The sequence below is a fragment of the Bounagaea algeriensis genome, assembly GCF_054491375.1.
This window is the reverse complement of sequence record NZ_CM137102.1, coordinates 4,170,354-4,392,614: the sequence shown is the minus strand read 5'-3', so window position 1 is coordinate 4,392,614 and position 222,261 is coordinate 4,170,354. Positions and strand designations below refer to the sequence as shown.

The 222,261-nt window shown below is 71.0% G+C and carries 221 protein-coding genes, 5 tRNA genes and 4 pseudogenes (2 of these 230 running past the window's edge); 142 read left to right on the top strand and 88 right to left on the bottom strand.

The window, feature by feature from the left end:
• Positions 1-584: the start of an acyl-CoA dehydrogenase gene (locus ACVGV2_RS20105; protein WP_459163900.1), read on the bottom strand. Its footprint begins 1,261 nt before the window's first position; 584 of the gene's 1,845 nt are visible here — the first part of the coding sequence; it begins with the start codon at positions 582-584; its stop codon lies off the left edge, out of view.
• A gap of 283 nt (positions 585-867) precedes the next feature.
• On the opposite strand from ACVGV2_RS20105, the gene ACVGV2_RS20100 reads away from it, so the two are divergent.
• Together ACVGV2_RS20100 and ACVGV2_RS20095 are read left to right on the top strand one after the other, a co-directional pair.
• Entirely contained in the window at positions 868-1,944 is a 1,077-nt protein-coding gene (locus ACVGV2_RS20100) for an esterase/lipase family protein (protein ID WP_459163899.1), read from the top strand.
• 176 nt (positions 1,945-2,120) lie between these two features.
• Positions 2,121-2,951, top strand: coding sequence for an SAM-dependent methyltransferase (locus ACVGV2_RS20095; RefSeq protein ID WP_459163898.1), 831 nt, complete (start codon positions 2,121-2,123; stop codon positions 2,949-2,951).
• Here the strand turns inward: ACVGV2_RS20095 and ACVGV2_RS20090 are convergent.
• Positions 2,918-3,175 (bottom strand): hypothetical protein, encoded by a 258-nt coding sequence (locus ACVGV2_RS20090; RefSeq protein ID WP_459163897.1) that lies wholly within the window; start codon positions 3,173-3,175, stop codon positions 2,918-2,920. The two genes, ACVGV2_RS20095 and ACVGV2_RS20090, sit on opposite strands and share 34 nt — an antisense overlap.
• 78 nt (positions 3,176-3,253) lie before the next feature.
• On the opposite strand from ACVGV2_RS20090, the gene ACVGV2_RS20085 reads away from it, so the two are divergent.
• Together ACVGV2_RS20085 and ACVGV2_RS20080 are read left to right on the top strand one after the other, a co-directional pair.
• The gene (locus tag ACVGV2_RS20085; protein ID WP_459163896.1) at positions 3,254-3,505 is read left to right on the top strand and encodes a type II toxin-antitoxin system Phd/YefM family antitoxin; all 252 of its coding nucleotides are present in this window, start codon (positions 3,254-3,256) and stop codon (positions 3,503-3,505) included.
• Positions 3,502-3,766 (top strand): annotated as a pseudogene (locus ACVGV2_RS20080) (Txe/YoeB family addiction module toxin). Before ACVGV2_RS20085 ends, ACVGV2_RS20080 begins: the two are co-directional and overlap by 4 nt.
• An 88-nt stretch (positions 3,767-3,854) precedes the next feature.
• Here ACVGV2_RS20080 and ACVGV2_RS20075 read toward each other — a convergent pair.
• A tRNA-Gly gene (locus ACVGV2_RS20075) sits at positions 3,855-3,929 on the bottom strand.
• Between the two features lie 166 nt (positions 3,930-4,095).
• On the opposite strand from ACVGV2_RS20075, the gene dcd reads away from it, so the two are divergent.
• Positions 4,096-4,677, top strand: a complete 582-nt coding sequence (gene dcd / locus ACVGV2_RS20070; protein ID WP_459163895.1) for a dCTP deaminase — start codon at positions 4,096-4,098, stop codon at positions 4,675-4,677.
• Between the two features lie 341 nt (positions 4,678-5,018).
• Positions 5,019-6,428, top strand: coding sequence for a sugar porter family MFS transporter (locus tag ACVGV2_RS20065; RefSeq protein ID WP_459163894.1), 1,410 nt, complete (start codon positions 5,019-5,021; stop codon positions 6,426-6,428).
• Positions 6,429-6,774: 346 nt separating this feature from the next.
• Here the strand turns inward: ACVGV2_RS20065 and ACVGV2_RS20060 are convergent, their stop codons facing one another.
• The gene (locus tag ACVGV2_RS20060; RefSeq protein ID WP_459163893.1) at positions 6,775-7,494 is read right to left on the bottom strand and encodes a GAF and ANTAR domain-containing protein; all 720 of its coding nucleotides are present in this window, start codon (positions 7,492-7,494) and stop codon (positions 6,775-6,777) included.
• A 181-nt stretch (positions 7,495-7,675) separates the two neighbouring features.
• Entirely contained in the window at positions 7,676-9,964 is a 2,289-nt protein-coding gene (locus tag ACVGV2_RS20055; protein ID WP_459166068.1) for a (Fe-S)-binding protein, read from the bottom strand.
• A 517-nt stretch (positions 9,965-10,481) separates the two neighbouring features.
• Between ACVGV2_RS20055 and ACVGV2_RS20050 the strand changes: the two genes are divergently transcribed.
• From ACVGV2_RS20050 to ACVGV2_RS20015, 8 genes are all read left to right on the top strand, one after another.
• On the top strand, positions 10,482-10,805 hold the full coding sequence (locus tag ACVGV2_RS20050; protein ID WP_459163892.1) for a DMT family transporter: 324 nt from the start codon (positions 10,482-10,484) through the stop codon (positions 10,803-10,805).
• Positions 10,802-11,464: a TetR/AcrR family transcriptional regulator gene (locus ACVGV2_RS20045; protein WP_459163891.1), complete on the top strand. Its 663-nt coding sequence runs from the start codon at positions 10,802-10,804 to the stop codon at positions 11,462-11,464. Before ACVGV2_RS20050 ends, ACVGV2_RS20045 begins: the two co-directional genes overlap by 4 nt.
• Positions 11,465-11,642: 178 nt before the next feature.
• Positions 11,643-12,158, top strand: a complete 516-nt coding sequence (locus tag ACVGV2_RS20040; RefSeq protein WP_459163890.1) for an O-acetyl-ADP-ribose deacetylase — start codon at positions 11,643-11,645, stop codon at positions 12,156-12,158.
• Positions 12,159-12,296: 138 nt separating this feature from the next.
• Positions 12,297-13,202, top strand: a complete 906-nt coding sequence (locus tag ACVGV2_RS20035) for a DUF4097 family beta strand repeat-containing protein (protein WP_459163889.1) — start codon at positions 12,297-12,299, stop codon at positions 13,200-13,202.
• A 343-nt stretch (positions 13,203-13,545) separates the two neighbouring features.
• Positions 13,546-15,420 carry a molecular chaperone DnaK gene (gene dnaK, locus ACVGV2_RS20030; RefSeq protein ID WP_459163888.1) on the top strand — a complete coding sequence of 625 codons (1,875 nt, stop codon included), beginning with the start codon at positions 13,546-13,548 and terminating at the stop codon, positions 15,418-15,420.
• A 14-nt stretch (positions 15,421-15,434) separates the two neighbouring features.
• On the top strand, positions 15,435-16,127 hold the full coding sequence (gene grpE, locus ACVGV2_RS20025) for a nucleotide exchange factor GrpE (protein WP_459166067.1): 693 nt from the start codon (positions 15,435-15,437) through the stop codon (positions 16,125-16,127).
• A gap of 27 nt (positions 16,128-16,154) precedes the next feature.
• Positions 16,155-17,348: a molecular chaperone DnaJ gene (gene dnaJ, locus ACVGV2_RS20020; RefSeq protein WP_459163887.1), complete on the top strand. Its 1,194-nt coding sequence runs from the start codon at positions 16,155-16,157 to the stop codon at positions 17,346-17,348.
• Between the two features lie 2 nt (positions 17,349-17,350).
• On the top strand, positions 17,351-17,869 hold the full coding sequence (locus ACVGV2_RS20015; RefSeq protein WP_459163886.1) for a heat shock protein transcriptional repressor HspR: 519 nt from the start codon (positions 17,351-17,353) through the stop codon (positions 17,867-17,869).
• Between the two features lie 138 nt (positions 17,870-18,007).
• On the opposite strand, the gene ACVGV2_RS20010 is transcribed toward ACVGV2_RS20015, so the two are convergent.
• Positions 18,008-19,111, bottom strand: coding sequence for a globin domain-containing protein (locus ACVGV2_RS20010; protein ID WP_459166066.1), 1,104 nt, complete (start codon positions 19,109-19,111; stop codon positions 18,008-18,010).
• 496 nt (positions 19,112-19,607) lie between these two features.
• Here ACVGV2_RS20010 and ACVGV2_RS20005 point away from each other — a divergent pair, with 496 nt between their 5' ends.
• The 4 genes from ACVGV2_RS20005 (at position 19,608) to ACVGV2_RS19990 (ending at position 24,715) form a co-directional block, all read left to right on the top strand.
• Positions 19,608-20,162, top strand: coding sequence for a MarR family winged helix-turn-helix transcriptional regulator (locus tag ACVGV2_RS20005; RefSeq protein ID WP_459163885.1), 555 nt, complete (start codon positions 19,608-19,610; stop codon positions 20,160-20,162).
• A 276-nt stretch (positions 20,163-20,438) separates the two neighbouring features.
• Positions 20,439-21,062, top strand: a complete 624-nt coding sequence (locus ACVGV2_RS20000) for a MarR family winged helix-turn-helix transcriptional regulator (protein ID WP_459163884.1) — start codon at positions 20,439-20,441, stop codon at positions 21,060-21,062.
• Between the two features lie 69 nt (positions 21,063-21,131).
• Complete coding sequence (locus tag ACVGV2_RS19995) at positions 21,132-23,810, top strand: MFS transporter (protein WP_459163883.1); 2,679 nt, start codon at positions 21,132-21,134, stop codon at positions 23,808-23,810.
• 47 nt (positions 23,811-23,857) lie between these two features.
• Positions 23,858-24,715: a YceI family protein gene (locus ACVGV2_RS19990; RefSeq protein WP_459163882.1), complete on the top strand. Its 858-nt coding sequence runs from the start codon at positions 23,858-23,860 to the stop codon at positions 24,713-24,715.
• A gap of 310 nt (positions 24,716-25,025) precedes the next feature.
• Here the strand turns inward: ACVGV2_RS19990 and ACVGV2_RS19985 are convergent, their stop codons facing one another.
• A complete protein-coding gene (locus tag ACVGV2_RS19985) occupies positions 25,026-26,624 on the bottom strand; it encodes an alanine/glycine:cation symporter family protein (RefSeq protein WP_459163881.1) in 1,599 nt (532 codons plus the stop codon).
• A 362-nt stretch (positions 26,625-26,986) separates the two neighbouring features.
• On the opposite strand from ACVGV2_RS19985, the gene clpB reads away from it, so the two are divergent.
• The 6 genes from clpB to ACVGV2_RS19955 all read left to right on the top strand — a co-directional run bounded on the left by clpB (position 26,987) and on the right by ACVGV2_RS19955 (position 33,399).
• Positions 26,987-29,587, top strand: a complete 2,601-nt coding sequence (gene clpB, locus ACVGV2_RS19980) for an ATP-dependent chaperone ClpB (RefSeq protein ID WP_459163880.1) — start codon at positions 26,987-26,989, stop codon at positions 29,585-29,587.
• 242 nt (positions 29,588-29,829) lie between these two features.
• Complete coding sequence (locus tag ACVGV2_RS19975) at positions 29,830-30,519, top strand: type III secretion system chaperone family protein (protein ID WP_459163879.1); 690 nt, start codon at positions 29,830-29,832, stop codon at positions 30,517-30,519.
• Between the two features lie 76 nt (positions 30,520-30,595).
• On the top strand, positions 30,596-31,369 hold the full coding sequence (locus ACVGV2_RS19970) for an SDR family NAD(P)-dependent oxidoreductase (RefSeq protein WP_459163878.1): 774 nt from the start codon (positions 30,596-30,598) through the stop codon (positions 31,367-31,369).
• A 60-nt stretch (positions 31,370-31,429) separates the two neighbouring features.
• Positions 31,430-31,978, top strand: a complete 549-nt coding sequence (gene pyrE, locus ACVGV2_RS19965; protein ID WP_459163877.1) for an orotate phosphoribosyltransferase — start codon at positions 31,430-31,432, stop codon at positions 31,976-31,978.
• Between the two features lie 10 nt (positions 31,979-31,988).
• Entirely contained in the window at positions 31,989-32,651 is a 663-nt protein-coding gene (locus ACVGV2_RS19960; RefSeq protein ID WP_459163876.1) for a TrmH family RNA methyltransferase, read from the top strand.
• A gap of 91 nt (positions 32,652-32,742) precedes the next feature.
• A complete protein-coding gene (locus ACVGV2_RS19955) occupies positions 32,743-33,399 on the top strand; it encodes a TetR/AcrR family transcriptional regulator (protein WP_459163875.1) in 657 nt (218 codons plus the stop codon).
• 166 nt (positions 33,400-33,565) lie between these two features.
• On the opposite strand, the gene ACVGV2_RS19950 is transcribed toward ACVGV2_RS19955, so the two are convergent.
• The 3 genes from ACVGV2_RS19950 to ACVGV2_RS19940 form a co-directional block, all read right to left on the bottom strand.
• On the bottom strand, positions 33,566-33,811 hold the full coding sequence (locus ACVGV2_RS19950) for a hypothetical protein (protein WP_459163874.1): 246 nt from the start codon (positions 33,809-33,811) through the stop codon (positions 33,566-33,568).
• A 103-nt stretch (positions 33,812-33,914) separates the two neighbouring features.
• Positions 33,915-35,057: an N-acetylglucosamine-6-phosphate deacetylase gene (nagA, locus tag ACVGV2_RS19945; RefSeq protein WP_459163873.1), complete on the bottom strand. Its 1,143-nt coding sequence runs from the start codon at positions 35,055-35,057 to the stop codon at positions 33,915-33,917.
• Between the two features lie 117 nt (positions 35,058-35,174).
• Positions 35,175-35,747 carry a SigE family RNA polymerase sigma factor gene (locus tag ACVGV2_RS19940; RefSeq protein WP_459163872.1) on the bottom strand — a complete coding sequence of 191 codons (573 nt, stop codon included), beginning with the start codon at positions 35,745-35,747 and terminating at the stop codon, positions 35,175-35,177.
• Positions 35,748-35,842: 95 nt separating this feature from the next.
• Here ACVGV2_RS19940 and ACVGV2_RS19935 point away from each other — a divergent pair, with 95 nt between their 5' ends.
• The 4 genes from ACVGV2_RS19935 (at position 35,843) to ACVGV2_RS19920 (ending at position 39,165) form a co-directional block, all read left to right on the top strand.
• Positions 35,843-36,124 carry a YciI family protein gene (locus ACVGV2_RS19935; protein ID WP_459163871.1) on the top strand — a complete coding sequence of 94 codons (282 nt, stop codon included), beginning with the start codon at positions 35,843-35,845 and terminating at the stop codon, positions 36,122-36,124.
• A 167-nt stretch (positions 36,125-36,291) separates the two neighbouring features.
• Positions 36,292-37,326: a class II fructose-bisphosphate aldolase gene (gene fbaA, locus ACVGV2_RS19930; protein ID WP_459163870.1), complete on the top strand. Its 1,035-nt coding sequence runs from the start codon at positions 36,292-36,294 to the stop codon at positions 37,324-37,326.
• Between the two features lie 98 nt (positions 37,327-37,424).
• Positions 37,425-37,838 (top strand): DUF3151 domain-containing protein, encoded by a 414-nt coding sequence (locus tag ACVGV2_RS19925; RefSeq protein ID WP_459163869.1) that lies wholly within the window; start codon positions 37,425-37,427, stop codon positions 37,836-37,838.
• A gap of 154 nt (positions 37,839-37,992) precedes the next feature.
• On the top strand, positions 37,993-39,165 hold the full coding sequence (locus ACVGV2_RS19920; RefSeq protein WP_459163868.1) for an FUSC family protein: 1,173 nt from the start codon (positions 37,993-37,995) through the stop codon (positions 39,163-39,165).
• A gap of 148 nt (positions 39,166-39,313) precedes the next feature.
• Here the strand turns inward: ACVGV2_RS19920 and ACVGV2_RS19915 are convergent, their stop codons facing one another.
• On the bottom strand, positions 39,314-39,946 hold the full coding sequence (locus tag ACVGV2_RS19915) for an HNH endonuclease family protein (protein ID WP_459163867.1): 633 nt from the start codon (positions 39,944-39,946) through the stop codon (positions 39,314-39,316).
• 179 nt (positions 39,947-40,125) lie between these two features.
• Positions 40,126-40,827, bottom strand: a complete 702-nt coding sequence (locus ACVGV2_RS19910; RefSeq protein WP_459163866.1) for a hypothetical protein — start codon at positions 40,825-40,827, stop codon at positions 40,126-40,128.
• 99 nt (positions 40,828-40,926) lie between these two features.
• On the opposite strand from ACVGV2_RS19910, the gene ACVGV2_RS19905 reads away from it, so the two are divergent.
• The 7 genes from ACVGV2_RS19905 (at position 40,927) to ACVGV2_RS19875 (ending at position 46,912) form a co-directional block, all read left to right on the top strand.
• Entirely contained in the window at positions 40,927-42,213 is a 1,287-nt protein-coding gene (locus tag ACVGV2_RS19905; protein WP_459163865.1) for an adenylosuccinate synthase, read from the top strand.
• 186 nt (positions 42,214-42,399) lie between these two features.
• A complete protein-coding gene (purD, locus tag ACVGV2_RS19900; protein ID WP_459163864.1) occupies positions 42,400-43,665 on the top strand; it encodes a phosphoribosylamine--glycine ligase in 1,266 nt (421 codons plus the stop codon).
• A 237-nt stretch (positions 43,666-43,902) separates the two neighbouring features.
• Positions 43,903-44,070, top strand: a complete 168-nt coding sequence (locus ACVGV2_RS19895) for a hypothetical protein (protein ID WP_459163863.1) — start codon at positions 43,903-43,905, stop codon at positions 44,068-44,070.
• A gap of 442 nt (positions 44,071-44,512) precedes the next feature.
• Positions 44,513-45,028, top strand: a complete 516-nt coding sequence (locus ACVGV2_RS19890) for a SigE family RNA polymerase sigma factor (protein ID WP_459163862.1) — start codon at positions 44,513-44,515, stop codon at positions 45,026-45,028.
• Positions 45,029-45,041: 13 nt separating this feature from the next.
• A complete protein-coding gene (locus ACVGV2_RS19885) occupies positions 45,042-45,725 on the top strand; it encodes a hypothetical protein (protein ID WP_459163861.1) in 684 nt (227 codons plus the stop codon).
• A gap of 275 nt (positions 45,726-46,000) precedes the next feature.
• Positions 46,001-46,324 carry a DMT family transporter gene (locus ACVGV2_RS19880; RefSeq protein ID WP_459163860.1) on the top strand — a complete coding sequence of 108 codons (324 nt, stop codon included), beginning with the start codon at positions 46,001-46,003 and terminating at the stop codon, positions 46,322-46,324.
• Positions 46,325-46,333: 9 nt separating this feature from the next.
• Positions 46,334-46,912 (top strand): TetR/AcrR family transcriptional regulator, encoded by a 579-nt coding sequence (locus tag ACVGV2_RS19875; RefSeq protein WP_459163859.1) that lies wholly within the window; start codon positions 46,334-46,336, stop codon positions 46,910-46,912.
• Positions 46,913-47,001: 89 nt separating this feature from the next.
• Here the strand turns inward: ACVGV2_RS19875 and ACVGV2_RS19870 are convergent, their stop codons facing one another.
• Positions 47,002-47,310 (bottom strand): hypothetical protein, encoded by a 309-nt coding sequence (locus tag ACVGV2_RS19870; protein ID WP_459163858.1) that lies wholly within the window; start codon positions 47,308-47,310, stop codon positions 47,002-47,004.
• Positions 47,311-47,596: 286 nt separating this feature from the next.
• Between ACVGV2_RS19870 and purB the strand changes: the two genes are divergently transcribed.
• Positions 47,597-49,030 (top strand): adenylosuccinate lyase, encoded by a 1,434-nt coding sequence (purB, locus tag ACVGV2_RS19865; RefSeq protein WP_459163857.1) that lies wholly within the window; start codon positions 47,597-47,599, stop codon positions 49,028-49,030.
• Between the two features lie 145 nt (positions 49,031-49,175).
• Here the strand turns inward: purB and ACVGV2_RS19860 are convergent, their stop codons facing one another.
• The gene (locus tag ACVGV2_RS19860) at positions 49,176-49,856 is read right to left on the bottom strand and encodes a TenA family protein (protein ID WP_459163856.1); all 681 of its coding nucleotides are present in this window, start codon (positions 49,854-49,856) and stop codon (positions 49,176-49,178) included.
• A gap of 104 nt (positions 49,857-49,960) precedes the next feature.
• On the opposite strand from ACVGV2_RS19860, the gene ACVGV2_RS19855 reads away from it, so the two are divergent.
• On the top strand, positions 49,961-50,851 hold the full coding sequence (locus tag ACVGV2_RS19855; RefSeq protein ID WP_459163855.1) for a phosphoribosylaminoimidazolesuccinocarboxamide synthase: 891 nt from the start codon (positions 49,961-49,963) through the stop codon (positions 50,849-50,851).
• A gap of 3 nt (positions 50,852-50,854) precedes the next feature.
• Here the strand turns inward: ACVGV2_RS19855 and ACVGV2_RS19850 are convergent, their stop codons facing one another.
• Positions 50,855-51,508: an MBL fold metallo-hydrolase gene (locus ACVGV2_RS19850; RefSeq protein ID WP_459163854.1), complete on the bottom strand. Its 654-nt coding sequence runs from the start codon at positions 51,506-51,508 to the stop codon at positions 50,855-50,857.
• Between the two features lie 752 nt (positions 51,509-52,260).
• Here ACVGV2_RS19850 and purS point away from each other — a divergent pair.
• From purS to purL, 3 genes are read left to right on the top strand one after another with little or no spacing between them, the layout of a single operon-like run.
• Entirely contained in the window at positions 52,261-52,500 is a 240-nt protein-coding gene (gene purS / locus ACVGV2_RS19845; RefSeq protein WP_459163853.1) for a phosphoribosylformylglycinamidine synthase subunit PurS, read from the top strand.
• A complete protein-coding gene (purQ, locus tag ACVGV2_RS19840; protein WP_459163852.1) occupies positions 52,497-53,171 on the top strand; it encodes a phosphoribosylformylglycinamidine synthase subunit PurQ in 675 nt (224 codons plus the stop codon). Before purS ends, purQ begins: the two co-directional genes overlap by 4 nt.
• Positions 53,168-55,459, top strand: a complete 2,292-nt coding sequence (purL, locus tag ACVGV2_RS19835; RefSeq protein WP_459163851.1) for a phosphoribosylformylglycinamidine synthase subunit PurL — start codon at positions 53,168-53,170, stop codon at positions 55,457-55,459. The genes purQ and purL overlap by 4 nt, the downstream gene beginning before the upstream one ends.
• 86 nt (positions 55,460-55,545) lie before the next feature.
• Here the strand turns inward: purL and ACVGV2_RS19830 are convergent, their stop codons facing one another.
• Positions 55,546-56,367: a lysozyme gene (locus tag ACVGV2_RS19830; RefSeq protein ID WP_459163850.1), complete on the bottom strand. Its 822-nt coding sequence runs from the start codon at positions 56,365-56,367 to the stop codon at positions 55,546-55,548.
• Positions 56,368-56,867: 500 nt separating this feature from the next.
• Here ACVGV2_RS19830 and ACVGV2_RS19825 point away from each other — a divergent pair, with 500 nt between their 5' ends.
• The gene (locus ACVGV2_RS19825) at positions 56,868-59,132 is read left to right on the top strand and encodes a putative bifunctional diguanylate cyclase/phosphodiesterase (protein ID WP_459163849.1); all 2,265 of its coding nucleotides are present in this window, start codon (positions 56,868-56,870) and stop codon (positions 59,130-59,132) included.
• Between the two features lie 101 nt (positions 59,133-59,233).
• Here ACVGV2_RS19825 and ACVGV2_RS19820 read toward each other — a convergent pair whose 3' ends face one another.
• Entirely contained in the window at positions 59,234-61,105 is a 1,872-nt protein-coding gene (locus tag ACVGV2_RS19820; protein WP_459163848.1) for a glycoside hydrolase family 15 protein, read from the bottom strand.
• A gap of 58 nt (positions 61,106-61,163) precedes the next feature.
• Positions 61,164-61,736, bottom strand: a complete 573-nt coding sequence (locus ACVGV2_RS19815; protein WP_459163847.1) for a type VII secretion system-associated protein — start codon at positions 61,734-61,736, stop codon at positions 61,164-61,166.
• A 208-nt stretch (positions 61,737-61,944) separates the two neighbouring features.
• Between ACVGV2_RS19815 and ACVGV2_RS19810 the strand changes: the two genes are divergently transcribed.
• From ACVGV2_RS19810 to purM, 6 genes are all read left to right on the top strand, one after another.
• The gene (locus ACVGV2_RS19810) at positions 61,945-62,382 is read left to right on the top strand and encodes a PRC-barrel domain-containing protein (protein WP_459163846.1); all 438 of its coding nucleotides are present in this window, start codon (positions 61,945-61,947) and stop codon (positions 62,380-62,382) included.
• A 546-nt stretch (positions 62,383-62,928) separates the two neighbouring features.
• Positions 62,929-64,101 carry a S8 family peptidase gene (locus ACVGV2_RS19805; protein ID WP_459163845.1) on the top strand — a complete coding sequence of 391 codons (1,173 nt, stop codon included), beginning with the start codon at positions 62,929-62,931 and terminating at the stop codon, positions 64,099-64,101.
• A 270-nt stretch (positions 64,102-64,371) separates the two neighbouring features.
• Positions 64,372-65,208, top strand: coding sequence for a helix-turn-helix transcriptional regulator (locus ACVGV2_RS19800; RefSeq protein ID WP_459163844.1), 837 nt, complete (start codon positions 64,372-64,374; stop codon positions 65,206-65,208).
• Between the two features lie 233 nt (positions 65,209-65,441).
• Positions 65,442-65,849, top strand: coding sequence for a sterol carrier family protein (locus tag ACVGV2_RS19795; protein WP_459163843.1), 408 nt, complete (start codon positions 65,442-65,444; stop codon positions 65,847-65,849).
• A 175-nt stretch (positions 65,850-66,024) separates the two neighbouring features.
• Entirely contained in the window at positions 66,025-67,611 is a 1,587-nt protein-coding gene (purF, locus tag ACVGV2_RS19790; protein ID WP_459163842.1) for an amidophosphoribosyltransferase, read from the top strand.
• A gap of 121 nt (positions 67,612-67,732) precedes the next feature.
• A complete protein-coding gene (gene purM / locus ACVGV2_RS19785) occupies positions 67,733-68,845 on the top strand; it encodes a phosphoribosylformylglycinamidine cyclo-ligase (protein WP_459163841.1) in 1,113 nt (370 codons plus the stop codon).
• Positions 68,846-69,166: 321 nt separating this feature from the next.
• Here purM and ACVGV2_RS19780 read toward each other — a convergent pair whose 3' ends face one another.
• From ACVGV2_RS19780 to ACVGV2_RS19770, 3 genes are all read right to left on the bottom strand, one after another.
• Positions 69,167-69,856 carry a DUF305 domain-containing protein gene (locus ACVGV2_RS19780; RefSeq protein WP_459163840.1) on the bottom strand — a complete coding sequence of 230 codons (690 nt, stop codon included), beginning with the start codon at positions 69,854-69,856 and terminating at the stop codon, positions 69,167-69,169.
• A gap of 53 nt (positions 69,857-69,909) precedes the next feature.
• Positions 69,910-70,500: a hypothetical protein gene (locus tag ACVGV2_RS19775; protein WP_459163839.1), complete on the bottom strand. Its 591-nt coding sequence runs from the start codon at positions 70,498-70,500 to the stop codon at positions 69,910-69,912.
• 377 nt (positions 70,501-70,877) lie between these two features.
• Positions 70,878-71,060, bottom strand: coding sequence for a DUF3073 domain-containing protein (locus ACVGV2_RS19770; RefSeq protein WP_459163838.1), 183 nt, complete (start codon positions 71,058-71,060; stop codon positions 70,878-70,880).
• Positions 71,061-71,446: 386 nt separating this feature from the next.
• On the opposite strand from ACVGV2_RS19770, the gene ACVGV2_RS19765 reads away from it, so the two are divergent.
• Complete coding sequence (locus ACVGV2_RS19765) at positions 71,447-72,307, top strand: hypothetical protein (protein ID WP_459166065.1); 861 nt, start codon at positions 71,447-71,449, stop codon at positions 72,305-72,307.
• Positions 72,308-72,342: 35 nt separating this feature from the next.
• Here the strand turns inward: ACVGV2_RS19765 and ACVGV2_RS19760 are convergent, their stop codons facing one another.
• From ACVGV2_RS19760 to ACVGV2_RS19710, 11 genes and pseudogenes are all read right to left on the bottom strand, one after another.
• Positions 72,343-72,897 (bottom strand): RsiG family protein, encoded by a 555-nt coding sequence (locus ACVGV2_RS19760; protein WP_459163837.1) that lies wholly within the window; start codon positions 72,895-72,897, stop codon positions 72,343-72,345.
• 123 nt (positions 72,898-73,020) lie between these two features.
• On the bottom strand, positions 73,021-74,163 hold the full coding sequence (ygfZ, locus tag ACVGV2_RS19755; RefSeq protein ID WP_459163836.1) for a CAF17-like 4Fe-4S cluster assembly/insertion protein YgfZ: 1,143 nt from the start codon (positions 74,161-74,163) through the stop codon (positions 73,021-73,023).
• On the bottom strand, positions 74,160-74,576 hold the full coding sequence (locus tag ACVGV2_RS19750; RefSeq protein WP_459166064.1) for a Fur family transcriptional regulator: 417 nt from the start codon (positions 74,574-74,576) through the stop codon (positions 74,160-74,162). Before ACVGV2_RS19750 ends, ygfZ begins: the two co-directional genes overlap by 4 nt.
• A 196-nt stretch (positions 74,577-74,772) precedes the next feature.
• Positions 74,773-75,198: a DUF2000 family protein gene (locus ACVGV2_RS19745; RefSeq protein ID WP_459163835.1), complete on the bottom strand. Its 426-nt coding sequence runs from the start codon at positions 75,196-75,198 to the stop codon at positions 74,773-74,775.
• Positions 75,191-75,787: a hypothetical protein gene (locus ACVGV2_RS19740; protein ID WP_459163834.1), complete on the bottom strand. Its 597-nt coding sequence runs from the start codon at positions 75,785-75,787 to the stop codon at positions 75,191-75,193. The genes ACVGV2_RS19745 and ACVGV2_RS19740 overlap by 8 nt, the downstream gene beginning before the upstream one ends.
• 93 nt (positions 75,788-75,880) lie before the next feature.
• Positions 75,881-76,519, bottom strand: coding sequence for a LysE family translocator (locus ACVGV2_RS19735; RefSeq protein WP_459163833.1), 639 nt, complete (start codon positions 76,517-76,519; stop codon positions 75,881-75,883).
• 60 nt (positions 76,520-76,579) lie between these two features.
• Positions 76,580-76,759, bottom strand: a complete 180-nt coding sequence (locus ACVGV2_RS19730) for a hypothetical protein (RefSeq protein WP_459166094.1) — start codon at positions 76,757-76,759, stop codon at positions 76,580-76,582.
• 97 nt (positions 76,760-76,856) lie between these two features.
• Positions 76,857-77,093, bottom strand: a pseudogene (locus tag ACVGV2_RS19725) (aminotransferase class I/II-fold pyridoxal phosphate-dependent enzyme); the annotation flags it as partial.
• A gap of 2 nt (positions 77,094-77,095) precedes the next feature.
• Positions 77,096-77,269 (bottom strand): hypothetical protein, encoded by a 174-nt coding sequence (locus ACVGV2_RS19720; protein WP_459163832.1) that lies wholly within the window; start codon positions 77,267-77,269, stop codon positions 77,096-77,098.
• A gap of 282 nt (positions 77,270-77,551) precedes the next feature.
• A complete protein-coding gene (locus ACVGV2_RS19715) occupies positions 77,552-77,938 on the bottom strand; it encodes a hypothetical protein (protein ID WP_459163831.1) in 387 nt (128 codons plus the stop codon).
• Complete coding sequence (locus ACVGV2_RS19710; protein ID WP_459163830.1) at positions 77,935-78,267, bottom strand: zinc finger protein; 333 nt, start codon at positions 78,265-78,267, stop codon at positions 77,935-77,937. Before ACVGV2_RS19710 ends, ACVGV2_RS19715 begins: the two co-directional genes overlap by 4 nt.
• A gap of 216 nt (positions 78,268-78,483) precedes the next feature.
• On the opposite strand from ACVGV2_RS19710, the gene ACVGV2_RS19705 reads away from it, so the two are divergent.
• Both ACVGV2_RS19705 and ACVGV2_RS19700 read left to right on the top strand, forming a co-directional pair.
• Positions 78,484-79,347, top strand: a complete 864-nt coding sequence (locus ACVGV2_RS19705) for a helix-turn-helix domain-containing protein (RefSeq protein WP_459163829.1) — start codon at positions 78,484-78,486, stop codon at positions 79,345-79,347.
• A 4-nt stretch (positions 79,348-79,351) separates the two neighbouring features.
• Positions 79,352-79,546, top strand: a complete 195-nt coding sequence (locus tag ACVGV2_RS19700; RefSeq protein ID WP_459163828.1) for a DUF397 domain-containing protein — start codon at positions 79,352-79,354, stop codon at positions 79,544-79,546.
• Between the two features lie 98 nt (positions 79,547-79,644).
• Here the strand turns inward: ACVGV2_RS19700 and ACVGV2_RS19695 are convergent, their stop codons facing one another.
• Both ACVGV2_RS19695 and ACVGV2_RS19690 read right to left on the bottom strand, forming a co-directional pair.
• Positions 79,645-80,127 carry a DUF3558 family protein gene (locus ACVGV2_RS19695; protein WP_459163827.1) on the bottom strand — a complete coding sequence of 161 codons (483 nt, stop codon included), beginning with the start codon at positions 80,125-80,127 and terminating at the stop codon, positions 79,645-79,647.
• Entirely contained in the window at positions 80,084-80,581 is a 498-nt protein-coding gene (locus tag ACVGV2_RS19690; RefSeq protein WP_459163826.1) for a hypothetical protein, read from the bottom strand. Before ACVGV2_RS19690 ends, ACVGV2_RS19695 begins: the two co-directional genes overlap by 44 nt.
• 161 nt (positions 80,582-80,742) lie before the next feature.
• Between ACVGV2_RS19690 and ACVGV2_RS19685 the strand changes: the two genes are divergently transcribed.
• Positions 80,743-81,594 (top strand): aminodeoxychorismate lyase, encoded by an 852-nt coding sequence (locus tag ACVGV2_RS19685; RefSeq protein WP_459163825.1) that lies wholly within the window; start codon positions 80,743-80,745, stop codon positions 81,592-81,594.
• Positions 81,595-81,650: 56 nt separating this feature from the next.
• Positions 81,651-82,340 carry a hypothetical protein gene (locus ACVGV2_RS19680; RefSeq protein WP_459163824.1) on the top strand — a complete coding sequence of 230 codons (690 nt, stop codon included), beginning with the start codon at positions 81,651-81,653 and terminating at the stop codon, positions 82,338-82,340.
• 302 nt (positions 82,341-82,642) lie between these two features.
• Here ACVGV2_RS19680 and ACVGV2_RS19675 read toward each other — a convergent pair whose 3' ends face one another.
• Positions 82,643-83,176, bottom strand: a complete 534-nt coding sequence (locus ACVGV2_RS19675; protein ID WP_459163823.1) for a MarR family winged helix-turn-helix transcriptional regulator — start codon at positions 83,174-83,176, stop codon at positions 82,643-82,645.
• A gap of 189 nt (positions 83,177-83,365) precedes the next feature.
• Between ACVGV2_RS19675 and ACVGV2_RS19670 the strand changes: the two genes are divergently transcribed.
• Both ACVGV2_RS19670 and ACVGV2_RS19665 read left to right on the top strand, forming a co-directional pair.
• Positions 83,366-84,016 carry a DUF4386 domain-containing protein gene (locus ACVGV2_RS19670; protein ID WP_459163822.1) on the top strand — a complete coding sequence of 217 codons (651 nt, stop codon included), beginning with the start codon at positions 83,366-83,368 and terminating at the stop codon, positions 84,014-84,016.
• Between the two features lie 334 nt (positions 84,017-84,350).
• Positions 84,351-85,175, top strand: a complete 825-nt coding sequence (locus tag ACVGV2_RS19665) for an SGNH/GDSL hydrolase family protein (RefSeq protein ID WP_459163821.1) — start codon at positions 84,351-84,353, stop codon at positions 85,173-85,175.
• 255 nt (positions 85,176-85,430) lie between these two features.
• Here the strand turns inward: ACVGV2_RS19665 and ACVGV2_RS19660 are convergent, their stop codons facing one another.
• From ACVGV2_RS19660 to ACVGV2_RS19635, 6 genes are all read right to left on the bottom strand, one after another.
• Positions 85,431-86,072, bottom strand: coding sequence for a heme-binding beta-barrel domain-containing protein (locus tag ACVGV2_RS19660; protein WP_459163820.1), 642 nt, complete (start codon positions 86,070-86,072; stop codon positions 85,431-85,433).
• 518 nt (positions 86,073-86,590) lie between these two features.
• Positions 86,591-86,890 (bottom strand): DUF1416 domain-containing protein, encoded by a 300-nt coding sequence (locus ACVGV2_RS19655; RefSeq protein ID WP_459166063.1) that lies wholly within the window; start codon positions 86,888-86,890, stop codon positions 86,591-86,593.
• 2 nt (positions 86,891-86,892) lie between these two features.
• On the bottom strand, positions 86,893-87,738 hold the full coding sequence (locus ACVGV2_RS19650; protein WP_459163819.1) for a sulfurtransferase: 846 nt from the start codon (positions 87,736-87,738) through the stop codon (positions 86,893-86,895).
• Positions 87,735-88,223 (bottom strand): DUF4395 domain-containing protein, encoded by a 489-nt coding sequence (locus ACVGV2_RS19645; protein ID WP_459163818.1) that lies wholly within the window; start codon positions 88,221-88,223, stop codon positions 87,735-87,737. Before ACVGV2_RS19645 ends, ACVGV2_RS19650 begins: the two co-directional genes overlap by 4 nt.
• Before the next feature lie 447 nt (positions 88,224-88,670).
• A complete protein-coding gene (locus tag ACVGV2_RS19640) occupies positions 88,671-89,132 on the bottom strand; it encodes a TlpA family protein disulfide reductase (protein ID WP_459163817.1) in 462 nt (153 codons plus the stop codon).
• Between the two features lie 4 nt (positions 89,133-89,136).
• Complete coding sequence (locus ACVGV2_RS19635) at positions 89,137-89,928, bottom strand: LmeA family phospholipid-binding protein (RefSeq protein ID WP_459163816.1); 792 nt, start codon at positions 89,926-89,928, stop codon at positions 89,137-89,139.
• Positions 89,929-90,329: 401 nt separating this feature from the next.
• On the opposite strand from ACVGV2_RS19635, the gene ACVGV2_RS19630 reads away from it, so the two are divergent.
• The 6 genes from ACVGV2_RS19630 to pstB all read left to right on the top strand — a co-directional run bounded on the left by ACVGV2_RS19630 (position 90,330) and on the right by pstB (position 96,639).
• Positions 90,330-91,229, top strand: a complete 900-nt coding sequence (locus tag ACVGV2_RS19630; protein WP_459163815.1) for a winged helix-turn-helix transcriptional regulator — start codon at positions 90,330-90,332, stop codon at positions 91,227-91,229.
• A 90-nt stretch (positions 91,230-91,319) separates the two neighbouring features.
• The gene (gene mshD, locus ACVGV2_RS19625; protein WP_459163814.1) at positions 91,320-92,279 is read left to right on the top strand and encodes a mycothiol synthase; all 960 of its coding nucleotides are present in this window, start codon (positions 91,320-91,322) and stop codon (positions 92,277-92,279) included.
• Positions 92,280-92,692: 413 nt separating this feature from the next.
• The gene (pstS, locus tag ACVGV2_RS19620; RefSeq protein WP_459163813.1) at positions 92,693-93,814 is read left to right on the top strand and encodes a phosphate ABC transporter substrate-binding protein PstS; all 1,122 of its coding nucleotides are present in this window, start codon (positions 92,693-92,695) and stop codon (positions 93,812-93,814) included.
• 70 nt (positions 93,815-93,884) lie between these two features.
• Positions 93,885-94,937 (top strand): phosphate ABC transporter permease subunit PstC, encoded by a 1,053-nt coding sequence (pstC, locus tag ACVGV2_RS19615; protein WP_459163812.1) that lies wholly within the window; start codon positions 93,885-93,887, stop codon positions 94,935-94,937.
• The gene (pstA, locus tag ACVGV2_RS19610; RefSeq protein WP_459163811.1) at positions 94,934-95,848 is read left to right on the top strand and encodes a phosphate ABC transporter permease PstA; all 915 of its coding nucleotides are present in this window, start codon (positions 94,934-94,936) and stop codon (positions 95,846-95,848) included. Before pstC ends, pstA begins: the two co-directional genes overlap by 4 nt.
• Before the next feature lie 14 nt (positions 95,849-95,862).
• Positions 95,863-96,639, top strand: coding sequence for a phosphate ABC transporter ATP-binding protein PstB (gene pstB, locus ACVGV2_RS19605; protein ID WP_459163810.1), 777 nt, complete (start codon positions 95,863-95,865; stop codon positions 96,637-96,639).
• A gap of 117 nt (positions 96,640-96,756) precedes the next feature.
• Here the strand turns inward: pstB and ACVGV2_RS19600 are convergent, their stop codons facing one another.
• The 7 genes from ACVGV2_RS19600 to ACVGV2_RS19570 form a co-directional block, all read right to left on the bottom strand.
• Entirely contained in the window at positions 96,757-97,608 is an 852-nt protein-coding gene (locus ACVGV2_RS19600) for a helix-turn-helix domain-containing protein (RefSeq protein WP_459163809.1), read from the bottom strand.
• 203 nt (positions 97,609-97,811) lie between these two features.
• Positions 97,812-98,459 (bottom strand): phosphate signaling complex protein PhoU, encoded by a 648-nt coding sequence (phoU, locus tag ACVGV2_RS19595; RefSeq protein ID WP_459163808.1) that lies wholly within the window; start codon positions 98,457-98,459, stop codon positions 97,812-97,814.
• 357 nt (positions 98,460-98,816) lie between these two features.
• Positions 98,817-99,362, bottom strand: coding sequence for a hypothetical protein (locus ACVGV2_RS19590; RefSeq protein WP_459163807.1), 546 nt, complete (start codon positions 99,360-99,362; stop codon positions 98,817-98,819).
• Positions 99,363-100,857: 1,495 nt separating this feature from the next.
• Complete coding sequence (locus tag ACVGV2_RS19585; protein ID WP_459163806.1) at positions 100,858-101,730, bottom strand: GGDEF domain-containing protein; 873 nt, start codon at positions 101,728-101,730, stop codon at positions 100,858-100,860.
• 355 nt (positions 101,731-102,085) lie between these two features.
• Positions 102,086-102,535: a hypothetical protein gene (locus ACVGV2_RS19580; protein WP_459163805.1), complete on the bottom strand. Its 450-nt coding sequence runs from the start codon at positions 102,533-102,535 to the stop codon at positions 102,086-102,088.
• Between the two features lie 5 nt (positions 102,536-102,540).
• On the bottom strand, positions 102,541-103,743 hold the full coding sequence (dusB, locus tag ACVGV2_RS19575; protein WP_459163804.1) for a tRNA dihydrouridine synthase DusB: 1,203 nt from the start codon (positions 103,741-103,743) through the stop codon (positions 102,541-102,543).
• A gap of 69 nt (positions 103,744-103,812) precedes the next feature.
• Positions 103,813-104,436: a phosphatase PAP2 family protein gene (locus ACVGV2_RS19570; protein WP_459163803.1), complete on the bottom strand. Its 624-nt coding sequence runs from the start codon at positions 104,434-104,436 to the stop codon at positions 103,813-103,815.
• A 232-nt stretch (positions 104,437-104,668) separates the two neighbouring features.
• Here ACVGV2_RS19570 and ACVGV2_RS19565 point away from each other — a divergent pair, with 232 nt between their 5' ends.
• Positions 104,669-105,820, top strand: a complete 1,152-nt coding sequence (locus ACVGV2_RS19565) for a M20/M25/M40 family metallo-hydrolase (RefSeq protein ID WP_459166062.1) — start codon at positions 104,669-104,671, stop codon at positions 105,818-105,820.
• Between the two features lie 79 nt (positions 105,821-105,899).
• On the opposite strand, the gene ACVGV2_RS19560 is transcribed toward ACVGV2_RS19565, so the two are convergent.
• From ACVGV2_RS19560 to ACVGV2_RS19550, 3 genes are all read right to left on the bottom strand, one after another.
• On the bottom strand, positions 105,900-107,219 hold the full coding sequence (locus ACVGV2_RS19560; RefSeq protein ID WP_459163802.1) for a DUF418 domain-containing protein: 1,320 nt from the start codon (positions 107,217-107,219) through the stop codon (positions 105,900-105,902).
• A 656-nt stretch (positions 107,220-107,875) separates the two neighbouring features.
• Positions 107,876-108,076 carry a cold-shock protein gene (locus ACVGV2_RS19555; protein WP_459163801.1) on the bottom strand — a complete coding sequence of 67 codons (201 nt, stop codon included), beginning with the start codon at positions 108,074-108,076 and terminating at the stop codon, positions 107,876-107,878.
• 405 nt (positions 108,077-108,481) lie between these two features.
• Positions 108,482-108,895: a cupin domain-containing protein gene (locus ACVGV2_RS19550; protein ID WP_459163800.1), complete on the bottom strand. Its 414-nt coding sequence runs from the start codon at positions 108,893-108,895 to the stop codon at positions 108,482-108,484.
• A 308-nt stretch (positions 108,896-109,203) separates the two neighbouring features.
• On the opposite strand from ACVGV2_RS19550, the gene ACVGV2_RS19545 reads away from it, so the two are divergent.
• The gene (locus tag ACVGV2_RS19545; protein WP_459163799.1) at positions 109,204-109,623 is read left to right on the top strand and encodes an organic hydroperoxide resistance protein; all 420 of its coding nucleotides are present in this window, start codon (positions 109,204-109,206) and stop codon (positions 109,621-109,623) included.
• A gap of 136 nt (positions 109,624-109,759) precedes the next feature.
• Positions 109,760-109,909, top strand: a complete 150-nt coding sequence (locus ACVGV2_RS19540) for a hypothetical protein (RefSeq protein ID WP_459163798.1) — start codon at positions 109,760-109,762, stop codon at positions 109,907-109,909.
• 27 nt (positions 109,910-109,936) lie between these two features.
• Here ACVGV2_RS19540 and ACVGV2_RS19535 read toward each other — a convergent pair whose 3' ends face one another.
• Genes ACVGV2_RS19535 through ACVGV2_RS19525 form a run of 3 tightly spaced genes read right to left on the bottom strand, consistent with a single transcriptional unit; the run spans position 109,937 to position 112,939 of the window.
• Positions 109,937-110,776 (bottom strand): MBL fold metallo-hydrolase, encoded by an 840-nt coding sequence (locus tag ACVGV2_RS19535; RefSeq protein WP_459163797.1) that lies wholly within the window; start codon positions 110,774-110,776, stop codon positions 109,937-109,939.
• A gap of 19 nt (positions 110,777-110,795) precedes the next feature.
• The gene (locus ACVGV2_RS19530) at positions 110,796-112,187 is read right to left on the bottom strand and encodes a hypothetical protein (RefSeq protein ID WP_459163796.1); all 1,392 of its coding nucleotides are present in this window, start codon (positions 112,185-112,187) and stop codon (positions 110,796-110,798) included.
• A gap of 11 nt (positions 112,188-112,198) precedes the next feature.
• The gene (locus ACVGV2_RS19525; protein WP_459163795.1) at positions 112,199-112,939 is read right to left on the bottom strand and encodes an alpha/beta fold hydrolase; all 741 of its coding nucleotides are present in this window, start codon (positions 112,937-112,939) and stop codon (positions 112,199-112,201) included.
• Between the two features lie 408 nt (positions 112,940-113,347).
• Here ACVGV2_RS19525 and ACVGV2_RS19520 point away from each other — a divergent pair, with 408 nt between their 5' ends.
• Positions 113,348-113,770: an STAS domain-containing protein gene (locus ACVGV2_RS19520; RefSeq protein ID WP_459163794.1), complete on the top strand. Its 423-nt coding sequence runs from the start codon at positions 113,348-113,350 to the stop codon at positions 113,768-113,770.
• A 58-nt stretch (positions 113,771-113,828) separates the two neighbouring features.
• Here the strand turns inward: ACVGV2_RS19520 and ACVGV2_RS19515 are convergent, their stop codons facing one another.
• Genes ACVGV2_RS19515 through ACVGV2_RS19505 form a run of 3 tightly spaced genes read right to left on the bottom strand, consistent with a single transcriptional unit; the run spans position 113,829 to position 119,700 of the window.
• Positions 113,829-116,762: an FAD-binding and (Fe-S)-binding domain-containing protein gene (locus ACVGV2_RS19515; RefSeq protein ID WP_459163793.1), complete on the bottom strand. Its 2,934-nt coding sequence runs from the start codon at positions 116,760-116,762 to the stop codon at positions 113,829-113,831.
• A gap of 35 nt (positions 116,763-116,797) precedes the next feature.
• Positions 116,798-117,907, bottom strand: coding sequence for an enolase C-terminal domain-like protein (locus ACVGV2_RS19510; RefSeq protein WP_459163792.1), 1,110 nt, complete (start codon positions 117,905-117,907; stop codon positions 116,798-116,800).
• Positions 117,904-119,700, bottom strand: a complete 1,797-nt coding sequence (locus ACVGV2_RS19505) for a thiamine pyrophosphate-requiring protein (protein WP_459163791.1) — start codon at positions 119,698-119,700, stop codon at positions 117,904-117,906. Before ACVGV2_RS19505 ends, ACVGV2_RS19510 begins: the two co-directional genes overlap by 4 nt.
• 434 nt (positions 119,701-120,134) lie before the next feature.
• Between ACVGV2_RS19505 and ACVGV2_RS19500 the strand changes: the two genes are divergently transcribed.
• From ACVGV2_RS19500 to ACVGV2_RS19460, 9 genes are all read left to right on the top strand, one after another.
• Positions 120,135-120,854, top strand: a complete 720-nt coding sequence (locus ACVGV2_RS19500; RefSeq protein WP_459163790.1) for a GAF and ANTAR domain-containing protein — start codon at positions 120,135-120,137, stop codon at positions 120,852-120,854.
• A gap of 197 nt (positions 120,855-121,051) precedes the next feature.
• Positions 121,052-121,516 (top strand): STAS domain-containing protein, encoded by a 465-nt coding sequence (locus tag ACVGV2_RS19495; protein WP_459163789.1) that lies wholly within the window; start codon positions 121,052-121,054, stop codon positions 121,514-121,516.
• A 127-nt stretch (positions 121,517-121,643) separates the two neighbouring features.
• Positions 121,644-121,970, top strand: coding sequence for a WhiB family transcriptional regulator (locus tag ACVGV2_RS19490; protein ID WP_459163788.1), 327 nt, complete (start codon positions 121,644-121,646; stop codon positions 121,968-121,970).
• A gap of 173 nt (positions 121,971-122,143) precedes the next feature.
• A complete protein-coding gene (locus tag ACVGV2_RS19485; protein ID WP_459163787.1) occupies positions 122,144-123,103 on the top strand; it encodes a TIGR03557 family F420-dependent LLM class oxidoreductase in 960 nt (319 codons plus the stop codon).
• Positions 123,100-124,101 (top strand): MBL fold metallo-hydrolase, encoded by a 1,002-nt coding sequence (locus ACVGV2_RS19480; protein ID WP_459163786.1) that lies wholly within the window; start codon positions 123,100-123,102, stop codon positions 124,099-124,101. Before ACVGV2_RS19485 ends, ACVGV2_RS19480 begins: the two co-directional genes overlap by 4 nt.
• A gap of 125 nt (positions 124,102-124,226) precedes the next feature.
• A complete protein-coding gene (locus ACVGV2_RS19475; protein WP_459163785.1) occupies positions 124,227-124,709 on the top strand; it encodes a DUF4383 domain-containing protein in 483 nt (160 codons plus the stop codon).
• 96 nt (positions 124,710-124,805) lie between these two features.
• A complete protein-coding gene (locus ACVGV2_RS19470) occupies positions 124,806-125,459 on the top strand; it encodes a hemerythrin domain-containing protein (protein WP_459163784.1) in 654 nt (217 codons plus the stop codon).
• A gap of 170 nt (positions 125,460-125,629) precedes the next feature.
• Positions 125,630-126,493: an SDR family oxidoreductase gene (locus tag ACVGV2_RS19465; protein WP_459163783.1), complete on the top strand. Its 864-nt coding sequence runs from the start codon at positions 125,630-125,632 to the stop codon at positions 126,491-126,493.
• 101 nt (positions 126,494-126,594) lie between these two features.
• Positions 126,595-126,852, top strand: a complete 258-nt coding sequence (locus ACVGV2_RS19460; RefSeq protein WP_459163782.1) for a Txe/YoeB family addiction module toxin — start codon at positions 126,595-126,597, stop codon at positions 126,850-126,852.
• 120 nt (positions 126,853-126,972) lie between these two features.
• On the opposite strand, the gene ACVGV2_RS19455 is transcribed toward ACVGV2_RS19460, so the two are convergent.
• Together ACVGV2_RS19455 and ACVGV2_RS19450 are read right to left on the bottom strand one after the other, a co-directional pair.
• The gene (locus ACVGV2_RS19455; RefSeq protein ID WP_459163781.1) at positions 126,973-127,452 is read right to left on the bottom strand and encodes a hypothetical protein; all 480 of its coding nucleotides are present in this window, start codon (positions 127,450-127,452) and stop codon (positions 126,973-126,975) included.
• A 69-nt stretch (positions 127,453-127,521) separates the two neighbouring features.
• Entirely contained in the window at positions 127,522-127,749 is a 228-nt protein-coding gene (locus tag ACVGV2_RS19450) for a hypothetical protein (protein WP_459163780.1), read from the bottom strand.
• Positions 127,750-128,146: 397 nt separating this feature from the next.
• Here ACVGV2_RS19450 and ACVGV2_RS19445 point away from each other — a divergent pair, with 397 nt between their 5' ends.
• The 6 genes and pseudogenes from ACVGV2_RS19445 to ACVGV2_RS19420 all read left to right on the top strand — a co-directional run.
• Positions 128,147-128,737, top strand: coding sequence for a DNA polymerase ligase N-terminal domain-containing protein (locus ACVGV2_RS19445; protein WP_459163779.1), 591 nt, complete (start codon positions 128,147-128,149; stop codon positions 128,735-128,737).
• Positions 128,730-129,725, top strand: a complete 996-nt coding sequence (gene ligD / locus ACVGV2_RS19440; protein WP_459163778.1) for a non-homologous end-joining DNA ligase — start codon at positions 128,730-128,732, stop codon at positions 129,723-129,725. The genes ACVGV2_RS19445 and ligD (ACVGV2_RS19440) overlap by 8 nt, the downstream gene beginning before the upstream one ends.
• Positions 129,726-129,733: 8 nt before the next feature.
• The gene (ligD, locus tag ACVGV2_RS19435; protein ID WP_459163777.1) at positions 129,734-130,636 is read left to right on the top strand and encodes a non-homologous end-joining DNA ligase; all 903 of its coding nucleotides are present in this window, start codon (positions 129,734-129,736) and stop codon (positions 130,634-130,636) included.
• A gap of 44 nt (positions 130,637-130,680) precedes the next feature.
• On the top strand, positions 130,681-131,682 hold the full coding sequence (locus ACVGV2_RS19430; RefSeq protein WP_459163776.1) for a DUF3500 domain-containing protein: 1,002 nt from the start codon (positions 130,681-130,683) through the stop codon (positions 131,680-131,682).
• A 252-nt stretch (positions 131,683-131,934) separates the two neighbouring features.
• Entirely contained in the window at positions 131,935-132,348 is a 414-nt protein-coding gene (locus ACVGV2_RS19425) for a hypothetical protein (RefSeq protein ID WP_459163775.1), read from the top strand.
• Between the two features lie 761 nt (positions 132,349-133,109).
• Positions 133,110-133,295 (top strand): annotated as a pseudogene (locus ACVGV2_RS19420) (site-specific integrase); the annotation flags it as partial.
• Between the two features lie 66 nt (positions 133,296-133,361).
• Here ACVGV2_RS19420 and ACVGV2_RS19415 read toward each other — a convergent pair.
• Both ACVGV2_RS19415 and ACVGV2_RS19410 read right to left on the bottom strand, forming a co-directional pair.
• Positions 133,362-133,437: transfer RNA gene (locus ACVGV2_RS19415), tRNA-Lys, on the bottom strand.
• Positions 133,438-133,494: 57 nt separating this feature from the next.
• Positions 133,495-134,430 carry a DMT family transporter gene (locus ACVGV2_RS19410; RefSeq protein WP_459163774.1) on the bottom strand — a complete coding sequence of 312 codons (936 nt, stop codon included), beginning with the start codon at positions 134,428-134,430 and terminating at the stop codon, positions 133,495-133,497.
• Positions 134,431-134,590: 160 nt separating this feature from the next.
• Between ACVGV2_RS19410 and ACVGV2_RS19405 the strand changes: the two genes are divergently transcribed.
• Positions 134,591-135,175: a superoxide dismutase family protein gene (locus ACVGV2_RS19405; RefSeq protein ID WP_459163773.1), complete on the top strand. Its 585-nt coding sequence runs from the start codon at positions 134,591-134,593 to the stop codon at positions 135,173-135,175.
• Positions 135,176-135,302: 127 nt separating this feature from the next.
• On the opposite strand, the gene ACVGV2_RS19400 is transcribed toward ACVGV2_RS19405, so the two are convergent.
• Entirely contained in the window at positions 135,303-135,917 is a 615-nt protein-coding gene (locus ACVGV2_RS19400) for a YigZ family protein (protein ID WP_459163772.1), read from the bottom strand.
• Positions 135,918-136,066: 149 nt separating this feature from the next.
• Between ACVGV2_RS19400 and ACVGV2_RS19395 the strand changes: the two genes are divergently transcribed.
• Entirely contained in the window at positions 136,067-136,267 is a 201-nt protein-coding gene (locus ACVGV2_RS19395; protein ID WP_459163771.1) for a KOW motif-containing protein, read from the top strand.
• Between the two features lie 76 nt (positions 136,268-136,343).
• On the opposite strand, the gene ACVGV2_RS19390 is transcribed toward ACVGV2_RS19395, so the two are convergent.
• Positions 136,344-137,465 (bottom strand): 5-methyltetrahydropteroyltriglutamate--homocysteine S-methyltransferase, encoded by a 1,122-nt coding sequence (locus ACVGV2_RS19390; RefSeq protein ID WP_459163770.1) that lies wholly within the window; start codon positions 137,463-137,465, stop codon positions 136,344-136,346.
• Between the two features lie 160 nt (positions 137,466-137,625).
• Between ACVGV2_RS19390 and ACVGV2_RS19385 the strand changes: the two genes are divergently transcribed.
• Positions 137,626-138,780 carry an FAD-dependent monooxygenase gene (locus ACVGV2_RS19385; protein WP_459163769.1) on the top strand — a complete coding sequence of 385 codons (1,155 nt, stop codon included), beginning with the start codon at positions 137,626-137,628 and terminating at the stop codon, positions 138,778-138,780.
• Positions 138,781-138,915: 135 nt separating this feature from the next.
• Here ACVGV2_RS19385 and ACVGV2_RS19380 read toward each other — a convergent pair whose 3' ends face one another.
• The 4 genes from ACVGV2_RS19380 to ACVGV2_RS19365 form a co-directional block, all read right to left on the bottom strand.
• Positions 138,916-139,746 (bottom strand): aldo/keto reductase, encoded by an 831-nt coding sequence (locus ACVGV2_RS19380; RefSeq protein ID WP_459163768.1) that lies wholly within the window; start codon positions 139,744-139,746, stop codon positions 138,916-138,918.
• A gap of 179 nt (positions 139,747-139,925) precedes the next feature.
• Entirely contained in the window at positions 139,926-141,173 is a 1,248-nt protein-coding gene (locus ACVGV2_RS19375; RefSeq protein WP_459163767.1) for an MFS transporter, read from the bottom strand.
• Between the two features lie 492 nt (positions 141,174-141,665).
• Positions 141,666-143,369, bottom strand: a complete 1,704-nt coding sequence (gene ctaD, locus ACVGV2_RS19370) for an aa3-type cytochrome oxidase subunit I (RefSeq protein WP_459166061.1) — start codon at positions 143,367-143,369, stop codon at positions 141,666-141,668.
• Positions 143,370-144,146: 777 nt separating this feature from the next.
• Positions 144,147-144,743, bottom strand: a complete 597-nt coding sequence (locus ACVGV2_RS19365; RefSeq protein ID WP_459163766.1) for an SACE_7040 family transcriptional regulator — start codon at positions 144,741-144,743, stop codon at positions 144,147-144,149.
• Between the two features lie 82 nt (positions 144,744-144,825).
• Here ACVGV2_RS19365 and ACVGV2_RS19360 point away from each other — a divergent pair, with 82 nt between their 5' ends.
• The 3 genes from ACVGV2_RS19360 to ACVGV2_RS19350 are packed head-to-tail and all read left to right on the top strand — an operon-like array spanning position 144,826 to position 149,713.
• Complete coding sequence (locus ACVGV2_RS19360; RefSeq protein WP_459163765.1) at positions 144,826-146,439, top strand: carboxyl transferase domain-containing protein; 1,614 nt, start codon at positions 144,826-144,828, stop codon at positions 146,437-146,439.
• A gap of 49 nt (positions 146,440-146,488) precedes the next feature.
• Positions 146,489-148,555: an acetyl/propionyl/methylcrotonyl-CoA carboxylase subunit alpha gene (locus ACVGV2_RS19355; protein WP_459163764.1), complete on the top strand. Its 2,067-nt coding sequence runs from the start codon at positions 146,489-146,491 to the stop codon at positions 148,553-148,555.
• Positions 148,556-149,713, top strand: coding sequence for an acyl-CoA dehydrogenase family protein (locus tag ACVGV2_RS19350; protein WP_459163763.1), 1,158 nt, complete (start codon positions 148,556-148,558; stop codon positions 149,711-149,713). It begins immediately after the preceding gene.
• A gap of 207 nt (positions 149,714-149,920) precedes the next feature.
• Here the strand turns inward: ACVGV2_RS19350 and ACVGV2_RS19345 are convergent, their stop codons facing one another.
• Positions 149,921-150,502: a hypothetical protein gene (locus ACVGV2_RS19345; RefSeq protein ID WP_459163762.1), complete on the bottom strand. Its 582-nt coding sequence runs from the start codon at positions 150,500-150,502 to the stop codon at positions 149,921-149,923.
• A gap of 478 nt (positions 150,503-150,980) precedes the next feature.
• On the opposite strand from ACVGV2_RS19345, the gene ACVGV2_RS19340 reads away from it, so the two are divergent.
• From ACVGV2_RS19340 to ACVGV2_RS19320, 5 genes are all read left to right on the top strand, one after another.
• A complete protein-coding gene (locus ACVGV2_RS19340; RefSeq protein ID WP_459163761.1) occupies positions 150,981-151,217 on the top strand; it encodes a hypothetical protein in 237 nt (78 codons plus the stop codon).
• A gap of 211 nt (positions 151,218-151,428) precedes the next feature.
• Positions 151,429-152,058 (top strand): TetR family transcriptional regulator, encoded by a 630-nt coding sequence (locus ACVGV2_RS19335; protein ID WP_459163760.1) that lies wholly within the window; start codon positions 151,429-151,431, stop codon positions 152,056-152,058.
• A gap of 308 nt (positions 152,059-152,366) precedes the next feature.
• Positions 152,367-152,439 (top strand) — tRNA-Glu (locus ACVGV2_RS19330).
• A gap of 26 nt (positions 152,440-152,465) precedes the next feature.
• Positions 152,466-152,542 (top strand) — tRNA-Asp (locus tag ACVGV2_RS19325).
• A gap of 26 nt (positions 152,543-152,568) precedes the next feature.
• Positions 152,569-152,642, top strand: a tRNA-Phe gene (locus ACVGV2_RS19320).
• Positions 152,643-152,821: 179 nt separating this feature from the next.
• On the opposite strand, the gene ACVGV2_RS19315 is transcribed toward ACVGV2_RS19320, so the two are convergent.
• Together ACVGV2_RS19315 and ACVGV2_RS19310 are read right to left on the bottom strand one after the other, a co-directional pair.
• Positions 152,822-154,633, bottom strand: a complete 1,812-nt coding sequence (locus tag ACVGV2_RS19315; RefSeq protein WP_459163759.1) for a putative bifunctional diguanylate cyclase/phosphodiesterase — start codon at positions 154,631-154,633, stop codon at positions 152,822-152,824.
• Positions 154,633-155,091, bottom strand: a complete 459-nt coding sequence (locus ACVGV2_RS19310) for an STAS domain-containing protein (protein ID WP_459163758.1) — start codon at positions 155,089-155,091, stop codon at positions 154,633-154,635. Before ACVGV2_RS19310 ends, ACVGV2_RS19315 begins: the two co-directional genes overlap by 1 nt.
• Before the next feature lie 1,390 nt (positions 155,092-156,481).
• Here ACVGV2_RS19310 and ACVGV2_RS19305 point away from each other — a divergent pair.
• From ACVGV2_RS19305 to ACVGV2_RS19295, 3 genes are all read left to right on the top strand, one after another.
• Positions 156,482-157,012 (top strand): RNA polymerase sigma factor, encoded by a 531-nt coding sequence (locus tag ACVGV2_RS19305; RefSeq protein WP_459163757.1) that lies wholly within the window; start codon positions 156,482-156,484, stop codon positions 157,010-157,012.
• Positions 157,009-157,530: a hypothetical protein gene (locus ACVGV2_RS19300; RefSeq protein WP_459163756.1), complete on the top strand. Its 522-nt coding sequence runs from the start codon at positions 157,009-157,011 to the stop codon at positions 157,528-157,530. Before ACVGV2_RS19305 ends, ACVGV2_RS19300 begins: the two co-directional genes overlap by 4 nt.
• Positions 157,531-157,643: 113 nt before the next feature.
• Positions 157,644-160,196, top strand: coding sequence for a CHAT domain-containing protein (locus tag ACVGV2_RS19295; RefSeq protein WP_459163755.1), 2,553 nt, complete (start codon positions 157,644-157,646; stop codon positions 160,194-160,196).
• A 48-nt stretch (positions 160,197-160,244) separates the two neighbouring features.
• Here the strand turns inward: ACVGV2_RS19295 and ACVGV2_RS19290 are convergent, their stop codons facing one another.
• Positions 160,245-161,414, bottom strand: a complete 1,170-nt coding sequence (locus ACVGV2_RS19290) for a pyridoxal phosphate-dependent aminotransferase (protein ID WP_459163754.1) — start codon at positions 161,412-161,414, stop codon at positions 160,245-160,247.
• A 280-nt stretch (positions 161,415-161,694) separates the two neighbouring features.
• Between ACVGV2_RS19290 and ACVGV2_RS19285 the strand changes: the two genes are divergently transcribed.
• Positions 161,695-162,906 (top strand): DUF445 domain-containing protein, encoded by a 1,212-nt coding sequence (locus ACVGV2_RS19285; RefSeq protein ID WP_459166060.1) that lies wholly within the window; start codon positions 161,695-161,697, stop codon positions 162,904-162,906.
• A 180-nt stretch (positions 162,907-163,086) separates the two neighbouring features.
• Here ACVGV2_RS19285 and ACVGV2_RS19280 read toward each other — a convergent pair whose 3' ends face one another.
• Positions 163,087-163,647, bottom strand: a complete 561-nt coding sequence (locus ACVGV2_RS19280) for a CGNR zinc finger domain-containing protein (protein ID WP_459163753.1) — start codon at positions 163,645-163,647, stop codon at positions 163,087-163,089.
• A gap of 248 nt (positions 163,648-163,895) precedes the next feature.
• Here ACVGV2_RS19280 and ACVGV2_RS19275 point away from each other — a divergent pair, with 248 nt between their 5' ends.
• The 6 genes from ACVGV2_RS19275 (at position 163,896) to ACVGV2_RS19250 (ending at position 167,231) form a co-directional block, all read left to right on the top strand.
• Positions 163,896-164,327: a VOC family protein gene (locus tag ACVGV2_RS19275; RefSeq protein WP_459163752.1), complete on the top strand. Its 432-nt coding sequence runs from the start codon at positions 163,896-163,898 to the stop codon at positions 164,325-164,327.
• A 98-nt stretch (positions 164,328-164,425) separates the two neighbouring features.
• Entirely contained in the window at positions 164,426-164,827 is a 402-nt protein-coding gene (locus ACVGV2_RS19270; protein ID WP_459163751.1) for a helix-turn-helix domain-containing protein, read from the top strand.
• 5 nt (positions 164,828-164,832) lie between these two features.
• Positions 164,833-165,462 carry a hypothetical protein gene (locus ACVGV2_RS19265; protein WP_459163750.1) on the top strand — a complete coding sequence of 210 codons (630 nt, stop codon included), beginning with the start codon at positions 164,833-164,835 and terminating at the stop codon, positions 165,460-165,462.
• 112 nt (positions 165,463-165,574) lie between these two features.
• Complete coding sequence (locus ACVGV2_RS19260) at positions 165,575-165,868, top strand: DUF2516 family protein (RefSeq protein WP_459163749.1); 294 nt, start codon at positions 165,575-165,577, stop codon at positions 165,866-165,868.
• On the top strand, positions 165,865-166,608 hold the full coding sequence (locus ACVGV2_RS19255; protein WP_459163748.1) for an alpha/beta fold hydrolase: 744 nt from the start codon (positions 165,865-165,867) through the stop codon (positions 166,606-166,608). Before ACVGV2_RS19260 ends, ACVGV2_RS19255 begins: the two co-directional genes overlap by 4 nt.
• Before the next feature lie 68 nt (positions 166,609-166,676).
• Positions 166,677-167,231, top strand: coding sequence for a YbaK/EbsC family protein (locus ACVGV2_RS19250; protein ID WP_459166059.1), 555 nt, complete (start codon positions 166,677-166,679; stop codon positions 167,229-167,231).
• A gap of 139 nt (positions 167,232-167,370) precedes the next feature.
• Here the strand turns inward: ACVGV2_RS19250 and ACVGV2_RS19245 are convergent, their stop codons facing one another.
• Positions 167,371-167,892 (bottom strand): DUF2505 domain-containing protein, encoded by a 522-nt coding sequence (locus ACVGV2_RS19245; RefSeq protein ID WP_459163747.1) that lies wholly within the window; start codon positions 167,890-167,892, stop codon positions 167,371-167,373.
• Between ACVGV2_RS19245 and ACVGV2_RS19240 the strand changes: the two genes are divergently transcribed.
• Both ACVGV2_RS19240 and ACVGV2_RS19235 read left to right on the top strand, forming a co-directional pair.
• Entirely contained in the window at positions 167,891-169,048 is a 1,158-nt protein-coding gene (locus ACVGV2_RS19240; RefSeq protein WP_459163746.1) for a UDP-N-acetylmuramate dehydrogenase, read from the top strand. The two genes, ACVGV2_RS19245 and ACVGV2_RS19240, sit on opposite strands and share 2 nt — an antisense overlap.
• Before the next feature lie 164 nt (positions 169,049-169,212).
• The gene (locus ACVGV2_RS19235; protein ID WP_459163745.1) at positions 169,213-170,244 is read left to right on the top strand and encodes a chymotrypsin family serine protease; all 1,032 of its coding nucleotides are present in this window, start codon (positions 169,213-169,215) and stop codon (positions 170,242-170,244) included.
• Between the two features lie 12 nt (positions 170,245-170,256).
• On the opposite strand, the gene ACVGV2_RS19230 is transcribed toward ACVGV2_RS19235, so the two are convergent.
• The gene (locus tag ACVGV2_RS19230) at positions 170,257-170,997 is read right to left on the bottom strand and encodes an SDR family oxidoreductase (protein WP_459163744.1); all 741 of its coding nucleotides are present in this window, start codon (positions 170,995-170,997) and stop codon (positions 170,257-170,259) included.
• Positions 170,998-171,278: 281 nt separating this feature from the next.
• On the opposite strand from ACVGV2_RS19230, the gene ACVGV2_RS19225 reads away from it, so the two are divergent.
• Positions 171,279-172,376 carry a L,D-transpeptidase gene (locus ACVGV2_RS19225; RefSeq protein WP_459163743.1) on the top strand — a complete coding sequence of 366 codons (1,098 nt, stop codon included), beginning with the start codon at positions 171,279-171,281 and terminating at the stop codon, positions 172,374-172,376.
• Between the two features lie 111 nt (positions 172,377-172,487).
• Here ACVGV2_RS19225 and ACVGV2_RS19220 read toward each other — a convergent pair whose 3' ends face one another.
• Positions 172,488-172,802 carry an ArsR/SmtB family transcription factor gene (locus tag ACVGV2_RS19220; protein ID WP_459163742.1) on the bottom strand — a complete coding sequence of 105 codons (315 nt, stop codon included), beginning with the start codon at positions 172,800-172,802 and terminating at the stop codon, positions 172,488-172,490.
• A 447-nt stretch (positions 172,803-173,249) separates the two neighbouring features.
• On the opposite strand from ACVGV2_RS19220, the gene mshA reads away from it, so the two are divergent.
• From mshA to ACVGV2_RS19180, 8 genes are all read left to right on the top strand, one after another.
• Complete coding sequence (gene mshA, locus ACVGV2_RS19215; RefSeq protein WP_459163741.1) at positions 173,250-174,542, top strand: D-inositol-3-phosphate glycosyltransferase; 1,293 nt, start codon at positions 173,250-173,252, stop codon at positions 174,540-174,542.
• A 77-nt stretch (positions 174,543-174,619) separates the two neighbouring features.
• Positions 174,620-175,114, top strand: coding sequence for a type III secretion system chaperone family protein (locus ACVGV2_RS19210; protein WP_459166058.1), 495 nt, complete (start codon positions 174,620-174,622; stop codon positions 175,112-175,114).
• A gap of 544 nt (positions 175,115-175,658) precedes the next feature.
• Positions 175,659-176,402, top strand: coding sequence for a phosphoglyceromutase (locus tag ACVGV2_RS19205; RefSeq protein WP_459163740.1), 744 nt, complete (start codon positions 175,659-175,661; stop codon positions 176,400-176,402).
• 251 nt (positions 176,403-176,653) lie between these two features.
• Complete coding sequence (locus ACVGV2_RS19200) at positions 176,654-177,922, top strand: sensor histidine kinase (protein ID WP_459163739.1); 1,269 nt, start codon at positions 176,654-176,656, stop codon at positions 177,920-177,922.
• Positions 177,919-178,599 (top strand): winged helix-turn-helix domain-containing protein, encoded by a 681-nt coding sequence (locus ACVGV2_RS19195; protein ID WP_459163738.1) that lies wholly within the window; start codon positions 177,919-177,921, stop codon positions 178,597-178,599. The genes ACVGV2_RS19200 and ACVGV2_RS19195 overlap by 4 nt, the downstream gene beginning before the upstream one ends.
• 375 nt (positions 178,600-178,974) lie before the next feature.
• Positions 178,975-180,720, top strand: coding sequence for a DNA polymerase III subunit gamma/tau domain-containing protein (locus tag ACVGV2_RS19190; RefSeq protein WP_459163737.1), 1,746 nt, complete (start codon positions 178,975-178,977; stop codon positions 180,718-180,720).
• A gap of 125 nt (positions 180,721-180,845) precedes the next feature.
• On the top strand, positions 180,846-181,703 hold the full coding sequence (locus ACVGV2_RS19185; RefSeq protein WP_459163736.1) for a sugar phosphate isomerase/epimerase family protein: 858 nt from the start codon (positions 180,846-180,848) through the stop codon (positions 181,701-181,703).
• A gap of 208 nt (positions 181,704-181,911) precedes the next feature.
• The gene (locus ACVGV2_RS19180) at positions 181,912-182,724 is read left to right on the top strand and encodes a thioesterase family protein (RefSeq protein ID WP_459163735.1); all 813 of its coding nucleotides are present in this window, start codon (positions 181,912-181,914) and stop codon (positions 182,722-182,724) included.
• Positions 182,725-182,740: 16 nt separating this feature from the next.
• Here the strand turns inward: ACVGV2_RS19180 and ACVGV2_RS19175 are convergent, their stop codons facing one another.
• The gene (locus ACVGV2_RS19175) at positions 182,741-184,402 is read right to left on the bottom strand and encodes a long-chain fatty acid--CoA ligase (protein WP_459163734.1); all 1,662 of its coding nucleotides are present in this window, start codon (positions 184,400-184,402) and stop codon (positions 182,741-182,743) included.
• Between the two features lie 361 nt (positions 184,403-184,763).
• Between ACVGV2_RS19175 and proC the strand changes: the two genes are divergently transcribed.
• The 4 genes from proC (at position 184,764) to ACVGV2_RS19155 (ending at position 188,229) form a co-directional block, all read left to right on the top strand.
• Complete coding sequence (gene proC, locus ACVGV2_RS19170) at positions 184,764-185,585, top strand: pyrroline-5-carboxylate reductase (protein WP_459163733.1); 822 nt, start codon at positions 184,764-184,766, stop codon at positions 185,583-185,585.
• 121 nt (positions 185,586-185,706) lie between these two features.
• Complete coding sequence (locus tag ACVGV2_RS19165; RefSeq protein WP_459157532.1) at positions 185,707-185,922, top strand: helix-turn-helix domain-containing protein; 216 nt, start codon at positions 185,707-185,709, stop codon at positions 185,920-185,922.
• Between the two features lie 208 nt (positions 185,923-186,130).
• The gene (locus ACVGV2_RS19160; RefSeq protein WP_459163732.1) at positions 186,131-187,207 is read left to right on the top strand and encodes an NAD-dependent epimerase/dehydratase family protein; all 1,077 of its coding nucleotides are present in this window, start codon (positions 186,131-186,133) and stop codon (positions 187,205-187,207) included.
• Between the two features lie 5 nt (positions 187,208-187,212).
• The gene (locus tag ACVGV2_RS19155) at positions 187,213-188,229 is read left to right on the top strand and encodes a lysophospholipid acyltransferase family protein (protein WP_459163731.1); all 1,017 of its coding nucleotides are present in this window, start codon (positions 187,213-187,215) and stop codon (positions 188,227-188,229) included.
• On the opposite strand, the gene ACVGV2_RS19150 is transcribed toward ACVGV2_RS19155, so the two are convergent.
• Entirely contained in the window at positions 188,226-189,095 is an 870-nt protein-coding gene (locus tag ACVGV2_RS19150; protein WP_459166057.1) for an HAD family hydrolase, read from the bottom strand. The genes ACVGV2_RS19155 and ACVGV2_RS19150 overlap by 4 nt on opposite strands.
• A gap of 478 nt (positions 189,096-189,573) precedes the next feature.
• A complete protein-coding gene (locus ACVGV2_RS19145) occupies positions 189,574-190,323 on the bottom strand; it encodes a sigma-70 family RNA polymerase sigma factor (RefSeq protein ID WP_459163730.1) in 750 nt (249 codons plus the stop codon).
• A 284-nt stretch (positions 190,324-190,607) separates the two neighbouring features.
• Between ACVGV2_RS19145 and ACVGV2_RS19140 the strand changes: the two genes are divergently transcribed.
• From ACVGV2_RS19140 to ACVGV2_RS19055, 18 genes and pseudogenes are all read left to right on the top strand, one after another.
• Positions 190,608-190,853 carry a glutaredoxin family protein gene (locus tag ACVGV2_RS19140; RefSeq protein ID WP_459163729.1) on the top strand — a complete coding sequence of 82 codons (246 nt, stop codon included), beginning with the start codon at positions 190,608-190,610 and terminating at the stop codon, positions 190,851-190,853.
• 500 nt (positions 190,854-191,353) lie between these two features.
• A pseudogene (locus ACVGV2_RS19135) lies at positions 191,354-191,969 on the top strand (redox-sensing transcriptional repressor Rex); the annotation flags it as partial.
• 337 nt (positions 191,970-192,306) lie between these two features.
• The gene (locus ACVGV2_RS19130) at positions 192,307-193,707 is read left to right on the top strand and encodes a glutamyl-tRNA reductase (RefSeq protein WP_459163728.1); all 1,401 of its coding nucleotides are present in this window, start codon (positions 192,307-192,309) and stop codon (positions 193,705-193,707) included.
• Positions 193,704-194,642 carry a hydroxymethylbilane synthase gene (gene hemC, locus ACVGV2_RS19125; protein ID WP_459163727.1) on the top strand — a complete coding sequence of 313 codons (939 nt, stop codon included), beginning with the start codon at positions 193,704-193,706 and terminating at the stop codon, positions 194,640-194,642. The genes ACVGV2_RS19130 and hemC overlap by 4 nt, the downstream gene beginning before the upstream one ends.
• A 14-nt stretch (positions 194,643-194,656) precedes the next feature.
• Positions 194,657-196,189, top strand: a complete 1,533-nt coding sequence (locus ACVGV2_RS19120; RefSeq protein WP_459163726.1) for a bifunctional uroporphyrinogen-III C-methyltransferase/uroporphyrinogen-III synthase — start codon at positions 194,657-194,659, stop codon at positions 196,187-196,189.
• Between the two features lie 170 nt (positions 196,190-196,359).
• Entirely contained in the window at positions 196,360-197,349 is a 990-nt protein-coding gene (hemB, locus tag ACVGV2_RS19115) for a porphobilinogen synthase (RefSeq protein WP_459163725.1), read from the top strand.
• Positions 197,346-197,879, top strand: coding sequence for a hypothetical protein (locus tag ACVGV2_RS19110; RefSeq protein WP_459163724.1), 534 nt, complete (start codon positions 197,346-197,348; stop codon positions 197,877-197,879). The genes hemB and ACVGV2_RS19110 overlap by 4 nt, the downstream gene beginning before the upstream one ends.
• 83 nt (positions 197,880-197,962) lie before the next feature.
• Positions 197,963-198,679 carry a hypothetical protein gene (locus tag ACVGV2_RS19105; RefSeq protein WP_459163723.1) on the top strand — a complete coding sequence of 239 codons (717 nt, stop codon included), beginning with the start codon at positions 197,963-197,965 and terminating at the stop codon, positions 198,677-198,679.
• Between the two features lie 2 nt (positions 198,680-198,681).
• Complete coding sequence (locus ACVGV2_RS19100) at positions 198,682-199,131, top strand: hypothetical protein (protein ID WP_459163722.1); 450 nt, start codon at positions 198,682-198,684, stop codon at positions 199,129-199,131.
• Positions 199,118-199,555: a hypothetical protein gene (locus ACVGV2_RS19095; protein WP_459163721.1), complete on the top strand. Its 438-nt coding sequence runs from the start codon at positions 199,118-199,120 to the stop codon at positions 199,553-199,555. The genes ACVGV2_RS19100 and ACVGV2_RS19095 overlap by 14 nt, the downstream gene beginning before the upstream one ends.
• A 50-nt stretch (positions 199,556-199,605) precedes the next feature.
• Positions 199,606-199,893, top strand: coding sequence for a hypothetical protein (locus ACVGV2_RS19090; protein WP_459163720.1), 288 nt, complete (start codon positions 199,606-199,608; stop codon positions 199,891-199,893).
• Between the two features lie 198 nt (positions 199,894-200,091).
• Positions 200,092-201,426 carry a glutamate-1-semialdehyde 2,1-aminomutase gene (hemL, locus tag ACVGV2_RS19085; protein WP_459163719.1) on the top strand — a complete coding sequence of 445 codons (1,335 nt, stop codon included), beginning with the start codon at positions 200,092-200,094 and terminating at the stop codon, positions 201,424-201,426.
• Entirely contained in the window at positions 201,423-202,058 is a 636-nt protein-coding gene (locus ACVGV2_RS19080; RefSeq protein ID WP_459163718.1) for a histidine phosphatase family protein, read from the top strand. The genes hemL and ACVGV2_RS19080 overlap by 4 nt, the downstream gene beginning before the upstream one ends.
• A 20-nt stretch (positions 202,059-202,078) precedes the next feature.
• A complete protein-coding gene (locus ACVGV2_RS19075; protein ID WP_459163717.1) occupies positions 202,079-202,675 on the top strand; it encodes a TlpA family protein disulfide reductase in 597 nt (198 codons plus the stop codon).
• Positions 202,676-202,826: 151 nt separating this feature from the next.
• Positions 202,827-203,609, top strand: coding sequence for a cytochrome c biogenesis CcdA family protein (locus tag ACVGV2_RS19070; protein WP_459163716.1), 783 nt, complete (start codon positions 202,827-202,829; stop codon positions 203,607-203,609).
• Entirely contained in the window at positions 203,609-205,213 is a 1,605-nt protein-coding gene (gene resB, locus ACVGV2_RS19065; RefSeq protein ID WP_459163715.1) for a cytochrome c biogenesis protein ResB, read from the top strand. Before ACVGV2_RS19070 ends, resB begins: the two co-directional genes overlap by 1 nt.
• The gene (gene ccsB, locus ACVGV2_RS19060) at positions 205,213-206,220 is read left to right on the top strand and encodes a c-type cytochrome biogenesis protein CcsB (protein WP_459163714.1); all 1,008 of its coding nucleotides are present in this window, start codon (positions 205,213-205,215) and stop codon (positions 206,218-206,220) included. Before resB ends, ccsB begins: the two co-directional genes overlap by 1 nt.
• A gap of 251 nt (positions 206,221-206,471) precedes the next feature.
• Entirely contained in the window at positions 206,472-208,100 is a 1,629-nt protein-coding gene (locus ACVGV2_RS19055) for a MinD/ParA family ATP-binding protein (protein WP_459163713.1), read from the top strand.
• An 87-nt stretch (positions 208,101-208,187) separates the two neighbouring features.
• Here ACVGV2_RS19055 and ACVGV2_RS19050 read toward each other — a convergent pair whose 3' ends face one another.
• Together ACVGV2_RS19050 and ACVGV2_RS19045 are read right to left on the bottom strand one after the other, a co-directional pair.
• Positions 208,188-208,385 (bottom strand): hypothetical protein, encoded by a 198-nt coding sequence (locus ACVGV2_RS19050; RefSeq protein WP_459163712.1) that lies wholly within the window; start codon positions 208,383-208,385, stop codon positions 208,188-208,190.
• Between the two features lie 222 nt (positions 208,386-208,607).
• On the bottom strand, positions 208,608-208,847 hold the full coding sequence (locus ACVGV2_RS19045; protein ID WP_459163711.1) for a BldC family transcriptional regulator: 240 nt from the start codon (positions 208,845-208,847) through the stop codon (positions 208,608-208,610).
• Between the two features lie 182 nt (positions 208,848-209,029).
• Between ACVGV2_RS19045 and ACVGV2_RS19040 the strand changes: the two genes are divergently transcribed.
• Together ACVGV2_RS19040 and ACVGV2_RS19035 are read left to right on the top strand one after the other, a co-directional pair.
• On the top strand, positions 209,030-209,419 hold the full coding sequence (locus ACVGV2_RS19040) for a DUF4229 domain-containing protein (protein ID WP_459163710.1): 390 nt from the start codon (positions 209,030-209,032) through the stop codon (positions 209,417-209,419).
• A 305-nt stretch (positions 209,420-209,724) separates the two neighbouring features.
• Complete coding sequence (locus tag ACVGV2_RS19035; RefSeq protein ID WP_459163709.1) at positions 209,725-210,414, top strand: DUF3558 family protein; 690 nt, start codon at positions 209,725-209,727, stop codon at positions 210,412-210,414.
• A gap of 38 nt (positions 210,415-210,452) precedes the next feature.
• On the opposite strand, the gene ACVGV2_RS19030 is transcribed toward ACVGV2_RS19035, so the two are convergent.
• The 5 genes from ACVGV2_RS19030 to ACVGV2_RS19010 form a co-directional block, all read right to left on the bottom strand.
• Positions 210,453-211,325: a 1,4-dihydroxy-2-naphthoate polyprenyltransferase gene (locus ACVGV2_RS19030; protein WP_459163708.1), complete on the bottom strand. Its 873-nt coding sequence runs from the start codon at positions 211,323-211,325 to the stop codon at positions 210,453-210,455.
• 27 nt (positions 211,326-211,352) lie between these two features.
• Positions 211,353-212,618 (bottom strand): o-succinylbenzoate--CoA ligase, encoded by a 1,266-nt coding sequence (gene menE / locus ACVGV2_RS19025; protein WP_459163707.1) that lies wholly within the window; start codon positions 212,616-212,618, stop codon positions 211,353-211,355.
• Positions 212,619-212,724: 106 nt separating this feature from the next.
• Positions 212,725-213,105: a type II toxin-antitoxin system VapC family toxin gene (locus ACVGV2_RS19020; protein ID WP_459163706.1), complete on the bottom strand. Its 381-nt coding sequence runs from the start codon at positions 213,103-213,105 to the stop codon at positions 212,725-212,727.
• 21 nt (positions 213,106-213,126) lie between these two features.
• On the bottom strand, positions 213,127-213,354 hold the full coding sequence (locus ACVGV2_RS19015) for a type II toxin-antitoxin system Phd/YefM family antitoxin (RefSeq protein ID WP_459163705.1): 228 nt from the start codon (positions 213,352-213,354) through the stop codon (positions 213,127-213,129).
• Between the two features lie 128 nt (positions 213,355-213,482).
• Entirely contained in the window at positions 213,483-215,018 is a 1,536-nt protein-coding gene (locus ACVGV2_RS19010; protein ID WP_459163704.1) for an AMP-binding protein, read from the bottom strand.
• A 279-nt stretch (positions 215,019-215,297) separates the two neighbouring features.
• On the opposite strand from ACVGV2_RS19010, the gene ACVGV2_RS19005 reads away from it, so the two are divergent.
• The 5 genes from ACVGV2_RS19005 to ACVGV2_RS18985 all read left to right on the top strand — a co-directional run bounded on the left by ACVGV2_RS19005 (position 215,298) and on the right by ACVGV2_RS18985 (position 218,133).
• Positions 215,298-216,167 (top strand): LuxR C-terminal-related transcriptional regulator, encoded by an 870-nt coding sequence (locus ACVGV2_RS19005; RefSeq protein ID WP_459163703.1) that lies wholly within the window; start codon positions 215,298-215,300, stop codon positions 216,165-216,167.
• Between the two features lie 170 nt (positions 216,168-216,337).
• Positions 216,338-217,213, top strand: a complete 876-nt coding sequence (locus ACVGV2_RS19000; RefSeq protein ID WP_459163702.1) for a hypothetical protein — start codon at positions 216,338-216,340, stop codon at positions 217,211-217,213.
• 2 nt (positions 217,214-217,215) lie between these two features.
• Positions 217,216-217,419 (top strand): DUF6290 family protein, encoded by a 204-nt coding sequence (locus ACVGV2_RS18995; RefSeq protein WP_459163701.1) that lies wholly within the window; start codon positions 217,216-217,218, stop codon positions 217,417-217,419.
• The gene (locus tag ACVGV2_RS18990; protein ID WP_459163700.1) at positions 217,416-217,793 is read left to right on the top strand and encodes a type II toxin-antitoxin system death-on-curing family toxin; all 378 of its coding nucleotides are present in this window, start codon (positions 217,416-217,418) and stop codon (positions 217,791-217,793) included. The genes ACVGV2_RS18995 and ACVGV2_RS18990 overlap by 4 nt, the downstream gene beginning before the upstream one ends.
• 169 nt (positions 217,794-217,962) lie before the next feature.
• Positions 217,963-218,133, top strand: coding sequence for a hypothetical protein (locus ACVGV2_RS18985; protein ID WP_459163699.1), 171 nt, complete (start codon positions 217,963-217,965; stop codon positions 218,131-218,133).
• 13 nt (positions 218,134-218,146) lie between these two features.
• Here the strand turns inward: ACVGV2_RS18985 and ACVGV2_RS18980 are convergent, their stop codons facing one another.
• Positions 218,147-218,563 (bottom strand): hypothetical protein, encoded by a 417-nt coding sequence (locus ACVGV2_RS18980; RefSeq protein ID WP_459163698.1) that lies wholly within the window; start codon positions 218,561-218,563, stop codon positions 218,147-218,149.
• Positions 218,564-218,644: 81 nt separating this feature from the next.
• Here ACVGV2_RS18980 and ACVGV2_RS18975 point away from each other — a divergent pair, with 81 nt between their 5' ends.
• Positions 218,645-218,932 (top strand): hypothetical protein, encoded by a 288-nt coding sequence (locus tag ACVGV2_RS18975; RefSeq protein WP_459163697.1) that lies wholly within the window; start codon positions 218,645-218,647, stop codon positions 218,930-218,932.
• 116 nt (positions 218,933-219,048) lie between these two features.
• On the opposite strand, the gene ACVGV2_RS18970 is transcribed toward ACVGV2_RS18975, so the two are convergent.
• Positions 219,049-219,972, bottom strand: a complete 924-nt coding sequence (locus tag ACVGV2_RS18970; protein WP_459163696.1) for a 1,4-dihydroxy-2-naphthoyl-CoA synthase — start codon at positions 219,970-219,972, stop codon at positions 219,049-219,051.
• 178 nt (positions 219,973-220,150) lie between these two features.
• Here ACVGV2_RS18970 and menD point away from each other — a divergent pair, with 178 nt between their 5' ends.
• Positions 220,151-221,827, top strand: a complete 1,677-nt coding sequence (gene menD / locus ACVGV2_RS18965; protein WP_459163695.1) for a 2-succinyl-5-enolpyruvyl-6-hydroxy-3-cyclohexene-1-carboxylic-acid synthase — start codon at positions 220,151-220,153, stop codon at positions 221,825-221,827.
• Positions 221,828-222,118: 291 nt separating this feature from the next.
• Here menD and ACVGV2_RS18960 read toward each other — a convergent pair whose 3' ends face one another.
• Positions 222,119-222,261, bottom strand: the end of a protein-coding gene (locus ACVGV2_RS18960) for a 5-formyltetrahydrofolate cyclo-ligase (RefSeq protein WP_459163694.1). It continues 589 nt past the right edge of the window; only the last 143 of its 732 coding nucleotides appear in the window; the start codon falls outside the window, past its right edge; its stop codon occupies positions 222,119-222,121.

Here is a 222,261-nt window from a genome sequence, read left to right as displayed (position 1 = left end):
CGCTTGACGCCCTCGAGGTGCCAGCTGCCGTCCTCCTGCTCGACCGCCTTGGTGCGCCCGGCGCCGACGTCCGAGCCGGCGTCCGGCTCGGTGAGCACCATGGTCGCGCCCCAGCCGCGGTCGATCATGAGCTGGGCCCAGCGCTGCTGCTCCTCGGTGCCGTTGCGGTGCAGGATCGTGGCGAAGTTCGGGCCGGCCATGTACATGAAGATGGCCGGGTTGGATCCGAGGAGGAGTTCGGCGGCGGCCCACTGCACCGAGGGCGGGATGCCGTAGCCGCCGAGTTCGTCCGGCAGGCTCAACCGCCACCACTCGCCGTCGTTGACCTGCTGGTAGCTCTTCTTGAACGACTCCGGCAGCGTCACCGAGCCGGTGGCTGGGTCGAACGCGGCGCCGGTCCGGTCGCCCTCCTCGAAGGACTCCGCGAGCGGTCCGGTGGCGAGCGTGTTCAGTTCCGCCAGCACGCCCCGCACCGTGTCCTCGTCGGACTGTTCGAAGGCGCCCTTGCCGAGTCGTTCGTGCACCTGGAACACCTCGAACAGGTTGAATTCGAGGTCGCGGATGTTGCTCTTGTAGTGCCCCATGGAAGGCTCCCTCTCGCACGTGCGTGGGCGGACCGGGCTCGCCGCAGACTCTTACTCGTGGGTAACAAAAGGGTATTACTTGGCAGTAACCGTTGCCAAGGCGGTGTCGGTGAACATCGCTGTGCGCGTGTGCCCAGTGCGGATGCCCGCCCCGGTGAACTCGTCACCCGGTCGAAGGGACCGCAGGCCTTCGCGCCGCGCGAGCCGCTGCGAGCTGTGCTGTCGTTTTGCTCGTGCCCCACCGCGCGACTGGTGCGGCAGAAGCGAGCGAAAGGCGAGGCGGATGGCCAGATCCGGCCGACCTGGACGGGGCGTGCTGCTGGCGATCACGGCGATCCTGATCGCGGGAACCGGTCTCGCAGCGCCGCACGCCTCCGAGGACCGCCGCTCCGAGCGCACCGCGAGCGCCGAAGCGGGCCAGCAGGGCCCGGGGGCGGGCTCGCGCGGCACCGAACCGGACCGGCGCAGCACCGGCAACCCCCTCTACTTCGTCCACGGCTACGAGCCGAACGGCGCCGTGGACTGCGGCGAGTACTGGGGTGACGCGCGGCGGGAGTTCCACGAGCAGGGATGGCGCGGCCCGCTGCGCACCATCGGCTTCTACGCGGGCGACACGAACTGCGACGTCACCGTCGGTGCGGACCTGCAGGTCTCCACCGACACCAGCATCACGCGCATCGCGGCCACGTTCGCGCGGCACGTCCACCGCACGCACACCCGCGCGGGCGAGCCGGTCGACATCGTCGCCCACTCGATGGGCGGGATCATCGCGCGTGTGGCGCTGCTCGGAGCTGCCCAGGGCTGGCCGGGGTATCCGAACGGAAAGCTGCGGGTGGGGACGGTGACCACCCTCGGCACGCCGCACGGCGGACTGGCCTGCGACCTGCGCCCGGAGTTCTGCGTGGACGACCAGCTCCGCCAGCAGGCGCCCGGCTCCGATCTCGTCGAGGTGCTGCACGCCCGCCCCAACCACCTCGACCGCCCGTGGGCGCGGGACACGCAGTGGCACTTCATCGGCACCGAGGAGGACGGGCTCATCGAGACCGACTCGGCGGTGCACGAGGGATTCCCCGCCGACGGCAGGTACCGGTACCTGCGCGGCGGTGACGTGCCGCTGACGCACACCGCGGTGCACACGGCCCGCGAGGGGAGCTACCGCGCGCTCGTGGAGCAACCCGGCCACGCCGCGCGGCTGCGCGAATCCGCACCGCCGCCGCTGACCAGTGCCTTCCGCGTGGCCGCCGGCACGACGGCGCCGCCGGACGCGTGGTCCGCGTTCACCGCGATGCGCGATCCGCTGGGCACGCCGCGCCGCGATCCGGCGCACCCCGAGCCCATCTCGGCCGCCCCGCCCGGGTAGGCAAGGCCCGGTAGGCAGGGCCCGGGTAGGCAGGGATCCGCGGGGGACAGGGCTGCACGGGTTCGCGCACCGGATGCCGGTGCAGGGTGCGCATTTCGCCCGCAGCGCGCACCCTGGACAAAAGAGGCCTGGTGAGGCCTGTACTCGGGGACGCGGCAGGGGGCATGATCACCCGTATGACGGAACTTGCCGACGATCCGACCAGGCGCTCGGAGGACGCGGCGCTGCACCTGCCGAGCGTGGCCCGCATGAGCGACTACATGCTCGGCGGCTCGGCGAACTTCGCGGTCGACCGGGAGGCCGTCGACGAGCTGAGCGAACTCGTGCCGGATCGCGCCTGCTTCATCCAGGCGGCCCGGTCGTTCCTGGCCAGGGCGGTGCGGCACCTGGTCCGCGAGGAGGGCATCGACCAGTTCCTCGACCTCGGGTCCGGCGTGCCCACCGTGGGCAACGTGCACGAGACCGCGCAGCGGCACGCCCCGCACGCGCGCGTCGCCTACGTCGACGTCGAACCGCTCGCCGTGCACCACGCCCGGCGCCTGCTCGGCGACGGCGTGGAACGGGTGACCGTCACCTGCGCGGATCTGTGCGATCCCGGCGCCGTGTTCGACGCGCCCGGGGTGCGCGACCTGATCGACTTCACCCGGCCGGTGGCGGTGCTCGCGGTCGAGGCGCTCTCGTTCGTGGCCGAGGATGATCGGGTGCACCGCGTGCTCGACGCCTACCGCGGGGCCACGGTGCCCGGCAGCTTCCTGGCGATCAGCCACATGTGCCCCATCGGCTGGACCGAGGAGCAGCTCGCCGCGATGGTGGCCGTCTCCGAGCGGGCCGCCGCACCGGGGCGGGGGCGCACGCCTGCCGAGATCCGTGCGCTGCTGCCCGGCTATTCCCTGGTGGAACCGGGGCTCGTTCCGGCACCGTCCTGGCGTCCCGAGCGGGCGCCGAGCGAGGCGGAGCTCCGCAGCAGCAACTGCTACGTCGCACTCGGCCGCCGCGAGGCCCGGTGAGCTGCTGCGGCCTGCTTTTCCCGCTCCCAGCGGCGCTCGGTGGCGACGAGAACGGCGATGTGCACGGCGCTGCTGAAGGCGAGCACGCCGAGCTCCGCGGCCAGCGGCCCGTCCCAGAGCAGGTTCGTGACGGTCAGCGCAGCGAAGAAGGCCAGGAATCCGGCGATGCGCCACCGCCACCACCAGCGGGGGCGGCGCTCGAACGGCCAGACCGTGCGCTTCATCGCCGCCAGGTTACGGATGCTGGCCGGGAGCTCACATCGAACGTACGGTTTTCTGTACCGGACAGGGAGGTGAGGTACGTGCGGACCATGTCGTACTCCGAGTCGCGTGCGCACTACGCGGAGACCCTCGACTCGGTGGTCAACGACCGCGAAGAGGTGGTGATCACGCGTGCTGGTCACGAGCCGGTGGTCATGGTTTCCTTGGACGACTACGAAGCCTTGAAGGAAACGGCGTACCTGTTGCGCAGCCCGGAGAACGCTCGCCGTCTGCTGGGCTCGATCGACCGCTTGGAGAACGAGGGCGGCATCGAGCGGGACCTCGACGAATGAAGTTGGTCTGGGACGAGAACGCGTGGGACGACTACGTGTGGTGGCAAACCCAGGACCGACCGCAAGGTGCTCAAGCGGATCAACGCGCTCATCAAGGACGTCGAACGCAACGGCAACGAGGGGATCGGCAAACCCGAGCCGCTGAAACACGGCTTCCAGGGATATTGGTCTCGCCGGATCACCGACGAACACCGGCTCGTCTACAAGCTCACCGAGACCGAGATCCGCATCGCCGCCTGCCGCTACCACTACGGCAAGTAGGAAACCCGGCCGCACATGCACGAGGGCCTCCCCGGCGGAGCGGGCAGGCCCTCGCTGCACTGCGCCAGCGCATCAGTACCAGCGCTGCTGGAGCGGATGACGGGAATCGAACCCGCATTCTCAGCTTGGGAAGCTGATGTTCTGACCATTGAACTACATCCGCACGTCCTGCAGCTGCACGAGCTGCGGATGGTCGAACTAGCTGCTCGAGCTAGCGCTGTTGTGGACCACAGCCACGATCACAGCCACGACTGCACCTGCTGCGGCCACATCCAAGCTAACACGGCGGCGGCCGAAGATCCGCTGGGGGCCCCGGATACGCTACTCGTGTGTTGTTGAGCGACCAAGACCTGCGCAAGGAGATCGATGCGGGCCGTCTGGAGCTGGATCCGTTCGAGGCCGCGCTGATCCAACCGTCCAGCATCGACGTCCGCCTGGACCGGTTCTTCCGCGTCTTCGCCAACACGAAGTACACGCACATCGATCCGTCGCGCCAGCAGGACGAGCTCACTTCGCTGGTGGAACACACCGACGATGCCCCGTTCGTGCTGCACCCGGGTGAGTTCGTGCTCGGCTCCACGTTCGAGGCGGTGCGGCTGCCCACGGATCTCGCCGGGCGCCTGGAGGGCAAGTCCTCGCTCGGCCGGCTGGGGCTGCTGACGCATTCCACCGCGGGCTTCATCGACCCCGGCTTCAGCGGGCACATCACGCTGGAGCTGTCGAACGTGGCGAACCTGCCGATCTCGTTGTGGTCGGGGATGAAGATCGGCCAGCTGTGCCTGTTCCGCCTGTCCAGCCCGGCGGCGGCGCCGTACGGATCGCGGGAGGCCGGTTCGCGCTACCAGGGGCAGCGCGGGCCGACCCCGTCGCGGGCGTACCTGAACTTCCAGCAGGTCGACACGCGTCGCTGAGCATCCGCGCAGCGGCCGCAGCCGTGCCGTTCACAGGCCGCTCGCAGCTGGGCCGCTCGCAGGCCGCTCGCAGCTGGGCCGCTCGCAGGCCGCTCGCAGCTGGGCCGCACACGTACGGCGACCACGGCATGCCCACTGCCCCGGCTGTCACGATGAAATATCGACGCAACGTGACGGAGGGGGCTATCTATCGCTGTTTCCTGCCTCGAAAGGGTGAGTGATAAGTCTCACCAGTGGCGGGGGAAGTTCAGAGGTGGTTCAGACATTAAATTGTGCGGGCCCGCCGCACTGAAACGATCCCGCAACGGGGCGGATCGGCGAACGGGTTGAAGGAGGGCTCGTTGTCCATCACCAAATCGGGTGCCTCAGGCGCCGGGACCGAGCACCTGGGGCACGTGTTCACGATCGCCGGGGTGGCGGCCCTCGGCGGTTTTCTGTTCGGTTACGACACTTCGGTCATCAACGGCGGCGTTGAAGCGATCCAGAGCCACTTCGAGGTCAGCGCCGCCGTCACCGGGTTCACCGTCGCCGCGGCCCTCATCGGCTCGGCCGTCGGCGCGGGCATCGGCGGGGGGTTGGCCGACCGCATCGGCCGCATCCGAGTGATGCAACTGGCCGCCGCGCTGTTCATGATCAGCGGCATCGGCTCCGCCCTGCCGTTCACCGTGTGGGATCTCGCGACATGGCGGGTGGTCGGCGGCATCGCCGTCGGCATCGCCTCCGTGATCGGGCCGGCCTACATCTCCGAGGTGGCCCCGCCGAAGTACCGGGGACGTCTCACCTCGTTGCAGCAGCTCGCGATCGTGCTCGGCATCGCCGTGTCGCAGCTGGTCAACTACGGAATCGCCGCGCTGGCCGGCGGCAGCGCCTCCGGCGTGCTCGGCCCGATCGAAGCTTGGCAGTGGATGCTCGGCGTCGAGGTCGTGCCCGCGCTGGTCTACCTGGTGCTGGCGTCGCTGATCCCCGAATCGCCGCGCTACCTCGTGCGGGCCGGCAAGCGGCAGCGGGCCCGCGACGTGCTGTCCTCGATCGAGGCCGGCGATCCGGACGCCAAGGTCGACGAGATCGCCGAGGCCCTCGGCAACGAGCGCAAGACGCGGCTGAGCGACCTGCGCGGGCGCGCCGGGCTGCTGCCGATCGTGTGGATCGGTATGGCGATCGCCGCGCTGCAGCAGTTCGTCGGCATCAACGTGATCTTCTACTACTCCGCGTCGCTGTGGCAGTCCGTCGGCATCGACGAGAGCAGCTCGCTGCTGCTGGCGCTGATGCAGTCGATCGTGAACATCGTCGGCACGTTGGTGGCGATCGCGTTCATCGACAAGATCGGACGCAAACCGCTGCTGGTGATCGGCTCGCTCGGCATGACCGTGACGCTCGCGCTCACCGGGTATGCGTTCACCCACGCCCAGGTCCTCGGCGACGACGCGAACATGCCGGCGGCGTGGGGCGCGACCGCGCTCGTGGCCAGCAGCCTGTTCGTGTTCTTCTTCGCCAGCTCGTGGGGCGTGGTGATGTGGGTGCTGCTCGGCGAGATGTTCCCCGTGCGCATCCGCGCGGCCGCGCTGGCGCTGGCCACGGCGACGAACTGGATCGCGAACTGGCTGATCACCGTGTCCTTCCCGAGCATGCGGGACTGGAGCCTGCCGGTGACGTACTACCTGTACGCGGTCTTCGCGCTCGTGTCGACCTTCTTCGTCGTGCGCTACCTGAAGGAAACCAAGGGGCGCACGTTGGAGGAGATGAGCGGCTGATTCGCGCATCGAGCCGACCCGCGCGTGCGGGGTTCCCGGAGCCGGGCGCCCCGCACGTGGCGGACGGCCCACCCAGCACGCCCCGCGGTGCCGTCGCGCTCCGGCCGAGCACCGCAGCCCGGACGCTGACGGCACCGGTGCTCCGCTGGATCAGCCGGTGCTCCGGTCGGTCGACTTGCTGCCGGCGCAGCAGCAGCTTTGCACCCACCCATCGAGCCCGGGGGTCATGCCTCACCACCGGCGACCCGGCGACCGTGCCGGCTGCTGGCTGAACCGGCACGGCCTGAACCGTCCGCACTCCCGGGCGTACCGACGGTCTACGACCACGGCTACCCGCACCTGCCGGTTAAGATTCCGTGAGCCCGCGGCCGTTGGTGGTCAGCCACTGGGCCACCGCGGTGAGCTTCAGGTTGGTCTCCTGCGAGCTGCGCACCAGCATCCGGAAGGCCTGCTCGGCGTCGAGGTCGAAGCGTTCCATGAGCACGCCCTTGGCCTGACCGATGAGATCCCGCGTGTTCAGGGCCTGGTGCAGCTGGCCCACGTGCCGGGCCTCGCCCAAGGCGGCAGCGGCCTGCAGCGCGAACAGCTCGCCCACCGTGCGCGACTCGGCCGTGAAACTGCCCGCCGCGGTCGCGTAGAGGTTCAGCGCCCCCAGCGTGCTCGCGCGCGTGAACAGCTGAAACGACAACATGCTGCCCACACCGGCCTCGACCGCCTGCGGTGCGAACCGCGGCCACCGCGCGGCCGCGGCGGCCACGTCGGCGACCGAGACCGTGTGCTCATCCCACAACGCGGTCACGCACGGGCCCTCCCGATACCGCACCTGCAGCTGATCGACCTCGGCGATCGCGGTGTCGCTGACCGCCTGCGAGGTGACGCTGCCATCCCCGTGCAACAGCGAGATCCCGGCCTGCTCGGCACCGGGAACCGTCTCGGCCGCCGCGGCCACGATCGACGAGATCGTCTCGGCCTCCGATCCCTGCTGTGCACTGCCGACCTGCTGCGCCGCCGCCCGCAGGATCTCCACCAGCTCCGGGAGGCTGGCCTCCTTCTCACCCCACGTCATCACCGACCTCGCTCACCGTCTCCGCTCCCGACCCGCACGGTCTGCCCCGGCCCGCACGCTGCTGCACAAGCCGCACGCTACTGCCCCGATGGTGTCACCGGTGCTGGCCGGTGGCGAGGTCCGATGCGGGGCCGGCCCGGTGCCCGTGCCCGCCCCGAAGACGGCGAACCGCCGCGGGCGCTCACTGCTCCGCGCTGTTGCCGGTGACCGCCCCGTCGGCAGCACCGTCGGCAGCGGCCGCCCCGCCGGCCGGGGCGGTGCCCCCGACCTGCCCCGCGTCCTGCTCGTCGCCGCGGCGGACGGCTTGCAGCAGCAGCTGGGCGACGTCGGTGACCTGCACGTCCTCGGAGGCGACCTGTTCGTTCTGGCGCGCCGTGAGGCCGTCGCCGAGCATCACCTTGCAGAACGGGCAGCCGGTTGCGATCTTCGTCGACGCGGTGCCCAGGGCCTCGTCCACGCGTTCGTGGCTGATTTGCTTGCCGGTGCGCTCCTCCATCCACATGCGGGCCCCGCCGGCGCCGCAGCACATGGCGCGGTCGGCGTGCCGGGGCATCTCCTGGAAGTTGGCGCCGGTGGCGGCGACCAGCTCCCGCGGCGGGGTGTAGACCTTGTTGTGCCGGCCGATGTAGCAGGGGTCGTGGTAGGTGACGTCCTCGGCGACCGGGGCCACCGGCACCAGCCGCTTCTCCCGCACGAGCCGGTTGAGCAGCTGCGTGTGGTGCACGACCTCGTAGTCACCGCCGAGCTGGCCGTACTCGTTGGCGAGGCTGTTGAAGCAGTGCGCGCAGGTGACCACGATCTTGCGCTTGCTCGGCTCGCGGCCTTCGAACACCGAGTTGAGCGTTTCCACGTTCTGCTCGGCCAGCATCTGGAAGACGAACTCGTTGCCCGCCCGGCGCGCCGGGTCCCCGGTGCAGGTCTCGTCCGGGCCGAGCACCACGTAGCCCACCCCGGCGCGGTGCAGCAGTTCGGCCACCGCCTGGGTGGTCTTCTTCGCCCGGTCCTCGAACGCGCCGGCGCAACCCACCCAGAACAGGTACTCCGCGTCCTCGGGCAGTTCGCCGTCGAAGACGGGCACCTCGAAGTCCAGGTCCTGGGTCCAGTCCAGCCGGTCCTTGGCGTTCTGGCCCCACGGGTTGCCCTTGTTCTCCAGGTTCTTGAACATCCCGCCGAGCTCGGAGGGGAAGTTCGACTCGATCATCACCTGGTAGCGGCGCATGTCGACGATGTGGTCGACGTGCTCGATGTCCACCGGGCACTGCTCCACGCAGGCGCCGCAGGCGGTGCAGGCCCACAGCACCTCGGGGTCGATGACGCCGGCTTCCTCCGGCCCGCCGACCAGCGGGCGCTCGGACTCGGCCAGCGCCAGCGCGTCCACGCCCGCCATGCGCTGCTCGGCGTTCTCACCGGTGATGCCGACCTCGTCACCGGCCATGTCCTTCTTGCCGCCGGCCTGCAGGTAGGGAGCCTTGGCGTAGGCGTGGTCGCGCAGCGCCGTGATCATCAACTTCGGCGACAGCGGCTTGCCGGTGTTCCACGCCGGGCACTGGTCCTGGCACCGGCCGCACTCGGTGCAGGTGGTGAAGTCCAGCCAGCCCTTCCAGGAGAAGTCCTCGACCTGGCCGGCGCCGAACACGTCCTCATCCGGGTCGGCCTGTTCGAAGTCCAGCTCCTTGCCGCCGGACATCATCGGCTTGAGCGCGCCCAGGGCGACGTCGCCGTCGTCCTCGCGCTTGAAGTAGATGTTGAAGAACGCCGTGAACCGGTGCCACGCGACGCCCATGGTGATGTTGGCCGCGATGACGATCAGCCAGATCATCGCCGAGAGGATCTTGAACGCGGCGAAGACCGTGATCGCAGCCGTGCTCGCCGGCAGCGCCGCGCCGAGCAGCGTGGTCACCGGTGCCGACCACACCGGGGCGTGCAGCAGCTCCGAGGACTCCTTGAACGCGCGCAGCCCCATGATTCCCACGCCCTCGAGGACCACGACGGCCTCGACGAAGTAGGCCTGCCAGAAGTTCGAGCCGGCGAACCGGGAGACCCGCCCGGCACGGCGCGGGTGGTTGATCTGGCGCACCCCGATGAGCCACAGCCCACCGAGCACGGTGGTCAAGCCCAGGATCTCCACGACGAGGTTCCACGGCCCGAACGAGCCCAACCACGGGAACTCGAAGGCGGGGTCGAACACCTCGAAGTAGGCCTCGAGCACGGTCACGCTCAGGCCGATGAACCCGAGCATGACGAACCAGTGCGCCACCCCGACGTGCCCCCGTTTGAGCATGCGGGTGTGAGCCAGGAACTCCTTGACCATGGTTGCCAGCCGCGCCCCGACCGGGCCCTTGCGCGTCGGATCCGGCTGGCCGAGCCGGATGGACTTGACCATCCGGATCACCGTCCTGGCGATCATGACGGCCGCGACCGCGGTCACGGCGAGACAGATCAGGCCCAGGACGAGCTGTAGCGCACCCATGCTCGCGGCCTCCTGTTCAGCAGTTGTTGTCGCGTTCGTGGTCAGTCGCGGAGTCGGGAACTCGCGCATTCGGGGAGCGTACGTGTTGTTACTGGATGGTAACCAGTGTGGGCGAGCGCGTGTTGGACGGGAATTGTGCGCGACGACGCTCGCCGCGACCAAGTGCCGCGGCGGGCCGTCCGACCACCCGGTCGGTCCCGCAGCCGCTGCGGTGTTCGGCGGCGACGCGGGCGCCGGCCCGATCCTGCCTGGGTAGTGCGGTCCTCGCGCGCATTTCCGTCCGAGCGTGCACGCCCGGAATCGCACCTCGTGCGATTTTCGCCACTCTCAGTGTGGAGCCCGGCGTGATGACGCGAGCACACGGGGTCGACTGCGTCCCCAGCAGCTGCGGCTCTGCGTCGTTCCGGCAGCTGCGCTCTCCGCGGCGCGGAACGGCTCGGCCGGCCTCCCGGCTCTTCTAGAATGAAGAAGTAGTGCAGTCGTTCAACTTTTTGCGCGTGCAAGCCCGGGAGGCGACGTGGTGTACCTGCTGCTCATCGGGGCGATCCTGTCCGAAGTGCTCGGCACGGTCTCGCTGAAGCTCTCCGAGGGCTTCAGCAGGCTCGGCCCCTCGATCCTGGTGATCATCGGCTACCTGGCCGCGTTCACGATCCTCGGCCAGGTCCTCAAGCTCGGGCTGCCCGTGGGCGTGGCCTATGCGATCTGGGCCGGTGCCGGTGTGGCGCTCGTCGCCATCATCGGCGCGGTCTTCTTCGGGGAGGGGTTCACGACCGTGCAGCTGCTCGGCGTGCTGCTGGTCATCGGCGGTGTCGTCGCGCTCGAACTCGGGGGATCGCATTGAGCACGGATCCCGCTGCCGCAGCGCAGTCCGCGCAGGCGGGGCAGTCCGCGCAGGCGGGACAGTCCGCGCAGGCGGGGCAGGCAGCGCAGGCGGAGCAGGCGGCGCAGACGACCGACGGGCGCCTGGCCAAGGGGCAGCGGCGCCGCCGCGGCATCATCGACGCCGCCCGCCGGCTCCTCGCGCGCGAGGGCGTGGCCGCCGTGAGCCACCGCAACGTGGCGCGCGAAGCCGGCGTGCCACCCGCGTCGGTGGCCTACTACTTCAGCGGCATCGACGAGTTGCTCGTGGCCGCGCTGCTGGACTGCGTCGACGACCTGCTCGCCGAACTCGAACGGCTCTCCCGCGCCCGCTCCGGTGACGACTGGCCCCGGGTGGTCGCCGAACTGATCGTCGCGATGGTGCGCGACAACCGGGAGCAGACCATCGCCGAATACGAGCTCTACCTGCTCGCCGCGCGCCGGCCCGCGCTGCGCCCGGCCGCGCGGCGCTGGATCGAGACGACCGCCGGCTACCTCGCCGCGGACATCGACGACACCGACAAGACGGCGCTGCTGTGGGCGATCGACGGTCTGCTCATCCAGGCCCTGCTCACCGACGAACCGCCGACGGTGGCCGGGATCGAACCCGCGCTGCGCCGGTTGATGCGCTCGGGCTCGTGACGCGAGGGGCCGGCCCGAGCCCGAATCCCGAGCGCCGGAGCCCCGAGTGCCAGAGCTCCGAGCGCCAGGCCCCCGAGCGCCGGAGCCCCGAGCGCCGGGCCCGAGTGCCGGGCAGGACCGCGCCGCGTGCGGCCGGCTGCCGCGCGCGGGGGCAGCCACGCGGGGCAGACTGTGCGGCATGCGCATCACACTGCTCCAAGGCGACATCACCGAGCAGCAGGTGGACGCGGTCGTCAACGCCGCCAACAGCTCGCTGCTCGGCGGCGGTGGCGTCGACGGCGCGATCCACCGCCGCGGCGGCTCGGAGATCCTCCGCGAGTGCGAACAGCTGCGGGCGGAGAGCTTGCCGGACGGCCTGCCGGTCGGGCAGGCCGTGGCGACCACTGCGGGCGAGCTGCCCGCCCGCTGGGTGATCCACACCGTCGGTCCCACCTACGCGGCCTCGGAGGACCGCTCCGACCAGTTGGCCGCGTGCTTTCGCGACTCGCTGCGCGTCGCCGATGAGCTCGGCGCGCGCAGCATCGCCTTTCCGGCCATCTCCACCGGCATCTACCGCTACCCGCTCGGCGCGGCGGCCGAGATCGGGCTGCGCACCGTGCAGGAGACGCCGAGCGGGGTGGAACAGGCCCGCTTCGTGCTCTTCGACGAGCAGTCGCTCGCCGCTTTCCGGAGCGCCTGGGAGTCGCTCGACTGACGCACCGGGGTCTGCGGGGCGCCGGCCCTGAGCGCGCTTCCGCGTTCTCCGGGAACGACCGGGGACCTCCCCGAGGGCGTCGGAGCGTCCGCGGCCCTAGGCTCGCCGGTAGACGGCGCAGGATGGCAGGAGTGCGGGATGCGAACGGGGCTGGCGATCGCCGGTGCGGTGCTCGTGCTGGTGGGGTTGGGAGTGCTGGGCTACGACCTCGTCGCGCAGGAGGAGCGCACGCAGCGCTACCCGGTGCAGGGCATCGAGCACGTGCGCCTCGCGGGCGGCAGCGGATCGGTCGCGATCACGCGCGCGGAGCGGGCCGAGGCCTCCGTCGAGCAGTCCGAGCACGGCTGGCGCTGGCCGTTCACGAGCCCCTCCGGCCAGCCGCGGTTCCGCGTCGACGGCAGCACGCTCGTGCTCGACGCGGACTGCGGCACGTGGTGCCAGGTCGACTACCGCGTCGTGCTGCCGGAGCGCGTTGCCGTGCACGGCGAGCTCGGTTCCGGCGATCTCGACCTGCGCGGCGTGCGCAGCGTCGACGCCCACATCGGCTCCGGTTCGATCGACGCCTCCGACGTCGCCGGCGCCGTCACCGCCGGCAGCGGCTCCGGGAGCATCCGGTTGTCCGAGGTGGGCGGGCCGGTGCGGGCCGCGACCGACAGCGGCAGCATCGACGCGAGCCACCTGCGCGGCGAACGGGTCACCGCACGCAGCGGTTCCGGCGGCATCCGGTTGGCCGACGTGCGCGGACGGGCGCGGATGGAAACGGGCAGCGGCGACGTCGAGGGGCGGCGGCTGGCCGGGCAGGAGGTCACCGCGCACAGCGGTTCCGGCTCCGCCCGCCTGGAGCTGCTCGACCCGCGTCGGGTGGGGGTCGACGTGTCCAGCGGCGACGTCCACCTCGAGGTGCCGCGCCACAGCTACGAGGTGCGGACCGAAACCGGCTCGGGCCGCACGTCCGTGGCCGTGCCGCGGGATCCGGGGTCCGATCGGCGGTTGGAGCTGAGCACCGGTTCCGGGTCGATCACCGTCCGCGACTCCGCCTCGTAGGGTCCCGCAACTCCCCCCGCGTCCTCCGCAGCTCCGGCAGCGCCATCTCCGCAGCGCCGTCGCCGCAGCGCCGCCTCCCTCCGGGCCTCCCCGCCCCCCGGCCCGGCCTGCTCGCTCAGTCCTGCTCGCTCAGTCCTGCTCGCTCAGTCCTGCTCGCTCAGGCCTGCTCGCTCAGCGGGAACAATCCTCCCCGGTCACGCGTTGTCCGATCAGGAAGGTTGAGCCTGCCTTGCTCAAAGCCGATTTGACGGCGGGTGCGGTGCGCCGGTACGACTTGAGTAGGCAAAGCTCAAGGGTCTGTGTGCCCCTGGGCGCACAGGTATGAAGCAGGAGGAGCGCAAACATGGGTCGAGCGGTCGGTATCGACCTCGGAACGACCAACTCCGTCGTTTCCGTGCTGGAAGGCGGCGAGTCGACGGTCATCGCCAACTCCGAGGGCTCGCGGACCACGCCTTCGGTCGTGGCGTTCGCGAAGAACGGTGAGCTGCTCACCGGTCAGCCGGCGAAGAACCAGGCGGTCACGAACGTCGACCGCACCATCCGGTCGGTGAAGCGCCACATGGGCACCGACTGGTCCGTGAACATCGATGACAAGGAGTACACCCCGCAGGAGATCAGCGCGCGCGTGCTGCAGAAGCTCAAGCGCGACGCCGAGTCCTACCTGGGTGAGGACGTCACCGAAGCGGTCATCACGGTCCCGGCCTACTTCTCCGACGCCCAGCGGCAGGCGACCAAGGAAGCCGGTCAGATCGCGGGCCTCGAGGTGCTGCGCATCGTCAACGAGCCGACCTCGGCCGCGCTGGCGTACGGCCTGGACAAGAACGAGAAGGAAGAGACCATCCTGGTCTTCGACCTCGGTGGCGGCACGTTCGACGTGTCCCTGCTCGAGGTCGGCGAGGGCGTCGTCGAGGTCCGCGCCACCAGCGGTGACAACCGCCTGGGCGGTGACGACTGGGACGAGCGCATCGTCGAGTGGCTGGTCGACAAGTTCAAGCAGTCCAACGGCATCGACCTGACCAACGACCGGATGGCGATGCAGCGCATCCGGGAGGCCGCGGAGAAGGCCAAGATCGAGCTCACCAGCTCCGCGCAGGCCAGCATCAACCTGCCCTACATCACCGTGGACGCGGACAAGAACCCGCTGTTCATGGACGAGACCCTCTCCAAGGCCGAGTTCCAGCGGATCACCGAGGACCTGCTCGACCGGTGCCGCAAGCCGTTCGAGACCGTCATCCGCGACGCGGGCATCAACGTCAACCAGATCGACCACGTCGTGCTGGTCGGCGGCTCCACCCGCATGCCGGCCGTCGCCGACCTGGTCAAGGACGTGACCGGCGGCAAGGATCCGCACAAGGGCGTCAACCCGGACGAGGTCGTCTCCGTCGGCGCGGCCCTGCAGGCCGGTGTGCTGCGCGGTGACGTCAAGGACGTGCTGCTGCTGGACGTGACCCCGCTGTCCCTGGGCATCGAGACCAAGGGCGGCATCATGACCAAGCTGATCGAGCGGAACACCACGATTCCGACGAAGCGCTCGGAGACCTTCACCACGGCCGATGACAACCAGCCGTCGGTGCAGATCCAGGTCTTCCAGGGCGAGCGCGAGATGACCGCGCACAACAAGAAGCTCGGCACCTTCGAGCTGACCGGTCTGCCGCCGGCGCCGCGCGGCGTGCCGCAGATCGAGGTCACCTTCGACATCGACGCCAACGGCATCGTCCACGTCTCGGCGAAGGACCAGGGCACCGGCAAGGAGCAGTCGATGACGATCAGCGGCGGCTCGGCGCTGCCGAAGGACGACATCGACCAGATGGTCAAGGACGCCGAGGCCCACGCCGAGGAGGACCGCAAGCGCCGCGAGGAGGCCGAGACCCGCAACCAGGCGGAGTCGCTGGTCCACCAGACCGAGAAGGTCATCTCCGACAACGACGAGCAGCTGCCGGAGGAGTCCAAGGAGAAGGTCCGCACCGCGATCAACGAGGTGAACGAGGCCCTCAAGGGCGAGGACGTCTCCGAGATCAAGTCCGCCGTCGAGAAGCTGGCCACCGAGTCCCAGTCGCTGGGCCAGGCGCTGTACGCCGACTCCGGCAGCGGCCAGACCGGTGACGGCTCTGGTGCGGCGGGTGCCTCGACTGATAGCACCGGTTCCGAGCAGTCCGGTTCCGCGGACGAGGAAGTGGTGGACGCCGAGGTCGTCGACGACGAGGACCAGAAGAAGTGACGGACAGGCCGGAGATGGCGCGCAACGAGGAAGAGCAGGAACCGGTGGTCGTCCGGGACAAGCGGCGTTTCGACCCGAGCACGGGCGAACGCCGCCCCCAGGACGGCACCGGAGAGGAGCCGAAGGTGGCGGAGAGCATTTCCGGAACCTTGGAGGACGACCTCCCGGCGGAACCGGAGGCCGCGTCGACCGACTCCCGGAGCCCGGAGGGCGGGCAGGGCGACCTGCGCAAGCAGGTCGACGATCTGACCGCCGACATCCAGCGGGTCACGGCCGAGTACGCGAACTACCGCAAGCGGGTGGAACGCGACCGCGAGGCGGTGGTCCAGTCGGCCAAGGCCTCCGTGGCCGAGGACCTGCTCACGGTTCTGGACGACGTCGAACGCGCCGATGCGCACGGCGATCTCACCGGGGCGTTCAAGTCCGTCGCGGACAAGCTGGTCGACTCGCTGCAGTCGGCGGGCCTGGAACCCTTCGGCGCGGAGGGCGACGAGTTCGACCCGAACATGCACGAAGCGGTGCAGCACGACACCTCCTCCGAGGTTTCGGGTCCGACGGTCACCACCGTCATGCGGCGCGGCTACCGGTTCGGCGAGCGCGTGCTGCGGCCCGCGATGGTCGGGGTGACCGACCACGAGCCGGACTCGGCCGAGCAGGCGGAACCGGCCGGGGAGGTCGCCGAAGGTGAGTCGGCCCAGCAGAACTGATGACGTCGCGGAAGGGAGGGGCGCCCGGTGAGCGCTAGGGAGTGGCTCGACAAGGACTTCTACGGCGAACTGGGCGTCTCCTCGGACGCCTCCACCGACGAGATCAAGAAGGCCTACCGCAAGCTCGCCCGGGAGAACCACCCGGACGCCAACCAGAACGACCCGCAGGCGGAGGCGAAGTTCAAGGCCGTCTCCGAAGCCTACGGGGTGTTGTCGGACCCGGAGAAGCGCAAGCAGTACGACGAGGCACGTCGGCTGTTCGCCGGGGGCGGCGGTTCCGGTGGGTTCGGTGCTCCCGGCGGGTTCGGCGGCCCCGGTGGTTTCGGCGGCCAGTCCGGTGCGGGCGGTAGCGGTTTCGACATCGGGGACCTGTTCGGCGGTGGCGGTTCCGGCGGGATCGGCGACCTGTTCGGCGGTTTGTTCGGCAACCGCGGTGCGGGCGGCGCGTCCACGGCGAACCAGCCGCAGCGCGGGTCCGATGTGGAGACCGAGGTGCGCATCGACTTCGCCGAGTCGGTGCGGGGCGCCGAGGTGCCGCTGCGGCTGTCCAGCCCCGCGACCTGCCGCACCTGCCGCGGCCGGGGTGCGAAGCCGGGGACCCGGGTCCGCACCTGCGCCACGTGCCAGGGAGCCGGTCTGGTCACGCGCAGTCAGGGCGCGTTCGCGTTCAGCGAGCCGTGCTCCGAGTGCCGCGGGCGCGGGCAGCACATCGACGACCCGTGCTCCGAGTGCCGGGGCCAGGGCGTGAGCACCCGCAGCCGCACGCTGACGGTGCGGATCCCGGCGGGGGTGACCGACGGGCAGCGCATCCGGTTGTCCGGCCAGGGCGAACCGGGCAAGAACGGTGCCGTGGCCGGGGACCTGCTCGTCGTGGTGCACGTGAACCCGGACAAGGTCTTCGGCCGTTCCGGGGACGACGTGACGATGACCGTTCCGGTCACCTTCCCGGAGCTGGTGATGGGCACGAAGCTGACGGTGCCGACGCTGGAGGGCAAGGTCTCGTTGAAGGTTCCGGCGGGCACGAGCAGCGGACGCGTCCTGCGGGTGCGCGGCAAGGGCGTGCAGCGCAAGAACGGCAGCACCGGTGATCTGCTGGTGACCGTGCAAGTGGCCGTTCCGTCCAAGTTGGACAAGAAGGCGACCGAGGCGTTGGAGGCGTACGCAGAAGCGACCTCCGGCCACGATCCGCGTCGGGAGCTGAACGAGCTACTCGGGAGGTAGCCATGGTCGGGGGAAACGAACCGGGCATGCCGATGGGCTTTCCCGCCGGAGCCACCGAGGACACGCCGATGTTCGTGATCTCGGTGGCCGCGGAGCTGTGCGGGATGCACGCGCAAACGCTGCGCAGCTACGATCGGCTCGGCCTGGTTTCCCCCGGCCGCACCCCCGCCGGCGGGCGCCGGTACTCGCCGCGCGACATCGCGCTGCTGCGCGAGGTGCAGCGCCTGTCCCAGGAGGAAGGCGTCAACCTCGCGGGCATCAAGCGCATCATCGAGCTGGAGAACGAGGCCGACGCGCTGCGCGAGCAGGTCCGCGAACTGACCGAGGAGGTCGCTGCCGCCTACTCCGCCGCCGAGCAGGCGGCCGCGGCGGTGCACGCCTCCTACCGCCGGGACCTCGTGCCGGTGCGGCAGGAGACCGCGCTGGTGGTGTGGAAACCCGAGCGCGACCGCAAGGGCGGCGACGGCGCAGAAGGCGACGGCGGGCACCGGTCGAAGCGCGGCCGCCGCACCAGCGGCTGAGCTCTGGGACGTTGTTGAGCCAACGTCGCTTCGACAGTGGCTGCTCGAGGTCGAGCACCCGGAGCGAGAGCCGTGCAGGAGGTTCCGCTACGGAAGTCCGTACGCAAAATGACTCAACAATGCTCCGCGGACGCGACGTCAGTCCATGGTGAAGGGGTCGTAGCGGATGTTCTCCAGCGGCGTGCCCGCGACGAGCATGCGCGAGATGGTCGCGCGGAGCATCGCGGGCGAACCACTGGTGAGGATCTTCCAGTCGGCCCAATCGCCGTGCTGGCCGACCACGTCGGCGAGCGTGCCGTGCTCGGCGCCGGGCACCTCCGAGCCGTCCTCCACGACCGGGGTGAGCGTCAGCCACGGGTTGCTCGCCGCGATCGTCCAGAGGTTGTCCAGGTCGTAGAGGTCCTCGCGGGTGCGTCCGCCGTAGAACAGGTGCACCCGCGGGTTCGTGCCGTACTGGGCCAGCTCGTCGATGATCGCGCGCATCGGTGACAAGCCGGTGCCGCCGGCGATCATCAGGACCTTCTCGTCCGCCTCGCGGTCGACGGACAGCTGCCCCATCGGTGACCCGATGCGCCACCGGTCGCCCGGGTTCGCGTGCCACACCAGGGCCCGCGAGGCCCAGCCGCCGTCGACGGCGCGCACGTGGAACTCCATCGAACCGTCGTCGCCCGGCGCGTTCGCGGGCGTGAGGTAGCGCCACAGCCGCGGGCGTTGCGGGGCTTCGATGCTGACGTACTGCCCGGGCAGGTACGGCACGGGGTAGTCGGGGCGCACGCGCAGGATCGCGAGGTCGTGCGTGCGGCGCTCGTGGTGGATGACCTCGGCGTCGTACCAGGCGGGTCCGGTGTCGGCCGCCGCGGCTTCGGACATCGCCGTGGCCATGACGGTGTACGCCTCGGCCCAGGCCCGTTCGACCTCCTCGTCCCACGCGTCGCCGGCGTAGCGCTTCACCGAGGCGAGCAGGGCGGTGCCGAGCGCTTCGTAGTGGCTGGTGACCACGCCGAACTTGCGGTGGTCGCGGCCGAGCTGGTGCAGGAACGGCAGCAGCTCGTCCGGCTTGTCGACCATCTGGATGACGTGCACCAGGGCGCGCAGCAGTTTGCTGCGCTGGACCTCCATGTTGACGGGGAACAGTTCCCGGGTCCCGGGGGAGAGGCTGAACAGCATGCCGTAGAAGAACCGGGCGACTTCGTCGGAGCGTGGTTCGGCGGCGGCCCAGCTGTCCCGGACGAGGCGGACCATGCGCTCCGCGCCCGAGGACGGTTCGGGTTCCGGCGAGGGGTCGGGGTTCAGTACGGCGTTCGCTGACATGGTTGAAGCGCGATCGTCTCCAGGTTGGCGGTCTGCACGCGTGAACCGGGTACACCGCTGCAGGCGACATGATCCCCGACAGCGGTGGACTTTAGCCGGTGAAGCCGGGCCCGTGTGCCATGGTGCCACTTTTGAGTGACTTGAGGACGGGGAACGCCCCGGTTTTCCTGCTGCGGTGACCGTTCCCACGCGCGCTGTGCACGCAGTGCACTGGTCCCAGGGCACGCCGTGCCCTCGGGGCGCGTCCGTGCTCGCGGGTGCGGCCGCGGAAAGGGGTGCCGCCGTTCGGGGGGCCCGCGGCGGCGATTACGTTGGTGTCCGCGGAGGGTGCCGTGGTGTCCGCGGGTGGGCCCTGCCGTCGTGCGAGCGCGGTGCGCATCCCGCGAGGAGCTGCTGGTCGACTGCCGGCGCGGCAGGTGAGGTGAACGTGATCGAGCAGGACGAGGGCGAACCGGTCGCCGCGGCGTCCGAAGGCGGTGCTTCCCGCGACGCGGTCGCAGCTGCCCCGGGACAGGAGGCGGCCCCGGGACAGGAGGCGGCTCCAGCGCAGGAGGAGCGCACCGAGGCCGCCGAGGCCGTGGAGCGCGAGCTCGCGCTGCTGTTCCGCCGGGCGCGCTCGGTGACGGCCGGTGTGGCCGCGCAGGTGCATCCGCGGCTGGACGCCGAGTCCTACGTGCTGCTGCTGATGGTCGCCGACGCGGGCCGCCTGCGCGGTATGGACGTGGCCGAGCGCGCCGGGCTGGACAAGTCGACGGTGAGCCGGCAGATCGCCGCGCTGGTGGACCTCGACCTGCTCGAGCGCGTTCCCGATCCCGATGACGGCCGCGCCCGGTTGATCCAGCTGTCCGCGCAGGGCCGGCGGTGCTTGACCCGGGTGCAGGACCAGGGCAGTGAACGGCTGCGCGCGGTGTTCGCCAGCTGGCCCACGCACGATCTGCAGGAGTTTGCGCGGCTGCTCGGGCGGCTCAACGGCGCAGCCTGAGGTCTCGTCCGAGGTGGCGCCGCGCTCGACTCCGCCGCGGCGCGTTCGCCGACGCGTTCTTCGGGCGCGCAGCTCCGGTGCACGCCGTGCCGACTCGTGCTGCGCCGAGCCATGCCGCGCAGCTCCGGTGCACCCCGCACTGATCCGTGCCGCGCCGGTCCACCGCGGCACGTTCCCGCAGCGCGCCCCTCGCGTGTTCCGCATCACGCACGCACAAGTTGCTTGCTGCAACCAGTTTTCTTATAGTTGGCTACAGCAACTAAAGGAATGATGGCCATGGGACCGAAGATCGAAAACTGCGGAGAACTGCTGCACTCGCTGCGGATGCTGCTGGCGACGAAGCAGTTCGCCATGCAGAACCACTTCACCGACCGCGTTCCCTACGCCGCGAGCGGCCTGCTCACCGAGCTCGTCGCCCGGGGCGAGAGCCGTTCCTCGGACCTCGCGCACCACCGCATCGTCGATGCCTCCGTCATCAGCAGGCAGGTCGCGCAACTCGAGCAGGCCGGGCTGCTGACCCGGCGGCCGGACCCGGACGACCGGCGCGTCTCGCTGCTGCGCGCGACCTCCGAAGGGGAGGGCGTGGTGCGCGAACTGGAGCACAACAAGGCGCAGTGGATCAGGGACGCCCTCGTGCACTGGGACGACGACTCCGTGCAGGAACTCGCGGGGTTGATGGACGCGGCCATGCGCGACCTGCGCCGCCACTCCTTCCCCGAGGCCGAGGAGCTGCCCGAACGCCGCTCCACCCTCTGCGCGGACGAGGGCGCCGCCGCGACGGATGCGAACACCGCTGCGGATGCGAACACCGCTGCGGATGCGAAGACCGGGGCGGAACCCGGCGCGGGCGACGCGGACGCCGGCGGCAGCGGCGCGGCGCGCACCGCGGCCGCGCGGTAGACGGCCGCCACCCATCGGAGGCGCGGTGCTGCGGGCAGCGCCGCGCACGTGAGCGAGGAAAGGGACGCGATGACGAGCACGACGGTCCGGGGAGAAAGCCCCCCGGCCGCTACCGCGGAGACGGCTGCCGGTGCGACCGGGGCCGGGGCCGGTGCGACCGGGGTCGGGGGCGGTGCGACCGACCGGCCGATGACGCACCGGCAGGTCATGCAGGGGCTCGTCGGACTGCTGCTGGCCCTGCTGGTGGCGATGCTGAGCAGCACGATCGTGTCGAACGCGCTGCCGCGGATCACCGCCGACCTGAACGGCAGCCAGGGCCAGTACGCCTGGGTGGTCAGCGCGATGCTGCTGACCTCCACCGCCACCACGCCGCTGTGGGGCAAGCTGTCCGACCTGGTGAGCAAGAAGCTGCTCTACCAGGTGGCCATCGTGATCTTCACGCTCGGCTCGGTGCTCGGCGGTTTCTCGCAGAGCATGGGCATGCTCATCGGCTTCCGCGCGGTGCAGGGCATCGGCATGGGCGGCTTGCAGGCGCTCGCCCAGGTCGTGCTCGCGGCGATGGTCCCGCCGGCCGAGCGCGGTCGCTACACGGGCTACATCGGCGCCACCTTCGCGCTGGCGACCGTGGCGGGGCCGCTGCTCGGCGGCTTCATCGTGGACTCGCCGCTCGGTTGGCGCTGGTGCTTCTGGATCACCGTCCCGATCGCGGTCATCGCGTTCCTCGTGCTGGGCAGGGTGCTCAAGCTGCCGGTGGTCAAGCGCGACGTCAAGGTCGACTGGTTCGGTGCCCTGTTCCTGGTCGGCGGCGTGAGCGCGCTGCTGATCTGGGTGTCGATGGCCGGCAACCAGTTCGCGTGGTGGTCGCAGGAGACGGCCTGGCTCGTCGCGGGCGGGGTCGTCGCGGTCCTGATCGCCCTGGTGATCGAGACCAGGGTGCGCGAGCCGATCGTGCCGCTGGGGATGTTCCGCAACCGCACCACCTCCGCGGCGACCATCGGCATGGTCGCCGTCGGCACGGCCATGTTCGGCGGCACCGTCTTCCTGAGCCAGTACTTCCAGCTCTCCCGCGGGTTCAGCCCGACCGGCGCCGGGTTGATGACCCTGCCGATGGTCTTCGGGATGTTCGTCTCCACCACGGTGTCCGGGCAGATCATCGCCCGCGTCACGGGCAGGATCAAACCGTTCCTCGTCAGCGGGGCGGCGGTGATGATCGTCGCCATGTACCTGCTCAGCACCATGGACTCCGAGACGGACCTCGTGCTGGTGGGCTGCTACCTCGCGCTGATGGGCATCGGCGTCGGCATGCTCATGCAGAACCTGGTGCTGGCGGTGCAGAACGCCACGTCCAGCCGGGACATGGGGTCGGTGACCTCCGTGGTCACGTTCTTCCGGACGCTGGGCGGTTCGGCCGGCGTGTCCGTGCTGGGCGCGGTGCTGGCCACCCGGCTCACCGGGTACATCCAGGACCGGCTGGCCGCGCTGGGCGTTCCGGCGGGAGCGGCCTCCGGCGCGGGCGGGGGCAGCAGCACGCTGGACGTGGGTTCGCTGCCCGAGCCCGTCAAGACGATCGTGCAGGCCTCCTACGGCGACGCGATCGGTGACCTGTTCTTCATCTCCGCGTGCATCGCGGTGGTCACGTTCATCGCGGTGCTGTTCATCAAGGAAGTGCCGCTGCGCACGACGATCCACACCGAGGACGAATGGGAGGCGACGCCCGTGGCGGCGCAGGAAGCAGCAGGAGCTCACGCGGACACGACCGCCCGCGAGCCGGGAGTCGCCCGCGAGGAAGGAGTCGCCCGCGAGGCGGGAGTCGTGGCGTCCGCGCGGGCTGCCGAGCAGCCCACCGCGGTGCTGGCCGCGGTGGGGGAGAGCACCGGCTCCGACGGCATCGGCCCCCGTCTCCACGCCGACCCGGTGCACACCGCGGCGGCCACCAACGGCGCCGGGGTGGGCCCCGCCGCCGCGGTCGGTGCGCACGACGACGCCGGCGGGCTGTTCGTGCACGGCACCGTGCGCGACGCGGCCGGCGGCGCGGTGACCGGCGTGGTGCTCACGCTCACCGACGCCAACGGCCGGCAGGCCGAGCGGGGCCGCAGCGACGAGCACGGGCAGTTCCAGCTGCCGGTCGCGGGTGGCGGGACCTACGTGCTCATCGCCTCCGGCGGCAACTACCAGCCCAGCGCCTCGATGGTCGTGGTCGGCGACCGGCCGGTGCGGCACGACGTGCAGCTCAGCGGCGCCGCCGAGCTCAGCGGCACGGTGCACGACGGACACCGCGGCGTCGCCGGCGCGGTGGTGGTGCTCACCGACGTGCGCGGCGAGGTCGTGGCCAGCGGTGCCACCGGCCCGGACGGGCGCTACGCGATCGGTGAACTCGTCGGCGGCACCTACGCGCTGACCGCGACCGCGCCCGGATGCCGGCCGGTGGCGGCCCAGGTGGCGCTCGGCGACGGGGAACGCGCCGAGCACGACGTGGCGCTGCAGTCGGGCTCGCAGATGTCCGGCGTGGTGCGCTCGGCCGTGCTCGGGGTGGCGATCCCCGACGCCCGGGTGACGCTGCTCGACGGGTCCGGCGCCGTCGTCGCCGCGGCGAGAACCGACGTGGACGGCCGCTACGGCTTCACCGACCTGCCGGAGGGCGAGTACACGATGATCACCACCGGGTTCCCGCCGGTGGCCGGCTCGCTGCAACTGCACGGGGAGCAGGTGGAGCACGACGTGGACCTCGGTCACCCCGAGGGCCAGTGAGGCCCACCCGTCCGAGTCCCACCCGGTTTCGAGAAAGGAAGTTCGTCATGGACAACGGCCAACACCGGGCCGCGGCACCCGGTGCGCACCGCACCGACGAGGGCGGTGCGGTGAGCGCGACGGTGTGCGCGGCGGATGGTTGGCCGGTACCCGAAGCGGTACTGACCGTGATCGACGGCGGCGGTGCGCAGGCGGCGCGGGTCCAGGGCGACGCGGAGGGTTCCGTTCTCGCCCCCGAGCTGCGCCCCGGGGCCTACACGGCGATCGTGACCGCCGTGGGCTACGAGCCCGTCGCCCGCACCACGCTCGTGCAGCAGGGCTGTTCCGCGACGCTGGGGCAGATCGAGCTGCGCCGGGCGGACGGACTGGAACTGCCCACCACCGGGCTGTGGCGGATCGACCCGGTGCACTCCTCGGTGCAGGCCACCGCGCGGCACCTGGGGATCAGCAGCGTGCACGGGCGGTTCACCGACTTCAGCGGCGAGATCCGGGTCGCCGATCCGGTCGAGCAGTCCACCGTGGAAGCCGACATCGACGCGTCCAGCGTGGACACCGCCAATCGCGTGCGGGACGAGCACCTGCGCGCCCCGGACTTCCTGGACGTCGAGCGCTACCCGCGGATCACGTTCCGCTCGGTCGGCTTGCGCCCGCGCGGCGGCGACCGCTGGGAACTGGAGGGCGATCTGACGCTGTGCGGCCAGACCCGGCGGGTCTGGCTGGACACCCGGTTCGGCGGCGTGGGGCCGGACCCGTGGGGCGGCACGCGCGCCTCGGCCACGGCCACGACGACGTTGCGTCGCGACGAGTTCGACCTGAACTACAACCAGGTGCTGCGCACCGGCATCGCCGCGATCGGCACGACGCTGAAGGTGGAGATCGACGTCCAGGCGGTCTTCGTCGAATGAGCCCCGGCGCTCACCGGGAGTCGCGCACGACCGGAGACCGATCCGGGTCGGGCGGAGGCTGATCCGGGGCCCGGCGGCCGGCGATCGGCTGCACGACGTGGTCGAACGCACCTGTCGGGGGTGTGCGTTCGGCCATCGGGGGATGGAGGAAGCGAGCGGGGCGGTGGTTCGCGCGAACCACCGCCCCGCTCGTGTTGCCGGCCCGCTCGTGTTGCCGGCCCCGCGTCGTGCCGGCCGACACGGATCCCGGCTCGGCGGCCGCGTTCAGGCGTGCCGCGTTCGCCCGGGGCTGCGTTCGCCCGGGCCGCGTTCAGTCCTTGGTGTCGACGCGGCTGACCTCCCCGCTGCGCACCTTGCCGCGGTACTTGTTCAGCTCTTCCCGCACCACCGGGATCATGATGTACAGGCCGAGGATGTTGAACAGCGCCAGCGCGAACAGCACGGCGTCGGCGAAGTTGAGCACGCTGGTCAGCGTCAGCGCACTGCCGATCACCACGAACAGGCAGTAGACGACGTTGAACACCTGCTTGCTGGCCGCGCCGCGGCCGAACAGGTACATCCACGCGCGCTGGCCGTAGTAGCCCCACGTGATGATCGTGGAGATGGCGAACAGCGCGACGGCGATGGCCAGCACGACCGGGAACCAGGGCAGCACCGTGGCGAACGAGTGCGAGGTCACGATGACGCCGTCGGGGTCCTCGCCGGTGACCATGGCGGTGACCTGCGCGTCCCGCCAGAACTGGGTCTGCGCGATGACGATGGTCAGCGCGGTCATGGTGCACACCACGACCGTGTCGATGAACGGTTCGAGCAGCGCCACGAGACCCTCGGTGGCGGGGTACTTCGTGCGCACCGCCGAGTGCGCGATCGGAGCCGAGCCGAGGCCGGCTTCGTTGGAGAACGCGGCGCGCTGGAAGCCGACGATGAGCACGCCGATCGCTCCGCCGTAACCGGCCTCCGGGGTGAACGCGCTGGTGACGATCTCCGCGACGGCCCCGGGCACCAGGTTGAAGTTGATGACGATGACGGTCAGGCAGCCGAGGATGTAGACCAGCGCCATCGCGGGCACGAGCCGGCTGGTCACGGCTCCGACGGACTTGATGCCGCCGATGATGACGATCCCGACGACGATGGCCAGCACGATGCCGAAGCCGACGGCGGCGCCGTCCGAGCCGAGGAAGCCGTTCTCGCCGCCGGTGACGTTCTGCAGCTGCGCGAAGGTCTGGTTGGCCTGGAACATGTTGCCGCCGGCCAGCGCGAAGAACAGGATCATGATCGCGGCGAGCACCGACAGCACGCGCCCCAGGCCGATGCCGAAGCGGTTCGGGATGCGTTCGGCCAGCCCGAGCCGCAGGTAGTGCATCGGGCCGCCGGAGATGGTGCCGTCGGGCGCGGTTTCGCGGTAGCGCACGCCGACAGTGCATTCCATGAACTTGGTGGCCATGGCGAGCAGGCCGGCCAGGATCATCCAGAAGGTGGCGCCGGCGCCGCCGACGGTGACCGCGACGCCGACACCGGCGATGTTGCCCATGCCCACGGTTCCGGACAGGGCGGAGGTCAGCGCCTGGAAGTGGTGGATCTCGCCGGGTTCGTCCTTGCTGGTGTACTTGCCGCGCACCAGGTCGATGGCGAACTTGAACGCGCGGAACTGGATGAACCCGAAGGCGATCGTGAACACGGTCGCGCCGAGGATCAACCACGCCACGATCCACGGGAAGGTGATCCCGAAGACCGTGACCTCACCCATCACGAAGTTGTAGAAGGTTTCGGAGATGGGGTTGAACGCGTTGTTGATGAGGTTCTCGATGTAGCCGAGTACCCCGGTCGGTTCGGTCGCGAGCGCGAGGTCGCGCGCGGCGGTGCTCGGTGGAGGTGCCGCGGGGCTGTGCAGGGCGGAGACTTCCGTCATGGTGCGGAAGTGCACCACTCGGGTGTGATCGCGGCAACCTGTGAAACCGCATCGAGAGCGAACGGGCGCCGTTCGTTTCCCGCCGTTGTCCGTTCATCGACGATCCGTGCTCGCGCAGCTCCGGACAGTGATATTTTGGTTTGAGCGGAACAGGCTCAAGTTTTTTGACGTTGTACGTGGGGGCCGCGCGGTAGCGGCTCCGGCCGGCGGCGCTGCGCGGGTGGCGGTTTCGCGGTCGGCCGCCGGGCCGGCGGCGCTGCGCTCGGCCGCCGGGCCGGCGGCGCTGCGTGCGGCCGCGGTGCGCACGTGCGCGACCGGCCGTGACGGCGGAACCTGCTACGAGAGCGTGATGAGGTGGAGGCATGGACGCGTTCAACCCGACGACGAAGACCCAGCAGGCGATCTCCTCGGCCGGGCAGGCGGCCACGATGGCCGGCAACCCGGAAGTGGACCCCGCGCACGTGCTCGGTGCGCTGCTGGCGCAGACCGACGGGCTGACCGCGCCGCTGCTGTCCGCCGTCGACGCCGACCCGGCCACCGTCCGGCAGGAGCTCGACCAGATCACCGGCTCGCTGCCCGCGGCGAGCGGTTCCACCGTGTCCGCACCGCAGCTGTCCCGCGACGCGGTCAAGTCGCTCACGCACGCGCAGCGGCTGGCCACCGAGCTCGGTGACGAGTACGTCTCCACCGAGCACCTGCTCGTCGGCCTCGCCGCCGACGGCGGGAGCGTCGCCGACCTGCTGAAGCGGCACGGAGCCACGCCGGAGGCGCTGCGCGACGCCTTCGGCGAGGTCCGCGGCTCCGCCCGCGTCACCAGCCCCGACCCGGAAGGCACGTACCAGGCCCTCGGCAAGTACGGCCAGGACGTGACCGAACGCGCGCGCAACGGGGACCTCGACCCGGTCATCGGCCGCGACGCCGAAATCCGCCGCGTGGTCCAGGTGCTCTCGCGGCGCACCAAGAACAACCCGGTGCTCATCGGCGAGCCCGGAGTGGGCAAGACCGCCATCGTCGACGGGCTGGCGCAGCGCATCGTCGCCGGCGACGTGCCCGAATCGCTGCGCGGCAAGCGGGTCGTCGCGCTGGACGTGGCCGCGATGGTCGCCGGGGCCAAGTACCGCGGCGAGTTCGAGGAACGCCTCAAGGCGGTGCTCAGGGAGATCACCGACGCGGCCGGCGAAGTCATCACCTTCATCGACGAGCTGCACACCATCGTCGGCGCGGGCGCCGGTGGCGAAGGTGCGATGGACGCCGGCAACATGATCAAGCCGATGCTCGCGCGCGGCGAGCTGCGCATGGTCGGCGCGACCACGCTCGACGAGTACCGCGAGCACGTCGAGACCGACCCGGCGCTGGAGCGGCGCTTCCAGCAGGTCCTCGTCGGCGAACCCGGCTCCGAGGACGCCGTGGCCATCCTGCGCGGCCTCAAGGAGCGCTACGAGGTGCACCACGGCGTGCGCATCACCGACAGCGCGCTGGTCTCCGCCGCCGAGCTGTCCGACCGCTACATCACCGCGCGGTTCCTGCCGGACAAGGCCATCGACCTCGTCGACGAAGCCGCGTCCCGGCTGCGCATGGAGATCGACTCCCGGCCGGTGGAGATCGACGAGGTGGAACGCTCCGTGCGCCGCCTCGAGATCGAGGAGATGGCGCTGGCCCAGGAGGAGGACGCGGCTTCGCGGCAGCGCCTCGCCGCGCTGCGTGCCGAACTGGCCGACCAGCGGGAGGGGCTCTCGGCGCTGACCGCGCGGTGGCAGGGCGAGAAGGAGTCCATCGACGCCGTGCGCGATCTGAAGACGCGGCTGGAGCAGCTGCGCGGCGAGTCCGAACGAGCCGAACGCGATGGTGACCTGGCCAAGGCCGCGGAGCTGCGCTACGGACGCATCCCCGGCCTGGAGAAGGAGCTCGAAACCGCCACGGCCCAGCAGAACGAGCACCGGGCGATGCTGCAGGAGGAAGTCACCCCGGACGACGTCGCCGACGTGGTCGCCTCGTGGACCGGCATCCCCGCGGGCCGCCTGCTCGAGGGGGAAACGGCCAAGCTGCTGCGCATGGAGGACGCGCTCGGCGAACGCGTCGTCGGGCAGGCCGAGGCGGTACGCGCCGTCTCCGACGCGGTGCGGCGCTCCCGCGCCGGCGTGTCCGATCCGGACCGGCCCACGGGGTCGTTCCTGTTCCTCGGCCCCACCGGTGTCGGCAAGACCGAGCTGGCCAAGGCGCTGGCGCAGTTCCTGTTCGACGACGAGCGCGCCATGGTGCGCATCGACATGAGCGAGTACGCCGAGAAGCACTCGGTGGCGCGGCTCGTCGGCGCGCCCCCGGGCTACGTCGGCCACGAGCAGGGCGGTCAGCTCACCGAGGCGGTGCGGCGGCGTCCCTACTCGGTGGTGCTGCTCGACGAGGTGGAGAAGGCGCACACCGACGTGTTCGACACGCTGCTGCAGGTGCTCGACGACGGTCGGCTCACTGACGGCCAAGGCCGCACGGTGGACTTCCGCAACGCGATCCTCGTGCTCACGTCGAACCTCGGCTCGCAGGCCATCGCCGATGCGGACCTGAGCGAGCAGGACCGGGACGCGGCGGTGCGGTCGATCGTGTCCGAGCAGTTCAAGCCCGAGTTCCTCAACCGGCTCGACGAGGTCGTCGTGTTCCACTCGCTGTCCACCGCGGAGCTCGGCTCGATCGTGGACATCCAGGTGCGCATGCTCGCCGATCGGTTGGCGAAGCGGCGGTTGATCCTCGACGTGCAGCCGGCGGCGCGCGACTGGCTGGCGTTGACCGGCTTCGACCCGATCTACGGTGCGCGGCCGCTGCGGCGCCTGGTGCAGTCGGCGATCGGCGATTCCCTGGCGAAGAAGCTGCTCTCCGGCGAGATCCGCGAAGGTGACACCGTCCGGGTGGACACCGATGACGAGGGCGGAGCGCTGACCGTCGAGCGCACGACCGAGCAGCAACCGGCCTGACCCGCGCCCGCGGCTCCCGACACGCCCGTTTCGCTGCTCGTGCATGACCGGGCGTGTCGGCCGGTGAGGACGTTTCTCGAGAAAAGTCCCCGACATTTCTCGAGAAAAGTGCGCGACGTTTCTCGAGAAATGTCCGCACGCGTTCGTCACACCCAGGGGCACAGCCAGGGGCACAGGGGGGCGATCGGGCGCAACGCCCAGGTGATCGACAGCCGCGGTGCGGACCCGGCTACCCTGCGCGTGTGGGCATACCAGCTTGGCTGTGGTTCGTCATCGCCGCCGCCGCCGTCGCGGCGGGCGGCACGTTGCTGCTCGTCGACCGCAAGCGGCGCGGCGCGAACAACAGGGAACGTCGCCGGTGGGCGACGCTGCGCGGCTGGCAGTTCGCGGAAGCGGACCAGGTGCTGCCGACCCGCTGGGAGCGCGGCATGCTCGCGCAGCACGCCGCGCCGTACGCCACCGACATCGTCGCCGGCACCACGTTCACCTCGGACGGCCGGCGCCAGGTCTACGTGCTCGACCTGGAGGCCGGCGGCCGCGGTGTCGCCACGCTCGTCGCGCTGCGGTGCCGCCGTCCCGTCCCGGTCGCGGTGGAACTGTGGCTGCCGGACGTCCCGGTGCCGCAGGAGTCCGGGCTGGACCTGCTGGGGCCGGTGGGGCAGCGCTACGCGTTCGTCACCGACGTGGCCACCGCGCGCCCGCTGCTCACCACCGAGCTGACCGGCGTCGTCGACGGTGTCGGCGAGGACGTCACCGTGGTGTGGCTGGAGAACGACTGGGTCGTGGCGGCCCTGGAGATCGACGAGGCCGTGCCGGAACGGCTGGAGCAGCTGTTGCAGTCCCTCGGCGACATCGCGGACCTGGTGGACCCGTTCGACACCGACGGCGAGGAGCCGATCGAGTCCGTACCCGGCGAGAGCTCCGGCGGCTGACCCGCGGCGGCCTTCCCGCGAGGCGTCCGCGCCGCACGTGACCGTTCGGTGGGTCGTGGACGGTAGGTTGTGGGGCATGCCGACCGCACTCGTCACCGGAGCCACCGCGGGCATCGGACGGGCCTACGCCCGCCGGCTGGCCGCTGAAGGCCACGACATGGTCCTCGTCGCCCGCGATGCCGAACGGCTGGAGCAGTTCGCCGCCACGCTGCGCCAGCGCCACCGCGTCGCCGTCGAAGTGCTGCCGGCCGACCTCGCCGACGCCGAGCAGCTCGCCGCGGTGGAAAAGCGGCTGGACGACCGGGGAAGTCCCGTGGACCTGCTGGTGAACAACGCCGGTTTCGGCACCTCCGGGACGTTCTGGGAGCTCGAGCCGGACGAGCTGACCAAGCAGGTCGACCTCAACGTCACCGCCGTGCTGCGCCTGACCCGCGCCGCCGTGCCCGGCATGCGGGAACGTGGCCGCGGCGAGGTCCTCAACGTCTCCAGCGTCGCCGCCTTCTTCGCCTCCTCCGGGTCGACCTACGCGGCGACGAAGGCGTACGTGCTCACGTTCTCCAAGGGACTGGCCATGTCGCTGGGCCCGGCGGGCGTGCGGATCGCGGCCGTGTGCCCCGGGTTCACGCGCACCGAGTTCCACGAGCGCGCCGGGCTGGACATGCGGGGCCTGCCGAAGTCGATGTGGCTGACGACCGACCGGGTGGTGCACGAATCCCTGGCGGACCTGCGCAGCGGCAAGGCCGTGTCCGTGCCCGGGTTGCGCTACAAGGCCCTCGTGGGCGCGGGCAGGCTCGTGCCGTTCTCGCTGCAACGCCGGATCGTGGAGCGTGCGGCGCCGGACCGGACCTGACCGGCCGCGGAGACGGGCGCCCGGCGAAGACCCGGACGCCCGGCGTTACCCTGGAAACTCGTGGTCGCAGTCGATGAGCAGCAGCGAGCCGAGCTCGCGCGCCTGGTAGCGGAGTTGGCCGTCGTGCACGGCCGGGTCACCCTGTCCTCCGGCAAGGAGGCGGACTACTACGTGGACCTGCGGCGGGCGACGCTGCACCACCGCGCCTCCCGGCTGATCGGCGGTCTGCTGCGGCAGCTCACCGCGGACTGGTCGTTCACCCGCGTCGGCGGGCTCACGCTCGGGGCGGACCCGGTGGCCTCGGCGATGATGCACGCGGACGGGGAGCCGCTGGACGCGTTCGTGGTCCGCAAGAACGCCAAGACCCACGGGTTGCAGCGGCGCATCGAAGGTCCGGACGTCACCGGGGCGAACGTGCTCGCCGTCGAGGACACGTCCACCACCGGGGAGAGCGTGCTCACCGCGGTGGAGGCGCTGCGCGGGGCCGACACGCACGTCGTCGGTGTGGCGACCGTGGTGGACCGCGACACGGGGGCGCGCGAGGCCATCGAGGAGGCCGGGCTGACCTACCGCTCCCTGCTCGGGCTCGCCGACCTCGGACTGGCGTGAGCGGGCTGGCATGAGCGAGGACACGTTGGGCGCCGGTGAGGTCGGCCCCACCGAGTGGGGCACGACGGTCGGCGTGGGCCCGTGGCAGGGGCCGTGGCCGGTGGACGAGCGCTACGACCCGGAGCTGCTGGAGCACGGCGACCGCCGCAACGTGGTCGACGCGTACCGGTACTGGGACAGGGAAGCGATCGTCGCCGACCTCGACCGGCGGCGGCACCCGTTCCACGTGGCCATCGAGAACTTCCAGCACGACCACAACATCGGCACGGTGGTGCGCACGGCGAACGCGTTCCTGGCCGAGGCGGTGCACATCGTCGGACGCCGCCGGTGGAACCGGCGCGGGGCGATGGTCACCGACCGGTACCAGCACGTGCACCACCACCCGGAGGTTGCCGAACTGCGGCGCTTCGCCGACGAGCGGGGTCTGTCCGTCGTGGCCGTGGACAACTCGGCCGGGGCGCAGCCGATCGAGCGCACGACGCTGCCGCGGGAGTGCGTGCTGCTGTTCGGACAGGAAGGCCCGGGACTGCGTTCGGACGCGCGGGAGCAGGCCGACCTGGTGGTGTCGATCGCGCAGTTCGGTTCGACGCGGTCGATCAACGCGGGCGTGGCCGCGGGTGTCGTCATGCACACCTGGGTGGCCCAGCACGCCGATCCCGACATGGCGTGGTGATGATCCGCGTGCCGGGCTCGATGCGGGTGGGCCCCGTCGCGAACAACGATGTTCTGATGGGGCGAGCGATCGCCGCGCAGGGGGCAGGGTGATGATGGAGTCGAAAGCCGGCAGGGTGCGCCGCAGTCTGGTCGAGGCGGCCGTCGACCTGCTCGCCGCGGAAGGCCCGTCCGCGATCCAGGCGCGGCGCCTGGCGCGTGCGATCGGCGCGTCCACGATGGCCGTGTACCACTACTTCGGCGGCATGCCGCAGCTGCTGCGCGCGGTCGCCGACGAGGGTTTCCGCGAGTTGGCCGTCCGGCTCGAGGACGTCGCGACCACTGCGGACCCGGTCGCGGACATCACTCGCCTCGCGTTCGCCTACCGGGATTTCGCGCACACCAACCCGCACCTGTACGACCTGATGTTCGGCTTGGCCGCCCCCGGCGGTTACCGGCCCGCGCCGAGCCCCGCCGAGGAGGATTCCACCGAGCAGCAGGTGCCGCGGGCCTACCTCCACCTGGTCGGCGTGGCCGAGCGCGCCGTGCGGGCGGGGCGGATCCGCAGTGAAGATCCGGATCGCGTGGCCGCCCAGTTGTGGAGCCTCCTGCACGGCTACGTGACGCTCGAACTGTCCGGCCACTTCCGCCGGTTCGACGACCCGGCGGGCGAGGTGCTGCTGGGGTTGGGGGCGAACCTGCTCGCGGGGCTGGGGGACGACCCGGCGCGCATCGCCGAGACCGCCGCCGCGTACCGCTCGCGCGAGTGAGGGCGGGCCCGGGGAGTTTCGCGGTGGAGTTCTGCTGCAGTCGAGCACGAGCGGACGCCTTCGCAGCGCTTCGGCCGATCTCAGTCCTGAGCAGCATCGATCCCCGGCCAACGTTGAACGCGCGACGCCGGTGCGCGTCCTCGGCGAGCCGCGGCGAGGCGCTCGACTACAGCAGCGTCACCGCGGCGCAGCAGGTCCCGGCGGCCAGCCCCAGCAGCAGCGCGTACAGCAGCACTCCCGCCGCCGAGGGCCGTGGCCGTTCGGGCCGCACGCGCGCACCTTCGGCCGTCCCCGCGGCAGGAGAGCCCCCGGAGCCGCCGGCAGCGGACCCGTCGGCAGCGGACCCACCGGCGGCGTAGCCGCGCAGCGCGGCGGCGATGTGCTCGTCCGACAACCCGTTGCGCTCGGACATGGGCTCAGCGCTCCGAATCCCTCGGCGACTCCCTCGACGGCGGTGGCCGGCTGCTCCCCCGGCGCCAGTGCGGCGTCAGTCCCTGGCGTCAGTTCCCCCGGTGTCAGTCTAGCCACGTCCCGGCCCGCATCACGTGCTGCAACCGCAGCTGTTCGGTGAGCACGACGAGATCGGCCCGCTTGCCCGCGGCGATCGACCCGAGCCGCCCGTCGAGACCGAGCACCTCCGCCGGCTTCGACGCGGTGGCTGCCACGGCATCGGCCATGCTCAGCCCGCAGTGCTGCACGAGGTTGCGGAACGCGCGGTCCATGGTGAGCGTGCTGCCCGCCAGGGAACCGTCGTCCAGCCGCGGTTCCCCTCCGTCGACCGTGACCGGCAGTCCGCCCAGGTCGAACGTCCCGTCGCCCGCCTCGGTGGCGCTGATCGCGTCGGTGACGGCCAGGGCGCGCGCCGGGCCGGCCGCGGACGCCGCCAGCCGTGCGACCGTCGGGTGCAGGTGCACGAGATCGCAGATCAGCTCGACGGCGACCCGGTCGTCGGCCAGCAGCTCGCCGACGGGGCCCGGTTCGCGGTGGTGCAGCGGCGGCATCGCGTTGAACAGGTGCGTCGCGATGCGGGCGCCGGCCTCCACCGCGGGCAGCACGTGCTCGCCGCGCGCGTCGGTGTGGCCGATCGCGGCGCGGACCCCGCGGTCGGTGATGCGGCGGATCGCCTCGAGCGCCCCGGGCAGTTCGGGGGCGATGGTGATCGTGCGCAGGGCCTCGCCCCCGGCCGCGAGGAGTTCTTCGACGGTTTCCGGTGCGGGTTCGGTGAGCACCTCCGGCGCGTGGGCGCCGCACCGGGCCGCGGCGAGGAACGGCCCTTCCAGGTGCACCCCGGCGAGCTCGCCGGCGGTGACGAACTCGCGCAGCGCGGCGAGCTGCGCGCGCAGCCGCCCCACCGGGGCGGAGACGAGGCTGGCCAGCATCGTGGTCGTCCCGTGACGCCGGTGCGCGTCGATGGCGGTGCTGATCTGGCCCGGGTCGGAAGCGGTGAACGATCCCCCGCCGCCGCCGTGGCAGTGGGCGTCGACGAACCCGGGCACGAGCCATCCGCCGGAGAGCTCCACCCGCGTGGCCGGGGCGGGCGGCGCTCCGGTGCCGATGCCGTGGATGTTCTCGCCCGTCACGTGCACCCACGCGTCGGGGCGCACGCCGTCCGGGGTGACGACGCGGGCGCCGGTGAGGACCAGTTCGCGGGGGTGCACCGTGCCGTCCTCCTCCTGGGTCGGTGCGTGGGAGTGCCGCGAGGAACCCTCGCAGCTACTGGTCTACACCACGTGATCGACGTGGCGCACCGCGGTGCGCTCGCCGAGGCCGGTCCGTCAGCTCTCCATCGCCTTCTGCAGCGCGGTCAGCGCGCGGCTCGCGGTCGACTTCACCGCGCCGCGGGACAGGCCGGTGGCCTCCGCGATCTCGGCCTCGGAGAGGTTGTCGTAGTAGCGCAGGACGAGCACTTCGCGCTGCCGCCGCGCCAGCTTGCCCAGTGCGGTCACCACGGACTGGTGCTCGGTGGTGAGCATGGCCAGCGATTCGGCCGAACGCGCGTGCGTCTGGTGCGGCGGCTGGTACTCGCGCGCCGTCTTGCGCTTGCGCAGCACCGAGCGGCTCGCGTTGATCACGGCGGTGCGCAGGTACCCCACGGCCGCCTTGGAGTCGCGCAGGCCCGACCAGTTGCGGTACAGCCCGGTGAACGCCTCCTGCACCACGTCCTCGGCCGTCGTGGGTTCGTCGACCAGCAGGATCGCCAGCCGCACCATGCGCATGCGCTGCTGCTGGTACAGGTCCTCGAGGGTCAGCGGCCGGTCCGTCTCCGGTTCGGCGGGCACGTCCAGCGCGCGCAGCTTGCTCAGTGTCCGTTCCACGCTCCGCTCGGCGGCGTGCTCGTCGTCCCGCACACGGACACGCTACCGGCTGATCGCCCCGGGGGTCATTCCGCCGGGTAGCGTGCATCCGCCACTGATCGACGCCGGCGTGGAACCGGGAGGCGGAAATGGCCAAGTACGTCGTGGAGCTGGAGTACGGTTCGGACCGCGCGGAGCGGCTGCGCGTGCGCGGCGAGCACCGGGAGTACTGCCGGGAGCTGGCCGAGCGCGGCGTGGTGCTCGCCGGTGGGCCGTTCGCCGACGAAACCGGCGCGATGCTCGTCTACGAAGTCGCGGACGAAGCGGAGCTGCGCGCCGTGCTCGAAGCCGATCCCTACACCAGGGCCGGAGTCCTCGCGGGCACGACGGTCCGGGAGTGGAACCTCGTCACGGGATCCTGGGTGCTGTAACGAGGCCGGGGACGCGGCCGGGGACGCGACCGGAGTGCGCGGATGCTGGCCGGGATCGCGGAGGCGGCTGGGGTGCGAGCGCTGACCTCGCTGCCGGGGAAATGTGAAGATGTCAGCAGCAGCCGTGGCGGTTCCGAACCAAATCACCTGATCGAGGAGGACCAACGATGCCCATCGCGACCCCCGAGGTGTACGCGGAGATGCTGGACCGGGCGAAGTCGGAGGAGTTCGCCTACCCGGCCATCAACGTGAGCTCCTCGGAGACGCTCAACGCGGCGTTGCGCGGGTTCGCCGAAGCGGAAAGCGACGGCATCATCCAGTTTTCCACCGGCGGTGCCGAGTTCGCCTCCGGCGGCAAGGTCAAGGACATGGTCACCGGTGCCACCGCGTTGGCGGAGTACGCGCACGTCGTGGCCGACGAGTACCCGGTGAACGTCGCGCTGCACACCGACCACTGCCCGAAGGACAAGCTGGACAGCTACGTCCGCCCGCTGCTGCGGATCAGCCAGCAGCGGGTGCAGCGCGGGCGGAACCCGCTGTTCCAGTCCCACATGTGGGACGGTTCCGCGGTCGAGCTGCACGAGAACCTGAGCATCGCCGAGGAACTGCTCGCCGAGTCCGCCGAGGCCAGGATCATCCTGGAGGTCGAGGTCGGCGTCGTCGGGGGTGAGGAGGACGGGGTCAGCAACGACATCGACGAGAAGCTCTACACCGCGCCCGGCGACTTCGAGCACACCGTCGACGCGCTCGGCGCGGGTGAGAAGGGGCGGTACCTGCTGGCGGCGACGTTCGGCAACGTGCACGGCGTGTACAAGCCGGGCAACGTCGAACTCCGGCCGGAGGTCCTCCAGCAGGGGCAGGAAGCGGCCGCCCGCAAGCTCGGCCGCTCCGCCGGCGACAAGCCGTTCGACCTGGTCTTCCACGGTGGGTCCGGTTCCGGGCTGGCGGAGATCCACTCGGCGCTGTCCTGCGGCGTGGTGAAGATGAACGTCGACACCGACACCCAGTACGCCTTCACCCGGCCGATCGCGGACCACATGTTCACCAACTACGAGGGCGTGCTCAAAGTGGACGGCGAGGTCGGCGACAAGAAGAAGTACGACCCGCGCAGCTACCTCGAGGCCGCCGAGCAGTCCATGGCCGCCCGCGTGACCGACGCGTGCGAGACGCTCAAGTCCACCGGCCGCAAGATCGCCGGTTGAGGCTGTTGCGAGTGGCCGCCCCGCGCGGGTGCGGCCCGCACGGGGCGCATTCCCGGAGTGCTGCGCGCCGATCATGATGTCGTTGGGAGGATGGGCGCATGACACAGGGCAGGAACTTGCTGGAACCGCCGGAAACCCTGCTGGAGGAGAACACGGACGCGCGCGCCGAGCTGGACGCCGGTACGGACCCGGCGATCGTCGCGGCGCACCATCCGACCTTCAGCGCGGCCTGGGCCGCGTTGGCCGAGGCCGCGCTGACCAGCGGTGAGCACATCCAGGCGTACGCGTACGCCCGGACCGGCTACCACCGCGGTCTCGACTCGCTGCGCAAGGCCGGGTGGAAGGGTTTCGGCCCGGTGCCGTGGCGGCACGAGCCGAACCAGGGCGTGTTGCGCGCGATCGCGGCGCTGGCCCGCGCGGCCCGGGCGATCGGCGAGGACGACGAGTTCCAGCGGTGCCACCAGCTGCTCGTCGACAGCGATCCCGAAGCGGTGAACGCGACGGGCGTTTGAGGACGTCACCGCTCTCGGCCGCGCGCTCCGCGGGAGCGCGCGGCCCGCAGCGGGCCGCGCCGGTTCGCCCGTCCCGCCGCTGCGCGCGCGGTGCAGATCACGCTCAGCCGGTGGTGCCGGCAGGGGACTGACCGCGTCGTCGAGAATGGGACGCGTGACCGGGAACTCCCAGGCCGGCCCCGACCGGCTCCGCGACGACTTCGGCCGTCGCGTGCGGCGTCTGCTGCGCACCGGCCTGCCCATCGTGCAGGCCGGTATCGCTGCCGGTCTGGCGTGGTTCATCGCGACACAGCTCGTCGGCCATCCGCAACCGTTCTTCGCGCCCATCGCGGCGGTGATCTCCCTCGGCGTTTCCCTCGGCCAGCGCATGCGGCGCTCCGTGGAGCTGGTCGTCGGGGTGAGCATCGGCATCGGTGTCGGGGACGTGCTCATCTCCCTCATCGGGACCGGGCCGTGGCAGATCGCGCTCGTGGTGATGCTGGCGATGAGCGCGGCCGTGCTGCTGGACAGCGGCAGCGTGATCGTGCTGCAGGCGGCTTCGTCCTCGGTGCTCGTGGCCACGCTGATCCCGCCGGCGACGGCCGGGGGGTGGACCCGGATGGTCGACGCTGCGGTGGGCGGTGTCGTCGGCATCGTCGTGGCGCTGCTGCTGCCGGCGAATCCGCTGACCGTGGCGCACCGCAATGGGCGTGTCGTGCTCGGTGCGCTGGCCGACGCGCTGCGCGGGGTCGGCGGGGCGGTCGCGCGGCAGGACACGGCGATGGCCTCCGATGTGCTGGCGCAGGCTCGCAAGAGCCAGCAGGACATCGATGCGATGCGGTCGGCGCTGCAGGCTGGTGGCGAGATCGCCCGGTACGCGCCGATCCGCTGGCACCGCCGCGGTGAGCTGGAGCGTTACGACGTGGCCGCGACGCCGGTCGACCGGGCGTTGCGGAACACGCGTGTGCTGGCGCGGCGGGCGTTGGCGGCGCTGCGCGACGAGGAACCGGTGCCGCGTCCGCTGCCCGCCCTGCTGGAGGAGCTGGCCGGGGCGGTCGCGCTGCTGCGGGACGAGTTGGCCAGCGGAAACGATCCGCTGCAGGCGCGGGAGGCGACCCGCTCGGTGGCCCGGAAGTCCACGGTGGAGCTCTTGGGGGAGGGTGATTACTCCATGCAGGTAGTCGTCCTCCAAGTTCGATCGATCGTGGTGGATTTGCTCCAGGCCACCGGCCTCGGCCGAGCCGAGGCCCTGGCTGCGCTGCCCGCGTTGCACCCGGCGGAGGACACCGCGGATGCCGAGGACACGGCTCCGGAAGACGCGGATCCCGAGGACACCGAACCCCGCTGACTGTCTGGACTCGTTCCAGGGAGCACAATTTTCATAAAAATTGTGAGTTGTCCCCACGCGTCCGGGCGACAAATGATCACCACGCCTTCGGGGTGTCCCTGTGGGTTCGGCCAAGCCGGTTGTGGGATGAGCGGTCTCGCAACAGGGGTCAGCACGTGGACAGGGCGTTTTCCAGCGCGGTCTGCTCGCTGTCGGTGATGGTGAGCTGCCACTTGTGCTTCGAGGCGATCCACATCGAGGCGTAGGTGCAGTGGTACCCGTTCTCCGGCGGCATCCACTCGTCCGGAGTGCTGTCGCCCTTTTCCTGGTTGACCGAGTCGGTCACCGCCACCAACTGGGGGCTTTCCAGGTCGTTGGCGAACTCGGAACGCCGCTCGTTGGTCCACTCGGCCGCGCCTGACCGCCAGGCCGCGGCCAGCGGCACCACGTGGTCGATGTCCACGTCGGAGGCCTCGCTCCAGGTCTGGCCGTCGTACGGGCTCGTCCACGTGCCGGAGGTGGGGTAGCAGTCGTCCCCGGTCTCCACGTTGTCGCCGTCCCGGCGGAGCACCTGCTCACGGGTGTTGCAGTTGTCCGGGCCCTCGTTCCAGTGCGGGAACTTGTCCCGGTCGTAGCCGTCCATGGGGCCTTCGGGCGCGGTCCGCAGCTCGGCGAGCATCCCCCGGCTCTCCTCCGGCGTCGGGATGCCGGGCGGTTCGGACGCGGCCGGCTGCGCCAGGCTCAGCCCCAGCGCCGCTGCGAGGGGCAGGGCGGTCGCTGCGGTCGCGGCACGCTTCCTCATGGCTGTCTCCCTCGGTTCGGTCGGTGGCGAATTGACCATGACCGATCCGGATGACCGGAGCAATGCCGAGGTGTGATCAAGCGGTGACTTGGCGTGAAAACGCCAGTGAAACTCGCCACCCTGCCGAGTGGTCGTTCATCGGGCGCATCGTCGTGATCGCGCGCCGTCATCGCGTGCCGTCACCGCGCCAGCAGCAGGTCCTCGGTGTGCCGGTGCCAGACCCACTTGTCGATCGGCCGCGGGTGATCCACACCGTCGCGGCGGACGGTGGCCTCCTCGAACGCCAGCTGCACGGCCCGGCCCCGCGCGGCTGCGGTGCGGCGGCGCAGCAGGCCGCGCCGCGTCACCGACACCCGCACCCCGTCCATGACGGGCTCGATGTTGTCACCGATCGGGTCGTCCGTCGGCTCGGGCAGCGCCGCGGCCGCCGGATCCGGGGTGACGACCAACCGCAGCGCGGAGCCGTGCAGCACCTGCGCGTCGTCGCAGTAGACCTGCCCGGTGATCGGCGCGATGACGCCCTCGCCGAGGAGCACGCCGCCGGTGTCGTCCTTCGGCAGCGGTGTGGGTACTCCGGGGGCGTGCAGTGCCCGGTCGACGTCGTCGACGCGCAGACCCCACAGCCGCGCGGTCGGCGAGTCGGCCACGGGCACGTAGCCGATCGTGAGCCGCCGGAGCAGGCCCTTGCGCAGCACCCGCACCACCACCGCGGCGAGATCCGCATCGGTACCGCGGACCACGAGACGATCGCCCGCCTCCGCGAGCAGCGGGTCGACCTCCGCGCGCCCCGGAGTGGCGGGCAGCTCGTGCCACTGCACACCGTCACCGTTCGAGCGCATAGTGGATGTGAGGTTTCCGCAGGACAGTGCGGTGGTGGTCACGATTCGCTCCTGGTTTACCCTGACCGGTCGGCATAACCCGTGGTGGACGCGGGCGCGCGGTCACGTTGGCGGCCACCGGAATCCAGGTTGGAGTGTCACATGCCGGCGATCGTGCTGATCGGAGCCCAGTGGGGCGACGAAGGCAAGGGCAAGGCGACGGACCTGCTCGGCGAGAAGACCCGCTGGGTCGTCCGCTACCAGGGCGGCAACAACGCGGGCCACACCGTCGTGCTGCCGGACGGGCAGGACTTCGCGCTGCACCTCATCCCCTCCGGAATCCTCACGCCCGGAGTGACCAACGTGATCGGCAACGGTGTCGTGGTCGATCCGGGCGTGCTGCTGGACGAGCTGTCCGGGCTGGAGGAGCGCGGGGTGGACACCTCGAACCTGCTGGTCTCCGCCGACGCGCACCTGATCATGCCGTACCACGTGGCGATCGACCGCGTGACCGAGCGCTACCTGGGCAAGAAGCAGATCGGCACCACCGGCCGCGGCATCGGACCCTGCTACCAGGACAAGGTCGCGCGCGTCGGCGTGCGCGTGCAGGACCTGCTCGACGAGAAGATCCTGCGCCAGAAGGTCGAAGCCGCGCTCGAGTTCAAGAACCAGGTGCTGGTCAAGGTGTACAACCGGCGCGCGCTCGACCCCGAGGAGGTCGTCGACACCGTGCTCGGCCAGGCCGAGAAGTTCGCCAACCGCATCGCGGACACGAAGCTCCTGGTCAACCAGGCGCTCGAGCGGGACGAGACGGTGCTGCTGGAGGGTTCGCAGGGCACGCTGCTCGACGTGGACCACGGCACCTACCCGTTCGTGACCTCGTCGAACCCGACCTCCGGCGGCGCGTGCGCGGGTGCGGGCATCGGCCCGACCCGCATCGGCTCGGTGATCGGCATCCTCAAGGCCTACACCACGCGCGTCGGTGCCGGGCCGTTCCCGACGGAGCTGTCCGACGAGTCGGGTGAGACGTTGCGGCGCCAGGGCGGCGAGTTCGGCGTGACCACGGGCCGTTCGCGGCGCACCGGCTGGTTCGACGCGGTGCTGGCCCGCTACGCGACCCGGATGAACGGGATCACCGACTACTTCCTCACCAAGCTCGACGTGCTCACCGGTCTGGACACGATCCCGATGTGCGTGGCCTACGAGGTCGACGGTGAGCGGGTCGAGGAGATGCCGATGACCCAGACCGGTGTGCACCACGCGGTGCCGGTGTACGAGGAGATGCCGGGCTGGCACGAGGACGTCAGCGGGGCGCGCACGTTCGCGGACCTGCCGGCGAACGCGCAGGCCTACGTGCGGCGCATCGAGGAGTTGTCGCACTGCCGCGTGTCCGCGATCGGCGTCGGCGCCGGCCGCGAGGAGACCATCGTCCGCCACGACCTCGGCTGACCCGCGGCTCCGGCTGGCCGCAGCAGCCCGCGGCCGCGATCGAGGGCTTGGGCGATGAGGCCGTGATCGGCTATGACGACCGGGCGATCGCCTGGCAGCCGGCTGCGCTCCGCGTGAGGCGAGGCCGGCGCCGCATCGGCGGGGGTGCTCGGTTCCCGCGCACGGGAACCGCTTACGCTGCGATTCGTGCGAATTCTTGTGATCGGTGCCGGTGGTCGCGAGCACGCGATCGTCGCGGCCTTGTCGCGCGACGCCGCGGTGACCGCGCTCGCCTGCGCCCCCGGCAACGTCGGAACCGCCACGCTCGCCGAGAACCACGACGTCGATGTGCAGGACCCGCGGGGGCTCGCCGCGTTCGCCTCCGAGTGGCGGGCCGATCTCGTCGTGATCGGCCCGGAAGGGCCGCTGGTCGTCGGTGCGGCGGACGCGGTGCGCGCGGCCGGGATCCCGTGCTTCGGACCGTCGAAGGACGCGGCGCGGGTCGAGGGGTCGAAGGCCTTCGCCAAGGAGCTCATGCAGGCCGCCGAGGTGCCCACCGCGCGGTCGGAGTTGGTGGACAACCCGGCGCACCTGGACGCCGCGCTCGCCCGGTTCGGCCCCACGTGGGTGGTCAAGGACGACGGGCTCGCCGGCGGCAAGGGCGTGCTGGTCACTCCCGATTTCGACGCGGCGCGCGCGCACGCGATGACGCTGCTCGAGGACGGCCACCCGGTGGTGCTGGAGAGCTTCCTGGACGGGCCGGAGGCGTCGCTGTTCTGCTTCGTCGACGGTTCCGCGGTGGTGCCGCTGCGGCTCGCGCAGGACTTCAAACGCGCCGGTGACGGGGACGCGGGGCCGAACACGGGCGGCATGGGCGCGTACTCCCCGTTGCCGTGGGCGTCGGAGGAACTGACGCGGACGGTGGTCTCCCGGATCGTGCAGCCGACGGTGGACGAGATGGCGCGGCGCGGCACTCCGTTCTCCGGGCTGCTGTACACCGGGTTGGCGTTGACCTCCGAGGGCCCGAAAGTGGTCGAGTTCAACTGCCGGTTCGGCGACCCGGAGACGCAGTCGGTGCTGTCGTTGCTGCGCACACCGCTGGCCTCGCTGATGTACGCGGTTGCCACGGGCACGCTGGCGCAGCATCCCCCGCTGGAGTGGGCCGAGGGCTTCGCGGTGACCGTTGTGCTGGCCGCCGAGGGGTATCCGGGGCGGCCCCGGCTCGACGACGTCATCCACGGCAGCACCGCCCCGGGCGTGCTGCACTCCGGCACGCGACGGGGCGATGATGCTTCGGTGCTCTCCGCCGGCGGGCGCGTGCTGTCGGTCGTCGGCACCGGCGGCGACCTGGCCGCGGCGCGCGACGACGCCTACCGGCGCGTGGAGGGTGTGCACCTGCCCGGCGTGCACTACCGCACCGACATCGCGCTGCGCGCCGCGCAGGGCGAGGTGGCCATGCCCGGCCGGCCCTGAACTCCGGTCCCGCACCCCAGCTGGTCCTGCTCGCCGGCCGGTCCCGCACTACCCGGGGCCTCCTGACTCCCGGGTGGTTGCGAGTTGGATCCCCGCGCCGGCCGGTGCGGTCACCCGCGCTGCCGTCGCCGAAGCTGCGGGGTCCCGGATTTTCCCCTGGTTTTCCTGCGGTGCGGGATCTTTCGGGCGCCACTTCTGGCAGGCTGGATACCGACGCCGAGGAATCGAGGGAACCTCATGCTGTGGAAGGTCATCGGGGGCCTGCTGCTGCTCTGGCTCGTCGTATCGGTTGCCGGAGTGCTGCTCAAGGGCCTGTTCTGGCTGGCCGTGATCGGTGGGATCGCGTTCGTCGTCACCGCCGCGGTCGGTTGGGCCAAGGACGACAGAAAGAAGATCAAGTCGTAGCAGCTGCATCGCGGTCACCGGCGGGGTAGCCGCTCCTGTGACGCCGCACTGGTAACCGCTGCGGCTGGACACGCCCATCACTGCCCACGTCTTCGGCGGGGCGGGCGACCGCCGGCCGGATCGTTCGTCGACGCGCAGCAGTACCGCGTCAACGTCGAACGCCTCCTCGACGGGTGGGAACCGCACGCGCGTCCCCACCCGACACCGGGTCCACACGACACCGGGCCCACCCGACACCGGGCCCACCCGACACCGGGCCTGCGCCCACCACTGCGCCCACCACTGACGACGCGTCGACCGGCGCGCCCGGACGTGTGCCCGCCGCTCGCCGTGCGCCCACCCCGCGCGGGTCGCACTGGATCGGGCTGCGCCGTCCGTGCAACCGTGGAGCCCGCACGTTCCGTCCCGTGGACGGCAGGTACTCACGAGCGGAGAGGCCCGCGTGGACCAGCGCGATGAGCAGGAGTTCGCGGAGTACTTCGCGGCTCGGCTGGAGGCGGTGCGTCGGATGGCGTTCATGATGTGCGGTGACTGGCACCGCGCGGACGATCTCGCGCAGACGGCGTTCATCGCGTTGCACCGGCACTGGCGCAAGGTCCGGGACAAGGGCGCGTTGGACGCGTACGTGCGGCGCACGCTCACCCGCGCGCTCATCGACGAGAAGCGCCGTCCGTGGCGGCGGGAGCGCTCCGCGGAGTCGTTGCCGGAGCGGGAGAGCGACGCCTCGAACGTGGCCGAGTCGGTGGCGGACCGACAGCTGCTGCTGCGGGGGTTGCAGGAGGTGCCGTCGCGTCAGCGGGCCGTGCTGGTGCTGCGTTTCCTGGAGGGCCTGGACGTCGCCGAGGTCGCGGGGGCGCTCGGGTGCAGCGAGGGCACGGTGAAGAGCCAGTGCGCTCGGGGGTTGCGCACGCTCCGCGACGTGCTCGGGGATCAACTGCCGGACCTGCGGTCGGTGTGAGGAGTGCGTCCCAGTGGATGAGCGCAGACTCGAGGAGCTGTTCCGGAGCGCGGTGCCGCCCGCGCCGGAGGCGTCGTTCGATCGTGACGACGTGCTGCGCGGTTCCCGCCGCGTCACCGCGCGTCGCCGCGTCGCCGCCGGTGGGGCTGCGGTCACCGTGGCCGTGGCGCTGCTCGGTGGTGCGGGCGCGGGCTGGTTCGCTTCGCAGTCGTCCGGCCCGACGATCGCCGGGGATGCCCGGCCGCCGGTGGAGCGGGGCGGTGATCCGCCGCCGGAACCATCCGGTCCTGGGGTGCTGGCCGAACCGCGCACCGGTGGCGCGGACTGCGGTTCCCCGGACGCGGGCTTGGCCGCCGACGTGCGGTCGCGGCTGCCGCAGTCGGGTGAGGCGCAGTCGGGTGAGGCGCGGCCGGTGGCCTGGCAGCCCTGCCCGGACGGTGCGGTGACGGCGGCGCTGCCGGTGCGCCAGGACGAGCGGGCGGGCACGGTCGCGGTGGTCGTGGCGCCCGCGGACGCGCTGCCGCAGGAGCGGTCGACGCCCGGGGATTCCCTGCTCCCCGACGGGGGGCGCCAGTCCGTGCGGCCGGCCGGCGAGGGGCGTGCCGTGGTCGTGACGAGCACCGCGGACAACGGTGGTCAGCCGCCGTACGCTGCGCGGGTTCCCGAGCTCGCCGGGGAGCTGGCCGGCGAGTACTAGCAGGGCATCGTCAAGGGATTCCGCGGATTGGCTGGCTGTTGCGGGTCGAGCGGGAGGGCCTCGGGCGCCGCCTCGCTCCGGAGCTCCCCGACATCGGGTAGCCACTGCACGACGTCGATCCCAGGCGGCTGGTGGAACGCGTCACCAAGAATGGTACGGCCGTACCAGAATGAGCTAGTCTCGGCGTGGTCCGAGCGCGGTGCGCCCCGGTGCACCGCGAAGAGCAGTGACGCGAAGAGCAGTGACGCGAAGAGCAGTGAGAGGGGGCGTCGGGAATGTTCGCGTGGATCGTGCTGATGATCTCCGGGATCTTCGAAGCCGGCTGGGCGGTGTCGCTGAAGCTCTCCCACGGGTTCAGCCGCCTCATGCCCACCGTCTCGTTCCTCATCCTCGCCGCGATCAGCTTCGCCGGGCTCGCCTACGCCATGCGGTACCTGCCCGCCGGCCCGGCCTACGCGGTGTGGACGGGGATCGGTGCCGCGCTGACGGCCCTGATCGGCATGCTGTTTTTGGGCGACGGTTTCTCCGTGCTGAAGACGGTGTCGATCGTGCTGATCATCGCCGGAGTGATCGGGCTGAACCTGACGGGATCGCACTGAGGAGCACCGATGGCGAGCACACCGAAAGGCCGGGGGCGGCGGCAGCAGCTCGTCGCCACGGCAGCCGAGCTGCTCGCGGAGGGCGGGTTCGAGGCCGTGCGGCACCGGGCGGTCGCCGAACGCTCCGGCCTGCCGCTGGCCTCCACGACCTACTACTTCTCCTCGTTGGAGGACCTCGTCGCAGCGGCCGTGGAGCACGAGACGCGTGCCGAGCTCGACGCCGGGCGCGCACGGCTCGACGAGTTCGGCGCGGGGCGGCCCGGCATCGACGAGGTGGTCGAGCTGATCCTCGACCTGCTACTCGGGAACCGTTCGCACGAAGGCGGCGCGCAGCCCGTGCTGCTGCGCTACGAGCGGCTCGTCGGCACGCCGCGGCGTCCGCACCTGGCGCCGCTGATGCGCAGGCTCAACGCCGAAACGGACGAACTGGTCGACGAGATCCTCGCGCGCAGCGGCCGTGCCATGACACCGGGGGAGCGCGCGGAACTCGTCGCCGTCGTCGACGGCACGGTGGTCAACGCGTTCATCGAGAGCGATCCGGAGCCGCGGGCAGCCGCCGCCCGCGTGCTGCGCGCCCGCCTCGGGTAGGGACTGGCGGTTTCCAGAAGGCCCCGGCGGCTTCAGAAGACCCAGGCTGTTCCAGAAGGCTCAGGCTGTTCCAGAAGACTCAGACGGTTTCAGAAGTCCCAGGTGACGTGGCGGTGCACCTCGTCGTCGATGCGCTCGGCGCAGTCGGGGCACCGCTCGGTGACGTGCGCGCTGCGCGGCGCGCGCCCGCTCGGCGTCGGCTGGGGGATCTTCACCGCCGTTCCGCACATCGCGGTGACCGTTTGGCCCGCGTACACGGCTCCCGGACGCATCGTCATGGCGTGGCGCCGGTCCGCCCCCACCCCGACGATCCAGAAGACGTCCTCCTGGTCGGCGAACACGTCGGCGATCATCCGTCCCCCGGTTTCCAGCAGCGCCGCGAGGCGCGGTGACGTCATTTTCCGGACCTGCGAAAAACACTATTCGCCGTGATCGCGTTCGTCCATGCTTCGGCAGCAACCGGCGGGACGGGGCGACCGGCGGGACGGACCGGTCCTGGCAGTGCTCAGCGGCTCCGAACGTGACGGATGCGCGAGCGCGCAGGCGCGGGCGCGCGGGCAGCTGCCCGCGCGCACGGCGGGGCGCGGTCCAGCACCGTCGCGTCCGTCCCAGACGGGTCCAGCTGCCCGCGCTCCCGCCGGGGCGCGCCCGCGCACGGCGGCCGACGCAGTATCCTGCCGGAACGTGACGGTCAAGCCGAACATCCCGAACGTCCTCGCCCACCGGTACGCCTCGCCGGAGCAGGCGGAGCTGTGGTCCCCGCGCACCAAGATCGTGCTGGAGCGCAAGCTGTGGCTCGCCGTGCTCCGCGCCCAGGTCGATCTCGGCGTGGACGTGCCGGACAACGCCCTGGCCGACTACGAGCGCGTGATCGAGGAGGTCGACGAGGAGTCGATCGCCGAACGCGAGCGGCGCACGCGCCACGACGTCAAGGCCCGCATCGAGGAGTTCAACGCGCTCGCCGGGCACGAGCAGATCCACAAGGGCATGACCTCGCGGGACCTCACCGAGAACGTCGAGCAGCTGCAGGTGCGCCGCGGCTTGGAGATCATCCGCGACCGGGTGGTGGCCGTGCTCGGCCGCCTCGGTCGTCTGGCCGCCGAGCACGGCGAGCTCGTCATGGCCGGCCGGTCGCACAACGTCGCCGCGCAGGCCACCACCCTGGGCAAGCGCTTCGCCACCGCCGCCGACGAGCTGCTGGTGTCGTTCCGGCGGCTGGAGGACCTGCTCGCGCACTACCCGCTGCGGGGCATCAAGGGGCCGGTCGGCACGGCCCAGGACGAGCTGGACCTGCTGGGCGGCGACACCGCCAGCCTCACCGAGCTGGAACGGCGCGTGGCCGGGCACCTCGGGTTCGGCCGCACCCTCACCAGCGTCGGCCAGGTCTACCCGCGTTCGCTGGACTTCGAAGTGATCAGCTCGCTGGTGCAGCTGGCCGCCGCACCGTCGAACGTGGCCACCACGATCCGGCTGATGGCGGGCAACGAGCTGGTCACCGAGGGCTTCCAGCCCGGTCAGGTGGGCTCCAGCGCCATGCCGCACAAGATGAACACCCGCTCCTGCGAACGCGTCAACGGACTCGCCGTGGTACTGCGCGGATACCTGTCCATGTCCGGCGAACTGGCGGGTGAGCAGTGGAACGAGGGCGACGTGTCCTGCTCGGTGGTCCGCCGCGTCGCCCTGCCGGACGCGTTCTTCGCGCTCGACGGGCTGCTGGAGACGTTCCTGACGGTGCTCGACGAGTTCGGCGTGTTCCCGGCCGTGGTCAACCGCGAACTCGACCGCTACCTGCCGTTCCTGGCGACGACGAAGGTGCTCATGGCCGCCGTGCGGGCCGGTGTCGGCCGCGAGACCGCGCACGAGGCGATCAAGGAGAACGCCGTGCAGGTGGCGCTGGACATGCGGGAGCAGGGCATCGAGCGCAACGACCTGCTCGACCGGCTCGCCGCCGACGAGCGGCTCCCGCTGGGCAAGGAGCAGCTCGACGAGCTGCTGTCGAACCCGCTCGAGTTCACCGGGGCGGCGCTGCAGCAGGTGCGCACCGTCGTCGACGAGATCGAGCAGATCACCGCGCGCCACCCGGAAGCAGCCGCGTACAGCCCCGCCGAGATCCTCTGAGACTGGTGGGATTTCGACCCGGTGAGTTCCTCACCCGGCGGAACCTCGCGCGCTCCTCCCGCGCCGGGAGCTTCGACTCCGGGAGCTTCGACTTCGGGAGCTTCGACTTCGGGAGCTTCGACGTTGAGTAGCCACCGCAGCCCCGCTAACCCCAGTGGGCGTCGAAGAAGTCCCTCTCGCACCGGGTGGCCCGCTGGAACAGACGCAGGCAGTGGGCCTGTTCGCGTTCGTCCAAGGCCGTCCCGACCCGGTCGAGTTCGGCGCGCAACCACTCGACCCACCGGCGGAAATCCGGGTTGTCGTGCAGCGCGATCCACTCACGGCAGATCCACTCGCTGACGGCCCCCTCGTTGAAGGCGGAGTCCGCCGGCAGCCTCTCCGGTGCGCGCCGGGCCCACTCCAGGTAGCTCCACTCGGCCACGGTGAGCACGGTCAGCGCCTCGGAGTAGCCGCCGCGTTCGGTGGTGTCGGCCATGAGCTCGCGGAACGCGCTGGTCGCCGCGTCGAGCTCGGGGTGGCTGCGGTCGTCGGCGGGCACGTCGAGCGCGTCGAGGGCCCGTTCGAAGTAGGTGTTCTCCGTGCTGGTCACGGTGGCGATGGCGCGGGCGATCACCAGGCGCGAGGAGTACCCGTCGGCCCTGGCCAGCGCCGCGCCGAGCAGGGCCACGAAGTCGTCGACGAACTGGTAGTCCTGCACGAGGTATCCCCGCATCACCGCCGGTGGCATCGCACCGGTGAACAGGGCGTCGGTGAACGGGTGGTGGATCACCGCGCTCCAGTCGGGTTCGCTGCGCTCGGCCATCCAGGTGCTGAGGGACTCCGTCACGCGTGCCTCCGTGTGTCGTGCGCCGCCAGGGTGCCTCCACCCTGCCACGGCCGCGGCGCCGCCCACCGCACTCGCCTGCGCGGGGGTGGGGGAAAATCCGCGGTGTGGTTGCACTCGCCGATTACCCCCAGATCGCGGCCGGCAAGGTACGCCAGCTGCACGCCGTGGACGACGACCACCTGTTGTTGGTGGCTTCCGACCGGATCTCCGCCTACGACCACGTGCTGGACACGCCGATCCCGGACAAGGGGCGCGTGCTCACGGCGATGAGCGTGTTCTGGTTCAACCTGCTGGCGGACCTGGTGCCGACGCACTTCGCCGCGGCCGAGGACGAGCGCGTCCCGGACGAGGTGCGCGGGCGTGCGCTGCTGGTGCGGCGGTTGGAGATGCTGCCGGTCGAGTGCATCGCGCGCGGTTACATCACCGGTTCCGGCATGGCCGAGTACCGCAGCAGCGGGCAGGTGTGCGGCATCGTGCTGCCGGACGGGCTGCGCGAGTCGGCGGAGCTGCCGGAGCCGATCTTCACGCCCACCACGAAGGCCGAGCTGGGCGGGCACGACGAGCACATGGGCATGGAGCAGGTCGCCGCCCGGCTCGGAGCGGACGTGGCCGAGCGGCTGCGCGCCACCACGCTGGAGGTGTACCGGCGGGCGGCGGAGCACGCTGCCAGCCGGGGCGTGGTGCTGGCCGACACGAAGCTGGAGTTCGGGCGGGACGCGGCCGGCCGGCTCGTGCTCGGCGACGAGGTGTGCACCCCGGACTCCTCGCGGTACTGGCCCGCCGAGGACTACGAACCGGGCCGCACGCAGCCGTCCTTCGACAAGCAGTACGTGCGCGACTGGCTGACCTCGTCCGCGTCCGGCTGGGACCGCCACTCGGGCGCGGCCCCGCCGCCGCTGCCGGAGGACGTGGTGGCGGCGACGCGCCGGCGCTACGTCGAGGCCTACGAGCGGATCACCGGGCAGAGCTTCGACGACTGGCTCGAACCGGAGTGAGGCTCACACCTCGCTGGGCACGCCGGCCGCCAGCGGCGTGACGCGGGTGCCCTCCGGGGCGAGGCCCTCGAACATGGAGTAGTGCATCCGCGGCACGGCCAGCACGGCCTCGTGGATGGGCACGGCGGCACGCGGGTGCACCGCACGGAGGAAGTCGACCGCTTCGGACAGCTTCAGCCACGGAGCGCCGGTGGGCAGGCCGAGAACGTCGACGGGCTGCTCGGGCACGTGGAACGCGTCGCCCGGGTGGTAGAAGGCGCCGTCGTCGAAGAGGTAGCCGATGTTGGCGATCTGCGGGATGTCCGGGTGGATCACCGCGTGCTCGCCGCCGACGACGCGCACCGCGGTGCCGGCGATGTCGAGGGACGTGCCGGGGCTGGTGGGTTCCGCTTCCGGAGCACCTGCGGGCAGGACGCCTTCGGCGGCGAGCTGTTCGGCCGTCTGCCCGTCGACGACGAAGCGGGCGCCGCGGTTGGCCTCGAGCAGCGCGGGCAGGCGCTCGCGGTCCACGTGGTCCGGGTGCTGGTGCGTGACCAGCACCGCGTCGAGCTCGCCCAGCTGCTCGAACCCGTGCGAGAACGAGCCCGGATCGACCAGGATGCGCGCGGCGTCGGTTTCCACCAGGACGCACGCGTGGCCGAAGTGGGTGATGCGCATTGCGCCTCCTCTGCGCTCGGGGTTCGGGTCACGGATCGCGGCCCTCCTGCAGGGGTGCGGTTCGCCGCGTCCCCTTGCGGGGGTGCGGGCCGCTGCGGCCCTTGCCGGGGTGCGGTTCGCCGCGGCCCCTTGCGGGGGTGCGGTTCGCCGCGTCCCCTTGCGGGGGTGCGGGCCGCTGCGGCCCTTGCCGGGGTGCGGTTCGCCGCGGCCCCTTGCGGGGGTGCGGTTCGCCGCGGCCCCTTGCGGGATGCGGCTCGCGGCGCCCGCCGATCCCGCGGGGGTGCGGCTCGCGGCGCCCGCCGATCCCGCGGGGCCAGCCTCGCACGTCCGGCCCGGTGCGGCAGCACCCGCCGTGGTCGGCACTCGCGCCCAACCGCGCCGCCGCAACCTGCCGGATTCCGCCCCCGCCCCCGCACGGGACAGAACGGCCAGCAGGGGCTCGCGGCGCGGCTTTCAAGTGCCTCACCGAAGAGGAGGTGGGAACGTTTCTCGAGAAAAGTCGCGGACTTTTCTCGAGAAATGTCCCCACCCCAGGTGAGGCGGGTCGGTGCAGGATCGAGCACGGTGCGTGACGGAGTGGGTGCGTTGTGGCTGCAGGGTGGCCGGTGCGCCGGTTCGGCCTGTTCACGTGGGGTGATGCAGGCCGCAGTGGCGCCCCCGCGGGGTCAGCTGAACCTCCTGCTCAGTTACTCTTTGCGGGTAAAGCTCACCATCCGCTGACGGCGGAAAGCACAGATACCGGAGCTGCGCCCGTGGCCCGAGTTGTTGTCGACGTCATGCCGAAGCAGGAGATCCTCGACCCGCAGGGCCAAGCGGTGGCCAACGCGCTGCCGCGGCTGGGGTACGAGGGCGTGTCCGAAGTTCGTCAGGGCAAGCGTTTCGAGTTGGAGGTCGACGATGCCGTCGACGACGCCGCGCTCGAGCAGATCGCGGAGACCCTGCTGGCCAACCCGGTGATCGAGGACTGGGCCGTGCGCCGGGTGGAATCATGAGCAGCATCGGCGTCATCACCTTCCCCGGCACGCTCGACGACGGGGACGCCCGGCGCGCCGTGTGCCGGGCCGGGGCCGAGCCGGTGCCGCTGTGGCACGCCGATGCCGACCTGCGCGGCGTGGACGCCGTGATCGTGCCCGGCGGTTTCTCCTACGGCGACTACCTGCGCTGCGGCGCGATCGCCAAGTTCGCCCCGGTGATGGGCGAGGTCGCCGAAGCCGCGCGCGGGGGGATGCCGGTGCTCGGCGTCTGCAACGGCTTCCAGGTGCTCTGCGAGGCGGGGCTGCTGCCCGGCGTGCTCACCCGCAACGAGGGGTTGCACTACGTCTGCCGGGACCAGTGGCTGCGCGTGGAGGACAACACCAGCACCTGGAGCACCCGCTTCGAGGCCGGCGCCGAACTGCTCGTGCCGATCAAGCACGGCGAGGGCAACTACGTGGCCGACGACGCCACCCTCGACGAGCTCGAGGGCGAGGGTCGGGTGCTGTTCCGCTACGTCGGGGACAACCCGAACGGATCGCGCCGGGACATCGCGGGCATCCGCGACGCGCGGGGCCGCGTCGCGGGCATGATGCCCCACCCGGAGCACGCGATCGACCCGCTGACCGGGCCGACCGATGACGGCCTCGGTCTGTTCCTGTCCGTTCTCGACGCACTGGTGGCAGCGTGAGCAACAGCGTGACGACCGTGGACAGCGTGCGGCACGCGGAGTCCACTCCGGACGTGGACCAGCCGTACCGCGAGCTGGGGCTCGCCGACGACGAGTACCAGCGGATCCGGGAGATCCTGGGCCGCAGGCCCACCGAGGCCGAGCTCGCCATGTACTCGGTGATGTGGAGCGAGCACTGCTCCTACAAGTCGTCGAAGGTGCACCTGAAGCACTTCGGCGAGACCACCACCGACGAGATGCGCAGCCGCATGCTCGCGGGCATCGGCGAGAACGCCGGCGTGCTCGACATCGGCGACGGCTGGGCGGTCACGTTCAAGCTGGAGAGCCACAACCACCCGTCCTACGTGGAGCCGTACCAGGGTGCGGCGACCGGTGTCGGCGGCATCGTCCGCGACATCATGGCGATGGGCGCGCGCCCGGTGGCCGTGGCCGACCCGCTGCGGTTCGGCCCGGCCGAGGCCGAGGACACCAAGCGGGTGCTGCCCGGTGTGGTGGCCGGCGTCGGCGGCTACGGCAACTGCCTGGGGCTGCCGAACATCGGCGGCGAGGTCGTCTTCGACGAGTCCTACGCGCGCAACCCGCTGGTCAACGCCATGTGCATCGGCGTGATGAAGACCGAGGACCTGCACCTGGCGCACGCCACGGGCGCGGGCAACAAGGTCGTCCTGTTCGGCGCGCGCACCGGGCTGGACGGCATCGGCGGCGTGTCGGTGCTGGCCTCGGAGACCTTCTCCGGCGACGAAACGTCCTCGGGGCGCAAGAAGCTGCCGAGCGTGCAGGTCGGCGACCCGTTCACCGAGAAGGTGCTCATCGAGTGCTGCCGCGAGCTGTACCGCTCGGGGTTGGTCGTCGGCATCCAGGACCTCGGTGGCGCCGGCCTGTCCTGCGCCACTTCCGAGCTCGCCTCGGCAGGTGACGGCGGGATGCGCGTCGACCTGGACGCGGTGCCGCTGCGCGCCGCGGGCATGAACGCCGCCGAGATCCTCTCCAGCGAGTCGCAGGAGCGCATGTGCGCGATCGTGGAACCCGCCCGGGTGGCGGAGTTCCTCGAGGTCTGCCGCAAGTGGGACGTGCCGGCGACGGTGATCGGCGAGGTCACCGACGGGGAGAACCTCGAGATCCACGCGCAGGGCGAATGCGTCGTCGACGTGCCGCCGAGCACGGTGGCGCACCACGGCCCGGTCTACGAGCGGCCGCTGAGCCGCCCGGCGGAGCAGGACCTGATCACCGCGGACAACCCGAACACGCTGCCGCGCCCGTCCACGGGTGAGCAGCTGCGGGAGACGCTGCTGCGGATGGCCGCCTCGGAGAACCTGTGCTCGCGGGACTGGGTCACCTCGCAGTACGACCACTACGTCCGCGGCAACACGGTGCTGGCCCAGCCCGCGGACGGCGGAATGCTGCGCATGGACGAGGACTCCGGCCGCGGCATCACCGTGTCCACCGACTGCAACGCCCGTTACACCCGGCTCGACCCGTACAAGGGCGCCCGGTTGGCGCTGGCGGAGGCGCACCGCAACGTGGCCGCCACGGGGGCCACGCCGGTGGCGGTGACGAACTGCCTGAACTTCGGTTCCGCCGAGGACCCGGCGGTGATGTGGCAGTTCCAGCAGGCCGTGCGCGGTTTGGCGGACGGCTGCCAGGAGCTGGGCGTCCCGGTGACCGGTGGCAACGTCAGCTTCTACAACCAGACCGGGGCGACGCCGATCCTGCCGACACCGGTGGTCGGCGTGCTCGGCACGATCGACGACGTCACGCGGCGCATCCCCACCGGGATCGGTGGTGAGGGCGGCGAGACGCTGATCCTGCTCGGTGAGACGAAGGAGGAGTTCGGCGGTTCCGAGTGGGCACGCGTGATGCACGGCCACCTCGGCGGCACGCCGCCCGCGGTGGACCTGGCGCGTGAGCGGGAGCTGGCGGACGTGCTCGCGGCCGGCTCGCGCGACGGCATGATCGCCGCTGCGCACGACCTGTCCGAGGGCGGATTGGCGCAGGCGCTGGTGGAGACGGCGCTCATCGGCGAGTGCGGGGCGCGCGTGCTGCTGCCGGAGGAAGCCGACCCGTTCGTGTGGTTGTTCTCCGAATCCGCCGGGCGGGTGCTGGTTTCCGTGCCGCGCAGCGAGGAGCCCCGGTTCACCGACATGTGCACGGCGCGCGGGATGCCGTGGCAGCGGATCGGCGTCGCCGACGCGGGTTCGTCCAGCCTGGCCGTGCAGGACGTGGCCGAGATTCCGCTGGACGAGTTGCGCTCCGCCTGGGAGGGCACGCTGCCGGCGCTGTTCGGCTGAGCGGCGGGCGTTCCGCCAGCACCGACGAGCTGCTGCGACGCTCGAGGGCCGGGCGCCGCGCGGCGCCCGGCCCTCGAGCGTCGGTCTCATCCGTTGGCCAGTTGGACGAGTTGCTCGTGGGTCCCGTTGAACCGGTTCTGGTCCAGCGGGCTGGAGGTGTACTGCCAGAACGTCCAGTGCGACCACGTTCCCGGCAGTTGCCCCGGTTGGTCGTTGTAGCGCGCCACCCACAGCGGGTTGGTGCCCGAGAAGTCGCCGGACACGCAGTTGTTCCACCAGCTGGCGCTGGTGTAGATGGCCGGGTGCCTGCCGGTGCGCTCCTGGTAGGTCGTGCTGAAGTCCCGCACCCAGGCGCCGAGCTGCTGCGGTGTCATGCCGTAGCAGGTCTCGCCGTAGGGGTTGTACTCCAGGTCGATCACGCCGGGCAGGGTGCGTCCGTCGGCGGACCAGCCCCCGCCGTTGTTCACGAAGAACTCCGCCTGCTGGGCGCCGGTGGACACGTTCGGCAGCGCGAAGTGGTAGGCGCCGCGGATCATGCCGACGTCGGCCGATCCGGTGTACTGCTGGGCGAAGTGATCGTTGCGGAATCCGGTTCCTTCGGTGGCTTTGACGTAGGTGAACCGTTTGCCCTTGTCCCACCAGGACTGCCAGGACACGTCACCCTGGTGCCCGCTGACGTCCATTCCCTCCACTGTGGATTTGTTCGGGGCGGGGGCGTTGCGCCCGTCGGAGCCGCCTTCGTGCCGGTTGATCTGCGATCCGAGCTCGTGCCCGCGCTCGCCCGGTCCGGGTTGTTGCGGTGCGCCGCGGGTGGAGTCCGAGGCCTGCGGGGGTTCGTGGGGCGCGGCCGCGGCTGCGGGGGCGAACGTCAGGGCGAGGGTGCTGAGGGCGATGCCGAGAGTGGACATTGTGGAACGTGGGCGGCGAGTGGTGTGCATGCGGGCCTCGGCTTCAGTTAGCGATCATGAACCTTCCTCAAAAGTGTGGGCAATGCAGCGGGTGTTGAGCAGTACGTGTGTTAACTTTTGACCACATTGGTCTAATCGGAAGCGGCGTTCCGGCGGATTGGGCCGCCCGCGGAATGCGTGGCCGCGGACGGGCGTGATCGGTTCTCGTCCCTGCGCAGCGGGGTGCGCAGTCGTCGGTTGAGCCGCGGCGCCCGAGCGGACGTGTTGACGCGCAGAGTGACGAATGAATGCGGTGATCGGAGGATACTCCGCCTGCGTCGGGTTGCATTGATTACAGCGAGTGCTGTTCGTGGTCGACGCTGAGGCAGCACGGTCGTATGCTCCACGAGAAGACGGCCCCGCGAAGGCGGCCCCGTGAAGATGGCTCCGTGAAGACGACCCCGCGAAGGCGGCCCCGTGAAGACGGCCCTGGCAACGACGAGTGGAGAGGCGCCCCCCGCATGCCCCGCAGGACGGCGCCCGCGGTCCACGCTTGGGAGGTGGCGACGCACGTGAGCCGGGCCGAGCGCGAGCGGTTCGCCACGAAGTGGGCGCAGCAGGTGCTCAGCACCAGCTACGTGCCCATGACCGGTTCCGAGGTCGCCGAGCGCCTGCACGCCTTCACCGACCGCCTCGTGGACGCGGTGCTCGCCGACCCGGTGGACACGCGTGCCGCGCAGGACGTGGGCGCGGACCTCGTCGGGGCGCACTTCACCAATTCGCACTCGCTGGCCCGCACCGTCGAGCTGCTGGGCACCGACTTCCCCGCGCTGATCGACCCCGAGGCGGAGCACGGCCAGCCCGAGGCGGAGCACGGCCAGCCCGAGGCAGCTCCCGGTGAGCGCGCCGGAACCGCCGGGCCGCGCCGAGAGGTGCCCGACCGCGTCGCCGAACTGCAGGGGGCGGTCTGCTCGGGCTTTCTGCAGGCCTCCCGCAAACGCACCCTCGACGAGCAGGAAGCCATCCGGCAGGCCGTGCTCGACGCGCGCGACGCGGTGGAGCAGGCGCTGCGCACCAGCGAGGCCCGTTTCCGGGCGATCTTCAGCGAAGCCGCGCTCGGCATCGGCATCGCCGACATGCGCGGCCAGCTGCTCGAAAGCAACGGCTCGCTGCGGCGCATCCTCGACCGCTCGGACGAGGAGCTGCACGCGATGTCCCTGTCCGACCTGGTGCGCCCTGCCGAGACGCCGGGCCTGGAGCACTGGTACGACCAGCTCGTCCTGGGCGAACGCGACCAGTACCGGGTGGAGAAGCGGTTCGAGCGACCCGACGGCGGGGTCGTGTGGACCGAGGTGATCGTCTCGCTGGTGCGCGGCGAGCAGGGCTTCCCGCTGTACCAGGTGATCATGGTCGAGGACGTCACCGAGCAGCGGGAACTGCAGGAGCGCCTGCGGCACCAGGCGATGCACGATCCGCTGACCGCGCTGCCGAACCGGGCGCTGTTCCTCGACCGGATCAACGCGGTGATCACCGATCACGAGCCCGACGAGCGGATCGCGCTGTGCTACATGGACCTCGACGGGTTCAAGGTCATCAACGACAGCCTCGGCCACCACGTCGGCGACGAGCTGCTCATCGCCGTCGGCGAGCGCATCCGCGCGGCGGTGCACGGCGGCAGCGCCGAGGGTGGCTGCCTCGTCGCGCGGATGGGCGGCGACGAGTTCGTGCTGCTCGTGCAGAACTCCACCGGCACCGAACAGGCCATCGAGTACGCCGACGCGGCGCTGGAGGCGTTGGCGGCGCCCATCCGCATCGGCGGGCACGAGCTGTCGATCTCCGCGAGCATCGGCATCGTGGAGCGCCCGCTCGGCGGCCAGTCGGCCTCCGAACTCATGCGGGACGCCGACGTGACGCTGTACTGGGCGAAAGCCGACGGCAAACGTCGCTGGGCCCTGTTCGACCCGGAGCGCAACGCCACCGAGGTGGCGCAGTTCCACCTGTCCGCGAGGATGCCCGCCGCCCTGGAGAACGGCGAGTTCCGGGTGGAGTACCAGCCGCTGATGGGCCTGCGGGAGGTCGACGTCGTCGGCGCCGAGGCGCTCGTGCGCTGGCAGCACCCCGAACTGGGACGCCTGGGCCCGAACAAGTTCATCGGGCTGGCCGAGGAGACCGGGCTGATCGTCCCCCTCGGGCGCTGGGTGCTGCGGCAGGCGTGCCTGGAAGCGCAGCAGTGGCACCACACCTTCGGCACGGCCGCGCCGTTCGTGAGCGTCAACCTCGCCGTGCGGCAGACGCGCGACCCCGGACTGCTCGACGACGTGGTCGGCATCCTCGCCGAGACCGGGCTCGATCCCGCGCGATTGCAGCTGGAAGTGACCGAGAGCGCGGTCATGAGCACCGCGGACAAGCCGCTGGAGGCGCTGCGGGCGCTGTCCGACATGGGCGTGCGCATCGCGATCGACGACTTCGGCACCGGTTACTCGAACCTGACCTACCTGCGGCACCTGCCGGTGCACGAACTCAAGATCGCGGGCTCGTTCATGGAGGGCCTGCGCGATGCGGAACGCGCCGACCCGGTGGACGCGCGGCTGGTGGGCACCCTCGTGGACCTGGCGCACACGCTCGGGCTGACCGTCACCGCCGAGGGGGTGGAGACGCACGCGCAGGCGCGTCGCGTGACCAGCATCGGCTGCGAAACGGGGCAGGGCTACTTCTTCGCCCGCCCGTGCAGCGCGGAGGGCCTGCGCGAGTTCATCGCCGAGCACCGCAAACCCGGTGCCCCGTGAACACCCGCGTGGCTAGTCGATATCGCTGATTCCGCAGCGAGGCCTCGCCGGAGGCCCCACCACCTGGCCCGCTACGCCGGGCAACCCCGCGGACTCCCCCATCAGGCGTGCCGGCGGCGGTCGGACTGGTTGCGGGCGATGCCCCCGTGCAGCATCGCCGCCGAGTTCACCAGCGCCAGGTGCGTGAACGCCTGCGGGTAGTTGCCGGTGAACCGGCCGGCCTGCTCGTCGTACTCCTCGGAGTACAGGCCGAGGTCGTTGGACAGCCCGACGAGCCGGTCGAACAGTTCGGTCGCTTCGTCGCGCGCGCCGATGGTGACGAGCGCGTCGACGAGCCAGAACGAGCAGGCGAGGAACGATCCCTCGTCGGCGGCGAGCCCGTCGACCTCGTGCGAGCGCGGGCCGCTCGTGGCGTAGCGGTCGACGAGGCCGCTCGTGCGTTGCAGCCGCCGCTGCACGGCGCGGACGGTGCTGCGCACCCGGTCGTCATCGCCGGGCAGGAAGCCCACGGCCGGGATGAGCAGGGTCGCCGCGTCGAGTTCGGTGCCGCCGTAGTACTGGGTGAACGCGCCGAGCTCCGGGTTCCACCCGTGTTCCAGCACCTCGGCGTGCAGCTGCTCGCGCAGCTCGCGCCAGTGCTGGACCGGTCCGCTCAGGCCGTCCTCCTCGACGGCGCGCACGGCCCGGTCGAAGGCCACCCACAGCATCACGCGCGAGTGCGTGAAGTGGCGGGCGGGGCCGCGCACCTCCCACAGGCCGTGGTCGGGTTCGTTCCACACCTGTTCGATGTGCCGCAGGATGCCGCGTTGCAGCGCCCAGGAGGGTTCGCTCTCGTGGAGGCCGCGTTCCCGCGCGAAGTGCAGCGCGTCGAGGATCTCGCCGTAGACGTCGAGCTGGCGCTGCCGGTGGGCGTCGTTGCCGACGCGCACCGGGCCGTGCCCCTGGTAGCCGCGCAGCCAGTCGACCTGCCACTCCAGCAGGTGCCGCTCGCCGCCCACGCCGTAGGTGACCTGCAGGTCACCGGGGTCGCCGGCGACGCTGCGCAGCAGCCACTGCCGCCAGTGCAGGGCTTCGTCCTGGCAGCCGGAGTTCTCCAGCGCGAGCAGCACGAACGTGGCGTCGCGCAGCCAGCAGTAGCGGTAGTCCCAGTTGCGGTCGCCGTCGAGGGATTCGGGCAGCGAGGTGGTGGGGGCGGCGATGATGCCGCCGGTGGGCGCGTAGGTGAGCGCTTTGAGCGTGATCAGGCTGCGGCGGACGGCCCGTCGGTGCGGGCCGGTGTAGGCGAGGCGTTCGCTCCAGTCGCGCCAGTAGCGCACGGTGTCGTCGATGGCGGTGCTCGACGCGGGCGGGGTGGGCAGCTGGTCCGGGTCGTCGGACCACTGCATGTTCCACGTGCGCTGCTCGCCTTCGCGCACGGTGAGCGCGAGCTCGTGCGCGCGTTTGCCGGAGCGGGGGCGGGGCAGCACGTCGCCGCGGAGCACGACGGAGTGCGGGCCGGCGACGGCGAGGATGTACTCGTCGGGCCGGGGGTCGGTTCGGTGCACGCGGCGCACCCACGGCATCGAGTCGGCGTAGGCGAACCGCAGCACCCAGTCCATGCGGATCTCGACGCTGCCGCGCAGCCCGGTGACCGTGCGGATCACGCAGGGTGGGCCGTTCTCGCGCGGTTGCCGCGGCGGCATGCAGTCGGTGATCCGGACGCTGCCGTGGTCGGTGTGCATGTCGGTGTCGAGCACGAGCGTGTCGTCCCGGTAGGCGCGCTCGACGGAGCGGATCTCGCCGGTGGGGGCGATCCGCCAGTGCCCGTCGTCCGGGGTGCCGAGCAGGCGGCTGAAGCACGACGGGGAGTCGAACCGCGGCAGGCACAGCCAGTCGATCGACCCGTCGCGGCTGACCAGTGCCGCCGTTCGCAGGTCGCCGAGCAGGGCGTAGTGCTCGATCGGGGCGGGACCGCCAGGTTGATCGGACGTCATCGCCACGAGAGTAGGCACGCGGGCAACCGGCGGCCGGGTGGATCGCGCCCTGCGGCCGTCAGCTGCTGGGGCGGGTGGTTTCGGCCGCCTCGCGCAGCCGCCGGTACGGGATCACCGCTTGGATCGGGTCGTCGAGGTTGAGCCCGAGGTCGTGGCCGTTGAGCAGGGCCGGCAGGGCGTGTCCGGGCACGGGGCGGCAGGCGGGCCAGAAGGTCGGCACGCGGGCGTGCGAGGTGCAGGCGGGCACCAGGTGCGTGCCGTCGGACATCTCCGCGGTGTAGACGGTGGTGTCGGCCGGTGCGGCCGCGTACAGCAGCACCTGGTCGTCCAGCACGGCGGCGGGCAGCGCGTCCTCAGCGCTGCGGCCGTCGGAGATGCGCAGCAGGACGCGTTCCAGTGCGGTGCTCGGCTCCAGCCGCGCGGAGGCCAGTTCCGAGGGGCGGTAGGCGTCGTTGGCGTGGAACCGCTCGTCGACCGCGCCGTCGGGGCGGATGCGGTACGCGCCGAGCACGGCGTGCGGCGGTGGGTCGGGGTCTTCCTGGTAGGCCGGGTCGACGAGGTACAGCCAGCTGTCGGGGTGCTCGCGCGCGTAGGCGCGCATCGCATCGGTGATCGGAGGGCTGTGCGGCATGCTCGCTCCCGGTGGGACGCGGTTCGTCAGTCGGCCGGGCGGTGGCTCGGCCGTTCGAGTGTGCCCGCTTGCCGTTCCGGTTCACCAACTGTGGTGAGTGGACGGTGCGTGATTCCCGCGCGGTGCTGGAACACACCACCTGCGGCATGCCGCGGTGCGGCGCGGCGGGCAGACTGGGGCCAGTGCGGGCCGGACGGGGGGAGTCAGCATGATCGGGCAGAGCGAGGCGCTGCGGCTGTACGGCTGCGAGGTGTTCGACCCGGCGGGTCACCGGGTCGGCATCGTCGGTCAGTTCTTCCTGGACGACAGGACCGAGCAGCCGACTTGGATCGCTGTCCAAACTGGTCTGTTCGGGACGAACGAGAGCTTCGTGCCGCTGGACGGTGCGGCTTTCGACGGGGACACGCTCACCGTCGCGGTGAGCAAGTCGGCGGTGCGGCGTGCGCCGCGGATGGATCTGTCCGCGGGTGATCTCACCCTCGCCCAGGAGCGGGTGCTGTACCTGTACTACGGCCGCTCGCACGGGTTGGTGCCGCAGCAGCGCGAGACCGAGCCGGTGCTGGACGGGCACATCGACAGCGATTCCGCTCGGAAGTACGTGGCGCAGGTGCAGGCGAGGTTACGGCGACCGTCCGGTGTGACCTGAGCGCTGCGACCTGAGCGTCGAGACCTGAGCCTCGGCGCGCTGCCCGTTGGTGCGCTGCTCGGCCGTGCGCACGGGCCTGCGTGCCGGGCAGGCGGCTTCGACCGCCGTTCGGTTTCCGCAGCGCACCCGGTGCTCGCAGTCCACCCGGCGCCCGGGCTCCACCCGGCACCGGACGTCCACCCGGGAGAGTGGAGTTCGCCCGTGCAGCGGCGGGCCGGGCGGGCGAACGCGTCCGCGCCGATCGGCAGGCCCGTGCGTGCGGCGGGACCGCCGCAGGGGGCGCAGCTCAACGGGGTGCGGGTCGGTGCAGCGCAATGGGGTGCAGCGCAATTCGGGCGCAATCCGCGCATTCGGTGGTTGTTTTTCCGTTTTTGACCGATTTTCCGTCCGAGGATTAGCCCACTCGCCGGAAAGCGTGCTGACGATCACCGGATCGGGTGGCACAAACACGCCAATTCCGCCCGTGGCCGCGATCAGCCCGGTTACGTTCCGGCTTGCAACACCGTCGAGAACCGCTTCGCCAGGGGCGGTGCTCAAGGAGGGGACATGAGAAGGCTGCTCACTGGAGCCGGGGCCAGCGTGGCCGCCGCCGCGCTCGCGCTCGCCGGTGCTCCGGCCAACGCAGCTGGCGACGGCGACCCCGCCCCGCTCAAGCTGCACCCGCAGGCGCAGAGTCCGTCCAGCGCCTCCAACGTGTTCATCGTCAACCTGAACGACGGCGTCGCACCCCAGGGGGTGGCCGAAGAGCTCGGCGTCGACGCGCGGCACACCTACGAAGAAGCGCTCAACGGTTTCTCGGCCCAGCTGAACGCCGCGGAACTCGACCGGGTGCGCCACAACGACAAGGTCCAGAACATCTCGCAGAGCTACAGCATCCAGGTGGAACCGCCCACGGGCCAGCAGACCGGCTCCTGGGGCCTGGACCGGATCGACCAGCCGGAACTGCCGCTGGACGGCAACTACGCCCCCAACGGTGACGGCCAGGGCGTGACCTCCTACATCATCGACACCGGCATCGACCCCGAGCACCCCGACTTCGGCGGGCGCGCGGAGATCGGCTACGACGCGACCGGCGGCGACGGTGTGGACCGCCAGGGCCACGGCACGCACGTGGCCGGCACGATCGGCAGCGACACCTACGGCGTGGCCAAGGGCACCGATCTCGTCGGTGTGAAGGTGCTCAACGACCAGGGCCAGGGCACCACCGAGGACATCATCGAGGGCATGGACTGGGTGGCGCAGAACCACCAGGGCGCGTCCGTGGCGAACATGTCGCTCGGCGGCCCCGCGGACCCGGCTCTCGACGAAGCGGCGACCTCGCTGGTGAATTCCGGCGTGTTCCTGGCCGTCGCGGCCGGCAACGAGAGCCAGGACGCCGGCAACGTCTCCCCCTCCCGCGCCGAGGGCGTGTACACCACGGCGGCTTCCGACGACCAGGACAACCACGCCCAGTTCAGCAACTTCGGCGAGGCGGTGAACGGCTACGCCCCCGGTGTGGACATCGTCTCCACCGTCCCCGGCGGTGGCACGGACACGCTGAGCGGCACGTCCATGGCCAGCCCGCACGTCGCCGGTGTGGGCGCGCTGCACCTGCAGGCCAACCCGGGCGCCGCACCCGCGGACGTGATCTCCGCGCTGGAGGGCCAGGCCTCCAGCGGCGTCATCCAGGGCGCGCCGCAGGGCACGGTCGCCGACCTGCTGCAGATCGGCGATCTGTGAAACCGTTGAGAACGAAAGCGGACCCCTTTCTCCGGAAGGGGTCCGCTTTCTCTTCGCGCGCATTCCGCCATCGCTCGTTCAGCCGAGACGATTGATCCGTCGGGTGGCATTCCGGGAACAACGGAGTGTCTTCCGGCGGAATGCGGTTCCGGCGGGCGGACGCGCGGATTACGTTGTTCCTGCGGTGATCGTCGCCGGGGGAGGCGTGGCCGCGGGTGTTCGTGCAATCGCGTTCGGCGCGGTCGCGGCGTCGACGAGGGGGTGTGCGGGATGTCCGGAGCTGAGAGGCTGCCTCCCGCCGAGAGGTCGCCCGGCCCCGGCAGTGCGGCGGGCGTGGGCGCCGCCGTCCCCGCCGGCAGGCGCGGCGGGGCCCCGGCGCTGCACGCCGAGCCCGATGCGGGGCTCGACGCGGAGCGCAGCGGTCCGCCAGCCGCCCGGGAGCCGGTGCGCAAGGTCGCCGGCAACGGCGTGATCCAGGTGGTGCAGGGGGCGAAGCGCATCGGCTGCGTGGCCTACGAGCTGCAACTGCACGCCGCGCACCGCGTCCGGGGCGTGGCCAAGCCGCCGTACTCGGCGACGAGCACGCTCGACTCCCTCGAGTCGCGCAAGCTCGCCGAAGGCGTGCGCTACCAGGTGCTCTACGACCGCGCGGCGCTGGCCCGGCCACCGCAGCTGGACATCACCACGAAGCTCGTCTCCCAGGGCGAGCAGGCGCGGGTGCTGCACATGGCGCCGACGAAACTCCTCGTCATCGACGACGAGGTCGCGCTGATGCCGCTGATGCTCAGCGAATCCGCCGTGGAGAGCTCCATCGTCGTCCGCGGCTCGGCGATGCTCGCCGCGCTCGGCCAGATCTTCGACGACATGTGGCGCTTCGCCGCGCCCTTCACCGGTGAGCACGAGCTGGCCGGGGAGATGCATCCCACGGACGAGGAGCGGTGGATCCTGTCACTGCTGGCCTCGGGGGCCACGGACGAGACGATCGGCCGGCTCATGGGCTACAGCCCGCGCACGGCGCACCGGCGGGTGCGGGACCTGGTCGCCCGGCTCGGCGTGGAAACCCGGTTCCAGGCGGGCATGCAGGCGGTCAAGCTCGGCTGGCTGTGAGGGCCAGCTGTGAGGGTTGGCTGTGAGGGCCGTCCGTGCGGGCTTGCCGTGCGGAGGGCCGGCCGTGCGGAGGGCCGACCGTACGGGGGCCGGCCGTGCGCCCGCGCCGCAGCCCTGACCAGCGGTGTGCACGTTTCTCGAGAAATGTACACACCCCCCGGGGGTGCTCGAGAGCCGGGGCGCGAGGTCCGGGGCGCGGGCGCGCTGGTCGCCCCGCCTCGTACGCTCGGGGCGTGCCCGCTCGCCGCGTCGACCCCGAGCAACTCCGCAGCGCAGCCGAATCGGTCGCACCGTGGCTGGCGGACCCGGACGCCGAGGTGCCGCGCTCGGCCGTCGCCTCCGCCGTGCGCCTGAGCCTGCGCACGCTCGCGCAGATCGCCCCCGGCAACACCGTGGAGGTACGCGTACCTCCGCACTCCGCCGTACAGTGCGTGGCGGGACCCCGGCACACGCGCGGGACGCCGCCGAACGTCGTGGAAACGGACGCCCGCACCTGGCTGCGGCTCGCCACGGGCTTGCTGAGCTGGGACGAGGCCCTCGGTGCGGGGGTGCTGACCGCGTCCGGGACGCGGGCCGACGTGTCCGGGTACTTCCCGCTGGTGCGGGTGGACGCCGAGCAGGCGCACCCGCGCGAACGCTGAACCGATGCGCACAACGGCACACCGGCTACATCCGGACTCGCTCGCCACACCGGTGCCGGCGAGGTCGGCGGCACGAGATGAGACGCCCCCCACGTCGCGCCGGGGCATACGGACCCGCCGAGCGCTGATTACACTTCGGATGTAACTCGGGCTCCGTCCGCAAGGAGTTTTTTCGGTGGTCACCGACCAGTCTGCTACGTCAGCCCCGCCCGAGCCGAACCCCCAGAGCCGACACGAGCAGCCCGACGTTCCCCGCGAGGAATGCGGCGTGTTCGGCGTGTGGGCACCCGGCGAAGAAGTCGCGAAGCTCTCTTTCTACGGTCTCTACGCCCTGCAGCACCGGGGTCAGGAAGCCGCGGGCATCGCCGTGGGCGACGACTCCCAGGTGCTCGTGTACAAGGACCTCGGCCTGGTCAGCCAGGTGTTCAACGAGCAGACGCTGTCCGCGCTCAACGGGCACGTCGGCGTGGGGCACGCGCGCTACTCCACCACCGGCGGCGCCAGCTGGGAGAACGCCCAGCCCACCTTCCGCACCACCGCCGCGGGCACCGGCCTGGCGCTGGGGCACAACGGCAACCTGGTCAACACCGGCGAGCTGCTCGACCGCGTGCGCGGTGCCGACACCGAGCCCGGCAACACCTCGGCGCCGCACACCAGCGGCAACCGCGCCACCAGCGACACCGACCTGGTGTGCGCGCTGCTCGCGCGCAACGCCGCGGACCAGGGGATGGAGCAGGCCGCCATGGAGCTGTTCCCCACCCTGCGCGGCGCCTTCTCCATGGTCTTCTGCGACGAGTCCACCCTCTACGCCGCGCGGGACGCGCACGGGGTGCGCCCGCTGGTGCTCGGCCGGCTGGAACGCGGCTGGGTCGTCGCCAGCGAAACCGCCGCGCTGGACATCGTCGGCGCGTCCTTCGTCCGCGAGGTCGAACCGGGCGAACTGCTGGCCATCGACTCGGGCGGGCTGCGTTCGCAGCGCTTCGCCAACCCCAACCCGAAGGGCTGCGTGTTCGAGTACGTCTACCTCGCCCGCCCGGACACGAGCATCGCCGGCCGCTCGGTGCACGCCACCCGCGAGGAGATCGGGCGCCGCCTCGCCGAAGAGCACCCCGCCGAAGCCGACCTGATCATCCCCGTGCCCGAATCGGGCACCCCGGCCGCCGTCGGCTACGCCCGCGGATCCGACCTGCCGTTCGGCAACGGGCTGGTGAAGAACTCCTACGTCGGCCGGACGTTCATCGAACCCTCGCAGACGATCCGGCAGCTGGGCATCCGGCTGAAGCTCAACCCGCTGCGGGACGTGATCCGCGGCAAGCGCCTCGTCGTCGTCGACGACTCGATCGTGCGGGGCAACACCCAGCGCTCGCTGGTGCGCATGCTGCGCGAGGCCGGCGCGCTGGAAGTGCACGTGCGGATCGCCTCGCCACCGGTGAAGTGGCCCTGCTTCTACGGGATCGACTTCGCCTCCCGCGCGGAACTCATCGCCAACGGGACGGACATGGAAGGGGTGCGCCGCTCGCTCGGGGCGGACAGCCTCGGGCACATCTCCACCGACGGGCTGGTCGCCGCCACCGAACAGCCGGCCAACCGGCTGTGCATGGCCTGCTTCGACGGGCAGTACCCGATCCCGCTGCCGGAGGAGGCGCAGCTCGGCAAGCACCTGCTGGAGTCGATGGACGGCGCCGAACGCGGCGTCTCCGACGAGGCCGAACCGGTGCAGTCGAGCGGATACGGAGCGCACGAGGCCGTTCGACGGCCGTGACCCGTCCGGACGGCCGTGCGCGGCTCCGCGCGGGTGTTCCGCGCGGCGCGGTTCGTGCTACCCGTCCGGTGAACTGCACAACGCACACCACTGCACAACGCACCAGGATGTGGAGCTAGTCGTGTCCGAAGACCTGCTCGCTGGGTCTGCCCGATCCGAAGACTCGAACGCCACGTACGCGGCGGCCGGGGTGAACATCGAAGCCGGCGACGAGGCCGTCTCCCAGATGCGTCCGTGGGCCGAGCGCGCCACGCGTCCGGAGGTGCGCGGATCGCTCGGCGGGTTCGCGGGCCTCTTCCAACTCAAACTCGACCGGTGGACCGAACCGGTGCTCGCCTCGTCCACCGACGGCGTGGGCACGAAACTCGCCGTGGCCCAGGCCATGGACGTGCACGACACGGTGGGCATCGACCTGGTCGCCATGGTCGTCGACGACCTCGTCGTCTGCGGCGCCGAGCCGCTGTTCCTGCAGGACTACATCGCCACCGGAGAGGTCGACCCGCAGCGCATCGCGGACCTGGTCAAGGGCGTTTCGGAAGGCTGCGTGCAGGCCGGCTGCGCCCTGCTCGGCGGGGAGACCGCCGAGCACCCGGGGATGATGGGGCAGGGCGAGTACGACCTCTCCGCCACCGGCGTGGGCGTCGTCGAAGCCGAGGAGCTGCTCGGCCCCGACCGGGTGCGCCCCGGCGACGTGGTCATCGGCATGGGTGCCTCCGGCCTGCACTCCAACGGGTACTCGCTGGCCCGCCACGTGCTGCTGGAGACCGCGCGGATGCCGCTGCACGGACACGTCGAGGAGTTCGGCCGCACCCTCGGCGAGGAGCTGCTCGAACCGACGCGGATCTACACCAAGGACTGCCTCGCGCTGGCCGCGGAAGCCAACGTGCGCACCTTCGCGCACGTCACCGGCGGCGGACTCGCCGCGAACCTCGGGCGGGTCGTGCCCGCCGGCCTCACCGCCGTGCTCGACCGGGGCGCCTGGACGCCCGATCCGGTTTTCCGGCTGATCGCCCAGCGCGGCCGGGTCGAACGCGCGGAGATGGAAGCGACGTTCAACATGGGCGTCGGCATGCTCGCGGTCGTCACCGCGGAGGACGTGGACCGCGCGCTGGCCGTGCTCACCGCGCGGCACACCCCGGCGTACGTGCTCGGCGAGGTGGCCAAGGAGCCGAGCGTGGCCGAAGCCGCGGAGGGGGACCGCGTGGTCCTGCGCGGTGACCACCCCCGGTTCTAGGAATGTTTCAAATGTGGTTTGCGTAGCGAGGCCGGTAGCGGAACCTCAGCGCTTCCCTGGACTGCGGGTGCCCCTCCTCATGTAGCCACCTACTCCCAGCTTCCCCCGACCACCCGCCCCGAACAGCGGAAAAAGGAGCATCCTCGGGACCGTCCTCGCCAGGAAAACGCTGAGAACCCGCGCACTGTCGTTGCTCGGATGACGACGAAACAAGCCCTGGTGGGCGTTCGGCACGCTTGGTGAGGTGCGAGCCGGGTCGGGTGCGGATCGTGTCATCCGCACCCGACCCGGTCGCGCTCTTCCGGGCGGAGGCGCTGCGCGTCAGCTCGCGTCGAGCATGCCGCGCATCTCGTCGATCTCGGCCCGCTGGCTGTCGATGATCTCCTGAGCCATCTTCCGAGCACCGGGGTGGCTCCCGCCGTTCAGCTCGGACCGGGCCATGTCGACCGCACCGCGGTGGTGCTCGATCATCATCTCCAGCCACATCCGGTCGAACGCGGCGCCGGAGGCCTGCTCCAGCTCGGCCATGTCGGCTTCGCTCATCATGCCGTGCATGCCGTGCCCGCCGTTGGAGCCGTGCCCGCCGTTGGAGCCGTGCCCGCCGTTGGAGCCGTGGTCACCGCTGGCCTCGCCCGAGTCGTGCCCGCCGTGCTGGCCGCCCTCGGGTTCGGCGGGCTCGCCCTGCTGCGGCGCGTCCTCGGCGGCGTTCCACTCGTCCAGCCAGCCCTCGAGCTGGTCGATCTCCGGTTGCTGCGCCTGCCGGATCCGTTCGGCCAGGTCGCTCATGGCGGGGTCGTCCGTGCGTTCCGGCACGAGATCGGCCATCTCCACGGCCTGCTCGTGGTGCGGCACCATGTCCCGCGCGAAAGTCACGTCGGCCGGGGACACCTCGGCCGAGGCACCCGGGTTGTGCTCGGGCGGGTGCGAGGTGTCCTCGTTCGTGCAGGCGGTGCCGAGCAGGGCCGCCGCTGCGAGTGCCGCCACGAGCGGCAAACGGGTTCGAGAACGCATCGTGCTCCTTGTCCGTGAAGTCGTCGCTGGTCGTTCCGGGTGTAGCGACGTCCTCACAGGCGGAGCACGCACAGCACGTACGGGTGCGGCGGTGGACGTGGCCTGCTCAGCACGCGCGGGGACCGCGCCGCGGGCGTCCCGCGCTGCGGCACCACGCGTACGCCGCGGCCGCGCAGCGCGAAGATCCCGAGTGCCGCGGTGAGCACCGCCATGCACAGGTGCAGCAGCCATCCGCAGCCCGCCCCGTGGTGTTCGGCGTCGTCCTGGGGCCCGAGCGACTGCTGCCCCGAGAACTGCTGTGCGGAGGTCTGCTGTCCCGAGAGCTGCTGCGCGGAAAGTTGATGCGCCGGGTTCGGGTTCCCGGAGGTCGAGTGAGCGGAGGTCGGGTGCGCGGCCATCTGTTGGCGACCCTCGTGCGCGCCCGCCCCGGTGTGCGTCGCCCCGGCTTCAGGCGAGCTGGCATCCGGTGCTGCGGCATCCGGTGCTGCGGCATGCGGGACCGCCGCGGTCGGGGTGTCGCCGTGCTGGGACGCTGCGGGGCTCGCGTGAGCCCCCGGCAGCGCGGGCAGCGGCACCTGGTGCATGAGCACCATGCCGAACGGGAGGAGCAGCAGCATCGCTGCACGCAGCGCGACCTGCCGCATCGCGTCACCTCCGCCGTTTCCGGTGCCGATGACGATGCTACCCCCGCGGGGTAGTCGCACAGCACGCGCAACGCCGTGAACTCGACTACCGCGGTGCTGCGCGGCTCCCGCGCAGGTGCGTCGAACGGCCGCCGGGCGGCCGTCGTCCGGTGGCCGCTGGGCGGCCGTCGTCCGGTGGCCGCTGGACGGCGGCTGCGCGTCGAACAGACGTGAGCGGCGTTGCCGTCCCATCGGCAACGCCACTCACGTCGAACGTGCTAAGACCCGCGAGCTGTACCGGCCTCCCGCCGCCACGTCGGGCCGGTGCACGCCCGGTTGACACACACCACACCGAGCGCACGACGCGGGCGCGTCGCGCGCTCGGGAGCTGGGATGTGTCAGCGCCGGTCGTAGTCGTCGTACCCGTCGTCGTACGGGTCGTCGCGGTCCTCGTCAGACCACTCGCCGGACTGTTGTGCGGACAGCTCTCGCTGCAGCGCATCGATGTCCACGGCGGGGGAGTTGTACTTAAGCTCGCGGGCCACTTTCGTCTGCTTGGCCTTAGCCCGGCCGCGCCCCATGGCTCGACCCCCTCGCGCAGGGTGTGCGGGGCGGACAGGGGAACGTCGGCCCCGCTTGTTCTCGACAACTTTTCCTGTAACTACCGTACCGTGCCGAGCCGGTTCTACGCGACGTGGTGCCCCTCCGCGAGCGGCCGTGTCGTGAGGGACACATCACTCCGCTCGCTCGCGCAGCCGTGAACTCGGCCGATGCCGCACAACGACCATAAGAGCTCGGCGCGTCGGCGGGCCACCGCTGGCGCGCCGCTTCACACGGGGCCGGCTGCGGGCCGGGGATCGCTCCCGCAGGGGCCGCGGAGGCGGGTCGGTGCAGTCGCGGAGGCGGGTCGGCGCAGTCGCGGAGGCCGGTCGGCACGGCCGCGCCGGATCATGGCACCATGCTCGCTGTGTCAGAGCCGTTCGTCGCCTACCTGAGGGTGTACGAACCCGTGTCCGCCCTCGGCGAGTCGCAGCGGGAACGGGCGGTGGCCGCCCTCGAGCGAGGCGCTGTGGACCCGGTCGACGCGGGCAAGGTCGAGCAGCGCCTGTGGCTGCGCACCCAGCTGACGATGCCTCCGCAGCTGCTGCCCGGCGCTGACGCCCGCGAACCCGTGCTCACGCTGGACGCGGCGGAAGTGCCCAGCGGGCCGAGCGCCACCGTCGGCCCCGAGCCGCTGGTGTGCCCGCTCGACCTGCGCGGCCGCGCGGCCGCGGCGCTGGTCGGTTTCCTCGACTCCGCGGAGCAGCCGCTGCGCACGGCGACGATGCCGATCTCACCGGAGCAGGCCAAGGCGCGCGCGAGCGCGGTGGTCAACGAGCTGTCCGACTCGGTGGTGCACATCCTGTCGTCGACGTGGAGCATCCCGCTGCCGTGGTTCGCGCTGATCGACCCGAACGAGCGGAGCATCGTCTCCCGCGACGACCGCCGGCGGGTGTACTGGCACACGGCCATGGCCGACGCCCGGCGGCGCGTCGCACGGGCGCACTCGGTGTGCGAGCAGTCCCTCGGCGAGGAAGGCCCCACCCGGGTGCTCAAGGAGACGGGCAAGTGGCTGGAGCACTTCCACCCGCACTCGGCGGTGGAACTGGACTACGGCGGTCTGGTGCGGATGATGACCGACGAGGTCGTCGACTCCGACTCCTCGGCGGAGGACGTGCACGCCATCCTCGACGCGATGGAAGCCGGCGACAGCGACGAGGTCAGCGAGCGCTACGAGCAGCTGCGGGACTTCTGGGCCGAGTACGCCGCGCGTGAGCGGCGCAACTGAGCCCCTCGCCGGTCTTGCGCCCGGCCCCGGTCCGGTCAGTCCTCGTGCTCGGCCAGCAGCGCGTCCACCGATGCGGCACCTTCCCGGTAGCGGTGGGCGATCTCCTCGTTGACCCGGTCCACCACGTCCTGCACCTCGCGGCGGCGCTGCGAGACCGAGTCCTCCTCGGCCCGGTACGCGCGCAGAGCTTCACCGAGCGTCGCGTCCGGTAACGAGGTCACGTCGGACAGGTCCACATCGGACAGCAGTGCTTCGACGTGCCGCCGGTGCGCCTCGACGCGCGAGGGTTCGATCGACTGGTAGCGCCCGGAGCCGGCGGCGGGGCCCACGGCGTTGTCGGACAGGATCGCGGTGAGCTGCTCGACCACCGAGGTGCTGCCGCCCTCGGCGCGCCGCCGCTGCTCGGCGAGCACGATGTCGATGCGCGCGTGCAGCATGCGCCGCAGGTACGACAGGTCGGTCTCCTCCTGCGCCGCCTCGTCGCGGAGCTCGCGGACGGCGGCGAGATCGCACTGCTGCATCCCGTCGGTGTAGTCCGGGGAGAGCACGCGGTCGATTCGGCGTCGTCCACCCGGCCGGACTTCGATCAACTGCTCATCCTCCGGTGGCTCGTGGCGGTGGGGGCGTCGCTGCGCATGGTGGCACAACGACGCGATCCCGAACGCGATTCGCCCAGGGGGACGTTGTCACCCGTGCGGTGGACGGATGCGCGCTCACCGGCCCTTCACGCTCTGCGCGGCGATCCGGCCCGGTGGTTCGCCCGTGTCCGGCGGCACCGAGTCCGGGTCGATCGCGGCGGCCATGGCCCGCTCCTGCTCGGCGTCGCCCGCGGTGAGCTCCGCGTCGGCGGTGATGCTGCGCTTGATCAGCGCCAGGGCGACCGGGCCGAGCTCGTGGTGCTGCACGACGCTGCCGACGCGGCCCACCCGGCGCTCCCCCTGGTGCACGGGGTCGCCGATCTCCGGCTGGATCTCCACCGACCCGTCGAGGTGCAGCAGCACCGTCTGCCGCGGTGGCTTGCCGACGTTGTGCACCTTGGCCACGGTTTCCTGGCCGCGGTAGCAGCCCTTGGCGACGTGCGCGGCGACGTGGATCCAGTTGAGCTCGTGCGGGATGGCCCGCTCGTCGGTGTCGAAGCCGACCCGCGGCCGCAGCGCTTCCACGCGCAGCGCTTCGTAGGCCATCGTTCCGGACGGCCGCACTCCCGCGTCGGTGAGCGCGGTGAACCAGGCTTCGTGCTGCTCGCGCGGCACGACGAGATCCACCACGCACAGCCCGCGGAAGGGCACGCGCCGGGCGAAGCCGCCCCCGGGCAGGCCGACGACGCCGTAGTCGGCTGCGGGCGCGGTGGCGAACGCGCCGAGCCGCTCGGGCACGTCCGGCCCCATGAGCGTGAGCACGGCGAACTCGTCGGTGACGTCGCGCGGTTCGACCTGCGCCCAGAACCGCATCGCTTCCAGGTAGTCCAGCAGCGGCTGGGTGGTCGCCCCGTCGACGCTGGGCAGCGCGCTGGTGGCGCGGGCACCGCGGTCGGTGTCCAGGTACACGACCCCGTCGTGGTGGGCCACCACCATGTGGCAGTCGATGCGGCCCTGGGTGTCCAGCACGAGCGTCTCGGTGCCCTGGCCGTCCGGGAGTTCGGTGAGGTGCTGGGACAGCACGAGGTGCAGCCAGCTGAGCCGTTCCTGCCCGGTCACGGCCAGCACCTCGCGGTGGGAGCGGTCGATGACGACGGCGCCGCGCGTGGCGGTGCGCTGCTCGGCGAACGGGTCGCCGAAGTGCCAGGGCACCCCCGCGTCCGGCGAGTCGTCGGGTGCCGGGACCGCGCCCGGTTGTTGCAGCAGCGGAGAGGTCATGCTTGCTCCTGGCCGGGGTCGTTTGCGTTCTCGGTTCGGCCGGGCGTGCGGCAGTCCCGGCAGGTGCCGGACAGGGCCATGTGCGTGGCGTCCAGGGCGAATCCGCGCTCGCTGTCCAGCGTCCTGGCCAGGGCGTCCATGGTCTCGCAGGGGACTTCGTCGACCGCCCCGCAGCGGTGGCAGACCAGGTGGACGTGCTCGTGGTCCTCGGCGGAGTAGGTGGGGGCGCCGTGGCCGAGGTGCGTGTGCTGCACCAGACCGATCTCCTCGAGCAGGTCCAGGGCCCGGTACACCGTGGTGATGTTGATCGTGGCGGCCCTGCCCTGCACCCGTCGGCACACCTGTTCGGGGGTGGCGTGGCCGAGTTCGCGCACGGCGTCCAGCACGAGTTGCCGCTGCGGTGTCATGCGCATGCCGCGTTCGTGCAGCGTGCTCCGGAGCCCGCCCTTCTCGCGCACCGGACGTTCCGTCGCCGGTTGTGAATCCCGCACTGCCTGCTCCTGTGCTCGCCGGCTTCACCTGTGCCGATCCTACCCGGCAGCGGGCAGGGGCGAGCGGGACGCGGGTGGCCTCCGGCAGGCGTCCTCGGTGGTCACGGGGATGCCGGCCTTATCCGGAGTAGGAGCTGAGCTTCTTGGTCATGTCGCGCACCGCCCCGTCCGGTCCTGCGATGCCGACCGCCACCAGTGCGAGATCCTCGTGAGCCGCTTCTCCCAGAGCTCGTTCGTACTCCGCGAAGCTGTTGCTCGAACGGCGCCCGAGCTCGGTGAAGGCGACGTGCACGACCTCGCCGGACAGCGCCGCCGCGTCGGCCAGGGTGTCGAGCTGGCCCTGCCTGCCTTTGAGGATCACGACGTTGTTCCGGATTCCCGCGTGCCGGATCCCGCCGGGACCAGGTACACCGTCCGGCTCGTACAGGTCTTCGGCCAACAGCGAAAGCTGCCCCATGACGATCGCCGCCGCATTGGCAACTGCCCCGGCCTCCAGGCTCTTGGGGACTGCGATGGCCGTGCGCAGAACCTGGGGATCAGTCATCACCGCAGTACCTTTCGAAGACGACGAACGCCATGCTCTCCCCCTGTGCCAACACTTGGAGCGGCCGCAGACCGTGGTGGTCGGCCACCAGCCGGTTCGTGATGGCCAGCGATTCTTCTTCCGCCGCAGCGAGTTTAGCTCCCGCGAGGGTGTTCGAGGTCACGGGAACCGCTTCGCGGAAGGAGAGCGGCAGATCGCTCAGCAGCCGGGTGGTGGCGGGGTGGTGGTAAAGCCGTTCGTACTCCTTGGACGCACCTCCGTCCGAGGCGATGAGAACCATGTCCGGTAACGTGGCCAGGAACGTGTCGGCGGCTCGGAGAGCGCGGTCGAAGAAGAACGTCCGGATCTCGGGGTAGGCGGCGGGGACGAGCAGCACCTCGGATCTGCCGGATTTGACCTCTTGGGCGGCCATTTCGAAGGACGGGAACCCCTGCAGGTTCTGCGCCCGTCCCCGGAAATGCTCGGAGGCCACGGCCACGCTGCAGGTGAGCCCCTGGGACTCGTCAGCGAGGGTGACCACCGTGCCGTACCGGTAATCGACGGGGAGTTCAGTTCGGTACGATGCCTGGGGAATTGTTCGCGTCGTCATCGTCGTTCCTCCCAGAATCGCGACCGCGAGACGCGGCCGAAGTCTCTTTTAGACAGGCCTACGGTGCTTCGCGAGGCATCGCGAACGCCTCGGCTACTCGAGCGCGACCCGAACGCCGAGGGCGACCATCACGATGCCGGTGAAGGCCTCCATGCCAGTTCGGATCTTCTTCCGATTCAACAGCGCACGGAGCGCGCCGGCGAGCCACGAGGTGACGCGCCACCACACCAGTGCGACCGCGACGAACGTGACCGTCAACACCGCGGAAGTGAGTGCGCGGGGCTCCCCGGGTGAGATGAACTGCGGCAGGAGTGTCAGGAACAGGAGTGCGATCTTCGGGTTCAGCAGGTCGCTGATGAAACCCTGCCGGAACGCGTTGCGCCGCGTGATCCGGTCGCTGAAGAGCTGATCGTGCACAATTTCGTGCCCGTCCTTGGCGCCGCGGTCGTGCCACGTTCGCCACAGCGTCACTGCGCCCAACCAGAACAGGTAGGTGGCGCCGGCGATCTTGACGAAGGTGTAGGCGTTCGCCGAAGCGGCGAGGATTGCCGACAGGCCGATCACCGAAGCCGCCGCGTGCACGAAGATCCCGCTGCACACTCCGAGCCCGGTCCACCACATGGCAGTGCTCCCGCCGCGCAGGCTGTTGCGGATGCCCAGCGCCGTGTCCGGCCCGGGCGCCACTGTCAGCACCACCGAGACGAGTAGAAAGGGAACCAGTTGTTCAGGCATCGGAACGGCTCCGGTGTTGGCAGATCTGATGTCTTCTGCGGGCTCGGCCGCGTCCGCCGGTCATGCGCAGCACGTCCGGGCGAAGTCCGCGATCCGCTCGACACCTTCGGCGATCTCGTCGGTGGCAGTCGTCAGGGCGAGACGGACGTGATTCGCTCCGGCGGACCCGAAGGCGCTGCCGGGAGCGACGGCCACATCGTGCTCGTCGAGTAGGAGGCTCGCGAACTCGTGGGCTTTCATGCCGGTCCGGGAGATGTCCGCCCACACACGTAGAAAGTCCCCTCAGGGCGGGCTGCGTCGATCGGTGCGTTCCGGAGCTGCAAAATGCCTCGCCGGCCAGTTCTTCGTAGCACTCGTCTGAGATGACCCAGAGATCATTGCGCGACGCGAGGTCCAGCAGGTCCTGCAACTGATCGTCCGGGATCGCGGAACCGGTCGGATTGGCCGGTGAGTTCAGCAGGAGTACGCGGGTGCGTGAGGAGATCGAACCGCGTAGAGCTTCGCAGGTCGGAGTGAAGCCGTCCACACTGTCGAGGGGGTACGGCACTGCACGGAGTCGGAGTGCCTCGCACATCATCAGAGCGCATATCCGCTCGGTGCGAGTCGCGCAGCTTCGATCACGTGCGGCGGTGTCGGGAAATCGGGGTCACCGATGTCCAGTCGGACCACCCCTTCGCGCCGGGCGGCGACGTGCATGATCTCGCGGATCCCGGAAGGTTGGAGGGCGGCCGTTGCGGGGTTGAACTCCACTCGTGTCTCCGTCGGTAATCGCCGTAGAGATAGCGAGAAGTGCGGCATGCGGAGAACGACGCCGGAACGAGAATCCCCATTGACTCCACAGTGAGACAAACATGTCACTGATCGGATAACAAGGTGGCTATGCTCAAGATCACAGGTCGGGGGCGGATTGGTAACGGATGACCGCACGTGCCCGCACCCGGCGGTCGGCGGCTGCCGGTGCGGCGGGGCCGGTTCCGCTCCGGTCGCCGAACCGGTGGGTGCCGGTGCGGCAGCGGGGCCTCAGCGGCGATGTCACGGCCGTGCGGGGTGGGGGTGTGCGAGGGCCGGGACGGCGAAGCGCACGTCGACGGGCGGCCGGTGCGGCGTGATGTCCACCGGTGGCGGGCGCTCGTCCTCGGCGAGGCGGTGCTTGCCCACGTACGGGCGGGGTTCGGCGGCGAGGATGCGGTCGCGCCGCTGCGCGAGGTAGCGCGCGCAGACGGCCTGCCGGTGTTCTTCCTCCAGCCGGAGCCGCCGTTGGAGCTCGGCCGGGTCGAACACCGGCGGGCGCGGCCGCGCGGGGCGCTCGGCGACGTCGGCTTCGCAGCGCAGCGGCACGAGCACGACGACGAGGAAGAACGCCGCGCTCAGGCCGGCGGAGAGCAGCAGCACGACGGGGTCGGCGGCGAAGGGGCTCATCGCGCACCTCCCCGCTGCTCGGATCCCCGCTGCTCGAAGATCCACGTGCGGGCGGAGCGCTGCCCGCCGCCGGCCTCCGCGGCGCGTTCGGCGGCGCGTGCCGCGACGCGCGCGTCCCGGAGCTCGCGCGCGTGCGCCCAGCAGTCGGGACAGGTCGGAGCGAGCCATTCGGTGGCGTCGGCGTCGCGCACCTCCACAGCCGTGCCGCACAGGCCGGTGCGCTGCCGGCCGGGCTGCGGCGGTTCGGACGGGTCGAGGGCGTGCCGCAGCCCCTCCCACGGACGCCAGTAGACGACCGGCCCTTGCCTGTCCAGTCGCGGGACGCGCATCGGCTCACCTTTCCAGCGCGGCGAAACCCGCTCGCCGCGGCTCGCTGCTCCTGACCGGGGATGGCGGCGGGGCTTCGAGTGCGGAGCCGGGGAGCGGCAGCCCCGCCGCCATCAAGATCAGAACTTATCTAAGAAATCATTCTGCGAATATCGCTTGATCGAGTGGTGTGCTACACCTAGCGGCGCACGAGGCGTCAACGCGAAGAAGGGCTTGCGATGCCGACAGTTTCGCCGGAGCTCGCCGCCTGGCAGATCGGCGTAAGACTGCGCAAAGCGCGTGAAGCCGCAAGCCTCACCACCACTGAAGCCGCTCGAGCCATCGGCATCAGCCAGAACTACGTCAGCAACTTCGAGCACGGGCGCCGACGGATCTCGGAAGACAAGATCCGGTTGCTGGCCTGGGCTTACGAGATGGACGCCAATGAGCACGTTGAGTTGATCGAGCTCCGTGCAGCGTTCGACCAACGTGGATGGTGGCAGCGCTACAACAGCATCCTCTCAGCCGATTTCGTGCGCTTCCTCGGCTATGAACAGAGCGCTGCGCATGTGAGCACCTACGAAGGCGGGCTCATTTCCGGCCTGTTGCAGACCGAAGCTTATGCTCGCGCGATCCTCCACGGCGACCCGGCGAACGTCCGTCGTGCTGAGGTCGAGCAACGTTTGGAGGTGCGCAAGAAGAGGCAGGGACTGCTGACCGGGCAGGAACCACTCCGCGCAACGGTCGTCATGTCCGAAGCAACCCTGCACCAACAGGTGGGCGGCAAGGCCGTTCTCGCCGAGCAACTGCAACACCTGTTGGAGATCACCGAACTTTTGCAGGACCACCTGCAGGTGCGGATCGTCCCGTTCACGGCCGGCAGCCACGGGGCGTTGTCGCACTCGACGTTCCACATCCTGACCTTCCCGAACCCTGATCTCCCGCAGCTGGCGTGGCACGAGCACGGCGTGGGACTCGATCTGGTCGATGATCAGCCGCGCGTGCACCAGTACCTGGCCACGTTCGACGAAGTGCTGGACTTCGCGCTCGACGTGGAAGCGAGTCGCGCCCTCATTGAAAGCGTCCTGCAGCGCTTAACATGAGAGCGTGTCAGAACACCCGGATCGGTTCACTTCAGCTTCCTGGTTCACGTCGAGTCGCAGCACCGCTGCCAAGGCCTGCGTCGAGGTGGCGGTGCGGCCGGATGCGGTGGGGGTGCGCGACAGCAAGGCCCCCGAGGGGGCGAGGCTGGTGCTCAGTCGTGCCCAGTGGCGCGCGTTCCTGGAGTTCCTCTCGCGGTGATGTCGCGCCAGCCCGCAGCGGGGTGGGGCTGGCGCGAGCGACTGGTGCGAATGGACCGGTGCGTCGCGGGGCAGCGCGCACCGGACCAGGTTTCCCGGTTACTGCGGCAGGCGTCCGGCGGTGGCTTCGGCGATGGGTTTCAGTTCCGAGCACGCGTCGTCGACGTCCGAGGTGATCTGGTAGATCACGACACCGCCGCCGGCGTCGACGAGGACGTTGCAGCCGCCTCCGCCGGAAGCGCCGCTCGTGACGGCGACCGCGCCGGAGCGGCCGCCGATGGGCTGCTTCTCGTAGGAGGCCCACGAGCTGTTCTGCTCGTAGGAGTCGACCGTTTCCTCGACGTTCTTGCTGACGCCTACGATGTTTTCATCACCGGACCAAGCGCATGTCGGTTCCCATGAGACCTGTGTTTTGTCGGTCCCTTCGGTGGGTGGCAGCCCCCAGGACTTCAGCTCGTCGGGCTTGAAGAAGGTGCAGGGGTCGAAGTTCTCGAGGGCCTTGCTCTGCTGGGCCTCTGTCGTCTCGGGAGCCTCCGAATCACCCCCACCGGCGGGCGTGGCGCACGCTGATGCGCCCAGCATCAGGGCTCCCGCGGATGCGGTCAGCACGGAACGGGTGAACTTTGTCACTGTCGCAACCCTCGCTCAAAGTCCTCGGCGGCCTGCTCGTCGGTCGTACGGTAGTCCTTCGCCGCGCCCTCGAAGGCCTGCGCCACCTTTCCAGTTCTTCGCGCATTTGCCGGATGAGCGCGAATGCGCCTGCGTCGGGGTCGTTGGCCTTCTGCTGAAACCTCTCTGCCAGGGCTTTGCCGTCGGGGTAGTCACCGAGCCCCTCGAGACGCTCGATGGCTTGAGCGTTGAAGGCTAGTTCCTGCAGCGCCTCCGCCTCCTCCCGGCACCGCTTCGCTGCCTTCTCGGCTGCCTCGGGATCGAGGCGGAGCTTGCCCGCACCGACCTGCTCGTTGATCCACGTGCTCTGCTTGCGCACTTCGCCGAGGGCCTGCTTCGAACCCTCGAAGCCGCCGCCTTCGGTCATGCCGACCCCTTCTCCGGTTCCGCGGAGATCGACTCTAACGGGTGATCGGCGACGGCGGGGGACGTTTCCGCCGATCTTTTCCGGTGCGGCCGGGCCCCGACACGCGGAAACCTCCGCGGGCAGCGCCGCTGCTGCGCCAGCGGCGGTACTAGGCTGCGCGTATGCGCCTCGTTGCCCTGCTGGACGGCAGCCTCGTCGACCCGGAAACCCCGTTGCTCCGCGCGGACGACCTCGCCGCGACCCGCGGCGACGGCGTCTTCGAAACGGTCCTCGTGGTCGACGGCGCCGCCCGCGAGCTCCCACCGCACCTGGAGCGCATGGAACGCTCCGCGCGGATGCTCGAGCTGCCCCTGCCCGGGCGCGCGGCGTGGCAGCGCGCCGTCGACGCGATCGCGGACGCGTGGCCCTGGCAGCAGCACCCGGAAGTGGCGCTGAAGCTCATCTGCAGCCGCGGCGTCGACGGCGGCGACGGCACACCCACCGCCTACGCGATGGCCACCGAGGTCACCGCCGACACCGAGCGCAAGCGCCGCGACGGCGTGTCCGCGGTGACCCTGGAAAGCGGGCACTCGCCGGACCTCGAGCAGCGCGCCCCGTGGCTGCTGCTGACGGCGAAAACGCTGTCGTACGCGGTGAACATGGCCGCGCTGCGCGAAGCCGAGTCCCGCGGCGCCGACGAGGCCGTCTTCACCGCCGCCGACGGCTCAGTGCTGGAAGGGCCCACGTCGAACGTGGTGCTCGCGCACGGCGACACCTTGCGCACACCACCCCCCAGCACCGGCATCCTGCGCGGCACCACGCAGGGCGCGCTGTTCCGCGCGGCCGAACGCGCGGGCTGGAGCACCCGCGTGGAGCAGTTCGCCGTCGACGAGCTGCACACCGCCGACGGCGTGTGGTTGGCCTCCAGCGTTCGCCGAGTCACGCAGGTGCACACGATCGACGGCGTGCGGGTGAAGGCCGATCCCGAGCTGCACGGCGTGATCACGCGGCTGTACGAATCCAACTACGGATGACGGTGGCTGACAGCGCAGGGAAGCGGCCGGTGGCCGCGCGGACACGGGAGAGGTCTATGGGGACGCGGCAGCGTCCGCGGCGGCAGTGGATCACCGGCGGGTTCGCCCTCGTCGCGCTCGGCTGGCTCACCGCGCTCTGGCTCTACCAGGCCGGCCGGGTGTGGACCGGCTGCGACACGGCCTTCGGCAACCCCGACCTGCACGGGAACTACGTGCCCGGCGGGTGCGTCGTCACAGGTGAGACCGCGGCGCTGACCGTGCCGTGGGAGCGCGCGCTGAACATCGGCGGGCTGTGCGCGCTGGCACTGGTCTGCGTGCTCGCCGCGCTGCTCGTGCCGTGGCGGTCCCGCTGGTCACCGCTGCTGGCCACGGGTGGAGTGGCGGTGCTGCTGTGGGCGGCTCCGCTCGGCGTGCAGCGCGTGCTCGACACGCGCGACGGCGACGTGCTCCAGTACCTGCGGGGCAGGCCGGCCGGGCACGCCGTCGTGGAGCAGCTGCCCGGCGGTTGGTGGACCGTGACGGCGGAACCGGACGTGTTCGGCTTCCCCGACTTCCCCGGCAACGAGCCGCTGGTCGCGGGCGCGATCAGCATCGCCGTCGCGGTGCTGCTGGCCGCGCTGCTGTGGATCGACCAGCTCCGCGGTCCCGCCACGGCGAACCGCGGTCCGCGGCCGGACGGAGGCACGTCCGGTGCAGCGCCCGCCGCCGGAGGCGCACCGGCGGGCACTCGAGCCCCCGGCCGCTGAAACCTACTGACCGAACCGCCGGAAACACCGATCATCAGACAGACCCTCCGCAGCGGACGGCCTCCGGAGTTCTCCGATCACTACGGACAGTTACACGGAAGATGTGCGGTGGCCAAGCGACCGGGAGCCTGAGGAAGAACCGGGAAGGATGGACTGTGATCGCTGGTCACCAGACTGGCCCAGTCACCATCGGAGACTGCTCACTCGCTCCCCTCTGACACACCCCCTCTGAGGCTGTGACCAGCTGCGATGTCCACTGGTGTTTCCTCTGTCGCGGATCTTCCTCAGGTCTTTGCACCGGTTCAGCGCTCCGGCTCGGCCGGTGGTGGCTTGGGTGCGGGGTTGTGCGTGTCGGCTGCGGTCAGGGTGCGATAGCCGGGGTGGACTCCCGGGGTGAGTCCTCGGTCGGCAGCCACCCGCGCGAGGAGTGTGTGCAGGTGGGCTCGTTCCTCGGAATCGAGGGCGGCGAGCAGTTCGTCGTCGTGTTCGCGGGCGAGTTTGGCGATGTCGCGCAGGAGTGCTTGGCCGTCGTCAGTGAGGTGCACGGCGTAGAGGCGACGGTCGTCGGGGTTGCGACGCCGTTGCACGAGGCGGCGTTGCTCGAGCCCGTCGACCAGGGCGACGAGGCGGGTGGGCGGTGTGCCCATGTGTTCGGCGAGGGCTTGCTGGCTGCGCCCCGGGTCGTGGTGGATGGCGCGGAGAAGCCCGCTCTGGGGCGGAGTGAGGTCGAGGGCGGCGAGGCGGGTGGCGAAGACCTGTGCGGCGTGGGTGCCGATCTGGGTGAGCAGGAACGCGTTGTTGGCCCTCGGGGTGCTGGGCGTGGAGCTGTCTTCCATATCGAAACCATACTACTTGCGATACCGTACTCAACGCGTACTCTTACAAGTTGTAACTAATTCTTCGTAAAACGACCAGGAGTTGTAATGGATCGCTCAGATATCGAGGCCCGAACCGGCAGCGGTGCGAACGCGCCGGCCCCTGGCTCGACTGGTCCCGCTCGGCTGCGTCGGCAAGGGCCTCCACCGGTGGCACCGGCGGCGGCGTGGGCGGGGCTCACCGTGGCGGGAACGCTGCTACACCCAGGTAGCCGCCCCACCGACGCGCCCGCGCAGGTACTGGGCACGCTGCAAGCCGCCCCGTTCACCGCCACGTTGGCGGCCGTGCTGCTGCTGGCCTCGGCGGCCCCCCTGGCGGTGTGGACTGCCACGGTCCACCAACGGCTGCAGGCACTCGGCGTGCGGGTGGCTGGCCCGACGATTGGCTTGGTTGGCGGCATCCTCGCCGCCGCGGCCCTGGCGATCAGCGGCCTGGCGGCGTGGACGGCCGCCAGCGTCGCACCTGCGGGGAGCGCCGGCGTGGTACATGCGTTCAACCTGGCCTCGTTCGGTGCCGGGGGCCCGCTGTTCGCGGTCACGTTCGCCCTGCTGATCGCCGGAGTTGCGGTGCCAGCACTGATCTTGCGTCTGGTGCCGCGCACATTGTCGATCGCTGGACTCGTGGTGGCCGGGGTCGGCGTGGCCGGGCTGCTGGTCCTACTGGTGCCCGTGCTCGGTCCCGTACTTCCGATCGCCCGGTTCGGAGGGCTGCTGTGGCTGGTCGCGATCAGCGTGCTGCTGCCGCGCACTCGAGCCGAGGCCCGCGAGCGGGCCCGCCCGCGGGCGCAACCCCGGCACTGAGCCATGCACACCAGACGGGCGGACGGGGAAAGCGCCACAGCACCGTGGCCAGCACTGGCGGCGTAGGCACAGCTAGCCATCGCCGGCCACGGACTCACCTCAAGGGAATTCGGAGATGGCTCGTCCTCAACATGAGGATGTCAACGAGGGATTGATCCGGTGGGCCGCCGCATCGCTGCCCGTGCGGCGGTTCGGCCGGGGCGGACGTAATCGCGGCCGCGGTGTGGCTGGTCGGACCCGACGCGGAATTCGCCACCGGGGCCACCTTGCCATCGATGGCGGCCTGCTCGCGGCATGCCCCGTTTTCCACCACGTAGGAAAAAAGGAGCTGCACGTGACCAGTACCACCGAGATGTGGCTACGCTACACCCACCTGGACAAGCTGTACGGATATCTGCCCGGTCTCGTCGACGCGCTGCCGGCCATCTTCGGCCTGACCCCGGCCCAGCACGCCGAGATCACCGCCGGGTTCGACGACAACACCCGCCAGGTCGCCACCGACCTGCTCACCGACGCACGTTTCGCCGCGGCGGTCGACGCGCTGCCGTTCCGGCCCGGCCAGACCGTGCTCGCGGTGGGCGACTCCATCACAGACGACGCGCAATCCTGGGCCGAGATGCTGCGCCACCTGCTCCACCTCCGTCGCCCCGCTGACCGGATACAGGTGGTCAACGCGGGCCTGTCGACGCACACCACCGCCATGGTGCTGCGCCGGTGGCCAGCCACCCTGGCCACCACCAGCCCGGACTGGGTACTCTGCGCGCTCGGCACCAACGACGTCACCCGAGTCGGCCCCGCACCGGCCAAACCACAAGTCACCCTCGACGAAAGCCTCGCCAACCTGGCCGAACTGCGCCGCATCGCCGAGATCGGCGCGCACCCAAGCTGGGTGTGGATGACACCGCCACCGGTATGCGAAGACCGCATCGCCGCCTTCCCCGGGTTCCAGCACGGCCAGTCCACATGGGCCAACGCGGACATCGCCGCGTTCGCCGAGGCATTGCACGGTTCCGCCGAACCGGTTGTCGACCTCGTGAGCGCGTTCGGCACCCCCGCCGACCCGCAGCTGCAGGGCCCCGACGGTGTGCACCCCACTCTCGACGGGCAAGCGGCGATCACCCGCGCACTCATCCACCAATTGAGCCCCGTGGGCGGCTGATGCGAGAGTCCCGCATCGGATGCGATCACCTCTGTCACAGATAAGCATGCCGCTTCGGCCTGGCCCGTTTGATCCGTCCATGCGGGTCAGCGATGCGCCGGACGGGAGGTACAGCAGGTAGTCCGGGGGCATCCGCGATAGTCACGGACGGTACAAGCGCCACTTTTCGTTCCGATGTCTCGCGCCCGGCCAATGTGCCGAGCTGATCCGGCGCACCGGGGAGTGAGGTCGCAGGCCGGCGCGGCCGGCAACGGGTCAGCCCGCCACGCGATCCAGCTTCGCGGACAGGCGCGGCTGCAACTCGTGCTGCGAGGTCGCGCGCTCCTCGACGTAGGCCAGCGCGCCCTCGACGATGCCGTACAGGCGGCTCGACGCGTTCGCGTCCTCACCGGTGGGGCTGCGCAGCACCGCGTCCGTGCCGAACTCCCACGAGGTCTGGCTGCGCGGCTTGCCGAAGAACAGCTCGGACACGCCCGTGGACTGCAGGAGCATGAACTCGATCGACTCGTCCTGCTGCGGGCGGAAGAAGCCGAACTCGCGCAGGTCCGGCTCGCCGACCTCGCCGCCCGAGCGGTCCAGCCGCCAGGTGACCGACTCGTAGGTGAGGAACGGGCGGCCGTCGTGGGCGATCGTGATCTGCTGGTAGAAGCGGTAGGACTCCTCCAGCGAGGGGTGGTTCGCCTCGCCCTCGCCGCGCCACACGCCCACCAGCGGCAGCAGCGACAAGCACGCGTCGTTCAGCGACGGGCCCATCCGCAGGTTGGCCGTCTCCCCGGTGCCGGGAAGGTCGTCGAACTGCGGCAGATTGCGGTGCCGGGTCTGCTCGGCGCGTTCGGCCGCGGCGCGGACGGCCTCGTTTCCGTCGACGCGTTCCGGCTGGTCAGGCGTCTCACTCATCGACACGAGACTACCGGGCCGCGTGCGGCCGCGGCGGCGGGGCCGTCCCGCTGCGAGGCGCACGACACGATCCCTCCGACCAGGGGTGCGTACGTTTCGCGCGAAATGTGCACGTGGTCGGCCGGGCCACCGCGGGTCCGATCAGTCCTGGTGCAACCGGTAGAGCACGTAGCACGCGAACCACAGCGTCGCCGCCGCGGCGATGCCGACGAGCGTCACGAGTCCGTAGTGGATGAAGTCCAAGAGAGTCACACGCAGAGGATAACCACCGAAACACCCTCGTGGGGTGTGGCATCGGACATGATCCGCGCCTCGCGGGGTGTACGTTTCTCGAGAAAAGTCGGGAACTTTTCTCGAGAAACGTACACCGCACGGCGGGGCTGTCGGGTCCGCGGACCCGGCAGCCCCGCCGTGCGACCGGACAGGCCGGGCGTGGCTCAGCCGTAAGTGCCGAGCCCAGCCGGGCGTGCCGGGGGCTGACGGGCAGGATCGGCCGGGCGTGGCCCAGCCGCAAGTGCTCAGGCGACCGCGATGTCGACCTGGTGCTGCTCCCCGATCGCCTCGGCTGAGACCTCGGCCTCACCGCTGCCGCTGCGGTGCAACGCGCGCACCGTCCACCGCCCGGGGGCGGCGTAGAACCGGAAGGCGCCGTCCTCGGCCGAGACGACCTCGGCGGTGAACTCGCCGGAGGCGTCGAGCAGCCGGACGAACGCGCCGCCGAGGACCTCCTGGCCCGAGCGGACCTTCCCGGCCAGCACGACCTGGTCGGTGTCGGCGACCTGCGCGCCGCCCTGCTGCGGTGCTCCGCATCCACTCATGTTCAAGCCCCCTGCTCGCTCGGGTTCTCCACCGGCACGCCGACGAGCGAGCCGTACTCGGTCCACGAACCGTCGTAGTTCTTCACGTTGTCCAGGCCCAGCAGCTCGTGCAGCACGAACCAGGTGTGCGAGGACCGCTCGCCGATGCGGCAGTAGGCGATCGTGTCCTTCGAGGTGTCCAGGCCGGCCTCGGTGTAGAGCTTCTGCAGCTCCTCGTCGGACTTGAAGGTGCCGTCCTCGTTGGCCGCCTTGCTCCACGGCACGTTGATGGCCGAGGGGATGTGGCCGGCGCGCTGCGCCGACTCCTGCGGCAGGTGGGCCGGCGCGACGAGCTTGCCGGCGAACTCGTCGGGCGAGCGCACGTCCACCAGGTTCTTGTCGCCGATCGCGTCGACGACCTCGTCGCGGAACGCGCGGATGGAGGTGTCCGGCTCCTTCGCCTGGTAGTTGGTCGCCGGGCGGTTCGGCTCCTCCTTGGTCAGCTGGCGGCCGTCCAGCTCCCACTTCTTGCGGCCGCCGTCGAGCAGCTTGACGTCGTCGTGGCCGTAGAGCTTGAAGTACCAGTACGCGTAGGCGGCGAACCAGTTGTTGTTGCCGCCGTAGAGGACCACCGTGTCGTCGTTGCCGATCCCCTTGGCCGACAGCAGCTCGCTGAAGTCCTCTCGGTTGACGAAGTCGCGCCGCACGTGGTCCTGGAGCTCGTTCTTCCAGTCCAGCTTGACGGCGCCCGGGATGTGGCCGCCGTCGTAGGCGGTGGTGTCCTCGTCGACCTCGGCGAACACGACACCGGGCGTGTTCAGGTTCTGTTCGGCCCAGTCCGCGGTGACCAGGACCTCTGCACGGCTCATCGAGTGACTCCTCTTTCGTTCGGATCGATCAATGGTTGTCGGGCAACGTTTCTGGTCGGCAGGAACCTGCGCGACAGCAGGTACGCCTGGCAGCCGAGGCAGTAGCCGAAGACCGCGTTGAGCAAGGCGGCGATGAGCGCGAACACGTTCGCGGCCATGCCGAGGGCGACCCACCCGGCCGCGTACCCGACCGCGGCCGCGAGGGCGAACGCGAACCCCACTGCCTGGGCGAACCGCACCGGCTCCGGTGCTTCCCGCTCGTCCTCGTCCAGCGATGCCAAGCGTGGCCGCACCGCCCCGCGGTACACCCGCCCCCACGGGTTCGCCCGCAGTCCGATGAACGCACACATCGCGAACAGCACCGTCTGCGCGGCCAGCACCCGCCAGCTCGTGGTCACCAGCCCGAACGCCAGGATCGCGCTCGTGATCCCCGCGCTGAACCGCACGCCTCGGGGGTCGAGCGTCTCCGGGGGCGAAGCGGGCATGGGGCCTCCTGGACGGCAACCGGGTTCGGCCTGTCCGGGCAGCGCTGCATCAGGCAAACGGACTGCATCGGGCGAGCGGGCTGCATCGGGGAACCGGACTCCCGGGCTGCACCGCACATCGGCCGCACCGCGTTCAGCGCCGGCCACCGGGGGGAACGAGCGCTGGTGTCGCGGCGCGGGGCGGACGCGGGCGGTTCGCCCGCGGCCGGCGGTGCGTCGAGCCGCAACACAGACTGCTGGCCGTGCGGCAGTGGTCCACCGCGCGTCGACGGGTCAGCAGCACTCGCATGGTCCGCAGACTACCGACCGAGTCGATCGCTCGGAAGGTTGTTCACCTGGTGGGACGGCAGCGGGACGACAGCGGGACGACAGTGGGACGGCAGCGGGGTCGCGGGGACGGACGGCCGCAGCGGGCGTTCACCGGGGGACGGCGAGTGGGCCCGCAGGTCACGGCAGGTGCGGCCGCAACGCCTCGGCCAGCTCGGCGCGCCGGGGCACTCCCGGAACCCGGAACAGCTCCGCACCGGCACCGTCGAGCACGAGCGTCGTCGGCGTGGTGTGCACCTGCAGCGGACTCGTCCATTCCGGGTGGTGGGTCAGGTCGACCTCCACGTGCCGCACGCCCGGCGTGTTCTGGGCGAACCTCTCCAGCAGCACGCGCGTGTGCCGGCACGGCGCGCAGAACGCGGTGGACAGCTGCAACAGCGTCACCGGGCTCTCGGCGTCGGCGCGTTCGGTCAGCACCCGCCGCAGGTCGGCGGGCAGCGCCTCCAGCAACGTTCCCTCCCCGTTCGAGCGGGTGCGGGCGGGGCGCACGCGGCCGCTGCGCAGCCGCCACGTCACCCCGCCGACACCCGTGATCACCAGTGCGGCCAGCAGCGCGCCGACCGCGACCACCCACGTGGCCATCCGCTCACCCCGCGGAGCCGTTCTGCATGTTGATGGTCACGTCCTCGGCCTTGCCCTCCATCACCAGGGCGCCGGGTTCGACCCGCAGCCCGGTCGGGGTGACGTCGAACGGCATCTGGGTGCCCGGGTCGATGGTCGTGGTGAACTGCTGCCGCAGCAGGTTCTTGAACACGCCCGGCAGTTGCAGGTCCGGCACGACGTCGTTCTTCAGCCCCAAGTCGCGGGGTTCGACGCGGATCTTGCCGTCCTCCAGCGTGAGCGCGGCGATCACGTGCACCTGCGACTGCTGGCCCGCGATGTCGATCGTGCCGTCCAACCGCACGCCTGTCACGTCCTGCCCGGTTCCCTCCTGGTTGCTGTCCTCACCGCTGGCGTTGGCGAGTTCCTCGTCGGAGACCGGGTTGATCGACAGGTCCGGGACGTCGATCATCCGGCCGACGTCACCTGCGAGCAGCCGCACCCGTCCGTCCACGTCGTCGACGGTCAGCTCTTCGGCGGATCCGTTGATCAGTTTCCGGGTGTCGACCCGCGCGTGGTGCAGGTTGGCGGAGATGCCCAGCTGCTGCAGCGGATCGGCGCGCACGCCTTCCGCGGAGACCTCGACGTTGCGGTAGTCCCCCTGGACGACCTGCGCGAGGAACGGGAACCCGTGGATGTGCACGTCCGGGTTGTGCTGCAGTTGCAGTTGGCTGCGCAGTTGTTGCGAGACCTTGCGCTCGGCGAAGGCCGCGGCGCCGAAGTCGGCGGCGACGAGCACCGCGAGCAGTACCACCAGAGAGATCGCGAGCTTCTTCACGCGTATCGGTCCGTTTCGTCGGGTCGGGCGGCGAACGTCCTCGGCGGTGCGCTGTCGCACCCGCCCTTGAGCCACGAGGGAAATGTCCCGTTCCTGGTCAGGGCCGCCGCGCTCGGGTCGTCCCACTGTAGAACCCGCCTGCACGGCACCGGCCCCAGCCGGGTGGTGACGCCGTTCACCCGGGTGCAGCGGCGGGCTCGCGGACGGCCCCGCACGCTGCGGCGGAAGCTGACCGCGGGACCGGCGCGCAGCGGTGACGTGCACGACTGTGATTCCTGCTGCGTGCGATGGGTTCGGGGCCGGTGCGTCCGCTATCCTTCGAGCGACCCGCCGGCAACGGGGCCGGAACCGAGACCGCCGCTGCAGGTGGTGGCCGCCCAGCCCGCGGCAGGGAGGTTCCCATGAGCCCGGAATTGTTGTGCCTCACCCGCGAGGCGAGCGCGGCCGACGTCCTGCCCGGTTTGGGGCTGCTGCCGCACCGGGCGCGGGTGTCCCCGCCGGACCCGCAGGCCGTGCTCTCACCCGGTGCGCACGACGTGGTCCTCGTCGACGCGCGCAAGGACATGGCGGATGCGCGCAACCTGTGCCGCCTGCTGTCGGCCGGCAGCGCGCCGGTGCTCGCCGTGGTCTCCGAGGGTGGTCTCGTCGCCGTGAACGGCGAGTGGGGGGTCGACGACATCCTCCTGCCGACGGCTGGTCCGGCGGAGATCGACGCCCGGCTGCGGCTGCTCGCCGCGCGCCGCGGAACTGCCGTTCGCGAGGACGGCACGATCGCGGCCGGCGACCTCGTCATCGAGGAGGCCACCTACACCGCCCGGTTGAAGGGGCGTGCGCTGGAGCTCACCTACAAGGAGTTCGAGCTGTTGAAGTTCTTCGCGCAGCACCCCGGCCGGGTGTTCACCCGGGCGCAGCTGCTGAAGGAGGTGTGGGGCTACGACTTCTTCGGCGGCACCCGCACGGTCGACGTGCACGTGCGGCGCCTGCGCGCCAAGCTCGGCCCCGAGCACAACGGCCTGATCGGCACGGTCCGCAGCGTCGGGTACAAGTTCATCCTCCCGCCCCGCGGCAGGGGAGCTGAGCGCGGCGGGGGAGCAGAGCGCGGCAGGCGCGAGAACGGGGTGATCGGCGCGGAGGAAACCGGCGAGACCGCGTCCCCGGACCGGGCGCCCGCCGCGGAGCGGCCCGATCGCGCTGCTGCGGAGCGGCCGGATCGCGCCGCCGCGGAGCGGCCGGATTGCACCGCCGCGCCCGCCGGGAGGTTCGGCGGGGCGACCGATCCGCGGGTGACCGATCCGCGGTAGCGGCGCGAGGACCGGCTGCCGCGGCCGATACGCGCACGTGCGGTCGCGGGTGCGCGCCGGTAGCGGGCGGCTCTGGGTAGTGTCCCGAGTGTGCAGCTGACGTGGCGGAATGGACTGGACAGCAACGAAGCGACCGCGGTCATGCGGTTGCTCGAGGAGACCGAGCAGCACGACGGCGTCGCCCCCGCCGGCGAGCACGTGCTGCTGCGGCTGAAGGCGCACCGGGACGTGGTCAGCCAGGTGGAACCGGTGCAGGGCGACGTGCGGTCGGAGCACTTCCTGGTGCACCGGGACGGGGCGCTCGCGGGCTACGCCCACCTGGACACCGAGCACGAGCTCGACGCCGGTGAACTGGTGGCGGAGTTCGCGACGCACCCCTGGCACCGGCAGGCCGGGGTGGGGAGGCGCTTGGTCGAGGCGCTGTTGAGCCGGGCGGATCTGCTCGTCGAGCCGAACGAGGCGGAGGACGACTCCGGCCGGCTGCGGGTGTGGTCGCACGGCCAGCTCCCGGGGGCGCAGCGGTTGGCCGAGCGCTACGGCTTCACCCGCGTGCGCGAGCTGTTGCGGATGGGGCGCGAACTCGACGACGGCGGGTTGCCCGAGGCTCCGCTGCCCGAGGGCGTGACCGTGCGCGGCTTCCGCGTCGGCTCGGACGAGCCGGAGCTGCTGCGGGTGAACCACCGCGCGTTCCGCTGGCATCCGGAGCAGGGCGGGATGGACGCCGAGGAGCTGGGCGCCAAGCAGCAGGAGGACTGGTTCGACCCGGCCGGTTTCCTGCTCGCCGAGGATTCCGCGGGCGCGTTGCTCGGTTTCCACTGGACGAAGGTGCACCCGGACGGGACCGGTGAGGTCTACGTGCTCGGCATCGATCCGGAAGCGCAGGGCAGCGGACTGGGCAAGGCGTTGACCATCGCGGGACTGCGCCATCTGCGGAACACCGGGTGCCCGCGGGTCATGTTGTACGTCGAGGGGGACAACGCCGCGGCCGTCCGGGTGTACGAGCGGCTCGGTTTCGAACGCTGGGACACGGACGTGCAGTTCGGGCGCTGACCGGGTTTTGCTGACCGGGTTTTGGCGACGGCCGGCTGCGGGACCCGGGTGCGGGAACCGGATGGCGCCGGCCGTCTGCGGCGGGACCTGGTTGCGGCAGCCTGGTCGCGGCGCTGCGGAACGACGCGAGCGGGTGCCGTGCCGCCCGTATGACTACTGTACGTACGTACATGTGCCCGTTTAGGCAGGAAAGTCAGTACTCGACTTACCGAAGAGCTCGTCCGTGGTGTGGCATTGCTTACTGAGCGTGCTTGTTCATTCATCGTTCACCTGGATGGCGGGAACGCGCTACTCCGACTGTCTAGTCTTCTCGGTGACTGTCCCGGGAAGGTGCGTCGAAGTCGCCTGCGGCGTCCCGCCGAAGCGGCGCCCGCTGAAGCGTCCCCGCCGAAGAGGCCGAGTGGAGGAAACAGGTGAAGACCAAGCGGACCAAGCGGTTCGTTCCGGCGTTCGCGCTCGCCGTCGCCGGCGCCCTGGCCGCGTCTTCCTGCGGCACCGACCAGAACGTGTCGCCGGAGGCTGCGCACCCGGCCTTGAAGCGCCTCGAGGTCCGGTGCGGTGAGCAGACCGTTTCCGCGGAGGGCTCCTCGGCGCAGAAGAACGCCATGGACATCGTCGCCCGCGACTACAGCATGAAATGCCCGGGCGAGGAGTTCAACTACACCAAGTCCGGCTCCGGCAAGGGGATCTCCGCGTTCGTCGGCGGGCAGATCGACTTCGGCGGTTCCGACGCGCCGCTGACCGCCGAGGAGTCCCAGATGGCGAAAGCGCGCTGCGGCGGCAACCCCGCGTGGAACATCCCGATGGTCTTCGGTCCGGTCGCGGTCAGCTACAACGTCCCCGGCGTCAACGACCTGACCCTCAACGCCGACCTCATCGCCGACATCTACCAGGGCGAGATCACCAACTGGAACGACCCGGCGATCAAGCAGCTCAACCCGGACGCGCAACTGCCGGACCTGACGATCAAGCCCTTCTTCCGCTCGGACGAGTCGGGTACCTCGCAGAACTTCCAGAAGTACCTCAACACCGCGACCGGCGGGGACTGGCAGGACACGGACAAGCAGTTCCGGCCCGGGCCGGGCGTCGGGCAGGGCCGCGACGGCAGCGACCAGGTCGCCCAGGCCGTGGACAGCACCGAGGGCGCGCTGACCTACGCCGAGTGGTCCTACCCGAAGAACCTCGGCCTGGACATCGCCAAGATCGACAGCGGCTCCGGGCCGGTCGAGCTCAACTCGCAGACGGTCGGCAGGGCCATCGACGCGGCCGAACTGGAAGGCCAGGGCAAGGACCTGCGGGTGAACCTCGACTCCCTCTACGGCAACTCCGACCCGGGCGTGTACCCGCTGGCGATGGCCACCTACGAGATCGCCTGCTCCGCCGGCTACGACCCGCAGACGGCCCAGGCGGTCAAGGCAGTGCTCAAGGTCGCCGCGAACGCCAACCCGCAGCAGCTCGAGGACGCCGGTTACGTCGCGCTGCCCGACAAGTTCAAGGAGAAGGTGATGGACTCGATCAACGCGATCAGCGCCTGAGGATCCCCGGTGCATCGCGTCCCGGGTGGACACAGTGCCGAACGCACGAGATGAGAGGCTCACGACAGCAGTGACCGACTCGACGACAGCCGAAAGTCGCCCTCAACCACCGAATTCCGGGGGCGGGGGCGGATCGGGGCACAGCACCGGACCGGAGGACCCCATTCCCTCCGCTGCATCCGCGGAAAGGTCGGTCGTTCGTCCCGGCGACCGGATCTTCTCCTCACTGGCGCGCACTGCCGGTGCGTTCGTGGTGGCGCTCATCGCCGCGATCGGGCTCTTCCTGATCATCCGGGCGGTTCCGTCGCTGCAGGAGAACCAGGTCAACTTCCTGTTCAGCCGGGAGTGGGACACCTCGGATCCGGACGACCTGAGCTTCGGCATCATCGACCTGCTGTGGATCACCGTCGCGAGCTCGCTGGTGGCGCTGGTCATCGCGATGCCGCTGGCCTTCTGCATCGCCCTGTTCCTGACCATGTACGCCCCGCGCAGCCTGGCGCGCCCGTTCGCGTACATCGTGGACCTGCTGGCCGCGGTGCCGTCGGTGATCTACGGCCTGTGGGGCGTCATGGTGCTCGCCCCGGTGATCAACCCGGCGGCGGCGTGGCTGAACAACAACCTCGGGTGGATCCCGATCTTCGCCGACGGCAACATCCCCGCCGACAGCGGCAAGAACGTGTTCACCGCCGGCATCGTGCTCGCCGTGATGATCCTGCCGATCATCACCGGCGTCACCCGCGAGGTGTTCCAGCGCACCCCGTCGCAGCAGATCGAGGGGGCGCTGGCGCTGGGCGCCACCAAGTGGGAAGTCGTGCGCACCACCGTGTGGCCGTTCGGCAAGAACGGCTTCATCGGCGGATCGATGCTCGGGCTCGGCCGCGCGCTCGGCGAAACCGTCGCCCTGACCATCGTGCTCAGCTTCACGTTCGAACCGCCGGGCTACAGCGTCTTCGACGGCGGTGCGACCTTCGCCTCGAAGATCGCGCTGGGATCGGCCGAGTTCCTCCACGACCTGCAGGTCGGTGCCTACATCTCGGCAGGACTGGTGCTGTTCGTGATCACGTTCGTGGTCAACGCGCTCGCCCGCTGGATCGAGGGCGGCAACTCGAAGGGGAACGAATGAGGACCGACACAGCGGACCTCGAGCAGCCCGCCGCGCCACCGGCGTTCCAGCGGATCAGCGTGGCGCGCAAGCTGAAGAACCACGCCGCCACCGCCGTGTTCGTCGCGGCGTTCGTCGTGGCCGTGATCCCGCTGCTGTGGGTGCTGTACACGCTGCTGGAACGCGGATTGCAGCCGATGCTCAGCCCCACCTGGTGGAACCACTCCTTCAACGGGCTGCTGCCCACGGAGTTCGGCGGTGGCATCTACCACGCGCTGATGGGTACCCTCCTGCAGGGCGGAGTCACCGCGCTGTTCAGCATTCCGCTGGGCATCATGGTCGCGATCTACCTCGTCGAGTACGGGGGGAACTCGCCGCTGGCGAGGGCGACGACGTTCATGGTGGACGTGCTCAGCGGGCTGCCGTCGATCGTCGCCGGGCTGTTCATCTACGCCCTGTGGATCACCACGCTGGGCTTCGAGCGCAGCGGGATCGCCGTGGCGATGTCGCTGGTGCTGCTGATGCTGCCCGTCGTCGTGCGCACCACCGAGAGCATGCTGCGCATCGTCCCCGACGAGCTGCGGGAGGCCTCCTACGCGCTCGGTGTGCCCAAGTGGAAGACGATCCTGCGGATCGTGCTGCCGACAGCGCTGTCCGGGATCCTCACCGGCGTGATGCTCGGCCTGGCACGCGTGCTCGGCGAGACCGCGCCGCTGCTCATCCTCGTCGGCTACTCCAGCGCGATCAACTTCAACCTGTTCAGCGGGGAAATGGCCTCGCTGCCGCTGACCATCTACATGGAACGCAGCACCGCCACCGCCGCCGGTGACGCCCGGATGTGGGGCGCTGCGCTGACCCTGGTGCTGGTCATCATGCTGATCAACCTCGTCGCGACGGTGCTGTCGAAGCTGCTCGCGGCGCGCACCAAATAGGACGGTTTACAGCCATGGCCAAACGAATCGACATCAAAGACCTGAACCTGTACTACGGCAAGTTCCACGCGGTGCAGGACGTGACCCTGCAGGTCCCGGCGCACAGCGTCACCGCGTTCATCGGACCGTCGGGGTGCGGCAAGTCGACCGTGCTGCGCTCGCTCAACCGGATGCACGAAGTGGTGCCCGGCGGACGCGTCGAGGGCAAGGTCGAGCTCGACGGCGAGGACGTCTACGGCCAGCACGTCGACCCGGTGCAGGTGCGCCGCACGATCGGCATGGTGTTCCAGCGGGCGAACCCGTTCCCCACCATGTCCATCCGGGACAACGTGGTCGCCGGCCTGAAGCTCGTCGGCGAGAAGCACAAGCGCAAGCTCGACGAGGTCGCCGAGCGCGCGCTGCGCGGCGCGAACCTGTGGGAGGAGGTCAAGGACCGGTTGAACAAGCCCGGTGGCGGCCTCTCCGGTGGGCAGCAGCAGCGGCTGTGCATCGCGCGGGCGATCGCCGTGCAACCGGACGTGCTGCTCATGGACGAGCCGTGCTCCGCGCTCGACCCCATTTCCACGCTGGCGATCGAGGACCTGATCGCGCGGCTGAAGCAGGACTACACGATCGGCATCGTCACGCACAACATGCAGCAGGCGGCGCGCGTCAGCGACCAGACCGCGTTCTTCAACCTGCGTGCCGTGGGTGAACCCGGCCAGCTCGTGGAGATGGACGAGACCGGCACGATCTTCTCGAACCCGTCGCAGAAGGCCACCGAGGACTACATCTCCGGCCGCTTCGGCTGACCGGGCGGTCCGCGCGTCACTCCCCGATGCCGGACTCCCCCGATGCCGGCCGCGTGCAGGTACCAGCTCGCGCGCGGGAGCCACTGCGCGGTCCAGCGCCAGTCGTCGTCGGGTGAGCTACATCCGGTCGGCGATGGCGGAGATGTGGGAGCTGGAGTCCTTCGGCGACAGCGCCGCCGCGCACACCCGCTCGAACGCGCGCAGGTACTCGGCCGTTTCCCGCGGTTTGTCCAGGAAGCGCGCGTTGACCGAGTCGCCGAGGTGCACCACCTGCGCGTCGTCCGGATCGGGGAAGGAGAACACCGAGATCCGGTCGGCCAGCAGCGGATGCGCCCCCGCGCGGAACGGCAGCACCTGGATCGTCACGTTGCGGCGGTAGCCGAGCAGCACGAGGTGCTCCAGCTGCTGGCGCATCACCGAACTGCCGCCGATGGTGCGGCGCAGCGCCGCCTCGTCGAGCACCGCCCACAGCTCGAGGGGGCTCTCACCGACGAGTCGCTGCTGCCGCGTCGTCGTGACCTCCAGCCGCTCGGCGACGGCCTGCTCGTCGAGCTGCTCCCGGTCGGCGGCCAGCAGTGCACGGCTGTACTCGGCGGTGCGCAGCAACTCCGGCAGCGGATCGGTGCCGTAGCAGCTCACCGCGCTGGCCGCCGTTTCCAGCCCGAGGTAGGTCTGCAACCCCGGCCGCAGCGCGGTGCTGGGGTAGTCCTGCCACCAGCCGCGCTCCTTCGAGCCCTGGGCGAGTTCGGTGAGCGCGTCCAGCTGTTGTTCGGCCACGCCGTAGAACTCGGCCATGAGGCGCACGTCGGAGGTGCGCACGGGCACGCGGCCGAGTTCGATCTGGCTGATCTTGCCCTGCGAGCAGTCCAGTTGGCCGGCGACTTCCCGGTGGGTGCGACCCGCCGCTTCCCGCAGGCGTCGCAGCTCGTTGCCGAGGCGGCGGCGCTGGACGGTCGGACTGCTACCCACGTGCGGGCCCTCCGCGCCGGGCGGCTGCTTGGCGGATGTTCACGGCACGGAAGGATCGCACAGCCCGGACCCGCAGGGCGAGTGACGTGACTGAGTATTAATACAACGCCTCCAGGCATCGCTGCGCCGCGCTCGGCGCAGCGCCGGCCGGCTCACCGTTCCGCGCTGCGCAGCGGCCCGACCGGTGCACGCGCCGAGGAGCCTCAGCCCGTGGGCATCTTCCCGGTGACGATGAACACCACGCGCCGCGCCACGGACACGGCGTGGTCGGCGAAGCGTTCGTAGAACCGCCCCAGCAGCGTCACGTCCACCGCTGCGGAGACGCCGTGCGACCACTCCGAGCCCGTCATCATGGTGAACAGGTGCCGGTGGAGGTCGTCCATCTCGTCGTCATCGGCTTCCATGCCCTGGGCGGCGTCCACGTCCTGGGTCTGCACCAGGCTGTTCACGTGCTCGGCCAGCTTCACCGCGATGCGCCCCATGTCGGAGAAGTACGGGCGCACGTCCGCCGGGAGCACCTCGTTCGGGTGGCGGCGGCGTGCGGTCTTGGCCACGTGCAGCGCGAGGTCCCCCATGCGTTCCAGGTCCTCCGCGGCGTGGATCGTGGAGATCACGGTGCGGAGGTCGCTGGCCACCGGCGCCTGCAGGGCGAGCAGCCCGAAGGCGTGCTCCTCGGCGCGCGCACGGGCGTCGTCGACCTTCGCGTCGTCCTCGATGACCTGCTCAGCCAGGCTGAGATCGGTCTCCAGGAGTGCTCTCGTGGCACGTTCCATCGCGGTGCCGACCATGCTCGACATGGTGGCGAGTTCCTCGGCGAGCTTGCCGAGTTGTTCCTGGTAGGCCTCACGCATATGTCCAGCTTACTGTGCCGTGGAATCGAACAGGTGCACCGCGGTGAACGGTGCGTGAACGATGCTCTCCTGTGAAGTGTCCCAAACTGGGAGGTTCGGATCCACGTAATTCGAACGAGGGTCACTCGTTCAGGGGTAGGGCGATCACTGCTCGTCACGGGATGTGGGGGTGTTCTCCACGGGCCGTGGTCGGTTCACCCGCCCCGGGCCGATCGGCTCCGCCCCGGAACGCTACGGCCTCGCTGCGTGAACCATCCGTGGCTCCCCGCTGTTTCGCTGTCCGGGGCGGGCGGGGCAGCTGGGAAGCGCCCGAGGTTCTCCCACCCGACCCGCGACGCCGGCCAACCCGCGGACCCCCTAAACCAGGGCCACCACGAGCAGGACGAGCACAACGGCGGCCACCGCGGCCGCCGCGACGAGCACGTGGGTGCGGCGCTTGCGGCGTTGCTTCTTGCGCTCCACGCGGGAGGTGCCGTCCTGGCCCTCGACGAAGTCGAACGGCATGTCCTTGCCGAGCTCGGGTTCGGAGCCCTTGCGGCGCAGCCACTTGAACTTGTTGCGCCGGGCCTCCTCCTCCCGCGCGATCTCGTCGTGCACCGCGGAGAACCGGGCGAGCGTCGCGTCGATCTCCTCGACCTCGCGCTCCTCGTCCTCCCCGTCGGCGTACTCGTCCCCGGCGTACTCGTCACCGGGGTCGAACGCGGCGAAGTCCGGTACGTACTCGACGGAGTCCTCCAGCAGGGAAGCGTCCTGCTCCGGCTCGTCGTAGGGGTCGACGGTGCCGTTGAGGGCGGTCTGCTGGCCGTTCAGCGGGCTGTGCTGCGCCGTCGTCTCGACCGCGGTGGGTTGCTGCGCCGCAGGAGCCTGCTGGGTTGCAGGAGCCTGCTGGGGTGCGGGGGCCACGCGCGGGGGCGCGGGCGGTGCCGACGGGGCGCGGGTGCTCTCCGAGCCCTCCGGTGCGGGGACCGGGACGTGCTGCTTCGTCGGCGCGTCCGCGTCCGGGCGTGACGCTGTGCCCGCCCCGCTGCCCAGCGCCTGCGTGATCCGCGTGGCCGGTTGCGGATCGGCGGCGGGCCCGGCCGGTGTCCGGTGGCCGTTCTGCTGGGCGCCTCCGACCGGGGCGGCCGGAGACGGTGCTGCGGAAGCGGAGTTCGCCGCGTTCGGTCCTGCCTGCTGAGCGGGACCGGCGGGAGCCTGCGGGCCGGATCGCGGCGGGTGCCACCCGTTGTTGCCGCCGGGGTGGCCGGGCGGTTGCGGCTGGGCCTGCGGGGGTTGCGGAGGAGCCGCGGACGCGCCCTGCGGCGGTTGCCCGCTGGGTCCTGCGGGCCACTGCGGATGTCCGTTGCTCTGCGGAGCGGAAGCGGGCGGCGTCGGTGGTCGCTGCGGGAAGGCGCCTTCCGGCGCAGCACTGCCGGCCGGGACCTGCCCGGTGTTCCGCGGTGGCTGCGGTGCCTGCGGCGAGGCAGCTCCTCCTGGCTGCGCGGTACTACCCCCCTGCGGGGAGGCGGCCCCGCCCTGCGGGGCGCCGCCCAGCGGTGTCCCGTTCGTCCCGGGTTGCCGGCCGTTGCGTTGTGCGTGGGGCCGCTCGGGTGCTGCGAAACCGTTCGGGCCGGGCGCGGGGAAGTTCGGGGCCGAACCGTTGGGCGCCGAACCGTTGGGGGCCGAACCGTTCGGCGTGTAGCCGTTCGGGGCCGAACCGTTCGATGCCGGCGCGGAGCCGTTGCGGCCGGCCTCCGGCCGTGCGGGCCAGGCCGCGGAGGGATCGGCGGGTGCGGCGCCGTTCGGGCGGGCCGCGGGAGCTCCGCGCGCCGGCGGCTGCGGTGCGCCGGGGCTGGCCCGCGGCGGTTGCGCGGGCCCCTGGCCGGCGGACTGCGATCCGTTCGGGGCGGGTTGCTCTGATTCGGCGCGCCGCCGGTGCGCGCTCGTCTCCTGGGGAGCCTTGCCGTGCTTGGACAGCAGGTCGATGACGTGGGTCCCGCTGGTTCCCTCCTCGTCGGCGGCGCGACGACGTCTGCGGCCGCCGTTCGGGTCTGCTTCCGAACCGTTCCGGTCCTGGGAAGAACCGTCGTCATCGGTCGGGCGGGAGCCCCGGTGCTCGAGCTCGACATGCCGGGGATCGTGCGGCACCAGATGTCCCTCCCAATGCGTACGTCTCGACTGCCATGTGACGTGCGTGCAACCGCAACGTTATCCGAACGCGGCCGCCATCCCCCGACAGATATCGACCGGCGTCATCGAAATAGTACGGCGGTTCGTCCAAACTGACGATACCGACGACAACTTATTCACAACCAGTGTGCGACGCGGCTGTCCTGCTAGTCCAATTTGGTGTATCGCTTTCGGACGAAAGCAGGAGGGTAACCGTGCTTCGCAGCGTGTTGCGATGAGCTGATCGCGCTCAGTAGTCGGTGTTCGGGCGCGGGCCGGCCGCACGGCGTCCCGCGGCCATGCCCGCCAATCGCACCTCCTTGCCGCAGCGGTACGCCACCGCGTTCCGTCCGGCCTGCTTCGCCGCGTACAGCAAGGCATCGGCGCTGATCAGCTGTTGCTCCGCGGACGGCGGCGCGGACTGGCCCGCGGTGCGCTCGTGGGCCAATCCGATGCTGATCGTGACACGCAACCCCGCCACCAACCGCGTCCAGGGGTGCTTTTCCATCCGTGCGCGGGCCTGTTCGCAGACCGACACGGCCGTCGTCGGTTCGATGTCCGGCAGGACCAGGACGAACTCCTCGCCGCCGTAGCGCGCGCAGAACCCTTCCCCGGGCAGCGCCTGTTGCAGCAGCTCGACGACGTCCTGCAGCACGCGGTCGCCGAGCACGTGCCCGTGCGTGTCGTTGACCTGCTTGAACCAGTCCAGATCGACCAGAGCCAGGGCGAGCCCCGAGCCGGACCCGCCGGTGTGCTCCGAGAGCATGTCGGCGAGCCGCTCGTGGAGGTAGCGGCGGTTGTAGCTCGCGGTGAGGCTGTCGCGCCTGCTCTGCTCGCGGGCTTCGGCCCGCTCCCTGCGCAGCCGGTTCACTTCGTGCCGGAGCTGGTCCGGCACCTGCACCGTCTCCGTGGTCGACATGAGGTCGTGCGCGGAGCGCAGGTGGTGGTAGGCCTGCCGCCACTGTCCCCGCGCCGCGAGTAACCGCGCTATCGACTCGTGCAGCTCGGCCATGCCGGTGTTGCCGGAGCTCTCGCGGCCGGCGCGGCTTCCGGGGGGTGGCGCTGCGGACGCGCCTTCGCGGACCGGTTCCGAACCGGCGAACCCGTGGCGCAGCCCGGCCATCGCTCTCACCTCCCGTCCGTGATGTCGTCGCTTGGGACGGATCGCTTGAGCCAACGGATCCGAGTGCGTCTCGAATTCGCTCTTCCGGCTGAGCGAGTGCGCTCGGGTGTGCGCACATCCGTCCAACTCCCCGCAGGTGTACCGTCGCCGAGTCCTGGGCAAAACCGCTGCCCGCGCACCCCGCCCACCCGGATGAGCGCTGCTGCTGTGTTTTCCGTCACCCTCGCTGGTTTTCGGGTGGCGCGGAGGGCGGGAAATTCCGAATCAACCGGAAAGCGGCATAACGGAAAAAGCGGCCTCACCGGGAGAACGGGGCCTCACCGGGAGAAAGGCGCCTCACCGGGAGAACGGGGCCTCACCGGGAGCACGGGGCGAACCCGTACAGGGAGCCTTCCAGCACGACCAGGTGCTGCGAACCGATCTGCCGCGTCTGGACGACACCGCCGCGGCGCGTGGTGACTTCGACCCCCACCACCCACACCGCACCGCGCGGCTCGATCCCGTCCGCGGTGAACTGCGGATCGCGGCGCAGCGTCGACCACGCCGGGTCGAACTCGACGGTGCTCCCACCGAGATCGCAGCCCCCCAGGGGGAAGTCCGGATGCTGGGTGCGGCGGAAGAAATCGCGCTGCGCGTCGGGGCCTTCGCGGGCCGCGGTGTCGTTCGCGGCGAAGTACCGTTTGGACAGTCGCAACGGTTCGGAGTCGTGACCGGTCGAACACCCCGCCATCACGAGCACGAGCGGAACCAGACCGCAGAGGACACCGCGAAACCCGCGGTGTCCGGAGCCGGTTTCGTCGCGCATGGCGATCAACCGCCGCTGTGGTCCATTTCGGCGCCCGCCGGAACGCTGGGGTCGTCCGGATCGTCCAGCCAACCTTCCGGCAGCACGACGGAGCTCGCCGAACCCTGACGACCCCGCGGGCCCTCCGCCTCCGCTGGGAAGGGCAGGCTCGGGTCCAACCGGGCCAGCAGGTCGTCGAGCTCCGACAGGCGCGAGACCATGCCGAACTGCCGGCGCAGCTGCGAACCGACCGGGAACCCGCGCAGGTACTGCGACACGTGCTTGCGGAGATCGCGCAGGCCGGCGTCCTCGCCCATCTCCTCGGCCAGCAGTTGCCCGTGCCTGCGGATGAGCGATGCGATCTCGCCGAGCGCGGGCGGCTCCGGGACCGGCTCCCCGGCGAACGCCGCCTGCAGATCGCGGAACAACCAGGGCCGGCCCATGCAGCCGCGCCCGACGACCACCCCGGCGCAGCCCGTCTCCGACATCATCCGCAGCGCGTCCGAAGCGCGGAAGACGTCGCCGTTGCCCAGGACGGGGATGTTCGGCACGTGCTCGACCAGGCGGGCGATCGCCTGCCAGTCCGCGGTGCCGGAGTAGCGCTGCGCCGCGGTCCGCCCGTGCAGGGCGACCGCCGCAGCACCGCTGTCGGCGGCGATCCGGCCCGCGTCGAGGTGCGTGACGTGCTCGTCGTCGATGCCGACCCGGAACTTCACCGTCACCGGGACGCCCGCGGGCTCGGCCGCGCGCACCGCCGCGCCCACGATGTCGCCGAACAGGCGGCGCTTGTACGGCAGCGCCGAACCGCCGCCCAGGCAGGTCACCTTCGGAACCGGGCAACCGAAGTTCATGTCCACGTGGTCGGCCAGGTCCTCGTCGACGACCATCCGCACCGCGTCGTACATCGTGGCGGGGTCGACACCGTAGAGCTGCAACGATCGCGGGTGCTCCCGCTCGTCGAACCGGATCATCCGCATCGTCTTGGGGTGGCGTTCGACCAGCGCCCGCGAGGTGATCATCTCGCAGACGTACAACCCCGCCCCGTACTCCCGGCACAGCCGGCGGAACGGTGCGTTCGTGACCCCGGCCATCGGCGCGAGCACCACCGGGGGATCGACGGTGTGCGCACCGATGCGCAGCGGCGCGACTGCTGCCGGAGCCGCTGCCGGAGCCGCTGCCGGAGCCGCTGCCGGGGCCACCGCTGCAGGCGTCGGATCGAGCGCGGTCATCACCGGCCATTGTCCCCGATGCGACCGCCGAGCACTGCCCAGGCCCGGCCCGCGTGGGCCCCGGCCGCGCTACCTGGCGGGTGCGGAACAGCGGCTGCCGGACCGGTCCGCCGCGAGCTTCGCGACCAGCAGCATGCCGAGCGCGGCCACGACCCCGCCGAGCAGGAACCCGCCGAGCACGTCGTGCGGGTAGTGCACCCCGATGAAGATCCGCGTGAAGCCCTCGAACAGGGCGAGCAGGACGGCGGGGACGGTCGCGGACCGCCAGGCGATGGCCAGCGCGACCGCGGCAGCGGCGGCGATCGTGGAGTGGTTGCTGGGAAAGGACCAGTCACCGACGTCGGGGCAGTCGGCGAGGCTCGGTAACACGTTCGGCACGGCGCGGCACGGGCGTTCCTGGCTGAGGAGGCTCTTCAGCGTCTCGCTGACCCCGTAGGCCAGCGCGGTCACCGCGGGCGCCGCCGCGGCCAGCGCGAGGTCCCGGTGGCCGTTGCGCCGCACGCGCCACAGGTTCACCAGCATCAGCAGTCCGAGCAGGAGGATCACCGCCGAGGTCGCCGTCTCGAGCGCGTCCTGCAACCAAGCCGGTGTGCTGTGCGCGAACCCGGTGATCACGCGGTAGCCGTCGACGCTGATGTCCGGCACGTCGCCCACTTCGCCGGGGGCCTCGCCGCTGGCCGCCACGTGATCCATCCGGTCCTCCCGCTTCGTTCACCTGCCCGTTGTTGACAGTACGCATTGTCGGTGCGGTGCTGAGGTGCCGGTCGCGCGGGTGGGCGGGCGCCGGGTTTCCGCGCGCTCGCGTGTGCGCGTTCCGTGCCGGGAGGTAGCGTGTCGCCGCCCGGTTCCTCCAGCTGCCCCCAACCGCTCGCCCCCAGCAGGCGAGCCAGTTTGCAACACTCCTCGAGGAGGCCCAGTGCACGGGATGCGGGACGTGGTCCGAGCGGCCGAGGACGCCCTGCCGGACGTCCTCGCGGACGTGCAGCGCCTGGTCGAACGGGAAACGCCCAGCCGCGAGCTGGAAGCGCTGGACAGGGGGCTGGCCGAGCACGAGGCCCTGCTGGCCGAGCGGCTCGGGCAGCCGGCGGCCCGCACCCGGCACGACGGGGGCGAACGCGGCGACGTGCTCGATCTGACCTACCCCGGCACCGCGCCCGGCCGGGTGCTGCTGCTGTGCCACTACGACACGGTGTGGCCGACCGGCACGCTCGCGGAATGGCCGTTCCGGCTGGACGGCGACCGCGCCACCGGTCCCGGGTGCCTGGACATGAAGATCGGCACGGTCCACGGCGTCTGGGCACTGGCGCTGCTGCGCGAGCTGGGTGTTCCGCACCCGTCAGCGCGGCTGCTGCTCACCGGGGACGAGGAGATCGGCAGTGACGCGTCGCGGGAGCACATCGAACGCGCCTGCGTGGCCGTCGACAGCACGCTCGTGCTCGAACCGGGGCGCGCCGGCACGGTGAAGACCCACCGCAAGGGCCTCGGCATGTTCGAGGTGACCACTCGCGGTGTCGAGGCGCACGCCGGACTGGACCCCACGGCCGGAGCCAGCGCGGTGCACGCCCTGGCCGAGCTCGTCCCGCGGATCACCGCCCTGGCCGATCCGGAGTCGGGCACGACCCTCAACGTCGGCCGCATCGAGGGCGGAACCGGCCGCAACGTCGTGGCCGGGCGGGCCAGCTGCGAGATCGACGTCCGCATCCAGGATCCGGACGAGCGGGCGCGCATCGACGCCGGGCTGGCGGCGCTGCACGCGGCCGACCCGCGGGTGGGTGTGCAGGTCACCGGCGGGTGGAACCGTCCGCCGATGAACCCCAACCCGCCTTCGCGGGAGCTGTTCGCCACGGCCGAGGAAGTCGCCGCGGAACTCGGACAACCGCTGGAGGGCGTCGCCGTCGGCGGCGTCAGCGACGCCAACTTCGTCTCCGCGCTCGGCCGTCCCGTGCTGGACGGGCTCGGCGGCGCCGGGGCGGGGCCGCACTCGCGCGGCGAGCACTTCGAACCCGGGCGCTCGCCGGGGCGGATCGCTCTGCTGGCCGGGATCCTCGCGCGGATCGGCGCAGCCGGCGGGGACTGAGGCCGTGGGCGCACGGGCCGGCCGGACACGAAGGAACCGGCGCCGGTGCGGTACCGACGCCGGTTCTCCTGCGGGTGGTTCAGCGCACCGCTTGGGTGGCTCTGGAGGAGATCTTCGCGACGAACTTCTCCAACGGACCCTGGCCGTACCAGCGTTGCCACAGCACCGCGAACAGCACGCTGCCGGCGAGGAACAGCACGGCGTTGAGCGCGGTGTTGTTCGGCTCGCCGCCCCAGATCAGCTGCATCACGACGAGGTGGCCGACGTAGCAGGTCAGCGAGATCGCCCCGACCGAGGCGAACGACTTCATGTACTGGGCCGCGTAGGGCTGCAACCACAGGCACGCCCCGATCACCAGCAACGAGAGCCCGACACCGCCGGCCCCGTCGAACGAGGTGCCCGTGTGCGCGTAGGGCAGCAGCAGCCAGGCGGGCGTGTCGGTCGGCGGCGTGCCGTGGATCCGGAACAGGTTCAGCTGCAGGAACTCCTCCACCGGGATCCCGTCGAAGTCGGCGTAGGACTGGATCGCGGAGTAGACGCGCTCGGCCCCGCCGAACGCGTACATCGTCAACCAGGAGGAACCGTAGGCGACGGCGGCGAGCACGGCACCGCCGATGGTGGCGCGGCGCGCGACCTTGAGCGAGGTGAGGTCGAGCCGGCCCAGCGCCATGCCGGCGAGGACGTAGCCGATCCAGATGAAGGTGGGGAACACGCCGGTCAGCAGCAGCGTCGCGACGAAGTTCCCGACTCCGCTCAGCGACGTGAGCATGTTGAAGTCGAGGTCGTTGAGCGGTGTTTCCATCAGCGTCTTCGGGAAGTAGGCGCTGCGGATCCACCACGAGATGATCGGTGCGAACACGATCATGAATCCGGCCAGCAGGCCCAGGCTGCCCGCGCGCATCCGCAGGAACGGCAGCGAGAGCAGGAAGAATCCGCCGTAGTAGGTGAGGATGACCCACACCGGCACGATGAAGACCAGGTTCATGAGCAGGCCGAGCGCGAGCATCAGCACGGCGCGGGAGCCGATCCGGACGAGCGCCTTGCGCCAGCTGCGGCCGACCGCCGGTTGCCTGCTGCCGGACATGATGGCGATCGAGATGCCCGCGAGCACGGCGAAGAGGATCGCCGCCCGGCCGTGGAACGGCAGGAACGCCCACGAGTGCGGGTGGTCGTAGTCGGTGGGGCCGACGTGCGAGGCGAACATGCCGAGGATGGCGATCGCGCGCGCGAAGTCGATACCGACCAGCCGGGCGGCGGAGCCCGCGGCCTGCTTGGCTTTTTCGCCGGTCCCGGAGGGTTTGGCGCCCGAGCTGGCGTCGTTCGCCTGCGGCCGGGCCTGGGACTCCTCCGCTGACGGGGACGAGCCGTCCCGCGCCGCGGCTTCCTTCGGAGCGCTCACTGGTTCTGTCGAACTCATATTCCCGTCTGATCCTGACTGTGCGTCGCTGCTTGGCACATTGTCACCGATCGGCCTACTAGCCCTTTGTCACGGTGGCGGTTCTTCAACGTTGCGTCACCCCGCGTCATCGAACGATCGGCCGGTCTCATTCGGAAGTGTGAGGAGCCTGCGAGGATGTCGCGATTTCGACACGTTGAGCAAACCAGATGCGGGAGACGCTCCGTAACGCGGGGCGGCCACGTACGGTCCGTCGGTATCTCCCCAGATGCCCATCGTGCCGGAACGGCGCGCGTGATCGCACCGATCCCGGTTGCGGCGGTGCGCACACGTCCCGCTCGTGCCCTCGTGATCAGATCATCCCTCGTGATCAGATTACGGAGTGCACCGCTTCGGCGCACGCACCGGGGCCGGCGGGATCGACTCAGCACACGTTCGGTCGAGGCGGCCGAAGTCGTGCTCGGGCCACGAGCTTCGTTCGACCGGGAAGCCGCGTTCGATGGGAAGCCGCGTGTCGACCGGCGACATGAAACGACCCCGGCCACTGACCGGGGTCGCAGCCGCTCACCAGCGGCGAGACGCGTCACACGGGCGCACGGGCGAAGGTGCGCGGGCGATGCCGGCACCGGCCCGTGCGGGCGCCGCGTTCAGCGGGTCGTTCAGCGGGCGACGACGTTGACCGCCTGCGGACCCTTCGGGGTCTGGCTGATCTCGAACTCGACCTGCTGGTTCTCCTCGAGGGTACGGAAGCCCGAACCCTGGATCTCCGAGTAGTGGACGAACACGTCCTGCTCACCCTCGCGGGCGATGAAGCCGAAGCCCTTCTCCGCGCTGAACCACTTCACGGTGCCGGTAGTCATGATGCTTCCTCGATCTTTCGACAGTGCTTGCTGTCTCGGCCGCGCTGTACGGCCGAGGGTCGGTCCTGCGACGACGAGGTCTCCGGCTTGCCCAGCAAGAAGAAACGCAACGGCGCCCGCAACGACGTTCTTTGCGAGCGTGGTGATACACGAACACAAAAACTTCAGACCTGGGGGCAGTGTACTCCACGCAGCGCCGCGCAGCGACCACCTTGGCCCTGATCGGTGACACCAGCCACCCGAGGCGCCGGTTCGCCGCTGCCCGAGCCGCCGAACTCCTCGAAGAGCTCGAAGACCTCGCCGACCTGGAAACAGCCCGTGAACGCCTCGCCGCGATCGACTCAGGCGAAGAACAGCCAGCCCCGTTCGTGCGCCGTACCCAGCGCCGGAGTGCCTGAGGACCCCTTATTCGGACTGGTGGGACCGCGCTCGACGGGCGGCGCGGGCGGTGCCGAACTTCGACAAGTCGCTCTCGGCCGGGCGGCCCCAGACCACCACCACTTTGAGGGTCGTTTCGCCCGTGTTGCGCACGTCGTGCTCCGAACCGACGGGGGCGAGCACGGCGTCACCGGGTCCGAGTTCGTGGGTTCGCTCGTCGACGCGCATCGCGGCGGTGCCTTCGACGACGAGGTAGAGCTCCTCCAGCGGCTCGTCCTCGTGGTGGGCGTGCACGCCTTCGGCGCCACCGGGCGGCAGCTCCCACATGTGCACGGCCACCGGAAGGCGCGCCTCCTCGAGGAAGTACCATTGCACCCTGGTCAGTGCGGTTCCGCCGTGCATGTCGTAGTCGAACGCCGTGCTTCCTGCGCGTTCCAGCATCGAAACCCTCCTGAGCGCGCCGGGCCGTGATCAGTTCCGAGCGTCAAGCCTCGAAGGTAGACCGCACCGGGTTCGAGCTCAATTTCCTCGCGGCCCAACTCCTGGCGCGCCCCGATTCACCCCGGGGCGACGTGTGGATGCTCCGCTCTCAGGCAAGACCTGGGGAGGTCTCGGGGGCTGCTGCGCCGTGGACGACCGCGAGGCGCTCGAAGCGCTCGTCACGCCGCAAGCCGGCAGCGGAGCCGGTCCGGCACCGGTACGCTGCGAGACCCCGAGGGGAACGCCCGTTTTTTCGAGGAGGAACGACAATGAGCATTTCCTACACCGCAGTGGCCACCTCGACCGGCGGTGGCCGGGAAGGGCAGGTGTACTCGTCGGACGGCCAGATCAAGCAGCCGGTGCGGCAGCCGAAGGCGATGGGCGGCGACGGCGAGGGCACCAACCCCGAGCAGCTGTTCGCGGCGGCCTACGCCGCGTGCTTCAACGGCGCGATGCGGGTGGCGGCCAAGAACAGCGATGCCACGGTCCCCGACGGGACGACGATCGACGCGGAGGTCGGCATCGGGCCGGACCAGACCAGCTTCGGCCTCGCCGTGACCCTGATCGGCCACTTCCCGGGACTGGAGCAGGAGGCCGCCGACGACCTCATGCACCAGGCCCACCAGCTCTGCCCGTACTCGAAGGCGACGAGCGGCAACATCGAGGTCACGCTCCGGGCGACCGTGTGAGCTCCACCCGGCGGTCCCGACGGGATCCCGAACCCGCGGCCCGGTCCGGAGCGGTCGACGGTCCGGGCGTGCGGGGTGCCCCGAGCGGTACTGCGGTGGCACCCCGCACCGAACCCCGCGGGGAGCTGTTCGGGCTGTGCCGGCTCCCGCGGGCAACGGAGGCTCCCGCGGGCAACGGTTCGAGTCCGAGCGCGCCCGCCTCAGCACCGCGCGTCCGGAGCAGTTCAACCGCAGCACCGCGCATCCGGAGCAGTTCAACCGCGCGCTGCTCGACTTCCTGAGCTGAGCGGCCGCGAGACTCCGGCGCGGTGCCTCACGCGGCCGGGCGGAAGTGGTAGGTCTCGCCGTGGCTGAGGTAGTGGAACTCGGCCGAGGTCTGCGCGGTGCTCGCGGCCTGCTTGATGTCGTCCATTCCGGACCGGAACACCGAGTAGTCGTTGTAGTGGATGGGTACGGCGTGGCGCGGGTGGACGATCTCCACGGCGCGCACGGCTTGCTCTCCCGTCATCGTGACCACCGTGCCCAGCAGGGTCGTCCCGCCGGCGTGCACCAGCGCCAGGTCGATGCCGGGGTAGCGCTGCGGGATGTCGTGCAGCCGGTCGTGCAGCAACGTGTCACCGCTGATGTAGAGGCGGAAGCGTTCCTCCTGCCCGCGGCCGAAGTCCAGCACGCTGCCCATGGTCGGCGGCAGCATGCCCGCCACGATGTCGGGGTCGTGCTTGGCCGGCATCGCGGTGACGCGCACCGCGTTCTCCCCCTTGGTCACGCTTCGGGACTGCCAGGTGTCCAGCGCGCACCCCTGGGTGAAGCCTTGCTCGCTCAGCAGTCCCACGGCGTGTTCGGTGGTGATGATGGGCACGTCCGCGGGCAGCTGCGCGGCGGCCACGTCGTCGAAGTGGTCGCCGTGGTGGTGCGAGAGCACGATGAAGTCCAGCGGCGGCAGGTCGGCGATCTGGCACGCCGGCTCGACCTCGCGGCGGGCGTACATGCCGTGCCCGAGGTGCACGTGGTCACCGGCGTGCAGGAACGTCGGATCGGTGAGGATCGTGAAGCCGCCGTAGCGGATCAGCGTGGTCGCGTTGCCGATGAAGTACACGCTGCCCTCGGTGAGATCTCCGGGACCGTCCGCCGGCAACGTCAACGAAGTAGTCATGTCCGATCACCTCCGCACCTCATGCTGCGATGACGCCCACGTCGGTCCGCTCGCGCAGCACCTCTTCCGCGGCCGCCCACGGCATCGGTTCCGGCACGGGGTAGCGGTGCCGCACCCGGGCGAGATCGCGGTGGGCGCGGGCGAACACGGCGAAGTCCCGCGGGAAGGCGTGGCGGTCGACGCCCGGCATCGAGCCGAGCTTGTTGGCGCGGCGCAACAACTCGCGCCACTCGTCCACGGGGGCCAGGCCGATCGAGTCCGCCCCGTGCGAGAAGAGCATCAGGCGGATCTCGTCGAAGTCCCCGGTCTGGTCGAGGTACTCGTGCGCCGCGCTCAGCGAACCGCGCGTGCCGAACGCCAACCAGAACGGCACCGACCCCGTGCGAACGGTCAGCAGCGGATCGAGCAGCAGGAAGCAGTCCAGCAGCATGCGCTGGTTCGGAACTCCGCGGCGCCGGTGCCATTCGCGGTAGACGTCGGCGACGGCGGGGCTGAGCTCGTTCGGGCCGTCGAAGCTGACCCGCCGCAACTGCCCGCCCAACCGGTGCACCTCGTTCGAGAGTTCGCCGCTCCAGGCAGGATCGAAACCCCACTCGGCCTCGGGGCGTGCGCGGTCGGCGGGTGGAGGCTGCCACCGGCGCCGCGAAGCGCCGTGCTCGCGCAGCAGGTCCGCTACCCGAGGCCCGCCGTGGTGGTACTCCTCGGCTGTGGCACCGCCGAAGGCGCCGAACTGGAAGAAGTGCCGGTCGGCGACCTGCGTCACCGGCCACTGCATTTCGCACTCCACGCTGACGACCACTCCGCCGGGCGCGAGCCTTTCGGCCAGAAAACGCTGGTACGCCGCCGGAAACTGCTGCCACTTGAGCCGGAAGTACGACATGCCGCCGATCATCAACCGGTCCTGGTTCGGATCGTGCATGTGGTGCAGCGCCAAGTCCGGATTGGACTCCAGCAGCGCCTCGGCCGGTTCCGTCCCCGCGCGCATTTCCGCCTCCGGGTCGTCCCGGTCCACACCGCGGCGGCGCACGGGTACCAGCAGGGTCTGCGGCAACCACGGAGCGCCGACGGCGGCGGCGAGGTGGATCGCGGCGCCGTTCGCGGATCCCGCGAAGACCACGTCGTAGCGCTGTTTCGGGTAGTGCTCGACCACCCACCGCGCCAACAGGTCGGAGTCCACTTCACCCGTGCTGCCGCGGGGCACGGCCTCGCCCACGCCGCTCGCGGTGTAGAGCGCTTCGGCCGGCCGTCTCGGCAACTTGTTCGCCCCGCCCAGCAGCACCGAGACCGGGAGCTCGAGGCTCGGGGGCAGCTGACCGAGCATCGGCACCTCGCGCCCCGCCAAGTGCCGGGCCAGGGCGCGCAGCATCCCGGTGGCCGAATCGAAGGAGGCCGCTGCGCGCCCGGGCTTCATGCCGCCCTCCTTCATGCTGACCTCGCGGTGGTGAAGCGCTCGAGCGTCCGCGCCAGGCCGGCGGGATCCGCGAACGGCACCATGTGCCCCGCCCCCGGCCAGACGACGAGTTCGCCCCGCACCAGCAATCGGGTGACCTCCTCGGCCCACGGCTGCGGAACCATCCGGTCGTGCTCGCCGCGCACCACCAGAACCGGAACCCGCACCTGCGGCAGGGCGTCCTCCACCTCGTCGGTGAGCGCACCGCGGAAGGCCTGCCACACCCGGCGCCACCCGGCGTCGCGGTAGTCCTTCGCCACTTGCGGCGTCAGCCCCGGCGGCTCCTGCGGGGAGTTGGCCAACCACCTCAGCAGCTGGCGCGGGAAGGACCGGGCCACCGGGTCGATCGTTGGTCCGATCAGCACCAGACCACGCACGCGCTGCGGGAACCGCACTGCGAGGGAAACCGCGATCTGCGCTCCGAAGGACCAGCCCAGCACGTGGGCCGAGGGCAGCGAAGCGCCGTCGAGGAACTGCACCAGTGCGTCGCGGAACTCCCCGACGCCGCTGGCGCTTTCCGCGGTGCGGCTGCGTCCGAATCCCGGGAGGTCGACCGTCCAGGTCTGCCGCCGGCCCGACATCTCGGCGACGAAGGGCAGCGCCGCACGGCTCGACACCCCGGCGCCGTGCACGCACACGAGCGGCGGTTCCGGGCCCGGCACGCGCCAGCTCGCCAGGGTTCCGCCCTCCGCCGGGACCGGCACGGATTCCATCAGACCTCCCGCCGCACACGTTCCCGGCGATCGCCCGTCGCCGCTGTCCTGCCTGCCGCCCGCCGCGGCGCCCGCTCCCGTGCCGCTGGGGATGCCTCCGCCCCGCGCCCCCGGTGAACGCCCACCATCCGGTTCCCCCCGTGAGCCCGCGCCCAAACGATCGACCACCGACCGACCGCACCGGCCCGGCTGCGCGCGTTGCTCGTGCTCGGTGGCGGACCGGTTCTGCGCTGCTGACCGCGGGGTGGCCCGTTGCCCGCCGCGGGTGGATACTGAGCCGACAAAACGAACCCGCCCGAGCTCGTCCCCGCCGCACGGCCACCGGCAGGAGGCCGCAGGCCAGCGGCTGCGGGGACGTGCCCGTACGAGGCGGTGCTGCACTGGCAACGACCCGAACAGGGCGATGACATGTCTGCCCCCTCCGCCGATGGGCTCACGGACGAGTGGCCCGGATTGCGCGTGCGGCTGCGGCACGCCGCAGCCGCAGCCCTCGTCGTCGAACTGGCCGGGGAACTCGACGGGGTCACGGTGGTGGAGCTGCACGACAAGCTCAGACCGCAGTGGATCCTGGGGTTGGAGGTCGTGGTTCTGGACGTGGCGCGCCTGAGCTTCATCAGCGTGGAGGGCCTGGACGCCGTGCGGTACCTGCGGCGGCGGGCGAGCCGCGCCCGGTGCGCCGTGTACCTGGTCGGCGAGCCGCTGTGCCTGGTCCGGCTGCTCGCCGCCGCGGAGCCGCCCGATGGCCCGCCCGAAGGGACCGGTGACGTGCCCGCGCGGCGGAGCTGCCTGGACGAGGTGCCGCACCTGGCTGCCGGGGCGGGACGCTCATGAGCGGGAACGGGCGCGGTGGGCTCGCACCCAGTTCCGCGGAGCGCTCTGCCGCCCGGGATCACCGCGACGTCGTGCGCGCCAGCACCTCCGCGAGGTGCGCGGCCGTGCGGTCGCTGCCGTGGGCGATCTGGGTGCGGCAGCTGAAGCCGTCGGCCAGCACCACCGTCTCCGGATCCGCGCGCCGCACCGCCGGGAGCAGGGCGTGCTCGGCGCAGGCCATCGAGACGTCGTAGTGCCCGCGTTCGAAGCCGAAGTTCCCCGCCAGACCGCAGCATCCCGCGTCGAGGACCTCCGCGTTCACCCCCGCCTCGGCCATGACCGTCCTGTCCGCCGCGAACCCCAGCACCGCGTGCTGGTGGCAGTGCGTCTGCACGACGGCGTCGACGCCGCGCTGCGCCGGGCGCCAGTCGGGGGCGTACCGGGTCAGGGCCTCGGCCAGGCTGAGGAACTGGTCGCGCAGCCGCTCGGCGTCCTCGTCGTGCGGGAACAGCTCGCGCAGGTCCGAGCGGAACACCGCCAGGCACGACGGCTCCATCCCGACGATCGGGGTGCCCGCCTCGATCCACGGACGCAGCACCCGGAACGTGCGGCGGAGCACGTGCCGCGCCGAGGTCAGCTGGCCGGTGGAGATCAGGGTCAGCCCGCAGCACACCGGCTGCTGCGGGACGGCGATCCGGAACCCGGCGTTCTCCAGCACCTGCACCGCGTCGCGGGCGATCCCGGGTTCGAAGTGGTTGGTGAACGTGTCCGGCCACAGCACCACGGCGTCGCGGTCGCCCGGCTGCGGTTCGGGCCGCCCGCGTCCGCGCCACTGCTGCTGGAAACTGCGCCGGGCGAACCGCGGCGCCTCCCGCTCGGGCGTGACGCCGGCGATGCGCTTGCCCGCCTCGGCCAGCCCGGGAGCGTGCAGCGCGGTGTTGACCAGCCGCGGTGCCAGCCGGGCGCCCTGCGCCAGCAGCGGCAGCCACCCCAGCGAGTAGTGCGTCGTCGGGCGCAGCCGGTGGCGGTAGTGCTGGGCGAGGAACTCGGACTTGTACATCGCCATGTCCACACCGGTCGGGCAGTCCGACTTGCACCCCTTGCAGGCCAGGCACAGGTCCAGCGAGTCGTGCACGGCCTGCGAGCGCCACCCGTCGGTGATCGGGGTGTCGGCGTGGCCCTGCATCATCTCGAACAGCAGTCGCGCCCGCCCCCGGGTGGAGTGCTCCTCCTCGCCGGTCGCCCGGTACGAGGGGCACATCACGCCCCCGCTGCCGCTGCGGCAGTTGCCGATGCCGACGCACCGCATGACGCCCTGGTGGAAGCTCCCGCCGTCCTCGGGGAAACCCAGGTACGTCCGCGGGTGCTCGGGGCGGTAGTCCGGTCCGAGCCGCAGCTGCTCGTCCACCCGGTAGGGCGCCACGACCTTGCCGGGGTTCATCCGGTTCGCCGGGTCGAAAACGTCCTTGACCTCGCCGAAGGCCTGCACGAGCTCCTCGCCGAACATGCGCACGAGCAGCTCGCCGCGCGCCTGCCCGTCCCCGTGCTCGCCGGACAGCGAGCCGCCGTAGGAGACGACGAGGTCGGCAGCGCGCTGCACGAAGTGCCGGAACGTCGCCACGCCCGGACCGCTCTTGAGCCGGAACGGGATCCTGATGTGCACGCAGCCGTGCCCGAAGTGCCCGTACAGCGCGGGGCGCTCGTAGCCGAACTCGGCGAACAGCGCCAGCAGGTCCCGCAGGTAGTCCCCCAGCTTCTCCGGGGGCACCGCCGAGTCCTCCCAGCCCTCCCAGCTCTCGGGCATGTCCGGCGGGTTGGCCGTCGCCCCGAGCCCGGCCTCGCGCGCCTTGAGCATCTGCACCTCGCGCTCGGGGTCGTCGGAGAGGGCCACGTCCGCGTCCTGCGCGGTCTTGCCCAGCCCGTGGAGCAGGCGCTGCGCCTGCTCGTCGACGTCGTCCTCCGAATCACCGCCGAACTGGACGAAGAGCCAGCTGCTCCCCGCGGGCAGCAACGCCACCGAGTCCAGGTACATCTCCTGCGCGCGCATGAACTCCACCAGCTCGCCGCCGAGCGCTTCCAGCAGCATCGGGGTGCAGTGCTGCAGCAGCCGGGGGACGTCGTCGGCCGCGGCGGTCACGTCCTCGTAGCCGAGCACCACCGTCGCCTTGCGGGCCACCGCGGGGAAGAGGTCGAGCTCGGCGTGCAGCACCGTCACGAGCGTGCCCTCGCTGCCCACGAGCAGCTCGGCGGGATTGAGGCCGTCCTCGGCCGTCCCGGCCGAGTGCACCAGGGCGTCGAGGTTGTAGCCCGACACCCGGCGCGGGATGTCGGGGTAGCGCTGCCGGATGCGGTCCCGGTAGCGGTCCCGGATCTCGCGCAGGCGTCGGTGGATCTCGCCCCCGCGGCCGCCCGCGGCGATCGCGGTTTCCAGCTCGGCCTCGGTGACCGGCCCGACCCAGCAGCGCAGCCCGTCGTAGGTGAGGATCTCCAGGCTGCGCACGTTGTCGACGGTCTTGCCGTACATCTGGGCGCTGCCGCCGCAGGCGTTGTTGCCGATCATGCCGCCCAGCGCGCAGTGGCTGTGCGTGGAAGGGAACGGTCCGAACATCAACTCGTGCGCGGCGAGCTCGCCGTTGAGCGCGTCGAGCACGATGCCCGGCTCGACCACGCACGTGCGCCGCTGCGGGTCGACGGAGACCAGCCCGTGGCAGTACTTGGTCCAGTCGATGATCACGGCGGTGTTCGTGGCCTGCCCGCCCAGGCTCGTGCCCCCGCCACGCGACAGCAGGGGCGCGCCGTGCTCGTGGCAGACGCGCACCGCCCGGGACCCGGACTCGACCGTGCGCGGCACGACGACCCCGACGGGCACCTGCCGGTAGTTCGACGCGTCGGTGGCGTAGGCACCGCGCGTGCCCTCGTCGAACCGGACCTCACCGTCCACAGTGGCCGCGAGGTCGCTGCGCAGCGATTCGGTGTCCACTTTGGCCAGTCCTGGCAGGCCGGTCGCCGTCATCTCGCCTCCTGGGGCTCCGCTGCACGCCGACCTCCTCACCGCACCCGGTAGGGCTCGGCGTCGGCCTCCTTCAAGGTCATGCCGTGTCCGGGAACCGACGGGTCGGGGCGCACCGCGCCGCCCCGCGGGTCGAGCACGCCGTCGAACAGCAGCGCCTCGATGCGCTCGTGGTCGCGGAACCACTCCAAGTGCCGGACGTTGTGCGTCGTCACGGCCACGTGGGCCGTGACGTTCTGGGCGCAGTGGCCGGACACCTCGAGGTTGCGCGCCGCCGCCAGCGCCGCCGCGCGGTGCCATTCCCCGATCCCGCCGCACCGGGTGAGGTCCACCTGCAGGCAGTCCACGGCACCGGCCTCCAACATCGTCGCGAAGTACGGCAGGTCGAAGCCGTACTCGCCCGCGGCCACATCGGCCTCCGTGGCCCGCAGCACGCGCCGCAGGCCGGCCAGGTCGTCGCTGGAGACCGGCTCCTCGAACCAGACGACCCCCGCCTCGTCCAGGCGCCGGCCCATGCGCACGGCCTGCGCGGGCGAGTAGGCCCCGTTGGCGTCGACGAACAGCCGCACGCGCTCCCCGACGGCGTCGCGGACGAACGCCGTCCGCGCGAGATCCCGCTCGGGGTTGCCGCCCCGGTCCTCGCCCACCTTGATCTTGACGGCGGAGAGGTCCTGATCACCCACCCACCGCTGCAGCTGCCGGTCCAACTGCTCGTCGTCGTAGGTGATGAACCCGCCGCTGCCGTACACGGCGACGCTCTCGTGCGCACGGCCGAGGAACCGGCTCAGCGCCATCCCGCACAGGCGGGCCGCGGCGTCGGACAGCGCGATCTCCACCGCCGACATCGCGCACGACACCAGCCCGGGCCGCCCGTTGTTGCGGACCGCCCGCTGCATCGCCTGCCAGGCCGCGGGCACGTCGAGGACGTCGTGGCCGCGCACCGCCGAGGCCAGCACGGTCTCGACCACCTCGACGCACGCCGCGTGCGCGTACGTGTAGCCGAGACCGGTGCTGTCGCCGGCCCGCACCGTGACGACCACGACCGTCGTGGTCGACCACGACAGCGTTCCGTCGGACTCCGGTGTCTCGGTCGGGACGCCGTAGGCCCGCGCCCGAACGTCCGCGATCTCCGCGCCGGGACCGCTCACCGGCGGTCCGCCCGTCCCGGGACGAACTCCTGCGCCTTGGACTTGGCGCCTTCCTTGAGCACCGACCAGGTGTCGGGATCGCCCTTGAGCATGGCCTCGACGACGGACTGCATCTGCTCCCAGTTCGCCTCGGGCGGGATCGGCGGCACGGCGGGATCGGTGACGAACTCGACCAGGCACGGCCGGTCGCAGCGCAGCGCCTGCTGCCACGCGTCCTCGACCTCGCCGGGGTCCTCGATCTTGATGCCGCGCAACCCGAGGGACTCCGCGTAGGCCGCGTACGGGAAGTCGGGCAACTGCTGCGAGGGCAGGAACTGCGGCGCACCGCTCATCGCCCGCATCTCCCAGGTGACCTGGTTGAGATCGCTGTTGTTGAGCACCCCGACCACCACGCGCGGGTCGTCCCACTCCGAGTAGTAGTTCGCCATGGTGATCAGCTCGTTGATGCCGTTCATCTGCATCGCGCCGTCCCCGACGAGGGCGAACACCGGCCGGTCCGGGTGGGCGAACTTCGCGCCGGTGGCGTACGGCATCCCCGGCCCCATCGTGGCCAGCGTGCCCGACAGCGAGCACCGGATGTCCCCGCGGATGCGCAGGTGCCTGCCGTACCAGTTCGCCACCGAACCCGCGTCGGTGGTCACGATCGAGTTCTCCGGCAGCAGCGGCGACAGCTCGTGGAACACCCGCTCGGGATTGATCGGGTCCGCCGACACGTTCGCGCGGCGCTGCATCACGTCCCACCAGCCGCTGACGGTCCCCTCCACCTGCTGCCGCCAGGTGCGGTCCTCCTTGCGCCGCAGCAGCGGCAGGAGTTCCTGCAGGGTGGCCTTGGCGTCGCCGACCAGGTTGACCTCGAACGGGTAGCGCATCCCGATCATCCTCGGGTCGATGTCGATCTGCACGGCCCGCGCCTGGTCGAACTCCGGCAGGAACTGGCTGTACGGGAAGCTCGCCCCGACCATGAGCAGCGTGTCGCAGTCGCGCATCAGCTCCCACGAGGGACGCGTGCCCATCAGCCCGGACACCCCGGTCACGTACGGCAGGTCGTCGGTGAGCACGTCCTTGCCCAGCAACGCCTTGGCGACCCCGGCCCCCAGCGCGTCGGCGACCTGCTTGACCTCCTCGGCCGCGCCGCGGGCGCCCTGCCCGATCATCATCGCGACCCGCTCGCCGGAGTTGAGGACCTCCGCGGCGTGCTGCACGTCCTCCCGGGCCGGTGTCGTCGTCGCCCCGGAGATCCCCAGGCTGGAGGGCACCATCTTGAACGCGTGCGTCGGCGGCGTGTACTCCGTCTCCTGCACGTCCCCGGGGACGATCAGCGCGGTGATCGTGCGGTTGGCCATCGCCGTGCGCATCGCCCGGTCCAACGCGTTCGGCAGCTGCTGCGCCGTCGCCACGAACTGGACGTAGTCGCTGGCCACGTCCTTGTACAGCGAGTTCAGGTCGATCTCCTGCTGGTAGGAACCGCCGAGCGAGGTGGTGCCCTGCTGACCCACGATCGCCACCACCGGCACGTGATCCAGCTTCGCGTCGTACAACCCGTTCAGCAGGTGCACCGCTCCCGGCCCTCCGGTGGCCATGCACACGCCGACCCTGCCGGAGAACTTCGCGTAGCCCACCGTCTCGAAGGCGGCCAACTCCTCGTGCCGGGACTGGATGAACCGGGGTTCGTTGCCCGCCCGCTGCCACGCCGCCAGGATCCCGTTGATCCCGTCGCCGGCGTAGGAGAACACCTTCTCGACGTCCCACTCGCGCAACCGGCGCAAGATGTAGTCCGAGACCAACTCCGCCACGTCGACACTCCGTTTCCGTCCGCTGCTGTCCGTACGTGCGAGGTGGCCGCGAGCGTGTCGCGAGCACGCGTCCCGACGGCCGGGGCCTCGCGATTCGTCGTACCCGCGATCGCTGCACGGCCAAACACGCACATCCCGGGGCTTCGACGCACGGTCGCCGCGGAGCACGGCGTTGCCGGCTCCGCGGTCACGGCTGGCTCCGGGCCGGCTCCTGGCGTTCAGTTAGCGACCACTCCGTCGCCTGATCACTCCGTCGTCTGACCACTCCGTCGTCGGGGTTGTTCGAGACTGCGGGGCGAGGGGTGTGGGTCGGGCGCGCTCGCGGGCATCCTGGGATGGACTGGGTTCTCATCCGGATATCGGCCCGGTCAAGGCCGTGCGGGTTCAGACCTGCGCGCCCGCGCGGCCGTCCGATCACCAGGAGGAAATCGGTCATGAGCAGCACCAGCGACCAGCGTCACGAACTCGCCCGCACCATGAGCGCGCTGGCCCGCGACCTGGAGGCCGAGCCGGACGAGAAGCAGACCCTGGCCGCGATCGTGCAGGCGGCGGTGGCCACCGTGCCCGGCGTGGTCTCCGGTGGGATCAGCCAAGTCCATCGGCGCCAGGTCACCGCGCAGGTGCCCAGCGATGAGCTGGCCCGCCAGTGCGACGAGCTCCAGAACGAACTGGGCGAGGGACCGTGCCTGGACGCGATCTGGCAGCAGCACACCGTCCTCGCCAACGACCTGGCCACCGACTCCCGCTGGCCCGCCTTCGGTGCCCGCGCCAGCGAGCTCGGCGCCGGCAGCTTGGTCTCGTTCCAGCTCTACGTGCAGCAGGGCACGCTCGGCGCGTTGAACCTCTACGGCGATCGCGGCGTGCGATTCGGTGACGAGGAACAGCTCATCGGCGAGGTGTTCGCCACGCACGCGGCCCTGGCCCTGTCCGGCGCCCGGCAGCACCGGCAGTTCAACGAGGCGGTGGCCTCCCGCGACGCCATCGGTCAGGCCAAGGGCCTTTTGATGTGCCGGCACGACGTCTCCGCGCAGCGCGCCTTCGACCTGCTCGTGCGCGCCTCGCAGGAGTCCAACATCAAACTCACCGAGGTCGCCTCCTGGCTGGTGAACACGCACGAGCAGTCCAACGGTGCTTCCCGGCCGCGGAGTTCGTGAACCAGTTGCCCTCGCCCGGTAGGGTGGAAGCGGTTAAGCCGATAGCCCGCAAGACCCTTCGCTCGACCGACGACAGCCTGCTTCGAGGCGTTCGGTCCTGCTGCGGGGTCGTTGTCCTGCAACAGACAGGCGCGGGGCAGGGATGCCGGCAGGACCGTTCGTTCCCCTCGCTGGCTGCCGCCGGGTAGGAGGCAGTCATGACTTCGCATGCTCCCCGCACGTCGGCTTCCGCACCCGGTGTTCCCGATGAACGGAGCCCGACACCTGCTGTCGAGCTCGCGCGGGAACTGGTGTTGCAATTGTGGCGCCCGACCAGCACTTCGGTCGTGCTGCGCGTCGCCGGTGAACTCGACTCCAGTACCGCTCCGCGGCTGCACGAACTGCTGGCGCCGCGGCTGTCCTCGACCGTCGAGAGCGTGATCCTGGACCTGTCCGAACTGGACTTCATGGGCGTTGCCGGGTTGGAGCTGCTGAACCACGCGCGCCGGCGCGGCGCCGGCCGCGCGATCTCGGTGTGCATCGTGGACGGTCCGGTGTGCGTGGACCGGGCGCTGCGAGCGGCCGGGTGGAGCGACACCGTCCCGACCTATCCCACCGTCGCCGCCGCGGTCGCCGAGCTGACCGGACGGGCTCGCGAGCGCGTCACCCCGGTCGGCGGCTGAACTCCCGCACGCTCGGCTCCGTCGTTCCGACGAGGACTGTCGATCACCCGGAGCGAGAGCCGTGCAGGAGGTTCCCCCCGGAAGTCCGCACGCAAACCACTTAACGATGACTTCCCAGGAGCGAGTGTTGAGGTACGAGCTCGCGCGACTGCCGGCCCCGCGCACCGAGCAGTGGGACTGGCAGCGCTTCGCCGCCTGCCGCGACACCAGCGCGGCCGTGTTCTTCGCCCCCGACAGCGAGCGCGGAGCCCGCCGCCGCAGGCGCGAAGATGCGGCCAAGGACATCTGCGCCCGCTGCCCCGTCCGGCAAGCGTGCCTGAACCACGCTCTGGCCGTGGAAGAACCCTACGGCGTGTGGGGCGGACTGACGCCCGCGGAACGCCGCCGCTACCTCGAGGAGGGCGCAGCGGCGGACGCCGAGCCGCCCGCTCGGGTCGTCGAGCACCACGCCTGACCGGTCTCTTCTCGACCGGCGGGGCGCCGGCGTGTACGCAACGCCCCTGGTGGGCACCCCGGGACCGCCGTGCGCACGTACGCAGCTGCGGGCCTGCGTGCAGGACCCGCGCGCAGCGCGTCCGAGAAGTGCGCGGCAGCGGACGAGATCAACGGAGCAGCGGGAGGGTTGCAGTGCGCATCGGCTACTTCCTCGCCACCGAGGAGTTCGGACCGGACGAGCTCGTGCGGCAGGCGCAGCTCGCCGAGCAGGCCGGGTTCCGCGGGCTGTGGATCTCCGACCACTTCCACCCGTGGGTGGACGCCCAGGGCAACAGCCCGTTCGTGTGGTCGGTGATCGGTGCGCTCTCGCAGGTGACGTCGCTGCCGATCACCACGGCCGTGACGTGCCCGACGATGCGCATCCACCCGGCGATCACCGCGCACGCGGCCGCCACGGCCGGGGTGCAGGCGAAGGAGCGGTTCGCGCTCGGCCTCGGCACCGGCGAGGCGCTCAACGAGCACGTGCTCGGTGACCGGTGGCCGCCGCCGCAGGTGCGCTCCGACATGCTGCGCGAGGCGATCAGAGTCATCCGCGCGCTGCACCGGGGCGGGTACGTCAACCACCACGGCGAGCACTACACCGTGGAGAACGCGCGCCTGTACACCCTGCCGGAGAACCCCGTGCCGATCTACGTCTCCGCGTTCGGTCCGAAGACCGCTCGGTTCGCCGGGGCGGAGGCGGACGGGCTGTGCACGCCGCTGGCCGATCCGGACCTCGTCGCGACCTTCCGCGAGGCCGGCGGCCAGGACAAACCGGTGCAGGCCGGGATGAAGGCGTGCTGGGCGCCCAGCGAGGAGCAAGCCGTGCGGACGGCGCGCAAGTGGGCCACGGAGGCGCTTCCCGGGTCGCTGTCGCTGAACCTGCCGACCCCGAGGGACTTCGAGCAGGCGGTGGACCTCGTCACCGACGACGCGCTCCGGGAGATCTTCCCCTGCGGCCCGAGCGCGGACCGGCACGTCGAAGCGGTGCAGAAGTTCGCCGACGCCGGCTTCGACGAGGTCTACGTCCAGCAGATGGGGCCCTCGCAGGAGGAGTTCTTCCAGGCGTGGCAGGAGAAGGTGCTTCCGGTCTTCCACGCGGGTTCCGCATGACCGGTCGAGCTGAACGAGGCGTCGACCGCGTCGTGCACGCCTTCCGCGCGCCACGTCGCGCCCGCACGTTCCAACACCTGTCGGCGGAACCGAAACCCCGCTTCCTCGATGTCGCCCGGATCATGTGGCGCGCCCGGAAACGTCCGCGGCGGCGCAACGACGTGCCGGTGCCCACGGCCACCACCGCGGCCGAGGCCCCGGCAACGGACCAGGACGCGATCACTTGGGTCGGGCACGCCACCTTCCTGCTGCGCCTGGGAGGTGCCTCGGTGCTCGTCGACCCGGTCTGGTCGCACCAGATCCCGGGTGCCGTGCGCCGCACGCCGCCAGGGATCGACTTCGACGCCCTTCCGGAGCTCGACGCGGTCCTCGTCACGCACAACCACTACGACCACCTCGACGCGCCCACGTTCAAGGCGCTTTCCCGCAGTGTTCCGGTGCTGGCGCCCGCCGGGCTGGGCCGCTGGTTCGACCGCAGGGGCTTCACCACCGTGACCGAGCTGTCGTGGTGGGAGTCCGCGCGCTTGAGCCCGGACGTGCGCGCCCGCTTCGTACCCGCCCGGCACTGGAGCCGCCGCGGGCTCCGGGACACGTGCCGCTCGCTGTGGGGCGGGTGGGTCTTCGAGACCCGGAACGGCCGAAGCATCTACCACGCCGGGGACACCGGCTACGGCTCGCACTTCGCGCGGATCGGAAGTCTGCACGGACCGTTCGACCTGGCACTGCTGCCGATCGGCGCCTACGCCCCGCGCCCGCTCATGCACCGCTCCCACATGGCGCCCGAAGAAGCCGTGCGCGCGGCCGAGGTGCTCGGAGCGCGCCGCGTGATGGGGATGCACTGGGGCACGTTCTCCCTCGGCACGGAACCCCTGGGCGAGCCCGTGGAGCGGATGCGGAACTGCTGGCACGCCCGCGGTCTGGACGCCGAACGCCTGTGGGAGCTCAACGCCGGGGAAACGCGTTCGCTGCTCGCGCCGGGAGCAGTGCAGTGCTCGTGACCGGCGGCAGGGGTCTCCGGAGGTTTCGGTGCTTCCTCGGAACGGGTACACCCATCGCCCACCGGCTGCCGTCAGCAGCTGTGTCCGGGGCCTGGTGAAGCAGCCGACCGATTGAGGAGGGCACCGTGAGCCACCGCGTCCACTTGGTGCACCGACTGGGGGCGGCAGTCCTGGGGATTGGTTTGCTCGTCTTCGGTGTGCTGGGGCTGTTCCGGGGAACTCCGTGGGCCTTCGAGAGCGCTCCCCTCTGGGGTTTGTCGACGAACGGGGCGCTGTCCGCGATCTCCGTCGTCGCGGGGATCGTCCTGGTGACCACGTCCGCGTGGGGCGGAACGGTCGCCTCGACCAGCAGCAGCGTCTTCGGCGTCCTCTTCCTGGTCTCCGGCATCGCGCACCTGGGGATCATGCACACCCAGTGGAACGTTCTGGGATTCGCGCTCGCCAACTGCCTGTTCAGCCTCGTGGTCGGACTCGTGCTGCTGTTCCTCGGTCTTTACGGGCGCTTCTCCGGCGGTCTTCCGCCGGACAACCCGTACCGGCGCGCCCACCCCGTCCGCGCGAACCGGCCCGACCCGGACGCCCAGCTCCGCGCCGAACGGGAAGAGTAGTTGATCGGATTCTGACCGAGCGGATCCGCGGGCGGTTTCCGCAGCGGAACCCACTGGATTTTTGCGGCAGGCGGAGTGGCCGATGGGAGTGAAACGATGACGGAGCCCCAGCAGTCCCGGGAACCCCAGGATCCCCGGGACGTCCAGGAAGGCGTTGCACCGGACGGTCTTCCGGCGCGGCAGGCCGAGGAGGAGAACCTCATCTCCGTGCTCGTCGCGGACCACCGCGACGTGGAGCGCACGCTGCAGGAATTCGAGAGCAGCAACTCCTCCGAGCAGCAGCGGCACCTCGTCGAGCAGCTGATCGTCGAGATCGTCCGGCACTCGGTCGCCGAGGAGCAGTACGTGTACCCGGCCGCGCGGGAAAAGCTCCCGGACGGGGACGAGGTCGCCGACCGCAAGATCGAGTCGCGCTCCGAGGACGAGGAGCTGATGAACCGCCTCGCCGGGACGGACCCGGAAGGCGCCCAGTTCCACGAGCTGTCCCGCCAGCTGGCCGCCAACATCCGGCACCACATCGAGGAGGACGAAACGAACTTCCTGCCCCGCCTGCGGCAGGCGTGCTCCTCCGAGGAGCTGCAGGACCTCGGCAAGAAGGTGGAGGTCGCCGAGGGCTCGGCCCCCACCCGCCCGCATCCCTCGGCGCCGGACAGCTCCCCGCTGAACCTCGTGTCCGACCCCGCGATCGGGATGGTGGACCGTCTCCGGGACCGGTTCGCCGGGCGTTCGGGATCCTCCGGTGCGGAGTGACGGGAGCGCCCTCGTCAACCTTCCTCGGGCCGTCCGGTTCCGCACCGGCGGCTTTCCGATCAGCCCCGTCGGTAAACGCGTGGCCCGACGGCGTGGTGGCACGTGTGTCGGCGCGCCGCTGCGGGTAGTCGCGGACGGGCGTTTCCGAGTTCGCGGTTGGAGGAAGCAGCATGCCTGACCAGAGCTATCCCCCGGCGCAACAACAGCACCCGCCGGGCAGCTCCGGCGAGATGGAGCCGAACCCGCAGGACGAGATGCGCTCCTACGAGGGTCGGGGTCTGTTGGCGGGCAACCGCGCCCTGATCACCGGTGGCGACTCGGGGATCGGCCGTGCCGTCGCGGTCGCCTTCGCCAAGGAGGGCGCCGACGTCGCCGTGGTGTACTTCGGCACCTCGGAGAAGGACGACGCCGAGCACACGGCCCGACTCGTCGAGCAGGAAGGCCGCACGTGCCTGCGGCTGCGCGGCGACCTGGCCTCGGAGGAGTTCTGCGAGCAGGTTGTCGAGCAGGTCAGCGGCGAGTTCGGCGGGCTGGACGTCCTGGTCAACCACGCCGGGACGCAGGCGACCGCGACCGGTCTGCGAGACGTGAGCACCGAGGCGTTCGACCGGACGTTCAAGATCAACGTCTACGGCACCTTCTGGATCACCCGGGCCGCGCTGGCGCACCTGCGCGCGCCGGCTTCGATCATCAACACGGGCTCGGTGAACGGACTGCGTGGGAACAAGTCCATGGTGGACTACTCGGCGAGCAAGGCCGCGATCCACACGTTCACCAAGTCGTTGGCGCAGTCGCTGGCGCAGAGCGGTGTTCGGGTGAACTGCGTGGCACCCGGTCCCGTGTGGACACCGCTGATCCCGTCCACGTTCCCGGAGGAGAAGGTGGAGGGGTTCGGTACGCAGTCGCCCATGGGGCGCATGGCGCATCCGGACGAGATCGCGCCCTCGTACGTGTTCTTCGCCTCGGACCAGCTCTCCAGCTTCTACACCGGGGAGGTCTTCGCGCCCGTCGGCGGTGAGACCCACCCGGGATGAGCGGCGGCACGGCCGAATGCCGCCAGCCGGAACGCGCGCCGTCTACTGGAAAGTCTGAGCCAAGCGCACAGCGGCCAGCGCGAAGAACGCCCGTTGTCGCGATGAGGCTGGTCTTCACCCCGAACGGTGGGGAAGACTACAAGCACTGGAGCGCGACTGACCGAGCGACGCTGAAACGCATCAACCGCCTCATCGACGACGCCCTGCGCGACCCGTTCGAGGGCATCGGCAAGCCGGAACCGCTGCGGCACGCCTTCGCGGGGAGCTGGTCTCGGCGCATCAGCGAGGAGCACCGGCTCGTCTGCTTCGTCGACGGCGACGATCTCGTGATCCTGCAAGCCCGCTACCGCTACAAGTGACCGCGCCGGTCGAGGTCGTCAGTCGAATTCGCCGGTCAAGGCCGCCGATCCGCGAACGGGTCCTCGCCGGGATTGGCTGAGCACAACTGGGGATGACAAGTTCCGCGAGGCGACCTTGCTTCAGCGTGCCGGGCACGACCGGCGCTGCCACTGGCCGAGCACCGCGGCCGTCGCGCAGGCGTAGACCGCGTGCGGGACCAGGTCGCTGACCCACGAGTCCAGCGACCACTCGCGCGGGTCGCTCACTCCCATCGCTGCCATGGGCACGACCGTGCCCGCGTTCGCGGCAACACCGGCGACCACGGCCGTGGAGACCGGCCCGGTCCCGCAGCAGTGCCGCACCAGGCCGGTCAGACCGCCGGCCGCCACTCCCGAAGCGATGCCGAGCAGCGCGCCGAGGCCGGAACGCCTGTTTCCGCCGACTTCCGAGCCGGCCCGGTCCAACGAGCACCCGCTGAACCGCTCGAGGCGGCGCACCGTCTCCTCCGGCGTCGTGCTGGCGGGACGTCCGCGCACCGCCATGTCCGCGTACGTCGCCAGGTTCAGCGCGGTGGTCCCCGCCGCACCGGCGGCGGCACCGCGCAGCACCGAGCGCGTCATACCCACTGCTGCCTCCCGAACTCCGAGTGCTCGTGCGAAGCGGGACCGGTCGGCGCAGGAGCCCGGTCGTCAGCCGTTCTCCTGGTCGAGCCGCTGGTGCAGCATCCTCTTGCCCTGCTCGCCGGCCCTGCGGTTGTTCTCCTGCACCGCCTTCAACCACTCGACGAGCTCGGTGTCCCCCTCGCGCTGGGCGTCCTCGATGTAGGACTCGAGCATCCACACGTTCTGCAGCGACAGCTGCAGCACCGTCAGCAGGTTGTAGTTCTTGTCCTTGGCCGGCGACTGCATGTTCGTCATCGTCGATCTCCCGCAGGCTCAGCAAGACCACCGATCCGTCCTGATCGGACGGATCATCGGGCCGTTTTCCGCGAGGTGTGCGACGAGCCCGGGTTCGGCGTGCTCGCGGCGAGCGCGTCCGGCAACGCCAAGCTCCGCGCATCTCCTCCGCGACGAGGATGTCCACAACGCGCGTTCACCCAAACGTCCACGATGGTGGTGCCTCCGGTGTGCGCCGGAGGGGACCGGCCCCGTGCGCCGGCCGCACGCGCCTGCGCTGCGCGAAGGGCGAAGCCGCGGTCCGCGGGCGGAATTCTCCGGCCGGTGGATCGTTCCAGAAGCTCGTCCGGCGGAGGCGCTCCGGCGCACCGCGGTCGTCGGGCGTTGTGGATCCGGGACGTGCGGGTACCCCGGGAACATGGCGAAGGACGACAAGCTGAGCACGTACCGGTCCAAGCGTGATCTCAACGCTTCCGGTGAGCCGTCGGGTGGCGCGCCGGGGGAGGGAGCGAGGTTCGTGGTGCAGCGCCACGAGGCCTCGAGCGTGCACTTCGACTTCCGGCTGGAGGCCGAGGGGGTGCTCAAGTCGTGGGCGATCCCGAAGGGGCCGTCGTTGGACCCGCAGCAGAAACGGCTGGCGAGCCCGACCGAGGACCACCCGCTGGACTACGCCGAGTTCGAGGGCAGCATTCCCGAGGGTTCCTACGGCGCGGGCACGGTGATCGTCTGGGACACGGGCACCTACCGCAACCTGAGCTCGCACCGCGGCAGCACGGTGGACGTGGCCGAGGCCTTGGACAACGGCCACGTGAAGGTGTGGTTGGACGGGGAGAAGCTGCGCGGCGGCTACGCGTTGACGCGCACGCGCATGCGGGGGCGCGAGTCGTGGCTGCTGGTGAAGACGGACGACGAGCACGCCGACCGGCGCCGCAACCCGGTGCGCACGCAGCCGAAATCGGTGTTGACCGGGCGCCGCAACGCCGATGTCAGCGAGGACGACCATGCGTGATCCGCTGCGGTCGCTCAACGAGCGGGAAGAGTCGCTCCTGCGCACCTGGAACGCCGGGGACTGGGCCGAACCCACGCTGGCCACGTTGACCCGCGAGACGTTCTCCGACCCCGAGTGGGTGTTCGAACGCAAGCTCGACGGGGCGCGGGTGCTGGCCGGACGTGACGACGACGAACCCGCCCTCTGGTCCCGCAACCGCAAACGGGTCAACACTGCGTACCCCGAAATCGCCGAGGCGCTGGCAGCGCAGCAGGCCGGCCGCTTCCTCGCCGACGGGGAAGTCGTCGCGTTCGAGGGCAACCAGACCAGCTTCGCGCGGCTGCAGCACCGCGTGCACCTGACCGATCCGGACGAGGCCCGCGCCACCGGCGTTGCGGTCTACTACTACCTGTTCGACCTGCTCGCCTACGAGGGGACCGACCTCACCCGCTTGCCGTTGCGGACCCGCAAGCGCCTGCTGCGGGAGTGCTTCTCGTTCGCGGATCCGCTCCGGTTCAGCTCCCAGCGGGAGGAGAAGGGCGAGGAGTTCCACCGGCAAGCCTGCAAGCGGGGTTGGGAAGGAGTGATCGCCAAGCGCGGCGACGCGCCGTACCGGCACGGCCGCACGCGGGACTGGCTGAAGTTCAAGTGCGTCGCCGACCAGGAGTTCGTGATCGGCGGGTTCACCGACCCGCGGGGCCAGCGTTCCGGTTTCGGGGCGCTGCTGGTGGGCTACTTCGACCAGCAGCGGTTGCGCTACGCGGGCAAGGTCGGCACGGGTTACGACGAGCGGACGCTGCACGAGCTGCGCGCGCGGCTCGACCGCATGGCGCGCGACTCGTCACCGTTCACCGACGACGTGCGCGAGCGCGGTGCGCACTGGGTCGCACCGGAACTGGTCGCGCAGATCGGCTTCACGGAGTGGACCACCGACGGCAAGCTGCGCCACCCCCGCTACAACGGCCTGCGCACCGACAAGCAGGCGCGAGACGTCGTCCGCGAAGGGTAGGGACAACCGTGGCATCCACGAAGACCGAGACGTTGGAGATCGAGGGAAGGCGGTTCGAACTCTCCAAGAGCGACAAGCTGCTGTATCCCGACGAGGGCTACAGCAAGCACGACGTCGTCGAGTACTTCCGCCGGGTCGCGCCGACGATGGTGCCGCACTTGCGCGGCAAACCCCTGTCACTGCGGCGGTTTCCGGACGGGATCAGCGCGGAGGGATTCTTCCAGAAGGAGGCCGCCGAGTACTTCCCGGACTGGATGCGCGTGGAAACCGTGCCGCAAGTCAGCGGTGGCAACCCGGTGCACCACGTGGTCTGCGATGACGCCGCGACGCTCGCGTACCTGGCGGCGCAGGCATCCCTGGAGTTCCACGTTGCACTGTCCACTGCGGATGACCTGGATGCACCGGTGGTGGCCGTGGTGGACCTCGATCCTCCGGCGGACATGAGCCTGCCGGAGCTGCGGTCGGTCACGCAGGGGATGTGCGACCGGTTCCGCGACGCGGGACTCGCCCCGCACGTGCAGGCCACCGGCGGGAAGGGGTTCCACGTCGTTGCCCCGCTGAGCGGCAGGACCTCGTTCGACGAGGTCCGCGAGGCCGTCCGGGAGCTGGCGGACGCGGCGGCGCGCGAGGACCCGGACCGGCTGACCACCCAACACCGCAAGGACAAGCGCGGCGACCGGGTGTTCCTGGACACCAACCGCAACGCCTACGGACAGACCATGATCGCGCCGTACTCGCTGCGCGCCCGGCCGGGCGCGCCCGCGGCGACTCCGCTGGACCTGTCGGAGGTCTCCAAAGCCACGCCGAACGGGCACGGGCTGAGCAACATGCACCAGCGGCTCGCGCAGAAGCGCGACCCGTGGGCGGAGCTGTCCGAGAACGCCACGACGCTGCACGCCTCCGGCCGGTAGGTCGTTGCCGTGCGACCGCGCCGTGCAACTACCGAGGTTGTGCTATGACGAGCGAACTCCCACCGGCTGAGAACATGCGCGCCGCGGCGCGGCGGTTCCTCGAGGCCCTGCAGGACGCGCAGCGCGCCCGAGCTCACTACTCCTTCGCCGACGACAGGCGGTTGCAGTGGACCTACGTGCCCACGTCCCGTCCCGGCGTGCGTCTGGCCGACCTCGGCCACGACGCGGCCAAGGCCGCGCACCAGCTCCTCGCCACCGCGCTGAGCCCGCACGCGTTCGCGCAGGCCACCAGCATCATGGGCCTGGAAGAAGTGCTCGACCGGGCCGAGCACGGGGAGAACCAGCGGCACCACGGCCACTACTGGACCGCGGTGTTCGGCTCGCCGGACGACGACGCGTGGTCGTGGCGGTTCGAGGGGCACCACGTGTCGGTGACGGCGACCATCACCGGCGCCGAGGTGAGCCCCACGCCGCTGTTCCTCGGCGCCCACCCGGCCGCGATCAGTTATGCCGGCCGGGCGGGCGTTCGACCGCTCTGCTGGGAGGAGGACCTCGCCCGAGCCGTGCTCGAGGAGATGTCCCCGCGACAACGGCGCACGGCCATCGTCGACGACCGCCCGCCGAGCGACATCCACACGACGACCGCAGCGCAGCCGGACCACGTCGAGCCCACCGGTGTTCCGCGTCGCGACCTCGACCCGAGCGCAGCGCGCTGCCTCGACCGCCTCGTGTCGCTGTACCTGCAGCGCTTCAACGAGGACCTGGTCAACGAGGAAGCGGCGGCGCTCGAGCGGGCCGCGGACCAGGTGCACTTCGCCTGGGAGGGGGCCGTGCAGCCCGGTAGCGGGCACTACTACCGCATACAGGCGCCCAAGCTGCTCGTCGAGTACGACAACACGCAGAACGGTGCGAACCACGCGCACTCGGTCGTGCGCCGCCCCGGCGACGACTTCGGCGCGCAGCTCCTCGCGGCGCACTACACCGCCGACCACGGCTTCGTCTCCTCGGTGGCCTCGGAGGGAGCCAGCGGTCAGCACGGCCCGTGAGCAAGCACGGACCGTGCGCAAGAGCGCCGCAGCGTGCGATGCTTCTTCGATCGCCGGTGCTCAACTTCCTGCACCTGCGCAGTCCCACCTCGCGGCGAGGGAACTCGCGGTGGTCCGTGCCGCGGGCGCTCGTCCGCTCCCTCGGTAGGATCGATCTTCGAGTTCCGGCGAGCGCCGATGCCGTGCGGACCGACCAGCTCGTTGCAAAACTGGCCAGCAGTGCAGCTCTGGCACAGGTGATCGGGAGGGGCCATGGAGAGCCCAGGCGAGCGACAGCACCCCCTGGCGAGCCGCCAGCAGCACCCGCTCGAAATGCTCTACCAGGTTCGGGACGAGTTGGACAGAGCAGCTGCCTCCCAACCGCAGGCCGACCTGACGAAGCAGGACCTGCCGTCGTACGGCCGGATCCTGCAAGCGATCATCAGTTCCCTGGGCGAGCTCACGGCGACGCTGGCCAGCCAGGTGCAGGAGATCGACAGGGAGCGCCTCTACCGGCGGGCGCTGCAGGACCACCCCTACGAGGTGATCGACAGCGCCGTCGAATACCTGGGGTACCTGCGCCGCTCCCTGGCAACGGCCATCGACACCGCGGAGGGCTACCGGGAACGCAGCGAGCACGTTCACGAGAACGTCCGCGACGAACCGCGCGGAGAGCCGGGGAAGTAGCGGGACGACGCATCCGACGACCCGCCTCGCGGACACGAGTGCGGGCGCGCGACACGCTGCGCATCGTCGGCGAACAACCGAACCCGATCGCAGTCATCCGCCGCTCGTTCCCGTGAGCGCGCGTTGGGATATCCAGAGCTTTGCGCGACATCGCGTTGGTAGCGGCTCCTCCGAGGACGAGCATCAACCACCACGGCCAGCCCGGATCGACCGCGATCAAGCTCCCGAGCACGACCGCGTAGAGCGGAACGAGCACCGCGGCAAGTGCGAGATCACGCCGGTAGTCATGCTGATGCCACTCCAGGACAGCACCTTCTCCCTCCGGAGGGGATTGCAGCCGGGCGGGAAGTTCTTCGAGCGGTCCGCTCCGGCGCGTGGCCTGCGTCGTGAGCCGCCGAGCTCGCGGCGGGCGCGGTTCACCGCTGTCCGGCTCGGGCCGGGGTGGCAGCGTCTCCACGTTGTAGAAGTCCTCGGCCGTCGGGTGCTCCTCTTGACGGCCCCTGTTGACGGCCCCTGTCGCCGAAGCTTCGGCGCTGGCGGCGTTCGCGGCGGGGCACTTGCCCGTCGGCACGAATGGTGCGCGCCACAGACGTGACAGCACGCGTGCCGCGCTGGCCTGCGATGATGCCGACTGGCTGCTGGTCTGTCCACGTGGTACTTGCCGCCGTGCGAGACCGCTTAACGCGGCGATTCGGTCACACGCGCGCCCGGTGCGCCCGCCCGGGCATTGACGTGTTGACCCGGACTTTTCCCGGTTCACGTCGCACGTGTTCCGCAAGACCACGGCGACGATCCTGGATGAGGCGGGGCTGACTCCGAGGAAGATCGCGGATCAGCCGGGGCACTCGCGGCCGTCGATGACGCAGGACGTGTACTTGGGTAGGCGAGCGGTCGCGCGGGAGACGGCGGAGGCGCTGGAAGACGTCTTCGAGGAAACCCCGAAGTAGTTTTGTGGGGGTAAAGTGGGGGCGCGATCTTGCCCGCGCGAAACCCCAGGTCGTTGACCTGGGGTTTGGTGGGCCGCCGGGGGATCGAACCCCGAACCCGCGGATTAAAAGTCCGCTGCTCTGCCAGTTGAGCTAACGGCCCGCATCGGCAAGGCACAACTTTAACCGCTCACCCAGACAATCCACACAGGGCCCCGGGTCAGCGCGGCTGCACCGCTGGTTCGGTCTGGACGCTCGTGCGCTCGCTGACCCGCTCGTGCCAGCCGAGCCCGGTGACCATGGTGACGACGAGCGCGAACCCGATCCACTGGCTGGCCGTCATCGGTTCCCCGAGCAGGACGACGCCGATGAGCGCTGCCGTGGCGGGGAACGCGAGCTCGGCCAGGGTGGCCCGCGCCGCCGGCGTCGTGCTCATGCCGAAGTAGTACAGCAGCAGCGCGATCAGACCGGGGATGAGCGCGAGCAGCAGCAGCCCCCAGATGTTGCCCCACCCCACGGCCACCGGGGAACCGGTGGCGAGCACGATGACCGCCGCCGCGGGCAGCCCGGTGGAGAAGCGCAGCGCAGTCACGTCGCGGTAGGACAGCTTCGCCGACACGACGCGCCCCAGCACCGTTCCCGAGGCCCACAGCGCCGCGGCGCCCAGGGCCAGCAGCGCGGGCAGCAGCTGCTCCACGCGCACGTGCCACGGGTCGGGGAAGGCCAGCAGCCACGCGCCGAACAGCGCGGGCGCGGCGAAGAGGAAGTACCGCGGCTGCGGTCGTTCGCGCAGCACGAGGAACGCCGCGAGCGCGGCGAAGATGGGCTGCATCTTCTGCAGGACCAGCGGGGTCACCGGGTCACCCGCTTGGAAGGCCATCGTGAACAGCGACGTGGCCAGGGCCGACGCGCCGATGCCGAGTGCGAGCACGGCGATGCGGTCGCGCCACGCGCACGCGGCCCAGGCGCGCCACGCCCGCGGGAGGAACGGGGAAAGCAGGGCGACGATGATGACGTGCTCGGCCAGCACGACCGAAGCCGACGGCAGGCTCGTGGCCAGCGGCATCCGCCAGAGCGCGTCGGTGCCCCACATCGCCGTGGCCAGGGCGACCACCCACGTGCGATCCGGCCCTGAACTCACCCGTTCGGAGGTCATTCGGGCACTCTAGGACGAGGTTCGCCGGCGCATTCACGTGGGACGTAGCGGTCGAGGCCGGGCGGTCGATGTTGGGCGGTCGAGGCCGGCACGACGCGCCGAGGTACTCCGTTGGCGTGAGTCCTTGGACGGTTCGATCTTCGCGCGGGAGCCTGCGGGCATGACACGCACAACCACGACGATCGCGGCTACCTCCGCCCTGTGCATGTTGGGCGTGGCGGCCCCCGCTGCCGCCGCCTCCGCGCAGGCCGGTGATCTGCAGCCCCGGTTCTCCTACGGCAAGTACCAGTCGTACTCGGAGGACGCGAACGCCATCACCTACGACGAGCGCGTGCCGCAGGGAGCTACGAGCCACTTCAGCTCGCTGCCCCTGCCCGACGGTTCCACCAAGATCGTCGTGACGCTCACCGGGCTCGAACCCAACCGCGAATACGGCGCGCACGTGCACACGAACCCCTGCGGCCCGGCCGGCTCGGACGCCGGGCCCCACTTCCAGGACGTCCCCGATCCGGAGCAGCCCTCCACCAACCCCGAGTACGCCAACCCGGAGAACGAGGTGTGGCTCGACTTCACCACGGACGCCGCGGGCAACGCGACGGTCGCGGAACACGGTGACTGGCAGCTGCAGGGCCGGATGGCCGAGTCGTTCGTGATCCACGAGCACCACACGCTCACCGCCCCCGGCGAAGCCGGCGAAGCCGGCGAGGCCGGTGACCGGCTGGCCTGCATGAACGTCGACTTCTGAGCCGGTGGCGAGCCTGCCCGGGGCGATCGAGCAGGCTCAGAGCGCTGCGCCGGAGCGAGCCGGGACGGGAGAGTTCCGGCGCACGCACCCCGCACGTGGCCGCGGCCAGGCCGTCGCGGCCACGTGCTCAAACTTCCGAGAACCGCACCTCGCCGAGTTCGACCTCGGCCGCGCCCGCCGTCACTTCGCCGAGCCACGAGCGCAACTCGTCCACCGATTCCTCCGGAACGAGCACGTGGAACCGCGCCCGGTCGCCGTACTCGACCTCGGCGACGTGGTGACCCGCCGAGTGCAGCTCGTTGTCCAGCTTGCCCGCGGTGGCGTGGTCGGCGGTGACGAACAGCACCCGAACCGGGCGGCGTTCGAGCGTGCCCACGACTTCCAACGCGTCCGCAACGGCGCCGCCGTAGGCGCGGATGAGGCCGCCGGCGCCGAGCAGGACGCCGCCGAAGTACCGGGTGACCACGGCGACAGCGTTGGTGATCTCGTTGTGCCGCAGCACTTCCAGCATCGGCACGCCGGCCGTGCCCGCCGGTTCCCCGTCTTCGCTGGACTTCTGGACCTCGCCGCGATCGCCCAGCACGAACGCCGAGCAGTTGTGCCGGGCGTCGTGGTGCAGGCGCTTGCGCTGCGCGATCACCTCGCGGGCCTGCTGCTCGCTGGTGACCGGGGTGAGCGAGCAGACAAACCGGGACTTCTTGATCTCGCGTTCGTGCTCTCCGGCCTGCCTGAGCGTGCGCATGCGGCTCCCTGCGGGTGGCGACGTCGAGTGCGATCCTCTCACCTGCGGCTCCGCGGCCGGGCGGTGCACTCGCAGGGCACCGTGGTGCAACCAACATCTCGTGGACGCCGCTAACACCCGCCCCGCAGCGGCACGTACGGTCGATTCCCATGGAGCAGGCAGCGAGTCCGTTCGAGCCCGGCGCGCGGGTACGTGCCACGTTCGGTCGCTTTCGGGACCAGTTGGGCACGGTGACGGAAGCGGCCACGGGGCTTCCGGAGGTCTTCGACAGCCCCGTGATGTGGGTGCGGTTCGACGGGGATTCCGAGCCCGGCCTGGTGGCCAGCCAGTTCCTGGAAACGACGGCCTGAACGCCGGCGGTCGTGCTCGCCGGCGCGCGCCGATCCCCGCCAGCGATGACCGCCCGTCCGGTTCGCGGCGCCGCGGTCAGCCCCAGACCTCGCCGGCCGTTTCGGCGATGAGTTCCAGCTTGGCGACCTGCTGGTCGTGGGTCAGCTCGTTGCCCTCGGAAGTGGAGGAAAAGCCGCACTGCGGGGACAGGCACAGCTGATCCAGGTCGATGTAGCGGGTGGCCTGCTCGATCCGGCGTTTGAGCTGGTCCTTCGACTCGAGCTCGCCGGTCTTGGTGGTGACGAGACCGAGCACGACCGCCTTGTCCCGCGGCACGAAGCGCAGCGGTGCGAACCCGCCGGAGCGCTCGTCGTCGAATTCGAGGAAGAAACCGTCGACGTCCAGCTCGTTGAACAGCTGCTCGGCGACGAAGTCGTAGCCACCTTCGGCGGCCCACGAGGAGCGGTAGTTGCCGCGGCACATGTGGGTGGTCACCGCCATCGTCGCCGGCCGGTCGCGCAGCGCTTCGTTGATCAGTCCGATCGTGCGCTCGTGCTCGTGCTCGGCATCGCCGCCGCGGGCGGCGAACTGCTCGCGCTGCCGCGGGTCGTTGAGGTAGGCCAGGCTCGTGTCGTCGAGCTGGAGGTAGTGGCAGCCCAGATCCGCCAGGGCGCGTACTTCCCGGCGGTACGCCGCGGCCAGGTCCGCGCGGAACCGGGCGGGGTCGGGGTAGACCTCCTCGTCGAGGGCGGTCTTGCCGCTGCGGAAGGTGAGCATTCCGGGCGAGGGGATCGTCAGTTTCGGCGTCGCCGTCGTCACCTGCTCGCACAGGTAGGTGAAGGCCGTGGCGAAGATCGTGTGCTCGAGCCCGACCTCGCCGTCCACCCGCATGTCCGGCGTGGTGAACTCGATGTCGCCCCGGGCGTTGTGGAAGCGGACCTGCAACTCCGAATCCTCCACCTTCGACACCCCGGAGAGCTGGTAGAGGAAGTCCATGTGCCACGAGGTGCGGCGGAATTCGCCGTCGGTGGCGCTGGGCAGCCCCGCGTTCTGCTGCATGGCGACGACTTCGGCGATCGCCTCGTCCTCGATCTCGACCAGCCGCGCGTCGGACAGCCGGCCCGCCGCGTGTTCGGAGCGCGCGTCGAGCAGGCGCTGCGGCCGGAGCAGGCTGCCGACGTGATCGGCCCGGAACGGGGGTGTGGTGCGTGGGCTCATGTCCGGCAACCTAATGGCCGCGTGCACACCTGACCAGAGCGCGATCAATCGAGCAGAAACGTGAGTTTCGGCACGATTCGTGATGGAGCAGTCGGAGCAGCGCCTCGAAAGGCCGATAACATGACAGCAACGACGTGCTACTGAACCACGGATGGAGACGATGCGTGTTCTCGTAATCGGGGGCGGAATCGGAGGACTCGCCATCGCGAACGGGCTGCTCGCCCGCGGCCACGAGGTCGAGGTCTTCGAACACGCCGAGAGCCACCGCACCGGTGGGGCCGGCATCACGATGTGGAGCAACGGCACCGCTGCGCTGCGCGAACTGGGCGTCGACATCGAGGAGTCCGGCCGGCGCCTGCACAGCCTCCGCTCGCTCACCGACTCCGGCCGCCTGCTGTGGGAGGCCGACCTCGACGCCGTCACCGAGCAGCTCGGCGCGCCCACCGTGCAGATCCCGCGCCGGGTGCTGATGGACAAGCTCGGCGAGCAGTTACCCGAGGGCGTGGTGCACTTCGGCCGCCGCTGCGTGGGCATCGCCGAACACCCCGACCGGGTGGTCGCGACGTTCGCCAACGGCAGCCAGGCCACCGGTGACGTGCTCATCGGCGCGGACGGCCAGCGCTCCGCGGTGCGCCGGTCGATCGTCGGCGGTCGCCTCGCCCGCCCCAGCGGCTGGGCCAGTTGGCAGGGCCTCACCGCCACCGACCTGCCGGTCACCCGCGGGCACCGCACCCTGAACATCGCGGGACGCGCGGCGCACGCCGGGCTCATCCCCAGCGGATCGGGCCTGTTGCACTGGTGGTTCGACATGCCGTGGAAGGACGGCGAGCCGGTGGCCTCGGTCGCCGACCTGCGGCGCGTGTTCCGCGGCTGGCCCGAACCCGTCGAAGAGCTGCTCGCCGCCATCACCGACGACGACCTGAGCTTCTTCCCGCACATCCGCCACGACGTGCCCCGCGTGTGGGGCGGTGAGCGCACCACGCTGCTCGGCGATGCCGTGCACGCCATGCCACCGGCCGTGGCGCAGGCCGCCAACCAGACCATCGAGGACGCCTGGGTGCTCACCGAATGCCTCGACCGGGGTGGGAGCGAGCCGGCACCGCTGCTGCGCACCTACGAGCAGGAGCGGCTGCCGCGGGTGCGCAAGGTCTCCCGCACGGCGGCGCTCACCGCGGCGCAGCGCAACACGCCGCTGCAGCGCCTCGGCAAGTTTCCCCGGTGGATCGCCACCCGCAGCCAGGTCGTCTCGCTGCGCGCCGGCAGCAGCGTGCTGCGCGGTCTCACACCGCCGCGCCCCCGGCTGCATCCGGCCTGAAGCCCCGCCCGAGCACTCCGCCGGAACACCCCGCCTGAAATCCCCGCCTGGCAAACCCCGCCCGCAGATACAGCGCAACGCGAAAAGAGCGGGGGACTCGCGCGTCCCCCGCTCTTCGGATCACCGGTGCGCCGATCAGCCGTTGAGCTCCTCCGGGTTCGGGCCGACGCGCTCACCGGTCTCCAAACCGGTGATGGACTGCATGTCGTCCTCGGCCAGCTCGAAGTCGAACACGTCGATGTTGGCCTCGATGCGCTCGGGCGTCACCGACTTCGGAATGGTGACGTTGCCCAGCTGGATGTGCCACCGCAGGACGATCTGCCCCGGGGTCTTGCCGTACTTCTCGGCCAGCGAGGTGACCGTCGAGCTGTCCAGCAGGCCGTTGTTCCGGCCGAGCGGGCTCCACGCCTCGGTGGCGATGCCGTGCTCGGCGTGGAACGCGCGCAGATCCGTCTGCGGCAGGTTCGGGTGCAGTTCGACCTGGTTCAACGCCGGCACGACGTCGGTTTCCTCGAAGAGCCGGCGCAGGTGCGGCACGTGGAAGTTGGACACGCCGATGGCCTTCGCGCGGCCCTCGTTGTGCAGCCGTTCGAACGCCTTCCACGTGTCGACGAACTGGTCCTTGGCGGGCAGCGGCCAGTGGATCAGGTACAGGTCGACGTGGTCGAGCCCGAGCCGGTCGAGGCTCTCGTCGAACGCCTGCAGCGTGCTGTCGTAGCCCTGCCGGTCGTTCCACAGCTTGGTGGTGATGAACAGCTCGTCCCGCGACAGGCCCGATTCGGCGATCGCCTTGCCGACACCTTCCTCGTTGCCGTACACGGCTGCGGTGTCGATCTTGCGGTACCCCGCGCGCAGCGCGGTCAGGATCGGCTCGACGACCTCGTTGTCCGGAACCTGGAACACGCCGTACCCCAGCTGCGGCATGGACGCGCCGGTGTTCAGCGTGACGTTCGGAACCTGAGCCATGTGTTGTTTCTCCTCAGCCAAAGTTGTCCCGTGCGGCCTGGAACGGTCGCGATGCGGTCTGCACGGCTCACCGTACCGGTGGGCGGTGGGTGCGTACTTCGTCGTCGACCGGCTCCGCTGTTCGGGCAGCGAAGTCGGCCGGGTGCCGCGCGCCGGGCGCGGCACCCGAACGTCGGTGCTCAGTTGTGCGTCCCGCCGCGGGTGTCGGCGAGTTGCGCGGAACCCCCGGCGGTGGCCGGTTCACCGTCGGTGCGGTGCGAGGCCACGACTTCCGGGGTGGGCTGCGAACGGCGGTCCGACCAGGCCGAGGCGACGGCGAACCCGAGCCCGGCCAGCGCGAGCACCGCGCCGATCCAGCTCGGCGACAGCAGGCCGAACCCTGCGCCGAGCACGGCACCGCCGGCGGAAGCGCCCAGCGAGTTGGCGATGTTGAAGGTGGACTGGATGCTGGCCGAACCCAGCGCCGGAGCGTCCTTGGCGAGATCCAGGATGCGCCCCTGGATGCTCGGCATGGCGGTGAACGCGGTGGCACCGATGAGGAACACGTTGATGGTGGCCAGCACCATGTTCTGCGCGGTGACGGTGAACAGCGCCAGGCTCACGGCCAGTGCGCTCAGCCCCACGCACAGCGTCCACATCGGAGCGATGTCGCCGAGTCGGCCGCCGAGCGCGGTGCCGACGGTCATGCCCACGCCGAACACGGCCAGCAGCACGGTCACGGCGATCGGCGTGAAACCGGTGATGTCGGTGAGCACCGGCTTGATGTAGCTGTAGAAGGAGAACGTGGCGGCGAACCCGAAGACGACCACGCCGAACGCGAGCCACATCCGTCCGCGCAGGAACGTGCGCAGCTCCCCGCTGACGCTGACGTTCTGCGGCTTGGACTGCTGCGGCACCAGGGCGGCGACCGCGATCAGTGCGACCAGGCCGATGGCCGCGACGAGTCCGAAGGTCCAGCGCCAGCCGAGCTGCTGTCCGAGCAGCGTGCCGACCGGGACGCCGACGATGTTGGCCACGGTCAGACCGATGAACATCATCGAGATCGCCTGCGTGCGCTTGTGGTGCGCCACCAGGCTGGCCGCGACGACCGCGCCGATGCCGAAGAACGTGCCGTGCGGCAACCCGGAGATGAACCGGGTGACCAGCAGCATCCCGTGGTTGGCCGCGAACGCCGAGCCGAGGTTGCCGATCGTGAACAGAACCAGCATGTTCAGCAGCACCGTCTTGCGGTGAGCGCGCATGCCGGCGATCGTCAACAGCGGCGCACCGATCACCACGCCGAGCGCGTACAACGAGATGTAGCTGCCGGCGACCGGTTCGGACACGTTCATGGCCGTGGCCACTTCCGGCAGCAGCCCCATCATCACGAACTCGGTCGTACCGATTCCGAATGCGGCGATGGCCAGTGCCAACAGTGCAACAGGCACAGAAGTCTCCCCTGAACGAGTGCCGTACTGGTGCGTTCAGCTCCGCCCGGTGCGGTGCTCGCTGCGGCGGAGGCGATGAAGAATCGGGAAAGCGACGGGCGATGGCGCTCCCGGGTCATCTCAACGATAGATCGTCGTGGCCCTGTTCCCCCAGTGAATATGAACCGCGCCACGTCGGTGACCTGCGCGAAGTTTCGGCAGAGCCGCGGTCGGCGCGATCAGTGCTCCGATCAGCGGGCACTGTGGACGAGAGCACGAGGAGGAGCGCGGCACCGCGCACAATCGCGTTCGCAGTGCCTTGTGCGCAATGCCAAAAGGGGTGCGCTTTCGCCGCCGGTGTTCGGAAAAAAGGCCGGAATTTTGCGCTCGTCGCTCGTTTCGGGTGAGCGCGCTGCGCGGTAGCCGGAAATGTCGGATGGGCGTGTGCGCCGCTGCGGCTCTGATGGCCGCGGTGCTGCGGCTGCCAGCGCTGCGGTGCTGGCAACCGCACCGCTACTCGCGGTCGGGCCCGGGTTCGGGCTCCTCGCCCTGCGGAGTCTCGCCCTGCGGCTTCGCGGCGTTCGCGCGGAACCCGGCGTGCGCCTCGCTCTCGAGGCGCTCGACCATGTGCGGGTAGTGCAGTTCGAACGCGGGCCGGATCGAGCGCACGCGCGGCAGCTCGGTGAAGTTGTGCCGCGGCGGCGGGCAGGAGGTGGCCCACTCCAGCGAGTTGCCGTGGCCCCACGGGTCGTCCACGTTCGCGATGGTGCCGTAGCGGTAGCTCTTGAACACGTTGTACAGGAACGGAAGCATCGACGCGCCCAGGATGAACGCGCCGATGGTGGAGATGATGTTCAGCGTGGTGAACCCGTCGGTGGGCAGGTAGTCGGCGTAGCGCCGCGGCATGCCCTCGTTGCCCAGCCAGTGCTGCACCAGGAACGTGCCGTGGAAGCCGATGAACGTCAGCCAGAAGTGCAGCTTGGCCAGCCGCTCGTCCATCATCCGCCCGGTCATCTTGGGGAACCAGAAGTACATCCCGGCGAAGACGGCGAACACGATCGTGCCGAACAGCACGTAGTGGAAGTGCGCCACGACGAAGTACGTGTCCGTGACGTGGAAGTCCAGCGGCGGGGAGGCCAGCAGGATGCCCGTGAGCCCACCGAGCAGGAACGTGACGAGGAAGCCGATGGAGAACAGCATCGGCGATTCGAAGGTGAGCTGGCCGCGCCACATCGTGCCGATCCAGTTGAAGAACTTGATGCCGGTGGGCACGGCGATGAGGAACGTGGTGAAGGCGAAGAACGGCAGCAGCACCGCGCCGGTGGCGAACATGTGGTGCGCCCAGACCACGGCCGAGAGCACACCGATGAGCAGGGTCGCGAAGACCAGGCCGGTGTAGCCGAACAGCGGCTTGCGGCTGAACACCGGCAGGATCTCGGTGACGATGCCGAAGAACGGCAGCGCGACGATGTAGACCTCGGGGTGGCCGAAGAACCAGAACAGGTGCTGCCACAGGATGGCCCCGCCGTTGGCCGGGTCGAACACGTGCGCGCCCAGGTGCCGGTCCGCGAGCAGCCCCACCAGCGCCGCGGTGAGGATGGGGAAGGCGAGCAGGATCAGGAAGCTCGTCACCAGGATGTTCCAGCAGAACATGGGCAACCGCCACATGGTCATGCCCGGTGCGCGCAGGCACACCAGCGTGGTGATCATGTTGACCGCGCCGAGGATGGTGCCGAGACCGGACACGAGCAGTCCCGCGATCCACACGTTGCCGCCCATGCCCGGACTCGCCTCCGGTCGGGACAGCGGCGTGTAGGCGGTCCAGCCGAAGTCCGCGGCGCCCCCCGGCATGACGATGCCGGAGAGCACGATGAGACCGCCCAGCAGGAACAGCCAGTAGGAGAAGGCGTTCAACCGCGGGAACGCGACGTCCGGTGCGCCGATCTGCAGCGGCAGGATCACGTTCGCGAACCCGAACACGATGGGCGTTGCGAACAGCAGCAGCATGATCGTGCCGTGCATGGTGAACAGCTGGTTGTACTGCTCCTGGGACAGGAACTGCATCCCCGGGGTGGCCAGTTCGCCGCGCATCAGCAGCGCCATGAAGCCGCCGATGAGGAAGAAGCCGAACGAGGTCGCGAGGTAGAGCATTCCGATGCTCTTCGGGTCCGTCGTGTAGATCCACGACAGGAACGCGCCCTTGTACCCGCGCGGCATCGCGTGCGCTCGCGTCGGGGTCGGGGTGGTCGTAGGCGTGGTCAACACGCACCTCCGAGACCTGGGATGCGGAACCGACACGGCGGATCCGGGCCGGTAGCACCGAACCGGGCAGCACCGAACTGGGCAGGACGAACCGGGAGGGCGGCGCCGTGCGGAGCAGGAACCGTGCTGCTCCGACACCGCCCGCGCTCGTCCGGTAACAATCGGTGCCCACCCAGTCTCCTCGAACATCGATCGCATGCAACCGAGCACGCCCAGCGGATTCGAATCGAACTGCAGTTCGCTCAATGGTGTGCAACGCGGTCGAAACGCTGGCGAACACCAGTTCGCGGTGCTCATCCTGGCTGCATGGCAGACGCAAGAGTGGTCGCGGGTGAAGCAAGGGTTGCCGGCGGGGAGGTCGGGGCTGCCGCAGCAGGATGCGCTCCGGTGGCCGCGGTGGTGCTGCGCAGCTCCGGCGTTGCAGCGGCCAGAGCGCCACCAGGAGCGTGCCGCGGTTCCCGTTCGTCGGCCGGGGTGGCGAAGGATCCGCAGGCGGTTTGGTGAAAGCGCGTTCGACGGACCTTGATAACTCCACAGTGGAGGCGCGACGCACGCGGATTGCGCGGCCGGCCGGGCGTTCAGCTCGCGCCGGGCTCGTGCCGGGCTCGTGCTGGGCTCGTGCTGGGCTCGCGCCGGAAAGCGGCCGTCTGCGTGGGCGGATGCGGCGGTCTCTCGCGGGCTTGGCGGTGTGCTGAGGGCGGTGCGGTCGACCGGCCGGTTGCGGCTGCGTGCTCAGGCGCTCTCCGGGGCGGGGTGCGCCGTGCCGGCCCGGGCCAGCGCGGCCCACGCCATGCCGTGCAGCAGCCCCGCCATGTCCTCGGCGTCGAGCTGGGCGCTGTGCGGGGTCGAGTTGATCAACCCGAAGATCGCGTGCGCCGTGGCGCGCGCAGTGCCGACCGGCATCCCGGGATAGCGGGTGCGTAGCGCATCGGCCCACACTTCGACGTACTCGCGCTGGAGCTCGCGGACTTGCCGTCGGCTCGGCTCGGCGAGGCTGTCGAGATCGCGGAACTGCACGGTGATCAGCGCTTGGTCGGTGAGGGCGAACTCCACGTGCCACTGCAGCAACCGGTCGAGAGCGTCGATGCTGCCGGTGGCACGTCCGACGCGTTCGCGGGCGCCCTGCAGCAGCCGTTCGCTGATCCCGGTGAGCATCTCGGCCAGCATCGCTTCCTTGCTGCGGAAGTGGCGGTACAGCGCCGGGCCGCTGATGCCCACGGCGGCTCCGATGTCGTCGATGCCGACGCCGTGGAAACCGTACTGCGCGAAGCGCTCCGCCGCGGCGGTGAGGATCTGCGTGCGGCGGGATTCCTGCGCGGAGGTGGCCATGGCGACCATGCTAGACGAACCGGTTAGTGCGCGTTAACATAACTGCGTTAACGCGTACTAACGCGCTTGCGGAGGTAGTCGTATGGAGGCGCCCGTCCTGGGTACAGCGCTGGACGTGCACGCGGAGCATTTCCAGCGCAATGCCGAACACCATGCTCGGCTCGCCGCGGACCTGCGTGCGCGGCTCGACACCGTCCGCGCCGGGGGTTCGCAGAAGGCGCGGGCGCGGCACGTCGAACGCGGCAAACTGCTGCCGCGCGATCGGGTGGACGGGTTGCTCGACCGGGGATCACCCTTCCTGGAGCTCTCCCCGATGGCTGCGCACGGCATGTACGACGACGAAGCGCCCGGCGCCGGCATCATCACCGGTATCGGGCGGGTCGCCCAGCGGGAGTGCGTCATCATCGCCAACGACCCCACCGTCAAGGGCGGCACGTACTACCCCATGACGGTGAAGAAGCACCTCCGCGCGCAGGAGATCGCGCTGCAGAACGCCCTGCCCTGCCTGTACCTGGTGGATTCCGGCGGGGCGTTCCTGCCGCGGCAGGACGAGGTGTTCCCGGACGCGGACCACTTCGGCCGCATCTTCTACAACCAGGCGACGATGTCGTCCCGCGGGATTCCGCAGCTCGCGGCGGTCCTCGGGTCGTGCACCGCGGGCGGGGCCTACGTGCCGGCGATGAGCGACCAGGCAGTCATCGTGCGCGAGCAGGGCACGATCTTCCTCGGTGGACCGCCGCTGGTGAAGGCGGCCACGGGCGAGGAAGTCAGCGCCGAGGAGCTCGGTGGCGGCCGACTGCACACGCACACCTCCGGCGTGGCCGACCAGCTCGCCGCCGATGACGCCGACGCGCTGCGCCAGCTGCGCACGATCGTGAGCACCCTCGGTCCGCCCGCCGAGGCGCCGTGGCAGGTGCGTCCCGCAGAGGAACCCGCCGTCGACCCCGAGGACCTGTACGGCGCGGTGCCACCGGACACGCGCACCCCCTACGAGGTCCGGGAGATCATCGCGCGGCTGGTGGACGGCAGCCGTTTCGCCGAATTCAAACCCGACTACGGCACGACGCTGGTGACCGGTTTCGCCCGCCTGCACGGGCATCCCGTCGGCATCATCGCGAACAACGGGATTCTGTTCGCCGAGTCGGCGCAGAAGGGCGCGCACTTCATCGAGCTGTGCGATCAGCGTCGGACACCGCTGGTGTTCCTGCAGAACATCTCCGGGTTCATGGTCGGCCAGGAGTACGAGGCCGGCGGAATCGCCAAGCACGGCGCGAAGATGGTCACCGCGGTGTCGTGCGCCCGCGTCCCCAAGTTCACGGTCGTGATCGGCGGCTCGTTCGGCGCGGGCAACTACTCGATGTGCGGGCGCGCCTACGAGCCGCGGATGCTCTGGATGTGGCCGAACGCCCGCATCTCGGTGATGGGCGGCGAGCAGGCGGCTTCGGTGCTGGCCACGGTGCGGCGCGAACAGATGGAGCAGCGCGGCGAGGACTGGCCCGCCGGGGATGAGGAGGAGTTCAAGCAGCCCATCCGGGACCAGTACGAGCACCAGGGGCACCCGTACTACTCGACCGCCCGCATCTGGGACGACGGGGTGATCGACCCCCGGCAGACCCGCGATGTGCTCGGGCTGTCGCTGTCGGTCGCGGCGAACGCACCGCTGGATCCGGTGTCGTACGGGGTTTTCCGGATGTGACGCGGACGCATCGCCAGCACCGGAACGCAGTGCCGGGAGGAGTGGACCAATGAGCTTGTTCGACACCGTCCTCGTCGCCAACCGCGGGGAGATCGCTGTGCGCGTGATGCGCACGCTGCGCCGGCTCGGGATCCGCTCGGTGGGCGTGTACAGCGATGCCGATCGCGACGCGGCCCACGTGCAGGAGGCCGACGTCGCCGTGCACCTCGGACCGAGCGCCGCCGAGAAGAGCTACTTGAACGTTGCACGGATCGTGGACGCGGCGCAGCGCACCGGCGCGGCCGCGGTGCACCCGGGTTACGGGTTCCTCTCGGAGAACGCGGAGTTCGCACGTGCGTGCCAGGCCGCGGGTTTGGTGTTCATCGGGCCCTCGGCCGGGGCGATCGACGCGATGGGGAACAAGATCCGGGCGCGGGAGACCGTCTCGGCGGTGGACGTGCCCGTGGTGCCGGGGTACTCCGGAACGGATCAGGACGACGCGCACCTGCTCGACGCCGCCCGCGACATCGGTTTCCCGGTGCTGCTGAAACCGGCGGCGGGCGGTGGGGGCAAGGGCATGCGCGTGGTCACCGGAGCCAACGAGTGGTCCGAGCTCATCGCCGCTGCGCGCCGCGAGTCCGAGGCGGCGTTCGGTGACGCGACGATGCTGCTCGAGCGCTACGTCGCCCGGCCGCGGCACATCGAGGTCCAAGTGCTCGCCGACGCGCACGGCACGGTGCTGCACCTGGGCGAGCGGGAGTGCAGCCTGCAGCGGCGCCACCAGAAGATCGTCGAGGAAAGCCCTTCAGCACTGCTGGGGCAGCAGGAGCGGGACCGCATCGGCCGATCCGCTGCGGAAGTGGCCCGTGCGGTCGATTACGTCGGTGCCGGCACGGTCGAGTTCGTCGTCTCCGCGCAGCGTCCGGAGGAGTTCTTCTTCCTCGAGATGAACACCCGGCTGCAGGTCGAGCACCCGGTGACGGAGATGGTGGCGCGTTTCGGCGGTGCGGACGGCGTCGACCTCGTGGAGCAGCAAGTCCGCATCGCCGCGGGCGAGCAGCTGCCGTGGCGGCAGGAGCAGCTGCAGCTGCACGGGCACGCCGTGGAGGCCCGGGTCTACGCCGAATCCCCCGAACAGGACTTCGTGCCGACGGGCGGGCGGGTGCACGCCCTGCACGAGCCGCAGGGACCGGGGGTCCGCGTCGATTCGGGGATTCGCGAAGGCAGCGTCGTCGGGACCGACTACGACCCGATGGTGGCCAAGGTCGCCGCTTGGGGGGCGGAGCGCGGTGAAGCCCTGCTGCGGCTCGACGCCGCGTTGGCCAGCACCGCGGTCTTGGGGGTGCGCACCAACACCGCGTTCCTGCGGACACTGCTGGCCGATGCGGATGTGCGTTCCGGTGACATCGACACCGGGCTGGTCGACCGGGTGCGGGAGCGTTCGGCGGCTCCGGAGACGCCCGAGGCGGTCTATGTCGCCGCTGCGCTGGAGCGGCGTCGTGCGGCGGAACCGGCGGGTGATGTGACCGACCCGTGGTGCATCCCGAGCGGGTGGCGCCTCGGCGGGCCGGCCTGGAGCCTGTGGCGGCTGTCCGCGGGTGATGGCGAGCGTCGCGTGTACGTGCGCGGACGCGCGCATGACGCGCAGGTCGTCGTGGAGACGCCCGAGTCCCGCGAAGCCGGGGCTGTCGCGCTCACGTCCGTGAACGTTCCGGCGGACCCGGGCGCGGCCGTTCCCGCGGGGCTGGCGGTGCGCGGTTCCGAGCTCGTGCTCTCGTTGCACGGCCGCACCTGGCGGTGTTGCTGGGTGCGCGCCGAGAATACGACGTGGCTCGCTGCCGATGGCCGGCAGTGGGAGGTCGTCGAACGGGATCTGCTCGCCGACTCGAGTGCTGAGGCGGATGCGGCCGACGGCTCGGTGGTCAGCCCCATGCCGGGAACCGTGCTGGCCGTGGACGTGTCCCCGGGTGAACAGGTGCGCGCCGGTCAGCGGTTGTGCGTCGTCGAGGCGATGAAGATGGAGCACACGATCTCCGCGCCGTTCGACGGATACGTCGCCGACTTCAGCGTCCGCGCCGGTGAACCGGTGCGACTCGAACAGGTCCTGGGGACCGTGAAACCCGTCGAGGAGGCCTGAATGGTGGATCATCGGCTTGGTGCAGAGCACCGGCAGCTGTGTGCAACGGTGCGGGAGTTCGCGCGCGACGAGGTCGCTCCCGTGATCGGGGACTACTACGAGCGCTGCGCGTTCCCCTACCCGTTGGTGCGTTCGATGGGCGAGATGGGGCTGTTCGGTCTGCCGCTGCCCGAGGAGTACGAGGGGATGGGCGGTGACTACTTCGCGCTGTGCCTGGCGCTGGAGGAACTCGCGCGGGTGGACTCCTCCCTCGCCGTGACGCTCGAAGCCGGGGTTTCGCTCGGGGCGATGCCGGTGTACCGCTTCGGCAACGAGGAGCAGAGGAGTACCTGGCTGCCGCGGTTGAGCACTGGCGAAATCCTCGGTGCGTTCGGATTGACCGAACCGGACGGCGGCTCCGACGCCGGGGCGACGCGGACGACCGCGAAGCTCGACGGCGCGGAATGGGTCATCAACGGGTCCAAGGAGTTCATCACGAATTCGGGAACCGACATCACCGGGTTGATCACGGTGACGGCCGTGACGGGGCAGAAGGACGACGGCGGTAAGGAGATCTCCACGATCATCGTGCCCGCGGGAACCCCGGGGCTGACCGTGGCGGAGAAGTACTCCAAAGTCGGGTGGAACGCCTCCGACACGCACGGGTTGTCGTTCTCCGATTGCCGTGTTCCGTCGGAGAACCTCCTGGGAACGCGCGGGAAGGGCTATGCGCAGTTCCTGTCGATCCTGGAGGAGGGACGTGTCGCGATCGCCGCGCTGGGGGTCGGTTTGGCGCAGGGCTGCGTCGACGAGTGCCGCCGCTACGCCGTGGAGCGCACCGCGTTCGGACGACCGATCGGACAGAACCAGGCGATCCAGTTCAAGATCGCGGACATGGAGGCGCGGGCGCACACGGCGCGCCTGGCCTACTACGACGCCGCGTCCCGCATGATCGGCGGCGAACCTTTCGGTCGGCAGGCGGCGATCGCCAAGCTCACCTCGTCGAACGCGGCGATGGAAAATGCGCGCGACGCCACCCAGGTCTTCGGCGGGTACGGGTTCATGAACGAAAGCCCCGTGGGGCGGTTCTACCGGGACGCGAAGATCCTCGAGGTCGGCGAGGGCACCAGCGAGGTGCAGCGGATGCTCATCGCGCGGGAACTCGGCGTCGGGGTCTGAGCGCGCGACTCTTGCCGGGGCGCTTCTGGCAGCACCGTTTCGGCCGTTCCCCCGCCGCGAGCAGCCCCTCGGCGATGGGAGCGGTGTCGCTCCGCGTCCGTGGAGCGGAGCTCTGTCCGGTGCTCGAGCGGCTGTGCAGGTGCGCGGTACGCACCGGACGTCTCCGGCCGCAGCTGGCTGGGGACGCCCGGCGCGGCCCGACGCGTGTCAGCGGCCGAGCTGACCGTGCGGGATCGTGATTTCCTCGGTCTGTTCGGCGGGCAGGCGGTTTCCGTCCCACGCCCTCGTGGGAGCGGCCTCGGGGGCCACCGGCAGGTGGGCCGGCTGCGTTTCCAGCCCGAAATCCTGCTCCGGCCAGGCGTGTTCTTCGGGCATCGCTCCTGGGGCGTCTGCGGTGCGCATCGTGCCGTCGGTTGCCGAATGCTGTGCAGCGTGCCCCGAACCGGGCAGTGCGGCGTCAGTTGCGGGTTCCCGGGTAGACGTGGGTTCCTGGATGGAACCGTCGGGTTCGGTGAGGTGTTGCAATACCCAGTCCCGCGCGAGCGCAGCGGGGGACGTGCCCTGCTTGGCGGCGAGCTCCTTGAGGCGCTCGTTCGCGAGCAGCGGCAGGCGCAGCTGGTAAACCTGCGAGTTCCCGAACCTGCGCCCGGAGCCGGTGCTCTCCACGTCTTCTTCGGGTGTCAGCGCCGCGAGGTACGAATCCAGCTCCTGGTCGGCTTCAGCCACCTGTTCTTCCGGCCAGTCCGTGTCCTTCTGCCGGCGGTTGCTCTTCGTGCGTCCGAGTGCCACGCCGCACACGATAACGGTTCGATTGCAGCAGACGAGCCGCTGTGCGGCGAGTCACCCCGCGGTGGCGCGGGGCGACTGCGTATCCAGGGAAGAAGCATTGGATTCGGCGGCCAGCGGAATGGTGGGTTCCACGCCGTGGGCGTGTTTCGGGGCGGCTCGTGGGACGAGGGGTGGAGTGAGCGCGATGGATGGGCGGGAAGGTCTTGCGCGCTGCGGACGACGTGGTCGCGTGCCCTTCCTCACCGTGACTCACGCGGCGAACTCGCCGCGGTTCTGCTTCGATGGGATTTCGCGGCGCTGGTGGCGTGTCTGCCCAGGAGATCCAGTGGAGTCCCCTCGGGAGGATTGAGCAAGATCCATTCTGGACGCACGGAGCCGCTTGATTACTTTCTGTTTATCGCAAATCACTCTCTGGGGGGCTGCGGGGGTGCGCAACCTGTGGATAACCTGCGGCCGAAACCCGAGCCGGGGAGGCATCATGTACGGGTCGCTCGACGTTCGGAAATTCTTGTTGCAGCAGGACGAGAGCCTCTCACGGCCGTCCGCGGTGCCCGGTCCGCGCGAGGGGGAGTCCTCGCGGATTTCGCAGGAGAAGATCCACCGTGCGCGCGTTGCCGTGGCGCGGGGCGCGCACGACGCCGAGGACTGCCGAATGCTGTTGGACATGCTCGGTCTCGTGCCGGACGAGGACGACGTTCCGCCAGCTGCGCGCTGAGCCGGTGGCGTCGCGGTCTCGTCGACGGGGGCGTGCCGCGGGCGGTATCAGCGGTGCGCACGCAGGGTTGGGTGGCGAAACGCGGGGCCGGCGCGCACGAGCGCACCGGTTGTGCGAGCACAATGTTGGCGCGGTAACTTCGTGTGACGTAGTTGATCACTCTTTCGTGGATCACGCCGTCCATGAACGGGAACTCGCACGGGAGCCGCGCATGCCCCAGCAGCGTCGTGCTCGGGTGACGCGAGGTGCCATCCTCCTGGCGGCCGCCGAGGAGTTCGAACGCATCGGCTACTCCGGGGCCACGCTCGGGGCGGTGCTGCGGCGCAGCGGTGTGACGAAGGGTGCTTTTTACTTCCACTTCGATTCGAAGGCAGCCGTAGCTGAAGCGCTGGTCAGCGAGTACGAGGACACCTGCGCTCGACTGTGGAGGTATTGGGACGCACGACGTGTCGATGCGCTCTCGACGGCCGTGGGGCTCACCAGGGATGCGGCGGAGGCGCTCGAGCGTGATGTGCGGTTGTGCGCGGGGCTGTACCTGGCCTGCGTGTGCGGTGTCGCTCCTGATCGACCCGCCGCCTCGGAGGGGGCGGCACGGCTCCCGCTCGTCTCGGCGGCGGGAAGCAGCGTGGTCCTGCGCTTGCTGTGCCGGTCTGCGGAGCGGGGCCAGCTGCGCGCGGAGGTGGACCTGGCCGTGGTGGCGCGCATCGTGCACGATGTGCTTCTCGGTCTCTGGCTCGACGGGGCGCCACGCGAGGGGTGTGCCGAGCGCGTGACGGCGACTTGGCGCGCGCTCTTGCGCGGGGTGGCCGTTCCCGGCGCATGTGAGCAGCTGTGCGGCTAGCTGTGCTGCTCGGGTGGGGCGTGGAACATCCTGAGAAGGGGGAGCCTCGTGGATCAGCGCCTCGCTGGAGTGTTCCGCGTGAGGGCTCGTGAGCCAGCGTGAGTCAGCGTGAGTCAGCGTGAGCCAGCGTGGGTCAGCGTGAGTCAGCGTGGGGGCGAACGTGCAGGACACGGGGCCCCGCGAAAGATGTCTCGCGGATAAGGGGACCCCCTGTGCGTGTCCGCCTGCGGGATGTCGTAAGCTTTTATTGCTCCCAACGGAAGGCAGCCCGAGCGGGAAGCCGGTTGGAGGCAAGGTCGAAAGGCCAAGCCCCCATCGTCTAGTGGCCTAGGACGCCGCCCTTTCAAGGCGGTAACGCGGGTTCGAATCCCGTTGGGGGTACGATATAACTGAAGAGCACGACACATGGCCCAGTAGCGCAGTAGGTTAGCGCGCCGCCCTGTCACGGCGGAGGTCGCGGGTTCGAGTCCCGTCTGGGTCGCCATAGTGGGCGGTGCGCCCGCCCCGCACGGCCAGGTAGCTCAGTTGGTACGAGCGTCCGCCTGAAAAGCGGAAGGTCGGCGGTTCGACCCCGCCCCTGGCCACACCTGTAAGCTGCGAAAACGTCCCCTGCGAAGAGCCGCGGGGGACGTTTCTTCCTGTTCGGGGCTCAGTTTGGGGTCCAGAAGTACTGATTCAGACGTTGAGCGACGTCTTGGCGGACTCCCACGCTGCTGCTGCGGCGGACGGCCGTCTTCCGCTGTTGCCCCGGGGCGGCCTGTGCTCATTGTCCGCCCGAAGTCGGGGTGCGGTGCTGGTTCTGCAGGGTGCGGCGGAATTCCGGAGCGGGTAGCGCGTGGGAGAACAGCCAGCCCTGGTACGCCGCGATGCCGAGGGGTTCGAGCAGGCGGAGCTGGGCGGTGGTCTCGACGCCTTCGGCGAGGCAGCGGTGTCCGGTGGCTCTGCACAGGTCCACGATCGCCCGGGTGATGGCGCAGGCTGTGGTGTCGTTGTCGGTGTCCGGGATGAAGGAGCGGTCGAGTTTGATGATCTGCGCGGGGAGGTCCTGCAGACGGGCCAGCGAGGAGTAGCCGGTGCCGAAGTCGTCGATGGCGAAGCGCACCCCTGTCTCGGACAGGGCGGTCATCGCCCGCAGTTGCCAGGGGTGCAGATTGAGCACGGCGGTTTCGGTGATTTCGAGGATCACCCGGTGCGGATCGATGCCGGACTCGGTGATGAGGCTGGCGATGTCATCGAGCAGGCTGGGGTCGCTGCTGGGTAGTTCGGAGAGGTTGACCGCGATGTCGATCGGGCCGTGATCGGGGGCGGGCCAGTGGGCTGCCTCGTCCAAGGCGGTGCGCAGCACCCACCGCTCGAGTTCTCCGAGCAGGTTGCCGTGTTCGGCCACGGGCAGCAACAAGGCGGGCGAGAGCATACCGCGAGTCGGGTGCTCCCAGCGCAGCAGCGCTTCAGCGCCGAGCGTGCTGCCGTCGCCGGCGACGATGGCTTGGTAGTGCAGACTCAGCTGCTCGTGGGCCAAGGCGTGTCGGAGCTGGTCTTCCAGTTCCAGTTGATCATCAGCAGCCGTGATCAGTTCGGTGTTGGCCAGTGCGGTGTGGCCGGGCCCGCGTTGTTTCGCCTCGAACATCGCGGCGTCGGCGAAGCGGATGAGGTCGTTGAGGCTGCGAGCGGCGCCGTCGGTGGCGGCCGCGCCGACCGAGCCTGAGATCCGCACGAACTGCCCGCGGACCGGAACGGTGGCCCGCAGGGAGTCGGAGACTTGAGCGGCGAAGGTCTCCAGGCCGCCGAGGGAATCCACGTCGGGGCAGGTGATGAGGAATTCGTCCCCGGAGAAGCGGGCCAAGTGGCAGCTCGGCGGCAGCGTGCTGTGAAGCAGGTTGGCCACGGCGGTCAACAGCTCGTCGCCGGCGGGGTGGCCCCGAGATTCGTTCACGCGTTTGAAGTTGTCGACATCGCAGAACAACACGGCGAACCCGCTCGGCAGCTCCTGCTCGGCGCCGTCCGCGAGCGTTTCCTGCAGGCCTTGCCGATTGAGCAACCCCGTCAGCTCGTCGTGGGTCGCCTGGTGCTGCAACTGCTGGATGTGCTGGTGATGAGGGGTGATGTCGTAGGCGACCACCAGCCACAGACGCGTGTCGTCCTCCTGCGCGGAGGGCGCTGAGTGCACCTCGCAGAGCGTGGGGTGTCCGTCGGAGTGGGCGAGCATCCGTTGCTGTCCGTTCGGCACGTCCGGTCCGGCCAGCGCCCCGGCTCCGTCGGCGTGGCTGAGGAGCTCACGGGCGTTTCGCCCCACCAGGTCGTTCTGGTCGTAGTCCAACAGATCGGACAGGGCCTCGTTGGCGTCGAGCACCTGGCCGGATTCGTCCAGGATGCCGAGCGGGAGCGGCACGAGATCGAACAAGCCGGGCACCAACCGCGGTGAGCGCGGCGGATCGGCCAACCGGATCGCCTCGTCGAGAGCTTCGAGCTGGCCGCGCAGCTCTGCCCGATCGTGCTCGTGGGGCTGCGCAGGGGTCAGTCGCTCGCGCAGGCTGACCAGGGCATCGCGGTGCAGCAGATGAGAGGACTGGCTCATCACGAGCCCTCCCGCGGTGCCGGGGCCCCGGACGACAGCAGCGCGGTGCGGGCGGTCTCGAGAGTGGGATAGCACGGCAGGGTTCGCTCCAGTCCGCCGACCGCCAGGGCCCGGTCCACGACCCGGGTGGAGTTGACGATGCCCAGGTCCATCCCGCGGTGGTCGGTGTAGGAGTGCACGGCGGCCAGCAGTTCGAGCCCGGCCACGCCGAGGAAGGCTACTTCGCGCAGGTCGATCACGAACCCGGCCAGCGTGGAGTGCAGGCGGGGCCACAACGACGCAGCCAACGACGGCGTCGTGGCCGCATCGAGGTCTCCGGCCACGTGCACGATGGCCAGCCGCGGCGTCGGGTAGGTCACCCGCAGCTTCCACGTGCCGGCGACAGCTGGTTCCGGGTGTGCAGTGCTGCCGCTGGTTGTGCTCGAGCAGGTTTGCCGGGTCAGCTCGGGGGAATGCATCAGAAAGCCTCCTCCGTCCCGGAGCGAGCGCCGCGATGGACCAGCTCACAACAGCAGCGGGAGGCTCTGCACGCCTTCTCCTCGCGGTTTGGCGGGGAAAAGGGGAGAGCAGGCAGGAGTTGTCCCGCTGTGGACAACAGCACGGCGGCTTCCTACTAAACCAACCAACACCCAACTTACGGAGGTGAAGACTGGTCTGTCTAACGGAACTGGTGTGGTTGCCTGCATTAAGTAGTCAGTCCGGGCGGGCAGGCAGGGATCTGCCATCGCAAGAAGGCGCCCCCGCGCTCAACCGGCCTGGGGGGCACCGGGAGTGCGGGGGCACCGAAGGTCCACCCCTGGGGGTCAGGTGGACACTCGCAATACTACTCCGCAGTAGGTCATCTGTCTTCTTCCGGGTGACATTTCGAAGGTCAGACATCTCACGCTGCAGGTGGTTGCCGCGCTCGGGTGGCGGAGCCAGCACTGCACGTCCCTCTCCCACGGGGCCGGTGCCGGTGAGCACGGGGAGCACCGGGCGGGCTGGCCTCGTTGCTGGCCGGCGACGAGGCGGTCCTGCCCGCCGGCGCGGCCCCTCGTCGCGTCGGCGGGCACCCCCTCGTTACCCGATGGCGCCGGGCGAGCGACACCGAGTCGGATGCCGGACCGGAACACCCGGTCCCGGGCGGATCAGGCGCGGATGCCCGCCGGGACGTCTGGGGCGGTTCGATGGTGCCGCGACGCGCGGCAGTCCACCGGCTGGATCCGCCATGAGGTCCGCGGTCGAGTGACCGCCTCCCCCGTCGTTCACCCCGACGGATCCCGGAGCGGTCCACCGGAGGGACGTTCCGGTCGGGAAAGGACGGCCCGGGGGAGGGGGCGGTTCGCTGGGAGAAGCAGTCCGGCTGGGAGCGGAAAGCGGCACACGAGGTGCTGTGCACCGTTCCGGGGTTATCGGACCCCGCTCTCCTGTGGTTTCGGTGCGGCACGCGACAGCCCGAGTGCCGGACCGGCAAGGCGAGCGCGTCGGCGCGCCGCGCAGCAACAGGAATCGCGCGATATGACCCGTTCGGAGGGTAATGCTCCAAGATCGAATCCAACCGCGCCTCCCATCCCTCTAAGAAGACGATGAATGCCGACTGGGGAGTGGAGGTGTCCCATGGCCGAGACGGCTCGGTCGCCGAGGAACGCGTGCACCGGCAGCCACACGAAAACTGGGGTCGACCAGCGCACTGGGGTTGATCCGCGCACTGGGGTGGACCAGCGAGCTGGGGCCGATCCGCGAGCGGGGATGCACGCGGTAACCGGGGGAGGCAACGATGCCGGGGACGGTGAGCATGCCGGTGCCGCACGTGCGGCAGGGTGCGCGGCCGAGTGCACTGAGGACAGTGGCGCTCTCGTTCGTCGAGCCGTGCGCGGCGATGAGGATGCGTGGCGTCGGCTCGTGAATCGGCACGGGCCCGCCGTGTGGAACCTGGTCCGGACGCGGACCGACAGCCGTGCCGATGCCGAGGACGTGTACCAGGCGACGTGGTTGCTGCTCGCGGAGAACCTGGAGCGGTTGCGGGATCCTGATGCCGTTCTCGCGTGGTTGGTGACCACGGCTCGTCGGGAGTCCGGGCGGGCGCGACGCAGCCGGCGGCACGAATCGCCTGTCGGGCACTTCGGTGTGGACTTCGATCGGGCGCAGTCCGAGGACCCGCAGCAGGCGCTGCTGCGCAAGCTCGCGAATTCGCGGCTGGGCGCGGCTTTCGCGCGCCTGCAACCGGGGTGCCAGCGCCTGCTCCGCGTGCTCGCGGTGACTCCGGAAGCGAGTTATGCGCAGATCAGCGACTCGCTCGGGATTCCGCACGGGACGATCGGCCCGAAGAAGTCGCGGTGTCTGACCTACTTGCGCCAGCAGCTCACGCTCGTGGAACAGCAGACCGGGGAGGCGGCATGAAAGACACGACTTCTCGGCGCGGGCACGAGGGCGAGGATCCCACCGCGGGGTCGGAGCAGCTGCGCAAACCGCCGGAGCTGCGCGAACTGGGGGAACTGCTCGACGCCTGCGATCCAGTTCCCCCGGAAGCGCTGCACACTGCTTACGCCGCGGTGCGGCGGCGGTGGAGCGAGCGGGCGCGCACGCTTTCGCTCGTCGGTGATGCGGTGCGGACCTCCTCGGTGCGCTCGGGTGGCAGCGCTCGTGTGCTGACGTTCCGGATGGCGACGCACGTGCTCGAAATGGACGTCTGCCAGACGTGTCCGGATTGGTGTTCGGTCAGCGGCAGTGCCCTGCTCGCGGACGGTGTGGACGCTCCGGATGGTGACGTGGTGCTGCGGCACGCCGCGGGTGACAGCGCTGCGGAGCTGGACGAGTTCGGCGGCTTCCACCTCTCGGCGGTGGCGCGCGGGCCGCTGAGCGTGGTGTTCCGTCCGGAGGGGGAGTTGCCCGCGGTCGCGGATTGGCTGGTCTGTTGAGCGCGCCGGCAGCAGTGACGTCCGGAAGAGCTCCTCAGCGCGGCACCTCCGGCCGGTGGGAGCACGTCACCGTTGACCTCCGCCGGAGCGCTGGGTGGACGCGCACGTGGCCGGTGGATCCCACCGCGGACGTCGTCTCGCGCCTGCACGCGCACCACGTGGCGGCGCTGTACTTCGTGGAGTTCGGAGATCACCGCGCGGCCCGGTGCCACGTGCAGGCCGGACTGGTCCTGGCCCGTCGGGCGCGGTCACCGGTGGGTGAGGCGCGGCTGCGGTTGGCGCTGGCCTGGATCGACACCGATGCGGGATGCCCGCGGCGGGCGTGGGCGGAATTGCTGCGGGCGGAACCCGTGCTCGCCGGGCACGATGCCGGGAGGGCGGCATGTGTGCGGGGGCTGCTGTGGTCCTGCGAAGGGCAGCACTGCCGGGCCGCTGAAGCGCTGTCGACAGCGCTGGCTCTGCTGGATCAGGACGACCAGCGCTGGATGGCGCGGGCCTTGTCGCAGCGCGGCACGGAACAGCTCCGCATCGGACGGTTTCGGGCTGCCGAGGCGGATTTCTCCGCGGCGGAGCGGTTGTTCGCGTCCGACGGGCAGCGCGGGAACGCGGCCGAGTGCCGGCACCGGCAGGGGTGCGCGGCCTACCGCGCGGGCGAGTTGCCGCGGGCACTGCGGTTGTTCGACGAAGCCGTGGACGCGGGGCTCGACGTGGAGTCCGCGCCGGATTTCCGCGTGGATCGGGCGTTGGCGCAGGCGGCTGCCGGTTTGCTTGCGCACGCGCATCGTTCGGTGGCCGACGTGGCGGCCCAGATGGCTGCGTGCGCGTGCGGGACGCGCCTGGCGCGGACGCGGTTGAAGTTGGCCGAACTCGCCTTCCTCGACGGTGATGCGGCGTGCGCGGAGCGGGAGGCCCTGCGCGCCCGGCGGCTCTTCAGCGCCGAACGACGGCTCGAATGGGAGCGGTTGGCCGCGGCGGTGGCGTGGGATGCGCGCCTGCGCTCGGGCCGTCGCTCGTGGGGCTCGATCGTGCTCGCACAGCGGGCCGCCCGGGCTTGTGCCCGCGCGGGCTGGGAGCGGACGGCGGCCTGCGTCCGGTTGAGCGCTGGTCGTGCGGCCCTGCGCGCCGGCTGGTGCGGGCGGGCACGCGCCTTGCTGGAGCAGGCGGCCAGGTTGCGCGCACTCCGGGAGGCCACCGTTCGGGAACGGGCGCAGGGCTGGCTGGCCGTGGCGCTGGCGGCGGAGCTGGACGGGGAGGTGCACGCGGTGCTGGACGCCTGCCGTGCAGGTTTGCAGGAGGTGGAGCGGCATCTCGCAGGGATCGCCGCGTTCGAACTGCGCGTGCGCGAGTGGTCGGCGGGGGCCGAGCTCGCCGATGTCGCGATGCGCGCGGTGCTGGCCATCGGTGACCCCCGCTCGATGCTGCGCTGGACCGAGCTGTTGCGTGCCGGTGCTCTGCATCGGCAGCCCTCGTCAACTGCGGCGGAGGGCGGATCAACTGCGGCGGACCGCGGGCTGGCCGAGGCGTTGACGCAGCTGCGCGCGGTTTCCTCAGCGGCGGAGCGCACCGGTGGGCGAGGTGCTGTCACGGCGGGGCGGCCGGCGCCGGCGATCGCGGAACTGGAGCAGCGAGTGCGGCACCGGGCGGTGCTCCTCCCCGGCGAGACGCGATCCTGGCCGACCGTGCCGGGCCTTGCCGATGTGCGCTCCCAGCTCGGCAGAACCGCGCTGCTGGCCCTGTTCGAGCACGGTGAGACCCTGTTCGCGGTGTCCGTTGTGGACGGAAGGTTCACCGCGCACGTCCTGGGGCCCCGGGCCGAGGTGCAGAAGCTCGCGGGTCGATTGCGGTACGCGCTGGCGCGGCGCGCCTACGGGGCGAGCTCGGCGGCCGACGCCGCGCACGCTGCGCAGGCGCGCCACTGCGCGCAGCGGTTGCACGACGTCCTGCTCGGGCCCCTGGAGGCCGAGCTGGGCGGCGACCGCCCGTTGCTGGTGCTGCCGGCGGGGAACCTGCACGTGTTGCCGTGGGCCGCGCTGCCCGGTTGCCGAGGACGTCGAGTCACCGTCACACCGTCGTTGCGGTGCTGGTTGCGGGCAGCGAGCCGGCCCGCGCCCGCGGGCCGGCCGGGCGGTTCCGCGCAACACGGGCCGGTGTGGCTCGCAGGCCCCGGGCTGGAGCACGCGGAGGAGGAGGTGCGAGCGTTGCACGCCGCCGGCGGCGGGCGGTTGCTCCTCGGGGAGCAGGCGACCGTGGACGCGGCACTGCACGAACTCGACGGTGCCGGGGTGGCGCACATCGCCGCGCACGGTACGTTCCGCGAGGACCGGCCGTTGTTGTCCCAACTGCGGCTGGCGGACGGTCCGCTGTACGGCTACGACCTGGATCGGTTGTCCCACGGGCCGGAGACCGTGGTGCTCGCGGCCTGCGAGGTGGGCAATGCCGTTGTCGGCCCCGGTGAGCAGATCAGCGGAGTCACCGCGACGCTGCTCAGCAAGGGCACGCGCACCGTGGTGGCCAGTGTGCTGCCGGTACCCGATGAGCGGGCCGCGCGGGTGATGACTTCCTTGCACGAGGGGATGCGGCGCGGTCTCGCTGCCGAGTCGGCTTTGGCCGAGGCGCAGGCGCGGTGGCGGGAGCCGGGTTTCGTCTGCTTCGGCTACGGCCGGTGACGCGGACGAGCCGACCGGTCCCGCCGCGCGGCGGGACCGGTCGGCGCCTCAAACGAGTTTGCGCAGGCGGCGGAGGCCTTCGTCGAGGACGTCGTCCTGTTTGCAGAAGGCGAACCGGACCAGGTGCCGGGTGCTGTCGGGGTCGTCGCAGAAGACCTGCACGGGAATCGCCGCGACACCCACCCGTTCGGGCAGGCCGCGGCAGAACTCGGCACCATCGGTGAAGCCGAGCGGGCGAACGTCGGTGCAGACGAAGTACGTTCCTTCGCTGCGCAGCACGTCGAAGCCGGCGTCGGCGAGTCCCGCGGCCAGGCGGTCGCGCTTGCCCTGCAGGCTCTCGCGCAGCTGCCGCACCCATTCCTGCTCGGCGCGCAGCGCGTGCGCGACGGCCGGTTGGAACGGGGCGCCGCCGACGAAGGTGAGGAACTGCTTGGCTGCGCGGACGGCCGCGATGAGTTCGGCGGGACCGCAGGCCCAGCCGATCTTCCACCCGGTGGCGTTGAACGTCTTGCCGGCGCTGGACAGCGACACCGTCCGTTCGGCCATGCCGGGCAGCGTGGCCAGGGGGACGTGCGAGCGCTCGTCGTAGACGAGGTGTTCGTAAACCTCGTCGGTGATCGCGATGAGGTCGTTGTTCCGGCAGACCTCGGCGATCGCGGTGAGCTCCTCGCGGGTGAACACGGTGCCGGTCGGGTTGTGCGGCGAGTTGAGGATCAGCGCGCGCGTGCGCGGCCCCACGGCGGCGCGCAGCGCATCGGTGTCGAGCGCGAAGCGGCCCTCCGCCGTGGGACGTAGCGGGACGGTGCACCGCTGCGCACCGGCGAGTGCGACCGCGGCCGGGTACGAGTCGTAGTACGGCTCGAAGATCACGACCTCTTCGCCCGGTTCGACGAGGGCCTGCACCGTGGCGCTGAGCGCTTCGGTCGCACCGACCGTGATCAGCACTTCCGCGTCCGGGTCGTGCTCGAGGCCGTAACGTCGGCGGCGGTGTTCGGTGACGGCGGCGCGCAGCTCGGGCTCACCGGCTCCGGGCGGGTACTGGTTCACGCCGTTGGCGATGGCGTCGCGTGCCGCCTCGAGCATGCCGGCGGGTCCGTCGGTGTCGGGAAAGCCCTGACCGAGGTTGACCGCTTCGGTGCGCCGGGCCAGTTCGGTGATCTCCGCGAAGATCGTGGAGGTGAACGGGCGCAGCCGGGAAGTGAGAGCTGGTGTACGCACGTCGCTCGAGCCTAGTGCACGCTCGGGCCGGTGCAGTAGGTCCTGGCGTGCCCGTCCGCTTGGTGGGAAGCGATCGTGCCGGCTCAGCAGGCCGATCGCAGCTGGTGGGACCGGTTGCTGCGGCTGGCTGGAAGCGCTGCTGGTCGGGAGGCACTGCTGAGCTGCAAGCGCGGCGGGGCTGCAAGCGCGGCGGGGCTGGGCGATACGGAGGGGGTGGAAGAATCGAACCGTGCAGTCTTTGACGCGAGCGGAGCAGGACAAGCGGCGTGGCCTGTGGCGGATGAAGGGCGTGGCCACCGGCCTGTTGGTGCTGGCCGCGGTGATCTACCTCCTCGCGCGGTGGCAGGAGCACGCGGGCGCGGGGGCGTGGGCGGGTTACGTCCGCGCGGCGGCGGAGGCGGGCATGGTCGGTGCGCTCGCCGACTGGTTCGCGGTGACCGCCTTGTTCCGGCACCCGTTGGGGTTGCCGATCCCGCACACCGCGATCATCCCGACGCGCAAGGACGCGTTGGGGCGCAGTCTCGGCGACTTCGTGGGGACGAACTTCCTGTCCGAGGACGTCGTGCGGGACAAGCTGGGGCGCGCCGGGCTCGGCAGGCGGGCCGGGCGGTGGCTGCAGTCCGAGGAGCACGCGGAGCGGGTGACTTCGGAGCTGGCCGCGGCGCTGCGGGGCGCGGTGCGGGTGCTGCGCGACGAGGAGGTGCAGGCCTTCCTCGAGCACAACGTGGTTCGCCGGGCCGTGGACCAGCCGTGGTCGCCGACGTTGGGGCGGATCCTCGGCCAGGTGTTCGCCGACGGTGCTCACCACAAGCTCGTCGATCTCGTCTGCGACCGGGCTTACGACTGGGTTCGGGACAACCACGAGACGGTGCTGCGGGTGGTCAGCGAGCGATCTCCGTCCTGGTCGCCGCGGTTTTTCGATTCGGTGGTCGCGGACAAGGTGTACGCGGAGGTGCTGTCGTTCGCCTGGGCCGTCAAAACGGACCCGGACCACCGCATGCGGCACGCCGTGGACGACTTCCTGGTGCAGTTCGCCGGGGATCTGCAGCACGATCCGCGCACGATGGCCAAGGCCGAGCAGATCAAGCACCAGATCGTCGAACATCCGGAGGTGCGCGATCTGGTCGGTGCCGTGTGGTCCACGGCCAAGCGGATGCTGCTGGAGGCCGCGGAAAACCCCGACAGCGAATTGCGCCGGCGGGTCCGCGAGGAACTGCGTGCTTGGGGGCACCGGTTGGACGAGGAACCGGCGATGCGGGAGAAGGTGGACGGCTGGGTGGAAAGCGCCGCGGTGTACGCGGTGCGCAACTACCGCGCGGAGCTGACCACGCTGATCACCGACACGGTGGACCGGTGGAACGGTCGGGAGACCGCGCGCAAGGTGGAGCTGCAGGTGGGACGCGATCTGCAGTTCATCCGCATCAACGGCACGGTCGTGGGGTCGCTGGCCGGGCTGACCATCCATGCGGTCTCGGGGTTGTTGCTGGGGTGATCCCCCACCACCGGCAGGCCCCGCTCACTGGCGGGCCCGCTTCCGAACCGGAAAGCTCGCCGGCGAGGTGCATCGCCGCCGACGCACGGGGATTCCCGCGGACGTGTGCCGCACGATGACCGGGCGGCGTGCCGCGGTGCGGTTCGGAACCGCACCGCGGTCGGTGGCCGTTTTTCGTGGTCAGTCCCGGGTTTTGTCGCGGGTCAGGTCTCCGGTGTGTCGTTCGCGCCACAGCCGGGCCTTCTCGCGGTTGCCGCAGACCCGCATGGAGCACCAGGTGCGCGATCTGTTGCGCGATCGGTCGTAGAAGGCCGAGAGGCAGTCCTCCGCCGGGCAGATCTTGATGCGGTTCCAATGGCCGGTGTGCACGAGCCGGATCGCTGCGACGAGCACCGTTCCGAGCGCATCGGTGCCGCTGAGCACGGGCAGGCCCTGCCGCAGTTCCACCCGCACCGGCCATGCGTGGGGCATGGCCGTGTCCGGCAGCGAACCGAGGGTGACGGCGTTGCGCATCGCTTCTCGGGCCTGCAGGGTCGGTTCGGTACTGCTGGGGACGCCGAGCCCGCGCTCGAAGCACCAGCTTCGCCAGCGCACGTGATCGCGGAGGAGTTCGGTCCCGGTTTCAGCGTCGTAGGTGTTCAGAAACGCCAGGACGAGTTCGAGGTCGTGTTCGACGGTGGGTCCCGCCGAGTCCACGACCGGGGGATTGTCCATCACTGGAGCGACAGCTCTGCTGTTCACGTCCCTATCGTAAGTCACGAAACGGCATGTACCGAGCCCCTGTAACCTGCGTTCACGCAGTGGTGGTTGCGATGTCGCCGCTGGCTCCCGGCGCGGCGTTGCCGGGGACGGTCGTTGCGGGATGGTCGCCGCGTCCGCGCGGGAGCGGCTGCCCTCGCAGGCGCCGCCCGTGTTCCGGTGGCGGGGGTGCAGCGTGCGGCGGGCTCGGTGGTGGCGGGAATTGCGCGAGAGTACAGCGAGGTGTGCGGATGGTCACCGCGGATTCGGGTGCGGTACGGGCGGAAGCTGCGGAGGTGGGGACTCCGCTGCGGGTGCTCGCGTTCGTGCTGGACTGTCCGAACCCCCGGGCGCTGGCTCGGTTCTACGGGCGCTTGCTCGGCTGGGAGGTCGACGAGGACGAGTCGGATGCGGAGTGGGTGGAGCTCGCGGACCCGTTCGGCGGAGCGAGGTTGGCGTTCCAGCACGATCCGGAGTTCCGGCCGCCCACGTGGCCGGACGCGGAGCTGCCGCAGATGGCGCATCTCGATGTTCGGGTGAGCCGTCTCGACACTGCGCACGAGTGGGCGCTCACTGCCGGGGCGCGGCAGCTCCCGCAGCCGCCCGACCGCCACGAGGCGTCCTTCCGCGTGTACGCCGATCCGGCGGGGCACCCGTTCTGCCTGTGCGCCTGCGATTCCTGATCCGCGGAACGCGCGAGCTCGGAACGGACTGCAAGCAAGGTGCTTGCAATAGCTAGCGCCCGTGGGTAGGCTGCGGCTGCAGTCGGAGGTGGCAGCACATGGGTCGCGTGAACAAATCCGTCTCGAGCGTCAACGACGCCGTGAACCAGGCTGTCACCGATCTCGGCGGCTACATCCGCGCCCAGCGCACCAACGCGCAGATCTCGGTGCGCCAGTTGGCCGAACGCGCGGGCGTGTCCAACCCGTACCTGAGTCAGGTGGAGCGTGGGCTGCGCAAGCCCAGCGCGGAGATCCTCCAGCAGATCGCGAAGGCGCTGCGGATCTCCGCGGAAGCGCTCTACGTCCAAGCGGGCATCCTGCAACCGCGCGCAGGCGGCCCGGTGGTGGACGCGATCCTGGCCGACTCGGAACTCACCGAGCGGCAAAAGCAAGTGTTGCTGGACATCTACGGCTCGTTCCGCAACGAGAACGACGGCACGGTGTCCGAGAGCGAGGAGTGATCCGCATGCCCCCCGAAACGAAGACCACGACCGACACGACCAACGCCCCTTCGGAGAGCACGCAGTCGCTGGGCAGCCTGGCTCAGCAGGCGCGCACCCCGCTGCTCGCCGCGCTCGGAGCGGGCGACATCGCCGCGCAGACCGTGCTGGAGCGGCTGGAGAAGATCCGCGCGCAGCTGAGCGAACGGGCCGAATCCGCCCGCCAGGAGCTGCCGAACGACCTCGACGGGCTGCGCGAGAAGCTGGACCCGGCGGAACTGCGCAAACTCGTCGACCAGTACACGCACTCGGCGCGCCAGCTGTACGGCTACCTCGCCGACCGCGGCGAGGAGACCCTGGACCGGATGCAGGCCGAGCCGCGCGTGCAGCAGGTGCGCGAACGCGTGGAAACCGCGCAGGGCAAGATCGACGACGCGGTCGGCGAGGTGCGCGAGCTCGCCGACGACGTGCTCGGAACGGTGAGCCCCGCCCGCCCCGACGCCGGGGAGGAGCCGGGCGCGGCGACCGGGACCACCGGCAGCGGCTCCGGCGCGGAGAAGCCCGCCGGTTCGAGCGGCGGCAGCACCTCCGCGAAGAAGTCCTCCGCCGCGAAGAACGGCTCGAAGGGCTCGTCCCAGGGCACCTCGGACAGCTGAGCGCAGCCGCGGAGCAGCCGTGCCGGCATCGGCCGGCCCCGCCTGCGTCCTGCGCGCCCCGCGGGGCGCAGGCGGGTGTGCCCTGGAACTTCGACCACGTAGGGTGGGCCCTGTGCTGTTGGCGAGTGTGATTCTGCTGGTCCTGTGGATCGCCAGCCTCCCCGTCGGGGTGTACGCGTTCATCCACGCGGCAATGCAGCGGACCGATGCCTTCACCGCGGCGGACAAGCTGAGCAAACCGGCCTGGCTCGGGATCACCGGTGGTGCGGTGCTGGTGCTCGCGTTGTCCCGGGGGCCGGGGGGCGGTGGCATGATCTTCTGGATCGCCGGCCTCGTGGCCGCGCTGGTCTACGTCGTGGACGTCGGCCCGAAGCTCCGGGAAGTCCAGGGAGGCAGTTACTGGTGATCCGCTGGGACGCGCGCGGACGCGGCGAGCCGGTCACGCTGGTGGTGCACGGTCTGGGCGCAACCCCGGGTGAGGCGCGCATTCCGGCCTCCGGCCTGCGCGGCACCCGGGTCGTGGTCACGCTGCCGAGCCACGGCGCCGCGGCGGATGCTCCGCCGGACTACTGGACCTACGAGAACGTGGCGCACGACGTGCTTCGCGCGGCGGACGAGACGGGGGCCGACCGCGCTGTCGGCGTGTCCCTCGGCGCGGGGGCGTTGACCCGGATCGCCGCGGACAAGCCGGACCGGTTCACCCGCCTGTCACTGATCCAGCCGGCGGCGCTGGAGCAGCCGCACCACCCCGCCCGTTCCCGGGTTTTCGGTGAGCTCGCGGCCCTCGTCGAGCGCGCGGCCGAGGACGACGGCGCCGCGCTCCGCGAGAGCATCCGCGAATCGCTGCCGGACGGCGTGGACGCCGGTGAGTACGTCGAGCAGCGTGCGGCGGCGCTGCGCCGCCTGCGCCCCGCGCTGCGGACCCTGCCCGAACAAGCGCCCGTGTCCGAGGCGGACGCGCTGGCCGCGGTCACAACTGAGGTGCTGGTGATCGCCGCGGTGGATGATCCGATGCATCCCGAGCCGGTGGCGCGGGACGTGGCGCGAGCGTTCCCGCGCGGCAGGTGCGCGCCGCTGCCGTCGCGGGCGCCGATGATGACGCACCGGGCGCAGCTGCGCGGGCTTTTGCAGGACTTCTTGACCTGATCTCGTAGGAGGCGAGTCCGCTGGCGACGCGTCGGTGGATGCGAGAACGCGATCGGTGAACGGAGAGGATTGTGGAGTGGACTTCCGCGGCCGGGAAGCTGCATCCGGAACCGGCCCTGGCCCGTGGTGATGCGCTCGCCGAGCCCGTGGCTGCGGCGGTGCGGGCGTTGCCGACCGAGGAGGCCGAGCGCATCGGTGCGGCCGATATCGATCCGGAGTTGGCCGACACCGCCGCCTTCTGCGAGGAGTACGCCTCGCCGCTGGAACTGTCGGCGAACTGCGTGGTCGTCTCCGGCAAGCGCTCCGGCGAGGTCCGCTACGCCGGGTGCGTCGTGCTGGCCACGACCCGGTTGGACGTGAACACGACCGTGCGCCGCCGGCTCGACGTGCGCAAGGCCTCCTTCACGCCGATGGACGAGGCCGTCGAGTTGACCGGGATGGCCTACGGCGGGATCACCCCGCTGGGGTTGCCGCGGGAGTGGCCGCTGCTCGTGGACGCCCAGGTGCTCGAGCAGCCGGTCGTGGTGATCGGCAGCGGTTTGCGGGCGAGCAAGCTGTTCGTGCCCGGCGAGCTGCTCGGGCGTTCGCCGAACGCCGAAGTGGTGGACGGCCTGGCCAGCTGAGTCCGCTCTCCTGCTGGGACCGCTGGCCAGCTGAGTCCGCTCTCCTGCTGAGTCCGCTGTCCAGCTGGGACGGCTGTCCTGCTCGAGCCCCGTGCAGCGTTCCCGTCCTGTTCCGGGCATCTCCGCGGGGAGGGGGCGGTCACCCGCGGCGGGCCAGCCACCGGGTGGTGAACTGCTCCTCCTCGGCGAGGAGCTTCTGGACCTGCTCGGCCGCGAGGTCTTCGAGCTTGCCGCTCACGAGCGGCACACCGACGCGGACGGTTCCGGACACGACCAGTTCGCACGCCGGTGTCTCGCCTGCTGCGGGCAGGTCGTGCAGCCACATCGAGCTCGTGATCGAACAGGGCACCCCGCGGACTTCCGCGGCGAGCTCGCCCGCGTACCCCTCGTCGGTGGGGCGCCAGGACTCGCTGCGGTCGAGGGTGAGGTCGTCGTGGATCAGGCTGCGCGCGGCCGCCGGCAGCGTGTTCAGCGCGATGCTGTGCCGCACCTGGTAGCGCGCGCCGTGCTCGTCGGGGCCCGGTTCGTGCGCCACGAGCGCCGCGCGCTGGCCGCTGTGCGCGTCGAGACGTTCCCGCAGGCACTCGACGTCGATCAGCGCTGCGAACACGCGGGCAGCAGGCCAGTCGTTGGTGCTGCGGTGCTCGATGCGGCGGGTCATGGGGCGAAGGTTACCGTTGACGAACGTGCCCCCTGCGACCTCCGGTGCCGAGAACTTGTCCAGTACCACATCCCCGTCCACGACGGCCGAGCAGCGGCCGCTGGCGGAGTTCACCACGCTGCGCCTGGGCGGTCCGGCGCGTTCGCTGCTGTCCGCGGAGTCGGCGGAGGAGCTGGTCGACGCGGTGCGGGCCGCCGATGCGGCCGGGGTGCCGCTGCTGGTGCTCGGCGGCGGTTCCAACGTGGTGGTTGGCGACACCGGTTTCGACGGCCGCGTGGTGCGCATCGCCACCCGTGGGCGCGAGTGCGCCGAGCTGGGCGACGGCCGGGTGCGGCTGACCGTCGAGGCGGGTGAGGACTGGGACGACGTGGTCGCCGACGCGGTCCGGCGCGGGCTGGGCGGTGTCGAGTGCCTGTCGGGCGTACCCGGGCTGACCGGGGCGACACCGGTGCAGAACGTCGGTGCTTACGGGGTGGAGATCGCCGACGTGCTGGAGTCGGTGGATCTGTTCGACCGCGCCACCGGTCGGGTGTGCACGGTGCCGGCGGGCGAGTTGGGGCTGGCCTACCGGTCGAGTTCGTTGAAGCCGGGTGCGGCTGAGCGCGGCGGCAGGGCCGTGGTGCTGCGGGTGCGTCTGGTGCTCACCGCCGACGGGATGTCCGCGCCGATCCGGTACCCGGAGCTGGCGCGCGCGGTGGCGGCGGAGCCGGGGCAGCGGGTGCCGGTCGGCGACGCGCGGGAAGCGGTGCTGGCGCTGCGCCGCGGCAAGGGGATGGTGCTGGAGCCGGCCGATCACGACACCTGGAGCGCGGGGTCGTTCTTCACCAATCCGATCGTGCCGGATGCCGAACTGTCCGCGGTGCTCGCGCGGATCGAGCGGTCGGTGGACGGGCAGCGGGTGCCGCAGTTCCCGACCGGGGCGTCGACGAAGCTCTCGGCCGCGTGGTTGATCGAGCACGCCGGGTTCGGCAAGGGCTACGCGGGCCCGGGTGGACGCGTTCGGTTGTCGACGAAGCACACGTTGGCGTTGACGAACCGCGGTGCGGCGACGACGGATGATCTGCTGCGGCTGGCCCGCGACGTTCGGGACGGCGTGGTCGCTGCCTTCGGGGTGTCCTTGGCGCCGGAGCCGGTGCTCGTAGGGTGTTCGCTGTGAGCGGCCTCGGCCCGAACGACCAGCTGTATGACTCTTCGTGACTGATCCTTAACCGTCAGTGTTTAATGGGGGCGGTTCCGGAAACCGGCTTTCAGTCCCGCGGAGCCCCGCCCGCGCGGCGGCCTCCGGTGCCCGAACCAGCGCGTGTGCGCAGAGGGGGTGCCATGCTGACGATCAGCGAACTGCGCGACCGGGCCCTCATCCGCCCGGTCAAGCGAGCCGCCGAAGACGACCTGCTGGACCTTCCCGGGGTGACCGCGGTGGACATCGGCGAGAAGCGCAGGTCCGGGCACGGCACGGGGGTGCAGAGCATCCTCGTGTCGGTCGTGCGCAAGCGGGACGCGGCCGATGTTCCGGTCGACGAGCGCGTCCCCGCCGAGATATCCGGGATCGCCACCGACGTGGTCGAAGAGGAACCGGTGCTGTGGCACATCCACTGCTCCCGCGACCAAGCGCTGACCCGGCCGCCGGCCCAGCGTCCCGACTCGCGCGGTGCGCTGTCTGGACGCGGCGTCAGTCCGGCGCGCACGGCACGGCTGTTCCGGCCGCAGGTGCCGGTGGCCGACGAGTACCACCGCATCGGCACGCTCGGGCCGCTGGTGCTCTCCGAGGGGAGCACGCTGGGGCTGACCACGTTCGATGTGGCCTGCCTCGACGATGCCTGGACCGTCGGTGACGCCATGGTCGACCCGTTGCACGGGCACACCTGCGGTGCGCTGGACCGCGCTGCCCTGTCCGGGCGGGTGGACGCCGCGGCGGTCAGCCTGGCCGCGGCGGAGGTCGACGCGCTCCTGCCCGCCACCGGCGGTGCGGCCGATGACGGGCAGGTGGGAAGCGTTCACGGGCAGCGCGGTTCGGCGATCGCGTTTCCCGGCAGCCGGGTGTGCAAGGTGGGGTTCGGGACGGGGCTCACCCGCGGCGTTGTGACCTCGGTGGACGCGAGCGTGCGCGTGGACCACGGCGAGGCCCTGGGGGTGCGCGTGCTGCGGGAGCAGCTGCGCATCACCGGCACCGGCCGGTTGTACTGCGGCGCCGGTGATGCGGGTGCCGCGGTGCTCGACCCGCTCGGCCGCGTCGCCGGCCTGCACGTGGCCGGCAGCTGCACCGGCCGGGTGGGGTTCGCCAACCCGATCGCCGAGGTGCTCGCGGAGCTCGATGTGCGGTTGTGCCTGGCCGGGGCGCGTGTCGGCGCGTAGCGCCCAGGGGACTCACGTCCGCCGGTGCGCCCGTGTCGACGAGTGCTGATCACGCGGCTTGAGCTCGATGAAGTCCAGGTTGACGTGCTCCGGGCGGGTGACGGCGAACCCGATGACGTCGGCGACGTCCTCGGCCGTCAGCGGGGTCAATCCGCGGTAGACGGCGGCGGCTCGTTCGGTGTCCCCGCCGAAGCGCACCTCGGAGAACTCGGTTTCCACCAGGCCCGGCGCGATCTCGGTGAACCGCACCGGCTCGCCGAGGTGCTCGCCGCGCAGGGTGCGGTGCAGTGCCGATTCCGCGTGCTTGGCGGAGGTGTAGCCGCCGCCGTTGTCGTAGGCCTCGCGCGCTGCCACCGACGTCACCGTGATCACGTGTCCCGAGCCGGAGGCGACCACCTTCGGCAGCAGGGCCTTGGTCACCCGCAGCGTGCCGAGCACGTTCGTCTCCCACATCCAGCGCCATTCGTCCTCGTCGGCGGAGGCGATCGGGGCGCTTCCCCTGGCGCCGCCAGCGTTGTTCACCAGGACGTGACACGCGGAAATCCGGTCGGTGAAGGTCTGGACCGATTCGGCATCGGTCACGTCGAGCGGCACGGCGGTGCCGCCGATCTCCGCGGCGAGGTCGTCGATGCGGTCTTTTCGCCGGGCACCGATGGTCACCTGATACCCCTCCGCGGCCAGCCGCCGCGCCGTGGCCGCTCCGATGCCGGAGCTCGCGCCTGTCACGACCGCGTGATGTTTCAACTCGTTCACGTTCGTGTCCTTGTCTCGCGAGGTTGGTCTTCGCGCATCCGCGCGGATGCCGGTTCCGGTTGGTGTGAGCAGCGTGTTCCGCCGCTGCCGAGATCGTGTCGTAGCAGCGCAACCCATGCCCGCCGAGGGTGACGATACGCACGACATCCACATGCAAAACCCCAGATCTTGAGGCGTCATGTGGAGTGCGGGGTTCGATTCGAGCAGTGGGTGGGGCGATAATCGTGTGGCGGAAACAGTTTTCACGAGCGCTCACCGCGATGCTGTGGCTCATCGCGGTCGTGGCAGTCGCTGCCGGATGCGGTGAGGCGGAAGAGGAGTCGCAACCAGCCGCGCGAGTGGCGGTCGCTCCCGGTGATGGTGCGCAGGCGGTCAATCCGACAGCGCCGATCAGCGCGAAGGTGCAGCACGGCTGGCTGGACCACGTGACGCTGACCGGCTCGGACGGTTCGGTGATCACCGGAGCGCTCTCCCCGGACCGGAGCACGTGGCAACCCTCGCAGCAGTTGCGCTACGACGTGCACTACACCTGGGCGGGCAAGGCCCTCGGCGCCGACGGCAAGCTCGTGCCCGTGGGCGGGGAGTTCCGCACGCTGGCGCCGGAGAGCACCATCGGTGCGACGATCAGCCCGAACGACGGCCAGGAGGTCGGCGTCGGGATGCCGATCAGCATCGAGTTCGACGAGCCGGTGCAGGACAAGGCCGCCGTCGAGCGCGCGCTGAAGGTGCAGCCGTCGCAGCCGGTGGAGGGCTCGTGGGCGTGGCTCACCGACGAGAAGGTGGACTGGCGCCCGAAGGAGTACTGGCCCGCGAACACGCACGTGCGGGTGGAGACGAACCTGCGCGGTGTCGCGTTCGGTGGCGGCGCGTTCGGCGAGGACAATATGAGCACCGAGTTCGACATCGGGCGGCAGCAGATCGTCAAGGCCGACGTGCAGAGCCACCAGATCGTCGTCGAGCGCGACGGGCAGGCCGTGGCGACCTATCCCGCCGCCTTCGGCGCCGAGTGGGACCCGGGGCGCCGCACGATGAACGGCACCTACATCGTGATGGCGCGGGTACCGGTGCAGTACATGACCAACCCGAAGTACGGGTACTTCAACGAGCCGCACAGCTGGGCCGTGCGGTTCTCCAACCACGGCGAGTTCATCCACGAGCACGACGCCAACGCGGCCGCGATCGGCAACACGAACAACTCGCACGGCTGCGTCAACCTGACCTCCGGCAACGCCAAGGAGTACTACGACTCGGCGATGATCGGGGATCCGGTGGAGGTGACGGGTTCGGCCAGCGACATGGAACCCGGTTACGACGTCTACGACTGGCTCATCCCGTGGGATGAGTGGCAGACGATGTCCGCGCTGCACCAGCAGAGCTGACCCGGCCGCGGTCGGATGCCGCCGCTGCCCTGCGGTGGGAACCCTTCCGCGCAGCGCAGAACGGTTGCGGCTGCGCCGGCTCGTGGACGCCCGGCTCGTGGACGCGGGTCCTCACGCGGGCGAGGTCGCGGTGTCGGTGCACAGCACCGCGCTGAGCAGGCCGGGGAAGCGGACGTCGAGGTCCGCGCGGCGCAGGGTCGAGACGATCTCGCGGCCTTCGTAGCGCTGGTGGATCACGCCGGCTTCGCGCAGCACCCGCCAGTGGTAGGTCATGGTGGACTTGGAGACGGGGGCGATCAGGGCGCCGCAGGGCAGCGCCGTGCCTTCCGCGAGGACCCGCACGATGTGCAAGCGCACCGGGTGTCCCAACGCGTGCAGGACCTCGGTGATCTCGATTTGGCCGCGGTTCGGGTGGCGCAGCGACACGCGACCGATCGTACGGACATCGGGTTGCGCGGCAAGGCCTTGCCGGGACGGCGTTGCGCGAACGCGGCCGCGGCGGCGGAGCACGCGCCCGCGGTGCGTGCGTGTCCGGTGGACACGTCCGGTTCGAGGCCTGTTGTGGGGACGGTCACGTCCTCGGTGCTGGCCGTCCAGTGGTCGTTCAACCGAGCGGTAGCGTCCGCCCCGCTCACCTCGGCACGTGGCGGGTGGGTCCCGGGTGGCGTGCACGACCCGCCGCCGCGGGAAGCACGCCGCCGCGGGAAACACGAGCAGCCGCGGGGAACGCAGCCGTCGCGGGGAGCATGCCGTCGCGGCAAGCGCAGCCGTCGCGGGAAGCGCCGCCGCGGGAATGTTTTCGCCCCTGTGGGTGTCGGGGTGGACGGCGCCCGAAGAGCTCGGGCCGCCGAACACGCTGACGATGGGCAGCAGATGACCACGAACACAGTACGTTTCCGGCCGCGCCGTGTCGCTGTTCTCTCCCTGCACACGTCGCCGCTGGAGCAGCCCGGTACGGGTGACGCGGGCGGGATGAACGTCTACATCGCGCAGACGGCGAAACGCATGGCCGCGCAGGGCACCGAGGTCGAGATCTTCACCCGCGCCACGTCCTCGGAAGTGCCTCCCGTGGTGGAACTGGCCGACGGAGTGCTGGTGCGCAACGTGGTGGCCGGTCCGTTCGAGGGGCTGGGCAAGGAGGACCTGCCCTCGCAGTTGTGCGCGTTCGCCGCGGGGGCGCTGCGTGTGGAGGCCTGCCACGATCCCGGGTACTTCGATCTCGTGCACTCGCACTACTGGCTGTCCGGCCAGGTCGGCTGGCTCGCGCGGGAGCGGTGGGGGGTGCCGCTGGTGCACACCGCGCACACGCTGGCGAAGGTGAAGAACGCGGCCCTGGCCGAGGGGGACGAGCCTGAACCGCACATCCGCGTGATCGGCGAGGAGCAGGTGGTGCGCGAGTCCGACCTGTTCGTGGCGAACACCGATGCCGAGGCGAGCGAGCTCGTCGAGCGCTACGAGGCCGAGCCGGGCCGGGTGCGCACCATTCCGCCCGGGGTGGACCTGGACCGCTTCAGCCCGGGTGACCAGGCAGCGGCCCGCGAACACCTGGGACTGCCCCGGAACGCGGTGATCCTCGGATTCGTGGGCCGGATCCAGCCGTTGAAGGCTCCGGACGTGCTGCTGCGGGCCGCGGCGGAGCTGCTGCGGCAGCGCCCCGAGCTGCGCAGCCGGCTGGTCGTGCTCGTCGTCGGGGGTCCTTCGGGCAGCGGCCTGCAGCGTCCGGAGGCGTTGCAGCAGCTCGCCGCGGAACTGGGCATCACCGATGTCGTGCGGTTCCTCCCGCCGCAGTACGAAGACTTGCCGCAGATCTACCGGGCGGCGGACGTGATCACCGTGCCGAGCTACAACGAGTCCTTCGGGCTCGTCGCCCTGGAAGCCCAGGCGTGCGGCACGCCGGTCGTGGCCGCCGCGGTGGGCGGGCTGCCGGTGGCCGTGTCGCACGGGCGGTCGGGGCTGCTCGTGGACGGGCACGACGTCCATCGCTGGGCCGCGGCCCTGGCCGAGGTCACCACCTCCGGTGAGTACCGGCGGTGGTTGGCTTCCTCGACGACCGAGCATGCGGAGACGTTCTCCTGGGAACGCACCACGGACGCGTTGGTGGACACTTACGCCCGGGCGAAGTGGGCGTTCCACGCGCGGCTGGGTACTCAGGAGGTGACGGCGTGAGCTCTGCGACGGACGATGCCGCCGGTGGCGAGCAGGACGCTTCCGGGGCGGCGGATCCGGGAGGTGCGGCTGCGGTCGTGGAGGCCGCGCTGATCGACAGCGGGTTGGACTACCGCGTGCACGGGACCGGGCGGTTCTTCGTCACGCTGCCGGGCACGAAGAAGCTGCAGACGAACTGCTGGGTGGTGCTCGACGAGCACGCCCTGGTGATCGAGGCGTTCGTGTGCCGCAGGCCGGACGAGGCGCACGAGGACGTCTATCGGTACCTGCTGCGGCGCAACGCCCGGTTGTACGGGGTGCACTACACGCTCGACGGCAGTGGCGACGTCTACCTGGTGGGCAGGCTCGGCCGGCGGGCGGTGGACCCGGAGGAGCTGGACCGGCTGCTCGGGCAGGTCCTGGAGGCCGCCGACGGTGATTTCAACGCGCTGTTGGAGCTGGGATTCCGCACGGCGATCCGGCGCGAGTGGGGTTGGCGCGAGGCGCGGGGCGAGTCGTTGGCGAACCTGCGCCCGTTCCAGCAGTTGGTGCAGCGCGAGGGGGCGCTGCCGCCCGCGGAGGACTCCGGGTGAGGTGCTGGAGCAGCAGTCCCGGGTGAATCGCGACCCGGTGCTGTTGGGTACGCGGGCTGGGTGCCCTGGCTCGGGCGCGCGGGCTCGGGTGCGCGCACTGCTGCACCCGGTGGGTGCGGTTCCCGCCGGTGTCGGCGGGGACCGCGGGGCGGCTCGGGAGAGAGGGGGGAGTCGCGAGCTCGAACCGCCCCGCGAACAGGTCCCGCCGTGCTGACCTGCGCGCGGTTCGCGCTCAAGTCAGGCGGGCGCGGTCCGTTGGGGGAGAACGAACCGCACTGAACTCTCGCAAGACCGGGGAGTGCGTGATAGCCGATCAAGGAGAGCTCTGCCAACTTCGCAGAGTCCTAAGCCAGCCACAAGACCGGCACATTACTCCATCCGTGTGAGGTTTGGGTGTGAACGTAACACAGAGCAGTCATGCGGACGGCATTTTGTCATCGGTTGTGATGGCGAACACACTGCTGCTGCGGACGCACCGTGATCGGATAACCATCCGATGACGCGCACGACGTCGCGCGCGCCGCACGAGCATTAGCCTGGTTGTATGACTGGGACTGTGGTGCTGCTCAGGCACGGCGAAAGCACGTGGAACGCGGAGAACCTGTTCACCGGCTGGGTCGACGTTCCGCTGTCGGAGGAGGGAGAGAACGAGGTCCGCCGCGGCGGCGAGCTGCTGGCCGAGACCGGCGTCCTGCCGGACGTGGTGCACACGTCGCTGCTGCGGCGCGCGATCTCGACGGCGAACATCGCGCTGGACGTCGCCGACCGGCATTGGATCCCGGTGCGCCGGGACTGGCGGCTCAACGAGCGCCACTACGGCGCGCTGCAGGGCAAGAACAAGAAGCAGATCGCCGATGCGCACGGCGAGGAGCAGTTCATGCTCTGGCGTCGTTCCTACGACACGCCGCCACCGGAGATCGACCCCGACGACGAGTACAGCCAGGAGGGCGACCCGCGCTACGCCGACCTGGGCTCGGACCTGCCGCGGACGGAGTGCCTGAAGGACGTCGTGGCCCGCCTGGTGCCGTACTGGGAGCAGGCGATCGTGCCCGACCTGCGCGCGGGCCGCACCGTGCTGCTCGCCGCGCACGGCAACTCGCTGCGGGCGCTGGTCAAGCACCTCGACGGCATTTCGGACGAGGACATCCCCGGGTTGAACATCCCCACCGGGATCCCGCTGCGCTACGACCTGGACGAACGAATGGCCCCCGTCAAGCCGGGCGGTACCTACCTCGATCCGGAGGCGGCGGAGGACGCCGCCGCCGCGGTGGCGCAGCAGGGGCGCTGATCCCGCGGCCGGGTGTCCGGCGTGCGCGCAGGGTGCGTCCTCGGTTCGCGAGGGCGCCCCTGCGTCGTCGCACGGTGAACACGCGATTGCTCGTTCGGGTGAGAATGATGACCCTGCGTCGAAATCCGGACGATCATGCGTTGGTCAATAGGTAACGAACGAGTGAAATCCGGCCTTCCACATGTCATAGGCGTCACGGATGGGCCTTGTGGGGTGGCCTTTCCCGGTGGCTCCTTGCTTACGATGCGGGCGTGACCGCATTGGGCTCTACCGCCCTGCTCGTGGCCGCGTTGGTGCTCGGCGCGGCCGGCGGAGTAGTTGCCACCCGCCTCGTCCACCGCTATCGCCACCGCGCATCGGAAGGACCGACCGTCGCGGAGCTCCTCCAACGCCTCGTGCACACGAGCGAGAACGCGATCGTGATCCTCAACCGGTTCGGCGATGTGGTGCTGCACAACCCCCGTGCTGACGAACTCGGCGTGCTGCGCAGCCAGCAGGCCGACCCGCGGGCGCAACGGGCCGCCGAACAGGCGCGGGAAACTGGCGAGCGCGTGTCCGTGGACCTGACCCCGTCGCGCCGCGGAGTGGTCTCCGCCGGGCGGGACCCCGCCTCCGTGCTCGGCGAGGCGCGCTGCCTCGGCGGGCAGTTCACCGTCATCGACGCGGCGGACGAGTCGGAGGCCGTGCGCCTGGAGGCCACGCGCCGCGACTTCGTCGCCAACGTCAGCCACGAGCTCAAAACCCCGGTCGGGGGGATGAGCGTGCTGGCCGACGCGGTGCTCGACGCTTCCGACGATCCCGAAGCCGTCCGGCACTTCACGGAGAAGATCCGCCACGAATCCAACCGCCTGGGCACGCTGGTCTCCGAGCTCATCTCGCTGTCCCGGTTGCAGGGCGCCGAGGCGCTGCCCGAGCTCACCACCGTGGACGTGGACGCGGTGGTGGACGAGGCGCTCGAGCGCAGCCGGATGCCCGCCGAGTCCTCCGGTGTCGAGATCCACGCGGACCAGCCCAGCGGGTACCTGCTCGACGGCGACCGCACGCTGCTGGTCACCGCGCTGAGCAACCTCATCGACAACGCGGTCTCCTACTCCCCGGAAGCCACCCCGGTCTCCATCAGCCGCCGCCTGACCGAGGGCTGCGTGGAGATCGCCGTGACCGACCGCGGCATCGGCATCTCCCCGGAGAACCAGGGGCGCGTGTTCGAGCGCTTCTTCCGCGTCGACCCGGCCCGGTCGCGCGCGACCGGTGGCACGGGCCTGGGGCTGGCGATCGTCAAGCACGTCGCAGCCAACCACGGTGGCGAGGTCCGGCTCTGGAGCCGGCCCGGAACGGGCTCCACGTTCACCCTCCGCGTGCCGCAGCACGGCACGGAGGCACCGCGCTCCGGTTCGGACGCCGGCGCGTCGCAGGAGCGCGGGAGGGAGAACGGTTCCCGCTCGGCGGCTGCTGCGCAGCCGGAGGGCGAGTCCGACAGGACCGACCAGGTCACGACAGCGAATACAGGAGGAGTCCGGTGACCAGGGTGTTGATCGTGGAGGACGAGGAGTCCTTCAGCGACCCGCTGGCCTACATGTTCCGCAAGGAGGGGTTCACCGCGGCGGTCGCCGCGGACGGGTCCGAGGCGCTCGAGGAGTTCGATCGCAACGGAGCGGACATCGTGCTGCTGGACCTGATGCTGCCGGGGATGAGCGGTACGGACGTGTGCAAGCAGCTGCGGCAGCGCTCCGCCGTGCCGGTGATCATGGTGACCGCGCGGGACGCGGAGATCGACAAAGTGCTCGGTCTGGAACTCGGCGCGGACGACTACGTGACCAAGCCGTACTCCTCCCGGGAGCTCATCGCCCGGGTGCGTGCGGTGCTGCGCAGGCGTGGCGAGGTGGAGGATCCCGAGCAGCAGGTCCTCGTCGGCGGTCCGGTGCGGATGGACGTGGAGCGGCACGTGGTGACGGTCTCCGGCGAGGAGGTCACGCTGCCGCTGAAGGAGTTCGACCTGCTGGAGTACCTGCTGCGCAACACCGGCCGGGTGCTCACCCGGGCACAGCTGATCGATCGCGTGTGGGGCGCGGACTACGTCGGCGACACGAAGACGCTCGACGTCCACGTGAAGCGCTTGCGCGCCAAGCTCGAGGACAACCCGGCGGAACCCCGTTACTTGATCACCGTGCGTGGTTTGGGATACAAGTTCGAGACGTGAGATTGCCCGCGTAACACGGGTGCGGACCCCTTCTTCTGCAGGGCTGATCGTTCCCGCTGAGCTGCGCAGTTTTCGTTCCCCCGAGGCGTGTGCCGCGGAGGTCCGCCGGGTCGCCGCTGCGCCCCGGCGTGTCGGTGTGTGACCACCTGCCCCGATTCCCCGGTCGCAGGCGGTAACTTGTCCAGGTGCACCCTCGCCAGTGGCGGCACCGGCAGTGCGGTGATCGGAGAGCGGAAGCGGGTGGACCGCGACCTCTCCTCCGGTCACACTGCCACGGGCCCGGAGTGCGCGTCCCGGTTCGGGACGTGCCGCGGGACCGGAGGGTGCACGGTCGACCGGTGGACGGAAGGCTCAGCACGGGGCACGGTGAATGCGATGAACCGGGACAGCGGGGCGGAACAACCTACCCAGCGCACCGTTGCGGAGTTGTTGGCGGAGTACGGCAACAGCCCGGACAGCGGCGACGGTGGGGAACGCGGCAGTTCCCGGCGGCGCCGGCGCCGTGCCGAGGACCCGACCGAAACCGCGCCGCAGGCGATCATCGATCGCGTCCTCTCGGACAGCGGCAAGATGCGCCCGATCGACCCGAACCAGGACGAGCCTCCGCGCCGCGGCCACCGGGCACGGGCGGACGCGGAGTCGGACGCGGAGGGCGCACCCGCGCAAGCGGAGGCGAACGCTCCTGAGCAGGAATCCACTGCCCGAGGACCTTCTGACCCAGGAACCCCTGCCCGAAGTTCTTCCGCCCAGGAGTCTGCCGCCCAGGAGTCCGCTGCTCAGGAGTCCGCTGCCCCGGGATTCGCCGCCTCGGGGGTGGAGCCGGGAAGTGCTGCCCCGCACGCCTCCGCGGAGGGTGGACAGGCGGCGCAGGCGCACTCGTCCGCCGGAGGTGCCGACGAGGCCCGGTCCGGCTCCCAGGAGCAGGCCGGTCGTGGTGGCAAGCAGTCGGGCAAGTCCGGCAAAGCCAACTACTGGGCCCGGCGGCTGTCCATGGGCAGGAAGTCGCAGGCGCGGCAGGAGCCGGCATCCGCGCCCGCCGAGTCCAATGCGGACACCAATCGGATGATCACGCCGGTGGCGCAGTCCGCGGACGGCACGGCGCAGCCGGAGGGGCAGCGGGCTGCTGCGGACGCCTACGCCGAGCAGGGCGGTGCCTACCCGCAGCAGGTCGGCGAGGTCGGTCCCGGCAGTGGTGCCCCGGAGGCGGGTGCCCCGGAGACGAGTGCCCCGGAGACGGGAACCCCGGAGGCGGGTGATCCGGAGGCGGGTGATCCGGAGGCGACGGCGCAGCAGAGCGTGCCGCCCGCCGCCTCGCCCGCCCCGCAGGCACCTGCTTCGCAGCCTCCCGCTGCGCCGAGCGGTGCTGCGCCGTCGGGCGCTGCTGCGGGGTCGAATGCTGCTTCGGCGGCGGCCCCGGACGCGGCGCCGCACGTGGCCGAGGGTGCGACCGAGCAGTTCCCGCCGGTGGCGCAGGCGCAGCCCTCCGAAGGAGGTGCGGCGGTGCCGCCGGAGAGAGGCACCGCGGTGCTGCCGCCCCCCGCGGGCGGTGCGGTCCGGCCCGCCGGTCAGAACACCGCCGGTCAGAATGCGGCTGGCCAGAACGCGGCCGGTCAGGCGGCCGCGTACGGAACCGAGGCGGAGGCCTACGCCGACGAGGCGGTCTACCTGGGTGAGGCGACCGGTGCCGACGGCGTGAGCTATCACGAGGACGACCCGCGCAGCGCCGGCTACGACAACTACGCGGACTACGCGGAGTACTCCGACTACGACGACCTCGACGAGGAGTACGACCCCGAACTGCCAGCGGGCATGGCCGCGCAGGACTACGCCGATGACGAGGAGGGCGCCGAGCCCGCTTCCGGCCGTCGCGAGTGGCTCACGTTCGCCGGGCAGGCCGTGGTCGGGCTGCTGCTCGGCGGCCTGGTGTGGGTCGGGTTCCGGTGGTTGTGGCTGGCTTTCGCCCCCGCGGCCCTGGTGGCGGCGCTGGTGGTCACCGGGTGTCTCGTGCTGGTGGCCCGGAAGGTCCTGCGCACCGATGATCTGCAGTCCATCCTGCTGGCGGTGCTGGTGGGGCTGGTGTGCACCGTCTCACCGGCCGCCCTGCTCCTGATCAGTCTTTAGGGCGTGCCGCGCAGCCGTGCGGGCCGTGCTGCTGCCTGGTCGGTCCCGGTTCGGGGCGTGCTGCGCGGGGTGGGCGGACACCGCCGTGCGACCGCGCGGTGGGCTTGCGGCATGCTTGACGGCACATGACAGCGCACCAGTCGGATTCTTCCCGCCTACCGGTGACCGATCACATCCCGGTCGGGCTGTCCACCGCGTCCGTGTGGCCGCAGCCCGCGCGCGCCGCGTTCGAGTTCGCCGCGGACCTCGGTTTCGACGGGGTCGAGGTGATGGTGTGGGCGGATGCCGTGAGCCAGGACGTGGAGGCGCTGCGGCGGCTCTCCGAGCAGTACGGGGTGCCGATCCTCGCGGTGCACGCCCCGTGCCTGCTGATCACTCAGCGCGTGTGGTCGGCGGATCCGGAGGAGCGGCTGCGCCGAGCGGTGGTCGCGGCCAGTGAGCTCGGTGCGGGCACGGTGGTCGTGCACCCGCCGTTCCGGTGGCAGCGGCGCTACGCGGAGCGTTTCGACGATCTCGTGGCGGAGTTGGAGGAGGCCAGCGGGATCGCGCTCGCGGTGGAGAACATGTTCCCGCTGCGCGCGCCGCAGGGGCTGCGCCGGCGCGGCAACCGCCTGAACGGGTTGTCGGCGTTCGCGCCGTCCCCGGACCCCACTGAGGTGGGCTACCGCAACTACACGCTGGACCTGTCGCACGCAGCCGCTGCGGACGCGGACACGTTCGGGTTGCTCGACCGGATGCGGGGCCGGTTGGCGCACGTGCACCTGGCGGACGGCACCGGGGTGGCGCGGGACGAGCACCTCATGCCGGGGAAGGGGACGCAGCCGTGCGCGGAGGTGTGCGCGAAGTTGGCCGCCGACGGGTTCGACGGTTCGGTGGTGCTCGAGGTGAACACGCGCAAGGCGAAGACCGCGCCGCAGCGCGCCGCGTTGCTGTCCGAATCGCTGCTGTTCGCCCGGCTGCACTTGAAGCCGCTGCAGGATTGAATGCGAATCATTCTCGTTCAAGAGACGATCGCCACGCCGCTCGAGATCAACTTCGCCGGTTTCGGCGCATAGAATGCGATGTGGATCGGACTCGGAGCCGGCGTCGCAGCCCGCCAGGCGGACCGCTCCGGTCCGCCTCGCCGGGACGCGTCCCGTTCCGGGCAGCGTCGACAACGCCACGTTCGCACGACGGAGAGGTGGCAACCCCGTGAACGACTTCGAATCGCCCGAGCCCGAAGGGCTCTCCGCGGCGTTCTCCGCCGCCACCGCCCTCCGCGAGCTGGGCGGCGGCGACTCCGCCACCCACCTGCACCCGGACTGGGTGGTCGGCGGCAAGCCGCACGGCGGTTACCTCCTCGCCCTGCTCGCCCGCGCGGGATGTGCCGGCACCGAGCTGCCGCCCGTGGCGATCAGCGCCAACTACCTGCGGGTGGCGCAGATCGGGCCCGTGCTGCTGCGCACCGAAACCCTCAAGGAAGGTCGCACGGTCACCGTCCGGCGCGTCACGCTCGAGCAGAGCGGGCGCACCTGCGTGGACGCCACGGTCACCCTCGGCGAGTTCGCCGACGAGGAACCGGCCTGGGCCGACATCCCGGACATGCCCGCGGACCCGCCGGACACGGCTCTGGACGCCGCCACCGCCCCGAAAAGCGCCTTCGCCGGCCTGTCCCGGGGCTGCGACCTGCGGCTCGACCCGGTCGGCGCGGGCTTCCTGCGGGGCGAGCCCGCGCCGCCGCGCCTGCGCCTGTGGGTGCGTCCCCGGCACGAGGCCCCGGACGTGTTCTTCGCGCTCTGCGCCGGGGACATGACGATTCCGGTGACCTACAACCTCGGCCACGTGGGCTGGTCGCCCACGGTGCAGCTGACAGCGCTGCTGCGGCACCGCCCGGCCAACGGGTGGCTGCGGCTGGCGGTGGAGAGCAAAGCCGTGCACGGCGGTTGGTTCGACGAGGACGTGCTCGTCGTCGACTCCGCGGGACGTGTCGTGTGCCAGGCGCGGCAGCTCGCCATCGCCGCCTGATCAGCGCCCGGCTGCGCTACTTGTCCGGCTGCACCGCTCGCCCGGCCGCGCCGCTTGCCAGTCGGGTCACGTCGAGCTGCCCGTCCGCGTGCTGCTGCCGCAGGCGCTTCTTGTCGAACTTGCCGACGCTCGTCTTCGGCGTTTCGGACATGAACGTCCAGTACTCGGGCACCTGCCAGCGCGGCAGCCGTTCGGCCAGGAACGCCCGCAGCTCGGCGGCCGAGGTCCGCTCGCCCTCGCGCAGCGCCACCACCACCAGCGGGCGTTCGCTCCACTGCGCGTCCGGCACGCCGACGACCACGGCCTCGGCCACCGCGGGGTGCCCCATGGCCGCGTTCTCCAGCTGCACCGAGGAGATCCACTCGCCGCCGGACTTGATGACGTCCTTGGCCCGGTCGGTCAGCCGCAGGTAACCGTCCGGCGAGATGTGCCCGACATCGCCCGTGCGCAGCCAGCCGTCGTCGAAGGCGGCGGAACCGGGCAGGTGGTAGTAGCCACCGGTGACCCACGGACCGCTGACCTCCAGTTCGCCCACGCTGCGCCCGTCCCACGGCAGTTCGGCGCCGTCCGCGTCGACCAGGCGGGCGCGCACGTTCGCGGGGAAGCGGCCCTGCGACGCGCGGTAGCTCCAGTGCTGCTCGCCCGTGGTGCCCGCGGGCGCCCGCGCGATGCTGCCCAGCGGCGAGGTCTCGGTCATGCCCCAGCCCTGCAGCACGTGCACGCCGTAGCGCTCCTCGAAGGCGCGCATCAGCGCCTCGGGGCACGCAGCGCCGCCGACGAGGACCTCGCGCAGCGAGGAGATGTCGCCGCCCCGGTCGTCGAGCTGCTGCAGCACGCCCGTCCAGATCGTCGGCACTGCCGCGGCCAGCGTCGGACGTTCGGTTTCGATCATCGTCACCAGCGCGTCCGGCTGCAGGAACCGGTCCGGCATGATCAGCGAGGCGCCGACGAGCAGTGCCGCGTAGGGCAGTCCCCAGGACAGGGCGTGGAACATGGGCACGATCGCCAGCGAGCGATCGCCCGGCCCCATCGCCGTGGCGTCCGACATGCACGCCTGCATCGAGTGCAGGGTGATCGAGCGGTGCGAGTACACCACGCCTTTCGGTTCGCCGGTCGTGCCGGACGTGTAGCACATCGCCGCGGCGGTACGTTCGTCCAGCTCGGGCCAGCGGTAGCTGTCCGGTTGCCCGCTGAGCACCGCCTCGTAGTCGTGCACATGCACGCCCTGCGGCGCTTCGAGCGAGTCCGCGGCTGCGCCGGTGACGAGGACGTGCCGCACGGTCTTCAGTTCCGGCAGCACCGACCGCAGCAACGGCACGAGGCTGCCGTCGGCGATGATCACGTGGTCCTCGGCGTGGTTGGCGACGCGGCCGATCTCGTCCGGGTGCAGCCGGATGTTCAGCGTGTGCAGGACCGCGCCCGTGCTCGGGATCGCGAAGTAGGTCTCCATGTGCTCGGCGTTGTTCCACATGAGCGTCGCCACGCGCGTGTCCTGCTCGACACCGAGTTCGCGCAGCCCGTGCGCCAGGCGGGCCGCTCGGCGGCCGAGGGCGGCGTAGTCGGTGCGCCGCGGCCCGTCCGCGGTCCACGTGGTCAGCTCCGTCGCTCCGCACGGGCCGGTGCCGTGGCGCAGGATGTGCGGGATCGTCAGCGGGCTGTCCTGCATCGTGCTGAGCATGGCGCGGACTCCTTCGGCGATGGGCGCTCGGGCGGTGGGTGCTCGGCCCTCGTGCACGTCGGCGGCTCCAGCCGGATCGGCTGCTTCGGCCGGTTCGGCTGCTTCGGTTGGCTCGGTGGGGCGGCGAGCTCGGCGACTCGTTCGTCGGCGCCGGCACGGCGCACACCGACCGTCGGGTTTGTGCTCGGGGTCACACTAACTGCTGCGTCCGGCTTGCGGAACGGGTCGCAGCGCCGCACGCGCCGGGCTGTGCGCACTCCCGGGGCGGGTCGGGAGCACCTCGCTTCATCCCTGCGCACACTGGGCATCGTGCTGCTCGGCCGGTTCCGTGGCGGCTGCGGCGGTCTGGCACCCTGAGCGCATGACGACGATCGCCGTGCTGGGAGCCGGGAAGATCGGCGAGTCGCTGCTGTCCGGCCTGCTCGCCGCGGGCCACGACGCCGGCGCGCTGAGGTTCACCGAACGCTACCCCGACCGGGCCGCCGAGCTGACCGAGCGCTACGGCGTCGCGTCCGTGGACCTCGCCGACGCGGTGCGCACGGCCGACGTCCTGGTGGTCGCGGTCAAGCCGCAGGACGTGGAGCCGGTGCTGGCCGAGCTCGGCTCCGCGCCCGCTGGCGCGCTCGTGGTGTCCATGTGCGCCGGATTGCCGATCTCGCTGTTCGAGCGGCGCCTGCCGGCGAACACCCCGGTCGTGCGGGTCATGCCGAACACGCCGATGCTGGTGAGCACGGCGATGAGCGCCGTGGCCGCCGGCGCGCACGTGGACAAGACCCATCTGGACCTCGTCGACGAGCTGCTCGGCAGCGTGGGGCGGGTCGTGCACGTGCCGGAGGAGCAGCTCGACGCGGTGACCGCCGTGTCCGGATCCGGCCCGGCCTACTTCTTCTACGTCGTCGAAGCGCTCATCGAAGGTGGCGTGGCCATGGGGCTGCCGCGTGCCACCGCGGCCGAACTCGTGGTGCAGACCGCCGCCGGCTCGGCGGAGATGCTGCGCGCGGAGGGGGCGAGCCCGGGCGCGCTGCGCGAAGGCGTCAGCTCGCCGGCCGGCACGACGATCGCGGGACTGCGCGAGCTGGACCGCAACGGCGTGCGGGCAGCGTTGGTGGACGCGGTCGAAGCGGCCCGGGACCGTTCGGTCGCGCTGGGGGAGGCGCACCGGGCGGAGGACGACTCCGCTTGAGCGACCCGCTCGCACATCGCAGGCACCCCACCTGTCCCGCTACTCTCGGAAGAGCACGTGCGTGAGGTTCCGCCGGAGGGGAAGCCGGCGGCGCGGCACGTGCCGAAGGGCACGGTGAACCATGTCTGCCAACTCCGATCCGAGCCCACCACCGATCGGCGAGGTCCGGTTCCTGACCGTGGCCGAGGTCGCCAAGGTGATGCGGGTGTCCAAGATGACCGTGTACCGCTTGGTGCACGCCGGTGAGCTGCCCGCCGCTCGGGTGGGGCGCTCCTTCCGGGTGGCGGAGCAGGACGTGCACGCGTACCTGGAGAACGCCTACTACAACGCCGGCTGAGGCCGGGCGTCCCGCCCGCCGGGTCCGTCCCGTTCCCGTCCTCGGCGCAGCAGGCGCCCGTCCCCGGTGCGGCCGGCAGCACCGGGGACGGGCGGTGGCCGACGCGCCGCGCGGGCGCGTTCCGGCCGCACGGTCGAGGCCGTAGGCTCGGCGGCGCAGCCGCGCCCGCAGGCCGGCCGACCCTTGCCCCGAGCATCGCGGAGAAGGCATGGCGCCGAACGTGGTACTGGTCACCGGTGTGAGCCGGTTCCTGGGCGGGCACGTCGCCGCCCGGTTGGCGGCCGAACCCGCGGTCGGCCGCGTCATCGGGGTGGACGGTGAACGACCGAGCCGGGACATGGCGCGCCGCATGGGGCGCACCGAGTTCGTCCGCGCCGACATCCGCAACCCGTCGATCGCGCGGGTCATCGAGCGCTACGACGTGGACGCGGTGGTGCACACGGCGCTGAACACCCAGCACGCGGGCAGTGCGCGGGCGGCGTCCAAGGAGATGAACGTGCTCGGCACGATGCAGCTGCTGGCCGCGTGCCAGCAGGCTCCGCAGCTGCGCAAGCTCGTGCTGCGCTCCACCGCGGCCGTCTACGGCATCAGTCCGCGCGATCCGGCCGTGTTCACCGAGGACATGGAGCCGAAGGACGTCCCCTCGTCCGGTTATGCCAAGGACGCGGTGGAGATCGAGGGCTACTTGCGGGGTTTCGCGCGCCGCCGCCCCGACGTCACGATCAGTACGCTGCGCTTCGCCGACGTGATCGGTCCGCGCGTGGACGCGGCGCTGACCCGCTACTTCGCCCAGCCCGTGGTCCCCGTGGTGTGCGGCTACGACGCCCGGCTGCAGCTGCTGCACTCCGACGACGCCGTGGCGGTGCTGCAACGCGCCGCGCTGACCGACCTGCCGGGCGTGTTCAACGTCGCGGGGCGGGGCGTGATCCTGCTGTCCCAGGCGATCCAGCGGGCGGGACGGGTGCCCGTTCCCGTGCCGCGCACGGCCGTGCCCGCGCTGCACGCACTGCTGCGCGGCGCCACTGTCGGCTTCGACTCCGAGCAGCTGCGCTACCTGGCTCACGGGCGCGCGGTGGACACGACGCGGCTGCGCGAGCGCTTCGGCTACACCCCGCGTTGGGGCACCGGTCAGGCCTTCGACGACTACGTGCGCGGTCGTGAACTGCGGCAGCTCGTCGATGCCGACCAGGTGCGCTGGGTCGAGCGCACCGTGGGCACGCTGCTGTCGCGAGCGGCCGCCGCGGGGCGAGCCGATGGCCGGGCAGCTGATACGGGGAAAGGGTGACCGCGATGGCCGATGCACGTGTCATCCCGCTGCACGCGCGCGGCGGGGGTTCCAGGCGCGGCGGGGGTTCCAGGCGCGGCGGGGCGGGGGAGCGCTCCGGCGCGCCCGCGGAAGCCGCGCGGCGGGCCGATGCCGACTCCGGCGCGAACGGCCACGCGGATGACGACGGCGGTGCGCCGAGCGGTGTCGAGGGCGCCGTTGCCGACGCGCTGGCCTTCGTGCGGCGGCGTCTGCTCGGCGACTACGAGGTCGACGAGTTCGGTTTCGACCGCGAGCTCGCCGACCGGGTGCTGTACCCGGCGCTGCGGCCGGTGTACGAGAAGTGGTTCCGGGTGGAGAGCTTCGGCGTGGACAACGTCCCGCACGACGGTGCGGGTCTGGTGGTGGCGAACCACTCGGGCACGCTGCCCTGGGACGCGTTGATGACCTCGGTGGCGCTGCACGACGACCACCCGGCGCGGCGGGACCTGCGCATGCTCGCCGCCGACCTCGTGTTCCGCCTGCCGGTGGTGGGGCCGGCGGCCCGGCGCGCCGGGCACACCCTGGCCTGCCAGTCCGATGCGGAGCGGCTGCTCACCGGCGGGGAGGTCGTCGGCGTGTGGCCGGAGGGGTTCAAGGGCATCGGCAAGCCGTTCGCCGACCGCTACAAGCTGCAGCGGTTCGGCCGGGGCGGGTTCGTGGCCGCGGCGCTGCGCACCGGCGCCCCGATCGTCCCGTGCGCGATCGTCGGTGCCGAGGAGACCTACCCCAAGTTGGCCGACGTCCGGCCGCTGGCGCGATTGCTGGGCTTGCCGTACTTCCCGATCACACCGCAGTTCCCGCTGCTCGGCCCGCTGGGCGCGGTGCCGCTGCCGACGAAGTGGTCGATCGAGTTCGCCGAGCCGGTGCGGACGGACTCGTACCCGGAGGGAGCAGCGGACGACCCGATGCTCGTGTTCAACCTCGCGGACCAGGTCCGCGAGTCCATCCAGCAGACGCTGTACCGGCTGCTGTCCCGGCGGGAGAACGTCTTCCTCGGTTAGAGCCCGATGTCGCGGCGCTTGTAGCGCAGCCCGGCCGCGACCGCGCCGGCCACCGCGCCGGCGCCGAGCATGGAGTGCACGCCGATGCGCGCGGCTTTGCGCCCGGTGCGGAAGTCCCGCACGTCCCACCCGCGGGCCCGGGCGATCTCGCGGAGCCGCTGGTCGGGGTTGACGGCCACGGCGTTGCCGACCACGGAGAGCATGGGCACGTCGTTGCTGGAGTCCGAGTAGGCGGTGCAGCGGCGCAGGTCGAGCCCGTCGCTGGCGGCCAGCGCGCGCACTGCGTGCGCTTTCGCGCGGCCGTGCAGCATCTCACCGACAAGCCGTCCGGTGTAGACGCCGTTGATGCTCTCGGCGACGGTGCCGAGCGCGCCGGTGAGGCCGAGCCTGCGGGCGATGATCTGCGCCAGTTCGACCGGCGTGGCGGTGACCAGCCAGACGCGCTGGCCCGCGTCGATGTGCCGTTGCGCCAGGGCGCGGGTGCCCGCCCAGATGCGGTCGGCCATGAGTTCGTCGTAGATCTCCTCGCTCAGCGCGACGAGTTCGGCCACCTCGCGGCCGGCGACGAAGGACAGCGCCTGCTCCTGGCTGTTCTGCATGGTTTCGGTGCTCTCCTGGCCGCCGACGCGGAACTTGAGCTGTTTCCAGGCGAATCCGGCCAGGTCGGAGGCGGTCAAGAACTTGCGCGCGGCGAGTCCGCGGGCGAAGTGGAACAGCGAGGCGCCCATCATCATCGTGTTGTCCACGTCGAAGAACGCCCCGGCGGTGAGGTCGGGCGAGACGGCGTCGGCCCGGTCGGTGGTGGTCTCGGCGGCTTCGGCCGAGGCCCGCCCGGCCAGCCTGGCCGTGTCCACGGTGTCGTCCACGGCGTCCTTCCGCTCGGTGCCGTTCGGGGCGGCCCCGCCGTGCCGGGGGAGGGTGCGCACGTGGTGTTCCGGCGCGTCGAGCACCGCTGCGGCGTCGAGCGCCGCGCTCGGTTCGACGTGCGCCTCCTCCGCGATGGGCGGAACCGCCTCGTCGGCGTCCGGCGCCGCGTGCGTGCCGGGGTCGGGCACGCGTTCGTCGCCGTGGTCCGCGCCGCCGGCTCCGCCGTGACGTGTGGGCACCGCCGCGCCTCCCCCGGGGTGATGCGTGCGGCACCGGTCGCGCCGTGGCGGGCGTGCCCGCGGTGTGCGCGCCGGTACCTGCCTGCTGAGGTTGTTCCGGATGGGCCGTGGACGTCACCTTGGCCCGATTCGGCGGACCCCTAGCCTAAGACCTGCCCGCAAATCGCGAGGGGCTGCCGGGTGAACTGGGTGGGACAACTCTCCGCAACGGGGGGTGACCTGCGGTTGCGGGTGCCGTTCAAGGGGATTCCGCGGAGAGCAGCTGGGCCAGCCTGCGCACGGCCCGGTGCTGGAGTGCTTTGATCGCGCCTTCGTTGCGGTGCATGGCCAGCGCGGTTTCGGTGACCGACAGGCCCGTGACGAAGCGCAGCCGGACGCACTCCCGCTGGTCGGGGTTGAGCCGGCGCACGCAGTGCCACAGTTCGCGGTGCGTGACCTCGGTGAGCACCTGGTGCTCGGGGCCGAAGTGCTGGTTGCCGCGCGTGGCGGCGGGCGAGTCGGCGGGTTCCGAGGTGGGCACTTCCAGTCGCGCCCGGCTGGATTTGGCGTGGTCGAGGATGAGGTTCTTGGCGATCGTGATGAACCACGCGGCGACGTCCCGCCCCTGGTAGCTGACCGAGGCGATGCGGCGCAGCGCGCGCAGGAAGGTTTCGCTGGTGATGTCCTCGGCCAGGCAGTGGTCGCTGACGCGGAACAGCACGTAGCGGTACACCAGCTGGGCGTACTCGTCGTACAGGCGGCCGAAGGCGTCGTTGTCCCCGTTCTGCGCGGCGTCGACGTAGGCCCAGGAGTCGCCGGCCTCGGGACTGGTCCCGGAAGCGGGGTTGGTCCCGGAAGCGGGGAGGCTGCTGGGTTCGGGACGCGTTCCGGCTGCGGACTGCTTTCCGGGGTCGGTCCGCACCGGTGCGGTGGTGCGCACGGGTGCGGTGGCGGGCTCGTCGAGTGCTGAGTGCGAAGCGGGCGGTGCGAGCGTGTGCGTGCTGCCCATGCCGACCTCCTGCCGTGGTGGTTGTGCGGACCGTGCGGTGTCCTTCCTGCGCATCGGACCGACGAACGCCGGGGGCGTGTTGGGTGATGCAGCATACGTGTTGTTACTCGGAAGTAGATAGTGGCGCGCCGTGTCGATCTCGACCGCGACCGTGTCCGCGGCCCCCGGGTCGGGTGAGTTTTCGCACGTGGTGGGCATGATCACAGCGGCAGCCGGGCGCTACCGTGGACGCGCAAGATTTTTCAGCTCCGGTCAGCTCCGGTCAGCCCCGGGAGGGTGGGTGCATGCCTCAGGTCAGCGTGCTCGTGCGCGAGCACTGCCCCGCGTGCGAAACCGCGGTCGCCGACGCCCGGGCGATCTGCGCCGAGCTCGACGTCGCCTGCGAGGTGCGCGACGTGGACGCCGAGCAGGAGCTGCGCGCCGAGTACGGCGACCGCGTGCCCGTGGTGCTGATCGACGAGCTCGAGCACGGCTTCTGGAAGGTCGAGCCGGAGCGGTTCCGCGCCGCGCTGCGCGCCGCCGGAGCGTGATTCCTCCTGCACCGACCCGTGCGGCCGCGCCGTCCGGGCGGTGCGCGCCGACTCGACCGCGTGCCGCATACCACGCGTTTTGGCACGTCGGGGGGCAATCAGCGATGATGTGCGCGGAGGTCCGCACGGCCTCGTCCGCGTGACTTTTGTGTTCACCCCGCGACTTTGTTCCCGTGTTCACAAGTCGGTACCGTGGGCAGGCGCGTCATCGGGACGTCGAGCGCGGAAGGTCAGTACTCGCGATCGCCCCGGTGCGGAATTCGTCCGGCGGAAGAGCCTCACCACTGCCCGTGTGGATCGCGCAGGCCGCGGTGCGCAGCGGGACGGACAGGCGAACGAGCAGCAAGAGGAGAGCCAGCGTGACGGCGCACCCAAAGTCGGGGCACGCGGGATCCGGGCAGGACCGGGGCTCGCCGGACGGTGCCAAGCGAACCGCGGCCGACGCCTCGACCGAGCGCTCCGCCGCGTCGGAGGAGTCCGAAGCGCAGCGCGCCAAGGGCATCCCGGAAGCCGCCGTCGCGAGGCTCGCCGTGTACCTGCGCGTGCTCTCCGAGATGCGCGCCCAGGAGGTCAGCACGGTCTCCAGCGAGGCGCTCGCCTCCGCGGCCGGGGTCAACTCGGCGAAGCTGCGCAAGGACCTGTCCTACATCGGCTCCTACGGCACGCGCGGTGTCGGCTACGAGATCGCGGTGCTCATCGGGCAGATCGAACGCACCCTCGGCCTGACCCGGCAGCACAGCGTGGCCGTGGTCGGTATCGGCAACCTGGGGCACGCGCTGGCGAACTACCCCGGCTTCCCCGGGCGCGGATTCCCCGTGTCGGCCCTGTTCGACCTGGACGAGGACCTCGTCGGCGTGCCGCTCGGCGGCCTGTCCGTGCGGCACGTCGACAGCATTCCCGACGTGTGCGCCGAGCGCGGCATCACGATCGGCGTGATCGCCACTCCCGCGCAAGGGGCGCAGGAGGTGTGCGACCGCCTGGTCGCCGGTGGCGTGACCTGCATCCTGAACTTCGCCCCGGTCGTTCTCCAGGTTCCGGAGAACGTCGAGGTGCGCAAGGTCGATCTGGCGGTGGAGATGCAGATCCTGTCGTTCCACATGGCGCGGCGGCAGCAGGACGGTGCCGACGGCGCTGCGGCCGAGGGCGCTGCGACTGACAGCGCTGCGGCCGCGGCAGCGGACCGGCCCGAGCCGCTCGCGGCCGCAGCTGCCGCGGACGGAGGTGGCCCGGCCGTCCCGTCGAGCGGCACCCCCGCGAACGGCTCCGCTGCGAACGGTTCCGCTGCGAACGGCGCCCCCGCGAACGGCTCCGCCTCGAACGTCTCCACCGGGGCCGGTGACACAGCAAGCGGCACGGCAGGCGGTGCTGTCGATGCCGGTACGGCCAGCGGTACGAGGGCACCGGGCCGTGATCCGTTCGCGTCCGATCCGGTTTCCGGGATGGTGGTTTGATCATGAACCTGCTCGCAGTCGGGATCTCGCACAACAGTGCGGCCGTGCGCACGCTCGAGCGGGTCGCCATCGGCACCGACGACCTCGGCAAGGTGCTCGACGAGCTGCTGGGCAGCCCGCAGCTGTCCGAGGTGTTCGCCGTGTCCACGTGCAACCGCGTGGAGGTCTACGCCGTCGCGGAGACCTTCCACGGCGGGCTGGACGACATCAGCTCCGTGCTCGCGCGGCACGCGGGCGCCGAGGTCTCCGAACTCGCCGACGAGCTGTACGTGTTCTACGCGGGCGCCGCCGTGGAGCACCTGTTCAACGTCGCCTCCGGGATGGACTCGATGGTCGTCGGCGAGGCGCAGATCCTCGGCCAGCTGCGCCAGGCCTACGCCACCGCCGACGAGCTCGGCACCGTCGGCAAGGCGCTGCACGAGCTGGCCCAGCAGGCGCTGCGCGTGGGCAAGCGCGTGCACGCGGAAACCGACATCGACAACGCTGGGGCCTCGGTCGTCTCCGAAGCCCTGGCCGATGCCGACGGCGCACTGGGCGGGATCGCGGGCCGCAGCGCCCTGCTCGTCGGTGCCGGCGCGATGGGCGGACTCGCCGCGGCGGCGTTGCGTCGCGCCGGCATCGGCGACGTGGTGATCGCCAACCGCACCGCGGAGAACGGCGGGCGCCTCGCCGAGTCGCTGGCAGCGGAGGGCGTGCCGGCGCGGGTCGCCGGGCTCGACGAGCTCTCCGGCGCGATCGCCGGTGCCGACCTGGTGGTCACCTGCACCGGCGCGGTGGGGTCCGTGGTCACCGAGGACGTGGTCACCTCGGCCCTCGCCGAGCGCGCGGCGGGCACGGCCGCCCCGCTCGTCCTCTGCGATCTCGGCCTGCCCCGGGACACCGCGCCTGCGGTCGCCGAGCTGCCCGGTGTCACCGTGGTGGACCTGGAGACCCTCCGCGAGCGCTTGGCGGGGGAAGGCGGCACCGGTACCGAGCGCGCCGAGGCCATCGTCTCCGAAGAGGTCCGCACCTACTTGGCCGAGCAGCGCTCCGCCGAGGTCACTCCGACGGTGACGGCGCTGCGCAAACGCGCCGCCGAAGTCGTCGACTCCGAGCTCGTGCGGCTGGACTCGCGGTTGCCCGAGCTGGACGAGGACGTGCGCGGCGAGATCAGCCGCACCGTCCGTCGCGTGGTGGACAAGCTCCTGCACACCCCGACGGTGCGGGTCAAGCAGCTCGCCTCGTCCCCCGGCGGCAGCGGCTACGCCGACGCGTTGCGCGAACTTTTCGAACTCGACTCGCAGACCACCGCGGCGATCGCGTCCACCAAGGCCGCAGCGAGCCCGGACACCGAGGGCAGGACCAGTGTGTCCCGGGCCGGTCGGGCGCGGGATCTGCACCAGCAGGACGGTGAGGACCGTTGACGAACGTTCTCCGGATCGGCACCCGCGGCAGCGCGCTGGCCATGGCGCAGACCGGCCGGGTGGCCGAGGCACTGGAGCAGGCCGGCTACACCACCCAGATCGTCACCGTCTCCACCGCCGGCGACCAGGACACCCGCTCGATCTCCGAGATCGGCGTCGGGGTGTTCACCTCCGCGTTGCGCGAGGCGCTGGCCGCCGGCGAGGTGGACGTGGCGGTGCACTCCTTCAAGGACCTGCCGACCGAACCGGACCCGCGGCTGTCGCTGGCAGCCGTGCCCGAACGCGAGGACCCCCGGGACGCGTGGATCGGGCGGGACGGTTTGACGCTCGGCGAACTGCCCCCGGGCTCCGTCGTGGGCACCGGATCGCCGCGTCGCGCCAGTCAGCTCCGGGCCATGGGCCTGGGGCTGGATGTGCGGGACATCCGCGGCAACGTGGACACCCGGATGCGCAAGGTGACCGACGGCCAGGTGGACGCCGTCGTGCTCGCCCGCGCCGGGCTGGCCCGAACGGGCCGCCTCGAGGTGATCACCGAAACGCTCGATCCGCAGCGGATGCTGCCCGCGCCCGCGCAGGGGGCGTTGGCGGTGGAATGCCGCGTCGACGATGTGGATACCGAGCACCTTCTGCAGTCCGTGCTGGACGATGCGGCCAGCCGCGCCGCCGCGTCCGCCGAGCGCGCCCTGCTGGCCGCGCTCGAAGCGGGGTGCAGTGCGCCGGTGGGCGCGCTGGCCGAGGTGGTGGAGGACCTCGACGACGACGGCCGCGAGGTGCAGCGGCTGTTCGTGCGCGGGGTGGTGGCGACCGACGACGACGTGTTGGTCCGCGCCTCCGTCACCGGAGAGACGACCGCAGCCGAGCAGCTCGGACGAGAGCTGGCCGGCGAGCTGCTCGAAGCCAGGGACGCTCAGTTGAGCAGTCCCGGCAGTAGTTGATGGAGAGTGCCTTAATGACGCGTGCAGGCAGTACGTCCGGACGGATCGCTTTCGTGGGGTCCGGTCCGGGAGATGCGGGATTGCTCACGGTTCGGGCCCGGGACGCGATCAGCCGCGCCTCGCTGGTGGTCACGGACCCGGACGTGCCCGCGGACATCGTGGGATACGCCGCCGAGGGCGCGGAGGTGCGCCCGGCAGTGGGGGAGTCGGCGGACGTGGCCAAGGACCTGGCCAACGAGGCGCTGACCGGCCGCCCCGTCGTCCGGCTCGTCGCGGGCGATCCGCTGACGGCCGACGCGGTGGTCCGCGAGGTCCGCGAGACCGCCAAGACCGAAGCGCCGTTCGACGTGATCCCGGGTGTGTCCACCGGCATCGCGGTGCCCGCCTACGCGGGCGTCGCGCTCGGCGCGGTGCACACCGAGGTCGAAGTGCGCGGTGACGTGGACTGGGCGGCGCTGGCCGGGGTTCCCGGTGCGCTCGTGCTGCACACCACCGGCAGCCACCTGGCCGAGGCGTCCTCGGCGCTGATCGAGCACGGCCGCCCGGCGCAGTCGCCGGTGGCGGTGACCTCCTCGGGCACGACCGTGCAGCAGCGCACGATCGACACGACGCTGGCGTCGATGGCCGCCGACGCGGGCGAGCTGCAGGGCCAGCTGGTGGTGACGATCGGCGAGATGGCCGGCCAGCGCAGCGGTCTGTCCTGGTGGGAGTCCCGCGCGCTGTACGGCTGGAAGGTGCTCGTGCCGCGCACCAAGGAGCAGGCCGGTGCGATGAGCGAGCGGCTGTGGACGCACGGTGCCGTGGCGCACGAGGTGCCGACGATCTCGGTGGAGCCGCCGCGCAGCCCGGCGCAGATGGAGCGCGCCGTGAAGGGGCTGGTCGACGGCCGCTACCAGTGGGTGGTGTTCACCTCGGCCAACGCGGTGCGCGCCGTGCTGGAGAAGTTCGCCGAGTTCGGACTGGACGCGCGCGCCTTCTCCGGGGTGAAGATCGCCTGCGTCGGCGAGGCCACCGCGGACAAGATCCGCTCGTTCGGCATCACTCCCGAGCTGCTGCCCTCCGATGACCAGACCAGCGAGGGCCTGCTGCAGGACTTCCCGCCGCACGACGACGTGCTCGACCCGGTCAACCGCGTGCTGCTGCCGCGGGCGGACATCGCCACGGAGACGCTCTCGGCCGGTCTGCAGGAGCAGGGCTGGGAGGTCGACGACGTCACCGCCTACCGCACGGTGCGGGCCGCGCCGCCGCCGGCGGAGACCCGGGAGATGATCAAGACCGGTGGTTTCGACGCGGTGTGCTTCACCTCGTCCTCCACGGTGCGCAACCTGGTGGGCATCGCCGGCAAGCCGCACGCGCGTACGCTCGTGGCGTGCATCGGGCCGCACACGGCGGAAACGGCCAAGGAATTCGGCCTGCGCGTCGACGTGCGGCCGGAACTGGCGCAGGTGCCCCCGCTGGTGGATGCGCTGGCCGAGCACACGGCCAAGCTCCGCGCCGAGGGCGCGCTCCCGCCACCGCGCAAGACCAAGCGCACGCGCCGCAGCTGACCGCGCTCCGGCCGCGGGAGCTGTCCACACCGGACGGTTCCGCGCGGCCGGTGCGCGCACCGGTGAGTTCCCGCCGCCGCAGTACCGCCGCGGTACCGCCGCGGGGGCGGCCGCCCGCGGCACGTCCGCGGAACGGCGCGGCGGCACCGGCGAACGAATGGAGAGGCTTGATGTATCCCGCGCATCGTCCGCGGCGGTTGCGGCGCAACACCGCGGTGCGCCGCCTCGTGTCCGAGACCACCGTCGAACCGCGGCAGCTGGTGCTGCCGATGTTCGTCCGCGAGGGCGTCGACGCTCCCGTGGAGATCCCCTCGATGCCCGGTGTGTACCAGCACACCCGGGATTCGTTGCGGCGGGCCGCCGTCGACGCGGTCGACGCCGGCGTCGGCGGGTTGATGCTGTTCGGCGTGCCTGCGCACCGCGACGCCGAGGGCTCGGCGGCGCTCGCCGCCGACGGCGTGCTCAACGCGGCCCTGCGGGACCTGAGCTCCGAGGTCGGTGAGGACACGGTGCTCATGGCCGACCTGTGCCTGGACGAGTTCACCGATCACGGGCACTGCGGGGTGCTCGACGAGAACGGTGCCGTGGACAACGACCGCACGCTGGGCCTGTACGCCGAGATGGGCGTCGTGCAGGCGCAGTCCGGTGCGCACGTGGTCGGCCCCAGCGGGATGATGGACGGCCAGGTCGGTGTCATCCGGGAGGCCCTGGACGGGCACGGGTTCACCGACACGTCGGTGCTGGCGTACTCGGCGAAGTTCGCCTCCGCCTTCTACGGCCCGTTCCGCGACGCGGTGGACTCGCAGCTGTCCGGCGACCGCAAGACCTACCAGCAGGATCCCGGCAACGGGCGGGAATCGCTGCGCGAGGTCGATCTGGACCTGGCCGAGGGCGCGGACATGGTCATGGTCAAACCGATGCTGTCCTATTTGGACGTGCTGCGCGAGGTGGCCACCGTGGCCGACGTCCCGGTGGCCACCTACCAGGTCTCCGGTGAGTACGCGATGGTCGAGGCCGCCGCTGCCCGCGGCTGGCTCGACCGGGAACGCACCGCGCTCGAGTCGATCACCTCCGCGCGCCGGGCAGGTGCCGACATCGTGCTCACCTACTGGGCCGCCGAGGCGGCGCGCTGGCTGCGGCGGGACGGCGATCGCGGATGAGCGAGGCGAACGGCGAGTCCGCGGGCCCGGCCGCGCCGCGGTGGTTGGTGCTGGCGTGGCGGTTGTGGGTCGTCGGGGCGTGCGTGGCGGTGCTGCGCTCGGCGATTCAGTTCGCCGACCGGCACCGGCTGCTCGAGGACCTGAGCCGCATGCGCCCGGAGATGCACCAGTCCCAGATCGACGAGCTCGCCAACAGCACGATCATGTTCGGCCTGCTGTGGGCCGTGCTCGCCGCGCTGGTGTACGTGCTGCTGGCCACGCGCATGCTCCAGGGGCGCAACTGGGCGCGCGTGGTGCTGACCGTCTTCGGCGCGTTCACCGCGTTCAGCGCCGTGGCGCTGGCGCTGGTGGTGCCGGTGTTCCCGGAGGAGCTGCTGCGCGAGGTCGCCGGACGTGCCGTGTCGGGCTGGGAGGTGCTGCTGGCCGTGGTGGGCGCGGTGCTGCACGTGGCCGCGATCGTGCTCATGTACCTGCCGGAGTCGAACGGCTTCTTCCGGCGGGCGCGTCCGCAGCGCCGCGCGGTGCGCTGAGCGCGGCCCACGTGTGCCACGTCGCCCTCGGCGGTCGCCGACCTGAGTGGACAGGGCGCACGCCGGGTTCATACGGTTTTGTCGTGACATCTCCACAGGATCCCTGGCAGCAGGGCGGTTCTCCGCAGCAACCACCGGGCGGGTACCCGCAGCAGCCCGGCAACCAACCCCAGCAGTACCCCGGCGGTCCGCCGCCCGGCGGCTATCCGCAGTATCCCGGTGCGGCGCCGCGGGGAATGCCGGATCCGTACGCCGCGCCGCCACCACCCGGGCAGCAGGGCGGCCCTCCGCGCCCGACCACCGTGGAAACCGCGTTCTGGATCGCGGTGGTCGTGCCGATCCTCGTGACCGTGCTGACGGTGATCAGTTTCCTGGTCGGGCAGGGCTTCTCCGAGGAACTCATGGCGCGGAGCCTGGGCGAGACCACGCCGGAGGCCCTCGAGTTCGGCCGGGCGTTCATGCTGGTGGGCTTCGGGTTGCAGACGTTCTTCTACCTCGTCCTCACCGGACTGTGGATCCTGTTCGGCTTCAAGATGCGCGGCGGGCGCAACTGGGCGCGCGTGACGCTGACCGTCTTCGCCGCCCTCTGGGCCGTGCAGGCGCTGGTCGGACTGGCCTTCGGCGGGGCGGGGAACATGGACATGGCCGGGGTGCCCAGCGACGTGCAGATGCCTGCGGCGATGCTCGTGCTGGACTACGTCACCAACGCCGTCTCCCTGGTGGGGATGGGCGCGTTCCTCGCGCTCGTCTACCTCAAGCAGTCCAACTGGTACTTCCAAGCGGCGCGGCTGCAGGGGTAGGCGTGGCGGACGCTGATCTCGGTCCCGCCCGCAGCGGCCCGCCGCGCACGGTGCGCGTGGCCGTCGTGCTCTGGTGGGTCATCGCGCTGCTGCTGCTCGGGCAGCTGGCCGTGATGTGGGCGGGCCACGACCAGCTGGGCCGGACGCTCGTCGACCAGAGCGCGGTCGCCCCGCAGGAAGCCGGTGCCCGGGCGGCGCGGCTGCTGTGGGTCAACACCGGCTTCGCCGCCGTGCTCGCGGTCGCCTACCTCGTGCTGGGGTCGCTGATGTTCGGCAGGCGGCCGTGGGCGCGGTTGCTGTTGACCGTGTTCGCGATCGTGCACCTGATCATGGTGCTGGGAACGGGTGCCGTGTTCGGCCCGCAGGTCGTGCTCGTGCTGCTGGGCGTGCCGGCCACGGTGCTGCTGTGGGGCCCGTCCGGTGCGGAGTGGGTGACCGGTGAGCACGACTGAACCCGTGTTGTACGCCGAGTCCGGCAGCGGTTGGGCCCCGGTGCTGTGGGGCCCGGCCTTCGCCGCGCTCGGGCTGCTCGTCGAAGTGCTCTCCCCGGGGCCGGTGCACCTGGTGGCGTGGGCGTTCATCGCGGCGGTGCTCGCGGTCGCCGCGACCGTGTGGGTGCACGGTCGGCGCCGGGTGTGCTCGCTGCGGCTGACGCCGTCCGAGCTCGTGCAGGGCCGGGAGCGGTTGGCGACCGCGCAGGTGCGCGCGGTCGCCGACGTCGGTGCGCCCGCGGGTGCGCGCGTGCTCGGCGGGACGCTCACCGCGCCGCGCGGCACGCACGAGGTGCCGCTGCGGCTGGTGGACGACCGCGTGGTGCTGGCCTGGGCGCGGGACCCGGAGGCGTTGCGCGAAGCCCTGGTGCGGCTGGTCGGGTGAGCGCTGGACGCGACGCAGCCGGCGTGCCGGGCTGTGAGATGCTGCGGGCCGTGACCGAAGCCTCGCCGCAGCGTGCCCGCGGCCGCTCCGCCGGTGTGCACCGGCCGGCGCGCGCCGCTGTCGCCGGTGCCGAGCTGGTCCTCGCGGTCGCGTGCGCCCTCGCGGCGTGGTGGGTGTGGGCCCACGGCGTCACCGCCGTTCCGGTCGCCGAGTCGGCGTCCGTGCCGCGCGTGCACGGCGACCGGGTGACGCTGTCGGTCGCCGCGGCCGCCGCGGGCGGGCTGCTGTTGCTGGACGCGCCCCGGCAGATCGCGTTGGCCTGGCGCGTGCAGGACTGACCGCTGCGCCCCAGCCCCGGTGCCCCAGCCCCGGCACTCCAGCCCCGACGAAACCGCACCGGTGCTCCAGCCTCGGCGAAACCGCACCGGCGAAACCGCACCGGCGCGGCCGCGCCGACGAGGTTGCACCGGCGAGGTTGGGCCGGACGGCACGGACCGGCGCCGCGGGCGGATCCGCCGTGGTGTCAGACTGGGGGCGTGACAGCTCCTGCGAATGAGAACAACGATCCCGCCCCCCGTTCCCGGCAGCTGTTCGCCCGCGCCGAGGCGGTCACGCCCGGCGGCGTGAACTCGCCGGTGCGCGCTTTCCACTCGGTCGGGGGGACGCCCCGGTTCATGGTCCGCGGCGAGGGCCCGTTCCTGTGGGACGCCGACGACAACCGCTACGTCGACCTCGTGTCCTCCTGGGGACCGATGATCAACGGCCACGCCCACCCGGACGTGGTCCGCGCCGTGCGGGACGCCGCCGTCGAGGGACTGTCCTTCGGCACCCCGGCCGTCGGGGAGATCGACCTCGCGCAGGAGATCATCGACCGGGTCGAGCCGGTCGAGCAGGTGCGGCTGGTCAACTCCGGAACGGAGGCCACCATGACCGCGGTGCGGCTGGCCCGGGCGCACACCGGCCGCCGCAAGATCATCAAGTTCGCCGGGTGCTACCACGGCCACGTGGACGCGCTGCTGGCCAGCGCCGGCTCCGGGGTGGCCACGCTCGGACTGCCCAGCACGCCGGGCGTGACCGGGGCGCAGGCCACGGACACGATCGTGGTGCCGTACAACGACCTGGACGCGGTGCGGCAGGTCTTCGCGGAGCAGGGCGATGAGATCGCCGGTGTGATCACCGAGGCGGCCGCGGGCAACATGGGCGCGATCGCCCCGGTCGACGGCTTCAACGCCGGGCTGCGGGAGATTACCCGCGACAACGGCTCGCTGCTCATCATGGACGAGGTGATGACGGGCTTCCGCGTCTCCGCCGCCGGCTGGTACGGCGTGGACGGCGTCGCCGGCGATCTGTACACCTTCGGCAAGGTGATGTCCGGCGGGCTGCCCGCCGCCGCGTTCGGCGGCCGGTCCGACGTGATGGCCCACCTCGCCCCCTCCGGACCCGTCTACCAGGCGGGCACCCTGGCGGGGAACCCGATCGCGGTGGCCTCCGGGGTGGCGAACCTGCGTGCCGCGACGGCCGACGTGTACGCCGCGCTCGACGCCAACGCCAAGCGCGTCAGCGATCTGGTCACCGCGGCGCTGACGGCCGAGGGCGTGCCGCACCGGATCTCCTTCGCCGGCAACATGTTCAGCATCTTCTTCACCGACGATCCGGTGCACGACTACGAGCAGGCGCAGGACCAGCAGGTGTGGCGCTACCCGCCGTTCTTCCACGAGCTGCTCAGCCGCGGCGTGTACCCGCCGCCGAGCTCGTTCGAGTGCTGGTTCGTCAACGCCGCCATGAACGACGAGTCGTTCGAGGTGCTCGCCGACGCGCTGCCGCACGCGGCTCGAGCCGCGGCGAACGCGAGCGCGCCGGAGCGGGCATGACCGCCGCGCGCACCGTGGTGCACGTGCTGCGGCACGGGGAGGTGTACAACCCGGAGGGCGTGCTCTACGGCAGGCTGCCCGGCTACGCCCTGTCCGACCGCGGGCAGCGGCAGGCGAAGCTCGTGGCCGAGTTCCTCGCCGAGCGGGACGTGGCCCACGTCGCCGCGTCGCCGCTGCTGCGCGCGCAGCAGACCGCGAGCCCGGTCAGCGAGGCGTTCCGGTTGCAGGTGGCCACCGACGAGCGGCTGCTCGAGGCCGAGAACCGGTTCGAGGGGCTGAAGGTCTCCGTCGGCGACGGGGCGCTGCGTTCTCCGCAGCACTGGCCCAAGCTGCGCAACCCGATGCGCCCGTCGTGGGGCGAGCCGTACCGGGAGATCGCCTGGCGCATGCTCGGCGCGGTCTACCGGGCCCGGGCCGCTGCGGAAGGGGCCGAGGCCGTGTGCGTGTCGCACCAGCTGCCCATCTGGACGCTGCGGCGGTTCCTGCAGTCCCGGCCGCTGTGGCACGACCCGCGCCGTCGGCAGTGTTCGCTGGCCTCGCTGACCAGCCTCGTCTTCGACGACGAGAAGCTGGTGCGGGTGGCCTACACCGAGCCCGCCGGGGGCAGCGACCCCCAGGTCGGCGGGGCCTGAGGAGTCGAAGGGGAGTGGGCATGGCACGGCTGCTGCGACGACTGGTCGTGTTCGGCATCGCGCTCGCGCTCGTCGGCGGCTGCGCGACGCAGGGCGACGACGCGGTCGACGAGAACGGCGAGTTCACGTTCGTCTCCCCGGGCGGGCAGACGCGCCTGTTCTACCCGCCGGAGGAACGCGGCCGGGTGTCCGGGCTGGAAGGCGAGAGCCTGATGCGGCCGGGCGAGCAGATCTCCCTGGACGACTTCGGCAACCAGGTCGTCGTGCTCAACGTCTGGGGCTCGTGGTGCGGGCCGTGCCGCGCGGAGTCCGACGACCTGCAGAGGGTGCAGGACCAGACCCGCGATCAGGGCGTGCAGTTCCTCGGCATCGACGTGCGCGACCAGCGCGGTGCCGCGCAGGACTTCCACGACAACCACGACATCAGCTACCCGTCGCTGTTCGACCCGTCCGGCCGTTCGCTGCTGGCGCTGGACAACTTCCCGCGCAGCACGGTTCCCGCGACGATCGTGCTGGACCGGCAGCACCGGGTCGCGGGCATCTTCCTGACGCAGGTGCGCGACGAGGAGCTGCTGCCGCACGTCGAGCGCGTGGCGCAGGAGCAGCCGCAGGCCTGACGCCGCGGTCCGGAAGTCCCCGATTGCGCGGGACCTTGGTCCCGATCCTGGCGCGAACGTCCGAGGGACCCGCTTTGTCCTGGGTAAAGAGTGCTCCCGGTCACCGATCCCGGTGGTGGGGCGCGTTCTCGCCTTCCCTACCCTCGGGTGCGTGGATCCCACCGAGCTCGCGAAGACCGGCCCGCTGCTGCTCGCCGCTGTCGTGTCGGTGCTCGCCGGTGGGGTCAGCTTCGCCTCGCCCTGCGTCGTTCCGCTCGTGCCCGGTTACCTCGCGTACCTGGCCGGTCTCGTCGGAGCCGAAACGCCGCCGGTGACCAGCGCGGAAACGCAGGATCCGCGGCGCGGTCGGTGGCGGGTCGCGGGTGCTGCGCTGCTGTTCGTGCTCGGCTTCAGCGCGGTGTTCATCTCGGCGACCTGGATGCTGCTCGGGCTCTCCGACGTGCTGCTGGCGAACGAGCTGCTGTTGCAGCGCATCGGCGGGGTCGTCACCGTCGCCATGGGGCTGGTCTTCCTCGGGCTGGTTCCCGCGCTGCAGCGGGACGTGCGGATCCACCGCGCGCCGAAGACCGGGGTGTGGGGCGCGCCGCTGCTCGGTGCGGTGTTCGGTTTCGGGTGGACGCCGTGCCTCGGGCCGACGCTGGCCGGTGTCATGTCGCTGACGGTCGCGACGCAGCCGGACTCGCCCGTGGCCGCGCGCGGGTTGGTGCTGATCCTGGCGTACTGCCTCGGCCTGGGCATTCCGTTCGTCCTGCTGGCGCTGGGCGCGCGGTGGGCCGTGCGCAGCACCGAGTGGGTGCGCCGCAGGAGCCGCGCCATCCAGATCACCGGCGGTGCGCTGCTCGTGGTCGTGGGCTTGGCGCTCGTCACGGGATTGTGGGGAGAACTGATCGCGATGCTGCGGACCCCGATCAACGCGACCGAATTGCCGATCTGATGCGTAGCTACCTGAGAACCGGCTGGGCCTTCCTGCGCAACACCTGGCGCGGGTTGACGTCGATGCGCACCGCTCTGGTGCTGCTGTTCCTGCTGGCGGTGGCCGCGCTGCCGGGCGCGTTGATCCCGCAGCGCTCGCTCAACCCGAGCGAGGTGGACCGGTACTTCCAGGACTACCCGACGCTGGCGCCGATCCTCGACAAGCTCGGCGTGTTCGAGGTCTTCAGCTCGGTGTGGTTCGCCGCGATCTACGTGCTGCTGTTCATCTCGCTGGTCGGGTGCCTGGTGCCCCGGTGCTGGGAGTACTACAAGCAGGCCCGCGGCAAGCCCGTGCGCACGCCCCGCAACCTCGGCCGCATGCCGCACTACGCCCACACCAGCACCGAGTCCGGTGTGGACGACGTGCTTTCGGACTCGCGGCGGCGGTTGAAGCGCTGGCGCCGCACCGAGTTCACCGAGTCCGACGGCGCCAGGTCGATCAGCGCCGAACGCGGCTACCTGCGCGAGGCCGGCAACCTCGTGTTCCACTTCGCCCTGCTCGGCCTGCTCGTCGCCGTCGCGGGCGGCAAGCTGTACGGCTACGAGGGCCAGGTCATCGTGCAGGCCGACGGGTCCGCCTTCTGCAACTCGGGCACGTACAACTACGACTCGTTCACCGCCGGGTTGAACGTGGACGGCACGAACCTGAGCGAGTTCTGCGTGCGCGTCAACGACTTCGACGTGAACTACCTGCACAACGGGCAGGCGGTGGACTACCGGGTGGACATGGACTACCAGTCCGGCCAGGCGCTGGAGAACAACGAGTGGAAACCGCACGAACTGCGGGTCAACCACCCGCTGCGCACGGCCGGCGACCGGGTGTACCTCACCGGCAACGGCTACAGCCCGGTGTTCACGGTCACGTTCCCCAACGGCGAGCAGCGCACCCAGAAGACGCAGTGGCAGCCGGCGGATCAGACGACGATGCTCTCGCAGGGTGCGACGAAGTTCGACCCGCCGGGCATCGAGGACCCCTTCGAGCGGCGGCAGAAGCAGCTGGCGATCACCGGGCTGTTCGCCCCGACGGCGTCGATGCAGGACAACGTGCTCAACTCGCAGTTCCCCGCCCTCGAGGACCCCGCCGCGGCGGTGGACGTCATGCGCGGCGACCTGGGGCTGGACTCCGGCCGCGGCCAGTCGATCTTCAGCATCGACCAGAGGATGGTCGAGCAGGGGAGGCTGGAGCGCGTCGCGCGTGAGAACCTGCGTCCGGGTGAGGAGATCCGGCTCGACGACGGCACCCGGGTGCACTTCGACGGTGTGCAGCGGTGGGTGAACCTGCAGGTCTCGCACGACCCGTTCCAGCCGTTCGCGCTGGGCTTCGCCGTGGCGATCATCTTCAGCCTGAGCGCCTCGCTGATGATCAAGCGGCGGCGGATCTGGGTGCGCGCCACGCCCCGCTCCGACGGATCGACGCTCGTCGAGCTCGGCGGGCTCGCCCGCACCGACCAGGCCGGTTACGGGGAGGAGTTCACCCGGCTGGCGGGTGATCTGCTGGGTGCGGACCGCACGGAACCGACGGACCCGCGCGTGGCCTCGGCGCCGGCTCCGGAAAGGAAGAACTGATGCAGGTCAATGACATGCTGGCCGAGGTCAGCGATTGGGCCTACGCCACCGCGGTGGTCGTCTACATCCTGGCCATGCTGCTGTACTTCGCGGAGTTCTCCGCGGGGCGGCGCTCGGCCGCGGCGCAGCAGGCCGAATCCGAGCTCGTCGGTGCCGGCGGCCCGCGCACCGTGGATCCCGGCGATGCCAACGCCGTCGGCCGCGTGCCGGAGCAGCCGAAGCGCCCGGTCAGCGAGCGGCTCGGCGGCATGGCCGTGTCGCTCACCGTGCTCGGCGCGCTCGTGCACGGGTTCTCGCTGCTCATGCGCGGGGTGTCCGTGGGCCGCGCCCCGTGGGGCAACATGTACGAGTTCGGTTCGGCGATCACCCTGGCCGCCGTCGTCGCCTGGCTGTTCGTGCTCGTGCGGCAGATGCGGGCGCGGCGCGCGGACGCCCGGCCGGCGCAGCTGCGGGCGCTCGGCGGTTTCCTCATGCTGCCGGTGGTCGTGCTGCTGTTCCTGTCCGGCACGTTGCTGTACGCGCAGGCGCAGCCGCTGCAGCCGGCGCTGCAGTCGTACTGGATCGTCATCCACGTGAGCGCGGCGATCGTGTCCATGGGCGCGTTCATGTTCGCCGGTGTGGCCAGCATCCTGTTCCTGCTGCGCAAGCGCTACGAGAACTCCGGCAAGCTGGCGAACTTCGCCGCGCGGCTGCCCAGCGGCGAGGCGCTGGACCGGATGGCCTACCGCGCGACGGTGATCATCTTCCCGGTGTGGACGTTCGCGATCGTGGCCGGCGCGATCTGGGCCGAGGCGGCCTGGGGCCGCTTCTGGGGCTGGGACCCGAAGGAGACCTGCTCGTTCATCGCCTGGATCGTGTACGCGGCGTACCTGCACGCCCGCGCGACGGCGGGCTGGCGCGGCAGCCGCGCGGCCTGGGTGAACATCATCGGCCTGCTCGTGATGATCTTCAACCTGTTCTTCGTGAACATCGTCATCTCCGGCCTGCACTCCTACGCGGGGCTGTGATTCCGCGGGGCGGCCGCGGTTCCCCTGCGGCCGCGGTGATCCCTCGAACGGGTCCCAGCTGCGGCGGGCGTGCTGCACCACCGGCGCCTTCCGCGCGTCTGACGGACTGTGACCTGCGAGTTCGTGCGGCCTGATGCAGTGAGACGGTGCATCCCCACGTGACGGGGCCGGGTGCCTCCGACTACGGTGCACGATCGGGGTTGCACCGCGGAGATCTGCGGGTTCGACGCGCACTGGGAGGGAAGGCAACGGTGACCGGACGGTACGAAGAGCCCGAGACGCGGCCGGATTCCGGCACGAGGCAGGAGGACGTCCCGGCCTCGGACGCCGCGGAGTCCGCGGAGGTGAGCGGCGGCCGCGACGGGTACGCGGAACCGGCCACCAAACCGGCCCACCCGGCTCCGTCCTACGTGGATCCGAACGTGCAGCGGGACCCGCACGCCCACGGGGCCCTGCACGCCCACGGGAACGCGGCGCCGTACCAGGAGTCCACTCCCTCCGGCCCCCAACCCGGACCGCAGCCGGCGAACGGCGCGTCCGCCGGGCCCGCTTCGGCTCCCGGATCGGTGCCGCAACCGCTGCAGTCGCCGCAATCCCCGCAGCCGGGCAACGGGGAGAACTCCGGCGGTTTCCAGGTCGGGCCCGCCTGGTACCAGCAGCCGCAGCAGCCAGCACCGCAGCAGCCAGCACAGCCGGGACAACCCGCGCCGCAGCAGCCAGCCGCCCCCGGCCAACAGCCACCCGGCCAACAGCCACCCGGCCAACAAACACCGGGCCAGCCCGCGCCCGGCCAACCAGCACCCGGCCAGCCGGTCCAGCCCGGCCCGTCCGGGCCCGTCGGCCAGCCCGGCCCGCCCATGCCGGCCGGGTCGTACGCGCCCGGCCAACCGCAGGGACCCACCGGCCCCGCGCCGCAGGGGCAGGTCGGTGGTGCCGCGGATCCGACGCAGGACCTCTCGTCAGCGCAGCTGCTCCGGCAGACCAAGCGCCCGCCCCGGTCCGGCTGGCGCAAGGCCGTGTACGTGGCCAGCGGCAAGACCCTCAACCTCGGGGAAAGTCCTGCCGACAAGCAGCGCCGCGAACTCGTCAACCGGATCAACCAGCCGCTGCACGGCTGCTACAAGATCGCGATGCTGAGCCTGAAGGGCGGCGTCGGCAAAACGACGAGCACGGCCAGCCTCGGCTCCACGTTCGCCTCGCTGCGCGGCGACCGCGTCGTCGCCGTCGACGCGAACCCCGACCGCGGGACGTTGAGCCAGAAGATCCCGCAGGAAACCGCGGCCACCGTGCGGCATCTGCTGCGGGATTCCCAGCGCATCCGCAAGTACAGCGATGTGCGCGCCTACACCTCGCAAGGGCCGAGCCGGCTCGAAGTCCTCGCAAGCGAGCAGGATCCGGCCGTGTCCGAAGCGTTCAGCGAGGACGACTACCGGCGCACCGCAACCGTGCTCGAGCACTTCTACAACCTCGTGCTCACCGACTGCGGCACGGGGTTGATGCACTCGGCCATGAAGGGCGTGCTGGACCTCGCCGACTCGCTGGTCATCGTCTCGTCCAGCTCGATCGACGGGGCGCGCAGCGCCTCGGCCACCGTCGACTGGCTCGACGCGCACGGCTACGGCGACCTGGTGTCCCGCTCGGTGGCGATCATCAACGGGGTGCGGCCCTCCTCGGGGAAGGTCGACGTGTCCAAGCTCGCGCAGCACTTCGAAGCGCGCTGCCGCGCCGTCGTCAAGATCCCCTTCGACGCGCACCTCGAGGAAGGCGCCGAAGTGGACCTGGACCGGATCGCGGCCCCGACGCGGCTGGCGATGCTCCAGCTGGCCGCGCTCGTGGCGGACGACTTCCCCTACGCGCTGGGGCGCCAGACCCAGGGCTGAGCGCGGGCGCAGGATTGGACGCGCGCCCGGGGCGAACGGGCCCGGGGCGAACGGACCCAGCGGCGAGCTGCGGGCCGCGGCCCGCGGTCATTCGCCGCCGTCGTCGTTGTTGTTGGACTTGCGCCGCTGCTCGTCGAGGCGTCGGAGGAACTCGGGGTCGTCGTCGGGGGCGAGGGGAGCCTGGCGCGCTGTTTCGTCCGAGGTCGTGTCCGACGTCGGACCGAACGCCTTCCATACCAGCACGGCGAGCGCCACCGCGCCGATCGCTGCCAGGACATAGATCATCGGTCCACCTCCAACGGGTCCGCTCTTCGAGAGTAGTCAATCGTGGCGGGGCTGTCGCTGACTCGAGCGGTTTCCGGAGAGGCGGCGGAGCGGTACCCCCGCGGGGTTCCGCCCCGCCGGGCGGCGAGCCGCCGTCCCGTCGCGGAGTGGGCCGGTGCTCCGGAGCCACGTCCGCCGTCGCCGGGGGTGTTGCTGAGGGCGGACGTGGCGCCGGACCGCGCGTCAGAAGTTCTGACCGGCGCCCGCGTCGTTGGTGAGTTCGGCGAGCAGGGTCCGCACCTCGGATTCGCGGAAGCGGCGGTGCCCGCCCGGGGTGCGGATGGAGCCGATTCGACCGGCCGTGGCCCAGCGGGTCACGGTCTTGGGATCGACGCGGAACATCGCGGCGACCTCGCCGGGAGTCAGCAGCTGCTCCTGACCGTTCTGGCTCTGCTGCGTCGTCACTTGCGTCGTCGCGGTCACAGCGACCTCCTCAGTGCGGGCATTCGGGCATTCCGGTCGCATGGTGGCAGCGATGTGGCCAGGTACTCGAACCTTTGGGTCCAGGTAAAGGGACAGTAAGGGATGAAGCGCCGGATCGGGAGCATTCCGGGCGCGACGAGCCGTCGGCAGCCGCGGCGGATCCCCTGCGTATGCTGGTTGACGTGCGAGAACAGGAATCTGCGGAGCAGTCGGACCCGGCCGCGCAGTCCGCTTCGGACGCCCGGCAGACCTCTGAGCAGGAATGGCCCGCGGGGCGGCTCGCCGGCGACATCGCGCTGTACACGCTCGCGCGCCTGGGCATGCTCGCGCTCGTCGCGGCCGTGCTCGTCCTGGTCGGCGTGCCGTTCCTGGTGGCCGCTGCGGTGTCCGTGATCGTGGTGATGCCGGCGTCGATGCTGGTCTTCGGTGCGCTGCGGCGGCGCGTCGCCACCGGCATCGCGGTGCGCAAGCAGGCGCGGCAGGCCCGGCGCGAAGCCCTGCGCGCGGAGCTGCGCGGGGAGCAGGAGCGCGCGGAGCTGCGCGGGGAGCAGGACGACCCGGCGAGCGCCTGACCGGTCGGCGGTGCGGGCACCCGTCGTGCTCCCGGTGTCCCGCGGGCCCTTTCGGTGATCCGGTGTCCCCTTTACCCGGGCCGTGCCTGTTCTACCTCTTCGGTAAACGGTCATTGGTCCGCCTGCCCGCGCGGCGCCCGTGAACCGCCCGCGATGCACTCGCGCGCCACCGTTTTGTGACGCAAATCTCCCCGTTGGATCCCGTGGATCTCCCCGCGTGCTGGCCGATCCGCCGCGCGGGAGACCACCAGCCGCGCTCCGCAGGACGTGGGGGACACTGACCACACCCCGATGAGGAGGTGCCGGTGCGGTCAGCGGAGCGCGGGTCCAGCGCGAGCGGTGCGGCCAACGCGGTCGGCTCTGCGGTGCTGGGGACCAGGGCGGTGCTGGGAACCAGGGCAATCCTGGGGATCACGGCAGTACTGGGACTCGCCGCGTGCTCCCCCGAACCGCCGAACGACCCACCGCCGCAGCAGCCGCCCACCTCCAGCGCTCCGACGACCTCGACGACCCCGAGCGAGCCTCGTCACGTGCCGCCGCAGCAGCGCGTCCGGCTGTCCGACCTCACCGCCGAGGACATCTGCGGGCTCGTCCCACCGGACAAGCTCTCGGAACTCGCGTTCCCGGTGACAGCCGGCACGCCGCGCAGCGCGGGAAGCGCCCCGCGCGTGCCCGGCTGCGAGTTCTCCGCGCCCGACGAGCTCCGCTCGGTGCTGCTCGGGGCGCAGCCCGCCGGATCCGCCGACCTCGGGCGCGAGGAGATCGAGCTCGAACGGCCCAGCGCGGAAACGACCGCCTCGGCGAGCCCGACATCCTCGGCGCAGCAGGAACCGCCGCAGGCGACACGCACCCTGCGGGCGAACAGCTGCACCGTCTACACCGCCGTCGCGGGCGCGACGTTGCAGGTCACCCTGGTTCAGTCCGACTCGGGGACCGAGCAGTGCGAACTCGCCGAGGACGTCACCACCTACCTCGTGCCCGCGCTCGTGGGATGACGCGCGGGTCGGCGGCCGTTCGTTCGGCCGCACCGGCCTCAGCCGACGGTGAGCGCGATGCCGGTGACCACCGACCACACGAGCATCGCGATGCCCGTGTCGCGCACCGCGGGGATCAGCGCGCGCCCCTGAGCGCCGCGGATGACCACGCGCAGCGGGAGGAACAGCAGCGGCAGCGCCACCAGCCCCAGCAGCGCCCACGTGTTGCGCACGGCGATGAGCACGCTCAGCAGGAACGGGATGAGCGCCAGCGCCACGTAGAGCGTGCGCGTGTCCCGGTCGCCGAGCAGCACGGCCAGGGTGCGCTTGCCCGTCTCCCGGTCCGAGGGGATGTCGCGCAGGTTGTTGGACACGAGCACCGCGCTGGACAGCGCGCCCACGCCCACGGCTCCGCCGATGCCGAACCCGCTGATCTCACCGGCCTGGGCGAACTGGGTGCCGAGCACGGCGATGATCCCGAAGAAGACGAACACCGCGATCTCGCCCCAGCCCCGGTAGCCGTACGGGCGGGAACCGCCGGTGTAGAACCAGGCCCCGGCGATGCACACCGCGCCGACGAGGATCAGCCACCAGTGCCCGCTGAGCAGGCTCACCCCGACCCCCGCCAGCGCGGCCGCGCCGAAGCACGTCCACGCCGCGGACCGCACCGCCCCGGGGCGGGCCGCCTCGGATCCGACCAGTCGGAACGGGCCCACGCGGTCCGCGTCCGTGCCGCGGATGCCGTCCGAGTAGTCGTTGGCGAAGTTCACGCCGATGATGAACCCGAGCGCGACGACCAGGGCCAGCACGGCGATGAGCGGGCGGAAACCGTCGATGCCCGCGGCGGCGCCGGTGCCCACGAGCACGGGGGAGAGCGCGTTCGGGAACGTGCGGATGCGGGCGCCTTCCACCCACTGCGCGACTGTTGCCATGCCCGTCATCTTCGCGCACGGGCGTGATCACCCGGTGCGGTGCCCGCCCGGTGTGATCTGCCGTGCGGTGATCTGCTGCGCGAGCGCGCGGCGATCGGGCTTGCCCGGACCTCGCAGCGGCAGCGCCGCGCGGAACACCCAGCGCTTCGGCACCGCGGCCGGCTGCGCCCGCGCTCGCACGGCCGCGCGCAGCCGTGCGACGAGCGGATGCTGCTCCGCGTCGGCATCGGCCGGCAGCGGATCGCCGTCGCCCGGGACGACCGCCGCGGCCACCGCCCGCCCCCACTCGGGGTCGTCGACGCCGAACACGCACACCTCGTGCACGCCCTCCTCCGCGGCGAGGACGCGTTCCACCTCGGCGGGGGCGATGTTCACCCCGCCGGTGACGATCACGTCGTCCGCCCGACCGAGGACGCGCAACCGCCCCTGCTGCCACCGCCCCAGGTCGCCGGTGTGGAACCAGCCGTCGGCGAAGGCCGGGTGCTCCGGCCGGTCCCGGTAGCCGCGGGCGAGCATCGGACCGGACAGCCGCACCGCCCCCGGTTCGGCGGGATCGGCCGCGTCGACCGCGACCTGCGCGGCCTCCAGCGGGACTCCGTCGTAGACGCAGCCACCGGCGGTTTCGCTCATGCCGTAGGTGGTGATCACCCGCACGTCCGCCTGCGCGGCCCGCTGGAGCAGGTGCGCCGGAGTGGCGGCGCCGCCGAGCAGGACCGCGTCGAAACCGCGCAGCGCGGCGCACCCCTCCGCGTCGTCGAGCAGGCGGCCGAGCTGCGTGGGCACGAGCGCGGTGTAGCGGGGGCCGTCGGCCGGCACCGCACGCGCCGCGGCGGCGAACCGCTCGGCGCGGAACCCGTCCGCGGTGTCCACCGCGTGCGGCGCGGTGCCGGCCAGGATCGCGCGGACGAGCACCTGGATGCCGGCGATGTGCTGCGCGGGCATCGCCAGCAGCCAGTGCCCCGGCCCGCCCAAGGCGCGGTGCGTCGCCTCGGCGGAAGCGCGCAGCGCCGAAGCCGGCAGCAGCACGCCCTTCGGCGCGCCGGTCGACCCGGAAGTGGCCACGACCAGGGACGTCGGATCGTCCGCGGCGTCCTCGCCGGGCTGCAGGGGTTCTCCGGCGCGCAGCGTTTCGCGGACGCGGCGGGTGTGCTCCCCGTCGTCGTCGGCGACCGGCAGCAGCGCCGGGCCCGCCCCCTCCAGCGCCCGGTGCAGCGCCGGTACGACGCTCAGCGCCTCGGCGCCGGCGGGCACGGGCAGCGGCTGCAGGGGGCGGGCGGAGCACGCGGGGGTCATGCCGCCATTCTCCCCGCGCGTGCGGGCGCGCCCGCGCCGCCGTACGGCGCACGGATCCGAACCGCGCGGACAGCGCATCCGGAGCGGAAAACGCAGAGCTCTGCTCCTACCAGAGAACCCGCACTCCCGGCAGCGTGCCGAAAGCCCCGTCCGCCGAAACGAGCGGAAGGGAGTGGCTCATGCACTGCGCGGCGATCATCCTGTCGAACGGGTCGCGATGAGACCAGTCCATGGAGCCGGCGAGCAGGCTGTCCTCGTCCGTGATCGGGACGCTCGTGACGTCCAACCTGTTCAGGTGCTGCTGATAGGCCCGCACCAGCACGTCGGCCTGCGGCAGTTTGCCCAGGCGTTGTTTCGTCGCGAGTTCCCAGGCCGAAGCTGCGGAGACGCACAACTCGTTGCCGCGCTCCGCGAGCATGCCTCGGGTCTGCTGCGGTAGCTGATCCGGGGCGGTCAGCATCCACAACAACACGTGGGTATCGATCATGAACCGGCTCGCCACCGCCGCTCAGACCTCCCACGAGGCGAGCTCGGACTCGGGCAGCGGTTCGAAGAACGATGCGGGAACGTCGTACGGCACGAAACCCATCTCCCGCTGCGGCGCGTCCGCGACCGGGGCCAAGCGCGCCACGGGCACATCGCCTCGCGCGATCACGACCTCCTCGCCCCGCTCCACCTCGGACAGCAGGGTTGAGAGCTGCGTCTTCGCCTCTTGCACTTTCACCGTCCTGGTCACGGGCCGAGGATAACTTGGCTAATGTTGGTTGGTCAACCAGACCAGATGCAACGAGATCGCCACGGTATCGCTGTGCACCGAAGACGACGTCACAGCGCTGATCCGCGATTGGCCCGCCGCCGGAGCCGTCAGCTGACGCCGCGTTCGCGATCGGACCAGTACGGTTCGCGGAGCTTGAACTTCTGCAGCTTGCCGGTGGCGGTGCGGACCAGCCCGTCGCGGAACTCCACCGTGGTCGGCGCCTTGTACCGGGCCAGCCGGGCCTTGCAGTGCTCGATCAGCTCGGCCTCCGCGGCCTGCGAGTCCGGTGCCAGCACCACGAGCGCCTTGATCGTCTCGCCCCACTTCTCGTGCGGCACCCCGATCACGGCGACCTCGGCGACCGCGGGGTGGTTGAACAGCGCGTCCTCGACCTCGACGGACGACACGTTCTCGCCGCCGGTGATGATGACGTCCTTCTTGCGGTCGCTGATGGTGAGGTGGCCGTCGGTGTCGAGGAACCCGCCGTCGCCGGTGTGGAACCAGTCGTCGGCCAGCTTGTCCGCGGTCTCCTCCGGCTGGCGCCAGTAGCTCTTGAGTACCACGTTGGACCGCGCCAGCACTTCGCCCTCGTCGGAGATGCGCATCGTCGTGCCCAGCGCGGGCGCGCCGGCGCGGACGAGCCTGTCGGCGCGCTGCTCGGCGTCGAGCTCGTCCCACTCGGAGCGGGTGCGGTTGATGGTGAGCAGGGGCGAGGTCTCGGTCAGCCCGTAGATCTGGATGAATTCCCAGCCCAGTTCGGTCTCCACGCGCGCGACGGTGCGGGTGGGCGGTGGAGCGCCCGCCACGATGACCCGCACCCTGCCGCGGCCGGGGATCTCGCCCTCCCACTCGGCGGCGGCCGCCAGCACGGCGTTGACCACGGCCGGAGCTGCGCACATGACCGTGACACCGTGTTCGGCGACGCGCCGCAGGATCTCCGCCCCGTCGACCTTGCGCAGCACGACGTGCTGGGCGCCGACGCCGGTCATGCCGAACGGCATGCCCCAACCGTTGGCGTGGAACATCGGCAGCGTGTGCAGGTACACGTCGCGGTCGGTGGCGCCGGCGTGCAGGGCGAAGGTGGTGGCGTTGACCCAGATGTTGCGGTGGGTGATCTCCACGCCCTTGGGGCGGGCGGTGGTGCCGCTGGTGTAGTTGATCGTCGCCGTCGCGTTCTCGTCCGGCTCCCACGCCCGCGGTTCGACGCCGAAGCGGTACATCTCGGCGTCGCCGTCCGCGCCGAGCACGATGGTGCGTTCGCACGGCACGTCGGCGAGGTGCTCGGTCAGCTCGGGGTCGATCAGCAGCACGCGGGCGCCGGAGTGCTCGACGATGTAGGCGACCTCGTCGCGGGAGAGGCGGTAGTTGATCGGCACGAGGACGCGGCCGTACCCGCACACGCCGAAGAACGAGGCCAGCAGTCGTGCGCTGTTGTGCGAGACGACGGCGACCCGTTCGCCGGGTTCGACGCCGAGCGCGTCCAGCCCGGCCGCCTGGGCGCGTGCCAGTTCCTCCAGGCGCGCGTAGGTCAGTTCACCCAGCGGCTGCGCCGGCTGGTCGGGTTCGTCGACGACACCGACGCGGTCGCCGTAGGCGGTCGCGGCGCGGTCGAGGAAATCGCGTGCGCCGAAGGGGATGAGCATGCCTTGCCTCCTCGGTGTCCTGCGTTGGGGTTTTTCTGCGCCGGGGTTGTCCTGCGCCGGGCGTTCCTGTTGGCGGTGATGGCCCTGCTCTGGTGGCCCTGCTCTGGTGGCCCTGCGCCGGCGGTGGCAGAGCGCCGACGCGGTGCCCCCGCACCCGTCCGCCGGAATCAGCGACGGCAGGTACGCTGCGACGCCACGTGAGAGGTGAGGGTGCGCTGTGGGTCACACACCCGCCACCCCCGCACGGGGGTGGGCGCGGACTGCGAGGAGGTGCGATCCGTGACGATCCGAGCGTTCGGCAACAGCGCGGCCGAGGACGATCCGCTCCTGCGCAACGCGGTGCGCGCCCTGCAGCGGCAGGTGGGGCTCGGGGTCGTGTTCGGCGGCCGCGTGCACGAGTCCGACGCGCTGCTGCTGAGCTCGTTGCGGGGCACCGAGACCGGGGCGTTGCAGGACCTGCGGGTGCTCCCCAGCGCGGGCCTGGGCGGACGTGTGGTGGCGCGTCGTCGGCCGAGTGCCGTGGAGGACTACTTCTCCTGCACCGGGATCAGCCACGACTACGACCGGCCGGTGGCCCGCGAGCGGCTGCGGACGATGTTCGCCGTGCCGGTCACCGCGAACGGTTCCGTGCGGATGGTGCTCTACGGCGGGATCCGCCGGGTCGAACCGTTCGGCGACCGCACGTTGCGCGCGGCGATGCGGGTGGCGGAGTCCGTCGGCAGGGAGGTGGCGGTCCGCGAGGAGGTGGAGCGGCGGATGGCGACGGTCTCGCACGGCGCTGAGCTGCGGTCGCGGCAGGTACCGCCGGACAGCGCGGATTGGGACGCGGTCCGCGCGGCGCACGCGCAGCTCCGCCAGCTCGCCGCCGAGGTCGACGACCCCGAGCTGCGGCAGCGGATCACGTCGATCACCGACGGCCTCGCGAGGCGCTCCGCGCCCGCCGGCGGCTCGGCCCCGAGGCTGTCGGGCCGCGAGCTCGACGTGCTCGCCTGCGTCAGTTCGGGGTGCACCAACGCCGAGACCGCGCAGCGGCTGCAGGTACTGCCGGAAACCGTGAAGAGCTACCTCGGCGGCGCCATGCGCAAGCTCGGGGTGCACGACCGGCACAGCGCGGCGCTGGCGGCACGTCGTTTCGGGCTGCTGCCCTGACGGGACGCGTTCCGGGCTGTCACCAACCGGATTCGGACCGGCCGACCGATATTCGTGGTGTTGATCACGATTGTCGTAAATCGGGGATGTGCGCTTCTGGCGCTGGCCAAGGTGTCCACCGCTGACTCGCGAAAGACGGTCTCGAATATGCAGACGAGGACGTGCCGGCCATGAGCACGGTTGAGTTCGCGAGTCCGGTGCCGGACTTCGCGCTCGGCGTGCACGGCGTGCTGCGCTGGCATCAGTGGGTGGTCGACAGCCATCGGCGCGGCGGGTTTCCCGAACCGGACGACGAGGCCGTGTTCGCCGTGACGAACAGTCGGGCGGAGGCGTTGGACCTCGTGATCCACGGCACCAACTGGAACCCGATGGCCCGGTGGGGCTCGGAGGAAGCTGGCGGGGACTGGACGCAGGACGGTCGTGTGCGGGAGCTCGCCTGGATGCAGGCGCGACCGTTGAACCTGGCCTACCAGGGTTGGCCGGTCTGGCCCGGGTTGGCGTGCCTGCACGACGGCCTGCAGCGCGTCGGCACGGTCGAACTGGCCGGGGTGCACGCCGTGCTGCCGTTGCAGATGGAGACGCATCACCGGGGGAACTTCCCGGACATCTACGAGTGGTTCGAGCTGTCCGAGGAGGCCGCACCTCGGCGGGAGTTCGCGGTGTCGCTGTACGCCGAAGGCGAGCGCGCGTGCGACCCGCAGCAGTTGCGGCAGGCGGTCCATCGGCGCGCGGGGGTCCTGCTGGACGTGCAGCTCGCCGAACAGCCGGCCGCCGAGTTCGGCGATCCGGAGCAGCTCGAGGGTCGGTGGATGTTCGACGGTGAGCTGCACGGTGTGCACCTGCGCTGTCGCGGGCCGGAGTGGAGCCTGGACATGGCCGCGTTCACCGTCGACGTCCTCGCCTACGCGGCCGAGCAGATCGGCATTGAGCAGCTCGTGATGCTCACCGTGTTCCGCGCCGACGGCGAAACCGCGAGCGGAAGTGCCGAGGGCGCATCCCGGCGTCCTGTCACCGGTCATCGCGGTGTCATGAGTGATACCATGTGAGCATGCCAATGACGCTGCGCCTGTCGGATGACGAAGCAGACGCGCTCCGCGAGCGTGCCGACCACGAGTCTCGCTCGATGCAGGACGTGGCCCGGCAGGCAGTGCGCGAGTACGTCGAGAACCACAGCCGGGCCGAGCTGCTCGACCAGGTACTCGACGAGGAGCTGCCGCGCTACGCCGAAGCTCTGGAACGGCTCGGTCAGTGATCTACCTGACCCTGCCCGAGCTGATCCACGTTGCCGAGCGAGCCCTGGGGGGTGAGGCGCCAGTCCGCGATCACGGGCTGCTGCACTCGGCACTCGCGCGCCCGGGGACCACCGCGTTTGGAGCTGAGGCCTACGTCAGCACGGAGGAGAAAGCCGCGGCGCTGCTGCACTCGCTGGCCCGCAACCACGCTCTGGTGGACGGCAACGAACGACTGGCCTTGGCCGCCACGATCGCGTTCCTCGGTGTCAACGGGCACCGACTGACCTTCTCCAACGATCAGGCGTACGAACTGGTGATGAACGTCGCAGCCGGCGAGCTGGACGACATCGCCACTGTCGCCGACCGGATCAGGAACGGAATTGAGCCGCGCTGAGCCGATCACGGCCGCACGTGCCCGCCCCGCTGCGCACGTGGATCCCGACCCATCAGGCGTGTCGAGTCCCGTGGCCACAGGGGCAGCGTTCATGATCAACCGAGGTCGCTGCAGCAACAGCAGAGGTTGGACAACGAGCTGAAGGAACGAGTGCAGCACGGGAGGGCGAATGCTGGACGAGCACCGGAGCCGGAAGCACACCGAAGCGGCCGCCGACGCGGAGCACGGGGGCGATCCCGCGTGCTGGCTCGCGTTCCTCTGCCCCGAGTGCGGGCGGTTCGCGGAACAGGGCCTGCCCGCCCGGTGCGAGCACTGCGGGACCGACCTCCCGGCGGACTGAGCTCGCCGAGCGCTTACTCGGTCTCGCCGCCCGCCGCGTCCTCCAGCACGAGCCACGGCATGTTCTCGGGCTCCCTGCGCCCGGGCAGGTAGGCGTTGAGCAGCGGGGGCAGCCAGGTCGCCACCGGCGCTGCGAGCTCGCCGGACAACTCGTCGAGCATCGCCGCCTGGTCGTCGGAGGGGCGGATGCGGATCAGCACCGGCCCCGTTCCGAGGTAGTGCACCTCCTCCTGCGCCGCCGGCGACTTCGGGCGCGCCCGAGCGGTGCGCACCAGTTCCGGGAGCTCGTCGCGCAACTGCTCGACGGCTTCGAGCACCACCGAGGTCGTGGTGCGGCCTTCGCGTTGGTCGCGGTAGGTGTCCAGCCGGGCTTGCAGCGCATCCGAGACGTGCACCGCCCGGGAATCGTCCGCACGAGCGCGAGTGGTCATGCGCCGTGTCTACCAGCTTCACGTGCGCGGTGGGCTCCCCCGAAGCGATTCGGGACGAACGGCACACCGCCCTACCACCTGTTGTTCACCAGGGAAGCCGAGAAGGTCCTCGAGGACTTGGAGAGCTCGAACTCCTGTCGCGCCAAGCGCAAGAAGGTTGCCAAGGCCCTGCAGAAGCTCCGCGATGCAGGGCCGGGGTATCCGGCCCTGCAGTCGCACGAGTACGAGTCGATGCAGGGGCTCGAGGGCGAAGACGTGTGGGAGTCGTACGTCGAAAACCGCACGCCGGGCGCGTGGCGGATCTGGTGGTACTACGGCCCGCGGGTGGACGCGATCACGGTCCTCACCATCGGCCCGCACCCCGACTGACCGCGCAGCGCCCGGTGGTGGGCTGCTCCGCGTCACCTGGTCGGTCGCAGCCCGGGCCAGGAGGCGTGCTCGTGGAGGCGCTCAGTTGAACCCTGCGGCCGAGTTGAAAGCGGCCTTCAGTAGTACCAGGGGAACTGCCCCCAGTCGGGGCTGCGCTTGTCCAGGAACGCGTCGCGGCCCTCCTGGGCCTCGTCGGTCATGTAGGCCAGGCGGGTCGACTCCCCGGCGAACAGCTGCTGGCCGACGAGCCCGTCGTCGAGGGCGTTGAACGCGTACTTGAGCATCCGCTGCGCGGTGGGCGACTTGCCGTTGATCTCGCGGGACCACTGCAGCGCGGTGCGCTCCAGCTCCTCGTGCGCGACGGCCTCGTTGACCATGCCCATGCGCACGCCCTGCTCGGCGTCGTAGGGGCGGCCGAGGAAGAAGATCTCGCGGGCGAACTTCTGCCCCACCTGCCGCGCCAGGTAGGCCGAACCGAAACCGCCGTCGAAGCTGGCCACGTCCGCGTCGGTCTGCTTGAACCGGGCGTGCTCGGCACTGGCCAGCGTCAGGTCGCAGACCACGTGCAGGCTGTGCCCGCCGCCGGCGGCCCAGCCGGGCACGACCGCGATGACGGGCTTGGGCATGAACCGGATGAGCCGCTGCACCTCGAGGACGTGCAGCCTGCCCGCCTGCGCCGGGTCGACCGTCTCGGCAGTCTCCCCCTCGGCGTACTGGTAGCCGGAGCGTCCGCGGATGCGCTGGTCCCCGCCGGAGCAGAACGACCAGCCGCCGTCCTTGCCGGAGGGCCCGTTGCCGGTGAGCAGGACGCATCCGACGTCGCTGGTCATGCGGGCGTGGTCGAGCGCGCGGAAGAGCTCGTCGACCGTGCTCGGGCGGAAGGCGTTGCGCACTTCGGGCCGGTCGAAGGCGATGCGCACCGTGCCGCGGCCGGGGCCGTCCTCGGTGCAGCGGTGGTAGGTGATGTCGGTGAAGTCGAACCCGGCGACGGGCTCCCACACGTCCGGGTCGAACAGCTCGGAGACGTTCGCGTTCTGCACGCCTGGGACGATAGTCGGCGCCAGGTGCGGGGCGTTCGCGGCCACGAGTTCCCGAGTGGGCGGGCCCACCCCCGACCAGGGGTGGTGCGGTGCGAGCGCGCCGCGGGGAGACGATGGCAGGTGTGCAGCCCACCGGCGGGTCGCTCGGTCGGGGCCGCTGGAATGCGGAGGTGATCGGTTGAATCCGTCCACGGCGCAGGCCGAGGTCCTGGTCGACGAGCTGATCCGGAACGGAACGGAGCACGTCGTCCTCGCACCCGGTTCCCGCAACGCTCCGCTGTCCTTCGCGCTGCACCGCGCCGAGCAGGCCGGGAGGCTGCGGCTGCACGTGCGCGTCGACGAGCGCAGCGGCGGTTTCCTCGCCCTCGGCCTGGCGGCGCGCACGGCATCGCCGGTCGCCGTGGTGTGCACTTCCGGAACCGCGGCCACGAACCTGCACCCCGCGGTGGCCGAAGCCGACCAGGCCGGGGCGCCGCTGCTCGTGCTCACCGCCGACCGCCCGCCCGAGCTGCGCGCCGCGGGGGCGAACCAGGCCATCGACCAGCACCGGTTGTTCGGTTCCGCGGTGCGGATGTTCGACGAGCTCGCCGTGGCCGAGCGCGGCACCGGGCAGAACGCCTACTGGCGCAGCCAGGTCTGCCGCGCGCACGCCGCGGCCCTCGGGCCGGGCCGTGCCGGGCCGGTGCAGCTCAACCTGCCGTTCCGGGAACCGCTGGTGCCCGATGACGAGCAGGAGTGGTGCGAACCGCTGACCGGCCGGGACGACGGCGGGCCGTGGACGGACGTGCGCACCACCGCAACGGCGCCCAGCGTGCTCGCGCGGGTCACCGCGCGCCGCGGCGTCGTGTTCGCCGCCGAGCCCGACCTGCGCGGTGAGGCCGACGAGCTGGGGCGGCGCCTCGGCTGGCCCGTGCTGGCCGAGACAGGCGGCGTCGGCGCGGGTGGCGACGGGGCCCTGACCACGGGGATGTGGCTGCTGGACCTGCCGGAGTTCCTCGCCGAGCACCGCCCGGAACAGGTGGTCTGCTTCGGGCGTCCCACCGTGTTCCGCCAGGTGCAGCAGCTGCTCGGCCAGGCCGGGGTGGAGGTGCTGCTGGTGCGGCCCGGCGGGGACTGGCCGGCGCCGGCGCACAACGTCCGCGAGGTCGCCGACGCGGCCGGCCTGCCCGAGCGGGACGCGGTCGACGCCGAGTGGCTCACCGCGTGGCAGCAGGCCGACCAGAAGGCCGCCGCGGCGCTGCACCACGCGCTCGACCTGGAGCGCTGGCCCAGCGGCGTGGCCGTGGCGCGGGACGTGGTGGACGCGCTGCCGCCGGCGGCGCTGCTCGTGCTCGGCTCGTCGAACCCGACGCGGGACGTCGCGCTGGCCGCGCGGCAGCGGCCGGACGTCGTGGCGCACCGCAACCGCGGCGTGGCGGGTATCGACGGCACGGTCTCCACCGCCGCCGGTGCGGCGCTCGCGCACGGGGGACCCGCGTACGCGCTGCTGGGGGACCTGACGTTCCTGCACGACAGCAACGGCCTGCTCGCCGGCTCGGGGGAGGTGCCGCCGGATCTGACGATCGTCGTGGTCAACGACGACGGCGGCGGGATCTTCGCGCTGCTGGAGCAGGCCCGGCCGGAGCACGCGGCCGCGTTCGAGCGCGTTTTCGGCACCCCGCACGGCACGGATCTGGGTGCGCTGTGCGCAGCGCACGGGGTGGAGCACGTTGCCGCGGCGCAGCGCTCCGAGCTGGCCGAGGCGCTGCAGCCCCGCCCGGGGTTGCGGGTGGTCGAGGTGCGCACCGAACGCGCCGGGCTCGCCGGGGTGCACGAGCGGCTGCGCGAGGCGGTGCGCTCGGCCGTGCTGGGCTGACCGCGGTCGGCTCGCCGGCCCTGGACACCGGCCTGCGTCTGGCGCACGATCTCGACCCAGCCGAAGCCGAGCTCGCCGAAGTGCGCCGCGCCCTGGCGCACATGCTCGACCTTTGAATCAATGCCGGGAAGGTCAGGGCTGAGGTGGGGTTGTCAATCCGGTGGTGGAGCGAGGAGGAGCTCCTGCTGGAGAGGTGTCGATCAAGATCATTGCACCGTCTGCCTGCCGGTTCGTGAGCGAGTCGCTGCGGTACTTCGTCCGTTGCTGCTTCGTTGGCTTGATCCGCCTCGCTCAACGGTTGTTCCGCAGTGACTGGAGAACCGGCATGGCGGAAATCTGCGCTTCGCTGAGCCCGTCCCAGGAGATTCCGCTGGGGCGTCGCGGCGGATCGCAGATGATGATCTCATCAGTGGTGACGATTACGTCGACGCTGA

What these genes read in the sequence shown, in the direction of transcription:
- ACVGV2_RS20100 (WP_459163899.1), top strand. Translation starts at nt 868, where the DNA reads ATGGCCAGATCCGGCCGACCTGGACGGGGCGTGCTGCTGGCGATCACG.
- ACVGV2_RS20095 (WP_459163898.1), top strand. Translation starts at nt 2,121, where the DNA reads ATGACGGAACTTGCCGACGATCCGACCAGGCGCTCGGAGGACGCGGCG.
- ACVGV2_RS20090 (WP_459163897.1), bottom strand. Translation starts at nt 3,175, where the DNA reads ATGAAGCGCACGGTCTGGCCGTTCGAGCGCCGCCCCCGCTGGTGGTGG.
- ACVGV2_RS20060 (WP_459163893.1), bottom strand. Translation starts at nt 7,494, where the DNA reads ATGACGTGGGGTGAGAAGGAGGCCAGCCTCCCGGAGCTGGTGGAGATC.
- ACVGV2_RS20055 (WP_459166068.1), bottom strand. Translation starts at nt 9,964, where the DNA reads ATGGGTGCGCTACAGCTCGTCCTGGGCCTGATCTGTCTCGCCGTGACC.
- ACVGV2_RS20040 (WP_459163890.1), top strand. Translation starts at nt 11,643, where the DNA reads ATGCGCATCACACTGCTCCAAGGCGACATCACCGAGCAGCAGGTGGAC.
- ACVGV2_RS20035 (WP_459163889.1), top strand. Translation starts at nt 12,297, where the DNA reads ATGCGAACGGGGCTGGCGATCGCCGGTGCGGTGCTCGTGCTGGTGGGG.
- dnaK (WP_459163888.1), top strand. Translation starts at nt 13,546, where the DNA reads ATGGGTCGAGCGGTCGGTATCGACCTCGGAACGACCAACTCCGTCGTT.
- grpE (WP_459166067.1), top strand. Translation starts at nt 15,435, where the DNA reads ATGGCGCGCAACGAGGAAGAGCAGGAACCGGTGGTCGTCCGGGACAAG.
- ACVGV2_RS20015 (WP_459163886.1), top strand. Translation starts at nt 17,351, where the DNA reads ATGGTCGGGGGAAACGAACCGGGCATGCCGATGGGCTTTCCCGCCGGA.
- ACVGV2_RS20010 (WP_459166066.1), bottom strand. Translation starts at nt 19,111, where the DNA reads ATGGTCCGCCTCGTCCGGGACAGCTGGGCCGCCGCCGAACCACGCTCC.
- ACVGV2_RS20000 (WP_459163884.1), top strand. Translation starts at nt 20,439, where the DNA reads ATGGGACCGAAGATCGAAAACTGCGGAGAACTGCTGCACTCGCTGCGG.
- ACVGV2_RS19995 (WP_459163883.1), top strand. Translation starts at nt 21,132, where the DNA reads ATGACGAGCACGACGGTCCGGGGAGAAAGCCCCCCGGCCGCTACCGCG.
- ACVGV2_RS19990 (WP_459163882.1), top strand. Translation starts at nt 23,858, where the DNA reads ATGGACAACGGCCAACACCGGGCCGCGGCACCCGGTGCGCACCGCACC.
- ACVGV2_RS19985 (WP_459163881.1), bottom strand. Translation starts at nt 26,624, where the DNA reads ATGACGGAAGTCTCCGCCCTGCACAGCCCCGCGGCACCTCCACCGAGC.
- clpB (WP_459163880.1), top strand. Translation starts at nt 26,987, where the DNA reads ATGGACGCGTTCAACCCGACGACGAAGACCCAGCAGGCGATCTCCTCG.
- ACVGV2_RS19970 (WP_459163878.1), top strand. Translation starts at nt 30,596, where the DNA reads ATGCCGACCGCACTCGTCACCGGAGCCACCGCGGGCATCGGACGGGCC.
- ACVGV2_RS19960 (WP_459163876.1), top strand. Translation starts at nt 31,989, where the DNA reads ATGAGCGAGGACACGTTGGGCGCCGGTGAGGTCGGCCCCACCGAGTGG.
- ACVGV2_RS19955 (WP_459163875.1), top strand. Translation starts at nt 32,743, where the DNA reads ATGATGGAGTCGAAAGCCGGCAGGGTGCGCCGCAGTCTGGTCGAGGCG.
- ACVGV2_RS19950 (WP_459163874.1), bottom strand. Translation starts at nt 33,811, where the DNA reads ATGTCCGAGCGCAACGGGTTGTCGGACGAGCACATCGCCGCCGCGCTG.
- ACVGV2_RS19935 (WP_459163871.1), top strand. Translation starts at nt 35,843, where the DNA reads ATGGCCAAGTACGTCGTGGAGCTGGAGTACGGTTCGGACCGCGCGGAG.
- fbaA (WP_459163870.1), top strand. Translation starts at nt 36,292, where the DNA reads ATGCCCATCGCGACCCCCGAGGTGTACGCGGAGATGCTGGACCGGGCG.
- ACVGV2_RS19925 (WP_459163869.1), top strand. Translation starts at nt 37,425, where the DNA reads ATGACACAGGGCAGGAACTTGCTGGAACCGCCGGAAACCCTGCTGGAG.
- ACVGV2_RS19915 (WP_459163867.1), bottom strand. Translation starts at nt 39,946, where the DNA reads ATGAGGAAGCGTGCCGCGACCGCAGCGACCGCCCTGCCCCTCGCAGCG.
- ACVGV2_RS19905 (WP_459163865.1), top strand. Translation starts at nt 40,927, where the DNA reads ATGCCGGCGATCGTGCTGATCGGAGCCCAGTGGGGCGACGAAGGCAAG.
- ACVGV2_RS19895 (WP_459163863.1), top strand. Translation starts at nt 43,903, where the DNA reads ATGCTGTGGAAGGTCATCGGGGGCCTGCTGCTGCTCTGGCTCGTCGTA.
- ACVGV2_RS19880 (WP_459163860.1), top strand. Translation starts at nt 46,001, where the DNA reads ATGTTCGCGTGGATCGTGCTGATGATCTCCGGGATCTTCGAAGCCGGC.
- ACVGV2_RS19875 (WP_459163859.1), top strand. Translation starts at nt 46,334, where the DNA reads ATGGCGAGCACACCGAAAGGCCGGGGGCGGCGGCAGCAGCTCGTCGCC.
- ACVGV2_RS19870 (WP_459163858.1), bottom strand. Translation starts at nt 47,310, where the DNA reads ATGACGTCACCGCGCCTCGCGGCGCTGCTGGAAACCGGGGGACGGATG.
- ACVGV2_RS19850 (WP_459163854.1), bottom strand. Translation starts at nt 51,508, where the DNA reads ATGCGCATCACCCACTTCGGCCACGCGTGCGTCCTGGTGGAAACCGAC.
- purQ (WP_459163852.1), top strand. Translation starts at nt 52,497, where the DNA reads ATGAGCAGCATCGGCGTCATCACCTTCCCCGGCACGCTCGACGACGGG.
- ACVGV2_RS19830 (WP_459163850.1), bottom strand. Translation starts at nt 56,367, where the DNA reads ATGTCCACTCTCGGCATCGCCCTCAGCACCCTCGCCCTGACGTTCGCC.
- ACVGV2_RS19825 (WP_459163849.1), top strand. Translation starts at nt 56,868, where the DNA reads ATGCCCCGCAGGACGGCGCCCGCGGTCCACGCTTGGGAGGTGGCGACG.
- ACVGV2_RS19820 (WP_459163848.1), bottom strand. Translation starts at nt 61,105, where the DNA reads ATGACGTCCGATCAACCTGGCGGTCCCGCCCCGATCGAGCACTACGCC.
- ACVGV2_RS19815 (WP_459163847.1), bottom strand. Translation starts at nt 61,736, where the DNA reads ATGCCGCACAGCCCTCCGATCACCGATGCGATGCGCGCCTACGCGCGC.
- ACVGV2_RS19810 (WP_459163846.1), top strand. Translation starts at nt 61,945, where the DNA reads ATGATCGGGCAGAGCGAGGCGCTGCGGCTGTACGGCTGCGAGGTGTTC.
- ACVGV2_RS19805 (WP_459163845.1), top strand. Translation starts at nt 62,929, where the DNA reads ATGAGAAGGCTGCTCACTGGAGCCGGGGCCAGCGTGGCCGCCGCCGCG.
- ACVGV2_RS19800 (WP_459163844.1), top strand. Translation starts at nt 64,372, where the DNA reads ATGTCCGGAGCTGAGAGGCTGCCTCCCGCCGAGAGGTCGCCCGGCCCC.
- ACVGV2_RS19780 (WP_459163840.1), bottom strand. Translation starts at nt 69,856, where the DNA reads ATGCGTTCTCGAACCCGTTTGCCGCTCGTGGCGGCACTCGCAGCGGCG.
- ACVGV2_RS19775 (WP_459163839.1), bottom strand. Translation starts at nt 70,500, where the DNA reads ATGCGGCAGGTCGCGCTGCGTGCAGCGATGCTGCTGCTCCTCCCGTTC.
- ACVGV2_RS19770 (WP_459163838.1), bottom strand. Translation starts at nt 71,060, where the DNA reads ATGGGGCGCGGCCGGGCTAAGGCCAAGCAGACGAAAGTGGCCCGCGAG.
- ygfZ (WP_459163836.1), bottom strand. Translation starts at nt 74,163, where the DNA reads ATGACCTCTCCGCTGCTGCAACAACCGGGCGCGGTCCCGGCACCCGAC.
- ACVGV2_RS19750 (WP_459166064.1), bottom strand. Translation starts at nt 74,576, where the DNA reads ATGCGCATGACACCGCAGCGGCAACTCGTGCTGGACGCCGTGCGCGAA.
- ACVGV2_RS19745 (WP_459163835.1), bottom strand. Translation starts at nt 75,198, where the DNA reads ATGACTGATCCCCAGGTTCTGCGCACGGCCATCGCAGTCCCCAAGAGC.
- ACVGV2_RS19740 (WP_459163834.1), bottom strand. Translation starts at nt 75,787, where the DNA reads ATGACGACGCGAACAATTCCCCAGGCATCGTACCGAACTGAACTCCCC.
- ACVGV2_RS19735 (WP_459163833.1), bottom strand. Translation starts at nt 76,519, where the DNA reads ATGCCTGAACAACTGGTTCCCTTTCTACTCGTCTCGGTGGTGCTGACA.
- ACVGV2_RS19730 (WP_459166094.1), bottom strand. Translation starts at nt 76,759, where the DNA reads ATGAAAGCCCACGAGTTCGCGAGCCTCCTACTCGACGAGCACGATGTG.
- ACVGV2_RS19715 (WP_459163831.1), bottom strand. Translation starts at nt 77,938, where the DNA reads ATGAGCCCCTTCGCCGCCGACCCCGTCGTGCTGCTGCTCTCCGCCGGC.
- ACVGV2_RS19710 (WP_459163830.1), bottom strand. Translation starts at nt 78,267, where the DNA reads ATGCGCGTCCCGCGACTGGACAGGCAAGGGCCGGTCGTCTACTGGCGT.
- ACVGV2_RS19705 (WP_459163829.1), top strand. Translation starts at nt 78,484, where the DNA reads ATGCCGACAGTTTCGCCGGAGCTCGCCGCCTGGCAGATCGGCGTAAGA.
- ACVGV2_RS19695 (WP_459163827.1), bottom strand. Translation starts at nt 80,127, where the DNA reads ATGCTGGGCGCATCAGCGTGCGCCACGCCCGCCGGTGGGGGTGATTCG.
- ACVGV2_RS19690 (WP_459163826.1), bottom strand. Translation starts at nt 80,581, where the DNA reads ATGACCGAAGGCGGCGGCTTCGAGGGTTCGAAGCAGGCCCTCGGCGAA.
- ACVGV2_RS19685 (WP_459163825.1), top strand. Translation starts at nt 80,743, where the DNA reads ATGCGCCTCGTTGCCCTGCTGGACGGCAGCCTCGTCGACCCGGAAACC.
- ACVGV2_RS19680 (WP_459163824.1), top strand. Translation starts at nt 81,651, where the DNA reads ATGGGGACGCGGCAGCGTCCGCGGCGGCAGTGGATCACCGGCGGGTTC.
- ACVGV2_RS19675 (WP_459163823.1), bottom strand. Translation starts at nt 83,176, where the DNA reads ATGGAAGACAGCTCCACGCCCAGCACCCCGAGGGCCAACAACGCGTTC.
- ACVGV2_RS19660 (WP_459163820.1), bottom strand. Translation starts at nt 86,072, where the DNA reads ATGAGTGAGACGCCTGACCAGCCGGAACGCGTCGACGGAAACGAGGCC.
- ACVGV2_RS19655 (WP_459166063.1), bottom strand. Translation starts at nt 86,890, where the DNA reads ATGAGTGGATGCGGAGCACCGCAGCAGGGCGGCGCGCAGGTCGCCGAC.
- ACVGV2_RS19650 (WP_459163819.1), bottom strand. Translation starts at nt 87,738, where the DNA reads ATGAGCCGTGCAGAGGTCCTGGTCACCGCGGACTGGGCCGAACAGAAC.
- ACVGV2_RS19645 (WP_459163818.1), bottom strand. Translation starts at nt 88,223, where the DNA reads ATGCCCGCTTCGCCCCCGGAGACGCTCGACCCCCGAGGCGTGCGGTTC.
- ACVGV2_RS19640 (WP_459163817.1), bottom strand. Translation starts at nt 89,132, where the DNA reads ATGGCCACGTGGGTGGTCGCGGTCGGCGCGCTGCTGGCCGCACTGGTG.
- ACVGV2_RS19630 (WP_459163815.1), top strand. Translation starts at nt 90,330, where the DNA reads ATGAGCCCGGAATTGTTGTGCCTCACCCGCGAGGCGAGCGCGGCCGAC.
- pstA (WP_459163811.1), top strand. Translation starts at nt 94,934, where the DNA reads ATGAGGACCGACACAGCGGACCTCGAGCAGCCCGCCGCGCCACCGGCG.
- pstB (WP_459163810.1), top strand. Translation starts at nt 95,863, where the DNA reads ATGGCCAAACGAATCGACATCAAAGACCTGAACCTGTACTACGGCAAG.
- phoU (WP_459163808.1), bottom strand. Translation starts at nt 98,459, where the DNA reads ATGCGTGAGGCCTACCAGGAACAACTCGGCAAGCTCGCCGAGGAACTC.
- ACVGV2_RS19585 (WP_459163806.1), bottom strand. Translation starts at nt 101,730, where the DNA reads ATGGCCGGGCTGCGCCACGGGTTCGCCGGTTCGGAACCGGTCCGCGAA.
- ACVGV2_RS19580 (WP_459163805.1), bottom strand. Translation starts at nt 102,535, where the DNA reads ATGCGCGACGAAACCGGCTCCGGACACCGCGGGTTTCGCGGTGTCCTC.
- dusB (WP_459163804.1), bottom strand. Translation starts at nt 103,743, where the DNA reads ATGACCGCGCTCGATCCGACGCCTGCAGCGGTGGCCCCGGCAGCGGCT.
- ACVGV2_RS19570 (WP_459163803.1), bottom strand. Translation starts at nt 104,436, where the DNA reads ATGGATCACGTGGCGGCCAGCGGCGAGGCCCCCGGCGAAGTGGGCGAC.
- ACVGV2_RS19565 (WP_459166062.1), top strand. Translation starts at nt 104,669, where the DNA reads ATGCGGGACGTGGTCCGAGCGGCCGAGGACGCCCTGCCGGACGTCCTC.
- ACVGV2_RS19555 (WP_459163801.1), bottom strand. Translation starts at nt 108,076, where the DNA reads ATGACTACCGGCACCGTGAAGTGGTTCAGCGCGGAGAAGGGCTTCGGC.
- ACVGV2_RS19550 (WP_459163800.1), bottom strand. Translation starts at nt 108,895, where the DNA reads ATGCTGGAACGCGCAGGAAGCACGGCGTTCGACTACGACATGCACGGC.
- ACVGV2_RS19545 (WP_459163799.1), top strand. Translation starts at nt 109,204, where the DNA reads ATGAGCATTTCCTACACCGCAGTGGCCACCTCGACCGGCGGTGGCCGG.
- ACVGV2_RS19535 (WP_459163797.1), bottom strand. Translation starts at nt 110,776, where the DNA reads ATGACTACTTCGTTGACGTTGCCGGCGGACGGTCCCGGAGATCTCACC.
- ACVGV2_RS19530 (WP_459163796.1), bottom strand. Translation starts at nt 112,187, where the DNA reads ATGAAGCCCGGGCGCGCAGCGGCCTCCTTCGATTCGGCCACCGGGATG.
- ACVGV2_RS19525 (WP_459163795.1), bottom strand. Translation starts at nt 112,939, where the DNA reads ATGGAATCCGTGCCGGTCCCGGCGGAGGGCGGAACCCTGGCGAGCTGG.
- ACVGV2_RS19520 (WP_459163794.1), top strand. Translation starts at nt 113,348, where the DNA reads ATGTCTGCCCCCTCCGCCGATGGGCTCACGGACGAGTGGCCCGGATTG.
- ACVGV2_RS19515 (WP_459163793.1), bottom strand. Translation starts at nt 116,762, where the DNA reads ATGACGGCGACCGGCCTGCCAGGACTGGCCAAAGTGGACACCGAATCG.
- ACVGV2_RS19500 (WP_459163790.1), top strand. Translation starts at nt 120,135, where the DNA reads ATGAGCAGCACCAGCGACCAGCGTCACGAACTCGCCCGCACCATGAGC.
- ACVGV2_RS19495 (WP_459163789.1), top strand. Translation starts at nt 121,052, where the DNA reads ATGACTTCGCATGCTCCCCGCACGTCGGCTTCCGCACCCGGTGTTCCC.
- ACVGV2_RS19480 (WP_459163786.1), top strand. Translation starts at nt 123,100, where the DNA reads ATGACCGGTCGAGCTGAACGAGGCGTCGACCGCGTCGTGCACGCCTTC.
- ACVGV2_RS19470 (WP_459163784.1), top strand. Translation starts at nt 124,806, where the DNA reads ATGACGGAGCCCCAGCAGTCCCGGGAACCCCAGGATCCCCGGGACGTC.
- ACVGV2_RS19465 (WP_459163783.1), top strand. Translation starts at nt 125,630, where the DNA reads ATGCCTGACCAGAGCTATCCCCCGGCGCAACAACAGCACCCGCCGGGC.
- ACVGV2_RS19460 (WP_459163782.1), top strand. Translation starts at nt 126,595, where the DNA reads ATGAGGCTGGTCTTCACCCCGAACGGTGGGGAAGACTACAAGCACTGG.
- ACVGV2_RS19455 (WP_459163781.1), bottom strand. Translation starts at nt 127,452, where the DNA reads ATGACGCGCTCGGTGCTGCGCGGTGCCGCCGCCGGTGCGGCGGGGACC.
- ACVGV2_RS19450 (WP_459163780.1), bottom strand. Translation starts at nt 127,749, where the DNA reads ATGACGAACATGCAGTCGCCGGCCAAGGACAAGAACTACAACCTGCTG.
- ACVGV2_RS19445 (WP_459163779.1), top strand. Translation starts at nt 128,147, where the DNA reads ATGGCGAAGGACGACAAGCTGAGCACGTACCGGTCCAAGCGTGATCTC.
- ligD (WP_459163778.1), top strand. Translation starts at nt 128,730, where the DNA reads ATGCGTGATCCGCTGCGGTCGCTCAACGAGCGGGAAGAGTCGCTCCTG.
- ACVGV2_RS19430 (WP_459163776.1), top strand. Translation starts at nt 130,681, where the DNA reads ATGACGAGCGAACTCCCACCGGCTGAGAACATGCGCGCCGCGGCGCGG.
- ACVGV2_RS19425 (WP_459163775.1), top strand. Translation starts at nt 131,935, where the DNA reads ATGGAGAGCCCAGGCGAGCGACAGCACCCCCTGGCGAGCCGCCAGCAG.
- ACVGV2_RS19410 (WP_459163774.1), bottom strand. Translation starts at nt 134,430, where the DNA reads ATGACCTCCGAACGGGTGAGTTCAGGGCCGGATCGCACGTGGGTGGTC.
- ACVGV2_RS19405 (WP_459163773.1), top strand. Translation starts at nt 134,591, where the DNA reads ATGACACGCACAACCACGACGATCGCGGCTACCTCCGCCCTGTGCATG.
- ACVGV2_RS19400 (WP_459163772.1), bottom strand. Translation starts at nt 135,917, where the DNA reads ATGCGCACGCTCAGGCAGGCCGGAGAGCACGAACGCGAGATCAAGAAG.
- ACVGV2_RS19395 (WP_459163771.1), top strand. Translation starts at nt 136,067, where the DNA reads ATGGAGCAGGCAGCGAGTCCGTTCGAGCCCGGCGCGCGGGTACGTGCC.
- ACVGV2_RS19390 (WP_459163770.1), bottom strand. Translation starts at nt 137,465, where the DNA reads ATGAGCCCACGCACCACACCCCCGTTCCGGGCCGATCACGTCGGCAGC.
- ACVGV2_RS19385 (WP_459163769.1), top strand. Translation starts at nt 137,626, where the DNA reads ATGCGTGTTCTCGTAATCGGGGGCGGAATCGGAGGACTCGCCATCGCG.
- ACVGV2_RS19380 (WP_459163768.1), bottom strand. Translation starts at nt 139,746, where the DNA reads ATGGCTCAGGTTCCGAACGTCACGCTGAACACCGGCGCGTCCATGCCG.
- ctaD (WP_459166061.1), bottom strand. Translation starts at nt 143,369, where the DNA reads ATGCCGCGCGGGTACAAGGGCGCGTTCCTGTCGTGGATCTACACGACG.
- ACVGV2_RS19365 (WP_459163766.1), bottom strand. Translation starts at nt 144,743, where the DNA reads ATGGCCACCTCCGCGCAGGAATCCCGCCGCACGCAGATCCTCACCGCC.
- ACVGV2_RS19360 (WP_459163765.1), top strand. Translation starts at nt 144,826, where the DNA reads ATGGAGGCGCCCGTCCTGGGTACAGCGCTGGACGTGCACGCGGAGCAT.
- ACVGV2_RS19355 (WP_459163764.1), top strand. Translation starts at nt 146,489, where the DNA reads ATGAGCTTGTTCGACACCGTCCTCGTCGCCAACCGCGGGGAGATCGCT.
- ACVGV2_RS19350 (WP_459163763.1), top strand. Translation starts at nt 148,556, where the DNA reads ATGGTGGATCATCGGCTTGGTGCAGAGCACCGGCAGCTGTGTGCAACG.
- ACVGV2_RS19340 (WP_459163761.1), top strand. Translation starts at nt 150,981, where the DNA reads ATGTACGGGTCGCTCGACGTTCGGAAATTCTTGTTGCAGCAGGACGAG.
- ACVGV2_RS19335 (WP_459163760.1), top strand. Translation starts at nt 151,429, where the DNA reads ATGCCCCAGCAGCGTCGTGCTCGGGTGACGCGAGGTGCCATCCTCCTG.
- ACVGV2_RS19315 (WP_459163759.1), bottom strand. Translation starts at nt 154,633, where the DNA reads ATGAGCCAGTCCTCTCATCTGCTGCACCGCGATGCCCTGGTCAGCCTG.
- ACVGV2_RS19310 (WP_459163758.1), bottom strand. Translation starts at nt 155,091, where the DNA reads ATGCATTCCCCCGAGCTGACCCGGCAAACCTGCTCGAGCACAACCAGC.
- ACVGV2_RS19300 (WP_459163756.1), top strand. Translation starts at nt 157,009, where the DNA reads ATGAAAGACACGACTTCTCGGCGCGGGCACGAGGGCGAGGATCCCACC.
- ACVGV2_RS19285 (WP_459166060.1), top strand. Translation starts at nt 161,695, where the DNA reads ATGAAGGGCGTGGCCACCGGCCTGTTGGTGCTGGCCGCGGTGATCTAC.
- ACVGV2_RS19275 (WP_459163752.1), top strand. Translation starts at nt 163,896, where the DNA reads ATGGTCACCGCGGATTCGGGTGCGGTACGGGCGGAAGCTGCGGAGGTG.
- ACVGV2_RS19270 (WP_459163751.1), top strand. Translation starts at nt 164,426, where the DNA reads ATGGGTCGCGTGAACAAATCCGTCTCGAGCGTCAACGACGCCGTGAAC.
- ACVGV2_RS19265 (WP_459163750.1), top strand. Translation starts at nt 164,833, where the DNA reads ATGCCCCCCGAAACGAAGACCACGACCGACACGACCAACGCCCCTTCG.
- ACVGV2_RS19240 (WP_459163746.1), top strand. Translation starts at nt 167,891, where the DNA reads ATGGGGCGAAGGTTACCGTTGACGAACGTGCCCCCTGCGACCTCCGGT.
- ACVGV2_RS19245 (WP_459163747.1), bottom strand. Translation starts at nt 167,892, where the DNA reads ATGACCCGCCGCATCGAGCACCGCAGCACCAACGACTGGCCTGCTGCC.
- ACVGV2_RS19235 (WP_459163745.1), top strand. Translation starts at nt 169,213, where the DNA reads ATGCTGACGATCAGCGAACTGCGCGACCGGGCCCTCATCCGCCCGGTC.
- mshA (WP_459163741.1), top strand. Translation starts at nt 173,250, where the DNA reads ATGACCACGAACACAGTACGTTTCCGGCCGCGCCGTGTCGCTGTTCTC.
- ACVGV2_RS19205 (WP_459163740.1), top strand. Translation starts at nt 175,659, where the DNA reads ATGACTGGGACTGTGGTGCTGCTCAGGCACGGCGAAAGCACGTGGAAC.
- ACVGV2_RS19190 (WP_459163737.1), top strand. Translation starts at nt 178,975, where the DNA reads ATGAACCGGGACAGCGGGGCGGAACAACCTACCCAGCGCACCGTTGCG.
- ACVGV2_RS19185 (WP_459163736.1), top strand. Translation starts at nt 180,846, where the DNA reads ATGACAGCGCACCAGTCGGATTCTTCCCGCCTACCGGTGACCGATCAC.
- ACVGV2_RS19175 (WP_459163734.1), bottom strand. Translation starts at nt 184,402, where the DNA reads ATGCTCAGCACGATGCAGGACAGCCCGCTGACGATCCCGCACATCCTG.
- proC (WP_459163733.1), top strand. Translation starts at nt 184,764, where the DNA reads ATGACGACGATCGCCGTGCTGGGAGCCGGGAAGATCGGCGAGTCGCTG.
- ACVGV2_RS19165 (WP_459157532.1), top strand. Translation starts at nt 185,707, where the DNA reads ATGTCTGCCAACTCCGATCCGAGCCCACCACCGATCGGCGAGGTCCGG.
- ACVGV2_RS19160 (WP_459163732.1), top strand. Translation starts at nt 186,131, where the DNA reads ATGGCGCCGAACGTGGTACTGGTCACCGGTGTGAGCCGGTTCCTGGGC.
- ACVGV2_RS19155 (WP_459163731.1), top strand. Translation starts at nt 187,213, where the DNA reads ATGGCCGATGCACGTGTCATCCCGCTGCACGCGCGCGGCGGGGGTTCC.
- ACVGV2_RS19145 (WP_459163730.1), bottom strand. Translation starts at nt 190,323, where the DNA reads ATGGGCAGCACGCACACGCTCGCACCGCCCGCTTCGCACTCAGCACTC.
- ACVGV2_RS19140 (WP_459163729.1), top strand. Translation starts at nt 190,608, where the DNA reads ATGCCTCAGGTCAGCGTGCTCGTGCGCGAGCACTGCCCCGCGTGCGAA.
- ACVGV2_RS19130 (WP_459163728.1), top strand. Translation starts at nt 192,307, where the DNA reads ATGAACCTGCTCGCAGTCGGGATCTCGCACAACAGTGCGGCCGTGCGC.
- ACVGV2_RS19120 (WP_459163726.1), top strand. Translation starts at nt 194,657, where the DNA reads ATGACGCGTGCAGGCAGTACGTCCGGACGGATCGCTTTCGTGGGGTCC.
- hemB (WP_459163725.1), top strand. Translation starts at nt 196,360, where the DNA reads ATGTATCCCGCGCATCGTCCGCGGCGGTTGCGGCGCAACACCGCGGTG.
- ACVGV2_RS19110 (WP_459163724.1), top strand. Translation starts at nt 197,346, where the DNA reads ATGAGCGAGGCGAACGGCGAGTCCGCGGGCCCGGCCGCGCCGCGGTGG.
- ACVGV2_RS19080 (WP_459163718.1), top strand. Translation starts at nt 201,423, where the DNA reads ATGACCGCCGCGCGCACCGTGGTGCACGTGCTGCGGCACGGGGAGGTG.
- ACVGV2_RS19075 (WP_459163717.1), top strand. Translation starts at nt 202,079, where the DNA reads ATGGCACGGCTGCTGCGACGACTGGTCGTGTTCGGCATCGCGCTCGCG.
- resB (WP_459163715.1), top strand. Translation starts at nt 203,609, where the DNA reads ATGCGTAGCTACCTGAGAACCGGCTGGGCCTTCCTGCGCAACACCTGG.
- ccsB (WP_459163714.1), top strand. Translation starts at nt 205,213, where the DNA reads ATGCAGGTCAATGACATGCTGGCCGAGGTCAGCGATTGGGCCTACGCC.
- ACVGV2_RS19050 (WP_459163712.1), bottom strand. Translation starts at nt 208,385, where the DNA reads ATGATCTATGTCCTGGCAGCGATCGGCGCGGTGGCGCTCGCCGTGCTG.
- ACVGV2_RS19030 (WP_459163708.1), bottom strand. Translation starts at nt 211,325, where the DNA reads ATGGCAACAGTCGCGCAGTGGGTGGAAGGCGCCCGCATCCGCACGTTC.
- menE (WP_459163707.1), bottom strand. Translation starts at nt 212,618, where the DNA reads ATGACCCCCGCGTGCTCCGCCCGCCCCCTGCAGCCGCTGCCCGTGCCC.
- ACVGV2_RS19020 (WP_459163706.1), bottom strand. Translation starts at nt 213,105, where the DNA reads ATGATCGATACCCACGTGTTGTTGTGGATGCTGACCGCCCCGGATCAG.
- ACVGV2_RS19010 (WP_459163704.1), bottom strand. Translation starts at nt 215,018, where the DNA reads ATGCTCATCCCCTTCGGCGCACGCGATTTCCTCGACCGCGCCGCGACC.
- ACVGV2_RS19000 (WP_459163702.1), top strand. Translation starts at nt 216,338, where the DNA reads ATGAGCACGGTTGAGTTCGCGAGTCCGGTGCCGGACTTCGCGCTCGGC.
- ACVGV2_RS18995 (WP_459163701.1), top strand. Translation starts at nt 217,216, where the DNA reads ATGCCAATGACGCTGCGCCTGTCGGATGACGAAGCAGACGCGCTCCGC.
- ACVGV2_RS18985 (WP_459163699.1), top strand. Translation starts at nt 217,963, where the DNA reads ATGCTGGACGAGCACCGGAGCCGGAAGCACACCGAAGCGGCCGCCGAC.
- ACVGV2_RS18980 (WP_459163698.1), bottom strand. Translation starts at nt 218,563, where the DNA reads ATGACCACTCGCGCTCGTGCGGACGATTCCCGGGCGGTGCACGTCTCG.